This window comes from Fibrisoma limi BUZ 3 (genome assembly GCF_000296815.2).
GTDB classification, from domain to species: domain Bacteria; phylum Bacteroidota; class Bacteroidia; order Cytophagales; family Spirosomataceae; genus Fibrisoma; species Fibrisoma limi.
Window position 1 is genome coordinate 518087 of sequence record NZ_CAIT01000007.1, and the last position, 193160, is coordinate 711246.

The window sequence follows — 193160 nt, forward strand, 5'->3', positions numbered from 1 at the left end:
TGGTTCCCTTCTCATTTTTCAACTTACGAATCGTCCGGCCTCAGGAGGCTACCGGATACTGGTTGATGCTACGGCGTACCAGTTCAACTACGTTCGAACGACTCAACCTGACGTCTTTACTACAACGGGAACTACTACCGGAAGAAATCGATAAACTAGAGCAGGAATCCGTGGAGCAAATGACCGAACCGGCTGGGATCTATACAGGGCTCTGCCTGGAGCGGCTTTGCGAACGATACCAAACGGTTCGTTCCTGCTATGACTATTTGGGCGTACGGTCGCTGGCTCTCTTCCCGATTCAACTAAACCAGAATTCATTTACCTACCTGGTTCTGGCCAACACTCATGCGGATAGTTTCACGCAGAAGGAGTATGAAGTAGTAAGCTTAATTATTCCTCAAATTTCGCTAGCGCTGAACAATTTACTGGCGTACGAGGAAATTGACGAACATCGACTTATTAAAACAACGGAATTAGCGATTGTTACTGCGTTTAAAAATGGAAAGGACATAAAGGAAACGATGCTTCAAGTGGCCAGGGCACTTGATAAGTTGTTGCCTTTTAATCTGTTAATCTTCGGACAAACTGAGGAAATGACCTCAGAGTTGGAAATTGCTGTTCAGAAAAAGGGGGGCTCTTTTGAGGTAGTCATCGACTCGAGTTTGGTAAAATGGGCAGCGGCCCAGACGGTCATAAATGGTGAACAGGTGTTATCCACCACTGGTCCCCTGCCAAATCCGTTTAGGGAAAACCAGGCAGTAAGGTCTTGTTTACACGTTCCTGTATTTATTAAAGGGCAGTCGACCGCCTGGCTGTGGCTTTATAGCCAGGCGGCTTATGCGTATACCTCCAAAGACCGGGACGTACTGCAGGGGATTAGCCAACAGTTTGCCATGGCACTGGAAAACATGCTGGCCTTTATTCAAATTCAGAAACTTAGTGAGCGACTCGAACAGGAAAAAACGTACCTGACTGAAGAACTAAATACCATTGCCAATTTTGAAGAAATGGTGGGTAATGGACCCGCTATGCAAGCTGTATTTAAACGCATCAGCCAGGTTGCCCCAACGGATTCGACAGTGCTTATCCTGGGCGAAACCGGTACAGGCAAAGAGCTTATTGCCCGTGCAGTGCACAATCTTTCAAACCGAAAAATGAGGACTATGGTGAAGGTGAACTGCGCTGCGCTGCCAGCACAGCTCATTGAGTCTGAGTTATTTGGTCACGAGCGGGGAAGCTTTACAGGAGCGACTGAAAAACGAATTGGTAAATTCGAACTGGCTGATGGAGGGACCATTTTTCTGGATGAAATTGGTGAGCTGCCTCTGGAGCTGCAAAGCAAGTTGCTCCGGGTAATTCAGGAAAAAGAAATTGAGCGCCTGGGGGGCAAGGGGCCTATTAAGGTTAATGTTCGGATCATTGCAGCTACAAACCGAAACCTGGAAAAAGAAGTAGCCGCGAATCAGTTCCGACCGGATCTATACTTCCGCCTAAACGTTTTTCCAATTGAATTGCCTCCCCTACGTGAACGGACGGAAGATTTGCTTCCTCTATCCCTGAATTTTATACAAAAAATAAGCAAGAAGCTTGGAAAACCGCTGACCCGAATTGCTACCTCTACTCTTCAAAAGATGCGCAATTATGGCTGGCCGGGCAACATCCGAGAGCTTGAACACGTACTGGAACGTGCAGCTATATTGTCGGAAACAACCACGCTTGAAATAACTGAGCCTCTCCACTCTGTGTTCGGTATGGCAACACCCATGAGTCCTTCTCCACCCCTAGTTGGGCCCTTGCAGGAGACCATGCGAGCGGCTATTCTGGCGGCCCTGGCCCAATCCGGCAACCGAATTCGGGGGGAGGGTGGAGCGGCCGAATTGCTTAAGATCAAACCCACAACCTTAGAAGCCAAAATGAAAAAACTGGGAATCAACCCTCGGCCTTAGCCGTTAGGCTCCCTGTTCGGACTTTTTTCTTTACTACGGTAAATTGTAGGGAGATCTCTACGCCGTTGCATTGGGTGATGTCCAGCTTTCCCTTGATCTGCTTACTCAATCCCCGTATCATGGTCATTCCCAGTGTCTTACTGCGACTCGCATCAAAACCATCCGGTAAGCCCACACCGTCGTCACGAATGGTCAGCTGATACGTTTGTTCGTCTATCTGGCGCAATTGTATCGCCACCTCGCCCCGACGGTTATGAGGAAAGGCATACTTTAAGGAGTTGGTCAGGGCTTCGTTGATGATCAGCCCCAAGGGCGTGGCCAGCGAGACATCGAAGTGAACATCAGCAATGCTTACTTGAGCGCGAACCGTATCAAAGCGGTCAAAGGACTCGATGAGGTAGTCGACAATCTCATGGATGTACTCCTGCATACCGATCTGAGCCAGGTTGTCGGACTGGTAGAGCTTCTGATGGATGAGGGCCATAACCTGTACGCGGTTCTGGCTCTCGCGGATGGCGGCCAGGGCCGAGGGGTCTTGCAGAAAGTTAAACTGGGCGTTGAGCATGCTGGAGATGACCTGTAGATTGTTCTTGACCCGGTGGTGGATCTCCTTGAGCATCCATTCCCGCTCTTCCAGTAGTTGCTGAAGCGACTGGTTTTTTTGATCTATGAGTAATTGTTTGGTTTCGAGTTGAAGGTTGCTGCGTTGTTTCAATCGATAACGGTTGTATGTCAACCCTAATAGCAGCATCAGTAAAATGGCTCCGCCAATGGTGAGTTGGAAACGACCGCGTGAAATAGCCTGATCCTGTCGGAGCAAACGAATGTCCTGCTCTTTTTTTTCAGTATCGAACTGCACTTGCATAAAGGCTATTTGCTTATTCTTTTCTGCATTAAGCAATGAATCATTCATTGCCGTGTACATCTGATAGTAGGAAAACGCCGATTGGTAATTCCCACGGGCCGAATCTATCCTGTATAGCTGCTGCAATACTTCCCGTTGTAAATGAGGTTGGTTCCCTATTTTCTCCCGTAACGAAAAAGAAGCTTTTGAATAGAATTCCGATTTTGCCCACTGCTTTTTCCCAAAATACACGTCGCCTAGGGCTTGTAATGTTTCTGCTTTTCCTTCAGACAGTTCAGGGTATAGAGGTAAAAGCCGAAGACAATAGCGCTCTGCAATTACGTAGTCACCCAAAGCGATATAGCATTTGGCCAAAGAAAGCACGGCATTATACTCATAAGCTTTGGCTTTTGTCTCAGCTAGCTTTAGGGCTGCCTTCGCTTCCAGTAGGGCTTCCTGATACCGCCCTAAAGTTCGTAGCCTGATAACCATATGCAGCCAAATGCGAACCGCAGGATCATAATATTGGTTAGCCTGAAAAATTTGGAGACCTGTGCGGAAGTACTGTATCGCCATTTCGTGATCACCAATAGCCGAGTATATAATACCGATATTCTGGTTTGACATGGCTATTCGAAAGGGATCCTTTCTTTTTTTTGCTTCTAAATATCCCTGCTGAGCATACGCCAACGCTTTGGGCATATTCCCAAGCTCTTCATACAACGTTGAAATCCGACTCAAGGTTGAAGCAATGTCTTGGTCAGGCATTGACTGCTGTAAAGCAAGTCGTTCCATTTGGATGCTTATCCCATATTGATACTTACCAACCAACCTGGCAGTTTCCCCGAGTGTCGCCAATGTTTCAACGATTCCGGGCTTATACGTCAATTTTCTATAAATTGACAGTGCTTCATGCAAATAGGGAACACGAGTAGTATCCCTGTTCCCGTATGTTCTGGCATATAAAAGCTTCGCTTTAGCCCAATACAATGGATGGATATCAACTTTGAACAAGCTCAGGGTTTCGACCAGTACTTGTTTGGCTGCTTTTCTCCGTTCCTTGTCTGGAATCATCACCAGTGCCTGACTTTCTGCCAACAGGCATTCTCCTAATAAAAGTTGTAGCCCTAATGAGCGGCTCAAAGCAACGGCTTGTCGGGCAAAATCCAGCGCTTTATTACACCTTATGATGGGATTCCCATCCTTTGAATTCAAGTAGTGATCTGTAATAGTTAGCAAAATTCTAACCCTATTTGAGTCAGGTTGACTAGACTGAAGCTGTTGGATAAGAGTAGGCAACCCCGTTTCGGATCGGGTCTGAGCCGTCACCAGTAAGGGTGTTAAGAGCGAACCAGCCAACAGAATGGATTGTAAAAAGCACCTCATTTTTTTGATACGTTTGTATAAGTATCAGCCGATTTTATGAGCATTTTTACGGATTTATTAACTGCGCTAAATTGCAGGCAAATTTCTACTCCGCTATTCTGAATAATTGATAATTGCCCTTTAATTTGCTTGCTCAGTCCCCGAATCATGGTCAACCCTAACGTCTTGCTTCGTGTAACATCAAAGTCAGGCGGCAGACCAATGCCATCATCAGTAATGGTCAGCTGATACGTCTGGTCTGCCAGCGGCCTTAGCGCCACGCTCACCTCGCCCCGACGGCCTTGGGGAAAGGCATACTTCAAGGAGTTGGTCAGCGCTTCGTTGATGATCAGCCCCAAAGGCGTAGCCAGCGAGACATCGAAGTGAACATCAGCAATGCTTACTTGAGCGCGAACCGAATCAAAGCGGTCGAAGGACTCGATGAGGTAGTCGACAATCTCATGGATGTACTCCTGCATACCGATCTGAGCCAGGTTGTCGGACTGGTAGAGCTTCTGATGGATCAGGGCCATGACCTGGACGCGGTTCTGGCTCTCGCGGATGGCGGTCAGAGCCGAGGGGTCCTGCAGAAAGTTGAACTGGGCGTTGAGCATGCTGGAGATGACCTGTAGATTGTTCTTAACACGATGGTGAATCTCCTTGAGCATCCACTCCCGCTCCTCCAGTAGTTGTTCTTTCTCGCTCAGCACTTGCTGAAGCGTTTGGTTCTTCTGATCGATAAGCTGTTGTTTAATTTCTAGTTGCTGGTTATTTCGTTGCTTAAGACGGTAACGATTATAAGTCACTCCCAGAAGAGCTAAGAGCAACGCCGATCCCCCAATTAGGCTGTTACGTTGGTTTTTTTGTTGTTGCAGATTGGCTTCCTGAACGTGGTTTGCCTGCTTAAGAAGAGTGATATTGGCTTCTTTAAGTTTAAGCTCCTGTTCTTTCTTTTCCGTTTGGAACTCCACACTTAAGCGGGCAACCTCTTTATTCTTCCGTTCATTATTGAGCGAATCCTGGAGCTCTTTGTAAAGATAAAAATGTTTGATGGCAGATAAATAATTACCCTGGGCCGAATCCAGTCGAAACTGCAGTCGTTGATTAGCAGATCTTTCCCTTAAAATACCAGACCGATTAACGTGGCTTTCCAGCCGTGCCAGGAGAGTTCTGGCCTGAACGAATTGATGGCTAGTGATGTAAAAGTCGATTAATACAGGATAGGTGAGTGCTACTACTTCATATTCACGATTCAATTTTCGTAATTGGTCTAATTGGTCCATCAATTGGTTACTGTAGTACTGGACATTAGCAATTTCGCCCTTCATGTCTAATGAATGATAATTGTTAACGATTGACGACATAATCATGGCTTTCTGTGCCAGGTCCATTGTCGGGTATGTCTGTAGTAGATTCTTTTGAAGTGCAAGCGATTGCTTATAATGTCCTAATCGTTTAAAAGCATTCGCGGTGTTATGGCCCGTAAGACTGATGAGTGCAATATCGTTATGGGACTTGGCACGTAGAAATGCGGCTTGAAAGTACCGAAGGGCCGATTTGTAATCTAAAAGCTGATAGTAAGTAAGGCCAATCCGATTATAGATAGTACATAATTGGGTGGTTGTGTCCCGGCGAAGCTCAGCGGTTTTCAGTGCTAGCAGACCAAATTCAAGTGCCTGTTTGAAATCTCCTGTACTTAAACTCATATTACCCAACAAATCATAGATTCCTTGCATGTCAGGATAATTAATTTGCTGGTAGACGGATAGCGACTGCTTGGCCAAGGTGATGGCTTTTAGATTGTTCTGCTGTATGTAATAAAATTCAGCCAGCATACGTAAGGTGATTGCTTCTCGTTCTTTCTGGCGAACTTGCCGAAACAAAGGCAGTGATCGTTCATAATGTCTAATCTTTTGCTTCAATTCTTCTATTCCATTGCTATAAGAATTGCCTAGTTCCATATAGGCTGCGGCCAACTCAGCAATGTTACCGTTCTTAGTAAATCGATTTATAGCCGTTTGACCGAATCGGCGGGCTTGCTGGATATCCCCTTTCCACCTATAGGCTTCAGCACCGATCAGATAGGCGTTTCCTTCTCCTTTTGGGAAGTGAAAATGCCGACTGATAGAATAACCTTGCCGTACCAGCAGCAGGGCAGTATCCAGATCAGACGCTAAATCACCTGGTTTAAGTACGTAGCTGCGGGCTAGTTCGAGTAGTAGATTGGCCCGACCAGTATCAGGTTTGCTTTGTTTGAGCAGTACCTTTAGGCTGTCGATTGAATGAGCTCTAGGTTGGGCAAACACCGAAGAGAATGTAGCCAACAGAACAACCATCAAAAAAATGGACGATATTAAGTGGCGCATATTGTGTGCGGATAAATGGGGGTTGAATGAGAAATATCACTCGTGTTTACTGGTATACAGTCCCGTTTCATGCAGTTTTTTGACAGGGCTGAATTGTAAGGAGATCTCTACGCCGTTGCACTGGGTGATGTCCAGCTTCGCCTTAATTTGTTTGCTCAGTCCCCGAATCATGGTCAATCCGAGCGTTTTGCTTCGTGTAACATCAAAGCCAGCGGGCATACCAATGCCATCATCGGTAATGGTCAACTGATACGTCTGGCCTTCCAGCGCTCTTAGCGCCACGCTCACCTCGCCCCGACGGTTATGAGGAAAGGCATACTTCAAGGAGTTGGTGACCGCTTCGTTGATGATCAGCCCCAAGGGAGTGGCCACCGACACATCGAAGTGGACATCGGCAATGCTGAGCTGAGCACGAACCGAATCAAAGCGGTCGAAAGACTCGATGAGGTAGTCGACAATCTCATGGATGTACTCCTGCATACCGATCTGAGCCAGGTTGTCGGACTGGTAAAGCTTCTGATGGATCAGGGCCATGACCTGCACCCGGTTCTGGCTCTCGCGGATGGCGGCCAGGGCCGAGGGGTCCTGCAGAAAGTTGAACTGGGCGTTGAGCATGCTGGAGATGACCTGTAGATTGTTCTTGACCCGGTGGTGGATCTCCTTGAGCATCCACTCCCGCTCCTCCAGTAGTTGTTCTTTCTCGCTCAGCACCTGCTGAAGCGTTTGGTTCTTCTGATCGATAAGCTGTTGTTTAGCTTCAAGACGTTGGTTACTACGTTGTTTTATTCGGTAGCGGTTGTAAGTCAAGCCTAGTAAAAGCATAAGCATAATTGCTCCGCCAATCATACTCTTTTGCTGGAGTTCTTTTTGCTCAAGGCTAGCCTGCTGAGATGAGTTTCTGTTTTGAAGAAGTTGAATGTTTTTCTCTTTAAGCTTAATTTCTTGATCTTTTTTTTCTGTTTCAAAAGCTACCTGCAGGTTAGCAATCTCCTTATTTTTACTTTCATTTAACAAAGTATCTTGCAACGATTTATAAACCTTGTAATGATCAATCGCCGAACGAAAATTTCCTTGTGCCGAGTCAACCTGAAACGCTAGTAAATGACCGTAAGCAATTTGATCCTTTAGTTTTGTTTGCTTAGCCGATATCTGATATTCATTTATTAACTGTTGAGCCCGTTTTAGTTGACCCGTAGCAAGATAAAACCGTATGGCATACTTGCATCCAATTAAAAACGAATTATTAACCTTTGACGGCAATTGTGAAAATTGATCAACAAGTTGATTACAATAAAGTTGAGCTTGCGGATAATTGCGGGTCTGCTGGTAATAATGAAGGTAGTAACTGGTAAGTCTAATCTTTTCTTCTATCCCTTTAGGCGGAAAATCCGTTGATAAAAGCTTTAAAAGCAATATACTTGACCTGCTATTACCTAACAATTTATAAGCTTCGAGCAAGTTTACACCAACATAGTTTACTGAAAGAGTATCTTTATATCTTCTGGCGATACTAAGTGCCTTTTCATACGAATTACGGGCTAAGTTGTAATCACGTAATTTATAATAAGTTATGCCAAGGCGATTGTAGATGGTGCATAACTGGAGAGAAGTATCTTTACGCATCACGGCTGTCTTCAACGCCAATAAGCCATACTTAAGTCCATTCTGAAAATCTCCCAGATGATTACTGACATCACCTAACAGGTCATAGACGCCTTGTAAATCAGGGTAATTAATCTCTTCATAGATTATCAAAGCTCGCTTTAGCTGCTGAAGAGCTTCAATATAATTTTGTTTTATACTGTTTAAATCACCCAAAACTTTTAGGGTTGTAGCCATTCGTTCCCGCTGCTTTGTTTGGGCAAAAAGCGGTAATGCTGCTTCATAATAGGTAATCCTTTCGTTCAGGTCTTCAATGGAAGTGCCATACGTATTCCCTAGCTCCAGGTAGGCTGCTGCCAGATCGGCAGCGTAATGATGTTTATAGAAATAAGAAATGGCTATCCGATCAAATTTTCGAGCCATTTGAGTTTCTCCTTTCTCTCGATAGCCCTGACCTCCAATCAGATAGGCCTTTCCCTGCCCTTGAGCGTAATGCAATGATCGACTTATACGATATGCCTGTTCCACAAGCATCAGCGCTGTATCAAGATCGGATGGTAGCTCCCCTGGCTTCATGATGTAGCTACGGGCCAGTTCCAGCAGCAAGTTGGCGCGGCTGGTGTCGGGCTTGCTTTGTTTAAGCAGCACCTTCAAACTATCAATGGAATGTGCTTTCGGCTCAGCTACCACGGGCTGGACACTTAACCGAAAAAACCCACAAAGGATCAGCAAAAACAGTGCTTGTTTCATTGACTTTAGAAGGTTATGCAACGCGTAAAGCAGTACCTGAGCAGGACTGCTTTGGTAAAGGTTGAAACGAGGAGGATGAACTTTTACATAAAATACGCCTATTAGTGTCTAAAAATCAAGCTTTTACTCTGCTGCACGTTCAATGCTTTGGCTAGTATCAAAGTGCATCGTCGGCCCAACGGACCAAGCCAGTTTTCGGATCGATGATGTTAAAAATTGAACTTGATTTTCGCCGGATGTGATGACGGATAAACGGCGACAACCGGGCCAGAGTCAGACTACCGTAAAACCGTTGCCCCTCAATCACTAACGTGGGGGTCGTTTGGATACCAAGTTGATAACCCGCCCGCCGGTCGGCCTCAATGCTATGATATACCTGCTCATCCTGCAAATCAGCTAGAAATCGTTTTACATCCAGACCAAGGCGAAACGCCAGTTCAGACAGACCACCTGTCTGGAGCGAGCGCTGCGTAAACAAGGCTTGATACATGGGGTCAAACTGCCCCTGCATTCCGGCTGCTTCAGCTGCTACGGCCGCCAGCCAGGATTCCGAATTGCTCGGATTAGGAAAATGCCGATACGTATATTGAATCTGCCCGCTGAAAATTTTAAGAAGCGTAAGAAGTAGTTGTCGGGTATTTCTACACCGGGGGCACATAAAATCTCCATATTCAATGAGTTCGATCATAATGACATGATTATTGTTACTTACTTTTCTTTTATAGTGCTTGCCCTTCTGTATGCGTCTGCCTGTCTCAAGAATTGCCCCCTGTATATGAGGTTTGTTCAGTCAAAGACTTATTCGCTTGCTGCAACATAAAAACAAACAGCCCAGTCGTCATGCTCAAATACTCCTCATAAATTTCCTTTACCAGGGCATTCAGTATCGCTTCGAGGATCACCTAAGGTGCCAGTCGGCTCTTTTGGCCCAATCAATTGTCGATGTTATTCTAATGGACTATTAATGTATGGCCAAAGTAGGTAAAGCGCTAAAACAGCTACAGCGGCAACGCCAATTCTTCGGGGTACATAATAAGATGTGGGTGGAGGCATGGTGATTACCCCATTTAAATCGGTGATAGCCGGTTGTTTTACATAGCGTCCCTGGGAGGGAATTGACCGGTTTTCAAAATTATGGAGTAGATGATTGAGCCCCAGACTTAACTCCAACCCATGAACCGATACACCATGACCCGTACCAAGAGCCTGAGGCTGCAATTCAGTGAGGAGTTGTACTGATTTTTTTGCCGCGACCCAGTCACACGTAAAATATGCCGGCGGGCCATGAAACTCTTCCCGCTGGATTGCAACAGAATAGCCCGAATTTTGATTGGTCGTGATCAGGGCATCACCCGCTAGAAGCGTACGGTCATTGGAACGAAAAAGAGAAACGTGCCCCGGCGAGTGACCGGGCGTGTGAATGATTTGCCAGTCAGGCAATTCTGGAATCAGCCCATCGGCCGGAATGGGACGAATACGATCACCGAAATGGGTTGGTCCGATAGGGTATAACCAGGAAATGGAGGAAAAGAACCCGCCCCCAATGGCTGGATCAGGCGGTGGGTAGCTTGCTTTTCCCTGTAAGTAAGGCAACTCTAACGGATGCGCATAAACCGGAACCGGCCAGTCGGTTAGAAGTGCCGCTAACGATCCCACGTGATCGATATGCCCATGAGTCAGCACAATTGCATCGGGTTTTGTGCCTAAGCCAAACAACTGTTCAGCTTTTTTCCGAATTCGGCCTGCATACCCCGGCAATCCGGCATCAACCAGAACCCAGGGATTGCCAACACCCGGCTTTCCGATAAAAAATACGTTGACAAAGAACGTTTTGATGCCCGATACATCATTAGTCACATCGTAGGGAGAGGTAGCACGTACAGCTTCCATGCGTTTAATGGGTTGAAGGGGCAAAGGCAGTATATACTGCCTTTGCCCCTACTTACTACAAAAACTTCTTGAGTTCAGCGGCTGCCTGGGTGATTAGCGAGCGCGTTCCTGGAATATGGGCCAGTGGATTGAGCAAACCCCAGTCATGAATCATACCCTGATAACGGATCAATGTTACGGATACTCCGGCTTCATCAAGCTTTCGGGCATACGCTTCGCCTTCATCACGCAACACATCATTTTCGGCCACCTGCACCAGCGCGGGCGGTAAGCCTTTCAATTGATCAAGGCTTGCCTGCAGCGGAGCCGCGTAATACGACTGTCGATCCTCAGGATTCGGTGCGTAGTTATCCCAGAACCAGATCATCATATTACGGGTCAGAAACCGATCTCTCGCGTATTGATGATAGGATACCGTATCAAATTCAGCACTTGTAACGGGCCATAGCAACACCTGTAATTTTATAGTAGGTCCTTTCTTATCTTTCGCCATGAGGGCTACCGCTGCCGTCAGGTCCCCTCCGGCGCTGTTGCCGATCACAGCCAGCCGGGAACCGTCAACATTCAGTTCAGCACCGTTTTCGGCGACCCATTTTGTTGCTGCATAGGCCTCGGTCAGGGCGGTCGGAAAGCGGGCTTCAGGCGAGCGGGTATAATTGACAAAAACCGCTACTGCTCCGGATTCAACCACCAAGTCTCGTACCAGCCGCTGATGTGTTGGAAAGTCACCCAGCACCCAGCCCCCGCCGTGGAAGAACATAAAAACGGGTAACGTACCGGAGACCCCTATTGGCCGTACAATGTCCAGATCAATGGATAAACCATCCTGGGCAATGGTCTGTTGGGCAAAATAGACGCCGGATAAATCCACTTCCACTGATTGCTGTGCACCTTCCAATACACGCCGGGCTTCGGCTGGACTCATTTGTTCCATCGGCTTTCCGCCACCGCTGTTGAGCGTATTGAGAAACGCTTTGGTGCGGCTTTCAATAGCCGGATCGGTGGCCGGGTCAATGGGGGAGATAGTTGTTTCTTCCTGGGTTGCCATACTATAAATAATGCAGAGTGAAAAATGTTGAGAGCTTAATGGCTAAGAAGGAAAGCGATCAATTAATCTCTTTCAGAATACTAACCAGTTCATCTGGCTTTGCCCAGTATGGACTGTGGCTTGTATTCATGGTGTAGATTTTAGCAATTTTGCCTGGATAGCCATCGATCATCCGCTGCTGCAATGCTGGTCCGACTCCCTGATCTTTCAGGGTCTTAATGTAATATTTGGGAATCTTCCCAAAGTTGGCATCCGTCAGGCTGGCTTTGGCCTGAAAGACGGCCAACGGTTCGGGGCGTGTTTTAGCGGCAACTTTCTGAATTTCCTCCGAAGCATCAATGGCAAAGACCTGAACGAGTACGTTTGGGGGTAAGGAAGCTACTAATCCATTTTCCTCCGGATGCAGATTAGGTCCTATCAGGCTTTCGGTATCGGACGATGCCAGTTCGTACAATGTTTGACCATCCTTGGGTAAAAAGGCGCACAGGTAAACGAGTTTTTCGATTTTAGCCGGAATTTTCTCGGCTACTTGAGTTACGACAAAGCCGCCCATGCTATGCCCTAACAAGACTACCTTACCCGAAATGGCATTGATTTTATTAACAACAGTATTGACGTATAAGTCAAAATTGGCCTGAGAAACGGGTGTTTGATCATTGCCGTGAGCAGGTAGGTTGAAAGAAACCACCTTGTATCCCGCTTGTTCTAGCTTAGGCTTAACCAGGTGCCAGGCGTAGTCATCAGCAAATGTGCCATGTACAAAAACGAAAGTTGGTTTGGATGGAGGCACCGACTGTTGATCGTTGCAGGACGCAGCCAGAAAAGGGCTGGCCATAATGATGAGAGTCAATAAAAGTCTCATAATGAAGTTGCGTTAGGAGTAAAAAGCTTGATATAATTGAGTGCGGTACTTTTTTAATAAATTCTCTGCTTATGTAGCTTGGCTTACTTTGGATGTTACTGCCACGGTGTCAAGCCATTCGAGGATATAGTCAGCATCTTCCTGCCAGGTAGGCTGCCCAAGGACAAAATGATTTCGTCCAGAAAATTCTTTGAAATCCAGAACAGAGTCGTTTTCTTCATAAGCTTCGACATTGCGTTTATTCAGGTGAGTTGGAATTAGATGATCGGTGCTGCCAGCAGTAAAAAGTAGTGGAGCATGAGGCTTTTCGAAGTCCACTTTTGCGGCATCGGTCAGCGCACCCCGAACTACAGTTTTGGATTCGGGAATTACGAAAGCATCATAAGCTGCTTTTTGCTCTTCGAGCGGCATGCCATTGACAAAGGCGTATTGAAAGTCTTCAAACCTCATGAGATAAGTTTCCTCCAAGGGGGTAAAGAGACCAAGTGATTTCCAGCTTCCTCTCAAAAAAGAGAATTCATACGGTATGACACCCAGTGGTGGAAGGGAATGAATTGCAACCCCAGCCGCTGCCAGATCCCGATTAACCATGATTTGGGTCAGTAACCCTCCAGTAGAATGACCTATAACGATAGGTTTTTCCGGTAAACTGGTTATCACGGCAACGTAGTGATCAATCACCTGGGTCAACGTCATGGTTGCCAGATCTACGTCGTTAGGTTGCCGCGCCCGGAGTTCGGCCGCTGTTCCGTCCTTGTAAGGCCAGGGGGGAGCTAAGGTTGTGTATCCTTTGCGTTGAAAATAGGTTTGCCATTCATCCCAGCAATGGTGGCTAACAAAGGCCCCTGTTATAAAGACAATATGTCTGGAACTGGAGGTTTTCATGTGCGTTTAGTTGATAGAATATGGAGGAAAGATTTCTCTATAAAGGTCCGGATGATAGCCGGGAGGGTATCAGTAAAAATTGATGATAAAGTGGTAACAATAAAGGAATTACGACGTGCTATCTTTTGGTTTAGGGTGAAGTAGGCCAAGCAGGAGTAAGCCTGGAAACACGACAACGCCTAAACCCTGCCATTGGGCTGCTAATGCACCTAACAGGCAACCCAATAGGAAGCCAAGAATTACAACCAATTGCTTGTTCAGGCTTTCTCTTTTGGCAGCACTATCCATTCGTATTAACAAATCTATGCTATCCAGTGCCGCCTGTGTAACATTACCCGTCATCACCGTGGTAGGCCCAAACGTCTCCTGGCTGTAGAGTTTCCCGAAGGTGTTTTGAAGCCCCATCGCAAAAACGATTTGTAATGGGATCAACGGTAGCAGCCAAACAAGATTCGCAGACTGTTGAGTCATATAAGCTTGTAAACCACTGCCAATCAGTAAAAAACCTTCTAAACGCAACAATCCATAGCGCGAAGGCGTCTTCTGGTCGATCCACCGTCCAGTCACCACAGCCAGAAAAAAAACAGGAAACGTCAGCAGTTTCATCCACGCATTAGTCTCGGTATGGTACACCAAATCATAGGCTAGCACGATGAAGTTTCCCGTTACGTGGGCCGAAAACACTTCGTTAGCCGCAATGAACGTGACCGTATCGCAGAATCCAGCTACCAGCGTCAGCACAAAACTCAATTGCCGGATGGACAGGTAAATAGGTAGCATCAACATCGTTTTTATCGGAGGTGAGCCCGTAGCATCCAAGCCATTTTTTCATGCGTTTCCATCAGTCCAGTGATAAAATCGCTGGTTCCAAGGTCCTTTAATTCGTCAGCAAGACGATTAATGATTTCCCGCAAACGACTAATCAGGCTTTCATGGTCAGCGAGCAGTTCTTTGATAAAGCCAACGCCGTCGTTCGTTTCTTGCAAGCGTTCGCTTAGGTGCGTCAGAGCCAGAAACTCTTTCAGTGTAGACGGCGCATAATGTCCCAAGGTGCGAATCCGCTCGGCTACTACGTCTAGAATATCGTCCAGTTGTTCATATTGGGCTTCAAAAAACTTGTGCTTGTCAAAGAAGTCTGGGCTTTCAACATTCCAGTGCGCCCGTCGGGTTTTAACGTATAGCACGAATTCATCCGCTAGAACTGTGTTAAGTAACTGGGCGACTGAACTCAGATTTTCCGGTTTAATACCAATTTGTGGAAGCATTTTTCAAGGGAGGTTAGTACTAAGTAATGCATCATGGGAGCAACGACCACAGGTAATAATCAACAGACTGAGTGCCAGCCCCCATCAGTAACAGCAGCACGAAACAGAGCGTATACATGAATGGAATGTCCCTAACCAGGGGCGAATCATGGCGATGTACAACGCTGTAACCAATGGCAGTTACTGAGATTACCGGCAATACCACCAATCGGGTTGCCAGACCTGCCATGACCAGAAATGGGACAATAGTATCTGAAACGGTTGCAAGCAGGTTGTTAAGTTTTGGGGGCAGGCCCAGTGGATTAGGGATAGTTTCAGGCACATCATTAGTGGGCCTTAACTTTTTTAAACCATGCACCAACAAAAGTTCACCAGCTAGTAGGATGCGAAACCCAAATAATGCCCAATTATTAAGCTCGCTTCCAACATCTGAATGCAGCATCAATTTCAGAAAATCGTTCATAACGGTTATCTATATACGTAGCCATTAAAAGGCAAAACAGGAACACCCTAAAGCGCCCCAAAACGCCGTATAATTCGAGATGGGAACGTTACTTTTCCGAGCAACATCGTGCTGATGACCGTGAACTCCGCAACTGCCGACACACTGGTGGATGGTTGATGCAGTATGTAAATGGGCTGTTCCTGTCGACGTAGAGCTAACTGAATGCCGGGTAGGCGAATAATACCCATTGTATGGTTTTGTGGGTGACCAATCGGGCAGCACCGGAATAGACGGGGGAGCAAAGGACGAAAACTCACCTTTGGCATAAACAATCCGTCCCCCTACCACCGTCAGTTCAGCCTCAATTTGTTTTATGGCCTCATCATCAATTTGAAAGAAGTCTCGGTCCAGTACGGCCATGTCAGCCAGCATGCCTGCTTGGATCATGCCTTTTTTGTCCTGTTCCGACGAAAACCAGGCACTACCCCGTGTATAGAGTTCGAGGGCCGTTTCGCGACTAAGCCGAGTGGCTTGATTGTAGAGTTGTAAGCCCCCAACCGTTTTGCCTGCCGAAAGCCAGTACAAGGCTACCCAGGGATTATAGGTACTAACCCGGGTTGCATCAGATCCAGCTCCTACAGGAACGCCCATCGACAGCATCTGCTTCACCGGAGGAGTATGCTGGGCAGCATCGGCACCGTAACGGTCGGTAAAGTATTCTCCCTGAAAGGCCATGCGACTCTGGATGGCAATCCCTCCGCCCAGGGCTTTGACCCGCTCGATGTTGCGCTCGTCAATAGTTTCGGCGTGGTCAAAAATCCAGGTCAAGCCATCAAAAGGAATGTCCCGGTTCACTTTTTCAAAAACATTTAAAAACCGGGTAATACTTTCATTGTAAGTTGCATGCAGCCGGAAGGGCCAGCGGTGTTCGACCAGTAACCTGATGACCCGTTCCAGTTCAGCTTCCATCGTTTCGGGTAAATCAGGTCGGGGCTGCACAAAATCCTCAAAGTCGGCAGCCGAGAACACCAGCATTTCGCCCGCGCCATTGTGACGGTAGAGGTCATCGCCCTGATGAAGCATAACCGACTGCGTCCACTGCTCAAAATCATCGTACTCCTGTTTAGGTCGCTGCGTAAACAGATTGTAGGCGATGCGAACAGTGAGTTGTTCCTGCTGGTGCAGGTCGTGGATCACCTGATAATCATCTGGGAAGTTCTGGAAGCCCCCGCCCGCGTCAATCACGCTGGTGATGCCAAACCGGTTTAACTCCCGCATAAAATGCCGGGTTGAGTTGACCTGATGCTCGTAGGAAAGCCTCGGCCCTTTTGCCAGCGTTGAATACAGAATCAGCGCATTCGGCGTAGCCAGAATTAGACCGGTTGGCTCCCCATTATGGCTTTTTTGAATCTGGCCGCCGGGCGGAGCTGGGGTGTCACGGGTGTAGCCAACGGCCCGCAAAGCAGCCCGGTTCAATAAAGCCCGGTCGTAGAGATGTAAAATAAAAACGGGCGTGTCGGGGGCAATGGCATTCAGTTCATCGAGTGTTGGCATGCGCCGTTCGGCAAACTGGAACTCCGTCCAGCCACCGACAACCCGGACCCACTGGGGAGAGGGGGTTCGGTCAACCTGTTCTTTGAGCATCCGCAGGGCGTCGGCCAGCGAGGGTACTCCATCCCAGCGCAGTTCCAGGTTGTAATTCAGACCGCCCCGAATCAGGTGCGTATGCGAGTCGTTCAGACCAGGAATGACTCGCTTCTTTTTCAGATCAATACAAATCGTTTGATCAGAGGAAAGCGCCAACACCGTTGCGTCGTCGGCAACCGCCATAAATTTTCCATCGTTGATGGCTACGGCGGTTGCCTGCGGGTTAAGCCGATCCACGGTGTGAATCAGGCCATTGTAAAAGATCAAATCTGCTTTCATGGCTTGTATTCGTTAAAAGGGTCATTCTCTACCGGCTGGTCATTAAAATTTAAAAACGACTCGACTATTGGTAAACAGCGCATCCGTATTTGCCGGGATGATGCTGCGGATGAAGGGACCGATTTGGAAAAATTGTATGCCAACATCGGCAACCACAAATGGACTGAACGCATAGATCAGTTTGCCCAGGTAGGCCGTGCCAATGTATCGCTCGCGCGAGCCGAAGCCAGACTGGTTAAACGCCCCGTTGGGTTGATATACACCGTCCTGCAACGCATATCGCCAGTTTAACACAACCTCTAGTTGACCCTCAAGAGCACGACTTAACTGCCATGAACTATAAGGGTGCAGATCAATCAGGTTGGCAGGACCGATTTGGGGGTCAAAGCCAAAGTAGCCGCCTTTTGGATAGAGTGGATTGAACGTCCCCAGCCGTCCGTCGTCCCGTTGTAAGTCCCCGCTGATATAGTCGTGCCGAATGCCAAGTAGTACGGGGCGCTTTAGCCAGCTAAGTCGATAACCCAGATCCATCGAAACCGTCCAGGCCCTGATGGGTTTAGTGCCGAAGCGCCCGAACTGGAAAGCCGCTTCGAGGTTATAGATCAGTCCAGTACCCGTATTTGCCAAGCGGGTCCCAAGGGTATGCCGCTGTTCATCAGCGATTTCGGATTCATAGACCCTGGCATGCTGACGATACCCCAGGTAATACCATTCCCATAATCGATTTTTCCCAATGACGGTCTGCATATACAGGCCCCATAGATTGGCTTGCCTGCTGGCTTTGTTGTCGAAAACACCGGGATTGATCGTATCGGCCATCATTAGAAAGCCGTCTATCCTTGTTTTCTGATACTGGTACATCAACTTAATACCCGTGAAGTAAAGCCGCACATTGGGCAACTCCCGAACTGAGATCAGTCGACCGCTCCCGTAATCCAGTTCCTGTCGCCCAAGCCGAATCGTTAAGCCGCTTCGCTGAGTCGTGAAGAGCTTTACATCAGCGAATAGGTTTTGTATAGCTAGCTGGTCCTCATCAATTGGGCGGGGGCCGTCTTTGCGTCCACTTTCCAGGGCACTCCGCAGTTGGAAAAACAGCCGAAGCCGATTACTCAAGTGAAGGTCGGTATGCAGTACATAGCGTTGTAGAATAAATCGGTTAACACCTATACTCGCTTTGTCCCAGTTTTCGTTCTTGAAAATTGCGTAGTTCAACCGGGCTTCGCCACCTATTGAGCCGTATGCCTTTTGGTCTTTGGACAGTGGAATGAATTTAATCCCACGGTAAAATCTCAAGGACGTATCATCGGGCATCAAGCCATAAACCTCCTCATACCGCATGAGTTTAAAAGGTTGGCCCGTGGTGCTAAGGGGTATCAACCAGCTCAGGAAAATAGATACTAAGCAGGTTGATGTAGTGCAGGGAATATCCACCTCGGTCATTCCAGCTTTGGCGCATGGCTACCGGCTTAGTGTACCAGTGCATGGTGCGCATACTGAATACCGATTCCATAAGCCCCTCCGTATTTTTTTACCAGGTCGGTTACCGGGCCATACGTTTCCTGACGAGCCCAGTCGCGTTGCAGTTCCAGTAAATATTGAATGGCAGTCATGGGCATGACCCCAGCCTGGATCATTCGCTGAATGGCTCGCTCGTGCGCTTCGGAGGAGACATCCCCGCAGGCGTCTGTAATGACGTATACTTCGTAGCCTTCCGTAATGGCCGACAACGCCGGGTCCAGGATGCAGACGCTGGTCCAGAGTCCGGCCAGCACCAGCTTTACTTTTCCCGGCGCTATAATTGCCTGATAGGCCGCTTCATCTTCCCAGGCATTCATCGTTGAGCGGTCGATGTAGTTCGATGATTCTTTGGGGTAAAACTCCTCTACTTCCGGAAATACCGGGCCACTGAATGAATCTTCGGCCACCGTAGAAACGACGGTGGGAACATTAAATAGTTTAGACGCTCCAGCAATGATGGCCACGTTGTTGCGGAACTCGCCAATGTTGCTGCTTTTAAGCGGAAACAGCATCTGGCTTTCAAAGTCAATTAGCGCCAGCACGTGATTTTCGGGCGTTAAAAGCAACGGAGAGATTTTAGGTGCGTAGGACATGGTTTGCGTTGTTTTTGTTAATAGATGTATGGGAAGAAAAATAGACAGCGGTTAGGGCAGCCTGTGGTCTGATGCACTAAACCAGATTAGATTTTTAAAACTCTTCCGGATTACTATAGGGGTGACTCCACAGCACGGCTGTCAGTGTAACGGCTTTAAACCAGGCTGCGTGCATACCGGACACTATATCGGCGTTATGCCCCTTGGCAGCTAAAAAATCCTTTATGGTCAACGTTAAAGGCACAATAAAGGCCAGGATATAGCGCAGGTGAATGATCGGTTCGGCCTTAGCTTCATCCGTCCGGTTCTTCTTGGTCAAATGATGACGCAGTGCTATTTCCTGTTGATAGGCTAACCAAACTTCGTCGTAGGGACGAGTGCAGGTATCTATAATCCACTGTCCAAATCGCTTTCTTACGGCTGCCAGATAATGCGCGTCAAGCTGTTCATGTTGGCCAAAGTACCGTATCAGGTGTGGATGGCTTCCCACAAAACCATACCAGACGTCAAGTACGGCCTTTGTCTGATCAGCCAATACGTCGCCGGCCAGTCGCAGCAGGCGCTCGTCATCCTCGCTGAACAAAACAGTTTTCTTCAGTAAGAGGAGTTCCTCGATTGAAATCGGCGATTTCGAGAGCGGCTGTCCGTAGGTGTATCCCGGAATTGTATTGTGTTCAATCATAGTTATGATTATTTAAAACATAAGAATTTAACAGTTATGGTTGAGTAGCTCCGCCACCCACGAAGGGGCTAATTACTCTTATGGCATTGATCATCGTATCAATTTTCTAAACCGGTGTTCTCAGCCGCTAAAAATTAGCCGACTGTGTAGGTGATCATCCTTACCGGAGCGTTGCACTTACACCGCCCTGTCAGCGAATCGTTAATTTCCTGACAGTTACTCATATCTCATTTAAGTCATGATGCTACTGGGTTGCTTCACCTGCTGTTCTTATGACACCATTCAGACAGGGAGACAGTGGCTTTTATAGTTACAGACTGGCCGCACGTTGATCAATAATTAATTCATGATTCAAGGATTGAGTAGAATTAATAAGACGATTAGCGAAACAAAGGTCTCCCTGATTATTAGTAGATTATCAGTAATAATTCGATGCAATTCAGTAAGAATCGCTGAAAAGTAAATATTGCTAGTAGCGACCTCTTGGAGAGATATATCTTGGTAAGTAGCAAGTTGAAGGGTGTTCCCTAAATACGGCTTTGCTAAACATTTTCTTTAGATCACGTGTGCCATAAAGAAGAGGGTGATTTTACCAGCGCAGCAGCAAATGCCCTACGCATAGTCACGCATAAGGCGTTTTCGTATTGTTCTGACGAAACTAGCTGACTTTTTAGCTTTAGAATGGCTCAGTTGTTGGGACAAGCTAATAGGTTAACGTCAGAAGTCACCACAGGTGTCACAACTGGTTGGCGGAGAAATGTTTTCTGAGTTGATTTTTAATCCGCAGTAACTGAAGCATCGACGACATACCAATCTGTATTGAAATCATTACAGGCGAAGAACCGGAAGAAAAGCCAACAGGCGACCGGCAACAACGACCGCATCTCGCTTCTGACTAAAGTGTAATCGGGCTGTATTTCAGCATGTGCATAACCCTCAAAGCCGAGTATCAATGATTCCCCTTAAATCGATATGTAGACCGGAATTTTTGACCGGCATTCCAAAAATATAACCCAACTTTTTAAAAAGTTGGTAATGAATAATCCTCGGTAGTCACTACCGAGGATTTGTTATATTCATACGCTTGTCTTGTTACGTGGCGTATTAGTTGCTCGCCACTTCCATCGTTTTGCCTTTGTCGACGGCTTTCATGACGCGGAAGAAATTGCCACCCCATATCTTCTCGATGTCTTTCTTCGAGTAGCCCCGACGTAGAAACTCGACCGTAAAGTTCTCGTACTGGCTCACATCGAAACAATCGGCAAGGGCACCACCGCCGTCAAAATCGGCCCCCATCCCCACGTGGTCAATGCCGATCAGCTTGACAATGTGGTCGATGTGATCAACGGCATCTTTTACCGTTGCCAGTTGAACGGGAAACTTTTTGTTTAGCTCCGTAAACTCGTCGCGAAGTTTTTTCTGATCTTCCTCCGACAACCGGCTCAGGGCAGCCATCATACCCCGGCGGTCTTTCACCCCCCATTTTTCCATCATGGTCTTCTGGGCGGCTTCGCGCTGGGGGCTGGGCGGAATGGTTTTAACGTAATCACTCAGCAGATTCAACTGAATGACACCCCCGTTTTTCGCCAGGGCTTTCAACATCGCATCCGTCAAATTGCGTGGGTGATCGCAAATGGCTTTCGCGCCCGAATGCGAGGCAATGATGGGTACTTTCGACAAACGGACTACATCGTAAAACGTGGAGTCGGATACGTGTGATACATCGATCATCATACCCAGTCGGTTCATTTCAGCGACGACCTGCTCACCCAACGGGCTGAGTCCCTGATACTCCGCCCCTTTCGGATCGGTCGATGAATCGCAGATGTCGTTGTTGCTCGAATGACACAGCGTCATGTAGCGGGCACCTTTGTTGTAAAACTCTCTCAACAGGCCCAGGTCGTGGCCCATCGGATACCCATTCTCTACACCAAGAAAAATAACCCGTTTGCCCGACCTGTTGATGGCAAAAGCTTCTTCGGGCGTGGTGGCCAGTTGGGCCTCCGAAGTGGTCTTTTTGAGCGTAGCGTCGATGGCATCGAAGATAGCCATTGCCTTTTTCTTCGCTGCTTCGTGCCCTTCCGGCGTGCGTGGCCCCTGACCCAGATACACCGCCCAGAAAATAGCATCAAGCCCCCCTTTCCGCATCCGGGGATAATCGACTTTGCTGTTGGTAATACGGGGGTCATTGTCTTTGGTGACATCGAAATCGCCCCTCGACAATAACATGGGCGTATCGGCATGGGTATCCACCGTAAATGCTTTTTCGTGAATCTTGTGCGCTTTTTTGAGCAGTGCTCTGTCGTCCTGCGCGGTGGCGGTAAACCCGACCAGACAAGCCAGGACTGTACCAGCGAGTTGATGTTTCATAGAAGAAATGAATTCTGGACGCACCTATTCTTATTTGGCGAACCAGAGTTTAAGTTTCATGTCGTTTTTGCCACCCTGCCGCGTTAGCGCTTCGGTAAAATTGGCATAGTTCAGCGACTCTTCGGAGCCGGGATAAGGCAAACGGGTTGGAAGAATGCCGCCGTTTGTGTTGATAACGGATGGAACCAGGGTCGGGATGCCCGTCCGGCGGTATTCGGTCCAGGCTTCAACGCCCTGACCAAACAGCGCAATCCATTTCTGCTCCATAATCTGGGTGTAGCCGTCGGTTCCAGTTTTCAGCGCGTTGGCCGTCAGATACGCCGGGGCTACCGTCAAGCCATACTGAGCGTGGGAAGCCCGGATGGCATCGGTATAATTGGTGGCGACGTCGCCAGCCGCCGTGATGCCTTTGTAGGCAAATTCAGCCTTGATAAACAGCAATTCCGCGTAGCTCATCAGCACGCCGGGGGCCGTAGCTGCTACAAAATAATTGCCCACTTTCGAGGTTTTGGACAAGCCCAGGGCGTTGGCATCGGAGGCCGCCAGGCCGTTCGGAACGCCTTTGTAGTCGCCCCCATCGGCAGGCAGGTTAGCGTAAATCGGTAGGCGGGTATCGTTGAGAGCCTTCAGTTTGTTGACCAGCGTCGCCCCTACCCGATGGTCGTCGCGCGTTTTCCGGTTTTCGTTGACCGGGTTGTTACTGGGTGCTGCCGACAGATAAACCAGTTGAATAATATCCGAATTGGACGCCAGCACGGGGTATTTGGCCGGGTCTTTCAGGATGCGCTCGATTTCTGTTTTTACGTTAATCGGCGCATCGGCTTTTCCAAGCATCCGGTTGAGAATGCGCAGGCTGAGCGAGTTGGCAAACTTACGCCATTTGGTCAGGTCGTTATTGAGCAGGATATCGCCCGCGATCGCCTTCGATTTGTCGGCTACGTCGATTAGTTCGCTGGCTGCTTTTAACTCCGCCACCAGCCCCGCGTATACATCTTTCTGAGCGTCGTATTTTGGCTGCAATACGCCCTCAACCCCCTGGACAGCCTGACTATATGGAATATCCCCGTAAATGTCTGTCAGCACCGAAAAGGCAAACGAGCGCATAATGATGGCTACGGCCTGGTAATTGACATTTCCGGTCTCCTTGCCAATTTTAAGAATCCGCTGGTAGTCGGCCATGGATTCGATGTAGAGGTTTTGCCAGCCGGTGTTGGCCACGTCGTTCGTAACGGTGTACTGGTCGATGTCGGTGTACTGAATCCGCGCCCAGTGCTGCGAAAACCCATTCCCGACATCCATGCCCAGCGACCCGCCCCAGTAGGCATTGACCGCTGTCTGAATGCCGTGCGGCATAAACAGATCCGCCGAAGCAGAGGTAGGGGTATTAGGGTTTGTGTTGATCTCGGCAAACTCACCCGTGCAGGCCGTCATGCCGAAGAATAAGCAGGCCAGCGCGGTTTTATATTGGAAGGAATAAACGATAGATTTCATGGTTCGATGTTGCTGAGGGAATTACAGATTGAAACTGATGTTGAAACCAACCGAACGGGTTGTCGGAATCTGACCGTTTTCGATCCCCTGTAAGTTACCGTCGTTGTAGAAACTGGTTTCCGGGTCGATATGCGGAATTTTGCTGTAGAGCAGTGCCAGGTTACGGCCCACCGCCGAAATGGTGATGTCGCGAAAGGGCAGGCGCGAGAATACCTTGCCCGGCAACCGGTACGTCATCCGCACCTCACGCAACTTCACGTAACTACCGTCAAAAATGGTTTCTTCGTTGTTGGTCAGGAGGTAGTATTTGTGGTGCCACTCTTCCGACGAGATATTTTTGGTGTTCGGCGTATAGACGGGATTTTCCGCCGTTCCGGTGTTGACCACCCCGTCGCCAACGATGCCCGTTTCGCGACCCCGTGTCGTTTCGGCCAGCACGCCCGTGTACCGACCAATGTTGATCGACTGGGAGAAAATATCCCCTCCGGCTTTCATATCAATCAAGGTGCTCAGCGACAGGTTTTTGTAGGTGAACGTATTCTGGAAGCCACCAATCCAGCGGGGGGTGAAGTTGCCCAGTATACGACGGGTTGGGTCGATGCGGGGGTAGCCACTGTTGTCGTAGATGATCTGGCCGGAAGGAGCCCGCATAAAGCCCTGCCCAAAGAACGTACCGTAGGGTTGCCCAATACGCGCTTCAATCCCCATGCCCCGTACGGTGCCCAGCGTGTAGGTTTGCAGGCCTTCGGCCAGTTCAATCACTTTATTCTGGTTACGCGCCCAGTTCAGGGCCACGTCCCACCCAAAAGCCGGGGTTTTCACCGGCGAACCTGTCAACTGAATTTCAATTCCCTTGTTCTGAATACGTCCTGCGTTCAGCCATTTCGACGAAAAGCCGGTTGCGTTCGATACGTTCACACTCAGAATCTGGTTGAACGATTCCTTGTTGTAGTACGCTACGTCCAGACCAACCCGGTTCCGCCAAAGTTTCACTTCGGCTCCTACTTCGTACGAATCCGTCAGTTCGGGCTTTAATGCAGCATTCAGGATCGCGTTACCCTCAGCCAGCGACGGCAATGACCCCCAGGCATCAGCATACGAATACGTTTGGAGCAGGTTGTAGGGATCGGTGTCGTTCCCCACGCGAGCTACGCTGGCGCGTATTTTGGCAAACGACAAGGTTGGTGAATTCAGATTAAACATATCGGTCAACACCGCACTCAAAGCCGCCGAGGGGTAGAAATACGAATTGTTGTTGATTGGCAACGTGCTCGACCAGTCGTTCCGGGCGGTTAGATCGAGGAACAGATAATTCCGATAACCGAGGTTGGCCGCAGCATATACACTGTTGATGACCTTTTTGGTATAACCGGTATTGTCCGTTACGGGCCGCTGCCGGGAGTTGCCGATGTTCCACACGCGTGGAATGGCCAGTTCAGTAGCGCCCGTGTAGTTCCGTTGGGTGTAGTTCATGCGCGAGTTGCCCCCAATGTTTGCCGCTACGTCGAAATCGCCGAATTTGTGGGTAGCGTTCAGCAGGAAATCGCTGTTAGTTTCCTGCACGAAAATCAGATCTTCGTTATAACTGTCGAACAGATTCGAGGTACGGGCTGCATTTTTGGTCTTGCGTCGATCCTGATAAAAATCCGTACCCGAACGGGCGGTCAGACTCAGCCACGGTGTGAACCGGTAAGTAGCCGATACGTTGCCGAACAGGCGGTCTTTTGTGTTTTCCCGCGCACTGACATTGAGCTGGTAATACGGATTTGTCCAGTAGTTATAGTTCCAGTTGTACTGGTAAATACTACCCGGAGCCTGATAATTTTTCAACTGCTCCATATCTACCTGCCGACCAAACCAGATGAAATAAAGCCCCCAGTTGGTCCGGTTGTCGCTGCCATCTTTCACGTAATTGGCCGTAGCCCGGACACTGAGTTTGTCGGTTAGGTTCCAGCCTGCATTAACGGCGAATGTTTTTCGTTTGTAATCGGTATTGGGCAGAATACCGGTCTGATTCAAGTCGGTAAATGACAGCCGGAAATCGCCTTTCTCACTGCCGCCGGTCACGGATACGTTGTTGGTCAGGGTGCGGCCTGTCTGATAAAACTGATCCACATTGTTGGGATGGGCAATCCAGGGCGTCGGCTGACGAACGCCATTGACCACGGGCGAATCGAACTGCTCAATCAGTCGACCGTCCAGTTTGGGACCCCAGCTTTCGTCGACCCCATCGTTGATGCCTCCGCCCCGACCATCGACATATTTGAACTGCCCTTTACCGCCCTGACCGTACTCATTTTGCCATTCAGGCTGGCGAAAAGGGGTATCGAAGGTTGTGTTAGAATTGACGGCAACACCGATCCCCTTCGAGCCTCTGCCACTTTTGAGCGTAACCAAAACGACGCCGTTGGCCCCGCGTGAGCCGTATAGAGCAGCCGCGCTAGGCCCTTTCAGCACGCTCACATTCTCAATATCGTCGGGGTTGATGGCAGCGGCTCCGTTCCCATAATCGACCGACGTACTAGAGCCGATATTACTGTTGTCGATTGGTACGCCATCAACCACAAACAGCGGCTGGTTATTACTGCCGATTGAACTGGCCCCCCGAATCAGAATACGCGATGAAGCGCCTGGTGCGCCGTTCGAGCCCGTAACCTGAACCCCGGCTATGCGCCCCGACAGGGCATTTACCAAATTCGTTTCGCGGGCCTGCGTTAGCTGTTTGCCACTAACTTCCTGAACAGCGTAGCCTAAGGCCTTTTTCTCGCGGGTAATACCTAACGCCGTAACAACTACTTCGCTCAAGTTTGAGGCATCTTCTTCTAATGAAAATTCAATAAATGACTTTGTACCAACGCCTACTTCTGCCGATTTAAAACCGATGTAGGATACGACCAAAACGGCATTACTCGGAGCGCTAAGAGTGAACTCGCCATTTGCGTTCGTTGTGCTCCCCCTGTCTGTGCCTTTAACCAATACGTTTGCACCGGGCAGGCCTGTGCCATCCGATCGGGATGTAATACGCCCCTTGATTGTTTTGTCCTGGGCAAAACTGACCACGCTAATCAGCAAACAGGCGATCAGACAGCATCTTGTAAAAAAATTTATCATTATGATTAAAGAGATTAACTTGTTACACAGCAGATGAATACTACAAAAAGACAATCCGTGAAGCTTAATAGATAATCAGCAGGCCGGATAAGATTATTTCCACACCCAAGCAGAACAAATATAATGTACCGTATATATTATATAAAATAAAATTCTATTAATAATTAAAAAATCAAAATTATTATTTGCAAAATATCCTACTTGCATATATAATATTTGATTACCATAATTATCTCATTGAATAATTCACTAATTGATAAACAGGAAAAACGATTGACCATGAGACTTGTACACGTTATCTCAATTGAATGGGTGAAGTGGAAACGCTGTTATTAACCTGAGAGTAGGACTTTGATATCGTATCTTGCCTTCACCATGGCAAGCTATGAATAAACTGAAAATGAGCCGAAAAGGATTATTCAGCTCATCCTCAGGGGCACGAATCTTACCGGGCTACAGGGGGCGTCCAGCCACTTACTGATTGATCACACCGGCGTCCCGGCTAAGCACTCACTGGCGGGATCGCTTTTTTTGGCCAGCGGCATATTGGTAGACCCCAACCGTCATGGAGTCAATCATCAACAAATCCAGATCCGGTTCCTGCAATGCTTCAAAGACGATCTGCCAAACCTCTGCTTTAGCCTAGTGTCAGCAGCGCCGGTAGACGGAATTCCAAGGCTCAAAGTGTTCGGGCAAGCTACGCCAAGGTGTTCCACTACGTGCTATCCAAAGTACTGCCGGTCCGCCGGTGCGGTTGATAAACAGGCGATTGTTAACTGCACTGCATCATACATCGGCTACCTTATTCACTGCTAGGAATAGCTAACTATTCACCATAGTATGTTTTGTCCGCAATTGATTTTCGCTGTATAAAGTACATTTTTGCCCTCGTAAGTTGAAGTCATTAGTAGGTATGCCTTATGCATAAGATTTATTCATTTCCCCAGCAATTCAGCCAAAATAGTCAATTACCTATCCGGATCGTTTCCCCTGATTTTGGTCATTTAGCTCTAAAGGACAGCGATAAGTATAAACTCCCCCACCGGTTACCCTACTACTTCTTTCTATTTATTCAGCAGGGGGCTACTCAATATGGCGTTGATGGGGAAACGCTTGCCCTCGGCCAGCATGAATTAGTCTTCTCGTTGCCGCATCAGATTCAACACATGCCGCTCAGCCTACAGGCAAATGAGTACTATAAATTAGGGTTTGATGACCAATGCCTGGCCCGATTGCCTAAGCAATACCCATTCCTACTCAATCCTCTTAATCAGCAAAAAATAAGATTTTCAGCCGCGACTGCCAGGAGACTGCAAGCGATATTTGAACTGCTACAGGGCTTATTAGCTGTTTTAGATACGGACCCTGAACTTATCCTGGCCCACCTGAATAGCCTTCTGACGGAAATCAATACGGCGTATTTTTCAGTTGATGCTAAACCAGCCGGCCAACAAATGACAAAATATGTCGCCTTCCAGGTGTTCGTTGAAAATAACCTGACGGAGCATCCAACCATCCGTCAAGCTGCTCATGAACTGGCCTTAAGTACGGATCGGTTGTATCAGCTGGTCAAGCATTATTCTGGCCTCTCACCTAAAGAGTTCATTAACCACCGACTGATTCTTGAGGCCAAGCGCCGATTGTACTACGGCGAACGGTCCTCCGTCAAGGAGTTAGCCTTCGAGTTAGGCTTTAGTGACCCTAGTTATTTTTCTCGTTTGTTCAAGAAGGTCACTGGGAAGACTGTAGCGGCTTTCTTTCAGGATTTGTCCGCCACTTAACGGTTTTTGTCCGACTCCATTGCCTGAATTCTCCAGAACTTTGTCTTAGTAAACGAACTACTAAAATGATGAGTAACCAACTGGAGAAAATATTGATTACCGGTGTGACCGGCCTTGTAGGGGAGCGCCTGCTCAGGCGTCTTGCTGATGCAGGTATGGGATGCCGCGCGCTGGTACGAGCCGGAAAGAGTGTTCCGGCCGGTGTGTCGGCTGTAGAAGGCGACCTATTAGATTCTACCTCCCTCAGCGAAGCCGTGCAGGATGTGTCAGCCATTATCCATCTGGCAGCGGTATTTCGCACACCAGACACGGATCTGATTTGGAAGAGCAATCTGGAAGGGACGCGCAACCTGATCGAGGCAGCAAAAGCCCATGCGCCTAACGCCCGTTTCATTCTGGCGAGTACGACCAACGTATACAACGCAACCAATCCGCATCCGGGTCGCGAAGATGACGAAGTTGCTCCCCATCAAGCCTACCCAGCCAGTAAGGTGGCGGCTGAGCAGGAGCTACGCGAAAGTGGGCTCAACTGGGTAGTGCTGCGATTTCCATTTGTCTATGGTGACGGGGATGGACATTTGAAATTGCTGCCCCGCTATGCGATTGCCGGTAAATGGCACCCCGCTATGCGAATGAGCACCATTCATCACCGCGACATCGCCACAGCAATGAACCTGGCCTTAGCTGGGGTGATGGATGGGCATATCGTCAATATCGCTGATGAAGCCCCTACATCGATTTACGAATTAGCCCAATTGGTTGGCGTACGACTGGAATCATCCTCCGAACCGCTTGTGAACCCCTGGTACCTGGTGAGTGACAGTTCACGGGCTCGCAGTCTGGGCTTCCAACCTGTGGTCAGGACAGTCTATCAGGCGATGCAGGAGCAAATTATGTGATGTAGGCATAGGAGAGGGTTTTAGAGAAAGAATACTATCCCGAGTAAATGCCTGACGGCTCTGTTCTTATCCCTTAGAACCCTCTTTTGATGTAATATATAAACTGGAGAATAGTGGGGAATAGCGTCTGAGGGGAGGCCCGCGTTGACAACGAAACCACTACTAGTCGGCTAGCACAACCCAACTTCGTTTTGGCTCTTTCGCCTAATGCGTTATATACTTATTTTTGAGTATGAAGTTACTTCTCAAAGCCATTCAGCACTATATTCCCCTTTCCTCACAGGATGAAGATATCATTACCGCTTTATTTCGTCAACAAAAATTCAGTAAAGGCGAACATCTGCTTCAGGCCGGTCAGGTCTGCAAAAACGTATTTTTTATTGAACAGGGGCTCGTCCGCTATTATGCTAATATCAACGGGGAGGAAAAAACAACCTACTTTAATAAAGAAGGCGAATTTGTTTGTGATTACGCCAGTTTTCTTCCCCAGCAGCCATCCCTGACGAACATTCAGGCTCTGGAAGCCTCTGTCGTTTATACCATCAGCCATGCCAACATGGATGTATTTTACGCGCAAGTAGAACATGGTGAACGATTTGGGCGGCTGGCCATTGGCGAGGTTTTTGTGACTGCTATCAATCAGATATACTCCCTGTATACTGACTCGCCCGAGCTACGGTACCAGACCTTTTACGATAAGTTTCCTGATATAGGTCAGCGCATCCCACAATATTACATCGCTTCTTATATAGGCATCATGCCCCAATCCCTGAGCCGTATTCGAAAAAGATTGACCCAAAAGCATTAATTAACTTGGGTGAACGACTGCCTGGTTTTTCATCGTGAGCTTTGTGGTCTCAATCGATCACAACATGAAAACAGAAAAGGCAATGGCCCAATGGGGCTGGCGGTCAGTATCTTATTGGATGGCCATGTTCATCGCGCTGGGAATTCTCTTCATCGGCGTTAGGTTTGTTCTATTTCCCCAGATTAGTCTGGAAGATTTCGGTATACAACCCTCAAACTATGCAGATATTACGTTGGGCCGCATAAAGGGAATACGTGATATGTTTTCGGGATTAGCCCTTTTGGCCTTATTGCTAGGCCGGATGAAAAAAGCAACTGCTTGTGTTTTTACCGCAGCGATCATCATCCCTGCTACAGACTGCTTGCTGGTCTACGGGCATAACGGTATGGACCTGCCACGAATGCTGGTCCATGGCTTTACCGCCATCTACATGGTCATAACCAGCTTTTTATTAATCAGCAATACTAATAAGACAACTGCCTGATGGATCCATTCACTATTCGACAATTGTTGCTAGTAATGCATCTTTCCGGCCTTGTACTCATGGCCGGCACTACGGTTACCGAGTTAGTGGTATTCCGCACGTTTATAAGCCTGTGGAATACGAAGGGTAACGCATCAGTCGGTCTTTTAAAACTCATGTCGGGTTTAGGCACGATATTACTAGCAGGCGGTGTATTGCTAGTCCTTTCCGGGATCGGACTGACCCTAATAACCGGAGGTGTTTTTTTGCACCAGCTATGGCTTCAAGTAAAACTGGGTCTGATCTTGCTGCTTCCACTGAATGGACTTCTGGTGGGCAGTCCACAGATGAAGACATTAAGAAACAGCCTGTTAGCTGAGGGGGCTGCCCTGAGTTTACCAATCAACCCTATAGTCACAAAATTGAATAGGTTCCACAGGGTTCAAACGTTGGTGTTCTTATCCATCATCATCCTGGCGGTCTTTAAATTTAATTAGCCCGCCAAAATCAACAATTCGCCCTTCCCTTAACTAGCGCGTCTAGCTTCTCTATTCAGCCTGCTTAATCTGTGAACAAGTAAGCGAATTAATATTTTGGTATGCTTAATAATTGAGTCGTAGGATATGATAACAGACTATTTTTAGCAGGCTGGAATCAAACAAGTGAGCTTCTGTGGGAAGTCAATTGCTTGATTCCAGCCTGGATGCATTGATGCATAGGATATTGGCCGCCACTAGAAGCCGTCAGGTACCCGAGAAATAAGTCGTTTTCAGGTACTCCCGCAGTGAAGTTGGCTTGCGGCCCAGTAGACGCTCGACCGTATCGTGCGTCCCGGCCAGCATGCCGTCTTTGGTGGCGGCACCCCACTGGGCTAAGAAGGTGGCGACCACTTCGGGGAAGCCGGCGGCTACTTTCTTGGCGACGTAGGGCGCCAACTCGCTGCTTTTGTAAGCGATGGGCCGGCCTGCTAATGCGGAGAATTCCTGAGCGATGTCGTGAAACGAATACGCTTCGCTCCCCGATAGGGTATACTCTTGGTTTTCATGCCCTTCGCTGGTCAGCAGGGCAGCCGTGGCGGCAGCCAGTTCGGTCCGCTTGACGAAAGCGATCTTACCTTCTCCCGCCGTGAAAAGTATCTCGGTGTCCGGCACCTCACTCCCAATCAGGTACCCAAGGCCTTCAAAGTAGTAGCCGTTTTTGAGAATGGTGTACGCCAGCCCTGACGCTTTGAGGTATGCTTCAGTGGCCAGGTCACTTTCTGTGACCTCTGGCATCACAAAATTTGTGCTGCGCTGGATGCTGGTGTAAAAAAGGTGCTTCACCCCGGCTTCCTTAGCAGCGTCGATCACGTTTTGGTGCTGACGCACCCTGTCGGTAAATGCCACGGCGGAAACCAGCAGCACCTTATCGATGCCCTGAAAGGCTTGCACCAGCGCGGGATAGTCAACGTAATCCGCTTGCCGGACGTCTACGCCCTGCTTGACGAGATCCGTGGCTTTGTGGACGTCGCGCACCAAGGCAGCTATTTTTGCGGCCGGGGTGCGCGTGAGCAAAAAGTCGATGGTTTGGTGGCCCAACCCACCGGTGGCTCCAGTTACTAGAATCATGTTAATCAGAAATAAAAATCCGCGTATATTTACTTGCAAATCGCAAGTTCAAAACTAAAACAAAACACTTGCATAAAGCAAGTAAAAGACAAATTGATTTTTATGAAAGAACTAAAACAGCGTTCTACTTGCCCCATTAGCACTTCACTCGACGTGCTAGGGGACAAATGGAGCCTTCTTGTTCTTCGGGATATGTTGTTCGCAGGGAAGTCTACCTATGGTCAATTCTTGCAGTCGGAGGAAAAAATTGCGACCAACATTCTAGCCGACCGCTTAGCGGCCCTAGAATCGCAAGGCATCGTATCCAAGTCCATTGCCACCGATAAGAAATCGAAGTTCACCTACCGCCTTACAGAAAAAGGCGTTGATATAGTCCCCATCCTTGTCGAGCTCATTCTATGGGGAGCCAGGCATTGCTCCACCATCGTCGACCCTGGCTTATTGGAGGAACTCCATGCCGGCAAAGAGGCAGCCGTTGAGAAGTATAAGCAGCTCGCCCGCGACAAGGCCCTAACGTAAAACAAGAGCCACAGATTATTAATAATCAGGTTGCCTCAAGCGGAGAATTTTACCAGCAAATCTGATGCTGTCCACCTTGTGGGGGAATTTTTATTCTGACCATTGATATTGCTGAAGAAGCCGGTAAGTGGTCGATTAACCTGGGCTGGTTAATTGGGCTTGTCTTCTACGTCACGCATCTGAACGGGCTGAACTTGATCAACCCCTTCGATGGCAACCCGACCAGCGTACTGCTCTATTCGATTGCACGCACCATTTAGCTTGACTTTAGCTTTTAAGAAGAAGCCCGCTGGGGCTTTGGTATGTAGATTTGGGTCGGGGCTTGTTTTCGTTCGTCACTCTATTGGCTAATGACCTTTGGCCCCAGGGATTACTACTGCGTCAGCAGAGCAGTTGGTATGAAAAGGCAGCCTACCTTTGTAGATGCCCTAGGCAGTGTACGGTCGTTGTTATGGGGCGAAATGATTTTTTACACATCGCCTTTGGAGAGTGAATATGTAAAAATCCCCCGCCAGCAGTTTCTGCTTTGGCAGAGTGCATTAGCGTGGGCAGCATAATACTAAAGTCAAGCTTAGAAGTACCAATTCCGCAGAGGTGCCGGTCGCCCCTGGACCGGCAGGCGCTTCACAACCGCGCTCGTCTGGTATGTAGTTCACGGACTTTATCTCGAGTCCGTTTCAGGCGCATCTTTACGGCGCTTTCGCTCAGCTTCAATTCCTCGCTGATCTCCTGCACGTTCTTGCCCTGCTCGTACTTCATGCTAAGTAAATTACGCTCAAACTGGGGCAAGTCGTCGACAAACTGCGACAGTTGCTGCAGCCGGGCATGCAGCGTTGACGAGTCGTCGCTATCGGCTACTTCATCGGCAAATTCAGATTCCAGGGGCATCGTGTTCAGTCGTTTGCCGGTTCGGATGTGGTCCATGCAGTAATTATATGAGATGGAATACAGCCAGGTTGAAAAAGCAGCCCGCTGCTGGAAGTTGTCAAGGCGGGTGAAAACCCGGACAAAAATATCCTGCGTAAGATCTTGTGCCGTTTCGTGATCCTTAAAAAAGGACATACACCGGTTATAGACTTTAGTTACATAACGCTCGTACAGAATATTGAAATAATCGCTTTGGTGCGTATCGACGTACAAGCGGACTAATTCTTCATCATTCAGTGGGGATTTCATAGCGAGAGACAGACAGATCAACTGAATGATTAGATTTGGAACGCGTTAAGCACAACCGGCCTAAGCAGAGTGAGTGACTGAACAAGATGATAAGAAGGGTACTTATTCTCAAGTGTGGCAATCAACATAGTTGATATATGATGGTTAGTTGTAAAGTGGTTATTTCAGGAACCAAAGTAATCGCATTAAGTAATTACACTCATTAACACGCTATTAAAATGTAACTACACTAAATGTATAGGCAAATATATTGTTACGTGTTTGCTTTACCCAAACTGCTTTGACAATTAATACCTAGGCAGGAGGCTTACGTACCGAAACGTCAACAACTAAACCATACTTGTTTAATTACCAGCTTAAAAAATTAGTAAATTGGCCATGTTTATTTACTACCCATCCGTTGACTCCCTACAGTATACCAGTAAAATTCATCAGAGTGATACTATTAATTACTAGGTTTGACCCACCCAAAAAGTATATTACATTTACTCAGCAGTAACTATTACTCAATAAACAAGCGTAATCGTGTCCATTTCTACTGCACCTGATGCGAAACGTGCAGAAGCCCGTATCGAGCTTCTCCCAACCCAACAGCCTTATCTGGATGTGCTTGATGCCTTGATGGAAGGAACACTTTCAGCTTTTCTGTATTGTGTGCCGATATTAGAAAATGGTGAGGTAACCGATTTTCAGTACATCTGGGGTAATCGCAAGGCACACGAACTGGTTAACCTGAATCCTGAACAGTTCCGACAGACGACCATGTTGCAGCTTTTCCCATATTTTCGGCAGACAGGTCTGTTTAATCGGTACATAACGGCCTGGCTGACGGGGGAGCCACAGCGGTTTGAACGGGAGCATATCATCGGAGATTCTGTCAAGTGGGTCGATGTATCGGTGGTGAAGCAGGGCGAGGGACTGGTCATTACGGCACTCGACATCACGGATTCCCGCCAGCTTCGGCATCAGTTGCATCAACAAGCTCAACTGTTGCACAACATTGTAGATAATTCGCCGGCTGGACTGGTCCTCTATGAACCCGTTCTGGATACGGCCGGAACCATCGTCGATTTTCAGTATGTAGTCACGAATGCGTCGAATGCCCGTACAACAGGGCGTAGCGTGGAGGAAATGGTTGGGAACCTGTTATCCGTCCTGTTTCCTGATATTTATGCGCAGGGCTTTTTTGACCAGTTGGTAGGTGTTCATCAGACCGGCCAATCGCAACGGGTCGAACGGCGCTTTCAGGGCGACCAACTGGATGTCTGGGTAGACGGCAGCCTGGTAAAAACCGATAAATACGTATTATTCACCTACCAGGATATCACGTTGCTCAAACAGCAGCAACTGGCGCTGGCTGACCAGGCGGCCTTACTACGGGAGAAAAACCAGGCGCTGAACCGCTCCAACGCCGATCTGGAACGATTCGCATCGGTTGCGTCGCACGACATGAAAGAGCCGCTACGCAAAATCAAAGCGTTCGGCGATATGCTGTACAATGAATACGGCGGAACACTGCCTACCGAAGCGCTGGACCTATTAAAACGAATGCAGACTGCCTCAGCCCGCCTGATGCAGCTAATTGACAGTTTGCTTGAATTTTCGCGGATTACGAACGACAGCGATGCGTTTAACCCGGTTGCCCTGCCCAACGTACTACATCAGGTTCTTCAAAATCTGGATGTATCGATCAGTGAACAGCAGGCTACCATAACCGTGGGCGATCTGCCGACTGTGCTGGGCAGTGCATTTCAACTGGAGCAGTTATTCCAGAATTTACTGGCCAACGCTATTAAGTTTCGTCGGCCGGATGCCGCTCCGATCATCCAGATTAACAGCCTTCGACTTCAGCCTGATCAGCTTCCGGAATCATGCACGTACCTCACCAGTACGGTTCCGCAGGCAGCGGGCTGGTGGCAAATTCAAGTCAGCGACAACGGCATTGGTTTCCAGCAACAGGATGCCGACCTCATTTTTCAGGCATTTCGCAAGCTTCATGGTCGCCGGCAGTACGAGGGTGCAGGGTTGGGCCTGGCCACGGTTCGCCAGGTTGCGCAGAATCACCGGGGCACGATAACAACCTGGAGCCAACCGGGTCAGGGTGCTACGTTCACTGTTTACCTGCCGTCCTTTGACGTAGCACCCTGACCCTATGGTTTACTTTTCCGCCAGTTGCAGTTCTGCCGATTTACCAGCAATGTCGTTACGTACTTTCGGTACTGTTTTGAGGTAATCATACACCGCAGCGATCTCTTTCTCCGATAGGGCCACCATCGGGCTCATAGGGTAGCGAAGAACTGAGCCGTCGGGCCGAACGCCATGCTTTACGGCCCGTATGAACTGCTCTTTCGTGTATTTTTTACCGATACCAGTCTCTTCGTCGAAGGTCAGGTTGGCCGACAGAATCGGTTTACCATCCAACCCATTGAATTTGCTACCTCCCCCAAAATACCCCTTTGTCCGTTCCGGATTCTGTTTGTCCAGATCCAGGTAGTCGGCCGAATGGCAACCGTAACAATCGGCAACGGCCGTAGCAATGTATTTCCCAACCGCTGCCGACTTAGTACTGTCGGGGAGTTCAATGGTCTGTTCCGGATAGTCGCCAGGCTTAATGATTGTCCACATCAGCATTTTTGCCACGAAGCTATACTCGGCCGGTGGCGCTTCTTTCCGGGAGGGCTGTACCGGGAACTGGTCAGAGCGCAGCCAGGCCACAACCGACTTAACATCTTCGTCGGCCATTAAGCCATACTGCGGCATGAAAGCCGTCGACCCATTGGGACGGATACCGGTGCGCAGGAAATAAATGATCTGGCCGTCGGTCCAGTTACCGATTCCCTTCTCTTTGTCCTGCGTGATGTTGCGGGAATATATATTGCCAAACATAGCCGGAATATCGTCCAGGTGCTTGCCCGTCAGCCGATTGTCGTTATCACCGTGGCAGGCAATACATTGTAGCTGGGCAATGGTTTCGCCCCGTTTAATCCGGGCCTCTGTCACTTCCACCTTGATGTCGGGTGCCACAGGGGGATCATACGTACGCGGTGGCGTCAGGGCAACGTAGGCGCAAAAGCCACCAATTAAAAGTAGGAGAACGAGCAACCCCTGCCCGAATCGTTTCAGGATTTTTTTAACCGTTTTCATGGAAAGCCATCACTAAAGTTGTTTACTGGCCCAAAATTGATGGCCGGGGGCTGCGTATCCAGCAGTTAGCCTGATGAAACGGAATTCCTGTCTAATGAGACGCGAAAAGCATGGACTCAAGCGATAAGCTTGTCACTAGCTCTGAAAGTAGCGAAAAAGCCAGCTCGTCGATTCATTTACTTTTTTGGCGTTTTATTTGTACTTTTCGCCTAACCCCTACCAACCTTCACACTACCTTATATGAGCCGCGCTGCCATCTCGTTTTTACTTTTCTGGCTAATCAGTCTCTCGGTCAGCGGCCAATGCGACGTATCGCAGGACTCTGCCGGGCGAATCATCACTACCTGCCAGGTTTACTCCACGTCACGGCCAAACGAAATCAAATCGTATCATAAGCAAACGGTCTATCTCGGCAGTGAATACTTCACGTATCCAATATGGCAACAGGGCACCGTCTGGCTAGACAATGCAGGCCAGCCCATTTCCTGCCAGATCGCTTACAGTTTAGTCGATCAGAAGGTATACTGCCGATTCAACGGAAGCTTGACAAGCCGCGTGGTTACTCCTGAATCGTTCAGCATTAATGGCTTGTTATTTACCCGACGACAACCCGGCTCGGTAGGCCGCGGCTATCTGGCGGTGTTGCGCAACGGCCAGACAAAGCTCCTGTTGAACCTACAGCGGCATTTGGTTACGGCAAGAATTACCGATGGTTATGCTAAAGGCGATGCGTTCGATGGCTCGTATCAAACTCGAAAAATCTATTACATCCAGAAAGGAGACGCTCAACCAGAGCCTATTGACCTGACACGGCCTTCGCTCCTGAATGCGCTTTACGATCAGGCCGAAAAACTAGCAGAACGATTTCCCGAAACCACCCTTACGACCGAAACCGTTGTGAACGCATTGGCCTATTACGACCAGCTCACGGCCGCAACCGGCCCCCTTAAACCAGCGTTGAGCATGGAGCCGGTATTTACACAGGCGCTACACAATCGTATTAAATACCCCAGCCGCGCCTGGAATGAAGGTGTATACGGTCGCGTGTACATCAGGTTTGAAATCACCAAACGCGGAGAAGCGATCAACATTACGTCGCTTAGTCCCGAGAACAACGAGTATGGCTTCGATCAGGCTGTTAAACAGGCATTACGTAAACTTTCTGTTTTAAAACCCGTCTACGCCGGAAAATACGTTCTGCCCGTTGCATTTACCTTCACCAATACGTTGGCATCGACCAGCGCCTGTTTGCCAACCCGTACGCTGTCACCCGATCAATTGGCGGACTGTACAATTCTGGAAGAGTTTACGGTCCCTATCGTTGTTACAAAAAAAGTCGGCACTTGTCGCGAAATCTGGGGCACTTCCAGGTAATCTGACGGCAAAAAATAACCCCACCGGAAGCTTCCTTCGATGGGGTTTGTTTGTTTAACAGGCTATGGGAAACGCTATTTCTTCAGCACCCGCTTTACGGTCTGCCGGTCGCCCTGTTTGACCTGGAGCAGGTACAGCCCCGCCGGTAACGAACCGATGGATAGTCTGTGCTGCGTGGTAGCGGTTGTCTGTTCGTTCAGCAGCGCTCCGTCAGGCCGAAGCAGCCGTAGCCGGGTACCTTTCACCGCACGCGGCAGTTGAACCGTCAGAGCATCGTCGGCCGGGTTGGGGAAAACGCTTACCTCATCGTCGAACGTCGGCTCGGTGGCCGTAACGAGATACGCAAGCTGATCCGATACGGCTGTACCGGTACATTCATTGGCCACCCGAACGGCGTAAATCCCCGGAAAGTTTTTAGGATCATATGTACGGCTCGTAGCCCCCGGAATGGGCCGGTCGTTGAGCAACCACTGGTACGCAAACGCAGCATCGACCGTAGTCAGTTTTGAGCTGTCAACTTTCACTACTGGTTTAGTCGGAATGGGGTTAGGCGTCAGTTTTATAGGAATGTCCGCGCTTTGCGTAGCCGGACTCGATGCGACGATGCGCATGCGGTAGTTATCGCTGGCCACCGTTCCGGTCGGCATCCGCAAATCGATCGGGCACCCGAAAAAGCCCTGATCCGTTGCCTGACCCGGCGACGCACAACCTGCCAACGGGGTAATAAGCGTGGTCGAATACACACCATCCGGCCCCGACACCTGAATGGTAAACTGATTTTTTTCTTCAAACGTATCGCTGATACGGTACCGAACCTGAATTAACCCGTTGACGCAGGTAGACGACACGACCGGCTCAGGCGTGATGTAGGGCGCTTCGTTCATGGGGCGGGTCCAGATGCCGTATAATGTAGAACCGTATAACTGGTTGTTCTCGGCCGCCAGCGGAAACATGCGCAGGTCTTCGGCCGCTACGTTCTCACGACTGGCCTGTAGCAGGGGTAAGCCGTTGTTGTACCGACGCCAGAAAGCGGCCTTGGTCGTTGATAGGCCAGCGCCTTTGAACGTACCGACAAAAATGCCCGCCGACGTAGGCAGGATTGACCGAACCGTCGATGACGTAATGCCTTTGTCAGCGCGCGTCCAGGTCTGTCCTTTATCCGTTGAGCGGTATAATGACTCGCTGTTTGTTCCTACGTAGAGTGTATCGCCCACGGCCGCCAGCGTCCAGACATCGGCGTTTTCGCGAATTCCTTTTACTCGCTCCCAGCTTGCTCCGTTGTTGGTAGACTGAAACATGCCGGCGGCTGAGTAGCCGACGTACAGGGTGTTTTTTACGTTGGAGATGAACGTCGGGCGATTATTGGTAGCCGTAGGTAGCCCATCGCGTGACAGCGCCCGCCAGACCCGGCCTCCATCCGTTGACCGATAGATACCATCGTTCAGCGTCGCGGCCAGTATGTCGTTGCCACTCACCCAGATCGACGTCAGAAACACCCCATCCGGAATAGCCAGGGGCTGGTTTACTTTCTGCCAGGTATCGCCATCGTCGGTAGAGCGGTACAGATCCCGATTAGTCAGGTACAGGGTGTTACCATCACGTTTCATGTCCTGAATCAGTTCGTCGTCGGTCATCTTGTACCGCACAATTTTCCAGGTTTTGCCGCCGTCCAGCGACCGGACTACGTTCTCGCCCGAAACGCACCAGAGTTTGTTTCCGCTGGTAACGAGCAGTTCCGTATCGGCCAGCAGTCCGGCGTTTGATTCGGTCCAGCTTTGGCCAGCGTTGTCCGTCCGGAACAGCCCTTCACTGTTCGTAGCCGCCAGCAAAGAGTTGCCGATGAACGTAAGGCCGGATATAGTTGCATCGGATGGAAAATTGTCCATCTGCGCCCAGGTAGTCCCCTTGTTGGTCGAGCGGTAAATACCGGTATCCGTTCCAATGTAGATGACCCCATTTTTCACTTTAATGACATACACAGACGTACCGAAGGGCAGACCGGTGTTTGACGCGGTCCAGGTAGTTCCCTGATCGAGTGAGCGAAAAAAGCCCTGGCCATACGAACCGGCCATGATCGCCCCTTCACCTTGCTCAAGCGCAAAGACATTCCCTTCCAGCGCGTTACGGCTGGCCGACGTAATCGGCGACCGTACCAATGCCCAGGTTTCGCCGTCGTCGATAGAGCGGTAAATTCCGAGTCCCGTACCGGCCAGAATAGCCCGGCTGCCCGGAATAGCCACCAGGGAGAAAATACCATCGCGGGTGTAGAGTCCATTGCTGACCTCGCGCCAGTTGGCCCCATCGTTTGACGAGCGAAAGACGCCCTCGGCCGTGGCGGCATACAGGTACTGACCGACGCGCAGAAAGCCATAGGCCCGGGGCTGACCACTGGTCCGCGTTACATCAAACCGACCGCTGGCCATCCAGGTTGCTCCGCCATTGGTTGACTTATACACGCCGGTTCCGCCCGTACCGACCAGAATCAGCGAATCCGTCACCAACGCAGCCGTAATGGGCGAATTGGGCAGGCCCTGGGTTGTAATCTGCCAGTTTTTACCCCCGTCGGTCGACCGGAAAAAACTACCGGTTGGGCCAGAGGCCAGAGTCACCTTCTCGTTCGATTCAAGGATCTCAATCGGCCCGCCATAAGGCCCCAGCGGCTTCCATTGGGCCAACAACCGGATTGGCAATAACAGTATAAAGAGGAAGTAGATAGTTGGACGTATCATAGCGGCACAATAATGCATGATTATGCGAAAGATACGGGTGCCGAACCGCCGGTTGAAATGTATTTACTAATAGGTACGCCCCGGCGAGCCAGCGGGCGGATTCAGCACCAGCCCCGCCCGCTAATCCAATTGCCGGAAAATTTCGCCAGCGCAGCTAGAGTTTCAGTAGTATCCCCCACAGTAAGTTAAAGCTAGTGGCAGGCCCTGTATATTTTTCAACAAACCTGAACGTCGTTTTATCACCTTTCGAAGGGGAAAGCCCCATATAACTACCATCGATTACAAGAGACTGCCGTGGGGCAGTTCCTATTTCAAGGCCAAGCCGGGCTTCATGCATGATAAGTTCTGCGAAATAAAGCCGGAGAAACGATGGAGCGACACTGGAACTGGAGTCAGAGGAGGCAGACTGGGCAGCGGCTACCATGAACGGGAAGGTGACCAGCACCGTACTGAGCAGGAAGAACTTTCTCATTTGTGTAAACGTAATTGGGTTTGAGTATGCCCAAAAGTAGGATTCAGGTTTCAGCCCGAAATTCAGAGTTTACGTTCGGCGGGTCTGGGGTTATATCCGGCAGGTAATGATGGCCTTTTCAAACAATCTGCCTCTTTTCAACTATTTTCGAGCATACCCACCCGTGGCTACGGCCAGTCGATCGTTCATTCACTATGGTACTATTCCGGCAGAGATTCTGGCTTCTGGCCTGTTCGTTTACGATCTGGTGTTCATCGTGCCTGCTGGCACAAGGGACCGAATCAAACCGACAGTCAGAGGGCTGGAAACTGGAGAAAGATAAAAACGGCATTCAGGTCTACGCCCGCCAATTGCCCGACAGCCGCCGAAAAGAAGTGAAGGTCCACTGCGAACTTACCGCTACGGTGTCGCAGTTGGTTGCGTACGTGTCGGGCATTGAGCATTACCGGGAAGTCATGTTCCGGGCTGTAGACGCCTACGTTATCCGGCGGGTCAGCGAACAGGAATTGTTTTATTACCATCAGACAGACCTGCCCTGGCCCGCGTCGGATCGGGATGTTGTGATGCACATGGTATTGAGCCAGGATAAGGCTACCGGCACCGTATCCATCAAAGCCGACAATGTGCCGGGTCTGGTTCCGGAAAAGAAAGGGGTAGTTCGGATACCACGCTGGCGATCACAATGGAAAATCCAACAAGTTGACACCAATCGGCTGCGGGTCGACTATTTCTTCGAGGTCGATCCGGGGGGCGATATTCCTGTTTGGCTGACCAACTCGCTGATTGCCACGGCACCCTATCAATCGTTTTCCGAAATTGAGAAACACGTGAAGCTGCCGTATTACCAGAACCGCACGTTCAGTTTCTTACAGCCGTAAGATGACCATCCTGCACGATCCTAAACTCATATCTGTTTCGTTTTAGTACGAAACGCAACGACAAACGGTCAGGGACGACGGGCGCTGAGGGCAGGCTGGCGGTACAGACTATCGGCCGTATTGAGCAGCAACTGCTCGACCAGGTCGTGGTGCGAACTTGTTATTACGTGCCCGGCGTCGGGCAGATAGATAAACCGGGCGTCGGTATTGGCCAGTACGCGCCGGGCGAAATCGAAGTTGCCGGGGTCAATAATCCAGTCCTTGCCGCCCTGCATCACCGTAACGGGCATGCAAAGCTGCGTCCAGCATGGCAGCAGTTGGCGCAGTTCAGCCGCGTGGCTGTACTTCTCGGCCGTTGCAATGTTCAATGATCGGGGCAAAAACACCTTTATGAACGGCATCCGCCCCCAGCCCGAAAACCAGAAGAACTTTTCCTTGTCGGGGTCAATAGCCGCCGAAACCAGATACAGATGACCAACCCGGTCGGGGTGCAGAGCGGCCAGCCGCGCGGCAATAGGTGCCCCGTATGATCGCCCCAGCACGACGGCTGGCTTTGTGGAGCAGTTCAGGCTGAGTGCCTGGCTGATACACAAAGCCTGCTGGTTAATAGACGTAACGGCCCGGCGCCTTTTCCGCGACTTACCGTATCCCGGCCGTTCAATGGATAGGATGTGGTAACGTTGCTGCAACAGGCTGTCGTCCAGCATCCGCAGATAACCGTACCAGGCTCCCGGCGCACCGTGAATCAGCAGCAGGGGCGGCAACGTATCAGCCCCGATGCTGGCGACGAACAACTTAGTACTATCGGTTTCGAGGGTATGAAACCGGGGCTTCACTGAACGGCCGGCGTAATGCGACCGGATGTCGCGCTCGGTCATCTGAAACCGCCGGAAACATCCCGACAGCAACAGGCAAAGCAGAATCAGGCAATAAATGGGTTTTATGTCGTTAATCCAGTTCACAGGTCGCGTATAGGGGCTATATTTTCCCGGTTTCGATTCAGGGAAGCAGTTCCAAGTTACGAATTCGCGGTCAGGGATGCACTTGAATTGGCAAATAATCGCTTGATGTGGGGTTTCTCGAACATAAAATAAAACACGTACATCAGGCCCTGATTGAGTAACGTCCCGAACAACCCCCACACCGAGCTGTAGTAAAGTGCGGCCCCGTAGGCATTAAACTGCCCGATGCCGTACATCGGATTGCTGAAATACCTGAACGGGCCACGTACCTCAAACGTACCGACAGCCCGACCCAGAAACATGTCTTTGTAATAATACACATCAATACCGACGATGTACGTTGCCCAAAGATTGATAACGGATGCACCGACCATGCCAACCAGCGCCAATCCCATTGCCCAGGGCTCCAGCCAAAGGGGGAGCAGCAGGCTATCAGCGGTATATTCGACCAGTAAGTTGAAACTGGTGCCCCGGTAGAAAAACAGAAACGCTGTCAGGTTTTCATAGTAACTGTATCCCCGTTTTTCGCCGTAGCGCTGGATGAGCCACGGTGCCAGTCCTCTCCGCCCGAACGACCCGAACAGCATGGCGTAACGGATCACGAACATGGCTACAAAAAAGATGATGACGGCGTCCAGCGTTACCCAATCTTTAAAAAACCAGAGGAACAGAATGTTTGCTGCGATCAGCGCCCAGAGTAACAGCCGCAGGGGGGTGATTCTATCAATTAGAATGCCGGAGATGGCGAGAATTAGGTAGATAAATTGTCCAATCCGTTTCCAGATCGACCGTTCTGACCATGAGGTTTCCGAAACCATGTACCTTCAGATTCAACAGCGAACGACAGTCGTACCCGACCAGCAATCATTCGGCCTGTTCGTTGATAAATTGATTCAACAAGGATCAAATCGTCTGCTGGCCGTTTCGTCAGGCAGTCAGTGCAGCCTCCAGTCGATTCATCGTTCAGGAGGTAACTGCCTGTTTCGTCCGCATGTTTATGTAAGCAACCAAACAACTTGCATTCTGATTATCAGGCCCTAAAACAAGCTTAATTGCCCGTGTTTTGATGCTGGCAAAGCGCCCTCATGCGTCAGTAACCACTGTTTTCGCCATAGCCCGCCCGCATAGCCCGTCAGGCTGCCATCAGAGCCGATGATCCGGTGGCACGGAACGACAATCCACAACGGATTCTTCCCATTGGCAGCCGCTACCGCCCGGATGGCCTTTTCATCGCCAATCCGGCGGGTCAGTGCCAGGTATGACAACGTAGTGCCGAACGGTACGTCCAGCAGGGCCTGCCAGACCTTTTGCTGAAACGCCGTACCGGCTGGATTGAGGGCAAAGTTGAAGGTCTGCCGCGTCCCGGCAAAATACTCTTCTAATTGCGTAACAGCCCCCTGCAATGGGTCAGGTACGTCGGGCATGGGGTCCGGGAACGTAACATCGACGCAGGAGATGGCTGCTACGCCCAAGTCATCACCGGTGATCCGGACCGGGCCAAGCGGACTGTTCATGTACGCCGTCAGCATCTTATTTCTCGCTGGTTAAGGGTTTTTCCGGTTGATTCATCAACTGCTTTCGAAAGAAGCCATCCAGTGCCTGGTACGTACGAACCCAGTTCTTGTGCAGCAGGAAACTATGCGCATCGTCCGGAAAGATCAGTACTTCTGTGGGCACGCCCTTGTCACGGAGTTTCTGCACCAGATCGACGGTTTCGGCGAAGGTGACGTTCCGATCGTCGTCGGCGTGGACGAACAGGCAGGGCGACCGCCAGAAATCGAGGTTGAACGCCGGTGATGATTCAAATGCGACCTTCGCTTCGGCCTCCCCGATGGCCCAGCCGCCACCGGGCGAGAAGTGATTGCCGCGCCAGGCCCAGTCGTGTACGCCATGAATATCTACCCCACAGGCAAATAGATCGGAGTTGCGGGCCAGCCCGAGGGCGGTCAGGTAGCCGCCGTATGACCCGCCCCATAGCCCAATTTTTAGTGGATTGACGTCAGACCGGCTCTGGAGGTATTTAGCCGCAGCCAGGATATCCTGATACTCCGAAGCGCCACGGGGTCCCTGTCGATCAGCCCGCCGAAACGCGCGACCGTAGCCAATACCCGCCCGGTAGTTCACCGACAGCACGACGTAGCCCTGACTGGCCAGATACTGATTGATGGCGTATGCGTTAGCGTAGTAACTGCCCCGGTAGTGCCAGCCGAGCAGCATCTGCCGCATGGGGCCACCGTGCATAAAAATCAGAGCCGGACGAGATATTTGGGTTGTGGAGCCGGGCAGAAAGAGCTGAGCGTGAACCTCCACCCCATCGGCCGCTTTAAAAATCACTTGTTTGGGCTCTGTCAGCGCCTGAGCCGGAAAACGCGGAGCGGCTTCGGTCGGGAAGAGCAGCGTCTCGCTAGTATCCCCCACCCTACGTTTTGCAATGCCGGTGGACCGATTCCAGGAAGCTGACCGGTAAAATAACTGATCGCCAACCACGACCGGGTCGGTTTCTATTCCCGTACCGGTGGTGAGCGGTTCTGGCTGTACGGCTTCGTTGCCAGTCAGCGCAACCCGCCAGATGTGCCGTCGGTCAATGTCATTGAGATTAGAGCTGTAGTACAGATAGCGGCCATCGGCCGGGACGAATGTCTCTTCGGCCTCGGCTGCCCCGGGCGTCAGATCCGTGAGCTTACCACCCGTCGGCGGCAGCGCATAGAGGTGCATCCAGCCCTCGTGTTCGGAGAAAAACAGTAATTTGTTTGTGGTTGTCCACCGCAGCGGCTCAGCGGGATAATCCTGGGCGAAACCGCCATCGTCGGCGGGCGAATGCCAAAGCTCCCGGCCCTCGCCCGTAGCTACATCAGCTACCCAGATGGCAAATGGGTGTCCGCCCTGTACGTTCTCCATTTCGCCGTGCTTCTTACCCGGCACCCGAATAAAGGCAACCTGCTTCCCGTCCGGCGACCATACCGGCGCTTGATCGCGGTCGACACCGGGCGCAATCCACGTAATGGCTTTTTGGCTCAGATCGTATACACCGATAAAGTTATGGTAGCCCCGAACGCTTGAAAACAGGACCCGCCCGCCATCCGGCGACCACCTGAAGTCCGTCTGAAAACCGCGGGCCGTAAAGAGCCGACTGGGCGTAGTAATTGGTTTGTCGGTCGACAGACCAGCCAGTTCCACCAGATGCACCTGACCACCCTGCGCGAACAACAGCCGTTTGCCGGTCGGTGAAAAGGCCGGATGATTACCGGGCGCTACCCGAATCGGCGCTCGGCTACCATCCGTGGGTACGAGGTAAACTGCCTGCTCGGCCCCGGCTGGATTACTCGTTGGATTTGGGCTTACCCCTTCGCCATTTTTGGCTCCACCCCGCACAAACGTCAGCCAGCGCCCATCGGCTGAGATATGCAGGTCGCTGATGTCCTGACCATCGTCGGTCTGGTAGTTCGTGAGTTTCGTTGTCTGACCCGACCGCCCATTATGTATGTATACGGATCGAACGCCCTCCTGTGTGCTGACCCAGCCTATCCGACCGGCCTGCGGTTCGGCTACCAGGCCCGTGCAGTACGGAGCAGATAGTACGTCTTCGATGGAGTAGCGACCGGGCAGGGAGTTCGACTGTGAAAACGCCAGACCGCCGAGACCGACGGTCAGCCAGCCAATAAAAAGTAATTTCATGTGTCGGAAGGATGAACTTTGTAGGTTGGACAAGTTACGGGTTTTAACGCAAAAAAGCCCGACCAATTCGGCCGGGCTCTGGATCTACAAGCTGATTTTAAAACCTAAGCAATCTGAAACGTCTCGCTTTCCAACTCAGTTAGATGTCAGTTTCAGGATTTTCCCACCACCGTGATTACAGAGGTATAATTCTTTGTTCTGATCCTCACCAAAAGCCGAGATCGTACCGGCGCGACTGATAATCTCCTGGTTGTTTGTCGCTTCGTTACCTTTGGGTGTTAGTGTCCAAACCCGCCCGCTGGCATAATCGGCATATACGTATTTGCCTTTCAGCGAGGGGTTTTGCTGCCCGCGATATACCATACCACCCGTCACCGATACGTCGCCGTTGCTGTGAGAGTACTGCCAGACAGGAGCAATGTAATCGGCAGGGGTGTTCTTACTGGTTGATTTAAAGTTCGATTTACCTTCCTTCACCCGCCAGCCGTAGTTGCCGCCTTTGGTGATGATGTCCACTTCCTCGATCTCATTCTGGCCAACGTCGCCCGCCCACAGCCGGCCTTCGTCGTCGAAGCTGATCCGCCAGGGATTACGCAGGCCATAGGCGTAAATTTCTTCAAGGAAACCGTCTTTATTGTCTTTAAAGGGATTGTCGGCCGGAATACCGTAGTTCCCTTTCTCCTTGCTGTTCACATCCACGCGGATCACCTTACCGAGCCAGTTCGTACGGTCCTGGCCGTTATCCTGCGGGTCTCCCCCACTTCCGCCATCGCCTGTGGTAACGTACAGATACCCATCCGGCCCGAACAGCACCTTACCGCCGTTATGGTTGGAATATGGCTGCCGGAACTTGAACAGCACCACCTCCGTAGCCGGATCAACGGTCGCAGCGCCTTTCGGAGCCTGAAACCGACTCACCACCGTTTCGCGGGGGTTGTCTTTTGTGTAATTGACGTAGAAATACCCGTTCTCGCTGAACTTTGGATGAAAGGCCAGACCGAGCAGGCCCATCTCACCACCATACGCCACCTTGTTCCGAATATCGAGGTATGTACCAGCCGACGACGTACTGGCGTTATTATCAAACACCCGGATACGGCCCGGCTGCTCGACCACAAACACGCGGTTTGAGCCGTCGTTGGCGTGGGTAAATTCCACCGGAGCATCAAATTTAAGTTTGGGGTACGCATCCACCACCCGTACAGCCGCCGGGGCTTCGGTAACGGACCTGGCCGGTGCGGACGTTTCCTTTTCGTTGTCTGAGCGACACGCCCAGGCAACCAGCCAGGAGAAGCCCGATGTGGCCGCCAGCGAAAAAAGTAAAGTTATCAGTGCTTTGCCTAACATGCCTGGTTTATATATTGAGCTGCTAAAGCGTAAACAAATTCAACGCCAGTTTGAGCGGACGAACTTTGCGGCCTACTTTTTGTTTCAAAATGAAATAATTGCCTCCAACGTATGAAAGAGCGTATGACGACGGCCAACGAACGATGTTGTTGATCCTCCTCACAACGGGGCACCCGTTCCACTATCGCAAAACGATACGTACAACCTTCTTCGTTCTTCGCAACGATTTTTTAACACATCCTCATGACAACCGATAAGTCGTCTTTTCTGGATCACCTGCTCACTCAGCGTGCGCAGTATCGTTACAAGCTTCCCTCCCGACCCGATGCCGGTCGATTCATTGATGAATTGATGCGGCTGCTCTTTCCCGTTACGCAGGAGTGTCAGTCCGTTACGCAACACGTCGGGGAAACGTATCAAAAGCTATACGACCAGTTCGTCTGCCTGCTACGGCCCCTGTCGGGTCATTTGCCCAACTACCCGGAGGCCATTGCCGATACGTTTTTTGACAGCCTTCCAACCATTTATGATCATCTGCTACTGGATGCTCACGCCATTTCGGATAACGACCCGGCCGCTGTGGGCGTCGAAGAAGTGGTTGCCGTTTACCCGGGCTTCTACGCCATCGCTGTGTACCGGATTGCACATGAGCTGCTGAACCTAAACGTGCCGCTCCTTCCCCGGATGCTGACCGAGTACGCTCACGGGCATACCGGCATCGACATTCACCCGGGTGCTACGATCGGTCGCTCGTTTTTCATCGATCACGGTACGGGCGTAGTCATTGGCGAAACCACCCTCATCGGCGACAACGTGAAAATTTACCAGGGCGTTACGCTCGGCGCCACCTACGTAGCCAAGTCGATGGCGCAGAAAAAACGCCACCCAACTATCGAAAACAACGTCGTTATTTACGCCAACGCCACCATTCTGGGTGGCCGGACGGTTGTGGGTCACGATTCAGTTATTGGGGGTAACGTCTGGCTGACTGAAAGCGTTGAGCCCTATTCGCTGGTATATAATCAGCATCAGACCGAGGTTCGTCTGAAATCCCTGGAAGACTCCGAACCCATCAATTTCGTGATCTAATCAATCCGGATGCCGGTCAACGAGCTGTTGTAAACCGGCATCCAACACTTAGTTCCTCAATGAAAGCCAATACTATTTTAGAAACAATCGGCCAGACGCCCCATGTCCGGCTCAATCGGCTGTATCCGGGGTATGAGGTCTGGATGAAACTTGAACGCGCCAATCCTGGTGCCAGTATCAAAGACCGCATCGCTCTGGCCATGATCGAAGACGCCGAACAGCGGGGGCTGCTTACGTCGGACAGCACCATTATTGAACCTACGTCGGGCAACACAGGTATTGGCCTGGCGATGGTCGCGGCCGTAAAGGGCTACAAGCTGATTCTGGTCATGCCCGAATCGATGTCCATCGAGCGCCGACGGATCATGGCGGCATACGGTGCTGAGTTTGACCTGACCCCCCGCGAACAGGGTATGAAAGGAGCTATCGCGCGGGCGCATGAACTCCTATCGGCCATGCCTAACGCGTGGATGCCGCAACAGTTCGACAACCCGGCCAACATTGACATTCACAAGCGCACCACGGCCCAGGAGATCCTCAATGATTTCCCGGATGGGTTCGATGCGCTCATTACGGGTGTGGGTACGGGCGGGCATATTACGGGCGTAGCGGAAGTCCTTAAAGCGCATTTCCCAAACCTGAAAACCTACGCCGTAGAACCGGAACTGTCGCCTGTCATCAGCGGGGGCGCAGCCGGTCCGCACCCCATTCAGGGCATCGGGGCCGGATTCATCCCCAATAATCTGCATACCGATGTTCTTGACGGCACGGTCCAGGTGAGCAAGGAGGAAGCGTTTGCCTGGGCGCAGCGGGCGGCTAAAGAAGAAGGTATCTTCATTGGAATTTCGTCAGGGGCCTCGCTGGCGGCTGTACACAAGAAACTTCCGGACATTCCGACTGGCAGCCGCATCCTGACCTTCTGCTACGATACCGGCGAACGGTATTTATCAATCGAGGGGTTGTACTGACCCCGTACAGTGAGCTTTACACTTGTTTTGCAAACTGCTCGATGGTTGTTCGGGGTTCGCCCAGATCGGCCCAGGTAGTTCCGGCTTCAAACTCTTCAGGGTACTTGTTCAGAGCCTCGGTGATATGGGCACCGTAGTTCATCTGCTGTGAGAATTTACCCGCTACGCGCATAATCCAGTGCGGAGCCGTCGTAACCGTCAGCTTTTCCTTCGGGTAGGCGGCTACAAAGCGTTCGGCGGCTTCGTGCTGGGTCATGGGTTCGGGCCCCTGAATCACGTACTCCTGATGCTGCCCCTCCTGAGCGATCTGAAACGCCTTCGCCACCTGCCTGCCATAATCGATCCCCGCTACGTACCACGGCCGCACCGGCGACCGGCCCGCCATCAGAATACGACTTCCCTGTTTCTGGGTGTAAAACAGGCTATCCATGAAGCACGACGGGTAAAAAATACTGTACGGCAGGCCGGATTCTTTAATCAGCCGCACGGCCTCGTGCTTGATGTCGAACACCCACCAGTGGAACCCATCCATGCCCTGGTACCGCATAATAATCGACGACAGGTAGCCAATACGTTTCACACCCACCTGCCTGGCAACCTGAATCAAATTGATTAGCCCGTCGGTTTCAGTGTGGAAATCAGTAGGTTTCTCGTCTTGTTTTACAGATAGGTTCAGATAAACCGCGTCTGTACCCTGCAATGCCTCGTTCAGACTGGCAGGCTTCGCCAGATCGCCAAAAACGACCTCGGCCCCTGAAAACTGCGTTCGGGTTCTGGCAACATCACGAGCTACGATACGTACTGCAAACCCGGCTTTTATTAACTGCTCGGTAACGGGTCTGCCAAGCATCCCGGTAGCTCCGATTATGGCGATGGTAGATAGCATGTGAAGGAAGCGACAGGTAATGTCTTATTGCCTGTCAAATGTAATCAGCATTCAAATACACCAACTGCCTTTCCTGTTAACTAGCCACTGAAGTATAATTTTTAAACAAATTTTTATTTTAAATTTTATGCAATCGATTGCAAATAAACAATTCATATGATACCTTTAAAACGCTTTAAATCACCCTCTTTTTTACGTATCAACCCTTACTAATCGGCTGGAGTACAATGCTTGCCTGGTTGATTCTTGCTACGGATTGCATCGATCTTCTCGGGTTTTCTCTCTACATCCTGTGATTAAAAAGGGAATCTCAACGTGCAACTCTTTATTTCCTATACCGCTTATGTTAAGAAAAACTACGTTACTAACCCTGGGGCTGATGACCAGCCTCTCCTTTGCTGCCCTGGCTCAGAATGAGCCGGTTATCGTGCAGGCGGAGTCCGGTGCTATTCCACCGGCTGATCCGCCGATTTTTGAGAACATCACTGAATCCGGTGTTCAGTTCCTGCGCGTCCAGGCCGACTTTGCCGCTACGCAGAATCCAGGCACAGCCAGCCGGGTAATTTCGTACACCGTTACGTTTCCTGCGGCTGGTACGTATGAGCTTTACGCCCGGTTACGAGTAGGCCCCGGTAATTTTAACGACGACAGTTTCTACCAGGCTACTTCGTTTGGTACTAAGTCAGCGACAAACAACAGCGACTGGGCGCTGGCCAATGGTCTGGCATCGGGGGGCTTCACGGCGCTAACAGCCTACGTAGAAGGAAATGGTACCGCAGGCAATAATACCTGGAAGTGGGTGCGACTCTCCGACTTCACGGGTGTTCGCCTTACAGTACCAGCCGGCAACCTGACGCAGACATTCCAGATTGGTAGTCGCGAAAACGGCCTGGACTTCGATAAGTTGGCCTTTGGCCCGGTGGGCGTTCGCTACACCGTAGCTAATCTCGACAACGGCCAACCGGGTACGACGAATCCTCCGCCCCCGCCATTCACTCCGACGGGTCCGCCGATTGCAACGGGAAAGCCTAAGACACTGGGGGGCGTCTACAGTACCCCGCAAATCCCCAACTTTACGGCCTACTGGAACCAGGTCGTTCCTGAAAATGCCGGTAAATGGGGATCGGTCGAAGCGACGCGGGATGTCATGAACTGGACGGAACTCGACGCGGCCTACAAGCTGGCCAAAGACAACGGTTATCCGTTCCGTTTCCACGTACTGGTCTGGGGCAATCAGCAACCGTCCTGGATTGAGAACCTGCCGCCTGCTGAGCAATTGGAGGAGATCAAGGAGTGGTTTGCGGCCGTGGCCCAGCGCTATCCCGCCATTGACTTCCTGGAAGTCGTTAACGAACCGACCAATGACCCACCCAGCCAGCCGGGTAGCGGAGGTGGTAATTACATCAATGCCCTCGGCGGTAACGGCTCAACCGGCTGGGACTGGATTTTGACCTCTTTCCGGCTGGCCCGCGAGTATTTCCCGAAGACCACCAAGCTGATGCTCAACGACTATAACGTTGAAACCAACAACGCCAACAGCCAACGGTATCTGACTATAGTGAACCTACTGAGAGCCGAGAACCTGATCGATGCCATCGGTATGCAGGGCCACGCGTTTTCGACCCGTTTCGCGTCGGCCGATGCACTTCGGGCTAACCTCAACGTGTTTGCGGCAACCGGCCTACCCATCTATATCACCGAGTTTGACATCGATGGTGCAACGGATGAAATCCAACTGCAGGAATACCAGCGCGTTTTTCCAATTTTCTGGGAGCACCCGGCCGTGAAAGGCGTAACGCTGTGGGGCTATCGGCCTGGCCACTGGCGAACGGCTCAGGGCGCCTTCATTGCCTACGAAAACGGTGCCGAACGTCCTGCACTGGTCTGGTTGAGAAATTACGTGCAGAATGCCTCGCTGCTCGCCATTACCAGCTTCAACTGTAAATACACGGGTTCAGTGCTGTCGGGCGTTGACTTTGTGGTCGGCAACAAAGACGGCTCCTATACGCCTGGTGTCCCCCCGCTGTTTATCAACGGTGTAACGGCAAATGGCCAGTTAGGCACACCCTATACGTACTCGTTTGATGCAAACCAAAGCACGCTGGCAATTCAGGATCAGGCAACCCGTACAACTTATGCCGTCTGGGATTTCCGCCAGGCCTGCGCAACCGGCCCTACGCCTACGCCTTCCGGTACATTTGCCATCACGGCTGTAACGGGTGTGAGTTGCACCACGGTGACGCCTTACCAACGTATTGTCACGTTTACGCCCCAGTATTCGGGCCTGAACGGGCAGGCTATTACGTTCTCCGTTGTGAATGAAACGTTGCCGACCACGGAACCAGGACCGTATACGCTGACACTGTACACCGACAACCCGACCGTAACCCTGCGGGCCGAGCAGGCCGGTACAGCAGGAGCCACTACGTACCCATTCAACTGGGTTGCGGCCTGTCCGAGCGCTAATGCGCGAAGAGGTGCGGCTGAGCAGGAATTGCCCTTGAGCCTGTCTATTCTGGGTAATCCAACACTTTCTGAAACGGTGCAGGTTGACGTGCGGGGAGCCGCCGGCCAATCGGTCCGACTTCAGTCACTCAACAGCCAGGGACAGCCGTTGAGCGAAGTTACCATCCATGCAGCCACATCATCCGAACGCGCGACGCTGAAACTCGGCCAGTCGGCAGGTATGTATTTCCTGAAAGCCACTACGTCGACGCAGCAGCAAGTGATTAAGGTGATGAAGCAGTAGCCAACAATACAGAACGGCGCGCCGATCTTTCGTTAGATCGGCGCGCCGTTTCCTTATTCGGCCTACAAAAGCCATTCACCATCAGGAAGCAACAGATGCGTTAGGACTGCTGAGGCATCAAGATTGTCATGCCATGCTCGGCAAAGATCTCGACGATTCGGGCCATGTCGGGCTCCCCCGGTGGCAAGGCTGCCAGCTTTTCAAAAAACTCTTCAAAACTGCCCCCTGGCACCACCGTAAATATGGCTTTGACGGCTTTACTCCCTGCATTCTGGAAACCATGAGGCACAAATCGGGGGAAGAAGATTCGATCTCCCGCCTTAGCCACAAACTGTTGATCTCCCAGCATGACTTCCAACTCACCCTCCAGTACGTAAATTAGCTCATCTTCACGTTCGTGAACGTGGGGCGGTAAGCTCAGACCCGGTGGGGTGATCAGTTCAAAGACGTAGTAATTGCCCTCAGTAGTATGTTGGGTAAAGAGTGCCGTGATGGCATGGCCCAGCACGTTGAATTGTTTGCCTTCGCCCTGGCGAACCACCCCGCCGGTAGTAGTCATTGATTGCATAGTTTTGGTTCGTTTACTTGAAGAAAAGGTATTGATTACTGGACAAAGCTATCGGGACGAGTACCCGCAAAACGTTCACCTAGGTTAAGAAATCAGGACAGCCCCCTAATTTTCTTGTAGATATAGTTCCGCAATGGAGACTTGACGCCGAAAAAAGATGACCAGGCAGAGCTGTAGTTATTGGATAAAGCGCACAATCCTATCTGATTCCCTATTTAGCGACGTTTAGTGACGCCTTGTATCAGGTCAGCTATCTGATTAAAACGTCACTTTCAGAAGCGTACCATCCCCCAGGCTGGTTACATAAGCCGTATGGTTGTTGGCTATCTTGAGGTCGGTTGGCATATTCAGCTTGTCAAGCAATACATCACTGGTCGTGCCTTTGGCCCGTAGCAAGCGCCCTGTGTTTTTCATGAAGCCTGTGGGTCCAAATACGGCATGTTCCAGTACGAGGTAATTACCACTTCCATCATTTTCTACATCCACCAGACTATTAAAAGCTTGTTGGAACACACTAAGATTCCCTTGCAGGTCCATCCGGTACAGTAGGGCTTTACCAGCCGGAAACGGGAAGCCTAACAAGGTGCTAATGGCGAATTGCTTACCATCGTAGGTAATGCCGGTAGGCACGGATTCGATGACGGGTGGGCCCGGCGGAGGACCGGCTGGGTTCGGATTCTGGATACCAGGCACTTCTGTAACAATGCTAAACTGACCAGCAGGAGAGCGACGAACGATTGCATTGGCACCCGCATCGGTAAAGTAAAGAGCACCATCCGGCCCGAGCGTCATGTTGTACGGGTGCGATTCGCCGGTTTTAGTTGTAGGCTGCGCCAGTACAAACTGCTGAATTGGTTCAGGCGTCAGGGTAGCAGCCGAAATAGCTGGATCACCCGTTTTGAACGATGCCAGATTCAGCTTGTACAGTCCTTTGGCATTCAACACGTAGAGCACACCATTTGCCATCAGGAGGTGGTCTGTAGCATCCAGTTCGTTATCCGGGCGTTTAAAGGAGTACAGACCCGTAATGACCGGATGAACCTTTCCATCGGAGGTAATTTCGGATACCCGGCCGTCGTTTTGACCGGTTCCCTGCTCGCTGACGAAGACACGTCCGGAAGCATCCGTTTCGACGCCAATAGGAGCTACTAAACCCGTAGCGAACGTAGTGGCAGTTGGGGTGACAGCCGGAACGTTTTGGTGATCCTGGCAGCTAGTGATTAATCCTCCAGCTAGTAGTACGCCTAGCGTAAGTTGTCGAGTAAACATGAATGTATGATTAAATTTAATTTTTGCTACTTGTCAATAAAAATTGTATTCAGTACATCGCTTGAATGAGCTAACTAGCCTTTACCGGTTCCAGCCCATGCTGCTTCATGATGGCTAGAACCCGTTGCATATCCGGTGGACCACCCGCATTGATCACCTCGGCTAGTTCGCGGAAGTAGGTAGGGCCAATTGTAGCCGGTGATAGTGCGCAAAGCACGCGGGCAGTCTGAGGGTGATTGTTGGTAAATCCATGCACCAGTCCACGCTTAATAAATAACTTGTCACCGGGGTTCAGGAGTCGTGTATCGGCGCCGTGCAGCATTGTCAACGTCCCTTCCAGCACATATAGCGTTTCGTCGACATCTACATGAAAGTGTGGAGCTGGTACTCGGGCATTGGACGGAACCAGCATTTCAAACATCACCAGACTCCCGTCGGTGTCCTGGCCATCGACCAAGAAGTTCAACTGCAAACTCCCAATTGTAATCTGCTCTTTAAAGAAGGGGAACATAGGACTGATGTTTTATTAGGCAAAAGTGGCGGGGCAGCGGAGTTCAAAACGTTCACCTATGTTAACAAATCAGGGCAGGCAGCATGATTTTCCTACGAATGCGGCTCAACGACTGGGGCTTGATGCCGAAATAGGAGGCTATGTAGTGCTGCGGAATACGTTGCACGATGTCCGGAGCGTCTTCATGGAGTTTGAGGTATTTCTCCTCGGCCGACTGGGTTTGCCATTCAATGAGCTTGCGCTGGGCCGCTTCGAGCGTTCGGCGGGAGTGAACCCGATACCAGGCTTCAAGCGCCGGAATCTGCTCCATAGCTTCCTCCCAGCCATCCTTATCGAAGTAAACAATTTCGGAATCTTCCAGCGCGTGAATGCTGTAACTGGAAGGCCGGTTGGAATATAAACTGGTTTTATCGCCCGCCCACATGCCGGGAAAGGCAAAGAACACGGTAAATTCATCTCCGGCATCATTGGTATGAAAAGCCCGCAGACAGCCCCGATTGACGTAAGCAACCAGGTGGGCATGCTCGTTTTGGAGGTTAAAGAATTCCTTTCTCCTGAGCTTTTTTACCCCCAGATAACCGATTAATTGCTTAAACTCATCGTCGGTGAAGATGTGATTACCCGTCGTGTCAAGAGTACGTCGCAGGGAGAGAAACTTCTCGTAGTTTTCCATAAAATAGACAGTTGAAGCGGTCAAACGTTATTTTGCGCAGGCCATTTACTTAGCCTTAAACCTTCTCCACAAGTCTACTAGGATGCGTCTACAAACAGGTGGACTCCTGTTCGAAAAAGGTGGACTATTGTTCGGATTGAACGGAACGACGAAAATTAGCAGGCGAAGCACCGAATTCTTCCGAAAATACCCGACTGAAATACTTGGGATCCTCAAAACCCACGGCGTAGGCAATCTGGGAAATATTGAGCCCCGACGAAACAAGCAGTTCCTTAGCTTTACCCAGCCGGAGCATCCGGATATAGCGCGAAATCGACATACCCGTCAGGGCCACCAGCTTCGAATGGAGCGTAGTCCGGCTCATGCCCATCTGATGGCAGAGTTCATCAATTGACAGGTCGGTATTGGTCAGTTGCTCTTCCAGCGCCGACCGCAGCTTTAGTAAAAAGATGTCTTCCAGTGAGGCAGTTTCCTCCGGAAGTGGCAAATCGGACGGTGCAGTTGCCAGCGCTAGCTGACTATAGTGCTGCTGGAGTATACGCCGGGACTGAAGTAGGTTGCTCAGCACCACCTGTAATTCCTCCCGGTGAAAGGGTTTGGTCAGGTAAGCGTCGGCTCCGCGTCGAAGTCCGGCAATACGGTCGCTGGCTGCGGCTTTGGCCGTCAACAATACGATGGGGATGTGGCTGGTACGCGGATCGTTTTTCAGTTCGTCGCATAACTGAAAACCGTCTTTTTGGGGCATCATCACATCACTCAGAATCAAGTCCGGTATTTTGTCGAGCGCCAGCTCAACGCCCGCCTGACCGTTTTCGGCCCGAATGATCTGATAATTAGCCTGGACGCAGGAAACTATATAACTGGCTACGTCCTCATTGTCTTCTACCAGCAGCAGAACCGGTTTTTCCTCATTGGTATCAGGCATCGGCTGGACCGCGTCCTGCGTATCCAGATGCGTGCTAGTAGGCCCGGCAACAGGTATCAGCGCCACCGGAGCCTGCTGGGTATGGGGCAACCGGATTATAAACTCAGCTCCCTCACCCGGTCGGCTCCGTACCGCCAGTCCACCGTGCATTAGCACCACCAGTTCACGCACCAGCGAGAGTCCGATACCGGTTCCGCCAGTTTCCGGAATCGGCTGCATACGATCTGCATCAGCAGTCCGCTGATAGAATCGGTCGAAAATATGCGGGAGGTCATGGGCGTCGATGCCAGGGCCTGTATTGCGTACACCAACAGAAATCCAGGGTTCCTCGCGGTGTTGCGTCGGGGAAACGGCTTCATAGTAGCTCTCCCCCAACGGGCTCCATTTCTCATGGGTGGTCAGTTGAAAGGAAACGTGTCCACCGGCGGGTGTAAATTTGAGGGCGTTGGTTAGTAGGTTGGACAGGATATCCTGAAGTTTGTCCTTATCGAAATCGGCCTCAAGTGCTTTTTCATCAGACTGAAAATGTAATTGAATCCCCTTCACAGCGGCCATCGTGTGGAACGACTCGGTCAGATAGCGGGTAAAATCGGCCAGATCGGCCTGGATGGGTTGCAGATACATCTCCCCTGCTTCAAGTTTGGAGAGATCCAGAATCTGGTTGATGAGCCGCAGCAGGTTGCGCCCGTTGCGTTCGATCAGTTCCGACGACCGTTGAACCCGCCGTGTCAGTTCATCCGGCTCATAGCGTTTCAGCTCCGAGGTTATACCCAGAATAACCGTCAGCGGGGTACGGAATTCGTGCGAAATATTGGCAAAGAACCGCGATTTCGCTTCGTTGAGCCGATGAAGCAATTGAGCTTGTTCCGCGATGAGTTCTTTGTCCTGCTCAATTTGGGCAGTGGCCTGACGGATTTCTGTCTGTAGCCGTACTTCTACTTGCTGATGCGACCAGATGCGCCACTGCATCCAGGCCCAGATTCCGCCCATCAACGCCAGAGCGGCCAGAATCAAAAACCAGATCTGCAGATAAAAAGGCCGCTTGACCTCGACCTGAATCGTTAGCGTATTAGCCGACCATTGCCCATTGGAAGCCTGCCCCTTAATCAGCAACTGGTGGGTGCCATAGGGCAGATTACTCAGCCGCAACGATGATTCGGTCTGTTGCGTCCATGCTGCGTCCAGGTCCTTGAACTGATAGGCGTAGACATTTTTCTCGGCGTCGGTATAGTTCAGCAGCGCAAAATCCAGCACCGCGGTCTGGTCGTCGGGACGGATAGTTATGGTTTGGGTTTTCGCTACGTCCTCGGTTTTATCAACAAGCTGCCGAAGGTCCTGATCGAACTGCCGAAACGAAACCATGCGCATCAGCAGCGGAGCGGATGGTCTTTCGGATTCGAAATTCCGGGGATCGAAGGCCGTAATGCCGTTCAGTCCTCCGAAATAAATCTGGCCGTCCTTGTCCTGAAAATGCGAAACTCGATTGAACTCGTTGTGCGTAATGCCATCCTGCACAAAATAGGTTTGGGTCGTTTGCCGGACCGGATCGAACCGCATAATCCCGTAGTCACTGCTCATCCACAGATTGCCCCGCCGGTCGGGGTAAACCGCGTAGATATTATCGTTCGATAAGCCCTCGGTACGCCGAAACTGCCGGTACTGGTTCTGTTGGCGGTCCCAGCGAATCAAACCCGCATTAGCAGTAGCCAGCCAGTAAATACCTTTCGAATCCTGGTAAAAATGCTGATAACTATCAGCAGGCAGGTGAAAACCGTTATGGCCACCTGTCCAGTAACGGGCCGTAATGCCTTTTTGCGGGTCGAGCGTATATAAACCGGTAGTTGCACAAACCCATAACGTACCTCGACGGTCGGGCGCCATATGGAGTATATGCCCCTGAGCGAGTTCGGTAAACTGGTTATACTTGGTAAAGGAGGTACCCCGTCCGGTTCGGGTATTTATCCATGTAAGCCCTTTCTGACTTCCAGCCAACCATTGATCGGGGCCAAACGGGTGGAAGGTCCAGATCGCAGACCCGTCGGGCAGCTTTATGGTGGAATACGTACCGGCCGACGGGTTGTAGTGGACTACGTGCTCAGCGTTGCCCGCATAGATCTGTCCCTGTGCATCATGGGCTATCCCGTAGGCAAAGACACTGTTTCCGTACAGCTTTTGGGGTTCTCCGCCCCGCTGGGGGATACGGTAGAGCCCAAATTTTTCCAGGTTCGCAAATACCTGATCGCCCAGGGCAGTAATGCCCCGAATCGCAGCTCCCTGTTCTCCTTTGTTGTTCTCCTGGTACGCTAATCGCTGAAAGTGATTCTGAATCAGTTTGACCTGATAGACGCCAAAACTGGTTCCTAACCATAGCAGACCATTCCGGTCGCGGTAAAAGCTCCGGTTCTCGATGGTTTCTCCGGCTGTCTGCCCGGCAATAGTCAGGACGGTCCGGTTCGCGGAGTCTCGCAGACTAATGCCATCCCAGAGTAGACCGGTTCGGTCAACGGGGTAGCAAACCGGGCCCATGTACCGTTTCATCGACTCCAAAAGGGCCGATGGCCACTCCCGCCGACGCCCCAGTTCATCGACACTATAAAATGTGTGGTGCTCTGTGTTAGCCGGATTATACACTGTATAGAAAAACTCAATTCCGGCGTTTCGCTGGCCCAAACACCAGCTAACAATATCCTTCCCGTGCGAAAATTGGTGCAGAACACGGCCGTCGGCGGTCAGTTCAACAATGCGGTTTTCATCGGCAAGGGCCCATACGGTATTCCGGGCAGTAGCCCGAAAGGTACCCAGCGTCTTAAATTGCGGTAGAGAAACCGAACGCAAACCCGATCTCGGGTGGTACGTAATCAGCGTAGCAGGCCGGTAGTTTGTCAGGAAGATGGTACCGTTATCCGAGCTTAACAGGCCCTGAAGATCGTTGGATAGGACTGAAGGAAGCTGTCCCTCGAACTTTTCCTTAAAGGATACTACCTTACCCGCCAGTGGATTAAAGAGTATAATCTGAGATTGTCCCGTTGAGCCTCCAAGCCATAAGTTGCCATCGGCATCCTGGGCAATGGAATGAATATCATCAAAATGAAGCCCGTTGCGTTCCTTGGTGAAGTTGGTGAATGTCTTGCCATCGAAGCGGTTAAGGCCAAACTTGGTACCGAACCACATAAACCCCTGCCGATCCTGAAAAATAGCGTTGATTTCACGATGCGACAGACCGTTTTCCGGTCCGTAGTGTTTCACCCAGGCTACGTAGGGCTGCGCTGTTGCCAACGGCAGAAAACACAGCCAGAGAAGCATATTGATTAGAGGACGTAGCGTTATCACCATCGGCACTTCAAGCCTCCATAAGGCAGACTTGCATTATTCCCCAAACAGGCTGCATACGGATAGATGGGTTGTCGCCCTCCTGGAAAACCCTATAAATTAAGAATAGTACGGTCAGGAAATGCGCTACATACTGTCATGCGTCGCGCATTTCCTGACCGTACCGTCATATTCAACTAATTACCCCCGCGTTCGCCGTGCCTTTATAGCTCATACTAATTTAGAACCCAATGGAGTTCCCGCCATCCACGGGCAGCGACGCACCCGTGATGTAGCGGGCTGCATCAGAAGCCAGGAACACGGCCGCCCAGCCAATATCCTCGGGCTTGCCGAACTTCCCCATCGGTGTCCGGCGCATAGCCCGGGCAAACCGGTCGGGGTCACCACTCATGGCCGTTTTACTCATGGCCGTTTCGATGAACCCGGGCGCTATTGAATTTACCCGTACGCCCTGCCCCGACCACTCCGACGCCAGCACTTTTACCATGCCTTCGACGGCTGACTTTGAAGCCGCATAGGCTGCCACCCGGTCGATACCGTAATAGGCCGCCATCGACGAAATCATGATAATAGAGCCGCTTTGCCGTTCAACCATCCGCTGCGCACAGGCCCGTGTCAGACTGAACACCGAGTTCAGGTTGGTGTGTACAATACGGTCAAAATCCTCGTCGGAAACTTCCAACGCTGGCTTCTTCATGTTAATCCCAGCATTGTTAACCAGAATATCGATGGGTCCATACGTAGCTTCGATGGTTTCGACCAGCCCGTCGAGCGACTCGCGAACGGTTACGTCATTGACCAGGTAATGCGCCCGGTCGCCCAGGCTTTCAGTAGCCTCCTGGAGCGGTTGTTCACGTCGGCCCGTAATCACAACATTGGCCCCGGATTGTACCATGCAACGGGCAATATCGAAGCCGATGCCGCTGCCTCCACCCGTAATTAAGGCCAATTTACCTTCGAGCGAGAACGCGGTGGCGTGGGTTGGCATTTCCGTAAGCTGTCCGTTGGTTTTTGTTTCTATCTGTTCCATTGTACTAATTAAATCTAACCCAGGCTCCGGCTTATTTTGGCAAAAAAGCACAGACTAAAGCCGACCGGGTCCGTCCTGTGCTGCTATTGGATGGGTGTATCTCGTGAATCGGCGTAGGCTTTGCTGAAATCTATCTTTTTCACCTGACCCACGACGTAGCGAATACCCTGAAATATGTGCTGCACAAAAGTAGGGTCTTCATAATCCTTTTTGTGATGACCGAGCGTTGTACACCAGGTGTATCCGCCGTCGAAGTTGTAGTACCAGGCCGAAGGATAGAGTTGCGTGTATGTACCGCCGAACATTTTGATCTTTTCCGGTTCTCCCTGATTCAGCGACGTCAGGTCGTTCGCCATGATAATCGTCGGCCCCGGCGACATCTCTTTCGAAAAATAGAACTCATCCTCCTTCTCCCATACCTTCGGCAACCCCGCCATCGACGGATGTTTCGTGTCAATTACGTTGATCCGGATCTTCTGGAAAGGTGGGTGCCAGGCAAAGGTGCCGCCAATCATGCGTTTGAACCATGACCAGTTACGTTCGGTACCCATCACGGAGTGAATCCCGACGAACCCGCCCCCCGCTTCGATGTAGCGCCGAAACGCCAGCCGCTGCGCATCCGTATCGAACACATCGTTATTGGTGCTCGGGAAAATCAGCGTGGTATACTGCTTCAGATTATCCTCCGTAAAAACAGTTGGCTGGTCTGACACATCGACTTTAAAGCCATACTGCTGCCCAAGTCGTTGGATGCACTGCACCGCGTTTGGAATGTTGTCGTGGACGTAGCCCTTCCCGTTTTTGGTGTAGACCAGGACCTTCACTTTTTTCCAGTTCACGTCGTCCTTCGACCAGCCGACGGTTATGGTTGTCAGCCAAAGGAACACGAAACCCAGTAACGCGGAATTAGATCGGCTCATCAGCGTAGCAAACGTCATACTTTTAAATCAAGGCGCTTGGCCTGTTTCTGCGCTTTCAGGGCCAGTTCGGTTGCCAGGAAGCAGTGCTCCTGCGACATGGCAGTTTCCGTGCGGTTAAGGACGTCGTTCACTAGTTGTTCACCATACGGCAGCGGCTCCTTACTGCAATCAATGTAGCGGGTTTCTTTATTGTCCGTCAGGAACAGGTGGTTACCGCCATCCCGTCCACCAGGATCGATATTCTTTCGAAGTTCAATGAATCCATCCGTGCCGAGGATGGTTAGTCGGCCGTCTCCCCACGATTTCAGGCCGTCGGGGGTGAACCAGTCGACCCGGATGTAGCCGGTGCCGCCGTCGCCCCGCAGCATCACATCGCCGAAATCCTCGAAATTAGGGTACTGCGGATAATGGACGTTCCCGACCTGCGAAGCCACCACTTCGGCTTTGGTCGACCCCGTGAAATACAGAAACTGGTCAAACTGGTGGGAAGCAATGTCGCAGATGATCCCACCGAACCGCTTCTTGTCAAAAAACCAGTCCGGTCGGGTCTTGGGATTCATCCGGTGCGGTCCGAGCCCTACGGTCTGAATTACTTTCCCAATTGTGCCCGACTTCACCAGTTCTCCTGCCTTAACGGTCGCGCGGTTCTCCAGGCGTTCGCTGTACAGGATCGAGTAGATACGTTTGGTCTCTTTCTGCACTTTGCGGACTTCGGCCAGTTGCTCCAGCGTCGTGATGCCGGGTTTATCGACCATGTAATCCTTGCCCGCCTTCATCACCCGGATACCCAGCGGTGCCCGCTCATCCGGAATGATGGAACTCAGCACGAGCTGAATGGAGGTATCATCCAGGATTTCCTGTTCACTCCGGGCGGCTTTCGCCTGCGGGTACCGTTTGGCAAACTCGGCAGCCAGATCCGGCTCCTTGGCGTAAAAGGAAACCAGCTCCCCTCCACCCCGAATCACCGCGCCAACCTGCCCATAAATATGCCCGTGATTTACTCCGATAACAGAGAAACGGATACGGGGTGCTGCGTTTTGTTTCGAACTGAGTATGGCTGGGCTTTCAATAGCCGGTTTTGATGCTGTCAGAAGCTCGTTCGGAATAGCCGGCGCTACGACTAAGCCAGCCGCCGTTTTGATAAAATTCCGTCGATTTGCGTGTGAGTCGTTCATTGTTTAAAGAGTGAATGAGCGAAAGAGTCAAAGAGCGAAAGAGCGAATCAATTTACCGAAGCGGAGTAGGTGAGCCAAATAACGAACCAACTCCACTACAACCCAAGAACCTAATTCACTCTTTCGCTCTTTCACTCATTCGCTCTTTGGTTGACTTGGCCATCTCCAGCGCCTGGGTCGTGGTGTAATACTTGGCGATCATGTTGGGCACTTCCCACTCGGGCAGTTTGCCAGCTTTCAGATAGCTTAGGTAATTCTCGGTTACGCGACCAAAATGCGCTTCGTGACCTTCCTTATACTTTTCAGGAATGACCACTTCCCAGCCGGTTTTCAGCTTTTTCAACTCAACACCAGGAAACTGTTGCTGAACGGTTTTCATGGCGGCTGTCAGACTGGATTCAAGAGCTGCATTTTCAGCAACGGGTTCGATGTACAGCGTCGGCTTGTACTGCTGCTCTGCGCCCTGCCGGATGATCAGGTTCGCTTTTGTCCCGCGCATGATGGAGTAATGCGTATCGCCAGCGCCCTCCGGTGCTTTGAAGGCCCAGGTAACGGATACTTTGGCGTGAACACCGCGAAGCTGATAGTTAATCTCTCCGTTGCTGTACACTTTTAGTAGGGTATCATTGACCACATCCTTCTTCAGATACGCCGGGAAAGTAGGCTGATTGGTGATCGTCTGAAACTGGCTACGGGTCATATCGGTTGTCCACCGGCGGGCCGTATTCAGGCGAATGTCTTTTTTGTAGTCAATCACCTGATTCGGGAAGCATTCCCACTGCACGAGGTCAACCAGGTGGGTCGTGACGTCGACGATACCTTCGCCCTGCTGCGCTACGTCCATGAACCAGGCCGGCCGCTGAAGCACGCTACCCGATACGTACTTGTAGAAGTGATGAACGCTTTCTTTCGTAACAGCCGGGTTGTCGGGCGTACCCTTTTCGAGCGTACCGAAGACAGTTGGCAGCCTGGAGAACTCCCGCTGCAACATCGTCGTGATTTCGAAGCGCTCAGTCATGATGTCGTACAGCAGTACGTTCTTTTTGGCCGCAGCGGCAAACGCGTCTTTTAGCTGGTCGAAATTCCGGGCATCGATCACCATAGGTTTGTCAGCCAGTACGTTAAAGCCCGCGTCGACCGCTTTTTTAATGTACTCCGTTTTCTTTTGGTTATTCCCGGCAATCACCACAACGTTCCCCTTTTTTTCCGCCAGCATCTTTTCGAGGTAATCATTGCCAGTGTACACCTTCTCATCCCAGCGCGTCGGGTTTTCGGGTCGTTTGTTATACGACTGAATCCGATCCAGATGCAGTTTGACATCGGGGCCAGCCGGGGCATACACATGTACTACCGGGCTTACCTCCGGGTACATACTTTTCTGCACCAGAGCCGCATGAAAGTGGCCGGGATCTAACGTAACCAGTTGAAACGCGGCTTTCTTTTGAGCATCCTGCGCTGAAGCAGAGGTAGCTGCAACCATGAGCATGGGCAAAAAACAGCGGTGAACAGTAGCAAAAACCTTCATTTTTTGAGTCAATTATTGAGCACAGTTTGAGCAAACCCAAAACCCTAACGGGGCGGCTTGTCAATAGAAAAAAGTTACCCGTTCTATTCCATAAGCGCCGTAGGGGTGGCCTTTGTGTATCACCAATATTAGGTCGCACCTATGGCGGTTTAGATTGGGACGCACACCAACGGTTCCATTAACAGAACGGGCCTACAGCCTTATTAACAACAGACCGTAGGCCAGCACTCACTACCGCCCTTTGTTGCTGGCGTACATCTTAATGGCGTACTCCTTCCGCTGGGGGCGCGACAATAGCTTGTTAGCCTCCGGGTCGTTCTTGAACTGTTCGGTTTTGGGATTCCAGTACAGCTTACGGTTTAGCTTCATAGCCGCGTGGTGCAGCAGACAGGCCGTACATGACCGGTGGCCAATCTCAGCCGGTGCAATCGGTTCTTTCCGGCTGATGACGCTCTCCAGCCAGTTGCCGTGGTGCTCTTTGCTGACCGGCAAATGCGTTTCGTTCGGACCAATAACCGACGTTAGCAGTTTGGCGTCGCTGGCATCCAGCTTCTTGGCTGCGTTCTGCTTGGCGATTGGGTCGCTGGCCGTAACGGATGCATCGCCACGCGATACGAAGATCCAGCCGTCAGTACCCTCGAACTTGATGCCGTTGGGTAGTTCGTTGCTGACGATCATTCGAACGCCGTTTTCGTACAGGGCTTCCGTACGAAAGATGCCGTGCACATCCCACAGACCACTTTTCGGAAAATCGGCTTTGCCCCAGATTTCAACCGGGCCGGTATATTCGGTATTCATGGCCCAGTGGGCGCAGTCGATGTGGTGCGACCCCCAGCCGGTGATCATGCCTGCGCCGAACTGTTCGCAACGTAACCAGCCGGGCCGATCATAGCCTACCTGCGGGTGCACCCGCTTTTCGGTGTAGTACACCTCCGGCGTCGTGCCCAGCCACATATCATAATTCAGGTTCTTCGGCACGGGCATTTCGGTCTCTTCATCGCCAGACGGATCGCCGGGTAAGCCAACGTACACTGTTTTAAGCTGCCCGATTCGACCGTTACGCACCAGCTCAGCGGCATAGCGGAACTGCTCCGACGACCGCTGCTGACTACCGACCTGTACGATCCGGCCGGACTGCTTGACGGCATCGGCCATCATCCGACCTTCGGAGATCGTGAGCGACGCCGGCTTCTGCATGTACACGTCCTTCTTAGCCCGTACCGCGTCAATCACGATGGGCGCATGCCAGTGGTCGGGTGTACTGATCAATACCGCGTCTATATCTTTGTTATTGAGTAGTTCGCGGTAGTCGGTATAAACACTAACTCCGTCGTACTCCTTCCCTGTCTTTTTTGAATAATAGCCATTTACCAGCTTTTTGGCATCCTCGGCCCGTTTGCTGTCCACGTCGCATACGGCCATGATCAGGGCGTTATCGTATTGCCAGACACCCGGCATATCATGCCCCCGTGAGATACGACCAGTACCAATCGCGCCGACGTTAATCCGATTACTCGGTGCATGTTTACCAAACACCGATGCCGGTACAATCGTAGGAAAACCGCTGATGACTGCCGTAGTCAGGGCGCTCGTCTTCAGAAAATTTCGTCTCGACACGGCTGATTCGTCTACTTTGTTCATGGCTTTTGGGTTTAGGATTATATGTATAAGTTTTTAGCCGTCAATACCTACTACCGCATCAGGTAGATATTGACCAGTTGCTTCACATCTTCCAGCGTACGGTCCGGCTTTTTAAAGGGGGCCGGAATCGGTTGCCGAGCGTATTCCTGTAAGTATAGTACCCAGGCATCGCGCCACCAGATGGCTTCCCGTTGCTGCGTCGCCAGCCGCCCGGCTACGTCGGCATGAAAGACCGGGTCAATGGCAGGTTTAACCTGCGTCCATTCCTGCTGCATCCACCGCACCGAATCGGCTCCGGTGTAGAAGCGCGTACAAAGTTCATCCCAGAGCGAGCGGCCCGTCGACAGCTTTTTGGTCCAGGGTACGTGATGAAACCAAAGCAGATACGGCAGCGGACAAGTCTCCGGATTAGCCCATTGCTGACGTACCTCGGGTTGATACTGTGCCAGGGCGTTGCTGCCGCTGGCTGTTCGGTCGAAACCTATACCAATCGAGTCGGCACGGTGGTAATACACCGCCGTCCAATCCGGCCGGGGGCTTTTGCTTTGCCAGGGCTCAGGAGCGAAGTGAACACCTGCCCACGGCCGTGACAGCCCCATCGGCGTGTTATAGTCGACGTAAATGTCGCGCGACTTCAGCAGCAGATTCGTGATACGTTTCACGGCCGTCGGCTCCCGCGTCAGCGTCATCTTCACCCACTCATCGGCGATCACTTCCGAGGTGAGCGTATGGTCCCAGGCTAGCCGTCCGAACGCATACCAGTTCGACTGTGCCATCGGGTGCCCTGTCCAGTTGCGGTCGGAGCCGGTGTTGGCAACCCCCGCCATGAGCGTGTGTGTATAGCCATGCAAACTACCGTCTACCACCTTCGCAACGGTGGACCCTTTCCCCTTCACATACGTATCAGCGTCCAGGCATTCCTTAAACAGGGGAGCTTCGTAGACCAGGTGCGTGGCAAACCCAAGGTATTCCTGCGTCAATTGAAACTCTATACCCAGCGGAGTTTTAGGCATGTTGCCGAACAACGGGGAAAACGGTTCGCGGGGCTGGAAATCAATCGGGCCATTTTTTACCTGCACAATCACCTTCGGATCAAACTGACCATCGAGGGGAGTAAACTCTTCGTAGGCCGCTTTAAACCGGTCAGCTTTCGGATCCGCTTTGTAGACGAATGCCCGCCAGATCACGACGCCGTTGTACGGTTTCATGGCTTCGGCCAGCATGTTGGCTCCGTCGGCGTGGGTACGGCCGTAGTCCTGGGGACCGGGCTCCCCCTCTGAGTTGGCTTTTACCAGAAAGCCGCCGAAATCGGGTATGTATTGGTGAATTTCCTTTGTCTTATCGGCCCACCACTGCCGCACCTGCGGATCAAGCGGATCGGAGGTTTTTAGGCCGGGCCGCGTTCGGTCGCCCAGTGTTTTGGGTGCCGCGAAATAAACAGACAGATACACCTTGATTCCATACGGCCGGAACACATCAGCCAGAGCAGCCACCTTTTGCAGGTACTCGCCCGTCAGTAGACGCGGGCTGGCGTTGACGTTGTTAACAACAGTGCCGTTGATGCCCAGCGACGCATTGGCCCGGGCGTAGTCCTTGTAGCGGGGATCAATGGTTTCGGGTAGCTCGTACCACTTCCAGAGCGACCCACCCGCGTAACCCCGTTCGATGGTGCCGTTCGGATTATCCCAGTGGTTGAGCATCCGGAGCTTTACCTTGGGACTGCTTGCCAACGTAAGTTGCTCAATGGGCTGGCCGGTTTGCAGGTGACGTAGCAGTGCAAACGCTCCATACAGCACACCCGCATCAGTTTTAGCCGAAATCACGATGTTGTTCTGCCGTTTCGCAATCCGGTAGCCTTCCTCGTTTATTTCCGGCGTATTGGCTGTAACTTCCAGCAAAATCCCACCGGTTCGGTTTCCAGCTCCAGTCAACACCGGTACCGATTTTCCCAGTAATCCCTGCAAACCCATCTGCAACTCGTCGGTAGCGGATTTTATAATCGGCGAGGTTTTGTTGGCCGCGATAAACTGCGCCGACCTGGAGTAGGCATCCCGTTGCGACGTATTAGCAATCGGGTCGTACTTCAGCCACAACCGGTAGCCGTCGTCGGCATAGGTTAGTTGGGCAACAACTAATAAAAAACAGATAAGCAATCGGTTCATATATGTGTTGACCTCACCCCCAGCCCCTCTCCTTCAAAAGGAGAGGGGAGCAAGATGAACTCGTTATCCTGTTTTTACTAACTTTTGACTATCTGACTGATTGAGTGCTCAAAAGTGGCCATTTCCATCTCTCCCTCTTAATGAGAGGGGTAAGATGATTGTTGCTCTCTTTTATAAGTTTTTGCTACCTGACTGATTGAGCGACCGAAAGCTGGCCATTTCCACCTCCCCTCTCCTTCTGAAGGAGAGGGGCTGGGGGTGAGGTCATTTCCTCCAGCGCCCGCGTAATTCCCAGTTCCAATCCGCGTAGTTCGGCCAGTCCGCGCAGACGACCAATGGCCGAGTAACCGGGATACGTTTTCTTGTGCAAATCGTCGAGCATCTGGTGGCCGTGGTCGGGACGCATGGGAATCGACGTTTCCCCTACCCCAATCCGCACCCGCCGATGCTGCTCCATTACCAGCGCTTTCACAACGGCATACATGTCCACATCACCGGCCAGATGGTCGGCTTCGTGGAAGTTACGGGGGTCTTCCTCCCGCTTGGTGGTCCGTAAATGGATGAAGTGAATACGTTCGCCAAACCGCTGAATCATGCCCGGCAGATCATTGTCCGCCCGAACGCCTAACGAACCCGTACAGAACGTAATACCGTTGGCCGTTACGTCGCAGGCCGCCATGAGCTGCGCCAGATCGGCTTCAGTACTCACGACTCGCGGCAATCCCAGCAACGGCCGCGGGGGGTCGTCGGGGTGGATGCAGAGATTGACACCGACTTCCTGGGCCACTGGTGCCACCTCCTGAATGAAGAAGTACAGATTCTCACGGAGTTCAGCATCGCCAATGTAGGCATACTCGTTCAGCAGGTCCTGAAACGTATCCATTGTGAAGCTTTCTTCCGACCCTGGCAAGCCAAGCAACACAATGGCCGACAGTTCCAGCACCCGTTCGGGCGTCATCTGCGCAAATTTCTCGCGGGCCGATTCAATGATTTCCGGTTCGTAATCTGCTTCTGCGCCGGGCCGTTTCAGGATGTACAGATCGAATACGGCAAAGTCCTCCCAAACGAACCGCAGTGCCCGCGAACCGTCGGGCATCTCATACGTAAGATTCGTCCGCGACCAGTCCAGCACCGGCATGAAGTTGTAGCAAACCGTTCGGATGCCGCAGGCTGCGAGGTTCCGAATCGACTGCTTGTAATTCTCGATGTAGACGGCCCGCTCCGGTTGCCCCTTCTTGATGGCTTCGTGTACGGGCAGACTTTCCACCACCGACCAGCACAGGGGTGAGTAGCGGTCGTTGTCAGCCTCGACGAGCTGTTTCCGTTTTTCAATCTCCTCCACCGACCAGACTTCGCCGACCGGAAGCTGATGCAGCGCGGTTACAACGCCCGAACAACCCGCCTGCCGAATGTCCATCAGCGAAACCGGATCGTTTGGACCAAACCAACGCATCGTTTGTAGCATACTCATATTCTTAGAAAAACACAATCCACAAGACCAGCAGCATCACCCCCAGAATGGCCGATGCGACCAGATTCTGTCGGCGGTGTGCTGGTCGTTCAATTTTATAATCTTCGTTCAGGTCAACATTGCGGGCGTACGCGAACGTCATGCCGTCGAGCTTTTCCTGCGTCGGGCGTTCGGTCGCCAGACTGACGATAATCAGCAGCAGGATGGAAATGATGAACAACAGAATGGCAAAGTGCATGAAGTTCATCTCGATCAGCGTCCGCAGGAAAGGGTTTGTGAACGGCGACGATTTGTGAATCACCTCCAGCACGAACCGAAGCAGCCCCAGCACAAAGCCCGTCCACAACACCACGGCAGCCCCTTTCGCATTAGCCCGTGGCCAGAGAAGCCCAACCAGAAACACACAGGCAATCGGCGGACTGATGTAGCCCTGCACACTTTGCAGATAGACGTACAACTGATCCGACAGTACCGATACCAGCGGCACCCAGAGCAGGCTCACCGCCACAAGCACGACCGTTGAGATTCGGCCGAAGTTTACCAGGCTTTTCTCCGACGCTTCCGGCCGGAACTTCTGGTACACGTCGATAGTCATCAGCGTGGAGGCACTATTGAATACGGCCGCCAGCGACGCCATCAGTGCCGCCAGCAACGACGCCACCACCAGCCCCCGGAAACCCGACGGCAGCAGGGTTTTCACCATGACCGGATACACGTCGTTCGGGCTGATTTTCTGACCGGGCAGGAGCAACCCTTTCTGTTGCAGCGCGTAGGCAATCAGGCCCGGCAACACCAGGATAAACACCGGCAGAATTTTCAGGAAGCCCGCCATCACCGTACCGGATTTGGCGTGGTCAATATTCTTGGCGGCCAGAACGCGTTGCACAATACTCTGGTCCGTGCACCAGTACCAGATCCCCACGATATAGGGCGCAATGATTACCCCAGTCCATGGAAATTCCGGATCGCTCATGGGCTTGAACATCTCGAAGTGGCCTTCCGGTACGTTAGCGACCAGTTCGCTCCAGCCACCAACTTTGTCCAGCCCAATCCAGGTCAGCGCGATAGCTCCAACCAGCAAAATGAACGTTTGAATCAATTCCGTGTAGATTACGGCACTCATGCCACCGGCAATGGTGTAGATGCCCGTCACGACTACCAGCAGGATAGACGATGTGTAGATGTCCCAGCCCATGACCTGCTTCAATAAAATACCGGCTGCGAACAGATGCACCGATATTTTGGTCAGGATGTAGGCGATAATTGACACCGAGCTCAGGTACCAGCGGCTGGCAGACGAGTAGCGCCGTTCCAGAAACTCCGGCATGGTGAATACGCCCGATTTCAGGTAAAACGGCACAAACACCCAACCCAGAATCAGCAGACAAATACTGGCCGACCATTCGAAGTTACCCGTTGCCAGACCTGACACGTAGCCCGTTCCCGACAGACCAATGAAGTGCTCGGTGGAGATGTTGGAAGCAAACAACGACGCCCCTACCGCAAACCAGCCGACATGCCGCCCGGCCAGAAAATACTCGGTGGATGAACGCTCCTGACGAGCGAAATAGAAGCCGATGGCAAAGACAATCAGGAAGTAAGCTCCGATGATAGCGTAATCAAGAAAACTGAATTCAAGATTCATGAAGTAGAGCGAATATGGGGGTTATAGATAGATGCTACGTGGATTCATTACGTTTAGCGGCATGACGGAAGACGAAGGCGTACAGCAGACCCCAGGCCACCAGATAGGCCAGTCCGGCCACGTAAAACAGAATGTAGTACCCTTCCGATAATTGGTTGAGCGCTTTGTAGTGGTCAAGAATCCGCCCGACGATGATAGGGAAGATGACCCCGCCGAGCGTACCGGCCATCGTACCCAGCCCCACGACCCGGCTCAGCACCTGCTTGGGAAACTGGTCGGCAGCTACGGTAAAGATGTTTGCCGACCACGCCTGGTGAGCAGCTACGGCCAGGGACAAAATGGCAATTACGGGCCACATACTACCCATCTGGCTGATCAGCATGACCGGTGTAACGCACAGCGCAAACAACGCCATGGCGACCTGCCGGGCCCGCGTCGGTTGCCAGCCGATGTGAATCAGGCGCGACGACAGCCAACCACCTCCAACACTACCGATAGTCGCGGCCAGGTAGATGATCATCAACGGGGCACCCAGCTTTTTCAGGTCAAGGTTATAGATGTTGGCCAGGTACGACGGCAACCAGAACAGAAAGAACCACCAGATCGGGTCGGTCAGGAGTTTGCCACCCATGAACCCCCAAATGGCTTTATTGGCAAAAATTGGGTAGCGCGTAGAGGTTTCATCTTCGGCAATGATGTCTGTTGATGCGGCATCAGACGTAATGTAGGCCAGTTCGGAAGGGCTAACCCGCCGATGACGGGCAGGCACTTCGTAGTAAATCCACCAGGCAATGATCCAGATGAAGCCTAGTGCGCCCGTTACAATAAAGGCCATTTGCCAGCCGCCAATCAGCGCCAGCCAGGGTACCACGGCCGGAGCCGCTACGGCACCAATGTTGGCACCCGAATTGAAGATACCAACGGCCAGCGCCCGTTCTTTCTTCGGGAACCACTCGGCAACCGTCTTGATCGACGCCGGAAAGTTCCCCGCTTCGCCAAAGCCCAGCAGCGCCCGCGCCACCATGAACCCAAACGTACCGCCCGCCAGCGCGTGCCCCATAGCGGCCAGGCTCCATACGAAAATGGCCCCGATATAGCCGATTTTCGTACCAATCTTATCGATCAGGTAGCCTACGAACAGCGTACTGCCGCCGTAGAAAAAAGTGAATACCGTCACAATGTTGGCGTAGTCGGATTCGGTCCAGCTAAATTCTTTTTCCAGAATTGGTTTCAGCAGGCTGATTACCTGCCGATCAAGGTAATTGATCGTCGTAGCAAAAAACAGGAGAGCCACGATGAACCACCGGTAATTACTCATGCCGCTTGTTTGGCCAATGCCGGAAGCCTGGCTTCCGCCCGTGACCGTGCCGTGGGGTGCAGTACCGTTCGGCGAGGAGTTAGTTTTCCCAATCAAAGTAATTAGTGACGTTATGGTAAGCGATGTTGGCTGCCAATTGCCCCAGCCAATTGAGGTCTTTAGGTAAAAGACCGTTTTCTACATCCCTACCGATGAGACGGCACAGAATTCGCCGAAAATACTCGTGACGGGAAAACGACAGAAAGCTCCGGGAGTCGGTCACCATGCCGATAAACCGGCTCAGCAATCCCATATTAGACAAAATGTTAAGCTGGTTTTCCATACCATCTTTCTGATCGAGGAACCACCAGGCCGAGCCCCACTGGATCTTGCCGGCTACGCTCCCATCCTGAAAATTGCCCGTCATCGTAGCGAAGACATCGTTATCAGCCGGATTCAGGTTATACAGCACCGTTTTGGCAAGCTGGTCGGTTTTATCCAGCGCGTCCAGGAAAAGCGCCAGGCGGTTGGCCTGGGGTAAATCGCCCATCGAGTCGACGCCTACGTTGATGCCGAGTTGCCGGGTAATCCGCGTGTTGACCTGCCGCAAGGCACCGAGGTGAAACTGCTGCACCCACCCGTGCTGGTGATACATCCGGCACAGTTCGAGCAGTACGTAGCCGGTTAGTTGCTCCAACTGCGTCGGGTCAATAGTCAACTGACCGGCCAGCAACTGTTTAAAAGCACTGTCCAGTTCGGTTGTCCGATCAACGACGGGAGGCATCTGGGCCAATCCGTGGTCGGCAGCCCGGCAACCGGTGTCATGGAAGAACTGAACCCGCTGGCCTAGCGCCTGCACGAACGAATCCAGATCGGTGATGGCGATACCGCTGATGGTCGACAGCTGCTCGACCCGCTCGCGCCATTGCGTCGTAGCGACCGGGAACAGCGCGTCGGGCCGGAAGGTAGGCAGCATCTTCAGATCGCCCTTATAGGTGGCAAACTGCTGGTGATACCGCAGATCGTCGGTGGGCTCGTCGGTGGTGCAGACTACTTTGACGTTATGATACTGAAGCAGCGAACGAGCCGACCATTGGTTCTGTAGCTGTTCATTGCATTGGGCATAGATGTCCTGACTGCTCGTTTCGTTCAGCAATTGATTGATACCAAACGGCTTTTTTAGCTCCATGTGCGTCCAGTGGTACAGCGGATTGCGCATGGTATAAGGAACGGTCTGCGCCCAGGCCCGAAACTTCTCAGCGTTGCTGGCGTCGCCCGTAATCAACCGCTCCGGGATGCCGTTTGCCCGCATAGCCCGCCATTTGTAGTGGTCACCTTTGAGCCACAACTCCGTCATGTCGACGTAACGTTTGTCCATCGCGACCTCATCGGGTGGCAAGTGGTTGTGGTAATCTACAATAGGCAAATTCTGTACGAACTCAACGTATAGATAACGGGCGGTTTCGCTGTCTAGTACGAAGTTTTCGTTCAGAAAATTATCGCTGGCCGACGGATTATACTCTATGTCAATGGTTTGCATGTCAACTGATTTGTCGTGTCTTTCCGTCACTTACTGCCCCGTTTGGCGGTTTCGCCCTTTACCCGCATGTACCGATCCGCAAATTGCAGGAAGGTCGGCCAGTTAGGGCCGGTCGTATGGCCGCCACTGTGCTGCCGGAACGCAATGTCCCCGCCGATGAGCGCCGTTTCAATGGGCGGAAACTCCATCGTTCCGAGTCCTTTTTTGCCGAGCAGTTCGTAAACCGGGCCGGCATACGCGCCCCCCAGAAACATGCCCTTTGCATCGACCCACTGCCCTTCTACTTTGGGCGACCCTGAACTGATAAATACCGGACGTGGAGCGCAAAGCGCTACCAGTTCATGCGCGTCAACGGGCAGATCATTCGGTGTCAACGGCCCGGCGTATTTGATAAAATTACCGGCCATCCAGTGGTATTCGGCCGACGACGCTACGTTCTCGACCTGCTCGCCAAAAGTGCGCCGGTGAATTTTAACGCCCCCCTCGCCGGATGAGCCAATAAAGCCAATGGCGATACGTGGTTCGTAGGCCATCGTCACCGCAGCCGCTTTCCCGTAGCGCGACAGGCCCTCAATGCCGACCTGTCTGGCGTCAACGGCCTTGTCGGTTTCGAAATAATCCAGGGCACGGCTGGCACCCCAGGCCCAGGCTCGCAGTGCCCCCCAGTCGTCGGGTTTACGGGGCTGGCCTTTGTTGACTAAGCCAATAATTCCTTCGGTCAAACCGGCGCCGTTGTCGGCCTGGTAAGTGGTGGGGTAAATCACGGCATACCCCCAGCCTTTGTCCAGCAGTTGCTGCTGCCAGGTGAGTGCTGCCGGGGCCGTAGTGGACGACGGTGGCTGCGGGGGCCGAAAACCGGCCGGGAACCGGAAGCCGTAACTCATCATGACGGGCACCGGGCCGGTCGCATTAGCGGGGGTTGCCAGGGTGAGTTCAATATCGACCTTGATGGCCGGATACACCGAATTATCGACGTGGCCGAGCAGTTGCTTTAGCTTGATTGGGTAGCTGCCATTGACGGTATCTTTCGAACTGACCACCTCCCACGTGACTTTTGGCGTGTTGGCCGGCATACGTCCGTACACCTCCCGGTCAAAGTCTTCTACGATTTCGGGCCGCCGTTTCTGCCACCATTCTTTGGCCGTAGTAACCTTTTTACCGTTTTTCAGTGTCAGCGGATCGGGTAGTGACGTATAAGTTGTCGCCTTGCTTTCGTCGACATTGGCTGCGTTTGGTGCCTGCGGATTCCCCGACGGCCCCGGCCGCAATTCTTTGATGTTCAGGGCGGCCATCATGGCGCGGTGGTCGGCCTGTGTTTTGCGCTGCTGCCGGGCAAACAGGCTGTCCTGTTCGGGCGTCCGGGGACCAAACTGCGCCAAGCCAACAACCGGTACGGCCAGCATTAAACCATAAATGAGTGCAGTTGTACGCATGATGGTCAGGGATTAAGGGTCAGTTTGTGTAAGGCTTGCTCAGGTCGCTCAGCGATGGCGAGTGAAACCGTTCGGGCGGACCGAGGTAACTTGGTTTAACGCCACCCCGGTCGATGACAAGCTTTTGCACAACCACCGCCGGATCAACCATCCAGAACTTCAATACGTGTTCGCCGGGTTTGCTGAGCGAATGCCGGGATGTCAGCACGCGGATGTTGTTAGCCACCGATTGTTCCCAGACACGGTTCGTTTCGTTCGCGTGGATGTTGATGATCTGGGGTGCTTCGTCGTCGAAGGAGATCGCGTACCGCAGTCCTTTGTTGTCGTTGAAGTTAAGTGTCGGCGACAGATACGTCTGCACCTGAACCGTTCCGCTATCGGCTACGTACACGCGGTACTCCAGTCGGGGAGAATCACCAGCCGGTTTTTCCTGACTCGGCGCCGTAACGGGTGACACCATTATACCATCCCCCGTTCGGCCAATATCCGGGATTCGCTGCCATTTGATGGCTGCGGTTTCGACAGCACGGCTGTAATGCCCGGCATCCATAGCTACGTAGCCGTTGCTTTCCACAAATCCGTTTCCATCGCCGGGCTTTGGTGATGCAGGGTTGCTGACGGTTACCTGAATCACCGCCCGACTGCCATTGGGGCCAGTTATCGTAATGGGAGCTTTGTTCGTACCCGTTGGTGCCTTCGCCCAGTCGACGCTCACCCAGAGTCGCTGCTCTTTATCGATCGTTCCGGTGGGTGTGGTTAGTTTCAGCCAGGGAGCACCGGCTTCAGCCGTGTAAGTGAAGGCCCCCTCCCCCCGATTGAACAGGTCGATGTAATACGTTGGTCGCTGGTAGACACTAAACATGGGCAACGCCAATTCGTCTTTGATGCCCGGAAACCATGTTTCAGAACCATCTACGGCCACCCCCATGTCGGCCGCAGCGGGCACCGTGATCGTTTCCACCTTTGGCATGGCGTTCTTCTCCGGTTGCTGCCAGTACGTGTAGCCGATGTGCGTCTGGTCCATCATATGGCTCCATTTGCCACTGGCCAGCGTATCGTTGTAGAAGCGGGTAATCTGCGCGTCCTTCTCGAACAACTGCTTCACGCGTTCGGCCAGATCGTTGGTCGCAGCCCGACCCTGCCTGGCGTACAGCCGGTTTTTGGCCGTTGTTACGTACAGTTCATTCAGGTTGGCGCAGGCTTTTACGGGATGGAGTACCAACTGAAAAAAAGCGTCCTGATACGTAGCCGGCAGTTCCCTGGCAATCGACTCAGCCTCGGCCAGTAACTGGTTGTAGTCAGCCACGATCGTTTCAGCTTCCCGATAGTTGGTCAGGCTGTACGTATCGGGCGACAGCAGCTCCGGCTTCCGGCGGGCGTTGTACTGTGTGTATCTGGTCAGGATGTTGGCAATGCGAGCTGCGTGTTTGCTGCCAAACTGCTTCTCAGCCCACAGACGTGTATAGTCGCTCAGCTTGTTGGCAGGCCATTTGTCCGGGTTCCAGGCAAAATCCAGAAAGAACTCAATCGGAAATTCCATCGGCTTAATGTCCCCTACGTTCACGATCCAGATCTGGTCGACGCCGTACCGGTATGCCAGATTCATCTGCTCCCAGGTGCGGGCGATAGGATTGGTGTTCAACCACTTGTAGTTACGCGGACCACCGACGTAATCGAAGTGATAATAAATGCCGTACCCGCCTTTGCGCTTCGGCGCATTGATAGCCGGGAGTTTTCGGATATTTCCCCAGTTGTCGTCGCAGAGCAGCAGCGTTACGTCGTCGGGAACGCGCATGCCTTTGTCGTAGTAGTCCTGCACTTCCTTGTAGAGCGCCCAGAGCTGAGGGGTTGCTGATGCATCTTTACCGGTTACTTCCGTTATGATTTTCCGCTGATCGGCCACGATACGTTCCAGCAGTGCAATGTTACTTTCGCGGCTCATGGGCTCGTCGCCGTCGCCCCGCATGCCAATGCTGACGATGCTTTCGTTGGTGCCCATCCGCTGAATACTGCTTTTCCAGAAAACACGTAACGTTGAGTCGTTTTTCTGGTAATTCCAGGGACCTTTGTCTTTACCGTAGCGTCGCCACTCGTCGTGCGCCCGCATCAGCGGCTCGTGGTGCGAGGTACCAATGACCACACCGTATTCATCGGCTAGTTTGGGGTTCAGCGGGTCATCGTCGTAGAACGCATTCCCCCACATAGCGGGCCAGAGGTAATTGCCCTTCAGACGCAGGATCAGCTCGAAAACGTGTTCGTAGAATTTGTGGTTGAAGCCCCCGAATTTCTCTTTTGTCCAGCCCGAGAGGGCCGGTGCTTCGTCGTTGATGAAAATGCCCCGATACTTCACCGCCGGTGTTCCCTGCGTGTGTCGACCAGGTAATATGTACAAATTGGCTTGCTGCGCAACCGGTACGTCGGCCCACCAGTTCCAGGGCGAAACTCCGATCTGCGCCGAGAGGTCGTAGATTCCGTAGATCGTACCGCGTTTGTCGCTACCGGCAATGACCAGCGCCCGGTCAACGCCCGGCAGTGGTTTTTCGACGGTCTGAATGAGGAACGTTTCCCACTTACCCGCTACGGTTGACACGTCAAGCTTGCGGGCTTTTACCAACTGGTCGATCAGCGGGCTTTTTCCGATCGTACCAATCAGTACGATCTGCTTACCGGCTGCCTGTTGGCTCGTGACCAATGTCGGTTCGGCGTTGGTCACCCGCTTAATGTCGGCCTGTAGATTTCTGACGGCCCGCGTTACGCCTGCATAATCGACGTTGCTCACGACCAGCGGTGCCGACGTCCCTCCCTCCGACAACACGAACCGCCCCTTACCTTTCTGGCTGGAAACGTAGGTATCAGGGTCAATGGCGAAGGTAGCCGCTGATCCTGTTCCAATCATGAGCAATAAAAGCAGTACGTATTTCATGCGCTTTGGGTTATTTCTCAACGTTTACCTCACCGGATCGCCGGACCGCCCCTGCCCCTCTCCTTCAAAAGATAGGGGGATAGGACGATCCGGCGGTCCGGTGATCCGGAGAGGTTTTACACAAAAAATGGCACGTCTTTGGTCGCGTATTTACGCATTCCTTCTTCGTTGATCTCGACGCCGATGCCCGGCTTCTCAGACAGCGGAATGAAGCCATCCTTCACCATCGGCCCATCGAACGTCACGATTTCTTTGAACATCGGATCTTCGTGGAAGTAAATCTGCCACTCCAGAATCATGAAGTTTGGCACCGACGCACAGACGTGGCTCGACGCCATAGCCCCCAGGTACGATGCTACCATGTGTGGTGCAAATGGTACGTAGTATAGGCTAGCCAGGTTGGCAATCCGCTGGCCTTCGCCCAGTCCGCCGGCCTTCTGCAAATCCGGCATAATGATGTCCACCGCGCCGATTTCGAGCATCCGCCGGAAGCCATGCGCCAGGTAGTGGTTCTCGCCCGCGCAGATCGGCGTATTGGTATTCTCGCGGATTTGCCGGTAGGCTTCCGGATTCTCGGCCGGGATGGGTTCTTCCAGAAACATCAGGTTCAGCGGCTCCATCATCTTCGCCACGCGTCGGCCAGTCGTTACGTCATAGCGGCCGTGCATATCCACGCAGATGTCGATTTTTGGTCCAACAGCCTTCCGTACAGCCGCGATCTGGTTGTACATCCGATCTAACTCGCCGGGGCTGGCCGTCCAGTTGTAGGCATCGTATTTGTTTGGGTCGTTACGTTCATCAATGTCGAACTTCACGGCCGTAAAGCCCATATCAACGGCACGTTTGGCACTTTTACCAAATGAATCAGGGCTGGTGTCAGTCTCGCGGTAGGCTCCCGTATCGCAGTATACCCGGATTTTATCGCGGTACTTCCCACCCAGAAGCTGATAAACCGGTAAGCCAAGCGCTTTACCGACCAGATCCCAGAGGGCCGTTTCGACCGCCGACAGTACCCCGATGTATATGCCTGACTGGGCTCCTTCAAAGAAGCCCGACTTGCGGACATCCTCAAAAAGCCGGTTGACATTCAGGGGGCTTTTCCCCTTAATCCGCTGGCCCATCATCTTCACGAGGTGGTACGTACCCGGCGTGGCGTCAACGGCTTCACCGCAACCCCAAATGCCCTGGTTGGTGTGTACTTTTACAAACAGGCTGTGCCCATTCCGGATGTAGCCGCATTTGATGTCCGTAATTTTCAGATCCGACGGTGCCGACGACTGCGGAGTACGATCAAGAGCCGTTTCCAGCCCTTCGCCGAATGACAACATCGAGGTAGTCGCCAACGCACTGGCTAAGGCACTTTTGGTTAAAAACGAACGCCGGCCTAATGATTTGGTTTCCGGCTGGTAAGTAGTCGATTTCATGGTTTTATGGAGGGTTTAGGTAGCTTACTTACCAGGTACGGGTTTTTAAGAATTCCTGAATCTGCTCTTTCGGAACGGGCAGTTTATCGATATACGTATTGAGCCACTGCGAGAAATCCTTCTCGATTTCGGGCGACCAACGGGTATCGATTTGCCCGGAGGTGTATTTCTGCTCACGCAGCCGCTGGTGGCTGAACATATCCCGCAACCGGACAATTTCAGATGTTTTCACCACCTTCTCGGCCAGATGGGGCGGAATGAAGATTACGCCCCCATCGCGACCCAGTACGATATCACCGGGCATCACCATCACCTTCCCGATTCGCGTCGGATGGTTGATACTGACCAGGGTGGTGTTCAGCGCCCCACCGGGATCATTGAGGTGGTGGGATGGGTGATACGACCGAAAAAAGGACGTAAACCCGCCTAGTTCTTTCAGTCCGTCGATGTCGCGAATAGCGCCCTCGTACACAATACCGTTGCCGGTTTTGGTGTAAATGTCGTTGCCGAGGTTATCGCCGATGGTCGGCCCATCTTCGTGCATCCCGAACTGATCCACTACGTACACGTCGCCTTTGGTGAGCAAGGCGATCGGCCAGGTGTTCTGCGCCTTCACACGACCATCTTTCTCGTGGCCCTTCTTATCCAGAAAGCGGTGAACGTCCGGCCGACCGGGCATGAACGTTGCCGTAACGGCCCGGCCGACCAGCACACTGTCCGGATTGATGGTTTTCCAGCCATCGGCGTACTGGTATTTGAAGTTCTCGTTGCGGAGCACAGCCCAGGCCTCCTCGTGGGTTACGAGTTTCATCCGCTTCAGGATTGAGTCGGGCACCTTCGGGCGACCATCGGGATAGCGCTCACCTTTCCATTCCGGCGTCATTGCGATCAGTTCATCGCGGGAAATCTGTTGTCCCAGCGATACCGTCAAGCTACCAATCAGGCAGAGTAAACTTGCTGTAACGAATGCCAGCTTCATACAATCTGTAATGAATTTAGGGTTTAGAACTTTATGTGAATAAGCAAGTTGATTCTGGGTTCTACCCTATTATATGCAATCGGTTTACGGAATACTGCTAAAGACGTTGTGTTCTCGGAATTGATAAAACACACTCCCTGCCGAATGTCAGGGAGTGTGCGCACTACAAACCTATGATTAAGCACTTTCTTGCCCCTGTTTCCGTCAGCGCGCCGGTTAATACCCCGGGTTCTGCGGAAACTTCGGTCCAGTGGTCGTCAGGTCAATCTGCCACTGCGGAATGAGCCGCAGCACGTGGAAATCCCGGAAGCCCGGTGTTGGGTTGTATCGTTCCAGCCGGGTCTTCAGCGTCTGCGTCCGAACCAGTTCCTGCCAGCGAACGTATTCGCCGTACAATTCACGCGTGCGTTCATCAAGCAGGAAGTCAACCGTGGCCTGCGCCGGCGTGATGGTCAGAGCTGCGGCTGCCGCTGTGTTCTGCGCGGCCGTGTTGGTCGACCGATACGCGGCCCGCTGCCGGATGGCGTTGATCAGCGCGGCCGCTTCGGCGGGTTTGTTATCTTCGTTCAACTGGTTGTTGGCCGGGGTAAGCTGTACACGTAACTCCTCGGCAAGATTACCGATTGTCACCTCCTGGCTGGCATAGCTAACCAGCGACAGCACCAGCGTGTTTCCCCGTTCAGCGGCAATAGAGAACCGGCCGTCTGCATCGGCTGCCTACCCCGTTGGGTATTCTTAACAAGGATGCTGACGCCTGGCAACGGTTGGTTGGTTTCGTCAAGAACTACCCCTTTCACCTGAGCCGTCCGGGCGTGCGCCACCACGCTACAGAAGCAGAAAAACAGTAAGGATACGATTTGCTTCGCAGATCCAGTTATTCGGACCGGCCAAGCAGTTAGAGTTTGTTGAGGTAAAATCTTCATAATTAATCGATCAGCATTGGTTAGTTAATTTTTACCCGTAGCATGAATGCATCAGGAGTTCAGGCAAACTTGTTGTATGAACATCGCCCGTGATTGGAGTCTAAAAATCCTGCAAATTTTCCTGCTTTGCAATCGATTGCATAAAAATTTTAGATTTTCGTTTCATTTTTTAATGAAAAAAGCCTTTTCAGGCCAATTTTATAAAGATGAACTAAGTCAAGGAGCCACGCATTTTAGACAGAAGCATTATTCTTCATGGCTGATCTACTAAGCGTATTGCATCACAATTGATTGATAATAGTCAAATTATAGGAGCCTGGCATAATCATTCTGTGAAAAGAGAGATAGAACTTCATGAATAGCTTAAATAAATACGTACTTTGGAAGTACATTCAATAAGTACTATCAATCGATTGCATTTTTTGTGCTATACCTTGCTCCAAAACGACGGCTCACAACTCCATGGAAAAAGAGATAACCATATATGATATTGCGAAACGGCTCAAGTTGTCGCCTGCTACGGTCAGCCGGGCGTTGAATGACCACCCGGCTATCAATAGCGATACCAAAACGTTGATTACCGCCATGGCCCGACAGATGGGCTATCGCACTAATACCTTTGCCAGCAACCTGCGTCGGCAACGAACCAATACAATTGGCGTCATTGTACCCCGCCTGAATAGTAACTTCATGTCTACCGTCCTGGCCGGCATGGAGAAAGTGGCAAATGAGGCTTCCTATAACCTGATCATCAGCCAATCGCTGGAGTCGGTTAAGAAGGAAATTGCCAACGCGAAAACCATGTTCAACAGTCGCGTTGATGGGCTGCTGGTATCTGTGGCTTACGACACGGACAAGATTGATCACTTTGAGGCTTTTATCAAGAAAGGAATACCGCTGCTGTTTTTCGACCGAGTCATCGAACACAAGCAATGCACCAGCATTGTCATCGATAATGTTAAAGCAGGCTACGATGCGGTAACCCATCTGATTGAACAGGGCTGCCGACGGATTATGCATGTGACAGGTAACCTGAAGCGGAACGTATATGCCGACCGGCTGGCTGGTTACCAGCAGGCGTTGCGGCAGCATGGACTGCCGTACGACGAATCGCTCGTGATGGTTACCGATCTCAGCCAGGAAGCCGGCACCGAAGCAGCAAGGCGTATTCAAAACATGCCCGAGCGACCGGACGGCGTTTTTGTGACCAACGATTTCTGCGCGGTCTGCTGCCTGATCACGTTAAAGAAGCTGGGTTTTTCGGTTCCCGACGATATTGCCGTAGTAGGATTCAACGATGACCCCGTGTCGCAGGTAGTAGAGCCGGATCTGACCACCATCCATTACCCCGGCGCAAAAATGGGCGAAGTAGCGGCCCAGAGTTTAATTAACCACCTGAACGGGCTGCTTGACATCCAGACAACCAACAAAATTATCCTCCATTCTGAGCTGGTGGTTCGCCACTCGTCGTTAAAAAGCAGTAGCTACTAAACCACCGATGCCCGCGCCAGCCTTTGTGTCTCAAGGTCAGCCCGGGCATCGGTGTTTTATTCACTTATTCGTAATCTGCTTCCTCAGATATACTGGTTGATGATGGTCTCAAACAGCTCCTGCTTGCCGCTGATCTGTTTGGGCTCGCCATTGTCCATAGCATACGCACGCAGGTCAGCCAGCGTCAGCTCACCCCGCTCAAAACGGGCCCCCTCACCACTGTCATAACTCGCATACCGATCCGACCGCAGCTTCCGGTACGGCGACTTCTCCAGAATGGCCTCCGCCACGATCGCGGCCCTGGCAAAAGCGTCCATCCCACCAATGTGGGCAATGAACAAGTCCTCCAGGTCAGTCGAGTTCCTCCGCGTCTTGGCATCAAAGTTCACCCCGCCCGACTTCAGACCGCCCGCTTCCAGAATCACCAGCATCGCTTCGGTCAGCTCATAAAGGTCCATCGGGAACTGATCCGTGTCCCAGCCGTTCTGGTAGTCACCCCGGTTGGCATCAATCGAGCCCAGCATGTTAGCATCGGCCGCTACCTGCAGCTCATGGGCAAAGGTGTGGTTGGCCAGCGTGGCGTGGTTGGTCTCGATGTTCAGCTCAAAGTCATCCTGCAACCCATGCCGGTTGAGAAAGCCCACCACCGTGGCCGCATCAAAGTCGTACTGGTGCTTGGAGGGCTCCATGGGCTTGGGCTCGATGTAGAAGGCCCCCTGAAAGCCCTGCTGGCGGGCGTAGTCCCGGGCCATCTGCAAAAAGCGCCCCAGGTGCTCGGTCTCCCGCTTCATGTTGGTGTTCAACAGCGACATGTAGCCTTCCCGCCCTCCCCAGAAGGTGTAGCCTGAGCCGCCCAGCTCGATGGTGGCATCGATGGCGTTCTTGACCTGCCAGCCCCCGTGGGCCAGCACGTGGAAGTCGGGGTTGGTCGAGGCTCCGTTCATGTAGCGCTCATGCGAAAAGAGGTTGGCCGTGCCCCACAGCAGCTTGACGCCACTGGCGGCCTGCTTCTGCTTGGCGTAGTCGACGATGGCGCGGAAGTTGCGCTCGAAGTCGGCATTGGAATGGCCTTCAGGGGCGACATCGACATCATGGAAGCAGTAGAACTCGATGCCCATCTTGGTGATGAACTCGAAGGCAGCATCCATCTTGTGGTGGGCGGCCGCCAGGGGATCGGAGGTGGCCAGCTCATCCCAGGGGGAGTGCTTGGTGCCGGGTCCGAAGGGGTCGTTGCCGGTGCCGCAGAAGGAGTGCCAGTAGGCGACGGCGAATCGGAAGAGGTCCTTCATGGGCCTGCCCAGGATGGTTCGGTCGGCCTGGTAGAACTTAAAGGCGAGAGGGTTGTCGGAGTCACGTCCCTCGAAGGCGATGGGCTTGTCGACAAAGGGGAAGTAGGTCTTCTGGCCCAGGGTAAGCTTGATGTCTGACATGGTATTCAGGTTGATTAATTAATTCGTTGGGTTACGCACTATTTGGCTGGATAGTTAATAGTTACAAAGGAGCCATCCGGTTTCCGCGTTAGTTCGGTCACTTTGACGTTACGCAGGTGCGTCTTCCCCGACAGTTCAGTATCATGATAGAACAGATACCACTTTCCATTGAACTCGATGATGGAATGGTGCGTCGTCCAGCCCTGCACCGGCGTCAGAATAACGCCCTGGTACGTAAACGGTCCGTAAGGCGACGTACCGGTTGCATACGCCAAAAAGTGCGTATCACCGGTGGAGTATGAGAAATAGTATTTGTCTTTGTATTTATGCATCCAGCCACCTTCAAAGAAACGGCGTTTATTGTCGCCAGCCAGCAGTGGCTTACCTGCTTTATCAAGAATCTTGATCTCTTTTACGGGCTCATCGAATTGCAGCATGTTTTTGCTCAGACGGGCTACTTTAGGTCCCAGGGCGGGTTCATTGGTGGCTGGTTCTTTCCCATTCGGATTATACTGACCACTTCTCCAGCGCTGGAGCTGTCCACCCCAGATTCCCCCAATATACATGTACGTTTGTCCGTCAGTATCGGTAAATACAGCCGGATCAATGCTTAGACTTCCTTTCATCGGGGCTGATTCGGCCTTGAACGGCCCGGTTGGCGATTTGCTGGTTGCCACGCCGATGCGAAATACGCCCTGTTTGTCCTTGACGGGGAAATATAGATAATACGTACCGTTCTTATAAGCGGCATCAGGGGCCCATAACTGCTTGCCAGCCCAGGGTATATTCTTAATATCCAGGGCAACGCCATGGTCCGTGACTTTTCCATTTATGCGGTCCATCGACAACACGTGGTAATCGCGCATGGCAAAGTGACTGCCCAGATCATCTTCCGGTACCCCAGCTTCATAGTCGTGAGATGGGTAGATGTAGATCCTACCGTTGAAAACATGCGCCGAGGGGTCGGCCGTGTAGATGTGACTGACTAGTGGCTTTGATAAGAGTTTAGGAGCAGTTTCGGCGCGTTGCTGCCCAAAGCCGGAAACAGTTCCGAGGAGGGTTAAACCCAGCGCCGGAACGATGTAATTGATCTTTCCAATCATACGAGGATACGTCCACAAATTGTACAAAGGCAATATTAGCTAAATAAAAGTATATGTTGCAATCGATTGCAGCTATTTAGACAAACAACCATCGTCAGCGAAGCCTTGACCTGTCAGGTCGTCGTTATCTGCTCAACAGCCGCTTCCAGTCGTTCGTAGGGCACGTAGCCGCGCGCAATAAGGTACAGTTTGTTACCGGTGTCAAAAATAACAGAAGGAAATCCATTAATACCATATTGCGCCACCAGGTTGAATTCACCCCAGGTCTGTTCTTTAATGGCCTGATCCGTAATATGGGCTACGAACTCATCGGGGTCTACGCCAAACGGTTCAACCAGCGGGCCATAATTTGTATCAATGTTCAGATCGATACCGTCGTGGTAAAGCGCTTTTTGCAGTGTTCCGGCAAACTCCAGTTGTCGGCCGGTTTGCAGGGCTTTAAAAAGCGTCATTGCCATGCCCGGTTTCTCTGAGTCGGACAAGTAAGTGCCAGGCTGCAAAATATTGTCCAGATAAGCCTCACCAAACCGCACACCCGTATGCTCTTCGACCACTTTATACGCCTGCTCAATGTATGCCATTGACGCAGCGATGGGCTGAACACGGGGCCCGGTCATCATACCACCACTCAGCACGTCGAAGTCGTACGTATCAGCGTACGTATCGTAGAAGCGACGGATAACGGGACTGAAGCCATAACACCAGCCACAGAGAGCATCATAGATGTAAATGACGCGTGGTTTTTGTGTAGTCATACGTTGTGTATTATCTGTCTGAAAAAGCAAAGCGCACCGAAACAGTTCAGTGCGCTCAATAGGTACGTTTATCATGCCGGTTCGGGTTACCGCAGTCCCCGCACAAACCGACGTATGGTATCGCGATACACCTGCTCCGACTGCTCGATCGGCTGCTGGTCTTTCAACAACATCGTAAGCATGATCATGCCGTGTGAAATAGACCACCACTCAAAATAAAGCTTGCGAATGCTCTCTTTCGATTTCGGAATAAAAGAGAAGATAATATCGCTGACAATGTCGCTGACGGCCTGCATTTCGCACGATTGATACACAGGCAACGTACAATACGCACCATCCAGGTTATACATCACCTGATAAATCTCCGGCTGCCGACGGGCAAACTCCCATTGAATGAGTGAAATTTCATAGAGCCGCTTTTCAGGGTCGCGGTACAGTTTCAGAATCCGCTCATACTCCTGCCGCAGGTGGCGAAACCCTTCGCTCCGGATTTCATCCAGCAGAACATCCTTGCTATCGAAATATTCATACACAATAGGCGCACTGTATTCAATAGCATCGGCAATTTTACGGATTGAAACGGCCTGCCAGCCTTCCCGGCGGGCAATGTCTTTTGCCGTTAAGACAATTCCGGAACGGGTTTGCTCCCGGCTGCGTGGTTTTCGCTCGATAGCTTCCATTCAGTATGGGTTATCAGTATGAGTTAACGGTGTTAAATTGGCTGAAAACTACTTATTTAAGTCGGCAATCGCTACCCTTTATACGGTGTTTCGTGAAAAAGTCATCATAAATACCTTAAATAATTTAGCTAATTATCTGTTTTATAAACAGTTGCCCCTAATACAATGCGCAAAATTTTAACTGAATTTTAAATAAAGCTCAGGCGCATCACTGTTTCTCGGCCAAGAGCCACACACCCTCATCCCCGAGTTCAAACGGCGAACCATCAACCGTTCCATAAGCCTCAAGTACCGTCAGACCAGCCTCCGCAAATACCTGTATCAGTTCAGCTAGCGTGAAGATGTACTGCTCGGCGGTCCTGGTCTGCGTCTCCCCGTTTCGGATGTATGTCAGATGCGAATCGATTCGGCTTTCGAGTGGATGGTACTCGTTCTCGACCAGAAACAGAATCTCGTCGCCAACCGGCAACCAATTCCGCTCCTGGTAGTCGGGCAGAACAACCTCAGCAATCATACCCGAATGCGCCAGAAACCGGCCGCCCGGCCGCAGCAACCCGGCAATACGCGCCAGGAACGCCTGCATCCCGGGCCGGGGAAAGAAACTAAAACTATTACCCAGGCAATAGGCAGCATCAAACTCTCCCTCAATGGGTACCGTCAGGAAATCAGCGCAAATAGCTTCAACGGGCAAGCGGCCATCCGCTGCCCTGGCCTGTAACTCATCAATGTATTCGGCGGATATATCGACGCCCGTTACGTGTGCGCCCATCTGGGCCAAAGGCAGTGCATGACGGCCATAGCCGCAGAAAACATCCAGCAGGCGGTCGCCCGGACCGAATTCGAGTGTTTCGACCAGAAGCTCAAGATCGAGTTGCGTCGCTTCGTCCGACTGGGCTGCCCGCCAGGCATCCTGCGGCAGGCCGTAGAAAAAATGATAGTACCAGGCCATTGTGCAGTGGCATTGGACAGTGGTCTCCGTCTGGTGATCCACTGCCCGGTAGATAGTTACTTGATTGATTGCAGGGCGTCCTGTACGGCCTGAAAATTGGGAATCTTACCGGGATTCTCCAGCACCTCGACGTAGCGAATCACGCCCTCCCGATCAATGACGAAAGCGGCCCGTTTGCTGACACCCCGCATGTTGTAGGAAAACGTTTCGTGCAGGGCACCGTAGGCCGTCGATACGTCCTTATTGAAATCAGAAAGCAGTTGGAAAGGCAGGTGCTGATCGTCTTTGAACCGGGCCAGCGTATAGGGTGAGTCTACGGAGATTGCCACTACGTCGGCATCTAAACTGCCATAAGTACTGATGTTATCCCGCATTTCGCAGAGTTCGGCAGTACACACGCTGGAGAAAGCCAATGGAAAAAACAGTACCACCAGCTTACGGCCGGCATAACTATCTAAAGTAACTTCTTTCTTGTCGCTGTTGAAGAGCGTAAAATCAGGGGCTTTTTGTCCGTTCTGAAGTGCCATATTGTGGGTTACCTAAGGTATAACTGGCTGCAAAAATAGGGAAATGTCGGCTGGCAACGAAACGAACGCCCGGCACTCCCTAAGAGACCTGCGCTCAACCGGGCGAGGGGTAAAAAAAAGTAATATCTTTCCGCCCAAAACTCTTTTTTCCGCATGCAGACATACTGGGGCATTGACTTAGGCGGCACCAAGATTGAAGGCGCTATTTTATCAGCGCCATCGCCCGACGCTGTCATTATCCGCAAACGTATTGATACAGAAGCTCATCTGGGCTACGACCACATTCTGTCCCGCGTGGGCATACTGATTGATCAGCTTAAAGCAGAAACCGGGTACCAACCCGACCGAATTGGCTTTGGAACGCCGGGTACCTTCGATCCATCGCTGCAGGTGATGAAGGGCTGCAACACGACTTCCCTCAACGGCAAGCCCATGAAACAGGACCTGGCCCGGTTGCTGGGTGTTCCAGTCGAGGTAGCCAACGATGCCAACTGCTTTGCGCTGGCCGAGGCAACGCTGGGTATCGTACCGGACGTAGTACCCGATTACCGCACCGTTTTCGGCGTCATCATGGGCACGGGCGTCGGCGGGGGGATTGTGCTCCGCGGTAAGGATAACCAGCCCTTTGTCGTAAATGGCTTGCACGGCATCGGTGGCGAATGGGGACACAATATCCTTGAGGAGAATGGATACCCGTGTTTCTGCGGTAAACAGGGCTGCGTGGAGCAGGTACTGTCGGGGCCGGCTTTACAGCGGTATTATAAAGAGATCAGCGGTGAGGAACGAAAGCTGCCGGACATCGTTGCCCGACACAAAGCGGGCGTCGACCCGTTCGCATCACAAACGGTCGATCGCCTGCTCGAATATTTCGGACGCGGCATTTCCGTCATCATCAACATCCTCGATCCCGACGCTATTGTGCTGGGCGGGGGTGTCGGTAACATCGAACTGCTCTATACAGAAGGCGTTGAGCGAGCGAAGAAATACGTGTTCAATAACGGCGTTGTGAATACCCGCTTTCTAAAACCAAAACTCGGTGACAGTGCCGGCGTGTTTGGGGCCGCCATGCTATAAAAAAAGTCAGGCAGTGGGAAGATGCGCTCCCCACTGCCTGACTGCTTAGTTACGTGTCTGGGTAACCTTATCTGGATCTGGGCCGACCACCGCCACCTCCGCGGTTACCACCTCCGCCACCGGGGGCACCACCGCCCGGCGCACCACCCTGCGGCTGACCACCACCGTTGTCGTTGCCGCCTTCTTCCTTCAGGTCGTCATTACCACCGTTGCGACGGCGACGGCCCTGCTGCTGGTCGAAGCTCAGCTTACCAAAGCGATAACTGAAGTTGGCGCGGATACCGGCGTTGTACAGGCTGGTTATACTGCGCTGCGAGAAAATCGGCGACGACGATTCCGACCGAACTATAAACGGATTGTTGAAGAAGTTTTCCCCGGCAATACCGAAGCTACCCCGCTTGTTCTTGAAGTCTTTCTTCACCCCCAGGCTGTAGAAACCAAAACCACCGCGGTAGCCCTGCAACTGAATTTCGCGGCCCCGCATGAAGCCAAAGCCCTGCACACCCCAGCCATTTTTCAAGCTTAGGCTCGTGAACAGTCGGCCCGTTACGACCCAGCCCGAGTTGGTTGCGTTGTAGATCTGGATGGAACTGTTGTTGGTCAGGTACGAATAGAACAGATCGAAGCCACCACCAATCTGCCATTTTGAGAACAGCGTAGCGTTTCCAAAGATATTGACACCGTACGCTTCCTGACGACCAATGTTGGCGTAGGTTGTACGGATCGGGCGAGCGAGAGTCGGGTTTGTAACATCGGCGCTGCTGATTGTGTCCCGAATGCTTTCGATCGAGTTGTTGGTACGGCGGTAGAACAACGTACCGTTGACGTACACACTCTTGATGTAGGCACTGCTGCTGAACTCCAGGTTGTCGGTCAGTTCCGGCGACAGAGTCGGGTTACCCTGCGTAATGTTGAGCGGGTTAGCTGCATTGACGTTCGGGTTCAGGAACTGGATACCCGGCCGCTGCAACCGGCGGTTGTAGGCCAGCTTAATTGTCCGGCCTCCTTTCAGCGCCTTCGAAATGTTAACACTCGGTACTACGTTCGTGTAATCGGGAATGTCGAGCGTACTGCCGGTCGTGGTCGACAAGCTGTTGGGTTGCTCAATTTGCTGCGGCCGGTTGAAGTTTGCGTTGATAACCGTATGTTCAACGCGTACCCCGGCTTTGATCGTGTACTTATTCTTTGTTGTCAGCGTATAGGACAGATACCCGGCCGCAATGTTCTGGTCATAGTTCAGGGTGTTGCCCTGGCGCGTCAGATCCTGCTGAAACGGTTCGTTCGGACCGTTGGCGTAGTTATACCGGAAACTACTCTCTACCTGCCGAAAAATTCCTTTACCGCCAAATTCGAACAACTGGTTGTTTTTTACCGGCGTCTGATAATCAGCCTGAAGAGTGGTTTCCTGGTTATAGCTGTCGTTCAGGTTCTGCTGCCGGGCGATGATCGACGTCAGGTTACCTCCGTTCAGGATTTCGGCTGTGAAATCGTTGTTCCGATTGTTACGGCTATATTGGGCCGAAACGCTCAGTTCCTGCTGCGGCTTATACGTTTTCGTGTAATCGATGTTCGCATCGACTGTACCCGACAGGTCTTTGGTTTTCACGTCGCGGGCATTGATACGTGGGAAGAAATCCGTCGGACCGAGCGTCCGCGTCAGCAGGTTATCCTGCGTTTGAATGTTGTTTCGCGTACCGTAGCGCAAGCTGGCCGTTATCGCGCTGTTTTTGCTGAGATCGTAGTCCCAGCCGAGCGTATACTGACCGAAGATGCCCTGATTCCGACTATTCGCGATCTGCGTGGTCGTGGTGGTACCCCGGCTGTCGAAGGTCTGTTGTTCGTTTTCGAAAGCGCCCCGCACGTTGTAGTTGCTGCGGCCGAAACCATTCAGACTAAAGCCCATTTTACCCGTCCGCAGGTTACCGCTCAGCCCCAGGTTAGCGCCCCGGTTACCGACGCCCGAATCCAGGTTCAGCGTAAAGCCCTGCAGGGTATTCTTCTTCGTAATGATGTTGATGATACCGGCAGACCCTTCGGCATCGTACTTGGCCGACGGGCTGGTGATCACTTCCACCGACTTGATCATGTCGGCCGGAATTTGCTTCAGCGCATCCGCTACGCTGCTGGCCACAATGGTCGACGGCTTGTTGTTGATCAGTACCCGTACGTTCTGGCTTCCCCGGAGCGATACGTTCCCATCAAGGTCAACCGACAGCAGCGGTACTTTGCGCATCACGTCCGTCGCGTCACCGCCTTTGTTGGTAACGTCCTTATCGGCGTTATACACCAGCCGGTCCACTTTTTCTTCGACCATGGCTGCCTGCCCAACCACTTCCACTTCTTTAAGCGTCCGAATGTCGGGCGACACGACGATAGTACCCAGGTCCAGATCGGCCCCTTTCCGGTCGAGTTTAAGGCCGGTAAGGGTTTTGTTACGGTAGCCTACAAACGAAATGAGCAGGTTGAACTCACCCTGAGGCAGTTTATTGAGTGTAAAGCGACCTTTTTCGTCACAGACCGTACCATCGATCGGTTTCTTTGTCTGAGGATTGATCAGCGCAACACTTGCAAATTCGATGGGTTTATTGGTTGTCGAATCAACCACAACACCCGTCATCTTTGCATTACCACGGGGCGTATCGTCGGTTGCGGTTCCGGGAATCGCCGGGGGCGTGTTCTGGCGTTGGCCCCCTCCCCCCGGAAACGAAGGAAACTGCGCCTGAGCATCATTCGGAATCAGAACCGTTGATGTACCCAGAAGCAGCGTAAGTAGTAAATTTTTCATAAAAGCGATCTGTCGGAGAAACTTATTTTAGCGGTGCGAATCGATGTACTCGTACACTAAAAAACACAATTGATTTAACGTTAAAATTAATTAAAGCACGATTTATCCTGAAAATTTACACAAACAGCCGAAACGGAAGTATTCAGGTATCAGGCAAACAACTCAGGCTTGTCGGCCAATTCCGCATACGTTGAGGGAGCCAGTACTTCGGGCACGTCGCTGGGCTCCGTTCGCGACGTAATGCGCTTGCTGATGCTGTGGCTATGCATTCGGCTGGCGGGGTATGCCCTGGCCAGCAGGTCCAGTACGTCTTTCTCGCTCAGCTCCTCATGAAGCCAGACCTGTTCGGCCTCCGGCGTCAGCACACAGGGCATTCGCTGTTTGGTGTTGTGAATAGCTGCCAGCAACGGATTCGCATCGGTTGTCAGCATCGTGTAGGTCGGAATGATTTCACCCGTATCGGGATCAGCCCATTCGTCATACAGGCCGGCAATCGAAAAGATCGGCTGATCCTTCAGATTGATGTAAAATGGAAATTTCTTACTGCCGATTGTGTGCCACTCGTAAAAGCCCGTCGACGGAATCAAACACCGATTACCGGCCTGCGCAGCCGACCGAAACGATGGTTTCTCATAGATACTTTCCGAGCGGGCGTTGATTGTTTTACTCCGGATATCGTCGGCGTTTTCGGTACTTTTCGCCCAGCGTGGAATCAGCCCCCAATGGTACAACCGTAGTGTATTTGGTTTTTGCCGCGTTACAATCGGCCAGGCAGGAAACTGATATGCATTCGCGTGATAGACAGGCAGAAAGCCAGCTTTTGGGCCTGAACCGGCAGCCGACGACCCGCCCGCTTCCAGCTTTGCTTTAAAGCGGTTTTCCAGTTCAGGTTGATCAACGGCCAGCGAAATATGGTAGCACATCAGGGGTAGCGGTGTCGTGTCCAGACCGAACGTTCTCCACCGAATTGATAACTACAAACTTACATCGGCGGTTGTAGATCGTACAGCATTACCGACGAACTCCCTGAATTTATCTATGAACCCCAACAATCAACCGACCGTTGTTATCGACACTATCCCCCAAACACTTGCTGACCTCGAACGCGATACCTGGAAGCAACTGGTATCAGCGCCTACCCGCAAGAAAGGGGCAGGTTTTAAAACACTAACCCTAGCCACCCGGTCGGATGAGGGTGCCGACGCCCGAACCGTTGTGCTACGGCAGGCCGATGAGGTTCAGAAGCGTATCTGGTTCCATACTGACCGACGCGCCGTTAAAGTAATCCAGTTACAGGCCCACCCGCAGGCCACGCTGTTGTTCTGGGACGACGCCCGCCAAATCCAGCTCCGGCTGGTGGTCCGGACAACCATCCACATCAGCGATGACGTAGCCGATGAGCAGTGGCAGCAACTCTGGGTCGGTGGTCGCAAAACGTACCTGTCGGAGCAGCAACCGGGCAGCGAACAACCCGGTCCTTATCCTGGCTTCCCGGAACGGCTCGGCGAAGATCTTCCGGGTCAGGAAGAAAGCGAAGCAGGACGTATCAACTTTGCCGTAGTGGAATGTCAGGCGCTTTCGATGGACTACCTGCACCTGAGCCGCGCCGGGCAGACCCGGGCACGATTTACGTACCATGGCGACGAGACAACCATGCAATGGCTGGCCCCGTAATTCCTATCAGGTTACTGATACACCCGCAAACAATAGTTGATACATTTATCATGCTTGTAAAAGTTTATTATCTAATTTTCGCGCAATGCTTGATCTGTTCACACCGCATATGCGCTTTCTTTTTTTTACACTACTCCTGATTCAATCCGGCTCTCTAAGTTTTGCTCAACAGCTCTATATCAGCAGTGTCGGCCGGGCTTGCCGCAACCAGCCGATTCGGTTGGATCTTGAAACAAAAAATGAATTTGCCGCCAGTAATCAATTCACTGTTCAGGTAAGTACTGATGGGGCAAACTGGCAATCGCTCAGTAGCCGCTTTGTAGCCGCAGCCACCCTCGAAACAACCCTCCCCGGCAGTTTACCGGCTGAACGCAAAGCGTCCCTTCGGGTCCTTACCACTAACCCGATGCTAACCTCTAATATTATCGAGGTTGATGTACTTAGTTTGCCAACCGCTGGCCTGATCAGTGCCAGCACAGAAGGACTACAACAAAGCCCGTTGTACCCAAACGGGATCAGCCTAGACAGCCTGCAATTAAACCCGTCAAGCGCACTCAAGTTTCAACTGCAACTCAGCGGAGGCAGCCCATATCAGGTTACGCTCAACGATAGCAGCACCCATACTATTCATGACTTCTCAAAAGAGATTACGCGATTAGCTGAGAAGTCGTTTACTTACCAAATCAGCCAGGTATCGAATCAATGCGGCATCGGCAACGTATCACCAAAAACCTTCGCTGCTGTTGTTAATCCAATTGCTGTTCACATCCTCCAATTTGGCACAACCTACGTTTGTGCTGGTAAGCCTTTTTCAATCAAACTAGTCACTGAGAGACCCCTACCCGCTACAATCACGTTGTATGCCGTACTAACTCCAACTATGGGATCGACCGGCCAGTCATACCGGGCCTCGGTTTCGCCAACATCGTCGGTGGGTATATTCGATGTAATGGCTCCGGGTACGATTCAACCTGGAAAGTATCACGTTTCCATCCGATCTGACTCCCCCAAATTACGCGCCGATATTCCAGGTAATGATTTTGTGCAGGTTACCCGAACAAACACCTTTTCCATCAGTAATCCGGTTCAAACAATTCCGTATGGTGGCCGGGCTATTTTAGGTGGCACCTATGACGCTCTGTATGCGCGAATGGTATTTGAGGATGGGTACATCGCCGAAAATGATCCTTACCCGTCAGCAGGTCCCATCAGTCGGGTGGTCTACCCAACACAACACACAGTTTACACAATACGTACTGTTCAGTCTGCTATTTGCGGATTTGCTGCGATTGATGGACCAGTCAGTTACACGGTAAACGTTCGCCCCGGTATCATCCTTGATTCGCTGAGCAGCTACGAAGCCTGCACGGGAGCATCAGTTACGGCTTATTACCACGCCAACTTTCTCATAGCTACTGGCTCAACAATCCCCCTGCTCCTGGGCACAACCAGTGTTACGGCCACCATTCTGGACGGGCAACGTTTGCGCTTACAGATACCTCCTTCTTTCAAACCGGGGGCTTACTCTCTGGCCGCTATTACGGATGGACTGGCAGGCCGTTCCTCTACCTTTTCGCTGACAATCAAAGCCCCACCTGTTGCCCGTTTGAAAATTAGTGAGCCTTACTCGACTCAACTAGCCAGTTACACCTATGACAGGCCGGGCGTGCGCATTCTGGCACTTGAAACAGCTACCACATCCAGCCAGTTTGTCGCTACGTTGTCTGACGGCCAGTCTGTTCAGCTACGTACACGTGCTGGTGAAGATGAATTCGTATACGTGTGTGCAGACAAGGCAAGCAATATGTACAGCTTAACATCGGTTCGCAACGAATGCGGGGTTGGCTCGATAGCGGGCGGGGTTGAACTCCGCGTCAGGCAACCAACAGCTTCTGTGCTGGCCCTGCAGTTGCCCACCTTCTATGCACAGACTACGTCAGCCGACTATTGCCCGGGGGATTCGATACGAGTTAGTATCCGCGCCACAAATCTGGCCGATACTCCCTCCTACCGCATCGAATATTCAGCCCAGGAAGGCGTTTGGTCAGATACGTATCTGACCGGTTCCGTACGGCCGGGGCAACTTGGCCTGAAACTTCCCGCTCAATCAGGGGTATATTGGCTGAGGGTCCGGTCAACGGCAACAGGCCAGACCAGTTCACCAGTTCGCGTAGCCATAACCGGCCGTACGGCGGTTTCTTTATCGTATTCAGAAAATAGCTACCCTGATCAACCTATCACACTAATTGTTCGCTTTTCCGAAAGCCGTCCTCCGTTTTCCTTCCGACTCTCCAACGGACTGGAAGGTACCAGTAATACGTACGAAACCAATGTGTTCGTATCAAATCAAACCCCTGCCTCGTATAGCCTGGTGTCGGCCTCCGGTGGTTGCAACGTAGCCGTTGTTCTTCCGAGCTCGCCTATATTGATTCCCAGAAAGTTAGCGCAGGCTGATATGAAACCCGAAATCCTGTCAGCTGGTGACCTGTCAGCACGTTCTCAGCGCCATATCCTCTGCGAAGGCGCCATTTTGCGATTACCTTATGTACAACGCGGTAATTTCCCGGCCGCGGCCCGGATGGAAGCCCGACTGATTGGCCCCGGGAGAAAGGTCCTGCACAAACTTACCGTCCTGGACCCGGTCTCTCCAGCCACCATCCGGGTTGATTCGGTGCCCAATCCTACTGGTCAGTATAGTGTGCAACTGGTTATGATGCTGGGCGATTCGGTTCTGTCTGCAACATCAGATGTTGAATACTCCATATTTATCAATAAAGTAGGCCGCGTTCGACTTACGGGCGGTATTGATGGCAAGTTGCAAATTGATCGGAGCAGGGATGAAGGTAATGGAACAGTGGCCCTTACAGAGGGAGCCCGACCTGCTATAATCTGGCTAAACAATGGGACAGTCCTTTCTTCCTACAATCAATCTGAAGGTACGGTGAACGTACCATTCTATCAGGCCGGCGTTTTTACTGTACGGCAAGCCGTGAGTGCCTGCGGGTACATGCCGGCCGAGGGACGCGTGGAGGTTAGTTTTCAACCCGCTATCAAGCAATTTTCGCTGGATAATAATCCACTTTGCCGTAACCGTACCATGCGGCTAAACTATAAAACCGTTGGCGAGTTTGCCGCTGACAATGTGTTTACATTTGTTTTTCGTTCGTTCCCCTATGGCGACACTTATGTGCTTGCCAAGACCAAACAACTGCAGGGCCCACTTACCTTTACCCTGCCGACGACGATGCCGACGCTCGTGTCCGGATCGATTACGATGACCTCTTCAAATCCGGCTTTGCGGTATGACATTGACAATACAGCAACAGCACAATTACCCCAGGCTCAGATCATTCCAAGCACCACCACGATCTACCCAGGCCAATCTGCCTACATCCCGATAGTTGTATCGGGTGGAGGCTTCGAAAGAAGTGTTCAATTCTCGAATGGCCAGCTAATCAAAGGTTTTTTTGAGACAGGCACAGTAGAAGTTAAGCCAACACAGACGACCACCTACCGCTTGAACATGGTTTCGAACCAATGCGGCAATGGGACTGTTTCGGGCGAAGCCACTGTGGTTGTTACACCACGTACCAACCCGTCAATCGACATCGACTACACAAGCAACTTCAATACGTTATGCGCTGCAAAAGAATCCATCGTAAGCTTTAAACCAATTGGGAGTTTCAACGCCGATAATGTTTTCGCCCTGCAATTATCTGACTCGACGGGTCAGAATTACCAAACCATAGTCACTAACCCCCCGGGTGCTCGTCCAGAATTCCGTTTTACGCTACCCGCTAATCAGTCAACCGGTCGTACGTACCGAATGCGAGTCACTTCGAGCAGTCCAGCGGTAGTGGGTTCGTCAACGGCCTACCCTATTGCGATCTCTCCACCCGTAACGGCCTTCATCAGTAGTGCTGATCAGAAGCTTAACAAAGGCGATTCAGCAACTATAGTGATCAATTTTACAGGAATTCCACCGTTTCGGTACGCCTTGGCCAGCGCCTACTTCAGCGTCGTGGACGGCTTCGGCGCTCCCACTACGACGCATGTGATACGCCCGCAGGTAGACACCTCTCAGCAATACTGTTTGCTGGATGTGTATACACCGACCTGCGGCTATGGCACCATTGTTCCTGGTAAAGCCAAGATGACCGTTGAAGTTTTCGGGCAGTCTTATGATGAAACGGTACTGGAAGCCGTCGTATTTCCAAATCCAACCAGCGATAATATTCGGGTGAGTGTGTTTGCCTGCGAAGCGGATACCCTTTCATTAACGCTGACAAACATAAATGGCCAGTACATACTTCAACAGGAAACGCCAATCAAAAATGCAGGTACCCGCATTATCCCGATGGCATCCTATCCGGCCGGAGTCTACATTCTCAAGGCGCAAGCCGGCAACAGAAAACGAACCTTTCGAATAATCAAGCAATAGCTCTGTAGCGGCACTTGCTACGTTTCACGAAATATCCAGCACCGTAAACCGCTCGAACGCTACGTTGAAACCCCGGCCATCGGGCGCGGCTGCCATCAGGCCGATCTGCACCGGAATGGTGGGCGGGAAATAGGCCATCCGAAGCATGTGGTACACAAAGTCATCGAACGAATAATCGATGCGGACGGCATCGCCCTGCCGGGTCAGGCGCAGGTAAACAGTTGGCGGATTGTGGTCCTGCGGACTGACCGACCAGTCGGAGAATTCGCGGGTTACAACAGCGCTCACGTTCTGGCGTTCTTCAACGTATTCGATGCCGGTTTTGATCCACTGCTGTTCGTCAAGCCGGAGCATTAATCCAGCCTGATCGTAGAGGTCGGCATACTGACCGGTCACTTTCACGCTGGCCACAAAATCGCCGGCTTGTTCTTTGTAGTAAAAATGGCCGTTGTGGCGAACGAAGTCATAGTGGGTAATGCGCCAGAAGTCGGTGCCGCCCTCAACCCGTACCTGCACCACATCACCCTCTTCCGACCAGTTCGCCGGTTCGTTATGCCAGATCATACCGCTTTGTTTTTGACGAAAGTTACCAAACTTAGTTTATCATACGAACAATTCGTCCGCAACGACCTATGGCAAACGCTAATGCTGATAAAGCTTTCAACTATAATCTCGACTACCGGAGCCTGAATTTGCGCGAGCATCCTGAGTTATACCGCGTTGGGAAAGGCGAACAGGGTGTACTGCTCGTAGAGCCCTATAAGTCAGAAATACTACCGTACTGGAAATTCAAAACGCCCGAAATTGCCCGGGAGTCATCCGAAAAAATCTACGAGCTTTTTCTGAGTTATAAGGGCAATGGCGACTTCATCGGTATGGACATGGCCAGGAAATTTCTGCAAATGGGATACACCCGCTCCAGGCGCTACGCCAACCACCGAACCGGCCAGAAATACGACGGCCCCGTACCCGCCGATCAGAAGGGTCGTTCCGGAGCGCACGGCCGTGACCAGCTCCCTCGGGATGAAGACCCCGTCAAGGCCGAAAGCGCCCGGATTTTCTACGGTAAGTACCTGCAGGCGCGGGAAGATGCCGATTACAAGCGAATGAAAAAGGAGTGGCAGGAAAAGTATGGGTAGTTTCCAATCCTTTGCGACCTTTGCGCCATCCTTCGCGTCTTGGCGGTGAAAACGTTTTACCGCAAGACGCGACGATTTCGCTACGAACGCAACGACATACTCATGCAGCTCCTCGACGGCAAACTACTTTCAGCACAGATTAAACAGGAAATCGCGGCCGAAGTCGCACAGATTCGCGAACAGGGCGGCAAAATTCCGCACCTCGTCGCCATACTGGTCGGTACCCTCGGCCGCAGCGAAACCTACGTCGCCAGCAAGATGAAAAGCTGCGAGGAAGTAGGCATGAAATCGACCCTGATTCGCTTTGACGATACGGTTTCAGAAGACGAGCTGCTCAACGCAGTGCGCGAAGTGAACGACAACCCCGATATGGACGGGCTGATCGTGCAGCTTCCCCTCCCCGATCACATCTCCGCCGACAAGGTGATGGAAACCATTCACCCGGCCAAAGACGTCGACGGATTTCACCCAATCAACATTGGTCGCATGGCGAAGGGGCTACCCGCTTATATCTCGGCCACGCCACAGGGAATTCTGGAAATGCTGAAGCGCTACGACATCAAAACGGCCGGTAAGCATTGCGTTGTGGTGGGCCGCAGTCAGATTGTCGGTCTGCCGATGTCCATTCTGATGCAACGTAACACGTATCCAGGCAACTGCACCGTTACGATCACGCATAGCCGGACGCAGAACCTGCCCGACATCTGCCGTTCTGCCGACATTCTGATTGCCGCCCTTGGGCGTCCGGAGTTCATTACGGCCGATATGGTAAAAGAAGGTGCGGTGGTGATCGATGTAGGGCTCGAACGCGTACCGGATGCCACCAAGAAGAGTGGTTTTGCCCTCAAAGGCGATGTTAAATTCGACGAAGTAGCGCCAAGGACCAGCTACATTACGCCCGTTCCGGGGGGGTTGGGCTGATGACGATCTGCTCGCTGATGCAGAACACCGTAAAGGCCGCACGGGGAGAGGTGTACGCAGCGAATTAAGCAGTCCTGAGCCTTAACAAACTTTAACAGCCCCCACCTGCCCGGCGGGGGCTTTCTTTTGTTAATTTTGGGCAATGTTTATACTACGATAGCCTTCGTTTAACTATTTTATCTGTATGCAATCATTCCAACGCCTGAACACCCTCACAGGCTGGTTTACCTTCGCGGTGGCGCTGCTGACCTACGCCATGACCGTTGAACCAACGGCCAGTTTCTGGGACTGCGGTGAGTTCATTGCGTGTGCGTTCAAGCTTCAGGTACCGCACCCTCCAGGAGCGCCGTTCTTCCTGCTGCTCGGACGAGTTATCTCTCTGATGTCTCTCGGCGATCTGGCCAAAGTAGCGTTCTGGGTCAACATGGCGTCTGTTCTGGCGAGTGCCTTTACGATCCTGTTCCTGTGCTGGACCATTACGATGCTGGCTCAGAAACTGCTGGGCAAAGCTGAAGACGACTACACGCTGGCGGATAAAATCATCGTCATTGGCTCCGGTGCCGTTGGGGCGCTGTCCTATACGTTTTCCGATACGTTCTGGTTCTCGGCGGTCGAAGCCGAAGTGTACGGGATGTCGTCGTTCTTCACGGCCATCGTCGTGTGGGCCGCCTTCCGCTGGGAGCGCATCACGGACGAAGCAGCCGCTAACCGCTGGCTGATTTTCATCGCTTACCTAACGGGTCTGTCCATCGGTGTCCACTTACTGAACCTGGTAACGCTGCCTGCACTGGCGCTGATCTATTATTTCAAGAAGACAGCCAAGCCAACCTTCTGGGGGGGAGCCATTGCCTTTGGAATTGGTCTCGTCGTATTGGGTATCATCAACTCCGGCATCATTCCGGGTCTGCCCAGTATGGCCTTCGCGGTAGAGCGGCTCTTTGTCAATACGTTCGGGCTGCCGTTCAACTCCGGTATGACATTTTTCATTGTCGTATTCCTGGCCGCCGTAGCCTACGGCATCATCTGGTCAGTACGTCAGAAGCGGGCCATCCTGAACACCTCGCTGCTGGCGCTGGCGTTCGTGCTGATCGGCTATGCGTCGTATATGCAGGTACTGGTTCGGGCGGATTTCAACCCACCCATTAACGAGAACAACCCCGACGATGCCCTGAACTTTCTATCGTACCTGAAACGGGAGCAGTATGGTAGCCGTTCGCTGATCTACGGCCCGGTGTTTACTGCCCGGCCCATCGACCAGAAAGAAGGGGCTCCTATCTGGAAGAAAGAAGGCAACAAGTACGTCGTGTTCGACCACCAGCCGGAGTATATCTACCAGCCAGGCGATGAGATGCTGTTTCCCCGCGTATACAGCAACCAGCAGAACCACCCGCAGTTGTACCGCCAGATGCTCGGCCTGGCCGAAGGGCAGAAGCCAACCATGGGCGACAACCTCGAGTTCCTGTTCAGCTATCAGCTCGGTCATATGTGGTGGCGCTATCTGATGTGGAATTTCGCCGGTCGGGAAAGCGACGAGGAAGGTGCCGGCTACCTGCTGCCCTGGTCCTCGAACGATAACGTACCTGACCTGCTCAAGGCCAACAAAGCCCGCGACAATTTCTATATGCTGCCGTTCCTGCTGGGGCTGTTCGGCATTGTGTTCCAGTACTTCCGGCGTCGGCGCGACTTCCTGATTGTCGGGCTGCTGTTTCTTTTTACGGGGATTGCGCTGCAGGTATTCCTGAACTCGCCCCCATCGGAGCCCCGCGAACGGGACTACATCTACGTCGGTTCGTTCTACTTCTTCGCCATCTGGCTCGGTCTGGGCGTGATGTCCATTGCCGAAGGGCTGCGGCAGTACGTGAAAGCCGATACCATGCGAAACGGCCTTGTTGTCGGTTTATGCCTGCTGATACCGGTTATGATGGGTGCCAAAAGCTGGGATAACCACGACCGCTCAAACCGGTATCATTCGGTCGATTTCGCGAAGAACCTGCTGAACTCCTGCGCCCCGAACGCTATTCTGTTTACCGGTGGAGATAACGATACGTTCCCGCTCTGGTACGTTCAGGAAGTAGAAGGTTTCCGGCGCGACGTACGGGTGTGTAACCTCAGCCTGCTCGGAACGGAGTGGTACATCCAGCAGATGAAGCGGAAAACCTACGAATCTGAAGCACTGCCAATCTCGCTCGAGTTCGATCAGTTCAACAAGGGTAAGAATGACATCATCCCGTTCTACGAAGTGGCGGGCGTGAAAAACGGCATTGACCTGAAGCAGTACATCAACCTGATTCAAACCAATAGCCCGGCCGTGCAGGTACCGCTCACAACGGGCGATATGACCAGCATTCTGCCGTCGTCGGTGCTATTCATGCCGCTCGATAAGGCCGCGATTGACAAGGTAAACTTTGTTCCGGCTAACCTGCGCCCGTTCGTGAAGGATACGCTGCAGTGGACCATCGGGAAGAAAGACCTGTACAAGCCCGACCTGATCATGCTGGATATGATCGCGACGAACAACTGGCAGCGTCCGATTTACTTCTCCAGCACCCTGGCCAGCGATAACTACCTGAACCTGAAAAACTATATGCAGTTGGAAGGGTACGCTTATCGTCTGATGCCGGTGGCGATCCCCGGGGCCACGGATGGGTACGTCAACTCCGACATCATGTACAACAACATGATGAAGAAAACCTTCTGGCGCGGTCTGGATAACCCGACTGTGTATTACGACGAAACCTACAAAGGTCCCCCGGCCATTTCGGCCCGGATTGCGTTCTTCCGTCTGGCCGATCAGTTAATCCGCGAAGGCAAGGAAAGCAAAGCCCGCGAAGTACTGAACTACTCCCTACAGGTGATGCCGGATAAGAGTATTCCGTACGACCAGATTTCGTCGAATTACGTTCGCTTCCTCTTTGCCGTGGGCGAAACCAAAAAGGCACTTGATATTGCCAATACAATGGCCACCCGCGCCGACCAGAACCTGACGTACGTGCGGTCGGGTCAGGGGCGGTTCGGCAATCCCGACGCGGATCTGTACACGCTGCAAACCATTGTCGAAGCCTGCCGCGAAGCCAAGCAAACAGCAGCAGCGACTAAGTTTGAGGCTATCTTCCAGAAGCACATCAATGCCTTTGGCTGATAGCTGAGATTACCACCAAAAAGCCCCGACTGCAAACGTGGTCGGGGCTTTTTATTATCTACGGAGATTAGTGTATTGGGTGATCGATCTTTTCTTCTTCCAGATCGATCCGGGCTTCTTCCTTGCGGATTACTTCATCATCGAACTCCTGCTTTCGACGCAGTCGACGTAACTCATGACGCTTGGCAGCTATCACATCCGTCAAAATCTGATTGTATTGGATTACCTGTTCAGCATTGCATTCCAACGAATCCAGGTGTTGCGATGTCAGGTATAGATCGCTTTCAAGCCGGTTCTTCAGATTACCGACCAGTTCGTTATTCAGGATTTCCAGCGAGTGTTGTTTATTCAGCCGGTCGAGCGCCACTTTCAGCACCTTCAACCGAATCATTGATACCTGCTCTTCTTCAGGCATCCGGTGATCCGGATCTTCGTATTTCACCCAGCGAATAATCAGGGGTAGTGTTAAGCCCTGAAAAACAAGCGTTACCAGAATTACCACAAAACTGATGAACAGAATCAGGTTTCGGTGCGGAAACGGTTGTCCATTGGCCAGCAGCAACGGAATAGACAGAGCCGACGCCAGAGACACTACCCCACGCATACCGGCCCAGCCAACAATAATTGGTCCGCGCCAGCCCGGATTACGATCAGCTACCGGAATTACACCACCCACAACCCAGGTGAACCAGGACGAGAACAAGATTACGACCAATCGAACCACAATAACCAACACACTGATCGCCAGTGCGTACAGAATAGCCTCGGATTTTGAATAGCCGCCCAACGCGTTGATGATAACCGGTAGTTCGAGCCCAATCAGGATAAACACTAAACCGTTCATCGCAAAAGTAAGCGTCGACCACATGGCTGTTCCCTGAATCCGCGTCGTATGATTCAGAATCCGGTGACTCTGATTAGAGAGCAGTAAGCCACCGCTGACAACCGCCATCACGCCGGACACATGCAGTTGTTCAGCCGCGAGGTACATAATGTACGGGGTCATGAGCGTCAGCAGGATTGTGATACGGGTCGACGCGATCAACCAGCGGTGGATCACATAGAACACTCCACCCACGCCCAGGCCAACTCCTACCCCCAGCACCGTAACCAGCACAAAATCCGTAGCGGCCTCCTGCCAGACAAAGCTTCCGGACAAAACCGCGGCCACCGCAAACCGGAACACGATCAGGCTGGATGCGTCATTGATCAGGCTCTCTCCTTCCAGAATACTGATCGCCCGCTTGGATACATTAATATTACGCAACACGGACGTAGCAGCCACAGCATCAGGAGGTGATATGATGCCGCCCAACAGAAACCCCAACGCCAGCGTGAAGCCGGGAATCATGGCGGACGATACGTACGCAACGGCAGAAGCCGTAAAAATGACCAGGCCAAACGCCATAACCATAATAATACGTCGCCAGCGCCAGAACTCTTTCCAGGAGGTAAACCAGGCCGCTTCGTAGAGCAACGGCGGCAAAAAGATCAGAAAGATGAGTTCGGGATTAATCTCAACACGAGGAATGCCGGGCACAAAACTAATCGCTAGTCCCCCCAGCACCAGAAAGATAGGAGTTGGAACGCGGAGCCGTTGACCCAGGATGACAAAAACAGACACAGCCAGCAGCAATGCCAGGCAGAGTAACAAGGTTTCGTGCATAAATGGTTAGGATAAACAAGCGTAAAGTTCAGGCAATAATGGCTATCAACTTTCTAAATTAAAGAATGGCTTATTAAAAATAAAAAAGCCTCAATAGTGACTATCAAGGCTTTCATTAATTCTATTTATCTTAATCAACCGTGAAATAATTGAACACCTTCTAATTATCAGAAGTCACCATCATAATAATAGAATAAGGTACAAATAGAAGCCAATTTGCATCAATTCGTAGGGTTGTATGACCTAAATTTCACGTATGTTTAAGTTATACGCTGTTACATTCAAGCGATTTAAAACAGCACTTCGTCCCAAAGGTATATCTCAAAAGCTTTGAGAACTCATGCCGATTGCTACATGTAATCGCCTGCGGGTCAATGATGTGATCCGTAAGTTATTTGGGTGGCGGACCACCGAGGGTCAGTTATACCCGTTCTTAAATAGGACGTATTCTAAAAAACAGGTTGGAGCCGACAGAATCGGATCGCCGAAGCGACCGCCAATCAGCAAGATCCTCAGGCTATTGCTCAACAGCGAGAAGAGCAGTTACCTGAGCTTAAAAAACTAAGCATGAAGGTCGGGTTATATTATATGTGGATGAGTCGACGTGTTATTTACTGCCCTTAGTTAGTAGGGCTCACGTGGTCACCTCGTGGACGAACCCTAATTCTAGTTGAGCAAGCTGTACCCTGATCAGAGTAACGGCGCGACTGTATAGAGTTCGGGGCGATGACGCTCAATCACTTTGCTGTAGGCTTTGCAGTGTGTTGGCAACCGTAGTAATCATCCGTTTTAACTCGTCAATAAGCATCTGCTTATCCGATTCGTTCAGGTGATTGTACATACTCCGGTTTATTGCAATAAGCCTGTTTTTGGCTTCCTGCAGCACACGGCTTCCAGAGGGGGTAATCCGCATTAGTGTACTACGTCGGTCGGCCGGATTTACTTCTTCGAAAATAAACCCTTTTCGTTGCAGGCGCCTGATCATTTCAAAACAGGTGGTTGGCTCAAGCAGTGACTCTTTCACATAGTCCTTCTTACTCGGCGTTTTATAAAGTTCAACGTACAGTAGCAGCGTATATTCATCGATTCCATTCAAGTCTAAATCCCGCAGGCTGTTTTTAAATATCATTGCCCGGTAATTATCAACCTGCCCCCATAGCATACTCAATGCGGCATTGTCCAGATCTGATTTTGCTTCATTGGACACAAACTGCTTAATATCTTCTGTATAAAGCCCTACAGGGTTCGGTTTGTTCTGTTGAGTCAGCAACCAGTTGGCAAATGATATAGAATCACCGTCTTCTTTCTCCTGCCGATACTGCTTCCAAAGCATCAGTAGCTCGATGAGTTGATCCGTGCCATCATTCATTTATTACAAATTTGTTGTTTTTGGAACAAAATTAATACAATAATGTTGTATCGACATAAACTGTAACGACAACCTATGCGAATTGCACTCTTAGGAGCAACCGGAGGAACTGGTCTCTCCTTTCTCGAGCAGGCACTCGGTAATGGTCATACCATTAAAGCCCTTGCCCGTACGCCGGAGAACCTTACCATTAATCACCCTAATCTAGTCATTCAGGCCGGAAACGTATTTACGGTGTCTTCACTGACTTCCTTAATGCAGGACACCGATGTAGTGGTTTCGGTATTTGGCATTTCGGGTATCTGGCAGGCACGTAAACCCAGAGGCCTTTACTCCATCGGGGGTACTAATGTGATTAAGGCCATGCAGGAAACAGGTCATAAACGCCTGCTAGCTGTGACGTCTTCAGGGGTTGAACCTCAGCCTAACGATGGCTTTTTCTTCAAATATATCTTCAAACCTCTTTTTCTGGAAAAGATGTATGAAGACATGCGTATTCTGGAGAAAAACATACTCACCAGCAATTTAGACTACACCATTGTCCGCCCTCCTTATCTGACAGATGGACCACTAACCGGACAATACCGGATATCGGCTACCGGGAACTTTGCGGATGATAAGGATTTATCCAGAGCTGATCTGGCTCACTTCCTGTTGCACGAAACTGAGCAGTCCGGGTATATCCGCAAGACTGTTGCTCTATCCTATTGATCCTTAGCAGTCACTACACACACTACCATGAAGACTATACTTGTGCTGGCTGCTATGGCCATTTTCAGCAACACGGATACCGAAACCATTCAGGTTGAAGTTACCAATCTCCGAACTAATCAGGGGCATGTGCTGATTGCTCTGTACAACAAAGCCAAAGGATTTCCAACGGATCCTGGTCGTAACGGAGTAGCTAAAGGTGAATTTGCGGATATCCCTTTCGCATAGTATACTTTATGGTGAATGATGGTTCGTTCATGGCATCGATTAGCCAAGGTCACTTTAAGCGCTTTCACCGAAGAGCTGGCTACCATATTCTGACAGACCTCATAGCCCATAATCTATTTGGCGTAGACATCACTCACCAGTCAGCAGGTGCGTAATATCAGCCACCCATAACTCCTCGAGGGCAGTTGGACGACCTTACGGTTGAAGGCTAGACTACACTTTCGGATGAGGCTCCTGGAGGTAGGCTTAACGGCTTGTTTATGCATAAGTTGACTGAATGAGAGCCAACCTCTTTTAGGGCCTGACAATATAAACGTAAAGCCCTCATACATAGCGCATAAGGGCTTTTATCATCTGTTACTTATCTCTTCTAATCAACCGTGAAAGAAATCCTTCATTTTCTCGAAGAAACCTTTCTCGTTCTTGTTCGGTTTGGGCTGGAAGTTTGGTGAATTACGTAGTTTTTCCAGCATGTTCCGTTCCTCGGACGACAGCGTTTTGGGCGTCCAGACATTTACATGAACCAGTTGGTCACCGCGGCCGTAGCCGTTGAGTTCTTTGATACCTTTCCCTTTCAGGCGCAGGATTTTACCACTCTGTGTACCGGGTTCCAGCGTAATGCGGGCGCGTCCGTCGATGGTTGGCACTTCTACGTTGGTACCGATAGCCGCATCCACAAAGCTGACATACAGGTCAAACACAACGTTGTTGCCGTCGCGCTTCAGGTCGGCGTCCTCCTCCTCTTCGATGACAATGAGCAGGTCACCCGCCACGCCCCCTCGCGGTGGTACGTTTCCTTTGCCCCCCACAGAGAGCTGAATACCCTCAGCTACGCCCGCCGGAATCTTGATTGGGATTACGTCTTCCTGCAACACCCGGCCCTCGCCGAAGCAGACGTCGCAACGCTCAGTAACAATTTTACCTTCGCCGTTACAGGTTGGGCAGGTATTGGTCGATACCATTTGCCCTAGCATCGTGTTCACCACTTTGCGGGTCTGCCCGGTACCATTACAGGTCGAACAGGTCTGCACGGCCGTACCGTTGCGGGAGCCGTTGCCACCGCAGGTTGTGCAGGACACGTGGCGTTTTACCTTAATCTTCTTCTCAACACCGTTGGCAACTTCCTGCAAATTCAGTTTCAGCTTAATGCGTAGGTCAGAACCCCGCCGGACGCGCTGCCGCTGCCCGCCCGGTCCGCCCGCTCCCCGGAAGAAGCTGCCGAACGGTGAGTCATCGCCAAACACATCGCCAAACTGGCTGAATATATCCTCCATTGTCGGGCCGCCGGGGCCGTAGCCGCCACTGGCCGCTCCACCCATACCCGCATGCCCAAACTGATCATAGCGTGCTTTCTTCTGAGGGTCGCTCAGTACGTCGTAGGCTTCAGCAGCCTCCTTGAATTTCTCTTCGGCGGTCGGATCGTCCGGGTTCTTATCCGGGTGGTATTTGATGGCCATCTTCCGATAAGCCTTCTTCAGATCCTCCGGCGACGCATTCTTATCAACGCCCAGTATCTCGTAATAGTCACGTTTCGTTGCCATATCTGTCAATGAGTGAATGAGCGAATGAGTGAGTTAGTGAATATATGCCTGGATCACTACAGTCGGGTGCAGCTATCCCATTCACTAAATCGCTCATGCACTCATTCGCCCATTCTATTAACTGCCTATAATAACCTTTGCAAATCGAATTACCTTGTCATTCAGGTAATACCCTTTTTCAATCTCGTCGATCACCTTGCCTTTGAGGTCTTCGCTGGGTGCCGGAAACTGCGTCACGGACTCGTGCAGATCCGCATCGAAAGGCTCTCCTTTCGACGTCATCGGCTTCAGGCCTTTGCTTTCCAGCGTTTTATAGAGTTTGTTGTAAATCAGGGATATCCCCTCTTTCAACGCAGCAACATCGGAGGTAGTTTCCAGCGACTGCATGGCCCGTTCAAAATCGTCGACCACCGGCAGCAATGCCAGCAGCAACCCCTTATTGGCGTCGCCAATCAGATCCAGCTTTTCTTTGGCCGTGCGCCGACGGAAGTTTTCAAAATCGGCGTAGAGTCGTACGTACTTGTCCTTCAATTCGGCAAGTTCGCGAGCAGTGGCATCGCTAGCCGACGCTTCATCCGATTGTGCTTCTTCGGCCATTCCGCCATTGATCGTTACGGCCTCATCGGTAGTAGGGGTATTCGATTCAGCGGCAGTTGTTTCTTCGGTAACGTTGTCAGGTTGTTCAGTATTGACAGACGATTGCTCGTCCAAAATGTCTTTATTTTCCATAAAAGAACGCTTCTTTCTCTTCCAGAAATCCATGAGCAAAGATGCGCAATAAAGTTGCCAAAACCGCATCTACTGACAAGCTGGCAGGTTCATTTGCGCAGATTCTTTTGCCAAACCGAATTTATTACGGTCGAATTTCCGTTTAATCAACACAAGACAACAACAAATGAATACGGCGGCCGTCCAATACACGCAACTGATTAAGCACAAAGCCCTTGCGCTGGGTTTTGACTTCTGTGGTATTGCCCGGGCGGAATTTCTGGAAGACGAAGCACCCCGGCTCGAAACCTGGCTGAAGAACGGAATGCACGGCCAGATGAACTACATGGCCAATCATTTCGACAAGCGGCTCGATCCCCGATTGCTCGTCGACGACGCGAAATCTGTAGTCACTTTATTGCTCAACTACTATCCGGAGCAGCAGCTTCCCGAAGACGACGATGCGTACAAACTGTCGAAGTATGCCTACGGAACTGACTATCACTTTGTCATAAAAGACAAGTTGAAAGACCTGCTGGCGTTCATCCAGACAGAAATCGGTGAAGTTGGCGGGCGGGCCTTCGTCGATTCGGCCCCGGTAATGGATAAAGCCTGGGCGAAACGTGCCGGACTCGGCTGGGTCGGTAAACACACCAACCTGATCAATCGCGAAATCGGCAGCTACTTTTTTATTGGCGAATTAATTCTGGATCTCGATCTGGAACCGGATGGCCCTATCGCCGACTACTGCGGTACATGCACCCGATGCATTGATGCCTGCCCTACCGACGCCATCGTTGCGCCCTATGTAGTAGACGGCAGTAAATGCATTTCCTATTTTACGATTGAACTGAAAGAGGCTCTGCCCGACGATGTTCGGGGCAAGTTCAATAACTGGGTGTTCGGGTGCGACATCTGCCAGGACGTATGCCCCTGGAACCGCTTTGCCCGCCCGCATCAGACGCCCGAATTTACCCCCCACCCTGACTTGACTACTTTTTCCCGAAAGGACTGGGAAGAGATAACCGACGAAGTATTTCGGGAAGTATTCCGCCGATCGGCCGTCAAACGAACCAAACTCGAAGGGCTGAAGCGAAACGTCCGATTTGTAGGCGAATCACCAGAACTATAATTATCTACAAAGTAGACTATAACGCCTAATGAATGTTTTATCATAGGATTTGGTCCGTTCACTAAATCTCGGTTGATATGTATCCACTTGTTGCGTTAATATAACGTTCCAATTGCACTCCTGATCAATGCAACGAGATCGAGCACAAACAGAACAGCGCCTTATTGAAGCAGTAGGCCATATGATTACCGAAGAAGGTTATGAAAAAATTGGGATCAACCGAATTGCCGCCCGTGCGGGTGTAAACAAGATTTTAATCTACCGATACTTCGGTGGGCTCCAGGGGTTGATTGATGCGTATGTCCATCAGTTGCAGCTCAACCTGACGTCGCCCACAATTGACATAGAGCGGCTGCGCAACGCGTCGCTGGAAGAAATCTTCAACTATTGTGCGGACTATTTCATCAACGAGTACCGACGGTTTCGGGGGGATGCCAAAGCGCAGGAATTGCTGAAGGCTGCCCTGTTGAGCAAAGAATACCCGCCCAATGTATTTGCCGAACGAGAGCAGCACCTGGCAACGGTTGTAAAACAGATCAGCGACCTCATTCAGACTCCGTATGGCGTGGCCTTTGCTACGTTTATGCATAGCGCCATGATTACGCTCACGCTCTTCAAGCAGCAGCAAAAGAAACCGTTTGGCCTTGATCTGGACGATGATGCGGCCTGGGAACAGATTGAGATCATTATCCGGCAAATCTTCCAGGGCTCTTATGCATTCACGAAACAGCAGTTGCCGGACCTGACGGCATTACCGCGCCCAGACGAATCCAATCTGTCGTCAACCGACGGAGGAACTTCGTAAGGTTTCCCCAACCTGCCATACTTCTTCAAACGTGTTGTAAAGCGGATTGGGGGCCAGTCGGATGCAGTCGGGTTCGCGCCAGTCGCCGATGATTCCGGTTGACGCCAATCGATCAAAAAGTGCCCTCCCGCTGGCCTTTACCAACAAGGATAGCTGGCAACCGCGCTGGTTCGGGTCAGCAGGTGTCAGAATTTGATACGGTAAGGAGCCAGCCTCATCGGAACGCCCGAATCCGGCATCCAGCAGCACGTGTTCCAGAAAGCCGGTTAGTTGTTCGCTTTTCCGGCGCAACTGGGGCATTCCTGCTTCGGCGGTGATTGATAGCGCAGCCCGGTGCATGGCCAGCGCCACGATGTTGGGCGTACTAAGTTGCCAGCCATCGGCTCCGCGCATCGGCACAAAGCCTTTGGTCATGGCAAACCGGTTTTCTTCCTGGTAGCCCCACCAGCCCGCCAGCCGGGGCAGATTCTGGTCATGGTGTTTCTCATGCACAAAAATTCCGGAAACAGCCCCCGGCCCGCCATTCAGGTACTTGTAAGAACACCAGGTTGCAAAGTCGACACCCCAGTCGTGTAGCCGAAGCGGTACGTTTCCAATTGCATGGGCCAGATCAAACCCAACCGGAATACCGTAGTGCCGGGCCGTTTCGGCGATGGCCGCCATGTTGTAAACCTGGCCTGTATAGTAATTGAGTCCACTCAGCCAGATCAGTGCCAGGGATTCGCAATGCTCGGCAATGGCCCGCTGAATATCGGATGTATGAATCAGACCGTCCGGCCGGGGGGCTACTTCAATGATCGCATCGGCGGGTAGGTGGTTCCGGAATGCAACGTGCGTTTCGAGGGCGTATTGATCGGAGGGGAAATCGCCGGCAATGGTCAGAATTTTATATTTAGCTGGCGTTGGCTGGTAGAACGATGCTAACAGAAGATGCAGATTCACTGTCAACGCATTCATGGGGCATACCTCCGACGGCGCTGCACCAACAATTTGCCCCAGGGCTTCTTTGCAGGTAGCATGAAAACTCAACCACGGTGTTTCGCCCTCAAACCACCCCTCAACCCCAAGGTGTTGCCAGGTAGCAAGTTCTGCGTTCACAGCTTCACGGACAGCCTTGGGTTGTAGGCCGAGCGAATTTCCACAGAAATAAACCAGGGATTTACCATCACGTTCCGGGATATAGAACCGGTCGCGAAAGTGACGTAACGGATCGGTGCGATCAAGCTCCTGAGCAAACGATAGTGTATTGTGAAACACCATAAGCGATTAGTCAATCAAAAACACAGCCCTAACTAATAATATAGTTCCGACTGCGTTACTACGTTGTAAACACTAACAGCAAATATCATGAAAACACTCGGTTCGCTTCTGCTTTGTTTGCTACTTAGTGCTACTACATTGGCCCAGCAAGCGCCTACCCAGGCTGGTAAGCCGCCTAAACCGCAGCTATTGCTGACGTTAAACAATCGGACAGTTGCTTTTAACCGGCACAACGTATTTGCCAGTAAATTCGACACGCTGATGGTCTGGCAGGGAAAGCTCGCCGACGCAACTCCCCGTAGCTCTCAAACCAGCGTAGTAATCGGCGATGTGGTTGTTAGTCTGGTACGTGACACCCGACGCGTCGATTACGTTACCTTAACGAATGGCAGAGGCTCCATTGCTTCACTGGCAGCCCAGGCTCAAACCGGCGATCGGTATGTTATCCAGCTTGATAAGATAACTCTCAAAAACACAAATGACTTAAAAGAAGTCTACAATCTCCAACCCGTTTATTTAATTGCTATCCGGTAGTTATTTTAGCCGCTCCGCTATCACTAATCTACTTATTACGTTGACTACCACTCCTTTAATTAACAATTAACCTACAACCTCCTGAATTTAATTCATCATTAATTACGACCTCTTCCTGCTCCTGTAATATTGCATCATCAATCAAACGCTCAAACACCCACCCATGAATCAGTTCATCGCCATTCATTATAACGGCCAGACGCCTGCCTTTACTTATACGAATACGCTGGAAGATGCCAAGAGGCACTTGAGCAACCTGATAGCGAATCGCCAGGTTGGCCCTAACGATGCTATGGCTATCGTACGAGCCGAAGATGATCAGATCTTATATTTTAAGATGGACAACAATACGATGGCCGATCTGTCAACAGCACGTGCTAAACAAACAGGCTGGTTTACGGATGTCTACCGTTTTTTCAACGAATGTTCACTCCGACTCAGACATTCCATTGTCACGCCAGGAAAATAACTGAGCCATATCCCAACACGACAAAAAAAGCCGTTCAGCGACACTGAACGGCTTTTTTGTCATATAGAACTCGCTTATTGGTGGTCCATTCCACCTTTCTTGCAGCAGGAAGGCAGTTTGTTATAACCAACCTCGTCGGCGGGTAATTCATCAGCATCATACCCGGTTTTAACGATGTTTGCCTTTAGCTTGGCCACATCCGTTTTTTTCGGATTGTATTTGATCGTAACTACTTTCGATTTCACGTCAAGGGCCGCTTCCTTAACGCCCTTTTCAAACGAAAGGTTACGTTCGATCCGGGCTTTACACATGCCGCATACGGCCGATGTTTTGATCTTCACCTCTTTGTCCTTGTCGTCGTCTTTCAACGAACCGGCAGCAAACGATAGGTTTCCCAGCAAAAAAAAGGCGGTCAGAAGAGTCAGAAATGGTTTACGATACATAGTTTGTGTGCTTTACGGTAAATATAGAACGAAATACTAATTCATATGGTGCCCGTGGCTCCCCATTCGGCTGGTACCACCAGACTGCCTCCCCATCATCAGAACACCCGGTGTCAGCCGCAGGTAAATCTGTCCCGATAATGGCATGGTACCATAAATAGCCTGCAGCGATTTCTCAGGTAGGCTACCGGTCAACTGCGCCCCAACCACCAAGTCAGTCATAGCGTACCGGATGAGCCGATAGTTCATTCCCAGCGTCAGGTTATTGATCGTCAGCAGCGTCTGCCCAGGCACATCTCCTTCCAGATCAAGCTCTTCGGGTGACTTCGATACGTTCTCATAACGACCATACAGCGCTACTCGGTTCAGTTGCAGACTAGTTTCGGCAAGATATGCGTTTTCGTGCAGGCCGTCGTGACTGTTCATACCCCACACCAAAGCGGAGGCCACATAACGATCGGGCGAGTTACCCAAGGGTTTGCTGTGCAATAAAGATGCCGTGGTGCGATTGACGTCCTCCTCGGGTTCAGCGGCTTCGGGACTTTTCAGAAACCCATGCGATACCTGTAACGCCAGCGAGGGGGACGGATTCACCGACAACCGGAACGAATAGCTATCAAAGCGGGGACGATCGAAACCCAACCGGTTTTCGTCGGGTTCGCGGCCGGTAAATGACGACGCTTCCACTTTCGCGATGCCTAACCGGTACCCCGCCGTTACGACGCCAAAGGTGATGTGCGTAGCGTCGTGCCAGTGGTGGCCGAGGGGCGAATCTGGATTATTGAACGACGAAATCCGGTGCATAAAGGCAGGTGGCCCTAAAGCCGGCTCGCCGGGAAAGCCAACGTACACGAACGCATCCGAACGCGGACTAAACGCATGACTATACCCTACGGACAGCTCGGCAAACAAATCGTGCTGGTGCTGGCGATCAATTAGCCTGCGTCCCTGATAACTCTCTCCTGATTGAAACACCAGTGGATAGCCATCTGCACCCACCAGCAGCGGATCAAGCGAAAGCATCGCTTTGGCGGCAAACAGCCCTCGCCTGCCTACGTACCGTTGGGCCATACCCATCGCCCAGTTGGGGGCGTCGAACTGCGTATCCCGTCCGCGTTTACCGGGGTTATTAAAATTCTGATTGGTATGTCGGATGAAGATGCTGTGGTGAAGCATGTACATCCACCCCTGGCCATTTTCCTGGCGGGTATGCAGCATGTAAGCGTACATGGGCGTATTGTCGGGGTGCCAGCTCGTACCGGAACCGTTACGATTCATAGGCAGATTCCGCGAGTACAGATGGCTCATCATCATCCCCATGCTTTGCCCCATGGTGCCGTTGCCCGGCTGTTCACTATGGGTTTCGTGAGCGGCCGAATCCGGTTTCAAGTCGCCGGACGGTTCTTTTACCGCCGGGCGATTCTCGGTCGGCATTGAGTGGCCTTCGTGATGCTGGTGCTGCGTCGTGTTTGACTGCGCAGCAACGTATCCAGTCAGCAGGAATAGCCCTATAAATAGATACTGGTTCATTAGCGTTGTTGTGTTTGTTCAATAGGACGGAATGACACTTGCTTAGCGCAGTGCCATCCCATCAGTTTTATCAGGCATTGGCAGACATCCGCCGACAATCATCGGCACAACGGCGACAGGCTTCAGCGCAGGCCTTGCAGTGTTCGTCGTCATGCTTGCTACACTCGTCCGCACAGGCATCGCAGACATCGGCGCAGAGTACCATAAACTGCTTCATAAACTGTGAATCGCGGGCCGTCAGCCGGGCGCACATGGTACAGAAATCGGCACAGTCGCGGCAGAGTCGGATACAATCGGCCATCATCTGCACATTTTCTTCCTGGAGGCAGGCCGTGGCGCAACGTTCACAGGCCTCGGCGCAATCGAAACAGATGTCGACGTGCTCGGCGTGTTGGGTCATGTTTTCCATAACGAACTTGATTTGGGTTGTCTACCAATAGCGGTATGACAAAGTAACTACGCTGTTTCGCCGTGGTTTTTACATAATTTCCCGTTTGTTGTGCAGCTTTGCGGGCTCCTACACCGAATCGAGTGGCCGTCGGTCAGCGTGAGCGGCTTTGCGGTATTGCCCCGGCGTCTGGCCCGTCACCTGCCGGAACTGGTTCGACAGGTGATGCACGCTACTGTAGCCCAACCGCCACGCGATTTCGCTCAGGGTCAGTTCATCATACCGCAGCCACTCTTTAACCTTCTCAATTTTCAGCGCAATGATGTATTTCTCCACCGTCTGTCCTTCACTGGCGGAGAACAGGCCGCTGAGGTATGAGTAATCATAGCCGAGCTTTCGCTCCAGAAAGTCAGAGTAATTTTCTGTGGGCAGACGTTCACCTTTCAGGTGCTGAATTTCGTTAATCAGCAACACCTTGATGTGCTCAACCAGCGTCTGCTTGCGATCGTCGACCAGATCAAAGCCGTTGGCCTGTAAGGTCTGCCGAACGTCGTCGAGCGAGACCGGCGCAGGCAATTCGGGCACCTCTACTTCGCCCAGGTCGACCCGGCCGACAACCAGTCCCAGTTTTTCGAGTTCTTCGCGCACTACCCGTTTGCAGCGGTCGCAGACCATGTTTCGAATAGTAAGTATCATCACAACGCTGGTTTAAATCGGAATCCTACGTATACCATTCGGCCCGTTATGGGTCCCCAAACCTGCGAAGCCGCATCAAAGTCCCGTCCGAACGGATCGTTGGCCGCAAAAATCGGATTCGTTTGCCGGAAGCCGGTCAGGTTTTCGCCCCCCAGGTACACTTCCCAGCCGCTACGAAACGCCCGGCTCACCTGCGCGTTCAGGTTGTAAAAGCCTGGCGCGTAGGCCAGTGGCATGTTTGTGTACGACGTATGGACGTAGCCTTCACGCAAATACGGTATTCGTTTCGGGCCATTCCACTGCAACGTAGCGTCGAACTTCCATTTGTCATAAGGCAGGGCATACCCGGCATTGAGCAATACCCGGTCGCGGCTGACCATCATCCGGGGCAGCAATCGATCTTCGCCGAAGACACCGCCCATGCTTTGCCGTACGTCGAACAGCCGGTAAGCCGCTTTCACCTCGAAGCGTTTCGCGGGCTGTACGTTCAACTCAACCTGAAAACTGTTGGCAAATGACCGCCCCTGCACATTGTAGAAATGCAGCTCGCGTGGATGATCCAGGTCGACAACCAACTGATTCTGAAAATCGGTCCGGTAGTAATCAACAGACAACGTTGCTTTTCGATTCAGCAATTGAAATTCATTGACCAGGCTGAGTCCGTAATTCCAGGAAATTTCCGGACGAAGATCTGCTTCGTTCAAGATGGCCCGCGAACTGACCAGATAGCCGAAGTTCTCGGCCAGGGCATTCGGCACGCGGAAACCTCGACCCACCGACGCCCGCAGCGTGAGGTTATCGTTCAAGTTGTATTTTGCATGAACCCGGGGTGTCCACTGCGCGCCAAACAGGTTGTGATAGTCGAACCGCCCGCCCAGCACCAGCACCAGCCGCTCAGGATACGTGTAGGTGTACTCCACAAACGCTCCAGGTACTGATTCCGTCCGGGTCGATGTTGTTGAGGCACCGGCAAACGTTTCGCGGTAGTCGTCGAGGAGGTAGCTAAGCCCCGTTTTGAACGCGTGGTTGGTATTGCCGATGATCGACTGGTAAATCAAGTTGGCATACAGCGTCTGCTGTCGTCCGACATAGGGCCGGAAGCCGAACTGCGCGTCCTGCTGGTGGTGTACGCCGTTTAGGATAAAGCCCAGCCCCTTGTAAGGTTTTTCGGGATACAGCTTCGCCGTTTTAGAAAAGAACTCCAGCCGTTTGGTCGTGTTGCCGAACACGTAGCGGAGCGGGTTCGAAACACGGCTCAACTGCCCACCGTCGCGATCTTCGTACAGCGCTTTCACGCCAAACTGAGCCATGAACCGTTCACCACTATACTTATAGCGGTTGATGGCATTTACCTGCGTGTACAGCGGCAGATCCCGGAAACCGTCGTTGTTCTGGTCGATCTCCGTCCGTAACGTGCTGGCGTGGCCCAATACCCCAACGCTCCATTTTTCGCTCAATGGTTGCGACCAGTTAACGTTGCCCTCCAGCCGACCGAAGCTGTTAGCGTAGCCGTTCAGAAAAATCTTTTGCTCGCTGTCGGGTTTCTGCAACTCAACGTTCATCTGGCCCGTCATGGCCTCGTAACCATTCACAACCGAGCCAGCCCCCTTGCCGACATCGATAGAGGTAATCCACGTACCAGGGATGTAATTTAATCCAAAAGCCGAAGCCAGACCCCGAACGGTCGGAATGTTCTCGACATTGGTTTGCACGTACTGCCCGCCCAGACCCAGAAACTGAATCTGTTTCGCACCGGTCACGGCATCGCTGTATTGTACGCTGACAGATGCATTGGTTTCAAAGCTTTCGGACAGATTGCAGCAGGCGGCTTTGGCCAGCGTCCGTTGCGTCAGGAGTTCGGTCTGGATGGGGTTCATCCGGTCGATCTGGCCGGACGTACCCGAAACGGTTACCTCCTGGAGTGTAGCTTCACTTTTTAACGTAATGATCACTTCCTGCGTTGGATCGATCAGCGTTAACGTATCAGACCGGTAGCCGACATAGCTCACCGCTATCTGTCGGGCCGGTGGAACCAGTGGCAGTTGAAAACGGCCGAGAGAATCCGTAGCCGTGCCCGTTGACGTACCTACCCAAAGTACCGTGGCCCCTACGAGTGGTACTTGTTTTCCGTTGGCAACTTCGGTTACTGTTCCCCGAATGGACATTCCCTGAACGGAGGTTCCCCGAACGGATGTTCCCTGAACGGATGTAGTTGGAATAGCCGTTGGCTGTGCGGCTTTTGTAGAATCTAATTGTGCCCATACAGGTCCATAGCACAGTAGGGCGACTAAAATTAATGAGAATCGCATGAGTTCGTTGATTGACAAGTAAAACACAGAAGCCCGTGTCTCGCGAACACCGGCCGTATGTATTCCAATCAGCGAATCAGATTAACAGACTCTGAACCAGCGCAAGTATATCGCGCCCGGAGAGAACAGGAGGAGAGGATGCGGAAGTTAGCGGGGTTGACGACTCCCGATCAAAAATCCAGTCGACAAGCCAGGCCAGCATGCTCACGACGCCCGTCGCTACCGCTTCTGTGACTGTCTTAACGAACTTGGCTACTAACTGGCTCAACGAGGATGAAACGTCAACGTTTTCGTAACGCTGGTCCTCATCGCAGCAGGCCGCTTTATCAAGAGCGGGCAGGTTGTCATGCGAATGCTTAGCAGTGCCTGTCAACCGATCAGCAGCACAGCCTTTTTGCTGATGCTGGCTAACGACCGTTACCATCATCCGCTTCTTGCCGCGCATCTGGCACGTATGTTCAATCAGACCAAAGCCAGTACTGCTGAGCAGCACGACGCAGGCCATCAGGACATTGAACAATTGGAACAGAGCACGTTTCATGACGCGTCAAATGTATAGTGTGCCTAGCTAAAAAGCAAGATTTTTTTAATGCATAGTTAATGCGAACTAATACAAAACGGGCCGGAACATTGCCCCAGCCCGTTTTGTATTTAGTAAATGGTTATTAATAACCAGGGTTCTGCTTCAGAACGTCCTTACCCTGCAGGTCAATCTGAGCCTGCGGAATTGGCAGGTACTCATCCTGATTCGGCGTAAATTTAGATCCACCTAAGGTAGTCGGCAGCTTCACACCCTCATAGGCCAGATAAGCGTTGATTACCTGCTCGGCAACACCCCAACGTACCAGATCGAAGAAGCGGTGACCTTCATCGCCCAGTTCCAGACGGCGCTCGAAACGAAGAGCCGTACGGGCTGATTCTTTCGTTGCAAACGTTGAAGCCGGATATTCGTTGATTACATATTTAGCAGCCGGTGTACCATCAGCTTTGGTTACAAAGCCAGCCGGGTTAGACGCCCGTTTCCGAACCATGTTCGTGTATTCACGCGCTTTTTCCAGGCTTCCTACTTCGATTTCGCACTCGGCAGCCATCAGCAATACGTCGGCAAAACGCATAATGGGGAAGTTAACGGCCGTATAACCCGGCGTCCATGAACTATTGTCCTGGAATGAACCGCGGTCCGACTTATAGTATGTAAACTTCTTGGGCGAGTACGGACCACCGTTCGGCTGGTTACGGATCCAGTCCTGACCCGGGTGATCCTGCCAATCGAGGTAGGGAATACCCCGGCGACCAACCGTATGATCGAGACGCGGATCAAGGTTACCCGCATCCGGCGTAAAGGCCGTTTTTGACGTAACACCCTGGTCGTTCTTCACTTCATTAGCAGGAGCATTGTATGAACCATCCAGCAAGGGCAGACCGTTTGCGTTGGTACGGAATGAATTCACGTACTCGAAGCTCGGCTGGTTGAAACCGCAGCAGTTACCCGGACCGTTCGGACCTGTGTTGTACGGAAAGTTCAGGTCAAACTCAGGGTTGGCGTTATTCACGCTACCTGTGTTAGCAGCCGCCTGAATAGCAAAGACAGACTCCTCGTTGTTGTCGTTCGATGCCTTGAAAAGATCAGCGTACTTCGCTACCAGGCCATACTTCTTGCCGTTTGAGGTTTTACCGTTAGCTATAACCTGGTCGAACAAAGCTTTTGCTTCGGTGTATTTTTTCTGATACAGATACACCTTTGCCAGCATGGCCCCAGCACCCCACTTGTTGATCCGGCCAGCAGCGGCCTGCGTTTCGGGTAGGTTGTCGTAGGCAAACTTGATATCTGCTTCGATTTTCGGGTACAGTTCAACGTTGTTGCCTACCTTTTCGATGCCGGCTCCGTAATCCATCGACTCATCGATATACGGCGTGTTGTTGTACAAACGTTTCAGATCGAAGTAATACAACCCACGCAGAAACCGACCTTCGGCGGTAATCCGGGTCTTATCGGCGGCTGATACGTCAGGACCAGCCGAGGCCAGCAGACGCAACGTAGCATTGACCCGGCTAATACCTTCGTACTTCCGCTGCCAGGTACTGGCTACGTCACCGGTTGAGATGGTTTCAAACCGCTGAATCGGGTTGATCGATGAGAAGTCACCGGGGTCGGTACCTTTATTAGCATCGCCCCCACGAATGCCACCCCATACCCAGTTCGCAAAAGACGCCAAACGTTCACCCCGCCCATTCAAGATTGAATAAGCTGAAATCAACGAGCCTTCGATACCATTCTTAGACGTTAGCTGGGCATTACTCAACTGGCCGGTTGGCTGAATTTCCAGAAACTTATCTTGACAGGCAACTCCACCGAGCGTAAGTACTGCGGTAGTCGCTACGCCGATCGCTCCTTTTTTGATGTAAGTATTCATGTTTGATTACAAACGATTTTTATCTGTAGGTTATCAGGTCAGGAGCAGAACCGACCCGTTACGGTTCGGTCCGGCTCCTCGTACAAGTTGATTAGAAACCAATGCTCAAACCGCCCAGGAAGCTCCGTGTAAGTGGGTAGTTACCTACGTCGATACCGAAGTTCGTGTCAGCGTTACCACCAACGCCCGGATCCAGACCCTGGTACTTAGTGATCGTGAACAGGTTATTCGTTGAAGCAAACACACGTGCCCGCTGCAGACCAATACGGCTTAGGAAGCCCACCGGCAGATTGTAGCCGATTGACAGGTTTTGCAGACGGAAGAAGGTACCATCTTCAACGTAGTAGGAGTTCGACTGCGAGTTCGTGCTGAAGTTAGAGGCCCGCTCGAAGATCGGCAGTTTGGCATCCGGATTCTGTGGCGTCCAGGAATCCCGTACCCGCGCGCTGATAGCAGCACCTTCGAACGACGGGAAGAAGTCAGTAAACCACTTCGATACGTTGAAGATCTTGTTGCCTACTGAGGTGTACGCGTAGGTCTCGATGTCGAATCCTTTGTACGTAAACTTCAGGTTCAGACCACCCGTGAACTTCGGAACCGGGCTACCGAGGTACGTACGGTCATCAGGCGTAATCTTGCCATCGTTATTAATGTCAGCAAACCGGAAACGACCTGGGGCCGCCCCTTCCTGCGTCGGAGCAGAGCGAACTTCTTCCTGGTTCTGGAACAAACCGACCACTTTATAGCCGTAGAACGACGAGATTGAGTAGCCCAACTGGTTCCGGATTGGGTTAATCCCCCGGAAGCCTGGGTTGATGTAGGTAATATAGGTCAGGCCCGGTGCCAGTGAAACAATCTCGTTGCTCAACATACCACCCGTTATGTTGGCCTCGTAGCCAACTTCCGGTCCAATTTTACCGCGGGTGATCACCTGCAGGTCAATACCCTGGTTACGCATTTTGGCAATGTTCACCGACGGCGCTGATGCATACGTTCCGATAACGTCCGGGATAGGTACGTTGAACAGCAGGTCCTTGGTATCTTTCCGCCAGATGTCGAAGATAACCTCCAGGCGATTGTTGAAGAACGAACCATCGATACCGAGGTTAGTCGTGACACTGGTCTCCCACTTGGCGTTTGGGTTACCAATCCGCGAGCGGTAATAGCCTTCAGCCGTACTGCTATTTGTACCACTGATGTCGTAGGCTGAGTTACCCAGGTTTGAAGCGTAGAGAGTGTACTGGTTGTTCGGATCTACGTTGTTCGAGTTACCCATGATACCGTAGCCACCGCGAATTTTCAGGTCGGTTACCCACGGTACGTTCTTCATGAACTCTTCTGACGAGACACGCCAGGCGGCCGACGCAGCCGGGAACACCCCGTAGCGGTTGTTAGCACCGAAGCGGCTGGAACCATCGCGACGAATCAAACCCGTAAAGATGTACTTGTCATTATACGAGTAGTTCAGACGACCAAACAGCGAGTAGAAGTTTACGCCTTTAAACTGGTTACTGCCCACAACCCGGCCCGTTGCCGATACGGTGTTCAGCGTAATGTAGTTCGGGTCGGTCGAGAATGGGTTTAAACCGTTACCGTTGATGTTACGACCAGAACCTGTGTTCAAAGCTTCCTGACCAACCAGGACATCAATGTTGTGGATACCGAACCGGCGCTTGTAGTTGGCGGTATTGGTCAGCACCCAGGAGAATGCATATCCACCGTACTCATTGTAACCGAAGCTGGAGTTGTTCTCCGAGTTTTCGTATTGCAGACGAGAGTAACCAAAACCATAGAAGTTGTTATACTGTCCACCAAGGCTGCTCCGCAGGGTCAGATTGGCAATCGGATCATATTCGATATAGATGTTACCGAAGCCGTTTCCGTTAAAGTCGCGGTTATTGATCAGGTTATCCCGTTCAGCCACCGGGTTACGCGGGTTGTTGAATCCCTTGGCTGCTGTACCGGCGTAGCCACCGAATTCGTCGTATACCGGAATGATCGTTGGCATCCGGAAGGACCCCAGAATTGAGTTTTCATCAGCCGCTACACCCTGGCCACCAGCGCCACCGCCCTGGCCAAGTACCGAACGGTAAGTAAACTGGAGGTTTTCGCCGATGCGAACGCGCTTCGACAGGTCAAATTCCGTGTTAGCCCGGAAGGTGTAGCGCTTGAAGCTATTGTTCAACAAGATACCTTTCTGATCCTGCGCGCTGAAACCGATGTAATACCGGCTATAATCGGTACCGCCCGAGAAACTCAGTCCGTGACGTTGTACCGGAGCAACCCGCGTAATAGCGTCGTACCAATCCGTACCCTCTTTGTTAGCCCGTACAACCTGATAAACAGGGCCAGCTGCTGGATTGACGTTGTATTTGGCACGCTCAGCGGCCAGGTCTACCGTACCAACAACGCCCGGCGTACCACCTACGTTAATATAATCAGGAATAACAGGCTCGGCCCCTTTGCCAAACTGAGGGTGTCCCCAGCCATCATCTCCAGGCTTCAGACCTGTGTTGCGGAAGGCCTGCCAGGTCCACTGAGCAAACTCAAGCGGCTTCAGCATCTCCTGGCCTCTGCCCGGGTCAGTAACCCCGTATTGGCCATCATAAGAAACTGACAGTTTGCGGGCCGTACGTGACCCTTTTTTCGTGGTGTATACAATCACACCATTGGCAGCACGGGCACCGTAGATAGAAGCCGATGCCGCATCTTTCAGAACGGTCGTCGTTTCAATGTCGTCAGGAGCGAGGAAGTCGGTAGAGCCAACAGGCACCCCGTCTACTACGTACAGCGGTTCGTTACCACCAAAGGCTCCAAAACCACGTACACGAATCTGGCTGGCCGTTCCCGGCTGACCATTTGTAATTACTGTCACACCAGCAACGCGGCCCTGGAGCTGCTGCTCTACGTTACCGGATGGCGTAACGGCAAGCGCCCGGGCTTTTACCGTCGAAACGGCACCAGTGGTTTCGCGTTTAGTGTCCGTCGTGTAACCCGTTACAACGACCTCTTCCAGTGCCGTGGCATCGTCGGCAAGGGTTACGTCTACTGTTGAGCGATTGCCCACGGCTACCTCCTGGGTTTTGGAACCAATAGCCGAGATGACAAGAACAGGATCATTGCCTCGTACATTGATACTGTAACTACCAGTGGCATCGGTGGATGTACCAGTGCTGGTACCTTTCAGGACTACGTTGGCGCCGGGAACCGGGCCATCAGGTCCTGTTACTTTACCAGTGACTCGACGATCCTGAGCAAATACGGTCATGCTCCAAAGCAGCGCAACGGCACTCAGAACAGTCACTCTGAAGAACCTGTAAAACTTTGCGTTCATGTAGGTTAGTGTTAAAAGGGTAAAAAATCACCAACAATATTATGTTAGTTAAATTCTATTTCAAAGCAGAATCTGAATAATTTTATGTTTCTATTCTATGAATAGTATTATTTTAAGTAGTATACTTCTAATTTTTAAACATTTCCGGGAAAATGGCATACAAGGAAATATACTTATGCAAACGATTACAGAAGCGATTGAATGGTTCCTGAGTATTTTTTCAGCACACGCAGTCGACAATAGTCTATCTGCTCAATAAGTTGTATTTTAGCTTTTTCCTATGTTATAAAGTGATGTTTCGACGCTTTACCCTTCTTGTTTACATTGGTGTAACCGGCTGGTTAACTAACTCATGCCAGTTGCGCGACGCTACCCTGTTTACCCAGCTTCCTGCCGAGCAAACTGGTATTACTTTCGCCAATCGTATTGTTGACAGCGATACGATGAACATTCTGAATTTTGAGTATATCTACAATGGGGGCGGGACGGCTATCGGCGATTTTAATAACGATGGGCTGGCCGACGTGTTTTTTACCGGTAATCAGGTAGCAAACCGGCTATTTGTTAATAAAGGTGATTTACGATTCGACGATGTAACAAAGCAGGCCGGCATTGGTGGGGATGGCAGATGGTGTGCGGGCGTATCGCTCGTTGATATTAACAACGACGGACGGTTAGACATATACGTAAGTGCAACGGTAAGCAAAACAGCCCGCCAGCGCGAGAACCTGCTGTATGTTAATCAGGGCAGCCAACAGGGCGTGCCGGTATTTCGGGAGATGGCCCACGAGTACGGTATCGCCGATGATAGCCATTCGACCAACTCGGCGTTTCTGGATTATGACAACGACGGCGATCTGGACCTGTACGTGCTGACCAACACCATCGAAACCTACCCGAATGCGTACCGCGATAAAGTGAACGACGGTTCCTCCCATACCACCGACCGGCTGTATCGGAACGACTTCGACGCGAAACTCGGGCACCCGGTGTTTACCGATGTATCGAAACAGGCCGGTATTCTCCACGAGGGCTATGGTCTGGGCATTAATATCACCGACATTAATCACGATGGCTGGCGGGACATCTACGTCACGAATGATTACCTGACAGACGACTTACTATATATCAATAATCATGACGGTACGTTCTCGGAGCAGTCGGGCCGGTATTTTAAACACACCAGCAGTTCGGCCATGGGCAACGACATTGCCGACATTAATAACGATGGCCTGCCCGATGTCGTAGCGGTGGATATGCTGCCCCGCGACAACTATCGGAAGAAGATGCTCATCGGACCCAACAACTACCAGACTTACCTCAACAACGAGCAGTACGGGTACGGTTACCAGTACGTCCGGAATACGCTGCAACTGAATCAGGGCGTCAATTCGCAGACGAAACAGCCGGTGTTCAGTGAGATCAGCCTGCTGGCCGACGTAGCCGAAACCGACTGGAGCTGGGCACCCAACCTGGTCGATATGGATAACGACGGTTACCGCGATCTGCTCATTACCAACGGCTTTCCGAAGGACATTACCGACCGGGATTTCGTATCGTTCCGAGCGCAGAGTTCGTCGGTTTCGACGAAGGAATTTATGCTTCAACAGATTCCAGTCATCAAAATCAGCAACTACGCCTTTCGGAATAAGGGGGGCGACCTGACGTTTGACGACGTAACGAAAGAGTGGGGTATGGATGCACCTTCGTTTTCAAATGGGGCTGCCTACGGCGATCTGGACAACGACGGCGATCTTGACTACGTAGTCAACAACATCAACGATTCGGCCTTTGTGTACCGTAATAACCTGATCGACGAAAAGAGCGAACAGGGAAATTATCTCCGTATCAAATTCGCGGGTCCCGAACAAAACCGGATGGGTCTGGGGGCGACCGTTGACATCCGTTACAAAAAAGGCACAGACGCCCAGCGTCAGGTATATGAACACAGTCCTTACCGCGGCTATCTCTCAACGGTTGAACCGGTAGCTCATTTTGGCTTAGGCGACGTATCGGCAATAGACGAAGTGCGAATCGTATGGCCCGCCCATGGTACGCAGCCGGCTCGCCAGCAAACCTTCCGGAATGTGAAGGCCAATCAGGTGCTGATGGTTGATGTACGCAACGCCCGCGAAACCCCTACTCACGACCCGCAGCCCACCGCAACGCCGTTTACGGAAATGACGGACTCACTGTCGATCGCCTACAAGCACGAAGAACCTGAATACATTGACTTCAACGTTCAGAAACTGCTGCCCCACAAACTGTCGCAGTTCGGGCCGGCCGTATCCGTAGGCGATGTCAATGGCGACAAACTGGACGACATATTCGTTGGCGGTTCACGGTTTCGCAAAGGCGCCTTCTTCCTCCAGACCATTCAGGGAAAATTTGTGCAGAAAGACCTGCTGCCCGGCCCTGCCAACGCGCCATTTATCTCAGCGCCCAATGCTCAACCCGCTAACTCAGACAAGGCCGAAGAGGATATGGGGACGCTATTCTTCGATGCAGATCTGGATGGCGATCTGGACCTGTACATCGCCAGCGGCAGCATCGAGGGCAATGCCAATACGCCGGTATTTCAGGACCGACTGTACCTCAACGACGGTCGGGGTGGTTTTACGCTGGTGCAGTCGGCTTTGCCCGCCAACACAATCAGTAAGTCCTGCGTGAAAGCGACGGACTTTGACCGCGACGGTGATCTGGACTTGTTCGTAGGGGGGCGGGTAGAACCGGATCATTATCCAAAACCGGTATCCAGTTTCATTTTCCGGAACGACTCGAAACCGGGTCAGGCGAAGTTCACGGACGTAACGAAAGCCGTAGCGCCTGGCCTGGAAAACATCGGCCTGGTTTGCGACGCCCTCTGGACCGACTACGACAACGACGGCTGGCAGGATTTGATGCTGGCTGGGGAATTTATGCCGCTGACTATCTTAAAAAATAATGGTGGCAAACAATTCACTCATTCACTCATTCACTCATTCGCCAATGCTAAAGGCTGGTGGAGTTCGCTGGTAGCCGGTGATTTTGACCGGGATGGCGACATGGATTACATAGCTGGCAACCTTGGACTCAATGCCCGAATGCGGGCCAGTGATCGCGAACCCATCAGAATATACGCCGGCGACTTCGACAACAACGGATTCTACGACGCCATACCGACCATTTTCATCCCCGACGAGAACGGACAGCGCCGGGAATTCACGTTTCACGGCCGCGACGACCTGATCAAGCAGATGATTTCAATGCGCGCGCGTTTTCCGTACTACAAAGACTTTACGCAGGCCAGCATCGACAAACTGCTGAAACCCGAAGAACGTGAAAAAGCGCTGGTGCTGGAAGCCAATTATCTGCAGTCAGCCTACGTCGAGAATCGGGGCGATGGCACTTTTGCGCTACACCCGCTGCCTACTCAGGCCCAACTGGCACCTATCTTCGGTATGATTGCCGACGATGTCGATCACGATGGCAACCTGGATGTCGTGCTGGTGGGCAACGATTACAGCGGAGAGGTTCTGATGGGCCGCTACGACGCTCTGAACGGCTTATGGTTGAAAGGCAACGGGCAAGGGGACTTTATCCCGCAGTCCCTCGCAACCAGCGGCTTCTATGTGCCGGGCAATGCCAAAGGGCTGGCTCAACTGACCAATGCGCAGGGACAGTCGCTGTTGGTAGCTTCGCAAAACCGGGGGCGGCTCTGCATTTTCCGTGAGAATCAGCCCAATCACATCATTCGTCTGCAACCTACCGACGTAGCTGCTGAGCTTGTGTATGCGGACCAGAAAAAGCAGAAAGTAGAGTTCTACTACGGTCACTCGTTTCTATCGCAATCCGCACGCCAGCTTACGGTAGGACCGCAGGTAAAATCAGTGGAAATTATCGATTCACGGGGCCGTAAACGAGCTGTGCCGATTAACAGCAATGCGGTCGCCGGTCACTGAATCACCAACATCGTTTTCAAATCAATGAAAAAGCCCTGATGTCTGTCAGGGCTTTTTCTATTATTCAGTTGGGGCAGCCACCTCAGCCAGCGGCCGCAGGTTACGCTGTTCTTCTTCCGTGTATGGGAAAATATCCAGAATCTTCGTCAGGTTAACGTCCGTAATCTCGAATGGATCAAGAGCCGTGCGAAGCCCTTCCTCCACGCGGTCATAGGCCTGTTTAACAGTTTCGGCATTAACCAGCATCACGCTCGGCGACTTTTTTTCCTTTCCCGTTTTCAGGTCTTCGATTGTAAAGACGGCCTTTACTTTGTACCAGGTTTCGCCCCCATCTTCGATATGAAAGACATCAGCCAGTTTCATTCGGTTGATGTTAGTAATTTCAAAGTCGGGCGTATTAGCCGCGACGTTCTGATACAGCCGTGTTTCGGCATCCGTGTACGAAACGGCGTCGATCAGGTAAGCCTCCGTAACGGTCTTTTGTTTAATAAACTCTTCGTTCCGCGTCCCTACGTTCGAATCATCGATAGGTTGCTGGTAGCGAATTTTTCCGAGAAACCAGTTTGGCATTTTTTGCTTGATTTGTCTGGTAAAAGAACAAAAATATGGCGATAAACGTGCCTGTTTTTGAGTAATCAGGGCGCAGAAGTAACGATTTATTATGGATCACAGACCACTAGTCAAGGTAAGCAGTAGTCCCTGTATCCAATCAAATTTATACCATCGATAAACAGTCGAAAGAAGCGATAAGAAATCAGGTGCTGTTCACCAATTAACACTGCGAATAATTAAATTTTTTCTTTTTCTTTCCTGCTTTTCCATATATTTCAGACCAGTTCTATCCTGATCCACACCACGTTACTATGAATCTCGCCGAAGAGACGAAAGAGGCTATTCAAATAGCCCAGGCAATTGCCAAGGAACATCGCCACGAACACATCGCTCCTCCCCACCTGATGCTGGGTTTACTGCATAATGATGTTGGATTTGCCTCGTGGCTTGCCAACTTGGGGAAAGATATTTACTTCTTACGCGACTGGGCCGACTACCGGCTCGAAATGCTTCCCAAATCCAGTCAGCTAACCACTCAACCTTCGGGTGATTTAGGCGTTCAACAGACTATGAAGCTGGCTGAGCTGGTTGCCTTGCAGGTATCGGCTATGAATATTGAGCCGGTACACGTGATGGCCTCCCTGCTCAAAGCTGGCATTGCCTTCACGGCAGATCAACTTAAATCGCTTCCAATCACGCAGAAGGAATTACTTGATGCTGCCGTTGATAACCGTGCGGTTCTGGCGGCAGTTCAGCCACAACAACCCGGAACAAACGGACAGAATGGAGCCCCCGCCCCAACAGACAATGGTGAATCGGCTTTATATAGATTTTGTACCAATAAAACCGACCTAGCCCGCGAAGGTAAGTTTGACCGCATTATCGGCCGCGACCAGGAGCTTCGGCTGATGGTCGAAATTCTGGTTCGGCGCCTTAAACCCAATGTCATGCTCGTTGGTGAACCGGGCGTTGGTAAATCTGCCCTCATTGAGGGCTTTTCTCAGGCAATAATTGAAGGTGACGTTCCAGCTCCGCTTCAGAATTCACACTTATTTGAACTCGATTTAGGATCACTGGCAGCCGGTGCGTCGTACAAGGGAGAAGTCGAAGACCGCCTGAAAAAAGTGCTCAAGGAGATCAAGGCGTTTGACAAAGCAATCCTGTTTATCGACGAAATCCACGTATTGCTTAACCCCAACGGGCCGCTCGGCACTGGGGTGGCGCAGTTACTAAAGCCAGAACTCGCCCGGGGTGAACTGACCGTCATTGGCGCTACAACGCTGGATGAATTCCGCCAGTACGTCGAGAAGGACGAAGCGTTTAGCCGCCGATTCGAACTTCTGAACGTACCTGAGCCAGACATCACGACGGCCCGCCGGATGCTAATCAACCTACTGCCTTATTTTGAGCAGCACCATGAATTACGGGTCGAACCCGACGTAGCGGGCGAAGCTGTACGACTGGCCAGTCGATACGTTAAAGACCGTCGGCTCCCCGACGCAGCCGTTGATTTGGTAGACCGCACTATGGCCGCTATTCGAACGCTGGGCGAAACCGGCCACAGTAATTTGACCACCCTGCAACAGAATCTGGTGACCCTGAATGAACAGGTAGCGGAGCGGGATGAGGCCGAGCGGCTCGATGAATACCGCTGGCTACTACGCCAATTCCAGCAGAAAGTAAGCCCGATTCTTCAGCAGCAACTCGAAGACGATACCCCCCAGCCTGATACCATTGAAGTAGCGGATGCTTTGCGCGACTATCTGGATACGCGACTGACTCAACTACTCCCGGTGGCTCAGGTCAAACCGGAAATAGTGACCCGGCAACACATTGCCGCCATGATTTCGGCCAAAACCGGTATACCCCTCGGCAAACTGCAAAGTGCCGAACGCGAACGGCTGATGCAGATGGACGATATTTTACGGAAGCGAGTTGTCGGGCAGGACCATGCCATCAAATCGCTGTCGGCAGCTATTCTGGAGTCGCGGGCAGGGCTGACCGGTGGCAAGCAGCCAACGGGCGCGTTCTTCCTGCTGGGGCCAACTGGAACCGGAAAAACCGAACTGGCGAAGGCCCTGGCGGATTTCCTGTTTAACGACGAATCGTTCCTGATCCGCTTTGATATGTCGGAGTTTAAGGAAGAGCATTCGGCGGCTTTACTCTACGGCGCTCCTCCGGGTTACGTCGGCTACGAGCAGGGCGGTATGCTGGTGAATAAGATTCGCGAAAAGCCTTACTCCGTCGTTCTGTTCGACGAAATTGAAAAGGCTCACCCATCCGTATTTGACATCTTCCTGCAAATCCTGGACGAAGGCAAACTCCACGATCGGCTGGGTAAAGAGGGCGATTTCTCGAACGCCGTCGTACTTTTTACGTCCAACATTGGTAGTGAGTTTATTGTGCGTCAGTTTGGCGAAGGCAACATTCCGACCGCGAGTGACCTGATGGACATCATGGCCCGGCATTTCCGGCCCGAGTTTCTGGCGCGACTGACGGAAATTGTGCCATTTGCGCCGATAAGTGAACAAAATGCCGTCCGGATCTTTAACATCCACCTGCGCGGCCTGACTGACCTACTTACTAAACAGGGCATCACCCTTGAACTGACGGATGGGGTCCGTGAGCACCTGGCCCTCAATGGCTTCTCGCCCCGCTACGGTGCCCGCCCACTCAAAGGCGTCATCCGCGGGCAGCTCCGTCGGCCGATCTCGCAGATGATTATCTCGGGGGAACTGAGCAAAGATCAGACGCTCAGGGTAGATGTGGTGGAGGGGGAGTTGACGTGGGAGGTGGTTAGTAGTAACATTCAAGCATTCTAAGATTTATGGCTAAATCTAGCGGTCAATACACCGAGAGCGTATGTCCTGTTGTAACTCCGCAACACTTGTTCGCCTGTGGGGTCAGTCGTACTAATGCACAAATTTACGCCCCACTAATTAATTCGAGATTAGCTAGTTATGAGATAAATACTCGACTGAGGTTAGTTCATCTTTTGGCCCAATTAATTCATGAATCAAAAGGCCTCGTAGAAATTGAAGTGAAGACAAAAAAAATAAGATTAAGAAAATCAAAAAGTTTTATGGATTTGAAAGGACTAATGAAGATTTAGATTACAGGGCTGATACACTTCTTTTAAAACAACCTCAGAGAATTGATAGCCTCGCTACTGCCAAGAAGTACGAACACAACCCAGAAAAATGGGGTAACTATTTATACAAGGACCGCTTAGGCAACCATCTGCCAGGCGACGGATATTTTTTTCGGGGCAGAGGGTTAATTCAAACTACAGGTCGTTACAATTACACTCAACTTCAGAATAGCTTGCGAAAACTGTGCTTACAACACGATACAGAAACGGCATGCTTCGCCCGTTACAACTACGTTGAGCATCCAGAACAACTAGAACGACCAGAGGATGCTATCATTTCAGCTCTATGGTTTTGGAAGACTCATAATTTAAATACCTTAGCGGATAAAGATGATCTAAGAGGCATCACACTTATAGTCAACGGAGGACTTAATGGATTTAATGATCGTAAAGAGTCTCTGGCGACCTGTAAACGTGTATTCGGTGTTACGTTCACTGTGGCGCCTGTAATTAATAAGAAATCAAAGTAATAGAGGAGAATATCTTTAGACTCACTTATCAGTGGATTTATTGGTTTTTCTGGATCACAGACTTTTACAAACCTATTCATGAATCAGTAAGCACACTCACCGCTTACTAAACCTATGAACCTTTTTTTCGGTAATATTTGCAAAACCCAACAAGAGCCTTTATTATTGATTTTGAAAACGTTATCCACTCCATTAGATTATGAATCCTACCTTAAATATGCCCGGCGCCTGGGCAGCCTATAAAGATATTCCTCCCAGTCTCTCGCCCATCAGCCAGAACAAGACGCTGTACGTTGGTAAGTTCAACGACGAACTGCTGCAGGAACCGGACGCAATCGAAGGGCTCGAGTCGGTCAACGACGTTCTGGAGCATTATAAACCCGATGTGACGCTTTCTTTATTTGATCAGGAGGGTGCTCCCGTCGTTGAAACATTTGAGTTCCGTCGGATGGGTGACTTTTCGCAGGAGGGCTTAGTCGAACAAAGCCCTATCCTGCGCGAACTGTCGGAGCAGATGCGAAACCTCCAGAAGCTAGACCGACATCTCCGCTCAAATAAACTGTTGCAAACGGCCCTACAAAACCCGCAGGCCAAGGCCATCGTGCTGGACATGATTCAGCAGATGATCGATGAAATCGATCAGGCTTCTTAAGTACTAGCATTCCACAACAGAATCTGACCAAACCTTTACTGATCTTCTATCATGGCTGAGGCTGAAAAAAGCTCGTCGGCGGCTGCGCCCGTACGCGAACGCCAACCCTCTGTTGCTGTCCCCATTGAGCAGCACGTTACTCAATTGCAGCAAATGCGATTAGGCGGCTTCAAACTTCTCGAAACCAGTATTGACGGAAGCGAGATTTTTAGCCCCGAGCGCAAGGCTCGCAAAAGCATTTTTCTGACCGACGAATCGCGGAAGCAGGACCGTAAGCAACTGCGCGACCGGCTTCAGCTCTGGAAAGATATGCTGAGCAAAGAAGGTACTTCAGTGACGGAACTTGCAAAAGAAGTTGACGAGAAGTATCAGGCGACAGAGAAGCTTTATAAAGATAATCTCGCGGCCGTTGTCAGCGAAGTTCGTGAGCTGGAAAGTACCTACAAAGGCGTTGATCTGTTCTTCAAGAACGCGGAAACCAGTGGGCTTAAGATTCGAAACATTGTTTTCATGAATGCGGGTCTTGATCAACTGAATCCAGCCGACCCGACCAACGCTGAAACTATTGAGCATATCAAAAACGAGGTCCATAAAGTGTACAACCGCTTCGACCTCCGCGAAAGCTACTCGCTGATGGTCATTCCGGGGTATCTTGGCAGCAAGCGGACTGTCGACACCTGGGCTAAAATTGCTCATGACCATAAGCTCATGCTCGTAACCGACTATCAGAATCTGGATAGTTTGAAAGAAACCTTAAAAGAGTTTCAACGCGAAAAGCTCGCTGCCGACGAAGGCCGCTATGCCAACGTACTGATGGCTTGTAACCCGATTGTAGGCCGCGGTAAGTACGATGAACTCGAAGAATACGATGACTTATATGTCAACCCGTCGTCGGCCATAGCCGGTAAAATGTACATGAACCTGATCTCGCAGGTATCGGCCGGCTATCAGTACGGTTCGCTGGAAGACGTTGACGGTGCCCGGTTCGATCTGTTGAAAACGGAGGTTGGCGAACTGGAAAATCAGGGGCTTATTCCGCTTACCAAAGAATTCGGTAAGGTAATTGCCTTCTCGGGTAAGACCTTGTACAACGGTTCAAATATCGGCCTGAAAACCTACTCGGTGGTGCGCGTGTTCGACTGGATCATGAAAGTGCTGATGTGCTTCCTGAACAAACGGGCCATGGAGAACTGGAGCGGTAAAGTAGAGAAAGAAATTACGGAAGAGATTATCCAGTTCCTCGACCAGATTAAAGGACCAGGTAAAATTATCGAGCGTTTTGAGGCTCCGCAGTTCCGTCAGGACCCGATTCAGAAAGACCGGATTTTCGTCGACATCAACATTACGCCGTTCTTCCCGGCCAAAACGTTTGTGATTGGTTTGCACGGTGAGCGGGGCCGCGATGAAAGCACCGGTCGTCGGGGCGACTTTAAAGGGGACGTGTCTCAACGCTAATCCGTAGTCGTCCATGCCCTCGTTCAGCGCCAGTTTCAATCTTGACGGATTCTCAACGGCGGTTAACTACGTCTATTTTGACATCAATCAGGCAGTGGATTCGCTCGGCCGCCCCGCGTCGCTGACGCGGGGCGGTAAAATAACCGTCGAATTCAACGCAACAGCCAACAATACGGTGGCGGAATGGATGGCCAATCCGGATAAGAAGATGAACGGCAGTATCGTCTTCTACGAAATGGACATGCAGAACGTAGCCCTCAAAAAGCTGGAATTCACGAATGCCTATTGCGTGGAACTGCTCGAACGCTTTGACGGTACCACGAACAATGCCAATATGGTAACGATCATTACCATTTCACCGGAGAAGATCAAGGTTGGCGGCATCGAATTAAATAATCGCTGGCCTGAAACACCCGAATAGTACACACTATCCCACCAGGACTTTTAACGATCTACCTCATGGCAGCTTCGTTTGCGGCCGACTTTTACGTAGCTGGAAAAATTCCTCCGTACCGGGTATTGACCTGCGAATACCATCTGACGCAGCCAATCGACCCCAAAGGCCGTCCATCGGCAGGCGTACGTAGCGGACTGATTCGGGTCTCGCTGGTTGGGAATGACTACGCGACCCTCACCGACTGGGCCATTCGCCCGGACTTGGCATACAACGGCCGGATCATCTTCAAAGACCTGACCAGCCAGATCATGAAAGTGCTGACATTCGAACAGTGCTACTGCGTATCATACCGGGAAATCTTCACGCCCCACCATGGCATTGACTCGGCTTATACGTTTGACCTTGGCCTGACGGCTGCCAAGATGGAACTCAACGGTATGTTACACGATAACCAATGGCTCGACTGGCGTCGGGATGCTATATAACCTCACCGACAAACTCATAAAACAATGGCCCAGCAGGTTACGGTAAATGTCTCAGTCGGGGGTACAGCCATCAAGCATTTCACACACCTTCGCATCGATCAGTCGATGTTCACGCACCATACGTTCGAGATCGTCGTACCCATCGAAGACCTGGAAGGTAAGGGCGCTTTCTTTTTCCAGTCCGCTCACCAACGGCTTTGTGGTAAAGACATTACCATCTCGTTCAAGCCGTTTTTCAAGAACGTACCGCACGATTTTGAGTTTAAGGGAATCGTGACGGAACTGGTGCTGCACAACGACAGCGAGATGGTGAATTCATACATCATCAAAGGCCACAGCCCGACAATTCTGCTTGAAGACGGCGTACAGCGCCGGGCTTTTGTCCGGCAGACACTCGGGCAGATTTTTGGGGCCGTTCTGTTCGATTACCCACAAAATCTGCTGCCACGGAGTGTGAGTCCCAAAAACATGGACACGCTCGACTACAAAGCCCAGTATGATGAAAGTAATTTCGATTTCATGAGTCGGCTGGCCGCAGAATATGGCGAGTGGTTTTATTACAACGGTACGCAGTTGGTAATTGGCAAGCCCGACACCAAAACGCAGCCGTTTGTGGTGGATGGCGTTCAGCATTTCGATATGTCGATTGGGCTGAAACCAAACCGCTTCAGCATGACGCACTATAATTACGTCAAGCATGAGTCGTACGGCAGTGGCAGTCAGCCGGTTGGTCTTGGACAGTTCGGTTCATTTGCCTACAGCCAGTCGCAGAGCCTATTTGGCCGGGCATCGCAGTCGTTTCCGCTGAAAGACATTCAGGTGCAGGCCCAACTCGATACGGCCGTAGAAGCCCTTAACGCGACAAACGCGGCCGATCTGGTCAGGTTTCAGGGCTCCGGCGAAAACCCGAACCTGAGTGTGGGCGTCATGGTCAACGTAACGGGCCAGAAGCTGAATATTCTGAAGCAGTTCGAGCAGGTATCGGTTGGTAAATACCGCATTACGCATATCACACATACGGTCGATAACATCGGAAACTACGAAAACTTTTTCGAAGCCATTCCCGACGCGTCCGACTTCCCGCCCCGCAATCCGCACGCCCGGATGCCGGTGGCTCTACCCGAAATTGCGACCATCATCACCAACGAAGACCCGCTCCAGCTCGGCCGGGTGCGGGTCCAGTTTCACTGGCCGAATCAACTCCAGGGGAAATCGTCGTGGATACGGGTGGCGTTCCCCTACACCGGCAGCGACCGGGGAATGCTGTTTATTCCTGAGAAAGACGATCAGGTTTTAATCAGCTACGAGGCCAACCACGTCGATTTTCCGGTAGTAGTGGGTAGTCTGTACCACAAGACCCCATCAACGAACTACTGGTTTGACCAGAACTTACAGAAAATCATCCGCACGAAAGGTGGCAACAAGCTGGTCTTCAAGGACAAACCCGGTGAGCAGGAAATCTTTATAACCAACGCCAATAAGAAGGGCACCAATCTGCACATCTCATTCAAAGGCGACGGCACCATCACGCTGCATACAGAGGGGCTGATTCAGCTTCAGGCCAAAGACATCAAGATGACCGCTAAGGAAAACATCGAGATGAATGCCAAGAATATGAAGATCACCGTGCAGAAAGACATCAATGTTACCTCAACGAATACCGACGTATCATCAACCAGCGAGATTAAACAAAGTGCCCGTACCATTTCGGTGAAGGCGATACAACAAACAACCGTGCAGGCTACTCAGGTGGAGGTTAGTGGGAATGGTCTAGTGGATATTAAAGCCCCAATGGTCAAAATAAACTCGTAATCTAGTTCAATTTCACTATAACAATCAATTCCACAACCAAACACAATTTACTATGCCAGCTTCAGCTATTGCCGCGTACTTCACTGCTACGGGCGTACCCGAAACCGAAGTTCAGAAATGTTTCTACGAACTCCGCCGATCTGTTGACCAGAAAGGCCGTCCGTCGTCAATTACACAGGGTGGCATTATCACCGTAGAAATCGTATCGAGCGAAACCGATAACGCACTGGCCGAATGGATGGTCAACTCGTACAAGGAAGGTGACGGCGATATTAAGTTCCTCGACGATAAGAAGGGAACGCTCAAGACGGTACAGTTCAACAAAGCCCGGTGCATTGGCTACGCTGAGAGGTTCGACAAAACGCCCGACCCGTCCTACCCCGACCGTCCGTCGATGACGCTGACGCTGACCATCTCAGCGGAAAAGATCATGATCAGCGACGCCGAACACAACAACAACTGGGACGACAAGCGATAGGAATAGTACGATGGGGGAACTAATCTTTAGCTCCCCCATCGCTGCTTATTTCTTCACCGGCGGCAGTCGACGGGCGATGATCCGGACGCCGTTGAGCAGGTGATTTTCGCGGCAGGTTCGGTCGGGATCGACGTAGAGGTTTTTCTGGTACCAGGGACGCTGTACGTAGAAGTGCCACTCGAAGAACTCCTTCGGCGACGACCGAATCTCAATCCGGCGGCTGGGCTCATCTTCGTTGTGTTCGTCGAGTGAGAACTGAAAACCATCGCCAACGTTCATGGCATCCGGAATAAACGAGCGGATGTCGTAGGAGTTGCGCTCACCGTAACGGACATCGAGCACGAAGATGACGTTGGTAGTCCGTTTGAACTCAGCCTCGGTCAGGTAAGGCATCTGAAGCAGCGGGTTGTAGCGCCACTTCTTGAAGATTTTCGGCGGAATTCGATCATATGCTTCATAGGCCCACTGAATGAAATACGGTAGCGGGAAAATCAGTACTGTACTGACCAGCGGCCGAACATTGGCCCGGAACTCCTGATCGGCCAGCACCTGGAAGAGCCGGGGTGAAAACGACATCAGAAAGACAGCCATCCCGGCAATGACGCCCATGAACAGCGTCATAAGCGTACCCTGGAGGTAATTGTCCGGGCGAATCCAGGGCATGAAAGACCGCAGGCTGGTGACGTGCAGCATACCGAGCAGGAAAACGACGCCAAGAATAATACTGTACGTCCAGAAGCTGACGTCACTTTCGGCGGGCAGCACGGAATGAGCCAGCAGGTGACCCAGGTAACCGACCAGCGCGAACACCGCGAACGTGACCAGTACGTACAGAATGGTGTTGCGGACACTCTGGTTACGGAGGAGTTTACCACGGGCCTCACTAACGGCACTGCTGGTAATGGAACGAGCTTCGGACTCGAAATTAGGTCGGAGCATGGTGTGGAAAAGGTTGCTTGTGTATGCATCAAAAATAAGCGAGTTCGCCTACAAGTCAATTAGTTGTCTAAAATAATTCAAGCACGATGGGACAACCCGCAGCCCGCGTTGGCGACATGCACGTTTGCCCAATGTTCGACGGCCCAAAGCCACACGTTGGCGGGCCGGTTTTGCCGGCCGGAGTACCCACTGTATTAATCGGTGGCATGCCTGCCGCTACGGTTGGAACGCTCTGCACTTGTGCCAGTGCACCTGATGTAATTGTGCGCGGGTCGGCGACGGTACGCATTGGCGGAAGACCAGCAGCACGGCTGGGTGACAATACAGCGCATGGCGGAATGATAGTGATGGGATGTCCGACTGTGTTGATTGGCGATTTTGGCATGGCAGCGATTTCGATAGACTTTACCGTGGTTGGAAACGTTGCCGTCTCGAAGATGTATAGTGCTACGCAAACAGCCGATAGAAAAATCAAACACGCTGAAGCTGATGATAAGTCAGCAGCTCAGATTCAAACCGCTATTTCGGCTGCCCAGTCGGGAAGTCCATTTATGGAAAAGTGCTAGTTAAAAAGTATTCCTGAACCCACCATGTTTGTCGTTAAACGAGATCAGATCGAGGCTTTCCGACTTCCCATGCGGGAAGCGGCCCGCGATAAGCTTATCGCTGATCTGGCTGACGACAATGTTCAGGTTTCTCCGGACAAAAAAACGCTCATTCAAACCGACGAAGCAGGCAACAAAACCACCCTATCCTATTCGGCAGACGTTCTGCCCGCAACCATTACTAAGCCATCGGGCGTACGCTACCAGATGGCATACGACAACGACGGCCGACTGTCTCAGTTTACGTACCCAAGTGGGGAGCAGTTAGGCTTTACGTTTAATGAAGGTCAATTACAACGGGTAGGTACATCACCCGACAAATCATACCGATTCGACTACAATAAGGGGCGGTTGACCCGGGTTATTTACCCCGGCCAGAAAAGCCAGCAGTTTGTTTATACTGATTTTGGCGACCTGTCAGTTCTGGTAGATCGAACTGGGCAGACGCACCGATTCACCCGAACACCAGATGGCCAGCTACAGGCCATTCACGATCCACTTAACCGCTCTGTTCGGTTCATTTACGACGAGGAGGGTTTACTCAGCGATTTAGTTTTTCCAGACCAGACCCGTCAATCGTATCAGTACGACCAAGACGCCGACATACTCCACCTTCAACTGCGCGATGGCAAACAGTTTAGTCAGCATTACAATGGTGAACAGATTACCCAGCTACGTTGGGAGCAAGGACCAACCGTTCGGTTTGACTATAACGAGCAGAATCAGCCAACCCTGATTGACTCCGGTACGTACGCCGTCAGGTTTGCGTACGATGAACTGAACCGACTTATTAGTGAAGCAAGCCCTGCCGGCAGCACTGCTTTCGCTTATGATAAAGCCTCGCGTCTGACGCAGCTAACGTTGCCGACGGGGCTGGCTGTGGGATATATATATGATTCAAATAGTCGGATTGTCGGGCTACAGGTAGCTGGCCAAGTAGTCCAGTTTATCTATAACGAGCAGGACCTACTGGCCGAAATTCGGTATCCAAACGGAGTTACGGAGTACCAGCAGCGGAACCACACCGAAGGCTTACGGCATGTCCGGGTACAAAACGGCCGGGGGCGGCTCCTATGTGAACAATCGTACGCGTACGATAGTTGGGATCGGCTCAGCCGCTATCAGGATGCAGCAGGCAAACAGAACTTTCAGCTTACGTACGACGACGAATCCCGGCTGACGGGTCTGCTCGATGCACAAACCCGACAGCTCATTGAGCGCTTTTCGTACGACGCCAAAGGAAACCTGACCGTATTCAACGGGCATCCTGTTCAGGTTGGGTACATGGACGAGGTTCGGCAAATCGGCCGAATGAACGTCCATTATGATGCCCTCGGGAATGTCATACGCGTAAACGGTCCTAAGGGGAAGTTACGTCTTTCATTTGCCCGAAACAGCACACTGGCGAGTGTAGAAACCCAGTCGTCGGGTACGTGGCGATACGAGTACGATGGCATCGGACGTCGGATTAGCAAGACCAACGGCATTGAACGCTGGCAATTTGCCTGGGCTGGTTCGCAACTGGTAATCGAAACCTACGAGAGCCAGCCGGGCGCTGCGCCCCTTGTCCGCGAGTACGTTTACCTGCCCGACAGCCAGGTGCCGGTAGCGTTCCGTGAAAGCAATCAGCTTTACTGGATGCAGGCAGATGTTCGGGGAGCCATCACATACGTATACGACCAGCAAGGGCAGGTTGTTTGGCACGGCAGCTATTCGGCCTTCGGAGAGCTCACCATACATCACACCCGGATTCGCCAGCCCTGGCGGCTGATGGGGCAATACGAAGACAGCGAAACGGGCCTGTATTACAACCTCGCCCGATACTACTGCCCCTGGCTAACAACCTACCTGAGCTTAGACCCGGAATGGCTCAACCCGGAAACATATTACTACAGCTACGCACGCAACGACCCATACAACCGCGCCGACCCATTGGGCAATATAGCGCCGTGGTTGATTGCTATAGGAGTTAAGTCGATTGTTAGCGGAATCATTGACGGTGTACAAGTAGCTTCGCAAGGGGGAGGCTGGCGTGATGTACTTGGAGCAGTAGTAAAAGGTACATTGATTACTGCTGGTAATACGATTGGAACATTACTTGGAGGACGGGTTGGGCCATTAGGCGCGCGAGTTGGAGGAGCCATAGGGACAGGAATTGGCACTTTTTTGGGTGAGCTTGCCGAACAAGTAATAAAGGGAGAGGAGATTTCAGTAGCTTGTGCGTTGAAAGAGGCAGGAAGTGCAGCTTTAAGTGGAGCTTTACCAAGTGGTAAAAGGTCAAAAGCAAATGCTAATAATAGCCAGATTAAAAATATTGTTAGTAAAGCACCAAAAAGCAGAGGCACAAAGGCACTGTCTGTAAATGAGCTAAGTAAACATAGAAAAAAAAGCAAACGGCTACAGTATGTTGGAAAAACGCCGAGTAAGAACAGTGCAACAGGAGAGCAAGTAAAAGAAAGAATGCGTAATGAAAAGCCTCCACGATATAGAGTAGTAAAAGGTAAGGGATATTTTAAATCCCGAAAGGATGGTGAATGGTACCCAGAGGAGGTGGCAGATATGGCTCATCATCCTAAAGATGCCGTAGATTATTGGAATCAAAGAGGGAAGTATCATGGACCTAAATCAAAGCCAGTGAGAGACTGGATGAAAAATTCGAAAAATTATGAGTTAGAGCACAGGAGTTATAACCGAAGTGAAGGCGCAAAATCAGGTAAACGTTACCAGAACCCAGTGAATAAAGGTTAAAATATGGAGTTGAAGGACGAAATTTACGAACAAATTAAGTCGCTCTCAGAGAAGGGCGAAAGCTATTATGAAGATGAAAAGTATGATGATGCAATAGAAAAATATCTTCAAGCATTATCACTAGTACCAGATCCTAAAGAGGACTGGGAAGCAAGTACTTGGTTATATGCAGCACTTGGTGATGCGTTAATGAGTATGAACAAATATTTAGATGCATTATCAGCTTTCAGAAGCGCGGAGAAGTGTCCTGATGGATTGGGTAATCCTTATATTACTCTGATGATTGGGGAGTGCTACTTCGAATTGGAGAATATAGAGCTAGCTAGAGAGTACTTGCTTAAAGCTTATGCGCTGGAAGGCGAGGAGATATTCGATGATGAGGAAGAGAAGTACTTTCAATTGATAATAAATTTAATATAATATGGAACTACCAGAGGATATACAAGATAAGATTGACATTCTTATGGCAGAGTCTGAAAATTGCTTTGCTCAAAAAAGATATGATGAATGTGTAAAGTATGACCTACAGAGTTGGGAGTTGATTCCAGATCCTAAAAAAAATACACAGATAGTTATTTAATAATTGATAGCCTGATATCATTGTACTTCATAATGAAACAATATAATGAGGCTCGTAGATGGGTGTCATTACTGTATGATCTAGATAGGTTACACTTAGGCGAGGAAGAGATGTGGTTAGGAAAAATTGCGTATGAAGAAGGGAATTTAAACATTGCTACGAAATGGTTTCAAGTAGCGTTCCAAAAGTCTGAAGGAAGATTATTTTTAGGTAGAGATAGTGAAAAATACTATAAATTTTATTTACAAAGTCTAAAATAACTTAAAAGTTAGAGAGTTAGTACAGCCGTTTGAAATTTCAGGTTTTTCAATTCGATTTTTAAATTCATTTGATTATGTTTCACCTCCTCGACGGCGCTAAAATGGTCTTTGCCCTTGATGAAGCAAAGGAGTTGAACCCTGTATTTGATTCACTATATCGGGGGCAGAGTCAGGAGTTGTTGGCCCGCATTGCGCCTTACTTGTTCCAGTATGAACTGGGCGATGAATTTGACGAATGGCTTCGGGAGAATTACGGTCAATCGTGGGGGGTGGGTGTTGCTAGCAACGAGTCTATGGAAGTGCTGCATAAACACTTTCGTAAATTTTTGCTGGTAAAAACAGAGGAAGGTAAAGAACTCTTTTTCCGGTATTACGACCCCCGCGTGTTGCGTACGTTTTTGCCGACGTGTGATACCACTCAGTTGCAGGAGTTTTTCGGGCCAGTAACGTATTTTTTCATGGAAGACGCTGACCCAGATTACAGTTTACATTTTTGGTTAGAAAAGGGTTCATTAAGAACAAAACGAATACTGAAAGAAGCTAAAAACAAGAATTAAATAACTCATTATCCTAGTTTTCACAAAACCAATTTCACACCATGGGAGCTTTAGCAGACAAAGCCAATGACCTGATAGGCCGCTCACGTGCCGAATTCCAATGCAATCAAGTCATCAATCAAATCTTCTTCGACAAGAAGGACGCCGGTAAACTGGCTAAGGATTACCTGAGTTGGGGCGTCGAAACGTCATTGCCCGCCGAGGGCGTCGTTGTGGTCGGAAAGGACGGGGCGCACGTTGGCGTATTTGTCAACGAGAACGAATTTGTTCATTCCAGCACGCGCCAATTCCAGGTCATCAAGGTCGGCAAAGACCAGTTGCCGTGGGTTTTTCCGCAGGGCTGGGTATACCGCAAGGAGCGTTGAGTACGTCAACGCTCAGCTTTTATTGACTATCCACAACCGTTAACCACGTAATCGCTATGGCAACTGTCCAGTTCAAGCCTCTGGAAGACCTTAGTATTCATTACAAAGGCAAATACGTTCGATTCGCCGGTAAGTTTGCATCGAAACGTACCTCCTATTCCAATCAGAATTTTGTGCTTCAGCCGGGTGCGGTCGGGTTCTGCTACGCGGCTAGTCTGGGCGTGTTACACGTCGGATTTCAATCGGTAAAACCTGGTATTCTTCCGGATAAGAATGCAGTGAACTGGGCCAACTGGCCGTACCACATTGGGGTTAGCCCGTTTGAAGAAAGCTGTTGGGAAATCGAGTCCTAGGGGCTTTATCCCAATTAATACCCGTTTCGCTTTGACATTAAATATACCCCCAACTCCCTGAAGGGCTACCGGGTGCCGGATGGTTTAGCCCCTTCAGGAGGTTGGGGGTATAGTCAAACTTAATGCAAAGTAGCGTAACTCCTGCCTAAGTCGTCACTTGGGGCATTACAATATTATCTTTCAAATAACCCACTGTATCCTTTACCTAATCTATGACCAAACTCTTTACCTCTCTTTTAAAATGGACGCTGATTCTATCGATGTTATTGATTACCGGTTGTCGGCGTAACATCGATATTGTTATTCCCGAACTGGTAGGCAATCCCGGCAATCCGCGTTTCAACCTGCAATTCACCAATGAGCGTAATGTTGATCTGGATTTATACGTAAAGGACCCTAACGGAGAGATTTTATATTACCGGAATCCTCAGGCTCGTTTGAGCACAGGCCAGCTTGACGTCGATTGTCTTTGTGATGATTGTCCGCAAGGCCCTAATGAAAACATCTTCTGGTCACTTCAGACGCAATCACCGCGCGGCAAATACGAATTCTGGGTCAACTATTACGACTACTGCGACACGCAGCAGGCCTCCAGTTTTACGGTAAGGGTCACCAATGATAGCCGTATAGCCCCGTTAATTTTTAGCGCTCAGGGTACGTTGTCCATTCGCAAAAGCAATTCGACCCGCTGGATTTACGATACAGACACTAATAAAGTAACCGTAAAATGATAGACACTCTGCTTTCATACTAACGATTTCCCCTACGTAACTTCTAATTCCACACGCAATGAAACCACACTATTACCTGCCCTTGCTTCTTCTCTGCTTCGTTCTGAGCTGTAAAAAGAAGGAAGTGCTCAACCTCCCTCCTACTGCTAATGCGGGCACGGACATTACCATTAATCTGGGTCAGAAAGTGACGCTCAATGGCTCGCTTTCCAAAGACCCCGAAGGTACGGCCCTCGTCTACAACTGGTCGTTTAAGTCAAAGCCAAACAATAGCCAGGCCACTATTCAGAACGCTACGGCCGCCAACGCGGAGTTTACACCCGATCAGGTGGGCACGTACACGATCACCCTGCGCGTGACCGACGACCAGAGTCAGTCTGCTACGGCCGATGTCAACGTAATGGTCAGTCTGCCAGGGCGAGCGCCAACGGCCAGCGCCGGTGCTTCGCTAACCACTACGTATGGCAATAAGGTGGTATTAGACGGCTCAGCATCGAGCGATCCGGATGGCGACAAACTTACCTACAAGTGGGGCTTCAAGACCAGGCCTTCGGGCAGTTCAGCTACCCTCCCCATCACGAATGACACCCAGGCCAAGGCTGAGTTTGAACCAGACGCTACGGGTCAATACGTACTGACGCTGAGCATATCAGATGGCATCTGGCCGGTGGTCACGTCTGACGTAACGGTGACGGTCAACGAGTCGCCATCGGTAGATGTCTGTCCCCAAAATGGTCGGATTGATGTAAACACTACCTGGAAAAATCTGGTACAGGACCCAACTAAGCCGGATTATATTATTTGCAAGGATATTGAGTTAAATGCTATTTTGACTGTGGAACCGGGCGTAGTAGTGGTCTTTAAACAAAATGCAGGATTAAGCACTACTACGGATCGCAAAGGAGCAATTATCGCTAAAGGGACTGCCGATAAGCGAATCGTATTTACCGGTGAACAAAAAGTAGTCGGGTCCTGGAATGGCTTATCGTTAATAGCATCAAATGATATACGCAATGAGCTGAGCTATGTAGACGTCTCATATGGTGGTGCGGCTGTAGGACGTTTTGTAGGTGAACTGGCTAATGTAAATATATCGTCCTTTGGTGGACCCACCACTGTTAAAATAACTAACTGCTCGTTCACACACAGTAAGGGCCGTGGTATTTACGTTTCAAATGGCAGCACATTGAGTGAATTTTCCAATAACCGTTTTACAGATAACACATTATACCCTATTCAGCTTCCCGCTTCGCAAGTGGAAAAACTCGATGAAAACAGTACGTTTGCTTCGAGCAATGGCATAAATGTAGTAGCCATTTATGGCTCATTAAACAATACTAAGGAAACCACCTGGGGGCCATTCAAAGACGGCACAAAATACCGCTTCATTGAATCGTTTGGTGCTGAATCAGGCTTGGTCATAAAACCGGGAGCTGTATTTGAAATTGCTTCTCAGAAAGCTATCGGCATTGGCGGAAATGGTTACCTGATCGCCAAAGGAACAGCCGATAAACGTATCATCTTCACGGGTGAAGTGAAAACCCCGGGCTCATGGGGCGGCATTCTCTTTGACAACAGTAAGGATGTTCGTAACGAACTGAGTCATGTGGAAATTTCTTACGGCGGTGGCGAACCAGCTTACCTCTATGCAGCCAAAGGTAACGTCATATTAGCCTCTGGCTTTGGCATAACGGGTCGAGTTAAGATGTCGAACTGCCTTGTTAGTAATAGCTCCGAAGTCGGCATCGCCCAGTACCGCGGTACGCTCATCCTGGACAGTCCGGATTCCAATACGTACACCAACAACGCCAAAGGCAACATTGGTTTGCCCTAACTACCGCCATGCCCGACGACTACTACCGCCTTCCCCTGCGCCTGGATCTTCTGGTACGCGGGGCTGACCTCCGACAAGACCCCAGGCTTGCCCGCGAGGTAAACTGTTCGCTCGAAGAGTCAATACATAGCCACGTGTACCTGATCGTTACGACCAAATTTAAGGAAGCGCGGTATGATCCGCTGTTTGGCTGTACGATCTGGGACGATGATTTTCAGATGGGCAACGATTCGAGTAACAATGGCTACTGGACCGACCGCGTCAAAGCGTCAATCCGGGATGCCATCCGGCGGTATGAGAAACGGCTCGAACGAATTGGGGTAGAGGTTGATCTGGACCGCGACGGCTCCACCGACGCCCACAAACGCCTGCTGGTAACGGTCACGGCCGAAATCCGGAAGTCGAACCACCGCCCATTTGAATTCCGGCATGAGTTGATGATTGCGCCATTCATCGCTAAACGCAGCTAACACAATGGAGCCCCTGAACAGCCTTAGTTTCACCCGGGAGGAAATCCGCCGTCGAATGACTCAGACCGCAGCCGCTACGTGGCAGATGCGTGTCAAAGACGTCGAAGCCGCCGATCCACTCGTCGGTTACCTCATGGATGCCTGCGCCTACGAGTTCGAGAACACGGCCAAGGCCATCGATGCTACCCGCCAGCAGATCATAGACCGGCTGGCCAGTGTTATGTGTCCGGAGGTAATTGACCTACCCCGGCCGGCTCACGCCGTTTTCCACTGCCGCCCCGAGGATCCTCTGCTCGACCTGCCCCAAACAGCGCAGTTCTTTTACCGCCAGCCGGGGCAGACCGCCGACGATAAGATAACGGATCTGTTCTTTTCGCCTGTCATTACAAATAGACTCGTCAACGGCGACATTCGCTATCTACTGACGGAACAAGGACTGGTACAGTTTCGTGGCCGGGACCGCGTTACCTTAGAAACCCGCGTTCGCCCCACGCAATTCACCGACTATCAATCAGTCTGGCTAGGTGTAGAGATCGACAGCCGCGTACCCTCGCTCGCAAATCTGGCGATTTATTTCGACTGGGAAAACGAACTGGAGCGGGTGAAAGCGACCTACTATCGTAAATTACAGGACCCGACTCAGGCCCACTGGTTTTTGAATGGTCAGCAGTTACCTACACAGCCGGGCCTTCAGGCTGCTCCACCCATTAATGATTCGCCAGAATACGGCTCGTCAATCCGGAACTGGGAAGGCGAGCAGCGTTTGGCTACTCAACTGGACGCCCTGAATCAACTGGAAGAAGAAGTACTGACGCACTACGCGCATCGGTTTGTAACCTTCGGCGACGTACCCGACCGTACGCAGATCAACTACAGCACGAGTGCGCATCCGATTACTTATGAATTCACGCCGGTGCAACAGCAGAAGTATTTTCAGCAGGAACTACTTTGGCTCGAACTGCGACTGAGCCGCGATTTTCCGTCGGCGGCTCTTCCCCGCATGGAAGTGCGGCTGAACTGCGTACCAGTTATGAACCGGCACCTGAACGAAGCGATCCAGCGGTTGCAGCAAACGCTCAACGTATATCCATTGATCTCTCAGGAAGAGTTTCTGTTTATCCGGCGCGTGTACGATGCCGAAACGAACGACCTCTACCGCTCATCGCCCCTGCGCAACGCCGAAGAGCTACCAGAAAACTCGTTCATGTGGCGTTCTCACGGCGTAGGGCGCTTTGATAACCGCAATGCCCGCGAAATGCTGCACTACGTTCAGCAAATGCTTCTGGAAGAAAGCCGGGCGTTTTCGGCACTGGGTTCCGGGCTGTTTGCTCAGACAATCGAGAACCTGAATCGGAACGTCGAAGAACTTAGCCAGCGATTGCAGAGTAACGACCAGGAAGGTTTTAAAGTAGGGCATCCTTACATCTTCGTACGTCCTCGTCGGCAGGACACCAACATCCATGTCGAATTCTGGAGTACCAACGGCAGACTGGGTAACGGCATCCTGGCCGGTACGCGCCTGGCCATCTACGACAAGCGGTACTTCATGCGCGATGAGAAAGAGGATTTGTTTCTCGTAACAACAACGACCGGCGGGCGCGATAAACCCAGCGTCACAGAGAAAGAACATCAACTTCGTCAGGCGCTCCTCACCCGCCAGCGGCTCGTTACACTCGAAGACATCCGGGCCGAATGCAAAGCGTATTTTTTCGGACGACTAGGTGATATTCCTGTCGACGTAGTGGTTGAAAAGCAGTTTGCTGAAGGTCTCATTGAAGGGGCTGGCTATGTCCGTTGCCTTGATGTACAGATCATTCCCCTGGCCCGAACTAATCTGAGCGAGGCTGAATGGGATGCAGAGTGCGAACGCTGTCGACTGCATTTAGCAGCACGGTCGGCCATGAACCTACCGTATCGAGTTCGAGTCAATCCCATGTACCTATGACCCTTCGCGATTACGCCAACGAGATCAGCGGGCTGGGCAAACAGGTCGATGTCCGACTGGAGATCATTCTGGCCGAACTGTACGGCAACGGTCTGGACCCGCGTCACGATGTACTGATTCATGCGGCAGGCTTGTTTGCCAGATCCTACCGGCGGGATGTGGGTCGTACTGAAGTGGGACAGTCTAATTGCCTCGAACGAGCGGGCGATCAAACTGACCAGATGCATGAGCCCCCGCTGACGGACACCGAGTCGCGGGATTATCTGAATATTGAGGTCCATCGAGACGGATTATACGACTACCTGCCGGAAGGTTTATTTCACCAGCCAACGACCTTGGCCCGCGACCAGCGCGAAGTGTTCGAGGATTTTGATGAGCAGGCACGAAGGATTCGGGCGGCCCGGCGGTTTTTCCAGCCCATTGAACAGGAATTTTACCTGCAGCGGCTTCTAATCGAACTCGAAGGACGGAAGTATCAGCTTACGGAAGAAAATATTACCCGATACAACGGGGGCGACATGCTCCGCGACTTCTGGGGGTTACCGTCCGATCTGCTCGATACACGACAGTTGGCTAACTTGCTGCATCTGCTGCCAATCGCGTATCAGATCAGCACCGATACCGTACTGATCAAGTCCGTTCTGGAACTGCTATTGAACGTACCGGTACAGTTACAGATGGGCCCACCACTTTCCTACGTGATCGAACTAGCCCCGGGCGACGTTCCGGCGCCGAACGAGTTATGCCGGGCTGAGTTGGGTAATTTCTCGCTGGACGGTCTCTACCAGGATACCATGCCGACCTACGAACTGACAATCGGCCCGCTGACGACCGACCAGCTCACTGATTTTTTGGCAGGTGGCCGTAACCGAACCATTTTAGATCTGCTGATTGGTTACTTTCTGCCTACTGAGTCGGATATACTGAAGCATTTCATTACTAACGACGCCGATCGCTTTCTGGTTTTGGCGGAAAATGAGCCAACCAGCGTATTGGGAATGGCTTCGTACATCTGATTCATACCATTTCTAATTCACGTGTTCAACTTTTATAGCTACAGTCTATGCGCCTAACGTTCTACTTTGTATGTTGCCTTATCACCCAGGTTGCGCTGGCCCAAGATCGGATTATCGGCAGCGATAACACGGTTATTTTGGGTAAAATCAGGTCGGCGTCACCCCAGCAGATTCACTTCCTGAACGCGACAACCAACCGCCCCGACTCGATCGTTAGTGAAAAGGTGCGGGAACTACAGTACGGCGATTCACTTCGGGTTCTGGTTTTTCCAGCGACGGAACGAGATCAGATTCGGCTGGTGTCGATGGCCGAGTTCCAGGATATGATCGCCCGCGATGATTACGCTCAGTTACTCCGGAGCAAAACAGCCCGCTACGATCTGACCTTTACGGCTCCGCCCAGCAACCGCACTACACTCGTGCTGACACCCGACGCCCGCTCAAAGCTGACCCCGCTCGTAACGCTGCTTCGGACACGCGCTAAACTTTCGTTTGCCGTAACAGCACATACGGATACGGTTGGGCTGGCCGGACCAAACAAACTGGTAACCGAACGCCGGGCCGCAGCCTTGCGGGCATATTTTATCAGCAACGGTCTGCGGATTAACAATTACGTTTTCAGCGGCCGTGGCGAAACGGAGCCCCTAGGCGATCAGCAATCGCTTAATCGACGCATCGAATTCCAGTGCATGGCTATTCAGGGGGTTTCTCTGCTGTTTTCAGAACCATACGTACCGCCCAAACGCCCGGAACCGGTTGTACAAAAATCTACAGCAACGCCCGCAACTCAAGAGACATACACACGAACTCAGCCTGTAGAAACGAAACCTAAAAAAGCGTTCAGCATCATTGTTTTCGGTGAAGGTCTATACACGCTCGAGGCTCTTGCCGACAGTTGGGTCGATCCGGACAAAGGCCCCGGCATTCTACAGGGATTTGGCGGAGGTTTACTGGTCACGTACTTTCTGACACCCGGCATTGGCGTGAGTGTTCAGGGTGGTTATTCGCAGTGGCAGGTACGTCGCCGGTACGTCACGCCGGACGGTGCCGTTCAATACACTAATGATCAGTCTTTACAGCGTATTTCGGGCTTGGCAGGATTTCGGCTGTACGCGCTGAAAGCGGTTTACATCCAACCGATGGTTGGCGGGCAGATGCTTACGTTATCCAGCGAGAATTCTGAAACCCACCCTGACGGCACGAGTACAGCCGAAACACAGAAGTTTTTCCCAACAGCGGGTGGTAGTATCGGCTTCGAACTCGGGAAAAGTAATCTGCTGATTGACGTAGCTGCCCAATACTATTTCACACCGAACCAATCCTTTTCGACCGTTACGGAGCCACTCCACTTTGTAGGTCTTCGACTGGGTGTCGGATTCCGTTCTCAGAAAAAAAACTAACCACATCAATCAACTTCTATCATGAAATCAACTGCATACGTCATTTTTTTCGCGCTAGTTCTTTATGCGGTCGTAAATCTATCGTCCTGCCGTCGGCAGATCGACATTGTTGTTGACCCTAAAAAAGGATTCTCCAGTGATATTCAAAAGATTGTCCCTAAGCCAATTATCGATACCCTCCGTCGTCGAGGCATGACCATCAACGAGGGGCTGATACCACCTACTCTGGATGGCATTTACATTGCCGACCCCTACACCCTGCTGAGCAGAACCGGCCCTACAGATAATTACCGGGTCGGTGAAGTCATTAGCAAATATTATTATAAGTTCTATGGACAGACACAAAGCGGGTCAATTACCTACGACTTTACAAACACAAGCGACATTGGCAAAGGAAATGGGGCTTTCATTGCAGGTAACGGTAATGCATTCACTATTTTTTCAGAAGATAAGGGGCGAGCGTCGGGCATTGACTATAAAACGCTGGCTGTTATGTCTGGAGAAATTACATCAACCGGCATTAAAAACTTTCAGTACGCTTTTGTCATGAAAGAGAAGCAGGGAGAAGCCCCTGAAAAGGTGGGTAAGCTTATTGCTGTGGGGCAGGCCCGAATTTGGTATGATGGAAATTACTTAGCTGAGAAGTCTAATTTCTATCCACAATCAATCGGCGACCAACCAATGATACAGTCCAGCCAGTTGGGTTCTGTTAAAGTTAGTGAACGTCAGCAGTAGACCGATGAGGAGTTTAAGGCGTATTCCGGACTAGCGATAAGCTGACCCGCCTATTTTTCGCCCGGTTTTCCTCCCGGTCGTTAGGCGCAACAGGCAGCTGGCTACCCCGCCACGAGCGTACCAGTTGCTTATCAGCAACGCCCTGTCGGCGCAGATAAGCCGCTACAACATTAGCACGAAACTCGGACAGAACCAGATTCAGCCGTTCGTCGCCTTCGTTATCCGTATGGCCAGTCAAGTGCAGGGTATAGTTTGGGTTGCTGCGTAACAACGCAGCAACCTCTTTTAATACCGTTTCTGACTGCTGAAGCAACTCATAGCTGCTTTGCTGAAAATAGAGCGCCGGTAACGAATCGGCTGGATTCCAGCCCGGCGCTGGGGAAGTAACAGTTGAGCCTGTTACCTTTTCCAGCCCCGAGACTGATACAGTATTTAATCCACTCAAAACGGTAATAAGTCGCCTTTCCTGAACTGTTCCCTGTCCATTTATTACGAGCAATTGGTAGCGTTGCGGCAGCAACTCATACGCTACAAAAGTTTCAGGATAGCCGGGTACGCCGGTTAGTTTTATCTCTTTCCCACCGGATTCTGATCGCAGCACGTATTGATAGGCAGCACTGGCTGCCTGAACAGACAAAATTGTCAGGGAGCGCAACAATCGAATGTGGTGCTTTCGAAGTTGACCATCCAGAACATCGACAATAAAATTCCCCTGATACGACTGGTATCCGGATGCAATTACTTCCAGCGCAACAATATCTCGCTGGGTAAAACTGGTCGTGACTATTCCACTGTTGTCGCTAGTCAAGCACTGTTTTTTACCGCTTTCCGTAGAAATGAAGCAGACTTGAGCGGGTACGGCTCGCCCGGTGAGCGCATCAGTAACAGCAAATGCATTGGGCTGTCGTCCTTTAATAACTTCCTGCGCTGTAGGCTGAACAAAATGCGTTTGTTCGGTTTGCAGATAAGGCTGATCACTACCTTGCCGATCCACGGCAAGCAGTGGAATGATGACAGAAACAGCATCAGTTTGATTAGACTTTACCTTTGTATTCAACCCGAGTGTCTGTGTACGATACCCTGTCCGCTCAATAATAAGCATCCGCACTCCGCAGTCTAGATTGAGAGTAAACGTCCCCGTCTCGTCCAGACTACGCCCAACTTGTCGGCGACCACCCGGAGTCTGAATGTAAAAGTCGGCACTGAGTGGCCGACGGCTGGTAAAATCCAGCACTACACCGGTCAGTCGCAGGCATGATGCCGTGGGTGAACTAACCACGACAGTACTTGCCTTGGACATAATCATTAAGGCTAATCCTCCACTTATGTACAAGCTACGGTACATCAATTTTGCTTGACATCAATACTGACCTTATTTAGTAGCACCTGCTCAGTAGCATCGTCGTCCTGTCTATTTATTGTTTTCGACGGATCAGATAGTTTAACGCGTACCTGCTTCGTCATAAAGTCGCTGTGGACGACCTGCTCGTTTTTACCATATCCAGTAAATGTCTGCTGCCCAACGATAATGCCGTAATAAGTGCCATCGGGGGCTCGTTTCAGACCATTAATGAATTGCGTTTCGACCCAATTTAACTGATACGTAAAATAGGGTACCAGCCGAATCTGATTCAGGTATTGTGCGACCAGATAACTGCGTACACCAGGCCGACGAGCCAATGTCACTTCAATCATGGCACCAGGTAAAAAGAGGGCTTTGACTTGCTCAATCGCCTTATCTTTTTCGGTATCACTCCGATTCCGATCCGTAATGATATCCAGGTAGCTAATAAATTGGTTGACTCTTTGGATTGATTGCGCTCTGTACTTTTCTCGCTCGACGGTTTGCGAGTCGGGCACTGCACCAACTGAGCCCAACGTATCAGAACGGGTTGGCTGAGAGAAAGTTGTTACCCTGTCTGGAACAATTTGTTTAACTGCCTTAATTAAAACCGTATCCTGAGGCATTGTTGCTAACATAGGTAATGTGCCCTGCTGCATTTTGACTAAAGTAGAATGCAGTGAAGTCAGTACGGCAATGGCGTCGGCGCGTGGACCGATCAGCGAATGCCTACCGTCCTGATACAGAATAGCGACCAATTCGCTCTTTTTCACAGACGCTACCTGATTATCCGGGCTGAGATAGTTTACGGAAGAGTCGCTTTCGTGCGAAATTCGCACCGGCAAAATCGCAGGTGAGGTGCCTCTGACCAGATAATCATGTTCTGGTTCGGGTGGTACTGCCGATAGGTATTGGCTCAGTTGTTCACTAGCCACAGCGGCATCAGTCGGCAGTTCCGACAGAATCAGAAAACTTCCCTTGTTGTTGAACGCAGCCAGCACCCTGGACCGACTAAAGGTATACGCCCTGGCAACGCCATTACGTGTGTGTGTGAACGTTACATTACCGGCTGCGATGGCCGTCGGGCGCGCGTTGGGAAGAGAATCACCGTTGCTAAAATACATCACATCCTGGCCTAGTCCTTCCGTAGCAGATGCCAGAAGGCCAGTAATAATGCACGTCCATAAAACGAAAAGTCGGCAGCCTGTGTATATCATCGTTCAATGCATAGCCTGAACTATCTGTTTTGTCGCATCGGTCAAGAATACCTCCAGTTCGTTCTGGTTCATCACCTCGTACGACTTCACATTCGTACGAGTTGTTACGGGTATTAGCTGGCCGTTTTTATAGCGATAAATGCAACCTTCCGTACAAGGGGTATAGTGGATTTTATATGTACCAACTACCTCGTTAGTCTTTACCGCGATCAGTTTAAACTCGATTGAAGCCCCCTGTCGCTGAAACGGCTCCAGCAATTCGATTGACTTTTCACGCCCCTTCCTGAGAACCCGATAACATACGTTCGTGTCGTAATTGACCTGCCGGTCCAAGTTAATCCATTCCAGAATAAGATCTGTGTTGGTTAATCCATGCACCTTTGAATAATCAACGCTACCGGTTTTGTCGAGCACGTCGTTGAAGAGCCGCCGATCACGCACTGTAAAACCTTCCTGAAACAGTTGTTTCTCAATGGCGTTGTAGAGCAGTTTCTCCGCATACATGTCTGATCCGGTTCCGAATGACGATTCATACGCCACTCGTGACCGACTTCCCGGCTGGCTACGGGAAGATGAAGCTGGAAGCCCATCCCGGTAAGACTCCGGTACGCGCAGGACGATTTTCGGGGTCGGATTTACCAGCATAATCTGCGTCAGCGATTCAGATGCGTGTACCTCGGCAGGCTTCTGCGGATACCGAAGCAGTACGATCCGGCTGCAGCTACTCAGGCTGATTATCCAGACGAGTCCGATGAGCAAACAAAACAACCTGCATCGGTTCCGGGAATTGCCGTGGCGCATCACCCCGTTTTTAACCGAATAGGAATGAATCAATGATGTGATAGTATGGATAGTGGAGAACATACGTACAGATTTACTCCTAACTGCCTCACTTCAGGTACTTATCGGTCAATTGCCGAAAGGCTTTATTCTTACGGAAGTCCTTGCGGGCCAGGTCGATTAATTTATCCTTTCGGATGTCGGCTGATGTCAGAACTTTATCCTGGAAAGCTCGCTCAAACCAGGTTAGTGCCCCCGTTTCGTCGTTTCGTTGCAGATATGCACAAGCCGTTGCGTAAGCAGCCCGGGCTGCATATGGCTGCGTTCCCTGGCATCTGGCCAGGTACGGTAATCCCGCATCGGGCTGCCCGGCATATAGGTAAGCTAAACCCGTATTCAGCCAGCAATCATGACGGCATACCAGCGTATCAGCCTGCAGAGCATCTTGCTTAAGATCCGTCAGCGCTTCTGTATACTGCCCGATTCCAATGTAGCTTGCACCCCGACGTAAAAGAGTTTTGGTCTGCCATTGCTGAGTAGAATCCAGCCGGGCTACCTCTCCGTACGCCGTGATTGCCTCGGCATAATCACCCTTCTTTTCAAGCGCGCTGGCTTTGGCAAAATAATAAGGAACAGATGTAGGATTTCGCTCAATCGCCCGCTGGTAGTCATCAACAGCCCGGTCTAAGCGGCCCAGCGCTTCATAGGCTGCACCCCGATCGAGGTATCCGGTCACAAAATTTTCGTCCAGCTTCAGCGCCGAAGAATAATCATCAACCGCTTTGTCATATTGGTTGGTTGCCGCTTCACACTGTCCCAGTCGATAATACATATCCCGGAAGAACGTAGGTGTGTAGTTCTTTTCAATTTTTTTCTGAGCGCTTTTCACTGCAATCAGAGAAGGAATTGCATCAACATACTTCTTCAGTTGAACCAGAGCAGTAGCTTGGCCAAGCATGGCCGGATAATTGGCTGGGTTTATGGTCACAGATTGGCGGTAGTCTGCCACAGCCAGATCATACTTTCCGGTAGCCATGTATGCTTCGGCCCGTTTGTCAAAGGGGGGGCCATCAGTTGGGGCGTACTTAATCGATGCCGTCAGATCGTCAATAGCCTCCTCGTATGCTTGCTGGTTGAAGTAAGCAAATCCACGTTCATACAAAGCCTGTGGCGATGCACTTCGTACGGCGATGGCATCAGTCAGGTGAAGAACGGCCTGCTCATAGTTCTTAGCCTGGTTAGCCTGTTGCCCCAGCGAATAGAGGCTAAATACCACCGAATCCATACGAGCTGAGTAGTCAACAGGAGCCTTCTTCTTCACGGCATCAGCAAAATCGGCTCCGCAAAGTGGGTACTGCTTTTGCATTGCATAAATCATTCCACGCCAGAAGTAGGCATCTGGCTTGGCAGGAGTCAGCTCAATAGTTTTGGTAAAATCAGCGACGGCAGCATCGTATTGCTGGTTCCGGTTACGGAGTAGCCCCCGGTCGTAATAATACGCTCCCTGGTTTGGATTCAGGGTTATGGCCTGCGTAAAATCTTCATCAGCCGCGGCCAGGTTGTTGGTACGTACCCGAAGTTGACCCCGCTGCGCGTAAATATTATCGTTTTTGGTGTCTATGTTCAAATAAGCCGTCTGATCGGCAATGGCCTTGGGCAGGTTACCCAACTTGCGATTGAGGTCGGCCCGGGCCAGCAGGGCGTCCAGGTTAGCATAGTCCAACTCGATCGACTTATTGAGGTCTTTCATCGCCCGGTCATCCTTATTCAGCTTTAGATAACACTTGGCACGACCCAGGTACCAGTCGGAATTAGCTTCTTCTTTCTTGATGATTTTGTCGTAATCGCTGACCAGTTTTTCGTACTGTCCCGACGCGAACTGTTCGTCAAATTCAGTTTTGATGTTGGCTTTTCGAGTCAGGTCTTTAATGACGACCAGCAAAGCGGTGGAATCTGGAAACTTAGCCTGAATTTTGTTGTAATACTGTAAGGCCTCGTTGTACTGGCGTTTTTTACGCGCTAGTTCAGCTTTCTCCGCATTTTCCCGCAGCAGTTCACGTTCGGCTATTTTAGCCGCGTTCATTAAGCGGTTTACTTTAGAAATTTTTATACTGGGAATTTCATCTTCGTACTGTTGTGATTTATTAAATTTCTCAGCTTCTCCATACGACCGCAATGCCCCCGCGTAATCTTTATTGGCCAGCGCTTTGTCGCCCTCTGTGATGTAATTTTTATAAGTTTCCCGAAGCTTTTCTTCTTTCCTTCGTTCCTCATCGAGTCTAGCCTGCTCTAATTCAGCCCGCTCCTTCTCGGCAGCAATAGCTGCGCTGTCAACCGGAGCGGGGGGCTCTACAAGCGTTACGTTATTAAGCGCGGCTGTCACGGAGTCGCCAGGTGCCAGAAAGCCGATCTGTGCAATCATCACGGTCCACTTTTTACCCACCCGTTCAGCCCGCATTTCGGCAACGCGGGGAACAGGCCGAAAAGCAACAGCTGATTGATTATTCTTTCCTTTGAAAAGTTGTGTGTAGAAAACCTTGACGTACGTATACCCCCTTTCTTTTACACTTGACACCTTTACGTTTGAAAAAGCGATTGTGGGTTCCGATGACTTAGTGTAAAACAAGTCGAGATTGGCAAGATATTTCTCGATTTTGAGATCAAGCGGCTGATCAATGGGTCGTTCTGGCTGAAGATCGTCTTCGATTATCACATCTTGATTGTAAAACAGGCGATTGGGTGTATCAAGGGCAAGGCTTTTTCTGACAATTTCCTTGCGCTGCGCTTCTTCAAGATCTTCATCAACCAACACATTCAAAAAGTCGCTAAGACCGCGTTCAACTTTGCGTTGAGCCAGCAGTTTAATTTCTTCACTATCACGCGTTGTAATACCCTGCGCCAAGCTCCGGCCGGGCATTAGCAGACCTGCCAGAATAAGTAAGTAAAGGTTACGCTTCATAATCAGACGAGTAAATTCTTTATTTATCAATCAATCCAATATTGCCAAGCAGCACCCGCCACTTCACTTCTTTGCCGGTCACTTCCGACTCATCGCTTTTCGTGTACGATTCAAGTTTTACCTTAATGCTTTTCTCCGTTACGTCGCTGTACATCACATCCTGGCCGTTTTCACTGTAGCCAGTGAACGTTTGCTGCCCTTTAATTAGTCCGTAGTAATTTCCGTCAGTAGCCTGGGTTAACTCACTGACGTACTGAACCTCCGTCCATTCAATAGCGGTCGACGCGTACGGCAACAGTTTCAGCTTCCTCAAATAATCACCAATTTTTAGCTTACGTACACCCGGACGCTTTGTCGATGACACTTCAACGGTCGCATCGGGCATAAACCAGCCAAGAGCCTGATCAATAGCTTTGTCCCGTTGTGTATCATCCAATTCTCTATTGGTAATGATATTCAGGCAGGCGACAAACTGATCAACACGATTGAGAGCATCCGACCGGTATTGCTGATATTGGGCCTCGGTCAGTGTTGGTTTTACGTCTGTAGTTGTTGCAACTGCTTGTCGCTTCGATACCGACGGCTCAGGTTTTGGCTTGGAAACCTCCGTTTTTACTATCGGTTCGCTGGATTTGATAACAGGAGCTTTCGCGGCCGTTTTTACCCCTCCCTTCACCGGTTTTGCCGGCGTCGGCTTTGTAACATTTGCTACGGTTACGGACTTGGTAACCGGCGGAGTAAACAACCGTTTTAGCTCCCCCCTAGCGCTATTTACCGCCGTTACGACCGCTGCCGGTGGCATGAGCAACTTATGCCGCCCGTCGCGGTAGAAAATGGCCGCCAGTTCCCGTTTATTGATAGAAGCGGCTCCTCCTGTCGGGGCTTTATAGTTAATAACTTCGTCGCTTTCGTACTGGATTTGGGCCTGGATCACCGAAGCAGGGCTTGCTTTCAATAAGAGGTCGTAAGTACGGCGCGACGCTTCATCTTTATTGAATGCGTCAATTTCCTGTTGCGCCTTGACAGGGTCCTGGTCAAGATCGCTGATAATTAAAAACCGGCCGTCGGCCGCCACGGCAACCAGCAGGTTTTCCCGGCGCGAACTAAACGTACTAGACTTACCGTTTCGGACGGCAGTAACCCGTACCCTCTCCCCTTCTGCGCCGGTCAGTTTACCCGGCAGGCGATTGCCATTGGCCAGATAAATCGTTTCCTGAGCGTAGAGACTACTCAAGGATATTAATATAATACTTCCAATTAGTAAAATTAGTCTCATCCTCTATTGGTTAATTGAATTCACCTACCACGTTTGATTTAGCCGCCCCAAGGCTCCCTGAGCGTTCCTATTACCCTGCCGGGCTGACACCCGATACCATTGCACCGCTTTGTTTTCGTTTTGCTCAACGCCCTCCCCCAGTTCATATAGCGTTCCGACGTAGTATTGTCCATCTGCGTTTCCCTGATTGGCCGCCCGCATATACCACTTCAAGGCTTCGGTTTTATTAGCAGCGACACCATGCCCTTCGTCGTACATAATTCCCAGGTTGATCTGCCCTCCTGCGTTCCCTTGCTCGGCAGCCGCCCGGTACCATTTCAGCGCCTGGGTATAATCCTTCGACGTTCCAAGGCCGTTGTAGTACATTGACCCCAGGTTATTTTGTCCATCGGCATTACCGGCGGTTGCTGCTTTCTGATACCATTTTAGGGCTTCAGTGTAGTTGCGCGCCACGCCCAATTCATGCTCGTACATATAACCGAGATTTGTTTGCCCAATAGGTGATCCCAAGTTGGCAGCCTTCTGGTACCAGTAAATTGCCTTCTTGTAATCTCGTACTTGGTAGTACTGATACCCTACCTCGTAGCAGGAATCAGCCATCGAAAGAGCAGCCAGTACTTCGTCTGTCACCTCCCCGATCTCAGCAGCTGGCGTCACGATGGCCTGGGGCGAAGCCGCCTGAACAGCTGGCGTAGAGGACTGAATACGAGAAATCCACACTCCAGCGACGACCACTACGGTACCCAGCGCGAGAAGCGCCCAGACTCGACGGGGTTGGTGTTGAAGCCTGTTCAGCCATTTGCTAGCCCCTGTGTTTCCGTGTACGTTCGAAATAGGAGCCAGTGAGCCATCCGGTGTGAGCGACATATTCTCGTAGTTCACGGGGCTAGCCATCATCTCAATCGGAGTAATGACCGTATTAGGCTCCTGAATCTGTGTAAATTCTTCCAGATACGGTTGCGCCTGGTGGCTGTCGTTGGGTACATTATTAGCCTGGACAGTTTCTGCCGGGTGAGCATCGGTCGCCTTCGCAGGCATGACTCCGATCTCAGCAGATTGATCGACATGCAGTGCCGCCTTTAGTGTCTCCTTCATTTCCTGGCAGCGTTGGTAGCGCTGACCTGGGTGTTTAGCCGTAGCTTTCGCAATAATGGCGTCGATCCGTTGGAGTACCCGCTTGTCTTTGGCTGATACGTTCGTTAGGAGTTCCGTCAACTTGGGAAGCGGTTCGTTCCGAATCTTGTTCTGCACCTGAACGACCATATCAAAATTCGTTACCTGCGGATAAGGCGAACTCCCGACAAACATTTCCCAGAGCGTTACGCCCAGTGAGTAGATATCGCTCCGCCAGTCAACAGCCGCTGGATTCACAATCTGCTCCGGACTCATGTATGCTACCGAACCCATCTGTAGCTTTGGATCGGTCAGGGTGCTTTCGAATGTAGAGATGCGCGAGATACCAAAATCCAGAATTTTTGGATTTCCATCGGGTTCAATGATGATATTACTCGGCTTAATATCGCGGTGGACGACACCCTGCTCCTGCCGGGAGCCGATCTCTACTACTACATGATGAGCATAATCGAAGGCATCCAGTAGTTGGGCAAACATCCGGATTGTAACTTCGGGCTGGCGGTATGTTTCAGGACTGCTACGCAAATGCTCAGACAGCGTTTTTCCTTCGACGAACTCCATGACAAACGCATCCCGATCGGGGTCCAGCCCCAGGATCCGGACAATCCGCGGATGATTTAACATCTCAAGAATCTCAGCTTCCCGGATAAACCGGCGCCGAATCGGTTCATCGTCCCGAAGCTGCTCCAGCAAAAATTTCACGGCTACCCGTTCGCGTTTGCCCCACACCCGCTGCGCTTCATAGACCACGCCCATGCCCCCAGCCTTGATCTTGCGGGTTATTTCGTAGTCGAATAGTTTAGTGCCAATCATACCTGGAATGACGTCTCAGAGCGTCTCGTTTGGGGATGGTGTGGAGCTGGGCGAATTCGGAAGCTGCTGTCCTTTTCGGTTAATCCGGTAGGTCTTACCCTGCTGGTCCGTTACTTCGGCGGTACAGTTATTATCTTCTTCGAAGGTCTGTGCAGTGATATACTTACGGGGCGCGATGAGTTCATAACCGTCTAAGTTGACGTAGCCCCACCAGTCGCCCCTTCGCACCGGTATCATCCCGCAGGATTGGCTCGGGTTACCCATCAAATCATAGATTTTACCTTGCTGGCTGATGACTTTCGGTGAATCATCAATGGTAACGGGTATTAAGCCCCATTTGAATTGTGAGAGTTTAACCTGTTCAAATTGTGGAGAGAATACTAACCGACCACCAGTGCGTCGCAGACCAAGTTTACCCTGTTTGTCCTGCACTACCTCCAGTTTCATCCGGCTCAGCGTCTGTACAACCTTTAGTCCACTGTCATCCGAGCTGTCCTGGCTATCAGCGGGCTTCTTTCCCTGACTCGTTTCATCTGCCTTTTCTGCAACCGGAGCAACCATCGGCGGCTTGGCAACAGGTTCAGGACGTTCGGGCAAGCTACTGACGGCCACTTTCGGTGCTCGCAAGGCATCTGGTTCCCTAGTCCGCGATTGACCAAACCGCCACCATAATCCATAGCTTCCTCCGCATACGAGTATGACGACCATGACCCATAACCACCGCGCAGATCCACTTGCTCCAGGCTTACTGATCGATGGCTGTTTTTGAAGAACCGGTTGGTCAGGAGTATCCACTTTGCCATGAACCGGAGCGACCGCATCAACGCTGGCAAGGGCCGCTGAATATGCATACGATACTGATGGTTCTGGCCGTGGTACCCCAATCAGCGTTACGGCATCATCTGGCTCTGTGGCCTCTGGCCGGGTGTAAATGGGAAGTACAATTTTGGAAGCCGGCTGCACATCCCCCCTGACAGCTGCTATCTGGATGAGATAAGCCGTGAAGTTATCACGTGTATGGCCATTGCAGCAGGCCAGCAGGGTATTAATTTTTTCGGCGTTGGAGTCGTCGCTACCAAGTATTTTTTCGAGCAGTTCATCGCTAATCCTTTCGAGTATCCCATCCGTACACATGAATAAATAGTCGTTGGGTCGCAGATCATTCAGCAACTGCACATCGGCCTGGGCCCGCTTATGCCCAGCCTGAATCGCCCGGGTGATGATGTTCCGCTGCGGATGCAACCTCGCTTCATCGGCTGTCAGCACCCCCGACTGAACGAGTTCGTTAACGTACGAGTGATCACTGGTACGCCATTGAATAGCCCCGTCCCGAATCAAATACACCCGACTGTCGCCGAGGTGCGCTACGGTAACGCCCGCATCATGCCGATACACAAGTGTCAGCGTAGTCCCCATACTCTTGGCCTGCGCATTGGCCGCCACGTAGTCATCGAAGCAATCATGAACAAAATTGAGCGCCTGCTGGATGTATTGCTCGGTGACTACCGTAACGGGATGATTCCGAAAATAACGATCAAACTGAGCAGCGGCCAGTTGGCTGGCTACCTCACCCCGTTCGGCGCCACCAACGCCGTCGCAAACCAGAAACCAACGTTGATCCGGATCCACTCGTTCCGGATTTGGAAACAGCGTATCCTCGTTATTACTTCGGCTACCCGGTCTCGTAAAGCCGATTGGCGGGGTAATGAGTACTTCCATCGCTTTCAAGCGGAGCTAGTCATGTTTGAATTCAAAGAATCAGCCTCAACATGCCTTATACTGTTGTAAATCCGATCACCGTACGTCCGTAGTCCATATCTTCTACCTGGCGGTATGCTTTCTGCAGCGATTCGGCCAGTTGAAGCGTTTTCAGCACCAGCTTTGTTACACCAATCTGTACTGTGTCCCCATCATTCAGATAAATTCGGTCGAATTCACCCAACCGGGCCTCTTCCCCGTTGAGATACGTACCATTCGTACTGACCTTCCAGGTTCCATCGGGCCGGACTGCACCATCCTGAAGAATGTAGTTGATTCCCCCCTGCTTATTGATCCTGACCTCAATCGTACAATGTGGCCGACTCATGTACTTATCATCGGTTTTAACCATGTGATCTGACGGTGACACATTCGACATCCGGCCAACTGTATTGATGCCAAGCCGCAACGAAAAAGTCTGCGTTGCGGTGTGTTCATCCTTGACAATAAGCCACCCTAATTCAGCCGGCATGGCTGTTTTCACTTGGGTTTGCTCATCATCAGATTCAACCGGTCTGGGAATTGGGTTTAGGTAACCACAGGCCGGGCACTTAGCCTCTACAAGTTTCTGAGGATTCTGAACCTGTAGCGTGGCCCGGCATTTGGGATTACCGCACACAATTCGCAAAGAAGGTACGGCCATAGTCGTGCTGTATTGAAGAGAAACACACTCGTAGCCCGACGGGATACAAAGCGTTTACCGGAAAAATACCTGCTCAAACGCAGCACCAAACAATCAGGTAAATGCCCCAATGCCGCTATGATCGTCGAGATCAGTGCTGAGGTCAGTAGGGTTGTCAAGACCAGTTTCTAAGTCAGAGATCAGCTGGTCATGGTTCACATCCGGATTGGCATCATCAACGAGAGCTACCATACCAGACGAATTAACGTCATCAGCACTAACAACCGTTACAGACTGCTCATCATGCTCTACAACGGATACATTTGGCTCATCAGCAAGGGAAACCTGTGGTAATTCATCCGGATTATTGCTCGCCAGCAACGACGTTTCGTGTTGTGCATGCTTATGCGGCAACAGGTTATTGTCTGCCAAAAACGCATTACGCTCATCCGGAGTCAGCATGGCTTCTTCCTCCTTGGTATAAGTGTTGTAAAGGCCTCCTTCGTAGGTAAACGTGTGGCCGGGCCCCATAGCATGACGAGCCTCAGCAAAAGCCTTGTCAAACCCGGTCAGGCCAGCAAAAGGATCGGAATTAACCGGCGTCGGCGTTGCACCACCGGGTGGCTGTGTAGTGGCCACGACTGCACCGGTAGTGCCAGCCCGGTTGGCATCATCGTCATCACCTGATGTGTCATTGTCCTGAGATACTTGATTTTCACTGTCCTCAAGCATGCTTAATCCGTAAGCAGCGCCACCCAGGGCTGCGGTACCGACCGCAGCGGCTCCAATTGCTTTTTTCTGATCGCTGGACAAGGATTTGTTTGACGCAGCGTCGTTTTCGGGCTGCTGGCCCGATTGATCATAGGCAGATCCCTCTCCAGGATCGTAGGCGTCGTAGGTTGCCATGGGAAGAATAGATTTGTATGGTACGGATATTAACTGAAAGGCCGCGGGGCGGCTTTATAAGCAAACGATTATTAGTCAGCCCAATGGGCTTTGCACTCCCGGCATTGCCGCCGGCGAACCAGATCGGCATAGGGAACATTTCCCAGAAACACGCCACAGGATGGGCAAACGTAAGTGCGCTTGAACTCCTTGTCGAGGGCCAGCAGTTTCTCGGAAGGATTCAGAAACTCGGCCGCTACGATTTGACCAATGGCAGCGCCTAAAACGCTCACCATGATGCCCATAGGCCCAAAAGCCAGGCCAATTAGAGGAGTGAGCCCAAACGAGGCTCGCAGCCAAGCCTGATGCCGTGGGCTATTGATCTGGATTGCTTCACGGGCTGCCGTATAAGTTTCCTGCATGGAGATCAGCCGTCTAAACTCCGCCGTAAAATCCAGCGGATCTGTCTTGGTCGGAGTCACCGGCACATCCAGCCCAGCCAGTTCGGGCTTTTCCCAGTCTGGATGCGGAGCTGTGAGTTTAACCGGCCGGGGCTGGGCGTAGGCGAACGGCAGTGCGTGCTTTAAACTGAAGATGCGTTGCGGATCGACGGGCGTATCCTGTCCCAGAACAATCCGGCTTTCCACCCCTATAACCGTGCGGGCTACCCGACGGCCATCTACGAACGTACCATACGTCGAATCATTATCCTCAAGCAACACAACGTGATCCGTAATAAACGTCACACGGGCATGGCGTCGGCTGACACAGGGATTGTCAACAACAAGATGATTCTCGGCCGATCGGCCGATGGTGAAAGTAGTATCATTCATAAAGCGTGGATAGAGCAATTGATAATCAGCGGTATCAATCACCGCTTAACTAGTCAAATTGTATGGCAAAATGAAAAAATTTTAGCATATAATAAATGAAGACCTATTATTTTTTTTAAAAGGTCGATGCTTCCTCACCAGCGAGTCCATCAGGTAAAAGGCCCTGTATCACAATAGACTATGGTATGTCATGCACCAAAATGGTCCTTGAGTTGATCCGAAGTTGGCATCATCAAATATTTATACATGGGCATTGCGATGAAACGAAAAAAAATACGTTTTTCGCAAATACCGTTGGGCTTCCAACTAGATCCACACTTGAGCTTACTGACTATGCTGCCTAAACTTGACCATTATCCGGTGAATTGGGTCGACGGGATGAAGATTGCCCGCAGGCATTTTACCGACTTTGAACATTTCATCAGCGATCACCTGCGCGACACAGCAGCCGTTGGACTAACCACCTATAATTATGGGCTGCTGCCCTCCGACCAGCCAGACTTTAACCTTCAGGTTATTATCGACCAAAGCCAGAACGTACGGGCTCAGCTTACCAATTGCCGGGCAATTACGGGTGCTGGCTGCCGAATTGAGTTAGTTAACCATCCGATTGATCTGGCGACCAGCCTAACGGACATCCTTACAAAGTTTAACATGCCTATGGCCGATGAGCTTAACTTCCTCATCGTGCTGTCAGTTGATTTATTTGCCCGTAAAGCGCACGGGATGCCAACCCCTGGCGAGCAACCTCCTCGTCCACCGTTTACACTGCCCTCTTATCAACTAAGTATTGTTCCCCGCCACCAGTTCGTAGGTCAGTTGGACACCCGGACCAACTACAAATCGGCTCAGTTTGAATCATTTCATCTGATTGTTGGGCACATTATCGGTAAGTACGGTATCCTGAGCAACAACGATGCCTACATCCCTGCATGCGCAGCAATTGACAGCCACCCCCGTCTCCGAAGCTGGGCCGATACGTTACATCGGATCCTGGCCGAAGTGCAGCGGGATGCCTTCCTGATCGTAAATAAGGTGTGTGAAAAACGGGGCACAGAACAGGCCCGTCGAGCGGGTCCGTTGGCCGAATTAATTCGGGACCTTGCTGAACAGGTTGCAACCGGTCTCGACAACCCACTCAATCAATACCAGTTTACAGCGCCTGAGCGGCCACCAATCTATTGGCTACAAGCCATTACACTGGCCACCCGTCGTCTGAAAACTGCTATTAGCTGCCTGAATGATCCGGCCTTGAGCGGCAGTGTCCGAATGGGCCGGGATTTGGTACTCAAGTATTTTCAGGACTGGACCAGTATCTCTCCTGATCAGCTAATGAATAAGGATATAGATTTGGTCGTAAACTTTGATTACGATCATAGCGACATTAACCCGCACTTAAATGCGCTATCGCAGTGCTGGGGCGATATTCACAAAATCTTCAATCAACTGGCCCAACTGGAGTATATAGGCCAGCAGCCGCAGGATAAACATATCCGATACGACTCGGTCGTCACCGATAAAAAAGATATTCCAAACAATTCTGCCATTCCGGGTTCGGGTCCTTATCGTCCCCGGATGACTGGTCGATAATCTAACTTCCTATCCGCTTATTTACCCCTTACCTAGTTTGTACCGTCAACCATGGAACCATTAAATAAAACCGAACGTAACACTTCTCTCATCAACTTTATCGCTGTTTATGTTCTGATTCTCGCCCTACCTCTCTTTTTATCGTATTGGATGGGCACCAAAAAAGGCGGCAAAGGAGGCAATCAGAAAGCTATTAGTGAGCAGGAAGCCCTTGTGAAAGACATGGATGTTCTGCAGCAATATGTGAAAGATATAGAAGAACATAACCAACATATTCCGGCTGAAGGACTCCCATTCGAAACCTGGAACAGTTGGCTGACCAAAGCCGAACAACAAAACACTGAGTTTTTCAAAAAGATAACTGATTTTCAGGCAAAGCGTAATTATACCGGTGCTCGGCTTCGGATTCGCGATAATGCGTGCGCTTACTTATTCCAGATTTCAAAAGAGCGTGGCAATTATATTCAAAAGCGGAGGGCTCTTTTAGGCGTTCAGAATGGCACAGCCGAACTCCGACGACTACAAAACGAAAACAACCAGCTTAAATCTGAAAAACAGGGATTACAGAATAATCTCAACGTCATGCTGGCTCAGAGTCAGAAAGCCGCTGGAGCGGGGGGCGGTGGAGGGGCGCAGCAACCTAATCCGCAGATCGAAGAGTTGAAATGGCAAATTCGGTTTAATGATGCCAACTGCAAAAAGATCCAAGCTGATATCCTGGAAGCTTACAACGAGAATTCGAAGCGGAGACAGCTATACTCTGTTGCGCGGCAAAACTTTCAGATCATTACTCAGAACGCCCGGAGTAATTTTGCCATTCAGCAGCTTGCCTCTGATAAAATTCTGGAAATCGACCGGCTCATGAGTCGACTGTAAGTGATCTCCTGCTTTCCCCAACAACCTTACCTCAAATTTCAATCTACATTTTCTTTTCAATTCGAAACGCAAACTGGCTGGTGGGCTTGTTTCACGTAGCGTCTCCCACCAGCCAATCTTCTCCCTCATTACTGCCTCAGCACCTTCGTCGTCCGCTGCCCTGTCGATGTATATACCCGCAACAGATACATACCAGCCGAGCGGCCTAATGGTACGGTGATGCGTTCAGCCGTACCGGCCTGATTCACAATTGCCTGCCCGACCACCTGACCGCGGCTATCAAGTGTCTTCAACTGCACCCGCTGCCCGGCCGCGCCACGTACTTCCACGTCGACGGTTTCCGAAACAGTAGGATTACCCAGCACTCGTATTGACAGCGCTTCAGCCTGTTCTGCCATCCGGCGTGCACCACTGAGACAACTGTTCACCCAGGTATACGTGAAGCTGGCTTCGGTCGGCGTGCCCTGCTGGGTGGCCTTCAGCACAATCGTAGGGTTGTCCGTATAGATACGCAGTGAATACGGTCCCGGCGATGTAGTCGGTAACATCTCATTAACGACTGAAAAGCTAACAGGTTGGCCATTCAGCCCGCTGTACTGAGGTGTAAAAATCAGTCTGCGCTCACCAGGGGATAAACTTTCGCAGCCATTAAGCGTTACTCCGGTGATCGCAAAACCCGATGGCGGATTGGTTGAACCAGGAGTAACCGTCAGGGTAAACTGCGTACTCACCGATAAGCTGCCCGGATCAGTAGCCATTACGGTAACTGTTGATACACCCTGAGCATCAAGCGTTCCGCTAATTGTGTTAGGTGCAACAAAAGTAAGTCCGGCTGGTAAGCCAGTTACCGACAGCGTCAGCGCGTCGTTATTAGCATCACTAAACGTATTGGCGGGTATGATGAATGAAAAAGGTTGACCAACCTGTCCCGATTGCGCCCCGATAGTATTCGCCACAATAGGCGCCGTATTACCCGATCCCGGCGAATTCCCATTACAGGCCGCCAGCCAGTTGTACGTAAAGCTAACCTCGCCGGGCATACCATCCAGCCGCGCCCTCAACACGATGGATGGATTATCGGTATAAAGATTTATGGTATACGGACCAGGATTTGTGGTAGGCAGAGACTCATTGACCACCCGGAACGTGATCGGTTGTGTAGTCTGGCCGGTGTATTGTGGCGTAAACGTCAACGAACGCTGGCCAGGCGATATCACACTGCAGTTGTTCAGCGTAACGCCGGTGATTGCAAAGTCGGTCGGGGGTTCAGGTTCGTCAGGACCAGTATATACAATCTGATATAGAGCACCATCCGCCCGACTCAGGAAATAAAGATTACCATCGGGGCCAGTTGCCATGCTAACGCCGTATCCTGGAATACTATTGGCAAACGGCGATTTATTACCGGCCACATCGATCAGATTGATGAAGGGTCGGCAGAAATCCTGGTAAAAGTATTTTCCAATGTATACGGCCGGATAATTGGTCGTTGCAGGGTTAAAAAACGTACCACCCGTGATTGAGCAGCCAATTTCTTCATTATTCGCGTGCGGATAGGCATGGACTGGATTGACAAAGTTCGGGTTGTTACTAGGCCCTTCGGCCTGTGGCCAGCCAAAGTTTCGGCCTCCTACCGTAGCGTCGTTTATTTCTTCCCAGTTATTCTGCCCCACGTCATTAACAAAAATTCGGCCCGTTCCCGGTTGAACGGCAATCGTATATGGATTACGTAATCCATAGGCCCAGATGCGTCTGGTCACATCGAGCGGTGCGTTCGCAAACGGATTATCGGCCGGTATCGATCCGTCCGGGTTGATGCGAAGGACCTTGCCCAAATGATTCGTCAGGGTTTGTGCGCTATCCGGCTTCGAGTTTTCACCAACGCAGATGTACAGCTTTCCATCGGCTCCAAAAGCAATTCCCCCGCCATTGTGATTGGACGCTTCCAGCCGTTCCGTATCCAGCAGCACGGTTTCGCTACCAGGCACCACCTCATCCGCATTGGCCTGGGCGGTAAATCGGCTTACGCGGTTATGGATTGTACCAGCGGATGTCGTGTAATACAGATAAATGTATTGGTTAGACGCAAAATCTGGATCAAACGCAATACCCAACAAACCACGCTCCCCTTCTGCATTGACAGGTAACTGAACAAACGGAGTGGGCAGCAACGTCCCATTCTTGACGACGCGCAAAGCACCCGTCTGTTCCGCAACAAAAATGCGCCCATCCGGCGCAGGCACTACCACCGTCGGTTGATTAATCCCATTGGCAACCAGCACCTGGCTAAAATTAGCCGGATACGTTTGGGCATGCGCCCGGTTCGACAATACCCATACCAGCAGCACCTGGCTCAACAAACAGAGACCAGAGTAGAAAAGCTTTCTGGCAGACAGCCCTTTCGTAACGTTGTAGTTATTTTCCATACTTGTTTTTTATGATTAAAAACATGATTAAGTTGTAATAAATATAGATACGGTGCTATTCATATTGAAGTTTTTTGTCTATTAATTATTTTATATAAAATTATCTAGATCGTACTTTTTGGCTTTATAAACACCAAGTAACTGATAAGCCCACAAACGAACTGAGCCGCTCCGAATGGGAGCGGCTCAGTTCGTTTGTAGGCTAAGAATGCGAAGCTTTACAGAATCAGACCGCTCCGACGTAGCATTGCTTTTGGCGACGGTTCGCGGCCCCGAAATTTCTTATACAGTTCCATCGGTTTCTCGGTGCCGCCTTTTTCCAATACGTTCTTCCGGAAGTTGTCGGCAACCTCACGGTTATTCAGACCACCTTTCTCCTTGAAGAATTCGAACGCATCGGCATCCAGCACTTCCGACCACTTGTAGCTGTAATACCCAGCCGAATAGCCACCCGCGAAGATGTGCGAGAACGCAGGGCTGAAGGCAATGCCTTTCACCGGCGGATACAGATTTACCAGCGAGTCAATTTTGCTTTCGACTTCTGTCACCGACTCGTCGGTCGGCTTCTGGCTGTGCCAGTACATATCAACCAGACCAAACCGGAGCTGGCGCAGGTTGGCTACCCCGGCCATGAAGTTCTGGCTGGCGCGAATTTTTTCGATCAGCTCGGCCGGAATCACTTCGCCGGTCTGGTAGTGCTTGGCAAACAGCTTCAGCGCTTCGGGATCATAGCACCAGTTTTCCATCACCTGCGACGGCAACTCAACAAAGTCACGCGTTACGCTCGTACCGCTCAGGCTCTCGTATTTACCGTTGGCCAGCATGCCGTGCAGACCATGGCCAAACTCGTGGAAAAGCGTCGTCACCTCACCGAAGGTCAGCAGCGACGGCTTGGTTTCGGTGGGTCGTGTAAAGTTGCAGACATTGACGATGTGCGGACGAATGTTGACGCCGTTCTCGACCTTCTGACCCTGTACGTCGTTCATCCATGCACCAGCCCGCTTGCCCGGGCGTGGGAAGTAGTCGCCGTAGAACACGGCCAGGAACTTACCGTCTTTGTCAAATACCTCGTAGGCTTTTACCTCCGGATGGTAAACCGGAATGCTCTTGTTTTCCTTGAACGTCAGGCCATACAGCTTGTTGGCTACGGTAAACACGCCATCCAGTACGTTCTCCAGTTTGAAGTACGGCTTCAGCATTTCATCGTCCAGCGAATACTTCTCTTTCTTCAGCTTTTCGGCGTAGTAGCTGTTATCCCACTGCTCCAGCTTATCGCCCTGGAAACCGTGAGATTTAGCGTAGGTTGTCAGCTCAGCGTACTGTTTTTCGGCCGCCGGGCGTGCATATGATACCAGTTCCGTCAGGAAGCTCTGCACTTTATCTTTTGATCCGGCCATGCTTTCTTCCAGTACGAAGTCAGCGTGAGTCTTGTAGCCCAGCAGGTTAGCCCGCTCGTAGCGCAGGTTCACAATCTTCTTGATGATCTCCTGGTTGTCGTTCTTGTTACCCTGGAACCCCCGTGAGTTGTACGCCAGAAACAGTTTCTTACGCAGCTCGCGGTTGTCGGCATACTGCATGAACGGCCCGTAGCTTGGTGCCTGGAGCGTAAATACCCAGCCCTCCTTATTTTTCTGCTTGGCAGTAGCCTTGGCTGCTTCACGGGCAAACTCCGGCAGACCGGCGAGGTCTTTCTCGTCGGTCACTTCCATCATGAACTCGTTGGTTTCGTTCAAGACGTTTTCGCCGAATTGCAGTGAAAGCTGGGCCAGTTCCTTGTCGATAGCCCGCAGCCGCTCTTTCCCTTTTTCGTCCAGATTGGCACCGTTGCGGGCAAACCGCTTGTAGGTTTTCTCCAGGAGCATCTTGCTTTCGGGGTCCAGCTTAAGGGATGCCCGCTGATCGTACACCGCCTTCACCCGCTTGAATAGCTTCTCGTTCAGGGTGATGTCGTTGCCGTATTCGGTCAGGAGGGGCGATGCTTCCCGGACAATTTTCTGAAGGTCAGGGTTGGTTTCGGCACTGTTCAGGTTGAAGAGCACGGAGGCTACCTTGCCCAGCAGATCGCCACTCCGTTCGAGGGCTACGATTGTATTGTCGAAGGTCGGTTTGGCCGCGTTGTTCACAATAACGTCGACTTCCTTACGACCTTGTACCAGACCCTCTTTCAGGGCAGGCAGGTAATATTCGTTCTTTACTTTGTCGAATGGAGCCGTTTGATGAGGTGTCGTATACGGCTGTAAAAAAGGATTCTCGTTCATTTTCGCTTTATCTGGCGAAGGCTGGGCATAAACGGCCGGAACCAGAGCTGCCACTGCCGAAGCTGTCAAGATGGTTTGTCGAAGTGATAACATACGATTTTGCATGATCAGTTTCCCAGAAAATTACGAAACAATGACAAATCATACAACCCATATTTGCACGAATGGAATATGGCAGGGATAAATGGAAAACAAAAAACAGGCACAAACCAACTGACTATCTTACCGTTGCGCAAGCATCCAATCAGTTCGTGCCTGTGATACGTAACTCAGCCGTCGGCTAATCAGCGCCGGCTCCGGCTAATACGTATTTTTATTTTCATGGTCGCCGAAACGCGGCTTTACCGTACGCTTCAGGGGGATTTCCATGCCGCCGGTGCTTTCGAGCCAGTCGTAAATCTGGTTGGCCATTTCCTTGATCGTGGTCTGGTGCTGCGGATCTTTGATGAGGTTATTCATCTCCTGCGGGTCCTTCTCCAGATCAAAAAACTCGTTGGAATCCCAGATGCCGTGGTAACGAACGTACTTGTAGCGATCGGTACGTACGGCGTGGACCGTGGGCGTGTGCGGAAAGTCATACTCCCAGTAATATTCGTAAAAAATCTTGTCGCGCCAGTCCGGAACCGACTGACCCTGCAGCAACGGCATGATCGAACGTCCTACCATCTGCGGGGCTTTCTGCAAACCGGCCAGTTCCAGAATGGTCGGCGCTACGTCCACGTTCTGTATCATCTGCGCTACGGTAATACCGGCTTTAATCAACGCCGGACAACGTACCAGAAACGGCACCCGCATGGACTCCTCGTACGCCGTCCGCTTGTCGATCAGGCCGTGTTCGCCGAACATAAACCCGTTGTCGCCCATGTAAATGACCAGTGTATTTTCGGCCAGGCCGTTGTCATCGAGGTATTTCAACACCCGGCCGATGCTGGTATCCATGCTTCGCAGGGTCTCGCAGTAGTCGCGCACAAACGAATCAAACGTAGTAGAGCCATGATAGAGGTAGTCAACGCCGTGCCAGCTATACCGCTGCCGTCTGACCCAGTGCGGCACCCCGCTTTCTTTGGTTTCCGGGTTCTGATTGCGCGGATCGGTCTGATAAAACGAAGCCGGGTACTGAATCGGCGACTGGGCGAACCGATTGCGGTCAGCGCGGGAAGGCTGGAATTGGTGGTGTACCGATTTGTGCGACAAGTACATAAAGAATGGTTTGTCTTTATCGCGTCGATTCAGAAAATTCAGCGCGTAGTCAGTAAGTACGTCGGCGATGTAGGCGCTATCGCGGTGTTCGACCCGTTTGCCGTCTACGTTCAGGACGGGATTGTAATACACCCCCTGGCCCCGAAAGCTCACCCAATGGTTGAAGCCTTTGCGCGGCCGGTCGTCTTCGTCGCCCATGTGCCACTTGCCCAGAAAAGCCGTCTGGTAACCGGCCTGCTGAAGGTACTGGGGGAAATACGTCAGCGTGGGCGGTTCGGGCGCTACGTTGTCAACCACCGTATGCTGGTGCGAAAACAACCCCGTCAGGATACTGGCCCGGCTGGGCGAACACAAAGCGGTCGTAACAAACGCCTTGGGGCAATGGGCACCTTCGCGTCGGATACGATCCAGATTCGGCGTTTGAAGCCAGGGCGCAATGGCCGGCTTCATGAAACTCATAAAATCGTACCGGTGATCGTCTGACAGGATAAAAATGACGTTGCGCGGCTGGGCCGCATTCGGCCTGGCAGTTCCAGCGAGTCTGGGCAACGGTTTTGGTGCCGACTGGTTTTGCTGCGCCCAGCTACCTATTGACAGGAGGAGTAAAAGAGAGAGTAAACGAAACCGGATCATAAGCTAATGAATGAAGTAAAAGCAACAGCAACCAGTTGCAAGCTACTATTTTTCCATAAGGCACCCACGGGCGAATACTCCTCATTCGGTAACGTAGCACTGGTATGTTATCGTATCGACGGCCAACATTCTGTACCTCAATCTCACTACGTTCGGCGCTGAATTCCTTCACTCTTTTTGTACTCCGCCGGCGAAACGCCCATGTGTTTTTTAAACAGCCGTGAGAAATAAAACGGATCGTCGATACCCAACTGCGACGCGACTTCATTAATCCGCAGATCGCTAAAGTGAAGCAATTGGCAGGCCCGCTGCACACGTAGGTGATTGAAGTACTCGATCGGTGCGTAGCCCGTATCCTGCTTGAATTTTCGGGAGAAAAACGAAGCCGACAGATTTGCCGACTGAGCAATATTATCCAGCGTCACGGTCCGCGAGAGGTTTTCCTGCATAAACAGAATGGCCTTATCGGTGGGCGACGTACCAGATGTAACAATGTCGGGCTGGAAGTTCTCGGGCAGCACGAACGATGCCAGGAAATACGGCAATGTCAGGTTAGCGAACAGCAGGTTGGTTGTGCCATAGCCCTTCAGAAGCGTATCGAAGATGCGGTCGAAAAGGATAACCCGCTCGTCGGAATACGGTACCCGAAGCGGGTGGGGCGTGTTGCTACGCTCGTCTACGATAGTACTCACCGACTGCCCACAATGTGTACCACCAAGATGAAACCAATGGATTGTCCACGGATTATTGTTATCTGCACCGTAGGAATGTGGCATATTGGCTGGAATGGCAAACACCTCTCCGGCCGTCAGTAAGACCCGGTGGTTGGGTAACTGAATCCATCCCTGCCCGTCGGTACAGTACAGCAAAATTACCTGCGAGATACCAGTGGGACGCTGGTAATAATGATATCGGGCTTTTGGGTAAAACCCCATGCGGGTAATGAACAGGCTGTTGATCAGCGGCATGGTTCGGCATCGCTCCAGTGCATCCTTTGGAATTTCGATAATACGCTCCCCCGCAAAACCCTGACTTTTCCGCGTCACTGTGCTCATTGTCGACTGAATTCAATCATTCTGCTGAAAGATAAAATAATCCATGTTTAGGCCAAAATACTTCATCTGACCAATCTTCGGAAAACCGAATTTTGGGAATGTAAAATGCAATACCGAACCCTAAACCATACCTTTTTAAGCTACTGATAATGCGACCTCACTGTACCCTATTTCTTCTGGTCATACTCGGCTGGCATACGGTGGTAGCTCATCCAACGCCGACTTCCCCACCCTTTGCCAGATGGACAACCACCGAACTAGCCCTTTCCAACGGACTTGTCCAGCGTACGATCAAGCTGCCGGCTTCCGATGGAAGCTTTTTAACTACTCAGTACAAACCAGTTGATGGAGAATTCAACTATTTCATCAAAACGAATCCTGATTTTCAATTTGAGCTAAACGGCAAGTCGTATACAGGTTCAGCGGATTGGAAGCTGGTAGCTGTTCAAAAAATTACCGATGCAAAACAAGGCGACGGGGCGGCTGTCACGCTGCAGAGTAAAGACGGCACCGTAGAACTGACCGTAAACTTCTTATTGTACCCCAACCTGCCTGTTATTCGGAAAAGCCTGACCATTAAGAATCTGGATAGCGAACCTGTACGCCTGGAGTCGGTCGATGTGGAGAAGTTTATTGTAACCCCGTATAAGGCCACTACGTTTAGCTGGATTTGTCACGATTATGGCAGAAGACGTTCCATTGGACCCTATGATGGTAATATGCAGGATGCGTTACTGACGGTTCACAACAGTGATTGGCAACAGGGCATTGTGATTGGCAACGAAGCCGCTGGCGTAGTCAAACATACCTCTGTATTCTGGAATGAACCAGCCATTCTGAGCGGATTGACGCACAAAGAAGCCAGATTCCCTTTTCGAAAATACATTGGCAAGGGTGAGTCATTTACAACACCGCAGGTTTTCACCATCGTTTACAACAACCACAAAGACCCTGACGGAATTCTTAATACCGCCGTGCCGGATTTCATCCGGAAACATCTGGGGATACGACTATCGGAACTGGACCAAAAGCCCACCTTTGTTTATAATACGTGGGTACCTTTTCGTCAGAACATCGACGAAAAACTGGTCATGGAACTGGCCAAAGCGGCCGCTGATGCCGGTATGAAAGAATTTGTGATTGACGACGGCTGGGCGGACAATTACGGCGATTGGATCATCGACAAGAAGAAGTTTCCCAATGGGCTGAAACCCGTTTTCGATTACATCAAGTCACTGGGCATGAAGCCGGGAATGTGGGTAAGCGTAGGCAGTGCCTCGCCCGACAGTAAAGTGTACAAAGCTCATCCGGATTGGTTCGTACTTGACGAAAATCAACAGCCCGCTAATCTGCACGAAGACAACCCAAACATGCGTACCGCCTGCTTTGGTACCGGCTGGCGTGGTTACATCAAGGACGTATTGCTCAAACTAGCGCTCGACTACGGGCTTGAATACCTGAAGCTTGATTTTACGGTCGTAACCAGCACGTACCGGTTCGGCAACAAAGTAACGGGCTGCTATGCTACTAATCACAAAGGGCATAAAGATCACCACGAGTCGCTATACACTAATTACGAAGAGGTTTGGAATCTCTTTGATGAGCTGCATGCGGCCAAGCCTGACCTGTTCATTGATTGTACGTTCGAAACGATGGGGGGCTTGCAACTGATTGATTACGCCATGCTGAAACACGCCGAAGGCAACTGGTTGTCCAACTTCAACGGTCCGGATGCCAAAGTCGATTTGCGCGTCAGGAACATGGCTTGGTGGCGTTCGCCAGCCATACCCGCTACGGCACTTGTTATCGGTAACCCGGAGATGCAGGATACGGGCTGGGAAATGCACATCAAGTCGCTGGCGGGGGCTCTACCCATCATGCTGGGCGACCCCCGGAAGTTATCGGCTGCTGATCTGAAAAAGTACCGGGCCTATGCCGACTTTCTGCAGGCGATGGAGCGTCGGCACGGTATCATGAGCTTCCGGCAGGATCTTCCCGGCTTTGCCGAACCGTCGGAAGGGCGGTGGGATGGCTTCCAACGTATCAATACGGATACCCGCAGCGGAGGACTGGTGGGCGTTTTCCGGCACGGCGCAGTCGAAAAGACACGTCAGGTGACCATCAACTACCTTGACCCGAAGCGAACGTATCAGATTAAAACTATGAATGGGAAGACGATGACGACGCTTACGGGAGAAGCGCTGCAAACCACCGGATTTACAGTAACCTTGAACGAGTCCTACGACGGTGAACTCTTCGAAGTTACGGATACGCTACTGACTGCGAATACGAAATAAAACTTTAAACGTCAATCGTCATGATCAATCAACCATTGACCCCGCAACAGATTCAGCAGTACCACCAGGATGGTTACCTGATTGTACGAGGTTTTCTAAGCGCTGAAGAGGTCGAAAAGCTCTATCACACTGCCATTGAAGACAGCGCCATCAGTAAACACGCCATCAACGTCAACGACAGTACCGGCAAGCGGAGCAAGCTGTCGCTCTGGTACAAACCCGGCGACGATGTATACGGCCTGCTCACCCGCAGTCGGCAGCTCGTTGAGTCGGTAGATAAGCTGCTCGACAATCCGGATTCAGCGCGGTCCGTCGCTACGGTTTGCCATTTCCACTCGAAACTGATGCAGAAAGAACCGCACGTTGGTGGGGCCTGGGAGTGGCATCAGGACTATGGTTACTGGTATAAAAACGAGTTCCTGCTGCCCGACCAGATGATGTCGGTCATGGTGGCCATTACCGACGCTACGGTCGAGAACGGCTGTTTGCAGGTTATCAAAGGCTCGCACAAAATGGGACGGGTTGAACACGGCTTCGCGGGCGAACAGGTCGGGGCCTCGCAGCGCTACGTGGATCTGGCCCTGAAAACAATGGAGCACCTATTTGTGGAGTTGAAAGCGGGCGACGTCCTGTTCTTCCACAGTAACATCCTGCACCGGTCAGAAGCCAACCTGTCGGACAAGCCGCGCTGGTCGATGATCTCCTGCTACAACCGCCAGTCGAACATTGGCTATAACGATTCAGCGTCGTCCTCGTCGAGCATTACGCCTATTGACGTGGTACCCAATGAAGCGCTGCTGACCTGGGACGCGGCTGGTTTGCTGGAGGAAGGCGCTGATTTTCTGAGCAAAGAAGCCGATGTATCGCTGAAGTAACACAGCATTCAACGGTTGCTCGCTGTCCTTGTAAGTATTCCTTATCATTTGGTTGTCATGCGTATAGACACAAATGGCAAGGAATACATACATCTAACTAAACCCTCAACCTATGGCCCTTATCATCCAGGCTCAGTCAGCGATCAGCACCGCCCCGGTGTCCATCAACCGACGCTACGTTTACCTGATCAGTGCGATTGCGGCTTTAGGTGGCGTTTTGTTTGGCTTTGATCTGGTCATCATCTCCGGTACGGTTCCGTTTTTCACCCAGTATTTTGAGCTTGATGAGTTTCAGACGGGCTGGGCGGTTGGCTGTATCAACCTGGGCGCAGCCATCGGGGCCTTGCTGGCCGGCAGGCTAAGCGACTCACTGGGCCGCAAAAGACTGCTGATGGGCTGTGCAATGCTGTTTGCCCTGACAGGTGCCGGTACGGGCTGGGCCGGAAGCTTTCCGTCGTTTATCGCGTTTCGGATGCTGAGTGGCGTAGCGGTGGGAGCCGCTGCGCTGGTCTGCCCCATGTACGTGGCCGAGATGTCGCCGGCACCCATGCGCGGTCGGATGGTGTCGTTTTATCAGTTGTCGATTGTGATCGGTATTCTGCTGGCGTACCTGTCCAACTACCTGCTGCTGAACACCGGTGCCAACAACTGGCGGTGGATGTTCTCGTCGCAGTCGGTGCCGTCGCTGCTGTTTTTTGTTGGTTTATTCTTCGTCGCCGAAAGTCCACGGTGGCTGATTGGTAAGCAACGAAACCAGGAGGCTGAGGCTGTTCTGAACCGGATCGGTGGTCGCCTGTATGCCAATGAAGAAGCAGCTCAGATCAAAGCCAGCTTCGCGCAGGAAACCGCACTGGCGGCCGCCCGCACATCAGTTAGTGATCTGTTTCGAAAAGAGCTATGGCCAATCGTTTTCATTGGCGTTGTCGTAGCCGTGTTCTCGCAGGCAGTCGGCCAGAACTCGCTATTTTCCTACGCGCCGGAGTTATTCAGCCAGGCCGGTATGGCGCAGGATTCGGCCTTTCTGCAATCCATCATCATCGGGGTTATCAACCTCATTTTCACCTTCGTGGCCATCGGCACCATCGATAAAGCCGGACGCAAAAAGCTCCTGCAATACGGCTCCGCCCTGCTTTGCCTGGATGCCCTGGCGCTGGCAGGTGCCTTCTACTGGCAGTTACCCGGTGCCTGGGTACTCGCGTTTGTGCTGGCCTTCATCGCCATCTATTCCGCTACGCTGGGGCCGGTTACCTGGGTTGCTTTATCGGAGATTTTCCCGAATCGAATCCGGGGCAATGCCATGGCACTGGCTACGCTGGCTTTATGGATTACCAACTTCTTTACCACGGCTTCCTTCCCGATTATGAAGGAGTATCTGGGCCTGCCCACTACGTTCGGAATTCATGCGGTGCTCTGTTTCATCTATTTCCTGTTTGTCCGGGCTCGTATTCCTGAAACGAAAGGCAAGTCACTTGAGGAAATTGAGCGGGAGTTGACCCGTTTGGGCTGATTAACAGGTACCAGACTGGTATGTTGCGGCAGAAGCCGTTTTCGAGCATCGAACAAGTTCACATTGCACACCGCTCCTCCGTTCAGAAGGGTCAGGCATCCAGCGAACGGCCGCTTACTAACAGGCATAGATCGGGCATTGTACGGTACCCGTGACGCCAATGTTCATGGGCCTGATGGATTGTTATATTTGTCTGAACATGGTTTATTTTGGCCGGTGTATGACTGATAAGCATCATGAGCGTGTAACCTTCAAAGGGTTTGTTAATCAGTTCATGGCCATCACCATGGACAAATTTGCGTTTTCGGCAAACAGCATCCAGATCTATCCGCTGTCGATGGCTCCGGCGGGTATAATAACCCCAAGCCCCCTATTCAGGGCCGAGTACAACTTTTTACTGCTCATAACCGAAGGCGGGGGCAAACAACAGATCGACAATACCCTTTTTGACTTGCACCCGAACGATATTCTCTTCATCCGGGAAGGCCACCTGAATGCCATCCACTCTATTGAGGCAAACACAGACGGGTACTTTATTTACATGGAAAGTCGGCTACTACCCCAGCTTTTTGCCGACAGCACCTTGCTTCACCGGTTTACGTTTCATCCAAAACACTCGGTTTCCGGCGCCGACCTGAAATGGCTTGTTAACTGCTGTAAGCTGCTTATCAACCAACAGAACACCAGCCCCCATGCTGAAGCAATCAGGGTGGTTCTTCTCCGGGCTATATGGCTGAAATTGGCGGAAGCATCGGCCGCAGCCCGCTCCAGACCAGACCGGCCATCCGAAATAACCATGCTGTTCAAAGAGCGGTTGTATGAACATTTTTCGACAACCAGGAACGTAGCATTTTACGCCGATTCACTGGCCGTTTCGGAGAATTATCTCAACCGATGCGTTAACCGGGCTACGAACAAACCCCCAAAACAGCATATCAACGAAATGGTGATCATTCATAGCAAGTTGCTGCTACAGGATCGCTCAAAAGACATTGCCCAGGTTGCCTTTGCCCTTAATTTTTCGGACCCATCCTATTTCGGTCGGTTTTTTAAGCAGCTGACCGGTCAGACACCTTCCGAGTATAGAAACACCCTTAGGCAAGATTTGTCCGGGTACAGGCATGATTTCTGACAACAGCGGGTCAGTAGTCTTCTCCACCTTTGCACCGTTATTTACCGACAAAGGTTTTCATCCCTGCAATCAACTTTATGCTTCGCTGTATGACGCCAATCTTTCTTTCAGGCTTTCTGGCATTGATGCTGTCGGCAGCCCGCTCCACGCTGCAGCAACCGCCGTTATTGATTGAGATTACGAATGTTCAGCCCAACCGGGGAAAGATTGTAGTTGAACTTTACAAGGACAAGGCAGACTGGCTTAAAACGCCGTTTCGTAAACTTACGCTACCTGCTGACAAATCCACAAAAACCGCTTCTTTCACTGTTCCGCCCGGGCAGTATGCTGTTTCTATTTATCAGGACAAAAACGAAAACGGAACGTTAGACCAGAACTTTCTGAATATCCCGAAAGAACCGATCGGATTTGGCAACAATTATCGACCCTTCGGAAAACCTAAGTTCGAGTCTTCGGTGATTCGTTATAACCCCAGCTCAAAACCAGAGGCCATCAACCTGTTTGAAGCACTTTAGTCCGAAAAAAATGGGTAATAAATGGAGCCTGCAACAGGTAAAGCCGCAGCCCGGGCGGGTTGCCATCGTTACCGGTGCCAACAGCGGTATAGGCTACGAAGTCGCCCTTGGATTGGCTAAAAAGGATATAGAAGTCATTTTGGCCTGCCGCAATGGGCAGAAAGCGGATGAAGCCCGGGCTAAAATCATCGATGAATACGCCGGAGCCAGAGTTAATTGCCTGCTGCTCGACACAAGCAGCCTTCGCAGCGTCGAAGATTTTGCTGCTCAGTTTAGTGCTAAGCACCAAACGCTGGACCTGCTCATCAACAATGCCGGAATCATGATGTCGCCCTACGAGGTTACTGAAGATGGCTTCGAGAATCAACTGGCTACGAATTATCTGGGCCATTTTGCCCTTACGGGTCGGTTGCTGCCGCTGATGACCCGCACCCCTGGCTCCCGGATTGTCACACTAAGCAGTTTGTCGTACAAATGGGCTGAGATTCAGTTTGGCGATTTTCATGCGGAGAAGGGCTACAGCCGTACTAAAGCGTATGGGCAAAGCAAGCGGGCCTGCCTGATGTTTGCCTTCGAACTACAACACCGGTTGTCGGCTGCTGGCTACGACACCCGCTCAGTAGCCGCCCATCCGGGTCTTTCCAAAACGAATCTGGATCAGTATTTCCCGGCACTCATTCGGCCGCTGGGCAATCTTTTTTTACAGCCGGCCCAGCAGGGCGCGTTGTCGGTGCTGTATGCTGCACTGGATACCGCCATCAACGGCGGTGAATTTGTTGGTCCCGACGGATTTCAGCAGATGAGAGGTTATCCGGTTGTAGTCGACTCCGACGAATACGCTAAAAACCGCGAGCTGGCAAAACGCCTGTGGACAGCCAGTGAATTCATGACGCACGTTCACTTCCTCAGTTAACTATGCGTTTAAGCCGACTTGAGCTTAATTGCTTTCATTGACTCATTCTTCATTGGGTTCGTATCCCCGAAACAAAAGGCAAGTCACTGGAGGAAATTGAGCGGGAAATCACAATTGAACGCTAGCCTATATACGCAAAAGCAGATGAGACAACGTTCTACACTGTCCCATCTGCCTTTGTAAGCCCAATTAATACCGCCGACCGTAGTAGGGCCCGCGATCGTAGCCCCGGCCGCGACGTTCGTAGGGACGAAGCCGCTCAACCACAATGGCCCGCTGATTCGGCGTTAGTACCGCCATCATGTCGTAGAACTTACGGCGCTGCATATCCCGGAACGCATCGCGCTGGCGCGGGTCGCGCATATTAAAACGCTGATTATCGTAGCTCTCGTGAATCCGGCGCAGTTGGCGCTCCTGCCGACGGGACAGATTCAGGTTGCGATCCCACCAGTCGAGGTGCTCTTCAAAGTGCTCATCACTGAAATCATAATTGTATTCCTGCCGACCGTAGCCCGGTTGCTGCGGATAGGGGTTGTTATACGTAGGCCGCTGCGGGGACGGATAATCGTAGCGTTGGGCAGTAGCTGCCCCGGCGGTGAGCAGCCCAATTGCTGTCACCGCCATCATCATGACTCGTTTCATGGGATCGGTATTGTTTTCAGGTTGTATTTGTCCCTTTGAACACCCGCCCTTGAAAAGGTTTAATCGAGTCTTTGAATTTGTCTAAAATTTTTCACCCTTGTCAAATGACAAACATTTCTAATACTTGTAATTCGTCAACGCTTCTTCCTCTTCCTTACCGAGTACGCGGTTATACTTCCGGCGGTCGAACTCGCCTTCGTTGTTGGCGATGAAGATCGTTGCGACGGTATTGCCGATGATGTTGGTGATACTCCGGGCTTCGGACATGAACCGGTCGACGCCCAGCAGCAGGGCCAACCCCTCGACCGGAATTACCTGAACGGCCGTTAACGTACTGGCCAGCACGATGAAACCGCTGCCCGTTACACCCGCGGCCCCTTTGGACGTAACCATCAGAATGCCGATGATCGTCAATTCCTGCCCCAACGTCAGGTCTACCCCAAAAACCTGTGCCAGAAACACGGTTGCCATCACCAGATAAATCGTAGTGCCATCCAGATTGAACGAATAACCGGCCGGTATCACCAATCCCACCACCGAGCGTGAACAGCCCAGGGTTTCGAGTTTGTCCATGACCTGCGGCAGCGCCGACTCCGACGAGGACGTACCCAGCACGATTAATAACTCTTCTTTGATGAACTTTAACACCGCCCACAGACTGACTCTGTAGTAGCGCAGAATCAGGTTCAGCACCACGAAAATGAACAGGATCATGGTCGTGTACACAGTTCCCATCAGCTTGGCCAGGGGAAGCAACGTAGCCAGGCCGTATTTCCCGATCGTGAACGCCATCCCGCCGAATGCGCCCAGCGGAGCCAGCACCATCACCACGTTCAGGATGTTGAAAAACACCCGCGACAGTCGCTCGAAGGTCTGGATCAGTGGCTGTCCTTTGTCGCCCATGCGCGTCAGCCCAACGCCGAACAGAATGGAGAACACCAGCACCTGGAGAATATCCCCTTCCGCAAAGGCTTTGACGGCGTTGCTCGGCACGATGTGCAGAAAGAACTCCGCCCAGTCCATGCCCTTGCCTTTTTCGGCGTACTGGCTTACATCGCCCCCCTGCACCGCCCCCGTCTGAACGCCCTCGCCCGGCCGGATCAGATTGGCAACAACCAGCCCAATGATCAAGGCGAACGTGGTTACCACCTCAAAGTACAACAACGCTTTACCGCCAACCCGCCCGACTTTCTTCAGATCACCCATATTACTGATACCCAGCACAATGGTCAGGAAGATGATCGGTGCGATCACCATCTTGATCAGGTTGATGAACAGGTCGCCGAGGGGTTTCAGCTTTGTAGCCGTATCCGGGAAGAAATAGCCCGTCAGGATACCCAGCGTAATGGCGATCAGGACGCGAAAAGTCAGGTTGTTCAGGAGTTTCATCAGTTGTGGTACCGCAACGGTTCGGAGTCAGGTTGTCATACTGAGTGGGTTACTACTCAACATGACAACCAGGGCAAGGTACTGAAAATAATTAGATTGAGGCTACGGGCTGCAACTGCTGCTTGATGTGCCGAATCCGCTCGTTGAACTGGAGGCTGGCAAAATCAACGTTCGGAACCACTATCGTGTCGAGCAGTTCCATCACGGCCGGGTGGTGCGAAATACGTTTACCGGTTTCTACACTGACGTATTTCGAGGTCATCCACAGTACGTTCTTAAGTTGTGACTTGGCGTCGTCGGTCATGTAAAACTCGGTCACCAGCGTATCTTCGTCGTAGAAGATGACCCGCGACATGATGCGTACCCATTCACTGACCAGCGCCGGCCGGACGTAGGCGATCTGGTGCTGATACACCACCCAGCTCGTTTTAAACTCCCGAAACAACTGGCCGGGATTAAAATCATAAAGCTTAGCCACCTGATCCTCACGGGCGTTGAAGTAATAATCGAAGTACTTCGAGTTGTTCAGGTGCTGCAATGGATCACAGTCCTGAAACCGGATTATGGCCCGGGATTCGGTCTCGGTCGGGTATATTCTATTTGGATCGCGTTTGAACATGAGGTATTGAATTTGCATCGACTACAGCCCGTGATTTATATTCCCGGGTGGCCGTCGATGGCTGCATAATTTCACACAAAAATCCATCTAATCCGTAAATACATGTAATCAGAGGTAAGTTATTTGCGTTAGTACAACTAAATCATCATTTAATTCCAAATTTCAGTAAAGATGAAGTCATTTCGTGTTGCACTCCCCGCGTTCATTGTCATACTTTCTTTATTATCCTTCCGTACCGTTGATGAGTCAGACGCCGTTGTCGGTACGTGGCTGAACGGCACCCAAAAAGGCCAGGTTGAAATATACAAAAAAGGAGGTACGTATTTTGGCAAGTTAGTCTGGTTGAAAGAACCCAACGATCCTAACACCGGCAAGCCTAAGACGGACATCAAGAATGCCGACGCGTCGAAGCGCAACCGTCCCTTGATGAACCTCAACATCATGTACAATTTTAAGTACGACGGTGCCAACGTCTGGAGCGACGGCAAAATCTACAATCCGGAAGACGGCAAGGAATACAATTGCAAAATGACGCTCAAAGATCCAAATACGCTGGACGTTCGGGGCTACATGGGTATCTCGCTGATCGGAAAAACCCAGACCTGGACGCGGGTAAAGTAAATTCATCATTAACCGCCAAGACGCAAAGGGTAGCGCAAAGATTGCCAAGTTATTTACTTTGCGTTCTCTGCGTCCCCTTGGCGTCTTGGCGGTTAAAACAATATGACGAACACGCTTATCATCGGTGCAGGTCCGGCGGGACTGGCCATAGCCGGACAACTGGCCCACCGCAACCTGCCCTTTACGGTGCTGGAAGCCAGCGAATACATTGGAATTGCTTGGCGGAACCACTACGACCGGCTGCACCTGCACACGGTTAAGGAACACTCGGCTTTGCCGCACTTCCCCTACCCAGCCGAGTATCCTACCTACGTCTCGCGGCTCCAGGTGGTCGAATACCTGGAACGTTATGCCGAGCATTTTAGCATCCGCCCCCACTTTAATCAGAACGTAGTATCGATTCGTCAGAACGACGCCGGTACGTGGCAGGTACAGACCAGGACGGATACGTTCGAGGCAGAGCGGGTTGTTGTGGCAACGGGCTACAATCGCATTCCAAACGTACCGGAATTGCCCGGACAGCGCAACTTCCGAGGCATTATCTGGCACAGCCGCGATTATCGCAACGGCGCTGCGTTCCGCGATGAGAACGTACTGGTCGTGGGCATGGGCAACACCGGTGCCGAAGTGGCCCTCGATCTGCTCGAACACGGTGCCCGGCCGTTTATTTCGGTCCGGCGGCCGATCAACATTGTCCGGCGCGAGGTATTTGGACGACCGGCGCAGCCGACAGCTATCTTCCTGAGCAAGTTCCCAAACTGGTTCTACGACTTCATGGCGCGGCTGTCGCAACGGCTGACCGTCGGCGACGTATCGGCCTATGGTCTGGGCAAACCGACTCACGCGCCTTCCTACGATACGCGCCGGGGTGTGATTCCGGTTATCGACATCGGGACGCTCGACCAGATCAAAGCCGGGGCTATCAAGGTGGTGCCCGCCATCCAGCAGATCAACGCCAAAACTGTTACGTTTGCAGACGGCCGGGAGCTGCCCTTCGACGCGATCATTCTGGCAACGGGATACCGGCCCGGTATGGCGTCAATACTTGGCGAACCACTATCAGAGCAGGTTCTGAACGAGCGGGGCTATCCCAAAGCCCTGTGGTTTGACCGCCCGGACCTTCGTGGTCTGTACTTTTTGGGGTTCACGACCCCACTTACGGGTATTATCTATAACCTCAACATCGACTCGGCTAAAATCGCCAATCACATCAGCGCTCAACTCCCGAAGCAACCGGACTCCAAAAACATTACAGCCCGGCCGTAGTTTATATGATAGACTCAAGGCGAGTCGGCTATTACTCAACTATAAACGCTACACAGTTATGAACGAGACAACAATCAAAGGCGGCTGGAATGAACTGAAAGGTAAAATCAAGCAAGCCTATGGCGATTTAACAGACGACGATCTGGCATACGAAGAAGGTCAGGCTGACGAAATGTGGGGTAAACTCCAGCAGAAAACCGGCAAGACCAAGGATGAGATCAATAAAGCCATCGCTGATCTGTAAGCTTACTGAGCATATCTTAACCAACGGGCCGATCCAGTACTGGATCGGCCCGTTGGTTTATGCAGTTAAGCCGCTGTATAGCAACACACTGAACGGCGGCAAACTTACCGTCTCGCCCCCTTGTACTGATTCGGTCACCGCCTGTTTGGTCGATGTTGGGTGCGGCTGCCATTTTTCCTCGGTTGAATCCAGCGTCTTATGCCACCTTTCGTTGACCGGGGGCATGTGGTACACAAGTGATTCGTCGGATAAATTGAACAGGCAGATCAACTGTCGTAAACCGTCTTCCTGTTGACGAACGAGTACAAACCCTGCCTGGGCCAGCGGATACGCTCGTACGGTAGTCTTGTTGACCGATTGCAGAGCCGGATGGGTTCGGCGTAACTGAATCAGGGTTTTGTTCCACTCCAACAACAAGCGGTATTTGCCCTGCGTACGTTTATTCCAGTGAAGTCTGGAGCCTCGGAAGGTTTCTTCGGCCTGCGGATCAGGCGGTTCAACGTCCCACTGAAAAGCCTTGAACTCTTCCTTACGGCCTTCCTGAACGGCCTTGATCAGCTCTTCTTCTGAATGGCTGACGAAGTAGTAGAACGGCGCATCTTCGCCGTATTCTTCGCCCATGAACAGCAACGGTACGTAGGGCGATACCATCAGGGCAGCCGCGGCCACTTTCAGCCGGTCGAAATCGACCAGCACCGACAGGCGCTCTCCTTTGACCCGGTTGCCCACCTGGTCGTGGTTCTGGTTGAACGCAATGAACCGATCCCCGGGGATACCTGCCGATGAGGCACCGTACCGACGTTTCCGGAATTTGACGTACTCGCCACTGTGCACGAAACCGTCGGTATACGCTTTTGTCAACTGCTCCATCCGGCCAAAATCTCCGTACCGTTCCCGGCCTTTTTCGTCGAGTAGTACGTAGAGCGAATGATGGAAATCGTCGAGCCACTGTGCGCTGAAACCGAAGCCCCCTACCTCAGCGGGACGGATCACCCGAGGACTGTTCAGGTCGCTTTCGGCGGTCATGTGCAGCGTTCGGCCGAGTTGCTGTTCCAACTGCCTGACCTCCCGGTTGACCAGCTCCCAGAAGGGCACCGCGCCCGAATCGAACACCGTATGGATGGCGTCGAACCGCAGGCCGTCTACGTGATACGTATCAAACCAATAGCGCGCATTGCCGGCAAAAAACTCCCGAACACCATCCGACCAATCACCGTCGAAGTTCAGGGCATCGCCCCAGGGTGTGCAGTACTGGCTCGTGAAATACGGCCCGAACCGGCTGAAGTAATTCCCCTCGGGTCCCAGGTGGTTATACACCACATCCAGAAAAACGGCCATACCGCGCTGGTGGCAGGCATCAACCAGCCGCTTCAACCCCTCAGGTCCGCCGTAGGAGTTCTGAACGGCATACGGATAAACGCCGTCGTACCCCCAGTTCCGATTGCCGGGAAACTGCGCCACCGGCATGAGTTCGATGGCATTGATGCCCACATCGAGCAGATCGTCAAGCCGTGGAATGATCGCGTCAAAGGTTCCTTCCTCGGTAAACGTACCAACGTGGAGCTCATACAAGACCAAATCCTTGAAGGGTAACCCGCGCCAGTTCGCATCCTGCCATGCGTAGGCACCATGATCAACCACGGCCGAAGGACCATGCACTCCCTCCGGCTGGTAGTTCGACGTCGGGTCGGGCGTGTCGGGCTGGCCGTCGGGCCGGAAGAAATAACGGGTACCGGGTTGGACGTCCTCTACGTCGACGCTGAAATACCCGAACGCTTCGGCCTGCATGGGAATGGTTCGTTCAGCGGGCTGCACAATGTGCAGTGTAATACTCTTTTTTTCGGGTGCCCACACCGTGAAACGGCACCGGTTACTGGCTACGTAAATAGCGCCAACTGGTTTCATGAAGGTTAGGCCGACTATACTTATATCGACCGATTAAGGAATGAGATGGATTACGTTAAAGAAACCTCGCCTGACCGTTTCTACACCCTGCTCTTCATAAGACTAAAGTATTTTACTGGTACGGAACCGGTAGAACCCCTCTCCTTGGCAAGG

Annotated in this window: 151 protein-coding genes and 1 pseudogene (1 of these 152 cut by a window edge); 60 read left to right on the forward strand and 92 right to left on the reverse strand. The window is 51.4% G+C overall.

Features of this window, described 5'->3' with window-relative positions; translation table 11 throughout:
- Positions 1-1946, forward strand: partial view of a sigma 54-interacting transcriptional regulator gene (locus BN8_RS18335; protein ID WP_009283417.1) — the 3' portion only. Its footprint begins 544 nt before the window's first position; the window shows 1946 of its 2490 coding nt (coding positions 545-2490); its start codon lies off the left edge, out of view; it ends in the stop codon at positions 1944-1946.
- On the opposite strand, the gene BN8_RS31920 is transcribed toward BN8_RS18335, so the two are convergent.
- From BN8_RS31920 to BN8_RS33950, 19 genes are all read right to left on the reverse strand, one after another.
- Positions 1930-4005 carry a tetratricopeptide repeat-containing sensor histidine kinase gene (locus tag BN8_RS31920; protein ID WP_192579073.1) on the reverse strand — a complete coding sequence of 692 codons (2076 nt, stop codon included), beginning with the start codon at positions 4003-4005 and terminating at the stop codon, positions 1930-1932. The two genes, BN8_RS18335 and BN8_RS31920, sit on opposite strands and share 17 nt — an antisense overlap.
- Before the next feature lie 167 nt (positions 4006-4172).
- A complete protein-coding gene (locus tag BN8_RS18345; protein WP_009283419.1) occupies positions 4173-6521 on the reverse strand; it encodes a tetratricopeptide repeat-containing sensor histidine kinase in 2349 nt (782 codons plus the stop codon).
- 36 nt (positions 6522-6557) lie between these two features.
- On the reverse strand, positions 6558-8873 hold the full coding sequence (locus BN8_RS18350; protein WP_009283420.1) for a tetratricopeptide repeat-containing sensor histidine kinase: 2316 nt from the start codon (positions 8871-8873) through the stop codon (positions 6558-6560).
- A gap of 157 nt (positions 8874-9030) precedes the next feature.
- Positions 9031-9561, reverse strand: coding sequence for a DsbA family protein (locus tag BN8_RS18355; protein WP_040006238.1), 531 nt, complete (start codon positions 9559-9561; stop codon positions 9031-9033).
- A 257-nt stretch (positions 9562-9818) separates the two neighbouring features.
- Entirely contained in the window at positions 9819-10763 is a 945-nt protein-coding gene (locus tag BN8_RS18360) for an MBL fold metallo-hydrolase (RefSeq protein ID WP_009283422.1), read from the reverse strand.
- A 55-nt stretch (positions 10764-10818) separates the two neighbouring features.
- Positions 10819-11811 carry an alpha/beta hydrolase gene (locus tag BN8_RS18365; protein ID WP_009283423.1) on the reverse strand — a complete coding sequence of 331 codons (993 nt, stop codon included), beginning with the start codon at positions 11809-11811 and terminating at the stop codon, positions 10819-10821.
- Positions 11812-11869: 58 nt separating this feature from the next.
- Positions 11870-12673: an alpha/beta fold hydrolase gene (locus BN8_RS18370; RefSeq protein ID WP_009283424.1), complete on the reverse strand. Its 804-nt coding sequence runs from the start codon at positions 12671-12673 to the stop codon at positions 11870-11872.
- A gap of 69 nt (positions 12674-12742) precedes the next feature.
- Positions 12743-13558, reverse strand: a complete 816-nt coding sequence (locus BN8_RS18375; RefSeq protein ID WP_009283425.1) for an alpha/beta hydrolase — start codon at positions 13556-13558, stop codon at positions 12743-12745.
- A gap of 108 nt (positions 13559-13666) precedes the next feature.
- Complete coding sequence (locus BN8_RS18380) at positions 13667-14338, reverse strand: YoaK family protein (RefSeq protein WP_040006327.1); 672 nt, start codon at positions 14336-14338, stop codon at positions 13667-13669.
- Positions 14339-14349: 11 nt separating this feature from the next.
- Positions 14350-14823, reverse strand: a complete 474-nt coding sequence (locus tag BN8_RS18385) for a Dps family protein (protein ID WP_009283427.1) — start codon at positions 14821-14823, stop codon at positions 14350-14352.
- A 31-nt stretch (positions 14824-14854) separates the two neighbouring features.
- Complete coding sequence (locus BN8_RS18390; protein ID WP_040006239.1) at positions 14855-15286, reverse strand: DoxX family protein; 432 nt, start codon at positions 15284-15286, stop codon at positions 14855-14857.
- Between the two features lie 24 nt (positions 15287-15310).
- Entirely contained in the window at positions 15311-17194 is a 1884-nt protein-coding gene (locus BN8_RS18395; protein ID WP_009283428.1) for an amidohydrolase, read from the reverse strand.
- Positions 17195-17236: 42 nt separating this feature from the next.
- Positions 17237-18532: an alginate export family protein gene (locus BN8_RS18400; RefSeq protein ID WP_192579074.1), complete on the reverse strand. Its 1296-nt coding sequence runs from the start codon at positions 18530-18532 to the stop codon at positions 17237-17239.
- Between the two features lie 128 nt (positions 18533-18660).
- A complete protein-coding gene (locus BN8_RS18405) occupies positions 18661-19305 on the reverse strand; it encodes an isochorismatase family protein (RefSeq protein WP_009283431.1) in 645 nt (214 codons plus the stop codon).
- Positions 19306-19399: 94 nt separating this feature from the next.
- On the reverse strand, positions 19400-19987 hold the full coding sequence (locus tag BN8_RS18410) for a protoglobin domain-containing protein (protein WP_009283432.1): 588 nt from the start codon (positions 19985-19987) through the stop codon (positions 19400-19402).
- A 1104-nt stretch (positions 19988-21091) separates the two neighbouring features.
- The gene (locus BN8_RS18415) at positions 21092-22357 is read right to left on the reverse strand and encodes a dipeptidase (RefSeq protein WP_009283434.1); all 1266 of its coding nucleotides are present in this window, start codon (positions 22355-22357) and stop codon (positions 21092-21094) included.
- Positions 22358-22387: 30 nt separating this feature from the next.
- On the reverse strand, positions 22388-23848 hold the full coding sequence (locus BN8_RS18420; RefSeq protein WP_009283435.1) for a SusD/RagB family nutrient-binding outer membrane lipoprotein: 1461 nt from the start codon (positions 23846-23848) through the stop codon (positions 22388-22390).
- Between the two features lie 21 nt (positions 23849-23869).
- Positions 23870-26959 carry a SusC/RagA family TonB-linked outer membrane protein gene (locus BN8_RS18425; RefSeq protein ID WP_009283436.1) on the reverse strand — a complete coding sequence of 1030 codons (3090 nt, stop codon included), beginning with the start codon at positions 26957-26959 and terminating at the stop codon, positions 23870-23872.
- A 648-nt stretch (positions 26960-27607) separates the two neighbouring features.
- Complete coding sequence (locus BN8_RS33950) at positions 27608-27724, reverse strand: transposase (RefSeq protein WP_083882525.1); 117 nt, start codon at positions 27722-27724, stop codon at positions 27608-27610.
- Positions 27725-27879: 155 nt separating this feature from the next.
- Here BN8_RS33950 and BN8_RS18430 point away from each other — a divergent pair, with 155 nt between their 5' ends.
- From BN8_RS18430 to BN8_RS18450, 5 genes are all read left to right on the forward strand, one after another.
- Complete coding sequence (locus tag BN8_RS18430) at positions 27880-28740, forward strand: AraC family transcriptional regulator (protein ID WP_009283438.1); 861 nt, start codon at positions 27880-27882, stop codon at positions 28738-28740.
- 68 nt (positions 28741-28808) lie between these two features.
- Positions 28809-29639 (forward strand): NAD-dependent epimerase/dehydratase family protein, encoded by an 831-nt coding sequence (locus tag BN8_RS18435; RefSeq protein ID WP_040006329.1) that lies wholly within the window; start codon positions 28809-28811, stop codon positions 29637-29639.
- A 232-nt stretch (positions 29640-29871) separates the two neighbouring features.
- A complete protein-coding gene (locus tag BN8_RS18440; protein ID WP_009283440.1) occupies positions 29872-30447 on the forward strand; it encodes a Crp/Fnr family transcriptional regulator in 576 nt (191 codons plus the stop codon).
- A 64-nt stretch (positions 30448-30511) separates the two neighbouring features.
- Positions 30512-30931 (forward strand): DUF4267 domain-containing protein, encoded by a 420-nt coding sequence (locus BN8_RS18445; RefSeq protein ID WP_009283441.1) that lies wholly within the window; start codon positions 30512-30514, stop codon positions 30929-30931.
- On the forward strand, positions 30931-31407 hold the full coding sequence (locus BN8_RS18450; RefSeq protein ID WP_040006242.1) for a DUF2214 family protein: 477 nt from the start codon (positions 30931-30933) through the stop codon (positions 31405-31407). The genes BN8_RS18445 and BN8_RS18450 overlap by 1 nt, the downstream gene beginning before the upstream one ends.
- Before the next feature lie 246 nt (positions 31408-31653).
- Here the strand turns inward: BN8_RS18450 and BN8_RS18455 are convergent, their stop codons facing one another.
- Complete coding sequence (locus BN8_RS18455) at positions 31654-32517, reverse strand: SDR family oxidoreductase (RefSeq protein ID WP_009283442.1); 864 nt, start codon at positions 32515-32517, stop codon at positions 31654-31656.
- Between the two features lie 102 nt (positions 32518-32619).
- On the opposite strand from BN8_RS18455, the gene BN8_RS18460 reads away from it, so the two are divergent.
- Positions 32620-33036: a winged helix-turn-helix transcriptional regulator gene (locus BN8_RS18460; protein WP_009283443.1), complete on the forward strand. Its 417-nt coding sequence runs from the start codon at positions 32620-32622 to the stop codon at positions 33034-33036.
- A gap of 624 nt (positions 33037-33660) precedes the next feature.
- Here the strand turns inward: BN8_RS18460 and BN8_RS18465 are convergent.
- The gene (locus BN8_RS18465) at positions 33661-34212 is read right to left on the reverse strand and encodes an RNA polymerase sigma factor (RefSeq protein WP_009283444.1); all 552 of its coding nucleotides are present in this window, start codon (positions 34210-34212) and stop codon (positions 33661-33663) included.
- A gap of 525 nt (positions 34213-34737) precedes the next feature.
- Between BN8_RS18465 and BN8_RS18470 the strand changes: the two genes are divergently transcribed.
- A complete protein-coding gene (locus BN8_RS18470) occupies positions 34738-36360 on the forward strand; it encodes a sensor histidine kinase (RefSeq protein WP_009283445.1) in 1623 nt (540 codons plus the stop codon).
- 9 nt (positions 36361-36369) lie between these two features.
- Here BN8_RS18470 and BN8_RS18475 read toward each other — a convergent pair whose 3' ends face one another.
- Positions 36370-37356: a c-type cytochrome gene (locus BN8_RS18475; protein ID WP_009283446.1), complete on the reverse strand. Its 987-nt coding sequence runs from the start codon at positions 37354-37356 to the stop codon at positions 36370-36372.
- Between the two features lie 240 nt (positions 37357-37596).
- On the opposite strand from BN8_RS18475, the gene BN8_RS18480 reads away from it, so the two are divergent.
- Positions 37597-38730 (forward strand): TonB family protein, encoded by a 1134-nt coding sequence (locus BN8_RS18480; RefSeq protein ID WP_009283447.1) that lies wholly within the window; start codon positions 37597-37599, stop codon positions 38728-38730.
- Positions 38731-38804: 74 nt separating this feature from the next.
- Here BN8_RS18480 and BN8_RS18485 read toward each other — a convergent pair whose 3' ends face one another.
- Positions 38805-41459, reverse strand: a complete 2655-nt coding sequence (locus BN8_RS18485; RefSeq protein ID WP_192579075.1) for a DUF6242 domain-containing protein — start codon at positions 41457-41459, stop codon at positions 38805-38807.
- Between the two features lie 154 nt (positions 41460-41613).
- Entirely contained in the window at positions 41614-41931 is a 318-nt protein-coding gene (locus BN8_RS18490; protein ID WP_040006244.1) for a hypothetical protein, read from the reverse strand.
- A gap of 194 nt (positions 41932-42125) precedes the next feature.
- On the opposite strand from BN8_RS18490, the gene BN8_RS18495 reads away from it, so the two are divergent.
- Positions 42126-42809 (forward strand): START domain-containing protein, encoded by a 684-nt coding sequence (locus tag BN8_RS18495; protein WP_009283449.1) that lies wholly within the window; start codon positions 42126-42128, stop codon positions 42807-42809.
- Positions 42810-42877: 68 nt separating this feature from the next.
- Here BN8_RS18495 and BN8_RS18500 read toward each other — a convergent pair whose 3' ends face one another.
- From BN8_RS18500 to BN8_RS18525, 5 genes are all read right to left on the reverse strand, one after another.
- Positions 42878-43771 carry an alpha/beta fold hydrolase gene (locus tag BN8_RS18500; RefSeq protein WP_229368133.1) on the reverse strand — a complete coding sequence of 298 codons (894 nt, stop codon included), beginning with the start codon at positions 43769-43771 and terminating at the stop codon, positions 42878-42880.
- 56 nt (positions 43772-43827) lie between these two features.
- A complete protein-coding gene (locus BN8_RS18505) occupies positions 43828-44589 on the reverse strand; it encodes a methyltransferase (RefSeq protein WP_009283451.1) in 762 nt (253 codons plus the stop codon).
- A gap of 219 nt (positions 44590-44808) precedes the next feature.
- On the reverse strand, positions 44809-45300 hold the full coding sequence (locus tag BN8_RS18515; RefSeq protein ID WP_009283452.1) for a methylated-DNA--[protein]-cysteine S-methyltransferase: 492 nt from the start codon (positions 45298-45300) through the stop codon (positions 44809-44811).
- 1 nt (position 45301) lies between these two features.
- Entirely contained in the window at positions 45302-47446 is a 2145-nt protein-coding gene (locus BN8_RS18520) for a S9 family peptidase (protein WP_009283453.1), read from the reverse strand.
- Between the two features lie 135 nt (positions 47447-47581).
- Complete coding sequence (locus BN8_RS18525) at positions 47582-48793, reverse strand: PQQ-dependent sugar dehydrogenase (protein ID WP_009283454.1); 1212 nt, start codon at positions 48791-48793, stop codon at positions 47582-47584.
- A gap of 243 nt (positions 48794-49036) precedes the next feature.
- On the opposite strand from BN8_RS18525, the gene epsC reads away from it, so the two are divergent.
- On the forward strand, positions 49037-49882 hold the full coding sequence (gene epsC / locus BN8_RS18530; RefSeq protein WP_009283455.1) for a serine O-acetyltransferase EpsC: 846 nt from the start codon (positions 49037-49039) through the stop codon (positions 49880-49882).
- Positions 49883-49941: 59 nt separating this feature from the next.
- Entirely contained in the window at positions 49942-50850 is a 909-nt protein-coding gene (gene cysK, locus BN8_RS18535; RefSeq protein ID WP_009283456.1) for a cysteine synthase A, read from the forward strand.
- Positions 50851-50866: 16 nt separating this feature from the next.
- Here cysK and BN8_RS18540 read toward each other — a convergent pair whose 3' ends face one another.
- A complete protein-coding gene (locus tag BN8_RS18540) occupies positions 50867-51736 on the reverse strand; it encodes an SDR family oxidoreductase (protein ID WP_083882518.1) in 870 nt (289 codons plus the stop codon).
- A 343-nt stretch (positions 51737-52079) separates the two neighbouring features.
- Between BN8_RS18540 and BN8_RS33385 the strand changes: the two genes are divergently transcribed.
- Entirely contained in the window at positions 52080-54485 is a 2406-nt protein-coding gene (locus tag BN8_RS33385) for an endo-1,4-beta-xylanase (RefSeq protein WP_009283458.1), read from the forward strand.
- Positions 54486-54585: 100 nt separating this feature from the next.
- On the opposite strand, the gene BN8_RS18550 is transcribed toward BN8_RS33385, so the two are convergent.
- The 20 genes from BN8_RS18550 to BN8_RS18645 all read right to left on the reverse strand — a co-directional run bounded on the left by BN8_RS18550 (position 54586) and on the right by BN8_RS18645 (position 83589).
- Entirely contained in the window at positions 54586-55053 is a 468-nt protein-coding gene (locus tag BN8_RS18550) for a cupin domain-containing protein (protein WP_009283459.1), read from the reverse strand.
- Between the two features lie 258 nt (positions 55054-55311).
- Positions 55312-56322 carry a ScyD/ScyE family protein gene (locus BN8_RS18555; protein ID WP_009283460.1) on the reverse strand — a complete coding sequence of 337 codons (1011 nt, stop codon included), beginning with the start codon at positions 56320-56322 and terminating at the stop codon, positions 55312-55314.
- Positions 56323-56392: 70 nt separating this feature from the next.
- Positions 56393-56833, reverse strand: coding sequence for a cupin domain-containing protein (locus tag BN8_RS18560; protein WP_009283461.1), 441 nt, complete (start codon positions 56831-56833; stop codon positions 56393-56395).
- Positions 56834-56894: 61 nt separating this feature from the next.
- Complete coding sequence (locus BN8_RS18565; RefSeq protein WP_009283462.1) at positions 56895-57506, reverse strand: Crp/Fnr family transcriptional regulator; 612 nt, start codon at positions 57504-57506, stop codon at positions 56895-56897.
- Between the two features lie 124 nt (positions 57507-57630).
- Complete coding sequence (locus tag BN8_RS18570) at positions 57631-61734, reverse strand: hybrid sensor histidine kinase/response regulator transcription factor (RefSeq protein ID WP_229368137.1); 4104 nt, start codon at positions 61732-61734, stop codon at positions 57631-57633.
- A 247-nt stretch (positions 61735-61981) separates the two neighbouring features.
- The gene (locus BN8_RS18575; protein ID WP_040006334.1) at positions 61982-62749 is read right to left on the reverse strand and encodes an SDR family NAD(P)-dependent oxidoreductase; all 768 of its coding nucleotides are present in this window, start codon (positions 62747-62749) and stop codon (positions 61982-61984) included.
- 125 nt (positions 62750-62874) lie between these two features.
- On the reverse strand, positions 62875-63711 hold the full coding sequence (locus BN8_RS18580; protein WP_040006335.1) for a ThuA domain-containing protein: 837 nt from the start codon (positions 63709-63711) through the stop codon (positions 62875-62877).
- Positions 63712-63725: 14 nt separating this feature from the next.
- The gene (locus BN8_RS18585; protein WP_009283466.1) at positions 63726-64886 is read right to left on the reverse strand and encodes a Gfo/Idh/MocA family protein; all 1161 of its coding nucleotides are present in this window, start codon (positions 64884-64886) and stop codon (positions 63726-63728) included.
- A gap of 115 nt (positions 64887-65001) precedes the next feature.
- Entirely contained in the window at positions 65002-66372 is a 1371-nt protein-coding gene (locus BN8_RS18590) for a putative oxidoreductase C-terminal domain-containing protein (protein ID WP_144051770.1), read from the reverse strand.
- Positions 66373-66642: 270 nt separating this feature from the next.
- The gene (locus BN8_RS18595) at positions 66643-68052 is read right to left on the reverse strand and encodes a Gfo/Idh/MocA family protein (RefSeq protein ID WP_009283468.1); all 1410 of its coding nucleotides are present in this window, start codon (positions 68050-68052) and stop codon (positions 66643-66645) included.
- Between the two features lie 50 nt (positions 68053-68102).
- On the reverse strand, positions 68103-70214 hold the full coding sequence (locus tag BN8_RS18600; protein WP_009283469.1) for an alpha-glucuronidase family glycosyl hydrolase: 2112 nt from the start codon (positions 70212-70214) through the stop codon (positions 68103-68105).
- Positions 70215-70398: 184 nt separating this feature from the next.
- Entirely contained in the window at positions 70399-71685 is a 1287-nt protein-coding gene (gene uxuA / locus BN8_RS18605) for a mannonate dehydratase (protein WP_009283470.1), read from the reverse strand.
- Between the two features lie 4 nt (positions 71686-71689).
- On the reverse strand, positions 71690-73330 hold the full coding sequence (locus BN8_RS18610; protein ID WP_009283471.1) for a sodium:solute symporter: 1641 nt from the start codon (positions 73328-73330) through the stop codon (positions 71690-71692).
- 34 nt (positions 73331-73364) lie between these two features.
- Positions 73365-74648 carry an MFS transporter gene (locus BN8_RS18615; protein WP_009283472.1) on the reverse strand — a complete coding sequence of 428 codons (1284 nt, stop codon included), beginning with the start codon at positions 74646-74648 and terminating at the stop codon, positions 73365-73367.
- A gap of 79 nt (positions 74649-74727) precedes the next feature.
- Positions 74728-76167 carry a glucuronate isomerase gene (gene uxaC / locus BN8_RS18620; RefSeq protein ID WP_009283473.1) on the reverse strand — a complete coding sequence of 480 codons (1440 nt, stop codon included), beginning with the start codon at positions 76165-76167 and terminating at the stop codon, positions 74728-74730.
- A 26-nt stretch (positions 76168-76193) separates the two neighbouring features.
- Positions 76194-77600 carry a glucuronyl esterase domain-containing protein gene (locus tag BN8_RS18625; protein WP_009283474.1) on the reverse strand — a complete coding sequence of 469 codons (1407 nt, stop codon included), beginning with the start codon at positions 77598-77600 and terminating at the stop codon, positions 76194-76196.
- Positions 77601-77619: 19 nt separating this feature from the next.
- Positions 77620-80523 (reverse strand): glycosyl hydrolase 115 family protein, encoded by a 2904-nt coding sequence (locus tag BN8_RS18630; RefSeq protein ID WP_009283475.1) that lies wholly within the window; start codon positions 80521-80523, stop codon positions 77620-77622.
- A gap of 116 nt (positions 80524-80639) precedes the next feature.
- Positions 80640-81947 (reverse strand): mandelate racemase/muconate lactonizing enzyme family protein, encoded by a 1308-nt coding sequence (locus BN8_RS18635; RefSeq protein WP_009283476.1) that lies wholly within the window; start codon positions 81945-81947, stop codon positions 80640-80642.
- Between the two features lie 28 nt (positions 81948-81975).
- Complete coding sequence (locus BN8_RS18640) at positions 81976-82926, reverse strand: RraA family protein (protein WP_009283477.1); 951 nt, start codon at positions 82924-82926, stop codon at positions 81976-81978.
- A 216-nt stretch (positions 82927-83142) separates the two neighbouring features.
- On the reverse strand, positions 83143-83589 hold the full coding sequence (locus BN8_RS18645) for a RagB/SusD family nutrient uptake outer membrane protein (protein WP_009283478.1): 447 nt from the start codon (positions 83587-83589) through the stop codon (positions 83143-83145).
- Between the two features lie 722 nt (positions 83590-84311).
- Here BN8_RS18645 and BN8_RS18650 point away from each other — a divergent pair.
- Positions 84312-85340 carry a LacI family DNA-binding transcriptional regulator gene (locus tag BN8_RS18650; protein ID WP_009283480.1) on the forward strand — a complete coding sequence of 343 codons (1029 nt, stop codon included), beginning with the start codon at positions 84312-84314 and terminating at the stop codon, positions 85338-85340.
- An 83-nt stretch (positions 85341-85423) separates the two neighbouring features.
- Here the strand turns inward: BN8_RS18650 and xylA are convergent, their stop codons facing one another.
- The 6 genes from xylA to BN8_RS18680 form a co-directional block, all read right to left on the reverse strand.
- Positions 85424-86770, reverse strand: a complete 1347-nt coding sequence (xylA, locus tag BN8_RS18655) for a xylose isomerase (protein ID WP_009283481.1) — start codon at positions 86768-86770, stop codon at positions 85424-85426.
- A 38-nt stretch (positions 86771-86808) separates the two neighbouring features.
- A complete protein-coding gene (locus BN8_RS18660; protein WP_009283482.1) occupies positions 86809-87873 on the reverse strand; it encodes a glycoside hydrolase family 43 protein in 1065 nt (354 codons plus the stop codon).
- Between the two features lie 113 nt (positions 87874-87986).
- The gene (locus BN8_RS18665; protein ID WP_040006338.1) at positions 87987-88628 is read right to left on the reverse strand and encodes a DsbA family protein; all 642 of its coding nucleotides are present in this window, start codon (positions 88626-88628) and stop codon (positions 87987-87989) included.
- An 86-nt stretch (positions 88629-88714) separates the two neighbouring features.
- Positions 88715-89308 carry a TetR/AcrR family transcriptional regulator gene (locus BN8_RS18670; RefSeq protein ID WP_009283484.1) on the reverse strand — a complete coding sequence of 198 codons (594 nt, stop codon included), beginning with the start codon at positions 89306-89308 and terminating at the stop codon, positions 88715-88717.
- 208 nt (positions 89309-89516) lie between these two features.
- Entirely contained in the window at positions 89517-90257 is a 741-nt protein-coding gene (locus BN8_RS18675) for an SAM-dependent methyltransferase (RefSeq protein WP_009283485.1), read from the reverse strand.
- Positions 90258-90313: 56 nt separating this feature from the next.
- Entirely contained in the window at positions 90314-90784 is a 471-nt protein-coding gene (locus BN8_RS18680; protein WP_009283486.1) for a redoxin domain-containing protein, read from the reverse strand.
- A 153-nt stretch (positions 90785-90937) separates the two neighbouring features.
- On the opposite strand from BN8_RS18680, the gene BN8_RS18685 reads away from it, so the two are divergent.
- Positions 90938-91858: an ROK family protein gene (locus BN8_RS18685; protein WP_009283487.1), complete on the forward strand. Its 921-nt coding sequence runs from the start codon at positions 90938-90940 to the stop codon at positions 91856-91858.
- Between the two features lie 67 nt (positions 91859-91925).
- Here BN8_RS18685 and BN8_RS18690 read toward each other — a convergent pair whose 3' ends face one another.
- On the reverse strand, positions 91926-94643 hold the full coding sequence (locus BN8_RS18690) for a TonB-dependent receptor (protein WP_009283488.1): 2718 nt from the start codon (positions 94641-94643) through the stop codon (positions 91926-91928).
- A gap of 149 nt (positions 94644-94792) precedes the next feature.
- The gene (locus BN8_RS18695; RefSeq protein ID WP_009283489.1) at positions 94793-95566 is read right to left on the reverse strand and encodes an SOS response-associated peptidase; all 774 of its coding nucleotides are present in this window, start codon (positions 95564-95566) and stop codon (positions 94793-94795) included.
- 115 nt (positions 95567-95681) lie between these two features.
- Between BN8_RS18695 and BN8_RS18700 the strand changes: the two genes are divergently transcribed.
- Both BN8_RS18700 and BN8_RS18705 read left to right on the forward strand, forming a co-directional pair.
- The gene (locus BN8_RS18700) at positions 95682-96317 is read left to right on the forward strand and encodes a pyridoxamine 5'-phosphate oxidase family protein (RefSeq protein ID WP_009283490.1); all 636 of its coding nucleotides are present in this window, start codon (positions 95682-95684) and stop codon (positions 96315-96317) included.
- Between the two features lie 109 nt (positions 96318-96426).
- On the forward strand, positions 96427-100758 hold the full coding sequence (locus BN8_RS18705; protein WP_192579076.1) for a T9SS type A sorting domain-containing protein: 4332 nt from the start codon (positions 96427-96429) through the stop codon (positions 100756-100758).
- 24 nt (positions 100759-100782) lie between these two features.
- Here BN8_RS18705 and BN8_RS18710 read toward each other — a convergent pair whose 3' ends face one another.
- Positions 100783-101322 carry a DUF1349 domain-containing protein gene (locus BN8_RS18710; protein ID WP_009283492.1) on the reverse strand — a complete coding sequence of 180 codons (540 nt, stop codon included), beginning with the start codon at positions 101320-101322 and terminating at the stop codon, positions 100783-100785.
- A 68-nt stretch (positions 101323-101390) separates the two neighbouring features.
- On the opposite strand from BN8_RS18710, the gene BN8_RS18715 reads away from it, so the two are divergent.
- From BN8_RS18715 to BN8_RS18725, 3 genes and pseudogenes are all read left to right on the forward strand, one after another.
- Entirely contained in the window at positions 101391-101897 is a 507-nt protein-coding gene (locus tag BN8_RS18715) for a DUF4385 domain-containing protein (protein WP_009283493.1), read from the forward strand.
- A gap of 102 nt (positions 101898-101999) precedes the next feature.
- Positions 102000-102886: pseudogene (locus BN8_RS18720) on the forward strand (bifunctional 5,10-methylenetetrahydrofolate dehydrogenase/5,10-methenyltetrahydrofolate cyclohydrolase).
- A 116-nt stretch (positions 102887-103002) separates the two neighbouring features.
- A complete protein-coding gene (locus BN8_RS18725; RefSeq protein ID WP_009283495.1) occupies positions 103003-105957 on the forward strand; it encodes a glycosyltransferase family 117 protein in 2955 nt (984 codons plus the stop codon).
- Positions 105958-106024: 67 nt separating this feature from the next.
- On the opposite strand, the gene BN8_RS18730 is transcribed toward BN8_RS18725, so the two are convergent.
- Positions 106025-107623: a Na+/H+ antiporter gene (locus BN8_RS18730; RefSeq protein ID WP_009283496.1), complete on the reverse strand. Its 1599-nt coding sequence runs from the start codon at positions 107621-107623 to the stop codon at positions 106025-106027.
- 733 nt (positions 107624-108356) lie between these two features.
- A complete protein-coding gene (locus BN8_RS18740) occupies positions 108357-108992 on the reverse strand; it encodes a MarR family winged helix-turn-helix transcriptional regulator (protein WP_009283497.1) in 636 nt (211 codons plus the stop codon).
- A gap of 75 nt (positions 108993-109067) precedes the next feature.
- Here BN8_RS18740 and BN8_RS18745 point away from each other — a divergent pair, with 75 nt between their 5' ends.
- Complete coding sequence (locus BN8_RS18745; RefSeq protein ID WP_009283498.1) at positions 109068-109703, forward strand: NAD(P)-dependent oxidoreductase; 636 nt, start codon at positions 109068-109070, stop codon at positions 109701-109703.
- A gap of 27 nt (positions 109704-109730) precedes the next feature.
- Complete coding sequence (locus BN8_RS18750) at positions 109731-109931, forward strand: hypothetical protein (protein ID WP_009283499.1); 201 nt, start codon at positions 109731-109733, stop codon at positions 109929-109931.
- Between the two features lie 374 nt (positions 109932-110305).
- On the opposite strand, the gene dnaJ is transcribed toward BN8_RS18750, so the two are convergent.
- Both dnaJ and BN8_RS18760 read right to left on the reverse strand, forming a co-directional pair.
- Positions 110306-111472 (reverse strand): molecular chaperone DnaJ, encoded by a 1167-nt coding sequence (gene dnaJ, locus BN8_RS18755; RefSeq protein ID WP_009283500.1) that lies wholly within the window; start codon positions 111470-111472, stop codon positions 110306-110308.
- A gap of 117 nt (positions 111473-111589) precedes the next feature.
- Positions 111590-112201: a nucleotide exchange factor GrpE gene (locus BN8_RS18760; protein WP_040006248.1), complete on the reverse strand. Its 612-nt coding sequence runs from the start codon at positions 112199-112201 to the stop codon at positions 111590-111592.
- A gap of 166 nt (positions 112202-112367) precedes the next feature.
- On the opposite strand from BN8_RS18760, the gene queG reads away from it, so the two are divergent.
- Entirely contained in the window at positions 112368-113312 is a 945-nt protein-coding gene (queG, locus tag BN8_RS18765) for a tRNA epoxyqueuosine(34) reductase QueG (protein ID WP_009283503.1), read from the forward strand.
- A gap of 127 nt (positions 113313-113439) precedes the next feature.
- Entirely contained in the window at positions 113440-114117 is a 678-nt protein-coding gene (locus BN8_RS18770) for a TetR/AcrR family transcriptional regulator (protein WP_009283504.1), read from the forward strand.
- Here BN8_RS18770 and kynU read toward each other — a convergent pair.
- Positions 114094-115377 (reverse strand): kynureninase, encoded by a 1284-nt coding sequence (gene kynU, locus BN8_RS18775; protein WP_009283505.1) that lies wholly within the window; start codon positions 115375-115377, stop codon positions 114094-114096. The two genes, BN8_RS18770 and kynU, sit on opposite strands and share 24 nt — an antisense overlap.
- A gap of 87 nt (positions 115378-115464) precedes the next feature.
- On the opposite strand from kynU, the gene BN8_RS18780 reads away from it, so the two are divergent.
- Both BN8_RS18780 and BN8_RS18785 read left to right on the forward strand, forming a co-directional pair.
- A complete protein-coding gene (locus tag BN8_RS18780; protein ID WP_009283506.1) occupies positions 115465-115911 on the forward strand; it encodes a hypothetical protein in 447 nt (148 codons plus the stop codon).
- Between the two features lie 163 nt (positions 115912-116074).
- On the forward strand, positions 116075-116380 hold the full coding sequence (locus tag BN8_RS18785) for a hypothetical protein (protein WP_009283507.1): 306 nt from the start codon (positions 116075-116077) through the stop codon (positions 116378-116380).
- Between the two features lie 74 nt (positions 116381-116454).
- On the opposite strand, the gene BN8_RS18790 is transcribed toward BN8_RS18785, so the two are convergent.
- The 8 genes from BN8_RS18790 to BN8_RS18825 form a co-directional block, all read right to left on the reverse strand.
- Entirely contained in the window at positions 116455-116823 is a 369-nt protein-coding gene (locus BN8_RS18790) for a heavy-metal-associated domain-containing protein (protein WP_009283508.1), read from the reverse strand.
- 36 nt (positions 116824-116859) lie between these two features.
- Positions 116860-118353 (reverse strand): hypothetical protein, encoded by a 1494-nt coding sequence (locus BN8_RS18795; RefSeq protein ID WP_009283509.1) that lies wholly within the window; start codon positions 118351-118353, stop codon positions 116860-116862.
- A gap of 70 nt (positions 118354-118423) precedes the next feature.
- Positions 118424-118762 carry a four-helix bundle copper-binding protein gene (locus tag BN8_RS18800; protein ID WP_009283510.1) on the reverse strand — a complete coding sequence of 113 codons (339 nt, stop codon included), beginning with the start codon at positions 118760-118762 and terminating at the stop codon, positions 118424-118426.
- 108 nt (positions 118763-118870) lie between these two features.
- On the reverse strand, positions 118871-119437 hold the full coding sequence (locus BN8_RS18805) for an AraC family transcriptional regulator (RefSeq protein WP_009283511.1): 567 nt from the start codon (positions 119435-119437) through the stop codon (positions 118871-118873).
- A complete protein-coding gene (locus BN8_RS18810) occupies positions 119437-121746 on the reverse strand; it encodes a TonB-dependent receptor (protein ID WP_009283512.1) in 2310 nt (769 codons plus the stop codon). The genes BN8_RS18805 and BN8_RS18810 overlap by 1 nt, the downstream gene beginning before the upstream one ends.
- Before the next feature lie 76 nt (positions 121747-121822).
- Positions 121823-122287: a hypothetical protein gene (locus tag BN8_RS18815; protein WP_009283513.1), complete on the reverse strand. Its 465-nt coding sequence runs from the start codon at positions 122285-122287 to the stop codon at positions 121823-121825.
- A gap of 124 nt (positions 122288-122411) precedes the next feature.
- Positions 122412-124160 carry a RagB/SusD family nutrient uptake outer membrane protein gene (locus BN8_RS18820; RefSeq protein WP_009283514.1) on the reverse strand — a complete coding sequence of 583 codons (1749 nt, stop codon included), beginning with the start codon at positions 124158-124160 and terminating at the stop codon, positions 122412-122414.
- A gap of 91 nt (positions 124161-124251) precedes the next feature.
- Positions 124252-127494: a SusC/RagA family TonB-linked outer membrane protein gene (locus BN8_RS18825; protein ID WP_009283515.1), complete on the reverse strand. Its 3243-nt coding sequence runs from the start codon at positions 127492-127494 to the stop codon at positions 124252-124254.
- Positions 127495-127787: 293 nt separating this feature from the next.
- Here BN8_RS18825 and BN8_RS18830 point away from each other — a divergent pair, with 293 nt between their 5' ends.
- A complete protein-coding gene (locus tag BN8_RS18830) occupies positions 127788-131435 on the forward strand; it encodes a VCBS repeat-containing protein (protein WP_009283516.1) in 3648 nt (1215 codons plus the stop codon).
- A 60-nt stretch (positions 131436-131495) separates the two neighbouring features.
- Here BN8_RS18830 and BN8_RS18835 read toward each other — a convergent pair whose 3' ends face one another.
- Positions 131496-132005 (reverse strand): DUF4494 domain-containing protein, encoded by a 510-nt coding sequence (locus BN8_RS18835; RefSeq protein WP_009283517.1) that lies wholly within the window; start codon positions 132003-132005, stop codon positions 131496-131498.
- 293 nt (positions 132006-132298) lie between these two features.
- Between BN8_RS18835 and BN8_RS18840 the strand changes: the two genes are divergently transcribed.
- From BN8_RS18840 to tssD (BN8_RS18875), 7 genes are all read left to right on the forward strand, one after another.
- Complete coding sequence (locus BN8_RS18840) at positions 132299-134809, forward strand: ATP-dependent Clp protease ATP-binding subunit (RefSeq protein WP_009283518.1); 2511 nt, start codon at positions 132299-132301, stop codon at positions 134807-134809.
- Between the two features lie 998 nt (positions 134810-135807).
- Positions 135808-136260, forward strand: coding sequence for a type VI secretion system contractile sheath small subunit (locus BN8_RS18850; RefSeq protein ID WP_009283519.1), 453 nt, complete (start codon positions 135808-135810; stop codon positions 136258-136260).
- A gap of 51 nt (positions 136261-136311) precedes the next feature.
- Complete coding sequence (locus tag BN8_RS18855) at positions 136312-137715, forward strand: hypothetical protein (protein ID WP_009283520.1); 1404 nt, start codon at positions 136312-136314, stop codon at positions 137713-137715.
- Positions 137716-137728: 13 nt separating this feature from the next.
- Positions 137729-138136: a type VI secretion system tube protein TssD gene (gene tssD, locus BN8_RS18860; RefSeq protein ID WP_009283521.1), complete on the forward strand. Its 408-nt coding sequence runs from the start codon at positions 137729-137731 to the stop codon at positions 138134-138136.
- A gap of 38 nt (positions 138137-138174) precedes the next feature.
- Positions 138175-138597: a type VI secretion system tube protein TssD gene (tssD, locus tag BN8_RS18865; protein WP_009283522.1), complete on the forward strand. Its 423-nt coding sequence runs from the start codon at positions 138175-138177 to the stop codon at positions 138595-138597.
- 24 nt (positions 138598-138621) lie between these two features.
- A complete protein-coding gene (locus tag BN8_RS18870; protein WP_009283523.1) occupies positions 138622-140409 on the forward strand; it encodes a type VI secretion system Vgr family protein in 1788 nt (595 codons plus the stop codon).
- A 52-nt stretch (positions 140410-140461) separates the two neighbouring features.
- Entirely contained in the window at positions 140462-140887 is a 426-nt protein-coding gene (tssD, locus tag BN8_RS18875; protein ID WP_009283524.1) for a type VI secretion system tube protein TssD, read from the forward strand.
- Between the two features lie 45 nt (positions 140888-140932).
- Here the strand turns inward: tssD (BN8_RS18875) and BN8_RS18880 are convergent, their stop codons facing one another.
- Positions 140933-141826, reverse strand: coding sequence for a TssN family type VI secretion system protein (locus BN8_RS18880; protein WP_009283525.1), 894 nt, complete (start codon positions 141824-141826; stop codon positions 140933-140935).
- A gap of 86 nt (positions 141827-141912) precedes the next feature.
- On the opposite strand from BN8_RS18880, the gene BN8_RS33815 reads away from it, so the two are divergent.
- From BN8_RS33815 to BN8_RS18950, 15 genes are all read left to right on the forward strand, one after another.
- Positions 141913-142392 carry a PAAR domain-containing contractile injection system baseplate protein gene (locus BN8_RS33815; RefSeq protein WP_040006251.1) on the forward strand — a complete coding sequence of 160 codons (480 nt, stop codon included), beginning with the start codon at positions 141913-141915 and terminating at the stop codon, positions 142390-142392.
- 24 nt (positions 142393-142416) lie between these two features.
- Positions 142417-145179, forward strand: coding sequence for an RHS repeat-associated core domain-containing protein (locus BN8_RS18890; protein WP_009283526.1), 2763 nt, complete (start codon positions 142417-142419; stop codon positions 145177-145179).
- A 3-nt stretch (positions 145180-145182) separates the two neighbouring features.
- Complete coding sequence (locus BN8_RS18895) at positions 145183-145599, forward strand: tetratricopeptide repeat protein (RefSeq protein ID WP_040006252.1); 417 nt, start codon at positions 145183-145185, stop codon at positions 145597-145599.
- 1 nt (position 145600) lies between these two features.
- On the forward strand, positions 145601-145759 hold the full coding sequence (locus BN8_RS33390; protein WP_192579077.1) for a hypothetical protein: 159 nt from the start codon (positions 145601-145603) through the stop codon (positions 145757-145759).
- A 32-nt stretch (positions 145760-145791) separates the two neighbouring features.
- Positions 145792-146019, forward strand: a complete 228-nt coding sequence (locus BN8_RS33395; protein ID WP_040006253.1) for a hypothetical protein — start codon at positions 145792-145794, stop codon at positions 146017-146019.
- Positions 146020-146093: 74 nt separating this feature from the next.
- Complete coding sequence (locus BN8_RS18905; protein ID WP_009283527.1) at positions 146094-146576, forward strand: DUF4123 domain-containing protein; 483 nt, start codon at positions 146094-146096, stop codon at positions 146574-146576.
- A 41-nt stretch (positions 146577-146617) separates the two neighbouring features.
- Entirely contained in the window at positions 146618-146941 is a 324-nt protein-coding gene (locus BN8_RS18910; RefSeq protein WP_009283528.1) for a hypothetical protein, read from the forward strand.
- A gap of 56 nt (positions 146942-146997) precedes the next feature.
- The gene (locus BN8_RS18915) at positions 146998-147294 is read left to right on the forward strand and encodes a hypothetical protein (RefSeq protein WP_009283529.1); all 297 of its coding nucleotides are present in this window, start codon (positions 146998-147000) and stop codon (positions 147292-147294) included.
- 212 nt (positions 147295-147506) lie between these two features.
- Positions 147507-148025: a DUF2135 domain-containing protein gene (locus BN8_RS18920; protein ID WP_009283530.1), complete on the forward strand. Its 519-nt coding sequence runs from the start codon at positions 147507-147509 to the stop codon at positions 148023-148025.
- 58 nt (positions 148026-148083) lie between these two features.
- Positions 148084-149859 carry a PKD domain-containing protein gene (locus BN8_RS18925; RefSeq protein ID WP_009283531.1) on the forward strand — a complete coding sequence of 592 codons (1776 nt, stop codon included), beginning with the start codon at positions 148084-148086 and terminating at the stop codon, positions 149857-149859.
- A gap of 8 nt (positions 149860-149867) precedes the next feature.
- Positions 149868-150329, forward strand: coding sequence for a GPW/gp25 family protein (locus BN8_RS18930; RefSeq protein ID WP_009283532.1), 462 nt, complete (start codon positions 149868-149870; stop codon positions 150327-150329).
- 4 nt (positions 150330-150333) lie between these two features.
- The gene (locus BN8_RS18935) at positions 150334-152274 is read left to right on the forward strand and encodes a type VI secretion system baseplate subunit TssF (protein ID WP_009283533.1); all 1941 of its coding nucleotides are present in this window, start codon (positions 150334-150336) and stop codon (positions 152272-152274) included.
- Entirely contained in the window at positions 152271-153290 is a 1020-nt protein-coding gene (locus BN8_RS18940; RefSeq protein WP_040006254.1) for a hypothetical protein, read from the forward strand. Before BN8_RS18935 ends, BN8_RS18940 begins: the two co-directional genes overlap by 4 nt.
- 47 nt (positions 153291-153337) lie before the next feature.
- On the forward strand, positions 153338-154690 hold the full coding sequence (locus tag BN8_RS31930) for an OmpA family protein (RefSeq protein WP_009283535.1): 1353 nt from the start codon (positions 153338-153340) through the stop codon (positions 154688-154690).
- A 21-nt stretch (positions 154691-154711) separates the two neighbouring features.
- A complete protein-coding gene (locus BN8_RS18950; protein WP_009283536.1) occupies positions 154712-155425 on the forward strand; it encodes a hypothetical protein in 714 nt (237 codons plus the stop codon).
- 13 nt (positions 155426-155438) lie between these two features.
- On the opposite strand, the gene BN8_RS31935 is transcribed toward BN8_RS18950, so the two are convergent.
- The 10 genes from BN8_RS31935 to BN8_RS19000 all read right to left on the reverse strand — a co-directional run bounded on the left by BN8_RS31935 (position 155439) and on the right by BN8_RS19000 (position 169044).
- Entirely contained in the window at positions 155439-156725 is a 1287-nt protein-coding gene (locus BN8_RS31935) for an OmpA family protein (protein WP_192579078.1), read from the reverse strand.
- 44 nt (positions 156726-156769) lie between these two features.
- Positions 156770-157768: a hypothetical protein gene (locus tag BN8_RS18960; protein WP_144051771.1), complete on the reverse strand. Its 999-nt coding sequence runs from the start codon at positions 157766-157768 to the stop codon at positions 156770-156772.
- Positions 157769-157987: 219 nt separating this feature from the next.
- Positions 157988-158848: a hypothetical protein gene (locus tag BN8_RS18965; protein WP_009283539.1), complete on the reverse strand. Its 861-nt coding sequence runs from the start codon at positions 158846-158848 to the stop codon at positions 157988-157990.
- 25 nt (positions 158849-158873) lie between these two features.
- Positions 158874-161723, reverse strand: coding sequence for a tetratricopeptide repeat protein (locus BN8_RS18970; RefSeq protein ID WP_040006257.1), 2850 nt, complete (start codon positions 161721-161723; stop codon positions 158874-158876).
- A 19-nt stretch (positions 161724-161742) separates the two neighbouring features.
- Complete coding sequence (locus tag BN8_RS18975) at positions 161743-162957, reverse strand: hypothetical protein (RefSeq protein ID WP_229368158.1); 1215 nt, start codon at positions 162955-162957, stop codon at positions 161743-161745.
- A 66-nt stretch (positions 162958-163023) separates the two neighbouring features.
- Complete coding sequence (locus BN8_RS18980) at positions 163024-164946, reverse strand: serine/threonine-protein kinase (RefSeq protein ID WP_009283542.1); 1923 nt, start codon at positions 164944-164946, stop codon at positions 163024-163026.
- Positions 164947-164961: 15 nt separating this feature from the next.
- Positions 164962-166665, reverse strand: a complete 1704-nt coding sequence (locus BN8_RS31940; protein WP_009283543.1) for a PP2C family protein-serine/threonine phosphatase — start codon at positions 166663-166665, stop codon at positions 164962-164964.
- A gap of 55 nt (positions 166666-166720) precedes the next feature.
- Positions 166721-167347, reverse strand: coding sequence for an FHA domain-containing protein (locus tag BN8_RS18990; RefSeq protein WP_040006258.1), 627 nt, complete (start codon positions 167345-167347; stop codon positions 166721-166723).
- A gap of 93 nt (positions 167348-167440) precedes the next feature.
- Positions 167441-168232: a hypothetical protein gene (locus tag BN8_RS18995; protein ID WP_009283545.1), complete on the reverse strand. Its 792-nt coding sequence runs from the start codon at positions 168230-168232 to the stop codon at positions 167441-167443.
- 71 nt (positions 168233-168303) lie between these two features.
- Entirely contained in the window at positions 168304-169044 is a 741-nt protein-coding gene (locus BN8_RS19000) for an FHA domain-containing protein (protein ID WP_009283546.1), read from the reverse strand.
- Between the two features lie 333 nt (positions 169045-169377).
- On the opposite strand from BN8_RS19000, the gene BN8_RS19005 reads away from it, so the two are divergent.
- Together BN8_RS19005 and BN8_RS19010 are read left to right on the forward strand one after the other, a co-directional pair.
- A complete protein-coding gene (locus tag BN8_RS19005; RefSeq protein WP_040006259.1) occupies positions 169378-170634 on the forward strand; it encodes a hypothetical protein in 1257 nt (418 codons plus the stop codon).
- Between the two features lie 51 nt (positions 170635-170685).
- Positions 170686-171510 (forward strand): hypothetical protein, encoded by an 825-nt coding sequence (locus BN8_RS19010; RefSeq protein ID WP_009283548.1) that lies wholly within the window; start codon positions 170686-170688, stop codon positions 171508-171510.
- Between the two features lie 128 nt (positions 171511-171638).
- On the opposite strand, the gene BN8_RS31945 is transcribed toward BN8_RS19010, so the two are convergent.
- The 4 genes from BN8_RS31945 to BN8_RS19030 all read right to left on the reverse strand — a co-directional run bounded on the left by BN8_RS31945 (position 171639) and on the right by BN8_RS19030 (position 179082).
- The gene (locus tag BN8_RS31945) at positions 171639-173936 is read right to left on the reverse strand and encodes a PQQ-dependent sugar dehydrogenase (RefSeq protein ID WP_009283549.1); all 2298 of its coding nucleotides are present in this window, start codon (positions 173934-173936) and stop codon (positions 171639-171641) included.
- A 218-nt stretch (positions 173937-174154) separates the two neighbouring features.
- Positions 174155-176287, reverse strand: a complete 2133-nt coding sequence (locus BN8_RS19020; RefSeq protein ID WP_374755531.1) for a M3 family metallopeptidase — start codon at positions 176285-176287, stop codon at positions 174155-174157.
- A gap of 207 nt (positions 176288-176494) precedes the next feature.
- On the reverse strand, positions 176495-178027 hold the full coding sequence (locus BN8_RS19025) for a sulfatase family protein (RefSeq protein ID WP_009283551.1): 1533 nt from the start codon (positions 178025-178027) through the stop codon (positions 176495-176497).
- 146 nt (positions 178028-178173) lie between these two features.
- On the reverse strand, positions 178174-179082 hold the full coding sequence (locus BN8_RS19030) for a helix-turn-helix domain-containing protein (protein ID WP_009283552.1): 909 nt from the start codon (positions 179080-179082) through the stop codon (positions 178174-178176).
- A 149-nt stretch (positions 179083-179231) separates the two neighbouring features.
- On the opposite strand from BN8_RS19030, the gene BN8_RS19035 reads away from it, so the two are divergent.
- From BN8_RS19035 to BN8_RS19060, 6 genes are all read left to right on the forward strand, one after another.
- Positions 179232-181379: a glycoside hydrolase family 36 protein gene (locus BN8_RS19035; protein WP_009283554.1), complete on the forward strand. Its 2148-nt coding sequence runs from the start codon at positions 179232-179234 to the stop codon at positions 181377-181379.
- 20 nt (positions 181380-181399) lie between these two features.
- Entirely contained in the window at positions 181400-182254 is an 855-nt protein-coding gene (locus tag BN8_RS19040) for a phytanoyl-CoA dioxygenase family protein (RefSeq protein ID WP_009283555.1), read from the forward strand.
- A 112-nt stretch (positions 182255-182366) separates the two neighbouring features.
- Positions 182367-183761, forward strand: coding sequence for a sugar porter family MFS transporter (locus BN8_RS19045; RefSeq protein WP_009283556.1), 1395 nt, complete (start codon positions 182367-182369; stop codon positions 183759-183761).
- A gap of 220 nt (positions 183762-183981) precedes the next feature.
- Complete coding sequence (locus BN8_RS19050) at positions 183982-184893, forward strand: helix-turn-helix domain-containing protein (RefSeq protein ID WP_192579079.1); 912 nt, start codon at positions 183982-183984, stop codon at positions 184891-184893.
- Positions 184894-184922: 29 nt separating this feature from the next.
- The gene (locus BN8_RS19055) at positions 184923-185408 is read left to right on the forward strand and encodes a DUF2141 domain-containing protein (protein ID WP_009283558.1); all 486 of its coding nucleotides are present in this window, start codon (positions 184923-184925) and stop codon (positions 185406-185408) included.
- Entirely contained in the window at positions 185395-186321 is a 927-nt protein-coding gene (locus BN8_RS19060) for an oxidoreductase (protein ID WP_202806397.1), read from the forward strand. Before BN8_RS19055 ends, BN8_RS19060 begins: the two co-directional genes overlap by 14 nt.
- A 189-nt stretch (positions 186322-186510) precedes the next feature.
- On the opposite strand, the gene BN8_RS19065 is transcribed toward BN8_RS19060, so the two are convergent.
- From BN8_RS19065 to BN8_RS19075, 3 genes are all read right to left on the reverse strand, one after another.
- Positions 186511-186963: a hypothetical protein gene (locus tag BN8_RS19065; protein WP_009283561.1), complete on the reverse strand. Its 453-nt coding sequence runs from the start codon at positions 186961-186963 to the stop codon at positions 186511-186513.
- Between the two features lie 117 nt (positions 186964-187080).
- Entirely contained in the window at positions 187081-188352 is a 1272-nt protein-coding gene (locus BN8_RS19070; RefSeq protein WP_009283562.1) for a dicarboxylate/amino acid:cation symporter, read from the reverse strand.
- Between the two features lie 91 nt (positions 188353-188443).
- Entirely contained in the window at positions 188444-188971 is a 528-nt protein-coding gene (locus tag BN8_RS19075) for an acyl-CoA thioesterase (protein WP_040006348.1), read from the reverse strand.
- Positions 188972-189142: 171 nt separating this feature from the next.
- Here BN8_RS19075 and BN8_RS19080 point away from each other — a divergent pair, with 171 nt between their 5' ends.
- The 3 genes from BN8_RS19080 to BN8_RS19090 all read left to right on the forward strand — a co-directional run bounded on the left by BN8_RS19080 (position 189143) and on the right by BN8_RS19090 (position 191102).
- A complete protein-coding gene (locus tag BN8_RS19080; RefSeq protein WP_009283564.1) occupies positions 189143-189592 on the forward strand; it encodes a DUF2147 domain-containing protein in 450 nt (149 codons plus the stop codon).
- 102 nt (positions 189593-189694) lie between these two features.
- Complete coding sequence (locus BN8_RS19085) at positions 189695-190858, forward strand: flavin-containing monooxygenase (protein WP_009283565.1); 1164 nt, start codon at positions 189695-189697, stop codon at positions 190856-190858.
- 58 nt (positions 190859-190916) lie between these two features.
- Positions 190917-191102: a CsbD family protein gene (locus BN8_RS19090; RefSeq protein WP_009283566.1), complete on the forward strand. Its 186-nt coding sequence runs from the start codon at positions 190917-190919 to the stop codon at positions 191100-191102.
- 57 nt (positions 191103-191159) lie between these two features.
- On the opposite strand, the gene treZ is transcribed toward BN8_RS19090, so the two are convergent.
- Positions 191160-193007, reverse strand: a complete 1848-nt coding sequence (treZ, locus tag BN8_RS19095) for a malto-oligosyltrehalose trehalohydrolase (RefSeq protein WP_009283567.1) — start codon at positions 193005-193007, stop codon at positions 191160-191162.
- Between the last annotated feature and the right edge of the window lie 153 nt (positions 193008-193160).

Excerpts from the sequence above, each read along its gene's own strand:
- BN8_RS18345 (WP_009283419.1), bottom strand. The coding sequence starts at position 6,521 with ATGCGCCACTTAATATCGTCCATTTTTTTGATGGTTGTTCTGTTGGCT.
- BN8_RS18350 (WP_009283420.1), bottom strand. The coding sequence starts at position 8,873 with ATGAAACAAGCACTGTTTTTGCTGATCCTTTGTGGGTTTTTTCGGTTA.
- BN8_RS18355 (WP_040006238.1), bottom strand. The coding sequence starts at position 9,561 with ATGATCGAACTCATTGAATATGGAGATTTTATGTGCCCCCGGTGTAGA.
- BN8_RS18360 (WP_009283422.1), bottom strand. The coding sequence starts at position 10,763 with ATGGAAGCTGTACGTGCTACCTCTCCCTACGATGTGACTAATGATGTA.
- BN8_RS18365 (WP_009283423.1), bottom strand. The coding sequence starts at position 11,811 with ATGGCAACCCAGGAAGAAACAACTATCTCCCCCATTGACCCGGCCACC.
- BN8_RS18370 (WP_009283424.1), bottom strand. The coding sequence starts at position 12,673 with ATGAGACTTTTATTGACTCTCATCATTATGGCCAGCCCTTTTCTGGCT.
- BN8_RS18375 (WP_009283425.1), bottom strand. The coding sequence starts at position 13,558 with ATGAAAACCTCCAGTTCCAGACATATTGTCTTTATAACAGGGGCCTTT.
- BN8_RS18380 (WP_040006327.1), bottom strand. The coding sequence starts at position 14,338 with ATGCTACCTATTTACCTGTCCATCCGGCAATTGAGTTTTGTGCTGACG.
- BN8_RS18385 (WP_009283427.1), bottom strand. The coding sequence starts at position 14,823 with ATGCTTCCACAAATTGGTATTAAACCGGAAAATCTGAGTTCAGTCGCC.
- BN8_RS18390 (WP_040006239.1), bottom strand. The coding sequence starts at position 15,286 with ATGAACGATTTTCTGAAATTGATGCTGCATTCAGATGTTGGAAGCGAG.
- BN8_RS18395 (WP_009283428.1), bottom strand. The coding sequence starts at position 17,194 with ATGAAAGCAGATTTGATCTTTTACAATGGCCTGATTCACACCGTGGAT.
- BN8_RS18400 (WP_192579074.1), bottom strand. The coding sequence starts at position 18,532 with ATGCGGTATGAGGAGGTTTATGGCTTGATGCCCGATGATACGTCCTTG.
- BN8_RS18405 (WP_009283431.1), bottom strand. The coding sequence starts at position 19,305 with ATGTCCTACGCACCTAAAATCTCTCCGTTGCTTTTAACGCCCGAAAAT.
- BN8_RS18410 (WP_009283432.1), bottom strand. The coding sequence starts at position 19,987 with ATGATTGAACACAATACAATTCCGGGATACACCTACGGACAGCCGCTC.
- BN8_RS18415 (WP_009283434.1), bottom strand. The coding sequence starts at position 22,357 with ATGAAACATCAACTCGCTGGTACAGTCCTGGCTTGTCTGGTCGGGTTT.
- BN8_RS18420 (WP_009283435.1), bottom strand. The coding sequence starts at position 23,848 with ATGAAATCTATCGTTTATTCCTTCCAATATAAAACCGCGCTGGCCTGC.
- BN8_RS18425 (WP_009283436.1), bottom strand. The coding sequence starts at position 26,959 with ATGATAAATTTTTTTACAAGATGCTGTCTGATCGCCTGTTTGCTGATT.
- BN8_RS18430 (WP_009283438.1), top strand. The coding sequence starts at position 27,880 with ATGCATAAGATTTATTCATTTCCCCAGCAATTCAGCCAAAATAGTCAA.
- BN8_RS18435 (WP_040006329.1), top strand. The coding sequence starts at position 28,809 with ATGAGTAACCAACTGGAGAAAATATTGATTACCGGTGTGACCGGCCTT.
- BN8_RS18440 (WP_009283440.1), top strand. The coding sequence starts at position 29,872 with ATGAAGTTACTTCTCAAAGCCATTCAGCACTATATTCCCCTTTCCTCA.
- BN8_RS18445 (WP_009283441.1), top strand. The coding sequence starts at position 30,512 with ATGAAAACAGAAAAGGCAATGGCCCAATGGGGCTGGCGGTCAGTATCT.
- BN8_RS18450 (WP_040006242.1), top strand. The coding sequence starts at position 30,931 with ATGGATCCATTCACTATTCGACAATTGTTGCTAGTAATGCATCTTTCC.
- BN8_RS18455 (WP_009283442.1), bottom strand. The coding sequence starts at position 32,517 with ATGATTCTAGTAACTGGAGCCACCGGTGGGTTGGGCCACCAAACCATC.
- BN8_RS18460 (WP_009283443.1), top strand. The coding sequence starts at position 32,620 with ATGAAAGAACTAAAACAGCGTTCTACTTGCCCCATTAGCACTTCACTC.
- BN8_RS18465 (WP_009283444.1), bottom strand. The coding sequence starts at position 34,212 with ATGAAATCCCCACTGAATGATGAAGAATTAGTCCGCTTGTACGTCGAT.
- BN8_RS18475 (WP_009283446.1), bottom strand. The coding sequence starts at position 37,356 with ATGAAAACGGTTAAAAAAATCCTGAAACGATTCGGGCAGGGGTTGCTC.
- BN8_RS18480 (WP_009283447.1), top strand. The coding sequence starts at position 37,597 with ATGAGCCGCGCTGCCATCTCGTTTTTACTTTTCTGGCTAATCAGTCTC.
- BN8_RS18485 (WP_192579075.1), bottom strand. The coding sequence starts at position 41,459 with ATGATACGTCCAACTATCTACTTCCTCTTTATACTGTTATTGCCAATC.
- BN8_RS18490 (WP_040006244.1), bottom strand. The coding sequence starts at position 41,931 with ATGAGAAAGTTCTTCCTGCTCAGTACGGTGCTGGTCACCTTCCCGTTC.
- BN8_RS18495 (WP_009283449.1), top strand. The coding sequence starts at position 42,126 with ATGGTACTATTCCGGCAGAGATTCTGGCTTCTGGCCTGTTCGTTTACG.
- BN8_RS18505 (WP_009283451.1), bottom strand. The coding sequence starts at position 44,589 with ATGGTTTCGGAAACCTCATGGTCAGAACGGTCGATCTGGAAACGGATT.
- BN8_RS18515 (WP_009283452.1), bottom strand. The coding sequence starts at position 45,300 with ATGCTGACGGCGTACATGAACAGTCCGCTTGGCCCGGTCCGGATCACC.
- BN8_RS18520 (WP_009283453.1), bottom strand. The coding sequence starts at position 47,446 with ATGAAATTACTTTTTATTGGCTGGCTGACCGTCGGTCTCGGCGGTCTG.
- BN8_RS18525 (WP_009283454.1), bottom strand. The coding sequence starts at position 48,793 with ATGTTAGGCAAAGCACTGATAACTTTACTTTTTTCGCTGGCGGCCACA.
- epsC (WP_009283455.1), top strand. The coding sequence starts at position 49,037 with ATGACAACCGATAAGTCGTCTTTTCTGGATCACCTGCTCACTCAGCGT.
- cysK (WP_009283456.1), top strand. The coding sequence starts at position 49,942 with ATGAAAGCCAATACTATTTTAGAAACAATCGGCCAGACGCCCCATGTC.
- BN8_RS18540 (WP_083882518.1), bottom strand. The coding sequence starts at position 51,736 with ATGCTATCTACCATCGCCATAATCGGAGCTACCGGGATGCTTGGCAGA.
- BN8_RS33385 (WP_009283458.1), top strand. The coding sequence starts at position 52,080 with ATGTTAAGAAAAACTACGTTACTAACCCTGGGGCTGATGACCAGCCTC.
- BN8_RS18550 (WP_009283459.1), bottom strand. The coding sequence starts at position 55,053 with ATGCAATCAATGACTACTACCGGCGGGGTGGTTCGCCAGGGCGAAGGC.
- BN8_RS18555 (WP_009283460.1), bottom strand. The coding sequence starts at position 56,322 with ATGTTTACTCGACAACTTACGCTAGGCGTACTACTAGCTGGAGGATTA.
- BN8_RS18560 (WP_009283461.1), bottom strand. The coding sequence starts at position 56,833 with ATGTTCCCCTTCTTTAAAGAGCAGATTACAATTGGGAGTTTGCAGTTG.
- BN8_RS18565 (WP_009283462.1), bottom strand. The coding sequence starts at position 57,506 with ATGGAAAACTACGAGAAGTTTCTCTCCCTGCGACGTACTCTTGACACG.
- BN8_RS18570 (WP_229368137.1), bottom strand. The coding sequence starts at position 61,734 with ATGCTTCTCTGGCTGTGTTTTCTGCCGTTGGCAACAGCGCAGCCCTAC.
- BN8_RS18575 (WP_040006334.1), bottom strand. The coding sequence starts at position 62,749 with ATGCCAACCCACGCCACCGCGTTCTCGCTCGAAGGTAAATTGGCCTTA.
- BN8_RS18580 (WP_040006335.1), bottom strand. The coding sequence starts at position 63,711 with ATGAGCCGATCTAATTCCGCGTTACTGGGTTTCGTGTTCCTTTGGCTG.
- BN8_RS18585 (WP_009283466.1), bottom strand. The coding sequence starts at position 64,886 with ATGAACGACTCACACGCAAATCGACGGAATTTTATCAAAACGGCGGCT.
- BN8_RS18590 (WP_144051770.1), bottom strand. The coding sequence starts at position 66,372 with ATGCTCATGGTTGCAGCTACCTCTGCTTCAGCGCAGGATGCTCAAAAG.
- BN8_RS18595 (WP_009283468.1), bottom strand. The coding sequence starts at position 68,052 with ATGAACAAAGTAGACGAATCAGCCGTGTCGAGACGAAATTTTCTGAAG.
- BN8_RS18600 (WP_009283469.1), bottom strand. The coding sequence starts at position 70,214 with ATGAACCGATTGCTTATCTGTTTTTTATTAGTTGTTGCCCAACTAACC.
- uxuA (WP_009283470.1), bottom strand. The coding sequence starts at position 71,685 with ATGAGTATGCTACAAACGATGCGTTGGTTTGGTCCAAACGATCCGGTT.
- BN8_RS18610 (WP_009283471.1), bottom strand. The coding sequence starts at position 73,330 with ATGAATCTTGAATTCAGTTTTCTTGATTACGCTATCATCGGAGCTTAC.
- BN8_RS18615 (WP_009283472.1), bottom strand. The coding sequence starts at position 74,648 with ATGAGTAATTACCGGTGGTTCATCGTGGCTCTCCTGTTTTTTGCTACG.
- uxaC (WP_009283473.1), bottom strand. The coding sequence starts at position 76,167 with ATGCAAACCATTGACATAGAGTATAATCCGTCGGCCAGCGATAATTTT.
- BN8_RS18625 (WP_009283474.1), bottom strand. The coding sequence starts at position 77,600 with ATGCGTACAACTGCACTCATTTATGGTTTAATGCTGGCCGTACCGGTT.
- BN8_RS18630 (WP_009283475.1), bottom strand. The coding sequence starts at position 80,523 with ATGAAATACGTACTGCTTTTATTGCTCATGATTGGAACAGGATCAGCG.
- BN8_RS18635 (WP_009283476.1), bottom strand. The coding sequence starts at position 81,947 with ATGAAATCGACTACTTACCAGCCGGAAACCAAATCATTAGGCCGGCGT.
- BN8_RS18640 (WP_009283477.1), bottom strand. The coding sequence starts at position 82,926 with ATGAAGCTGGCATTCGTTACAGCAAGTTTACTCTGCCTGATTGGTAGC.
- BN8_RS18650 (WP_009283480.1), top strand. The coding sequence starts at position 84,312 with ATGGAAAAAGAGATAACCATATATGATATTGCGAAACGGCTCAAGTTG.
- xylA (WP_009283481.1), bottom strand. The coding sequence starts at position 86,770 with ATGTCAGACATCAAGCTTACCCTGGGCCAGAAGACCTACTTCCCCTTT.
- BN8_RS18660 (WP_009283482.1), bottom strand. The coding sequence starts at position 87,873 with ATGATTGGAAAGATCAATTACATCGTTCCGGCGCTGGGTTTAACCCTC.
- BN8_RS18665 (WP_040006338.1), bottom strand. The coding sequence starts at position 88,628 with ATGACTACACAAAAACCACGCGTCATTTACATCTATGATGCTCTCTGT.
- BN8_RS18670 (WP_009283484.1), bottom strand. The coding sequence starts at position 89,308 with ATGGAAGCTATCGAGCGAAAACCACGCAGCCGGGAGCAAACCCGTTCC.
- BN8_RS18675 (WP_009283485.1), bottom strand. The coding sequence starts at position 90,257 with ATGGCCTGGTACTATCATTTTTTCTACGGCCTGCCGCAGGATGCCTGG.
- BN8_RS18680 (WP_009283486.1), bottom strand. The coding sequence starts at position 90,784 with ATGGCACTTCAGAACGGACAAAAAGCCCCTGATTTTACGCTCTTCAAC.
- BN8_RS18685 (WP_009283487.1), top strand. The coding sequence starts at position 90,938 with ATGCAGACATACTGGGGCATTGACTTAGGCGGCACCAAGATTGAAGGC.
- BN8_RS18690 (WP_009283488.1), bottom strand. The coding sequence starts at position 94,643 with ATGAAAAATTTACTACTTACGCTGCTTCTGGGTACATCAACGGTTCTG.
- BN8_RS18695 (WP_009283489.1), bottom strand. The coding sequence starts at position 95,566 with ATGTGCTACCATATTTCGCTGGCCGTTGATCAACCTGAACTGGAAAAC.
- BN8_RS18700 (WP_009283490.1), top strand. The coding sequence starts at position 95,682 with ATGAACCCCAACAATCAACCGACCGTTGTTATCGACACTATCCCCCAA.
- BN8_RS18705 (WP_192579076.1), top strand. The coding sequence starts at position 96,427 with ATGCGCTTTCTTTTTTTTACACTACTCCTGATTCAATCCGGCTCTCTA.
- BN8_RS18710 (WP_009283492.1), bottom strand. The coding sequence starts at position 101,322 with ATGATCTGGCATAACGAACCGGCGAACTGGTCGGAAGAGGGTGATGTG.
- BN8_RS18715 (WP_009283493.1), top strand. The coding sequence starts at position 101,391 with ATGGCAAACGCTAATGCTGATAAAGCTTTCAACTATAATCTCGACTAC.
- BN8_RS18725 (WP_009283495.1), top strand. The coding sequence starts at position 103,003 with ATGCAATCATTCCAACGCCTGAACACCCTCACAGGCTGGTTTACCTTC.
- BN8_RS18730 (WP_009283496.1), bottom strand. The coding sequence starts at position 107,623 with ATGCACGAAACCTTGTTACTCTGCCTGGCATTGCTGCTGGCTGTGTCT.
- BN8_RS18740 (WP_009283497.1), bottom strand. The coding sequence starts at position 108,992 with ATGAATGATGGCACGGATCAACTCATCGAGCTACTGATGCTTTGGAAG.
- BN8_RS18745 (WP_009283498.1), top strand. The coding sequence starts at position 109,068 with ATGCGAATTGCACTCTTAGGAGCAACCGGAGGAACTGGTCTCTCCTTT.
- BN8_RS18750 (WP_009283499.1), top strand. The coding sequence starts at position 109,731 with ATGAAGACTATACTTGTGCTGGCTGCTATGGCCATTTTCAGCAACACG.
- dnaJ (WP_009283500.1), bottom strand. The coding sequence starts at position 111,472 with ATGGCAACGAAACGTGACTATTACGAGATACTGGGCGTTGATAAGAAT.
- BN8_RS18760 (WP_040006248.1), bottom strand. The coding sequence starts at position 112,201 with ATGGAAAATAAAGACATTTTGGACGAGCAATCGTCTGTCAATACTGAA.
- queG (WP_009283503.1), top strand. The coding sequence starts at position 112,368 with ATGAATACGGCGGCCGTCCAATACACGCAACTGATTAAGCACAAAGCC.
- BN8_RS18770 (WP_009283504.1), top strand. The coding sequence starts at position 113,440 with ATGCAACGAGATCGAGCACAAACAGAACAGCGCCTTATTGAAGCAGTA.
- kynU (WP_009283505.1), bottom strand. The coding sequence starts at position 115,377 with ATGGTGTTTCACAATACACTATCGTTTGCTCAGGAGCTTGATCGCACC.
- BN8_RS18780 (WP_009283506.1), top strand. The coding sequence starts at position 115,465 with ATGAAAACACTCGGTTCGCTTCTGCTTTGTTTGCTACTTAGTGCTACT.
- BN8_RS18785 (WP_009283507.1), top strand. The coding sequence starts at position 116,075 with ATGAATCAGTTCATCGCCATTCATTATAACGGCCAGACGCCTGCCTTT.
- BN8_RS18790 (WP_009283508.1), bottom strand. The coding sequence starts at position 116,823 with ATGTATCGTAAACCATTTCTGACTCTTCTGACCGCCTTTTTTTTGCTG.
- BN8_RS18795 (WP_009283509.1), bottom strand. The coding sequence starts at position 118,353 with ATGAACCAGTATCTATTTATAGGGCTATTCCTGCTGACTGGATACGTT.
- BN8_RS18800 (WP_009283510.1), bottom strand. The coding sequence starts at position 118,762 with ATGGAAAACATGACCCAACACGCCGAGCACGTCGACATCTGTTTCGAT.
- BN8_RS18805 (WP_009283511.1), bottom strand. The coding sequence starts at position 119,437 with ATGATACTTACTATTCGAAACATGGTCTGCGACCGCTGCAAACGGGTA.
- BN8_RS18810 (WP_009283512.1), bottom strand. The coding sequence starts at position 121,746 with ATGCGATTCTCATTAATTTTAGTCGCCCTACTGTGCTATGGACCTGTA.
- BN8_RS18815 (WP_009283513.1), bottom strand. The coding sequence starts at position 122,287 with ATGAAACGTGCTCTGTTCCAATTGTTCAATGTCCTGATGGCCTGCGTC.
- BN8_RS18820 (WP_009283514.1), bottom strand. The coding sequence starts at position 124,160 with ATGAATACTTACATCAAAAAAGGAGCGATCGGCGTAGCGACTACCGCA.
- BN8_RS18825 (WP_009283515.1), bottom strand. The coding sequence starts at position 127,494 with ATGAACGCAAAGTTTTACAGGTTCTTCAGAGTGACTGTTCTGAGTGCC.
- BN8_RS18830 (WP_009283516.1), top strand. The coding sequence starts at position 127,788 with ATGTTTCGACGCTTTACCCTTCTTGTTTACATTGGTGTAACCGGCTGG.
- BN8_RS18835 (WP_009283517.1), bottom strand. The coding sequence starts at position 132,005 with ATGCCAAACTGGTTTCTCGGAAAAATTCGCTACCAGCAACCTATCGAT.
- BN8_RS18840 (WP_009283518.1), top strand. The coding sequence starts at position 132,299 with ATGAATCTCGCCGAAGAGACGAAAGAGGCTATTCAAATAGCCCAGGCA.
- BN8_RS18850 (WP_009283519.1), top strand. The coding sequence starts at position 135,808 with ATGAATCCTACCTTAAATATGCCCGGCGCCTGGGCAGCCTATAAAGAT.
- BN8_RS18855 (WP_009283520.1), top strand. The coding sequence starts at position 136,312 with ATGGCTGAGGCTGAAAAAAGCTCGTCGGCGGCTGCGCCCGTACGCGAA.
- tssD (WP_009283521.1), top strand. The coding sequence starts at position 137,729 with ATGCCCTCGTTCAGCGCCAGTTTCAATCTTGACGGATTCTCAACGGCG.
- tssD (WP_009283522.1), top strand. The coding sequence starts at position 138,175 with ATGGCAGCTTCGTTTGCGGCCGACTTTTACGTAGCTGGAAAAATTCCT.
- BN8_RS18870 (WP_009283523.1), top strand. The coding sequence starts at position 138,622 with ATGGCCCAGCAGGTTACGGTAAATGTCTCAGTCGGGGGTACAGCCATC.
- tssD (WP_009283524.1), top strand. The coding sequence starts at position 140,462 with ATGCCAGCTTCAGCTATTGCCGCGTACTTCACTGCTACGGGCGTACCC.
- BN8_RS18880 (WP_009283525.1), bottom strand. The coding sequence starts at position 141,826 with ATGCTCCGACCTAATTTCGAGTCCGAAGCTCGTTCCATTACCAGCAGT.
- BN8_RS33815 (WP_040006251.1), top strand. The coding sequence starts at position 141,913 with ATGGGACAACCCGCAGCCCGCGTTGGCGACATGCACGTTTGCCCAATG.
- BN8_RS18890 (WP_009283526.1), top strand. The coding sequence starts at position 142,417 with ATGTTTGTCGTTAAACGAGATCAGATCGAGGCTTTCCGACTTCCCATG.
- BN8_RS18895 (WP_040006252.1), top strand. The coding sequence starts at position 145,183 with ATGGAGTTGAAGGACGAAATTTACGAACAAATTAAGTCGCTCTCAGAG.
- BN8_RS33390 (WP_192579077.1), top strand. The coding sequence starts at position 145,601 with ATGGAACTACCAGAGGATATACAAGATAAGATTGACATTCTTATGGCA.
- BN8_RS33395 (WP_040006253.1), top strand. The coding sequence starts at position 145,792 with ATGAAACAATATAATGAGGCTCGTAGATGGGTGTCATTACTGTATGAT.
- BN8_RS18905 (WP_009283527.1), top strand. The coding sequence starts at position 146,094 with ATGTTTCACCTCCTCGACGGCGCTAAAATGGTCTTTGCCCTTGATGAA.
- BN8_RS18910 (WP_009283528.1), top strand. The coding sequence starts at position 146,618 with ATGGGAGCTTTAGCAGACAAAGCCAATGACCTGATAGGCCGCTCACGT.
- BN8_RS18915 (WP_009283529.1), top strand. The coding sequence starts at position 146,998 with ATGGCAACTGTCCAGTTCAAGCCTCTGGAAGACCTTAGTATTCATTAC.
- BN8_RS18920 (WP_009283530.1), top strand. The coding sequence starts at position 147,507 with ATGACCAAACTCTTTACCTCTCTTTTAAAATGGACGCTGATTCTATCG.
- BN8_RS18925 (WP_009283531.1), top strand. The coding sequence starts at position 148,084 with ATGAAACCACACTATTACCTGCCCTTGCTTCTTCTCTGCTTCGTTCTG.
- BN8_RS18930 (WP_009283532.1), top strand. The coding sequence starts at position 149,868 with ATGCCCGACGACTACTACCGCCTTCCCCTGCGCCTGGATCTTCTGGTA.
- BN8_RS18935 (WP_009283533.1), top strand. The coding sequence starts at position 150,334 with ATGGAGCCCCTGAACAGCCTTAGTTTCACCCGGGAGGAAATCCGCCGT.
- BN8_RS18940 (WP_040006254.1), top strand. The coding sequence starts at position 152,271 with ATGACCCTTCGCGATTACGCCAACGAGATCAGCGGGCTGGGCAAACAG.
- BN8_RS31930 (WP_009283535.1), top strand. The coding sequence starts at position 153,338 with ATGCGCCTAACGTTCTACTTTGTATGTTGCCTTATCACCCAGGTTGCG.
- BN8_RS18950 (WP_009283536.1), top strand. The coding sequence starts at position 154,712 with ATGAAATCAACTGCATACGTCATTTTTTTCGCGCTAGTTCTTTATGCG.
- BN8_RS31935 (WP_192579078.1), bottom strand. The coding sequence starts at position 156,725 with ATGTCCAAGGCAAGTACTGTCGTGGTTAGTTCACCCACGGCATCATGC.
- BN8_RS18965 (WP_009283539.1), bottom strand. The coding sequence starts at position 158,848 with ATGTTCTCCACTATCCATACTATCACATCATTGATTCATTCCTATTCG.
- BN8_RS18970 (WP_040006257.1), bottom strand. The coding sequence starts at position 161,723 with ATGAAGCGTAACCTTTACTTACTTATTCTGGCAGGTCTGCTAATGCCC.
- BN8_RS18980 (WP_009283542.1), bottom strand. The coding sequence starts at position 164,946 with ATGATTGGCACTAAACTATTCGACTACGAAATAACCCGCAAGATCAAG.
- BN8_RS31940 (WP_009283543.1), bottom strand. The coding sequence starts at position 166,665 with ATGGAAGTACTCATTACCCCGCCAATCGGCTTTACGAGACCGGGTAGC.
- BN8_RS18990 (WP_040006258.1), bottom strand. The coding sequence starts at position 167,347 with ATGGCCGTACCTTCTTTGCGAATTGTGTGCGGTAATCCCAAATGCCGG.
- BN8_RS18995 (WP_009283545.1), bottom strand. The coding sequence starts at position 168,232 with ATGGCAACCTACGACGCCTACGATCCTGGAGAGGGATCTGCCTATGAT.
- BN8_RS19000 (WP_009283546.1), bottom strand. The coding sequence starts at position 169,044 with ATGAATGATACTACTTTCACCATCGGCCGATCGGCCGAGAATCATCTT.
- BN8_RS19005 (WP_040006259.1), top strand. The coding sequence starts at position 169,378 with ATGCTGCCTAAACTTGACCATTATCCGGTGAATTGGGTCGACGGGATG.
- BN8_RS19010 (WP_009283548.1), top strand. The coding sequence starts at position 170,686 with ATGGAACCATTAAATAAAACCGAACGTAACACTTCTCTCATCAACTTT.
- BN8_RS31945 (WP_009283549.1), bottom strand. The coding sequence starts at position 173,936 with ATGGAAAATAACTACAACGTTACGAAAGGGCTGTCTGCCAGAAAGCTT.
- BN8_RS19020 (WP_374755531.1), bottom strand. The coding sequence starts at position 176,287 with ATGTTATCACTTCGACAAACCATCTTGACAGCTTCGGCAGTGGCAGCT.
- BN8_RS19025 (WP_009283551.1), bottom strand. The coding sequence starts at position 178,027 with ATGATCCGGTTTCGTTTACTCTCTCTTTTACTCCTCCTGTCAATAGGT.
- BN8_RS19030 (WP_009283552.1), bottom strand. The coding sequence starts at position 179,082 with ATGAGCACAGTGACGCGGAAAAGTCAGGGTTTTGCGGGGGAGCGTATT.
- BN8_RS19035 (WP_009283554.1), top strand. The coding sequence starts at position 179,232 with ATGCGACCTCACTGTACCCTATTTCTTCTGGTCATACTCGGCTGGCAT.
- BN8_RS19040 (WP_009283555.1), top strand. The coding sequence starts at position 181,400 with ATGATCAATCAACCATTGACCCCGCAACAGATTCAGCAGTACCACCAG.
- BN8_RS19045 (WP_009283556.1), top strand. The coding sequence starts at position 182,367 with ATGGCCCTTATCATCCAGGCTCAGTCAGCGATCAGCACCGCCCCGGTG.
- BN8_RS19050 (WP_192579079.1), top strand. The coding sequence starts at position 183,982 with ATGACTGATAAGCATCATGAGCGTGTAACCTTCAAAGGGTTTGTTAAT.
- BN8_RS19065 (WP_009283561.1), bottom strand. The coding sequence starts at position 186,963 with ATGAAACGAGTCATGATGATGGCGGTGACAGCAATTGGGCTGCTCACC.
- BN8_RS19070 (WP_009283562.1), bottom strand. The coding sequence starts at position 188,352 with ATGAAACTCCTGAACAACCTGACTTTTCGCGTCCTGATCGCCATTACG.
- BN8_RS19075 (WP_040006348.1), bottom strand. The coding sequence starts at position 188,971 with ATGTTCAAACGCGATCCAAATAGAATATACCCGACCGAGACCGAATCC.
- BN8_RS19080 (WP_009283564.1), top strand. The coding sequence starts at position 189,143 with ATGAAGTCATTTCGTGTTGCACTCCCCGCGTTCATTGTCATACTTTCT.
- BN8_RS19085 (WP_009283565.1), top strand. The coding sequence starts at position 189,695 with ATGACGAACACGCTTATCATCGGTGCAGGTCCGGCGGGACTGGCCATA.
- BN8_RS19090 (WP_009283566.1), top strand. The coding sequence starts at position 190,917 with ATGAACGAGACAACAATCAAAGGCGGCTGGAATGAACTGAAAGGTAAA.
- treZ (WP_009283567.1), bottom strand. The coding sequence starts at position 193,007 with ATGAAACCAGTTGGCGCTATTTACGTAGCCAGTAACCGGTGCCGTTTC.